Raw genomic sequence first — 226160 nt, forward strand, 5'->3', positions numbered from 1 at the left:
CCGCCTCGTCGACGCAGGAAAACCCAAGCGCGTCGCCCTCACAGCCCTCGCCAGAAAAATCCTCGTCATCGCAAACGCACGCGTCAGAGACGCGAATCGACAAACGTCACAACTGACTTGATGACAACCGGCACGCGCCCCATTGACCCCCGCCCTCGCCGCGCCTATCTAGCACCTCAGGCATGGAGGTGCCCGCCGCTCGCAGGCTTTTGGCCCTGGTGAAATCTCCCTTGGAACACGACATTTCCCTCACGTCTTTTCGACATGCGGCGGGATGGCAAGGCGAGCCCCATCATCTGATCCGCATGCCAGGAAAGAAGGGCATGTCATGACCTCATCCCAACCGCTTTCGCGCGACGCGCTGAAAGCCCAGGCCAAACGCCTTCGAAAAGCGCTCGAAGCGGAAGGCAATTTCGTCTCCCATGGTGAATCGCTGGAACTCCTCGCCCACCAGATGGGCTATCGCGACTGGAACACGCTGAGCGCCAAGGCCGGCAACCGACCCGATACCCCCTTGGCGGTGGGCGGACGCGTCCGCGGTCGTTATCTTGGCCAGGCATTCGAGGCCGACATCATCGGCCTTCGAAGCATTGCCGGTGGCAATGGTGGCTGGCGGGTATCGCTGAATCTCGACGAGGCTGTCGATACAGTGAAATTCGATGGCTTCTCGAATTTGCGCCGCCGCATCAGCGGTACGGTCAACAAGGATGGACGGTCCGTCGAGCGCACATCCGACGGGACACCTCACCTGCAATTGTCGCTTCGGTAAAACGCGAAACGAAAACCTGTTGTAAGGCGCCCGCCGAACCAGTACGACCCCGCCAACAGTCAAGTCTGCGGGCGGGGTCGCATGCTGAACATTCTGGTGCTTTGCACGGGCAATTCGGCCCGCTCCATCCTGGCCGAGGCGCTGCTCAATGCGCGCGGCGACGGTCGTATCCGCGCGTTCTCGGCCGGTTCCAGCCCGACCGGCACACCCAATCCGCTGGCCCTGGAAACCCTTGTCGCCAACGACCTGCCATCTGACGGCTATCGCTCCAAGAGTTGGGACGAGTTCGCCGGTCCCGATGCACCCGAACTCGATGCCGTGATCACGGTCTGCGACAGCGCCGCCGCCGAGGTCTGCCCGGTCGGGCCCGGAGCACCGGTGCGCGCCCATTGGGGCCTGCCCGACCCGGCTGACATCGAGACCGTCGACGCCGCACGCAAAGCCTTTGCCGACACGTTCCGCGCCCTGGACGCCCGCATCCTCGCCCTGCTCGCCGCACTGCAGGGCAGCGACCATGTCGCGCTACAATCCGCGTTCGACCAGATCAAGCTTCAGGACTTCTAGCCCCATGACCGCAACATCAGACCAACCCGCCCCGGGCGGTATCGGCTTTTTCGAGAAATGGCTGTCGGTCTGGGTGGCCATGGGCATGGCCGGCGGTATCGCGCTGGGTGTGATCGTGCCGGACCTGTTCGCCTGGCTGGCCGGGTTTGAATACGCCTCGGTCAATCTCGCCATTGCGGTGCTGATCTGGGCCATGGTCTGGCCGATGATGATCCAGATCGATTTCGCCTCCCTGGCCCGGGTCGGCGAGCGACCGAAGGGGCTGATCATCACCCTGGTGGTCAACTGGCTGATCAAGCCCTTCTCGATGGCGCTTCTGGGTGTCCTGTTCTTCGAACATGTGTTCGCGCCCTGGCTGCAGCCCGAAGACGCGCAGCAATACCTGGCCGGCGTGATTATCCTCGGCGCCGCGCCGTGCACGGCGATGGTCTTTGTCTGGTCACAACTGACCAAGGGCGACGCCAATTATACGCTGGTGCAGGTCGCCGCCAATGACCTCATCATGGTCGTCGCCTTTGCCCCGATCGTCGCGCTCCTGCTGGGCGTGACCGACATCACCGTGCCCTGGGACACGCTCCTGCTTTCGGTCGGCTTGTATGTCGTCATCCCGCTGATCGCCGGCTGGCTGACCCGCAAGGCGCTGTCGCGCGGCAAATCCGCCGCCGATGCCGACAGGGCTGTCGGTGACTTCACGGCGCTGATCAAGCCAGCCTCGATCATCGGCCTGATCGGCACCGTCATCATCCTGTTCGGCTTTCAGGGCGAGACCATCCTGACCCAGCCCATCACCATCGCCATCATCGCGACGCCGCTCCTCATCCAGACCTATGGCATCTTCGCCATCGCCTATGGCGTCGCCTGGCTGTGGAAGACCCCGTTCAACATCGCCGCCCCGTGCGCGCTGATCGGCACCTCGAACTTCTTCGAGCTGGCCGTCGCCGTCGCCATCAGCCTGTTCGGCTTGAATTCCGGCGCTGCGCTGGCGACCGTGGTCGGGGTGCTGGTGGAAGTGCCGGTAATGCTGTCGCTGGTGGCGTTTGCCAACCGGACGCAGGGGTGGTTTGCGGGGCGCAACTAGCCCTATTTCTTGTCGGCTATGCCCGCGCTGTGCGGGGAGATATTCATTCTTGGCTTGTCAGCCAATTGCCAACGGCAACGGATCGGCATCACGACCGTCCCGGCACAGCAAACAGGGGACAGGTATAATTAACGCGGGGCGTTAATTACACCTGTCCCCGAACTCAATTCACCGCTTCCGGCTTGGGCGCTCTCACCCCCACGGCGACGCCGTTCACAGTCAGCACGCCTGCCTCGGTGGAGACCTCGATGGCATCGCCATCCTTGATGCTGCCTTCCAGCAGCAGGCGGGCCAGCGGGTCCTGGAGCTCTTTCTGGATGACGCGCTTCAGGGGACGCGCGCCATAGGCCGGGTCATAGCCCTTGGCGGCGAGCCAGGAGCGGGCGCCGGCATCGATCTCGACGGTCATGCGGCGGTCGGCCAGCAGGCGGTCGAGATAACCCAGCTGGATGTCGACAATCGCGCCCATATGTTCTTCCGCCAACTTGCGAAAGAGGATGATCTCGTCGATCCGGTTGAGGAACTCCGGGCGGAAATGCCCGCGCACCACGGCCATCACACTGTCGCGCGCCTCTTCGACATCGTCGACGAGTTGCAGGTGTTCGGACCCCAGGTTTGAGGTCATGATGATGATGGTGTTGCGGAAATCGACGGTGCGGCCTTGCCCGTCTGTGAGCCGGCCATCATCGAGGACCTGCAGCAGCACATTGAACACATCCGGATGCGCCTTCTCGATCTCGTCGAGCAGGACCACCTGGTAGGGACGGCGACGCACGGCCTCGGTCAGGGCGCCGCCCTCCTCATAGCCGACATAGCCCGGAGGCGCGCCGATCATGCGGGCGACCGAATGCTTCTCCATGTATTCCGACATGTCGAGGCGCGAGACCGCGGTCTCGTCGTCGAACAGGAATTCGGCCAGCGCCTTGGTCAGTTCGGTCTTGCCGACACCGGTCGGCCCGAGGAAGAGGAAGGAGCCGATCGGACGAGCCGGATCCTTGAGACCGGCACGGGCCCGGCGCACGGCATCGGAGACGGCTTCCAGAGCCGGATCCTGGCCAATCACGCGGCCGCGCAATGCGTCTTCCATGCGCAGCAGCTTGTCGCGCTCACCCTCGAGCATCTTGTCGACGGGCACACCGGTCCAGCGCGAGACGATCTGGGCGATCTGCTCGTCATCGACGACCTCTTGCATCGTGGTCCCGTCATCGCCCTCGGCTTCGGCAGCGGCGAGCTTACGTTCCAGATCCGGCAGCTGGCCGTATTTGATCTCCGAGGCGCGACCCAGATCACCGCGACGCTCGGCGTCGGCGAGATCGGAGCGGGCCCGGTCGATGGCTTCCTTGAAAGTGGTGGCCGAGGCCAGCTTGTCCTTCTCGGCCCGCCAGGTGGCGGTCAGCTCGGCCGACCGTGATTCCAGCTCGGCGACCTCCTTGGTGATGGTCGCCAGGCGCTCCTTGGAGGCGTCGTCGCTTTCCTTCTTCAGCGCTTCGGCCTCGATCTTCAGCTGGATGGCGCGACGGTCGATCTCGTCGAGCTCCTCCGGCTTCGAGTCGATCTGCATGCGCAGTCGGGCCGAGGCCTCGTCCATCAGGTCGATCGCCTTGTCAGGCAGGAAACGGTCGGTGATGTAGCGGTTGGACAGGTTGGCGGCCGAGACAATGGCGCTGTCGGCAATGCGGACGCCATGGTGGACCTCGTATTTTTCCTTCAGGCCGCGCAGGATGGAGACCGTGTCCTGGACGGTCGGCTCCTCAATCATGACCGGCTGGAAGCGACGTGCCAGGGCCGCGTCCTTTTCGACATGCTTGCGGTATTCGTCCAGCGTGGTGGCACCGACACAGTGCAGCTCGCCGCGCGCGAGGGCCGGCTTCAGAAGGTTCGAGGCATCCATGGCGCCATCGGTCTTGCCGGCACCGACCAGCGTGTGCATCTCGTCAATGAAGAGGATGATCTGGCCGTTGGCGTTCTCGACCTCGGACAGGACGGCCTTCAAACGTTCCTCGAACTCACCGCGATATTTCGCGCCGGCGATCAGCGAGCCCATATCCAGTGCCAGCAAGCGCTTTTCCTTCAGGCTTTCGGGCACATCGCCATTGACGATGCGCAGCGCCAGGCCTTCGGCTATGGCGGTCTTGCCGACGCCCGGCTCACCGATGAGAACAGGATTGTTCTTGGTGCGGCGCGAGAGGACCTGGATCGCGCGGCGGATTTCCTCGTCGCGGCCGATGACCGGGTCGAGCTTGCCCTCGCGCGCCACTTCGGTGAGGTCGCGGGCATACTTTTTCAGGGCCTCATAGCCATCCTCGGCCGACTGGCTGTCGGCGGTCTTGCCCTGGCGCAGATCATTGATGGCGGTATTGAGCGCCTGCGGTGTCACGCCGGCGGCCTTGAGGATGTCGGCCACCTTGGTGCCGCTGGCCAAGGCCATGGCGAGCAGGAGGCGCTCGGCGGTGACGAACTGGTCGCCCGCCTTTTTGGAGGCTTCCTCGGCTGCACCGAACAGCTTGGCGGTTTCCGGTGCGAGGTAGAGTTTGGCATCCGCGCCATCGACGCGTGGCAGGGAGGCCAGGGCCTGGTCGACACCGTCCTGGACCTGCCGCAGGCGGCCGCCGGCGGCCTTGATGAGATTGCCGGCCAGACCGGCATTGTCGTCCATCAGGGCCTTGAGCAGGTGCACAGGCGCAAACTGCTGATGGCTGGACTTGAGCGCCAAGCCTTGGGCGGCCTGGATGATCGACCGCGCGCGGTCTGTATAAGTATCGAATTCCATGTCGATCCCCCGGATAAGGCGAGATAGGTTGCGCTTTGCCGCCTTGATCAAGCACGGCCAAATCGCGTTTCAGACCGCATGTAGGTGTTGCATATCAACAACACAAGGGGCTGACCCGCGACATTCTGACCACGGTTTCGAGCGAAACCCACGGAGCGACTCAATCCCATGCCCCAGCTTACAGCCATCACGCGATTTCCGATCAAGGGACTTGGACCGGACGTCCTGCCGCACATCGAGCTGACAGCCAATGCCACCCTGCCGCTTGATCGCGCGTGGGCGATCGAGAACGGCCCCTCGCCCTTCGACGACAAGGCTCCGGGCCATGTGAAAAAGAAACACTTCCTGATGCTCGCCGGACAGGCGGAACTGGCGCGTCTGGAATGCCAGTACGCCCCAGACGGGCACACGGTCACGGTCAGTCTCGATGGCGCGGCGCCGATCGAGGTCGCGCTCGCAGACCCGACCACCCATGCGCCATTGTTCGATTGCCTTCGCACCCTGCTCGGCTCTGCCATCCGCGGCCCGCTGCGTCTGGTCCATGCACCGGGACAGGCCATGACCGACATCCCGATGCCGCAGATTTCCCTGATCAATGCCGCCTCGGTTCGGGACCTTGCGGAGAGAACCGGCCAGCCGCTCGACCCGTTGCGTTTTCGCGGCAACCTGCTGATCGACGATTTGGCGGCGTGGGAAGAATTTCAACTGGTCGGCCAATGCGTCCGGATCGGCGGCGTGGAACTGCGCGTCGAGTCGCGTATCCGGCGCTGCGCCGCGACCAGCGTCGACCTCGAAACCGGGGTCCGCAATACAGATGTGCCCGCAGCGCTGTTCGAGCACTACGGGCACATGGACTGTGGTCTTTACCTGTCCGTCCTGGAAGACGGCGTCATCGCGCCGGGCGATCCGTTCAGCCTAGCGTAGACAGCCTGATCCAGGCAGCCAAGCCTATGCGGCCTGGGTTTCAGGATCGTCACCGCCGGTCTTGTCGCCCGTATCGCTGTCGGCCGCGTCCGACGCTGTCTTGAGCGCCGCTTCGGCAGCACGCGCCGCTTCCATTTCCGCCTTGGTCCGGCGGGGACGGCGCGTGCGACGCGGCGCCTCCTCGGACGGGGCACCGGTATCGGTGACCGGGACCTGGCTCTCCCCTTCCGGGGTCACGACGCCGAGCGGGTCGGCAGCCGGCTCGCGATTGCCGTCACGGTCCTGGGACCGGTCCTGATCGCGACCATTCGAGCGGTTGCGGCTATTGCGACCGCGACGCGGCTCACGCCCATCGCCCTGTTCGTTGCGGTCATTTCGGTCATTGCGGTCATTGCGGTCGCGCCGCTCGCGCGGCTGGCGGTCCTGGCGATCCTGGTTATTGCCCTGGTGACCACCGGACTGCTGACCGTCGTCCTCGTCATCGAGGCTGTCATTGCCGTTATTGTCGTCATCCTGGTTGGGATCACGCTTGGGCTGGTTGAGCTGGACGATGCGCAGATAGTGCTCCGCGTGCTGGAACAGGTTTTCCGCCCGCACCCGGTCACCGGCCAGCGAGGCATCGCGCGCCAGCTGAATGTACTTGTCATAGATCTGGGACGCGTTGCCGCGGATCTTCACTTCCGGGCCATTGCTCTCATAGCTCCGGTTTGCGGAATTGCCGGGCTTACGTCCTCGACCACGTTGACGCTTCATATCGCGCTATCCTGTTCAACAGCGATGCTAATCTGACTTCGGGCTTGGCGGTGCATTTGCAGGTGCAAGCCTGTGCGCTAATACCGTGGGGATCCAACTGATTGACCGGATAATGGCAAGTGGGTCATCCGGCCGCGCGAGACCCCCGTACTGGCGCGATCCACCTGCCTTGGTCGGGACCCTAGACTGCGAGGCCGACCATTCCAACCCCTTTTAGCCGTCCGGATCGTCAGTGCATGGGCCCCGTCGCCCGATCACGACCCGATCATGCCCCGCCAGGTCCGGCAGGACCCGGATCCGGGTCAGCCCCGCATCGCGCGCCAGTGCAGTCACGGCGACGCCCTGGTCATGGCCGATTTCCAATGCGAACAGGCCATCCGGTGCCAGCAGGCGCGGCAAATCGGCGATGATCTCCCGATAGGCGTCCAGCCCGTCGATCCCGCCATCCAGGGCCAGCGCAGGTTCGTGTTCGCGCACTTCCGGCTCCAGTCCGGCGAGGACATCGGAGACGATGTAGGGCGGGTTGGAGACCAGCACATCGGCCGATCCGTCGGCCAGGCCGGTGCCCCAGCGCCCTCGCGCAAACCCGGCTCGATTCGCCAGACCGCACCGCGCGGCATTGGCTGTCGCCACTGCCAGGGCCGGCGCCGACAAATCGACGCCCAGCCCGGTCCAGCTTTCACGTTCGCTCAACAAGGCGAGCAGGATGGCTCCGGACCCGGTTCCCAGATCGACCAGCCGGGCCGGGACCCGGCCGACCTCGGCCAGCACCGCCTCGACCAGCGCTTCGGTATCGGCCCGGGGCGTCAATACATCCGCGGTTACAGCCAGATCGAGGGTCCAGAATGGCTGGCTGCCCAGGACTTGGGACAGCGGCACCCGCGCCAGCCGGCTCCAGGCGAGCGCCGCCAGCTGGTCGGCCGCCTGCCAGGAGAACAGGGCCGGGTCGGCCAGTGCATCGGCGAGACGGGCTGGCGCCAGCACATGATTGATCAGGAAGCGGCTCTCATCGGCGCCTTCATCGATCCCCGCCGCCATCAGCCGGGCACTCAGGTCGGCGCGGACATCCGCCAGCGACAGGCCCTGCCAAGCTTCCAGCAGGGGCTTGTGGGCCGCGGCGTCAAACTCCGACTTCGCGGTGTCGACCAGCGTGTCGAAGGGCCCGCCCGACATGGCGCCTACGCGTCGTCTTCAAGGGCCGCCAGACGAGCCGCCTGGTCTTCCGCGATCAGGGCCGTCACGACCTCGTCCAGACCATCCCCGGCGACAATGTCATCGAGCTTGTAGAGGGTCAGGTTGATGCGGTGATCGGAAACCCGGCCCTGCGGATAGTTATAGGTGCGGATCCGCTCGGAGCGGTCGCCTGACCCGATCTGGCCCTTGCGCTCGGCGGCGCGCTCGGCATTGGCGGCCTCGCGCTGCATGTCATAGAGCTTGGCCTTGAGGATTTCCTGGGCCCGGGCGCGGTTCTGGTGCTGGGACTTTTCCTGGCAGACCACCACAAGCCCGGTCGGGATATGGGTCATGCGCACGGCACTGTCGGTCTTGTTGACGTGCTGGCCACCAGCGCCCGACGCCCGCATCGTGTCGACGCGGACATCGCCCATGTCGAGTTCGATATCGATATCTTCCGGCTGCGGCATGATCGCCACCGTCGCGGCGGAGGTGTGGATACGGCCCTGACTTTCGGTCGCCGGAACCCGCTGGACCCGGTGCACGCCGCTCTCGAACTTGAGCCGCCCGAACACGCCATTGCCGGAGATCGCGGCGACCACCTCCTTGTAGCCGCCATGCTCACCGTCGGAGGCCGACACCAGCTCCCAGCTCCAGCCCTGCAGCTGGGCGTAGCGCTGGTACATGCCATAGAGATTGCCGGCGAAAATGGCGGCCTCGTCGCCGCCGGTCCCGGCCCGGATCTCGATCATGGCATTGGCGCTGTCGTCCTTGTCTTTCGGCAACAGCATCAGGCTCATCGCGTGCTCGAGCTCGGGCAGACGCTCCTTCAGCGCGTAGAATTCCTCCCGCGCCATCTCGGCCATTTCCGCATCATCGCCGTCCATCATCTCGGCGAGCTCGGCAAGCTCGGCGCGGGCCGATTTCAGCGCATTGGCCTTTTCGGCCACGGGCTTGAGCTCGGCATGCTCCTTGGAGAGCTTGACGATTTCTTCGGCATCACCGGCGGCGCCCAGGCGGGCTTCCACCTGGTCGAACCGGTCGATGACTTGGGCGAGTCTGGCTTCAGGTGCGTGCATGCTGCTCCGTTAGCACCTCGCGCGAACGATGAAAATCCTGTGCCGCTGTCGGACCCTGCGTCAGGTCAGCACCGCCATCACATTGCGCACCGCCATGATGATCAGCACGATCGAGCCCAGAGCGAAGACCAGAAAGCGCATGGGGATGAAGTTCCACAGGCACTGGATCAGCGAATGGACCACCCGGATCAGCACATAGGCCCAGGCCAGCATGATGTTGAACTCGTCCGACACGCCGGCCAGGTGCGAATAGAGCACCAGGGCGTAGAAGATCACCGGTTGTTCGTGCAGGTGATTGTAATTGTCCGCGATCCGCCGCACCTCGATGGGCAAGCGGTCCATCACCGACTTTTCCTGGGTCTTGCCGGGATCAATTCCGGCCTTGCGCATCGCCGGGATACGCGTGGCGTAGAGCCAGACCCACATGATCAGCGTCCAGCAAACCAGCGCCAATATCGGCGTCATCATGGATTGAAACATTGCTCAGCCCTCCCCGGCCATTTTCCGGCACGTTAATGCGCATTGGCCGGGTTTGGCGAGAGGGCAAAGCGATAATTCACCTGCCGCAATGCCGCCGCGATCCCTGCCAATTCCCGCCTTTCGCTGGGTCTAGCCTCTTGCAGGACGTAGCGAGACCGCGTTCTATGGGAAAAAATTCGAACATGCCGGATTCAACGATGGAATTTCACCGTACCAAGCGCCTGCCGCCTTATGTTTTCGAAGAAGTCAATCGACTGAAGGCCAAATTGCGGGCTGATGGCGCGGACATTATCGATTTCGGCATGGGCAATCCGGACCTGCCGACCCCGCCACACATCCTGGCGAAGCTGCGCGAAGCGACCGAAAACCCGCGCACCAACGGCTATTCCGCCTCGCGCGGCATTCCCGGCCTGCGCAAGGCCCAGGCGCGCTATTACAAGCGGCGCTTCGATGTCGACCTTGATCCGGACAGCGAAGTCATCGTCACGTTGGGCTCCAAGGAAGGCTTTGCCAATCTGGCCCAGGCGATCACCGCACCTGGCGATGTCGTGCTGGCGCCGTCACCGTCCTATCCAATTCATACATTCGGCTTTCTCATTGCCGGCGGTACGATACGGCATGTCCATGCCCCGTCGCCGGAAGACTATCTGCGCGGACTCGAACACGCAGCGAGGCATACGGTCCCGAGTCCGATTGCCGTCGTGGTCTGTTTTCCCTCCAACCCCACGGCACAAACCGCCTCGCTGGAATTTTACAAGGAGGTCGTGAAGTTCGCCGCCAGACACGACCTGCTCATCCTGTCGGATCTCGCCTATTCGGAGATCTATTTCGGTGACCAGCCGACCCCGTCCATGTTGCAGGTCGACGGCGCGAAAGAGCGCACGATCGAGTTCACCTCGATGTCGAAGACCTATTCGATGGCCGGTTTCCGGGTTGGCTTTGCCGCCGGCTCGCCGCGACTGGTCGGGGCCCTGGCCCGGGTCAAATCCTATCTCGACTACGGAGCCTACACACCGGTCCAGGTCGCCGCCTGCGCCGCCCTCGACGGGCCGCAGGACTGCGTCGACGAAACCCGCGCCATCTACAGGCACCGACGCGATGTGCTGGTGGAAAGCTTTGGTCGCGCCGGCTGGCCAATACCATCGCCGGACGCCTCCATGTTTGCCTGGGCGCCCCTGCCAAGCGGGTGCGAAGAGATGGGGTCGCTCGAGTTTTCCAAGCAATTGATGGTAGAAGCCGGGGTCGCCGTCGCACCGGGCATCGGCTTTGGCGAACATGGCGAGGGCTTTGTCCGCCTGGCCCTGGTCGAGAACGAGCAGCGCATCCGCCAGGCCGCCCGCGGTGTCGGTGAATTCCTCAAGTCCAGACAGCCGGCAATCCGGGCGGTCTGACCGCCCGGATTGCCAGTTTGGGCTGACCCGGTTGAGGGAGGATGCCGGGCCGGCAGTCCGATCTGTCCTCTAGAAGTAGTGGTGAACCGATCCGGTTGAGTGTCCCCAGACGCCACCGGCCTTGGCCCGTCCACGACGACGGCGCATGCGGTTCTGCATCACCTTGCGCACATCCTCGAGCGGCGGCATTTCAGTCGCTTCGGGCGCCTTGAGATCCTCGCGATGCGCGACAAAGTCGGCATAGGCTTCCAGTTCCGGCGCCAGGCCGCCGGCGACCAGCTCGATCATGATTGCGTCATCGATATAGCCAATGCCCGGTGTGGCGTCGGGAATCAGGTCTTCCGGGTCCGAGAAATAGGCCAGCGCGTTGAGCACGCGTTCGCGGTCATCGCCTTCCAGCTTCCAGTCGGCATCGTCCAGCATCCCGATCAACGGGCCGAGCTGGCCCAGACGGGACTTGACGAACTCTGGCGGATTGGACGCCAGCGCCTTGCTGATCATGTCCGCCACGCCAGCCGTAATGCGGCTTTCGTCCAGATCGGCACGGTCTTCGCGCGCCTTGTCGAGACGGTCCCGGAAAAAGGCGAGATCGGATTCGGACAGTTCGAACTCAACCTTGAGGGTCGGGGTGGACGGGTTGGTCATGGTAGCAGGGCACCTTTCTGAGGCCGTTGATTGATGGTGATCTTGTCTCACCTCACCCGACAAGGGAACAGCGGGAACAGCCATCCGTCCGTCCCGGGGGACACAAGCCGGCCCGGTCCGCTCGCGACACCGACCGATCCGCCCGTCATCCTTCCTTAACCGTAAACCCGATCTTCGCTGCACGATCCCGTGAAACGCGCGTAGGCTGCGCGCATGAACATTGCTTTCAATACCGCCGCCACCGGCATGATGGCCGCCCAGTCGCACGCTGGCGATGCCGCCCGTGAAGCCGTCAACAATGCGGCCAAGGGTGAGGACATCATCCAGGCAGCCGTGGCGCTCAAGAAAGCGGAAGCGGCCCATTCCGCTTCGGCCATGACCGCCCGGATTGCCAGCGACATGGCAGACACATTGCTGGACATCACCGTCTAGCCAAAGACCTGCCGGCCCGACCCGGGCCGGCCAGACTTCCGGTCGGTGGGTGGCCGGTGGGCGTCATCCCCTCGTTCACAGGTCCGCGATGGCCTGGTGTCCAAGCCGGGGGGATGACGAGCCCGCGCCATCACGGCGAAACCAGCCTCGCAATTTGCCGCGAACATGCCTAAATCACCGGCATGACCCATCCTGTAACTGTCGACATTGTCTCCGATCTCGTCTGCCCGTGGTGCTGGCTTGGCAAGCGTTACTGGGACCAGGCCATCAAGCTGACGGCCGACACTCCCGTCGAGACCGTCTGGCGTCCCTACCAGCTCGACCCGACGCTGGCCCGCGAGGGCCGTCCCTACAAGGACTACATGCGCGAGAAATTCTCCGGCGCCGAAGCGTCGGGCCGCTGGAAAGCCATGCGCGATCATCTCGAACAGGCCGGCCCGGCGGCCGGGATTGATTTTCGCTTTGACGACATCACCGTGCGCCCAAACACGCTGGACGCCCACCGGCTGATGCGCTGGGCGGGCGGACAGGGCCGTAGCGCCGAAATGGCGGAGGCGCTGTTTTCGGCTTTCTTCACCCAGGGGCGGGACATCGGCGACCGCGACACGCTGGTTGCCCTTGCCGCTGATGCCGGCCTCGACGGCGCCGTGACCGCCGACCTGCTGGCCAGCGACCGGGACGAAAAAGCGGTTTGGGACGAAGAACTGTTCTATCGCAAGCTCGGCGTATCCGGTGTGCCCACCTATATTTTCAATGGCCGATTTGCTGTCTCGGGGGCCCAGGAACCGGCGGTGCTGGCCGATGCCATTCGCCAGGCCGTGAAGGAACCGGCGGAAACCGAATAAGTCCGTACGAACGGACAGGTCAAAGGGGAGAAACCATCATGACCGGACTTGACGCATTCGCACTCTATACGGGGCTGAACGGACTGTTGCTGATCGCCCTCGCCTACAATGTCATCCGGCACCGGCAGCGCTCGAAGATCGGCATCGGCACAGGCAATGACGCCGAGCTGGAGCGTGCCTGCCGGGTACACGGCAATGCGGTGGAATATGTCCCGGTCGCCCTTGTCATCATTGGCGCCCTGGCGATGACCAGTGCACCGACCTTCGTCGTCCATGGTGTCGGCATCCTGCTGACGGTCGGACGCGGTCTGCACGCCTGGGGTCTGCTGACATCGGCCGGAACGACACCCGGACGTTTCATCGGCACGCTGCTGACCTGGATCAGCATTGTCGCCGGATCCGGCTTCCTGATCTGGACGGCGGTCAGTTGAGCCATTGCCCGGCGGGGCCTCGCGGGGCTATAGCGCTCACATGACAGAGACGTTCAAAGCCCCCGACCCCGCCGCCCTGCAAGAGATTGCAGCCGATCTTGTCGCCCGTGCCCTGAAAGCCGGCGCCGACAGCGCCGAGGCCTCGGTCGCCGAGTCGCGCGAAACCGAGCTTTCCGTGCGCGATGGCCGGCTGGAGGATATCGGCCGCTCGGAAAGCCTCGATGCCGGGCTGCGCGTCTTTGTCGGCAAACGCCAGGCCGGCGTTGCCTTCTCCGACCTGTCCGAAAAGGGCCGCGATTTCACTATCGGCCGCGCCGTGACCATGGCCAAGGCGGCACCGGAAGACCCTTACTCGGCGCTGGCCGACCCGGCCCGCCTGTGCCAGTCACCGCCCGACATCGAGCAGTTCGAGGCCGGCGAATGGACGCCTGAAGAGCTGGAAGAGACTGCGCTGGCGATCGAGACAGCCGCCCGCGCGGTCGACGGCGTGACCAAGACCGATGCGGCGTTTGCCTCCTCCGGCCAGGGTGCCGCAGCCTATGCCACCTCGACCGGTTTCAATGCCGGCTGGAAGAAGAGCGTGTTCGGTTATGGCGCCAGCGTGATTGCCGGCCCTGACGATGCAATGGAGCGGGACTATGCCGCCACCAGCGCCCGTCGCCGCGCCGATCTGCGCGACCGGGTCGAGATCGGCCGCGAAGCCGGCGAACGCGCCGCCCGCCGGGTCAATCCGAAAAAGCTGCCCTCCGGCGTCATGCCGGTGGTGTTCGACCGCCGCGTCTCGACCACTTTCATCGGATCGCTGGCCGGTGCCGCGTCCGGCCCGGCCGTTGCCCGCGGCGTGTCCTTCCTGCGCGACAAGCTGGGTGAGCAGATCTTTGCGCCCGGTATCTCCGTGATCGACGACCCGCACCGCCCCTGGGGCCATGCCTCGGCGCCCTTCGACGGCGAAGGCACGGTCAACCGGCGCAGCGCCATCATTGAGGATGGCCGCCTGACCACCTGGTTCCTCAATTCCGCCGCCGCGCGCCAGCTCGACATGACCCCGACCGGTCATGCCCGCCGGTCAATGGGTGGATCACCCGGCGCCGGACCGACCAATTTCCACATGGAAGCCGGCACCACCAGCCGCGATGATCTGATCGGCGGCATCACCGAGGGCGTGCTGATCATGGAAATGTTCGGACCCTCCCTCAATTCCAACACCGGCGATTGGTCGGTGGGGGTCTCCGGCTACCGGATCAGCAATGGCCAGATCGACCATCCAGTCAGTGAGATCACCGTCGCCGGCAATCTGATCGACATCTATGCCCGGCTGATTCCGGGCAGCGATCTGGAGTTTCGGGGATCTGTTAACGCCCCCAGCGTATTTGTGGACGCCATGTCCGTCGGTGGCCTCTAGGGCCGGCGACAGACACCCCATTCAAGGAGCCCGGCATGAGTGAAACGAAGATCAACAACCAGCTGCTGCACCTCGTCATCGGTGGCGAGCTGGCCTGCGTCGACCCGCAAAACTGTGAGTTCAAGGATCTCGACGAAGTCGATTTCGTCGGCGCCTTCGGCACCTATGCCGAGGCCCGGGCCGCCTGGAAGGGCGCCGCCCAGCGCACGGTCGACAATGCCCACATGCGCTATTTCGTCATTCACGCCCACAAGCTTCTCGATCCCGCGACCGAGAAGAAGGACGGCTAGGGTCCGGTCCGCAGCGTGACAGGCGAGACCCCACCTTCCTCTACGGCCACACTCGGCAAGCGCCTGTGGCGTGACTGGCTGTGGCGTCGTCCGGGTCTCGTCATCCTGGCGCTGGTCCTGTCGGCGATCACCGCCGCGGCCGCTGCATCCTATGCCGGGGTCATCGCCTGGACCTTCGACAAGCTGAACGCCGGCGCGGCAGACTTTTTCCCGCTCGCCCCACTGGCGGTGATTGGCCTTGCGACCCTGCGCGGTGTCAGCCTCTATCTGCAGACCGTCCAGACCAACCGGCTGGCACTGAATGTCATGCAGGACCTGCAAAACGCCATGTTCAGCAAGCTGGTGCGGGCTGATTTTGCGCGCCTGCAGGCCGAGGGCACCGGCTCGCTGGTCTCACGCTTCACCAATGACATCACCCTGCTGCGCGAGACGATTGTCCGGCTGACCAACAATCTCATGCGGGACGTGTTGACCGTGGTGATCACGATCGGCGTGATGCTGAGCCTCGACTGGATGCTTTCCCTGCTGATCCTGGTCGTCTATCCGATCGCCGCCTGGCCGGTCATCCGGATTGGCCAGCGCCTGCGCAAGACGTCCTCCCAGGCCCAGACGCAGATGGGCGAAGTGACCAGCCAGCTGGAGGAAAGTTTTTCCGGCGCCCGCATGGTCAAAACCTACGGGCTGGAGGCCTATGAAGCCGAGCGCGCCCGCAAATCTTTCTTCGACCGGCTGCGCTTCCTCCTGAAGATCACCGAGAACAAGGCCCGCATCGATCCGATCCTGGAAGTGGTGGGCGGGCTGGCCTTTGCCGGACTTGTCGCCTTTGCCGGCTGGCGCATGCTCAATGGCGACACGTCGCTGGGCAATATCATCGGCGTTCTGACCGGAATCGGTGTGATCTCGCCGGCGATCCGGGCGCTGGGCACGCTCAACGCCGTGGTGCAGGAGGGCTTTGCCGTTCTCGAACGCATCTTCACCGTGCTCGACACGGACGAGACCGTGACCACGACCCTGGACGCCCCGGCGCTCAAGGTCAGCGACGGTGCTGTCCGTCTCGAGGGGATCAGCTTTGCCTATCCGGACGGATCGGTCGCCCTGTCCGACATCTCGCTCAAGGCCGAGCCGGGCCAGACCATCGCCCTCGTGGGACCGTCCGGTTCCGGCAAATCGACCGTGCTCAACCTGCTGCCACGCCTCTACGACGCCCAGACCGGCGCGATCATCATTGACGGCACCGAAACACGCTCGGTCTCACTCGCCTCCCTGCGCCGGTCGATGGCCCTGGTCAGCCAGGACGTGACCCTGTTCGATGATACGGTGCGGGCCAATATCGGCTTTGGTGACCTGGATGCCGGCGAAGACGCCATTATCGCCGCGGCCAAGGCGGCTGACGCGCACGATTTCATCATGGCCTTGCCAGACGGCTATGACAGCCCGGTCGGGCCGCGCGGCGGCAACCTGTCCGGTGGACAGCGCCAACGCCTGTCAATTGCCCGGGCAATCCTGAAAGACGCTCCCATCCTGCTGCTCGACGAAGCGACCAGCGCGCTGGATACCGAGTCCGAACAGCGTGTCCAGGCGGCGCTGGAACGGCTGTCGGAAGGCCGCACAAGCCTGGTGATCGCACACCGGCTTTCGACCGTGCGCCATGCCGACTGGATCTATGTGATGGAAGGCGGGCGCATCGTCGAAGAGGGCCGTCACGACGAGCTGGTCGCCCGCGACGGCCTCTATGCCCGTCTGTGCAGGGTGCAATTCGGCGATTAGGCCGGCTTGCCGTTCAGGCCTCGCGGGCCTCATCACTCTCGATGCGGCGACCGACTTCCGGCAGCGTCACAGTGAATTTCGACCCGGCACCCGGCGCGCTTTCCACCGTGATGTCGCCACCCATAAGCTCGGCCAGCTTCTTGGCGATGGCGAGGCCCAGCCCGGTCCCGCCATTCTTGCGCTGCATGACGGCTTCGCCCTGGCTGAACGGCATGAAGATGCGCGAAACAAGATCGCTGTCCATCCCGATGCCGGTATCGCCCACCTCGAAGGTGACGTCCCGCGAACGATCGGCAGCCTGGGTCATCAGGCACCGCACCCGGACCTCACCGCGATCCGAGAACTTGACGGCGTTCGACAACAGGTTGGACAGGATCTGGCGGACACGTGCCGGGTCACCGACAACCTCGCGCTCGGCGACCGGATCGATTTCCAGGTGCAGGTTCAAACCTTTCTCCATCGCCTTCAGACGATAGGGTCCGGCCACCGTTCGCACCAGTTCGGCCGGATTGAAACTGTCCGGCTCGACTTCGAACCGGCCGGACTCGATATTGGCCAGATCGAGAATGTCGTTGAGGATGGTCAGCAGGGACTGGCCCGCCTCCTCGATCAGATTGACCATCTCGCGCTGGGACGGCTCCAGGTCTGTCGTCGCCAGCAGGGCCGACATGCCCAGCACGCCGTTCATCGGCGTGCGGACCTCGTGACTCATCGTGGCCAGGAATCGCGATTTGGCGCGACTGGCTTCGGTCGCCTGTTGGCGCGCTTCGACCAGGTCGTGAATGTCGGTCAGCGCGCCAACCATGCGGACCGGGTCACCGTCGGGTGTCCGGACAGCTTCGCCGCGCATCCGGAACCAGCGGTGCAGGCCGCCGACCACCTTGAGCCGGACCGTCAGGTCAAACGGCCGTCCGGCCCGGAAATGAGCTTGCTGGGCAGACTGAAATCGCGGCTGATCATCGGGATGGACCAGGCTGGTGAAGGTTGGAGTGGCCGCTGTGAACTCGCGCGGCTGATACCCCAGCAGTTCGCGGCCACGAGCCGAAATGTAGATCTGATCCGTCTCGAGGCAGATATCGACAATGCCGTCCGACGTGCCCTTCATCGCCAGCTCGGCCCGGTCTCCGGACTCGGCGGCCAGGATTTCCCCCGTCAGGCGGCGACGGTAGTGATTGAACACCGCGAGCAGTTCCTCGGCGACGCTGGCCGGGCGCTTGAACATGGCCACCACGATCCCGACCGACTGCGCCCCGTTGTAGAGCGGCATGCCGACATAAGCCCTCATGCCCATTTCCTCGAGCATGAAATCGCGCGGATAGCGCGCTGACACATTGTCCTCAAAGATGTCGGCGCCTGCGTCCATGACGTCGGAACAGGGCGTCCCTTTCAGCTCGTAACAGTAATTGCCGACCACCGCATTGCCGCAGGCGACCTTGAGCGTGCGCATGCGCGAATGCGTGGCGTCGATGCGGGCGATATAGAGACGGTCGGCGGCAAAGACTTCGGCCGTCTGCTTGACAAAGGCCTCGAGGAAAGCCGGACCACACTCGCGTGACAGCAGGAAATTGAGGCGGTTCAACCGCTCCTGCGTACAGTCCGAACGTATGGCCAGATCCGGCATCAGCCCCTCTCCCCTCCGCCTCCCTCAAGGCGGGAAGCTGAACGTGGTTAACGAGGGTTAATGTGACTCAATCCTGTGGAAAGAGTCGTCATATCTGATGAATTCACTGGTCATAAAAAATGGCCTCGCCCTACTCGCGGCGCAGCAGCTTGTCCGTCAGGAAGTTGCCCCACCAGCTCGACATGAAGCCCGCCTGGACCGCATCCCGGTCATAGACGGTCTCCACCCAGGTCATGAAGTCGGTTGGCGTGGTTTCATTGTAGGCCCGATAGCACTCGAAGAAATAGTCCAGCACGCCGGTCTTGCCGGCCTTCACATGCAGGTATTTCAGCGACAGGTGCTTGATGGCCTCATCATAGGGCAGCTTCAACTTGGTCAGCGCATACAGCACCGAGATGATACCGGCCCGATCAGCGCCCGACTTGCAGTGGATCAGGGCCGGATATTCGATGGTCTCGAAAATCTTCACGGCCCGCTGCATGCGGTCGACATGCGGCGCCTCGCGTGAACCGAAGGGCATGTCGATCATGGTCAGGCCGTGTTTCTCACAGGCCTCTTTCTCGAGATCATAATAGCACACACCCGGCTGCGTGCCGCGGATGTTCAAAATGGTCTTGAACCCGTCCGCCGCCAATTGCTCCAACCGCTCCGGTGAGGGCTGGTTGGCCCGCCACATGCCACCACCGACCTCGTGCATGTTGTGGAATTTCTGACGCAGGATGCCGTGATCCTTCCACAGATAATCCTGCCAGGCGCGCTCGCGGTCGGTCGGGTCGTTCAGGTCATAGGGCATGCTGGGCCTTTCGTCTGGCAGCGCATTTAGGCCGGTCTCGGCCTTGACGCAACCGCGCGCCATGCTTGACCTTTTGCCTCACCGGGGTGAGCAAGGGAGCATCATGTCGAAACGCCTGCTCTCCCGGCCTTGGGCCCAGGAAGTCCTAGCCTTCTTCGTCCTGCTCTATCTGGAGCTGGTCCGCCACTCCATTCGCTGGGAACACCGCAACACCGCCTACGTCCAATCGGTCTGGGACGAGCGCAAGCCGATCCTCGGCTGCGTCTGGCACGGCCGCGTCCTGATGGCCCTGCACGGCTGGGCCCGACAGAAGGACCGGATGGTCGCGCTGGCATCGCGATCACGCGAAGGCGAGATCGGGTCGCGGCTGGCGCGCTGGTACAAGGTCGGTGTGGTGCGCGGCTCCTCGCGCAATCCCGACAAGCCGGGCGCCGCCAAGGGCGGGGAAGCGGCCTACCGCGCGATGGTCCATCACCTCAACGCCGGCGGCTGCGGTGCGGTGACGCCGGACGGACCGCGCGGCCCGCGCATGCGGGCCGGCTTTGGTGCGGTCCGCATGGCCCGCGATACCGGCGTCCCGATCCTGCCCTTCACCTGGTCGACCCATCGCAAGACCATCCTGCGCAAGGCCTGGGACCATCACTGCCTGCCACACTTCTTCACCCGCGGCATCATCATCTGGGGTGAGCCGATCCACGTCGCCAAAGATGCCAGCCAGGCCGACCTTGAGAGCGCCCGACTGAACCTCGAAACCCAGCTCAACGCCCTCACCCGCGAAGCCGACGAGGCCGTGGCCGGGGTCGTCGTCGAGCCTGATGCCAAACAACGCCCGGGAACGGGGCGCGCCGATCCCAAGGCCAGCCGCGACGGGAGCGGCGAGGCGGGAGCGACAGCGTGAGCCTGCCGGCCTCGCTCCACCTCTATCGCGGGCTGACGGCGCTCGCCGCCCCCCTTCTGCCGCTCGTCCTGTCGCGCCGGGCGCGCGCCGGCAAGGAAGACAGCGCCCGCCGCCATGAACGTCTCGGCCGGGCCGAAATCCAGCGGCCCGAGGGCATGCTGGTCTGGCTGCACGGAGCCAGCGTCGGCGAAAGCCTGGTGCTGGCGACATTGATCGACCATCTGGCGGCGCGCGAACCGGAGCTGGAATTCCTCGTCACGACCGGCACCGTCACATCGGCAGCCTTGATGGACAGGCGTTTGCCGCCACAAGCCAAACACCAATATGTGCCGGTCGACACGCCCGGGGCTGTACGCCGTTTCCTCGATCACTGGCGTCCGGATATCGGCGTCTTCGCGGAGTCCGAATTGTGGCCAAACCTGCTGCTGGAAGCGCGCGATCGCGGAATTCCGATGGCCCTGGTCAATGCCCGCATGAACGCCGCCTCCCTGTCACGCTGGCGCAAGCGGGGCGATGCCGTTCGCTGCCTGATGGAGAGCTTCGCCTGGATCGGTGCCGCCGATACCCGCACCCGCGACGGGTTGGAAGACCTCACCGGCCGCGAAGTTGTGCTGGCTGGCAATCTGAAGCTGGAAGCCCGGCCACCCGCCCCGGACGCCCGCGAGCTGTCATCCTTGAAGATCGCCTTGGCCGGCCGCCCGGTCTGGCTTGCCGCGTCGACCCATGACGGCGAGGACGGCACCATCCTGGCCGCACACGCCCTGTTGCGCGAGACCCATCCCGGCGCCCTTCTCATCCTGGCACCGCGACATCCAGAGCGCGGCAGGGAGTTGGCCGCCCTGATCCGGAAACGCGGTTTCAAACTGGCGCGTCGCTCCGCCGGTGAAGTTCCGGATGGCGCCGATACGGTCTGGCTCGCCGACACGCTGGGCGAGATGCCGCTCTGGTTTGCGCTGGCCCCGGCCGCGCTGATCGCAGGCAGCCTGAAGCCCGGCATTGGCGGGCACAATCCGATCGAGGCCAGCCAGGCCGGGGCCTGTGTGATCACCGGCCCGCATGTCGACAGCTTCGATGATCTCTACGCCGCCTACCGGCGCCACGCCGCGATGATCGAGGTGTCCGACGCCCGGTCCCTGTCGGACGCCGTCGAACAGGTCTGGCAGGCCAAGGCGCCCGGCCGCGCCACAGCCGAACGGGCCATCAGCGAGGCCTCCGGTGGAGCCCTCGAGACCACATTGACGGCCCTCTTCGGGCTGCTTGGCCCCGCGACCCAAACGGAGCGCGACGCATGAAAGAACCGGCTTTCTGGCGCACCGATGGAGGCCGCGGATCAGGGGCCCTCGCCCGTGCCCTGCTGGCTCCGCTGGGCTGGATCCACGCCTGGGCCGTGGCCCGTCGCCTCCGCACGGCGACCCCGGTCCGGATCGGTCCCAAGGTCGTCTGCGTCGGCAATCTGACGGTCGGCGGCACCGGCAAGACGCCGGTCACCCAGACCCTGATGCAGCGCCTCGCCGACATGGGTCTGACCGCCGCCTCCCTGTCGCGCGGCTATGGCGGCCACGAAGCCGGGCCGCTTCGCATCGACCCGGATATTCATGATGCCGCCGCAGTTGGCGACGAGCCGCTTCTGCTTGCCCGCTCCGGCCAGGCCTGGATCGCCCGCGATCGCGCAGCCGGTGGCCGCGCCATCGAGGCGGCGGGCGGTGTTGATCTGGTGCTGATGGATGACGGCCATCAAAACCCGGACCTGGCCAAGGATTGCTCGATCGTCGTTGTCGACGGGCTGACCGGCTGGGGACCCGGCACGATTGTCCCCGCAGGTCCGCTGCGCGAGCCGGTCGCGACCGGCCTCGCCCGCGCCGATGCGGTGGTCGTGATGATGCCCGATGCCGCCACCGAGCCGGACTGGGCGGGGCTTGGCCTCACCGAACTATCCATCCCGGTTTTCCACGCCTGGCTGGAACCGCTGGCGCCGCCGCCGACCGGGAAACTGATCGCCTTTGCCGGTATCGGCCGGCCGGAAAAATTCTTCGAGGCGCTCCGGGCCGCCGGCGGTGATATCGGCGAGGTCGCGGTCTATGGCGACCATCACGCCTTCAACGTCGGCGATGTGCGCCATCTCGACGCCCTGGCCGCAGCCCATGACGCCCGGCTGATCACGACCGAGAAGGACTGGGTCCGCCTGCCCGCCGAGATACAGGCCCGTGTCACCGCCTGGCCGGTCCGCGCCGTCTTCGCCAATCCCGGCGCGCTGGACGGCCTGTTGCGCGACGTGATGGACGCCGACATGGACGCGGGCGGCGAGGCTGGTTAAATCCGGTCCATGATAGAAGCCTCCCGTAATGCCTCAGCCCTGACCCGGATCGGCTGGCGATTTGAAGCCGCCGCCTGGGACGCCTATGCCGGCTGGTACAAGATCAAGGGCATCGACAAGGCGTCGGACGCCGCCGGCGCGCTGCTGCGCAAGCTGGGTCCGATGATGCCGGTCCACAAGGTCGCCCGCATCAACATGCAACGCTGCTTTCCCGAAGCCGCTCCCCCCGAGATCGAACGCCTGCTGGGCGGCATGTGGGAAAATTTCGGGCGCCTGGCCGGTGAGATGCCGCATCTGGGCGTGTTCTCCGGGCCGCAATTCAACGAGCGGGTCGAATTCATCGGCCGCGAGAAGTTCGAAGCCCTGCGCGATGCCGGCAAGCCGGCCGTGATCATCTCGATGCACCATTCCAACTGGGAGATCGGCGCCGCCGCGATCAGTCAGACCGGCCTGCCCTGCCACATCACCTATCGCCCGGCCAACAACCCGCTGATCGATCGCCGCATCACCGACATGCGGGTCGGCTATGGCGTCAAGACGCTGACCGCCAAGGGCGGCGACGGGGCCAAGGCCCTCATGCAGGCGCTGAAGGCCGGCGAGGCCGTGGCGCTGATGAACGACCAGAAGATGAATGACGGCATCGAAGCGCCCTTCTTCGGCCTGCCCTCGATGACAGCACCCGGCCCGACCCGCCTGGCCATGCGCCATGGCTGCCCGCTCTTGCCGCTGTCGATCCGGCGCATGGGCGGCGCCCGCTTCCGCGTCGAGGTCCATGACCCGATCGAGATCTCCACCAATCCCGACAAGACCGCCGCCATCGTCGAGACCGTGACGCGTATCAATGAGTGGGTGGAAAGCGAGATCCGTCAGGCGCCAGAGCAATGGTTCTGGGTCCATCGGCGCTGGGCGAAATCGGTGTATAAGGGCTAGGCGGAGCGGGACGAGCATGGGCGATCTGATGCGAACAATGGGAGTTTCAAATGAGTGTTCTCATCTTTGGACTGGCAATAGGCGCTCAGATTTTAAGCAGCAATGATGCGCCAAGCCCAGAAAGCTTCCTGAGACAAGCGGCATGCGCGGCAGCCGCGAGAATGGGTAACGAACCGCAAAGCAGCGACGCCCTGTTGGAGAGTGCGCTCCGAGAAGCTATAAAATTCTATGAAAATGAGTATAGACCTGAAGATTTAGCGTACCCGTTTGATAACTTTGATGTCGATGCCGCAGCCTCCTTTGTGGTGGCGGAAATTTTTGCTAACGGAACTGCGACCATACAGTACATGTCTGTTGATGAAGGGCTCGATAGGGATGGCGCTGCAACACTTGCATTGGAGCACTTCCAACAACTTGGCTGCTCTGAATTTTTGCCTGATTTTGAATAGGGCTGCGGTGCACTAGATCGGAACACACATCATTCTTAGGCGCTTAATATTAGCGACGCGCCCCTCCACGTCCGCGCCCCCGGCGCAAACCACCCCATAGACCGCTTGCCGAGATTCCGCCGTATCCGCTTCTTCAGGTCAAGGGCGCTGCAAGCGCCGCTTCGCGGTTTCACCCTTGAGCTGAAGAAGCGGATACGGCCTGCTGGCTGACAAGCGATTTATGGCTGATTGCGCGCGCGGCGCTCAGATCGCAACGAGTCCAACCGGAGGCCGGGCACATCGAATGGGTAATTCGGAACCTGCCCGCGACACCGGAAAAAGGAGCGCCAAGCCCCAAGCCTAGCGCAGCTCGCTCAGGTCCAGATCCAGCAGGCTTTGCGGGTCGACATAGAACTGGTTGCGCAGTTTCACGCGCCAGTCGAGATGCGAACCGGTGGCCCGGCCGCCGGCACCCATGGCGCCGATCAGCTGGCCCTGCTCGACAATATCGCCCTCCGACACCTCGACACCGGACAGGTGCAGGAAGGCCGAGACCAGGCCATGGCCATGATCGATGAAGATCAGGCCGCCTTCGTAATACATGTCCGGCTCGGCCAGGGTCACAAGACCGCCTGCAGGCGCGTAAATCGGCGTGCCGACCACATTGGCCCAGTCCAGACCCCAGTGCGGGCTGCCTTCATGGCCATTATTGTAAACGCGGGCGGACCCATAGACACCTGTGGTGATGCCTTCGGCGGGATGGATGAACCCGTCCAGGAAACCCTGCCCGTCCCAGACCGAGTTGAAAGCGGCCTGCTTTTGCGCGTATTCGCGCTGGCGCCGCGGCAGGGTGGACGGATCCGGCGTCACGGTCGCTTGGGGCACGCCGTCAACATGCTGGAGATTGTATTCGCGTTGGGTGATGGCGATCATTTCGTCGCGACCTGCCGAACTGTCTCCGCCATTCACAGACAGCACCAGTTCTCCCGGCGCCTGGCGGGGAATAGCCAACAGGACATATCCGTTTTCATCCGCGACAGCGGACACTTCGCCCAGCGTGACCCGGTCCGATGGCGCGAACCGGCAGACCTGAAAGCTGCCCTCGCGCCATTCGCCCGCACAGCGGAGGCTTGGCTCTGTCCGGACTATCGCCCGGGCCTCGCCCCGGCCGCCCGGCTCCCGCGCGTCGGGCGAAGCCTGGGCGATCAGATCGGCGATCGGGTCGGCGGCATCATCGATCATTGCCGTCGTGGATTGCAGGGCAAGGGCGACGGCGAGACTGATCATTTGCCCGGCTCCGTATTCAACTCGATCCAGCGTTGCTTGGCCGCCAGAACATCCTTGTAGGCTTCCTGCTCATCAACATTCCAATAGCGCAGCTGGTCGAGCTGGATCGGGTCATTGGTGACAGCGCAGCGCACAAAGGCCCCCGCCTTCAGGATGATGAAGTCGCTATCGCCATATTCAAGAATGGCTTCGCCCTGGAAGTCTGTGTCGAAACTGAAATCACTCATGGGTGTTCTCTAGCAGTGTTTGCCAGCCAGCGGGAGGGCCGCGTGTGTCAGAAAAGCCGTCCCTGGCCGGCGGCCTCGGGCTTGCTTCGGGGCTTGGGTCTGGGCTTGGTTTTTTTGGGCGGCTCCGGTGTCTCCGGCGCCCGCTTGCGCGATCCACGGTCGCCCTCGATGCGGGCCGCGCGTTCGCCATCGGCGAAGACCAGGTCGATGCCGGCCCCCTCCATCAGCGAGCCACCGGACCGCACCAGCTTTCCGGCCCGGTCGCGGACCAGAACGAAACCTCGTTTGAGGACGGACTGGTGCGACAGCGATTCAAGCCGGGCGGCCCAATTGTCCAGATCACGCTGACGGTCGCCGCGCAGGCGCGCAGCGGCGGGACCCAGCCGCTGCGCGCGCTCGTCCAGCAGGGTCCGTTTCTGGCGCAGGTCTCGCGACAGGGCCGCCGGTTTCAGCCCGGCGGCGAGCACGAGCAGACGGTTGCGCTTTTCGGCGGCGTGATTGAGCAAAGCCGGGTCGAGCTTGTCCGCGATCATGTCAAAGCGTTGCCGCTTGAGCTCCATCAGCGCAGCGGGTCGCGGCAAGGCACGGGCCGCCGAGCGCAGCTCTGTCCGGCGCCGTTCGATATGGCGTGACAGGCCTGCCACCAGGCGGCCGCCCAACTGGTCCAGCGAGGCTTTCAGCTCGGCGCGTACCGGCACCGCCATTTCCGCCGCACCGGTCGGGGTCGGCGCGCGGCGGTCCGATGCGAAATCGATCAGCGTGGTGTCGGTCTCGTGACCGACCGCCGAGATCAAGGGTATCTGGCTGTCGGCGGCGGCGCGTACCACAACCTCTTCGTTGAAGGCCCAAAGGTCTTCGATCGATCCGCCGCCGCGGGCGACGATCAGCACATCCGGTCGCGGCACCGGGCCGCCGGATGGCAGGGCATTGAAACCGTGAATCGCTTCAGCGATCTGGGCGGCCGCGCTGTCGCCCTGCACCAGCACCGGCCACAACAGGACGTGACAGGGAAAGCGGTCCTGCAGTCGATGCAGGATGTCGCGGATGACGGCGCCCGTCGGCGAGGTCACGACGCCGATGGTGCGGGGCAGGAAGGGCAGTGCCTGCTTGCGACTGGTCTCGAACAGGCCCTCGGCGGCGAGCGTGCGCTTGCGCTCTTCCAGCAGCGCCATCAGCGCACCGGCACCGGCCGGCTCCATGCTCTCAACGATCAGCTGGTATTGCGAGCGACCGGGATAGGTCGACAGACGGCCCTCGATGACCACTTCAAGCCCTTCTTCAGGGCGGAAGCGGAAGCGCTGAGCGGTCCCTTTCCACGCGATCGAGGCGATGACCGCCTTGTCGTCCTTGATATCGAAATAGACATGGCCCGACTTGGCCACCACCACCCGCCCCAGCTCACCGCGCAGGCGGACATGGCCGAAAGCGTCCTCGACCGTGCGCTTGAGCGAGCCGGCAAGCTCGGAAACGGTGAATTCGTGGATGTTTCCTGCGGGTGTGTTCATGGCAACTCTGGTAAAATGGTTTCAGCGCCTCCGCAACGGCCCGACGGACTCGCGATTGGCCGGCGATTGCGCTAGGCAGGGCCGTAACACGGCGCAATTGGATGCATTGAGGATCACATGAAGGTTCTGGTTGTCGGATCGGGCGGTCGCGAACACGCGCTGGTGTGGAAAATCGCCCAAAGCCCGTTGGTCTCAAGCATTCTCGCGGCGCCCGGCAGCGTGGCGATCAGCGAGCTGGCGACCTGCCACCACATCCCCGTCTCCGATCTGGACGGTCTGGTCGATCTCGCCCGCACCGAGGCTGTCGACCTCGTTGTCGTCGGTCCGGAAGTACCGCTGTGTGACGGACTGGCCGATCGCTTGCGGCAAGCCGGAATCGCCACATTCGGACCGTCCAGGCTGGCCGCCCGACTGGAGGCTTCCAAGGCTTTTGCCAAAGATTTCTATGCCCGCCACAATGTGCCGTCGGCGCGCTATGGCACTTTTTCGAATGCCGGCGAAGCGAAAGCCTTCCTCGACCAGTTCCAGCCACCCTATGTGCTCAAGGCCGACGGGCTTGCAGCCGGCAAGGGCGTGGTCATCGTCTCCGACCGCGCCGATGCCGAAGCCGAAATCGACGCCTTCCTGTCCGGCAAGTTTGGCGACGCCTCCCGCACCCTGGTGATCGAGGAATTCATGGCCGGCGAGGAAGTCTCGATCTTCGCCCTGTGTGATGGCAAGGACGTGCTCTATTGCGGCGCGGCGCAGGACCACAAACGTGTCGGCGAAGGCGATACCGGCCCCAATACCGGCGGCATGGGTGCCTATTCACCGGCCCCGATCGCCAAGCCCGAACTGATCGAAACCGCGATGAAGACCATCATCGAGCCGGTCGCCCGCGGTCTCGCCGCCGAGGGCTCGCCTTTCCAGGGCGTCCTGTTCGCCGGGCTGATGGTGGACGCCGACGGGCCCCGGGTCGTCGAGTTCAATATCCGCTTCGGAGACCCCGAGTGCCAGGTCCTGATGATGCGGATCGAAGACGACTTCCTGCCCTACCTGCAAGCCACCGCGGCCGGAAAACTGGCGGAGATGCCAGCGCTGAGCTGGACCTCCGAGCCGGCGATCACGGTTGTCATGGCGGCCAACGGCTATCCTGACAGCTATGAGAAGGGCAGCCTCATCGACGGGATCGACGCCGCCAACAGGATGGAAGGTGTCGTGGTCTTCGAGGCCGGCACGGGTCGCGATGATCAGGGGCGGCCCACCGCCACGGGCGGGCGCGTGCTCAATGTCACCGCCAATGGCGAGACGCTGCACTACGCCGTCGACCGTGCCTATGCCGCCGTCGACGAGATCGACTGGCCGGGTGGTTTTTGCCGTCGTGACATCGCCTGGCGAGCCCTCAAGACGCACTAGCCCGAACCGCGCGCTTCGTTTGACATCCCGGCACCGGTCGTCATCTTCTTGCGCAAACACATGTTTGCGGGGAGGCAGACAAGATGCTGAAATCAGCCATGAGCGCGATCGCCCTGATCGCCACCACCACCTTTGGTCCCGCCGCGCTGGCCCAGAACAGTGACGATGCCCTGACCGTCATCCATGCCGGCTGGCTGCTCGCCATTCCCGGCGAAGCGCCGCTGACCGAACAGTCCATCCTGATCCGCGGCGAGCGGATTGAGGGCATCGAAGCCGGCTATGTGACGCCTGATGGTGCCGAGATCATTGACCTGTCCGATGACTATGTGATGCCCGGCTTCATTGACAGCCATGTCCACCTGCAATCGGAACTCGGCCCGGGCCGGCGCTTCAACACCTTCACCATGACGGCCTCCGACCTCGCCTTTGATGGCGCCGTCAATGCCGGCACCACGCTGCGGGCCGGCTTTACAACGGTCCAGGATGTCGGCGGCAACTTTGAAGCCTCGCTGGCTCTGCGCGATGCCATCAATGATGGCGATGTCGCCGGTCCGCGGATGCGGGTCGCCGGGTCGTCCGTCACGCCGACGGGCGGGCATGGCGACATCAATGGCTTCTCGCTGGACGTGCTGCACATGTTCGCCAGCGAAACCGCCTGCAATGGTGAAGCCCAATGCCGCGAAGCCGTGCGCACCCTGATCCGCGGCGGTGCCGATGTCATCAAGATCACCGCCACCGGCGGCGTCCTGTCCGACACCGCCGCCGGTGTCGAACAGCAATTCTTCGATGATGAGCTTTCCGCCATTGTCGAAGCGGCTCACATGATGGGTCGCCGCGTCACCGCGCATGCGCACGGCGTGACCGGTATCAACTCCTTCCTCGAAGCCGGTGGCGACTCGATCGAGCACGGGACCTATCTCGACCGCGAGAGCATCCGCCTGATGCGCCGCAATGGCGCCTATCTGGTCCCGACCGTGCTGGCCGGCGTTACGGTCGCCGAAATGGCCGAGACAGTCGATTTCATGACCGACAACCAGCGCGCCAAGTCGCGCGAGGTCGGGCCGGTCATGCTGGAAATGGCCCGACGCGCCCATGAGGGCGGGGTCACCATTGCTTTTGGCACCGATAGCGGCGTCTCGCGCCACGGCCTCAACGCCCGCGAGTTCGAACTACTGGTCGAGGCCGGCCTGACACCGATGGAAGCCATCGTCACGGCGACCATCAACGCTTCGCGCCATCTTCAGATGGAGGATGAAATCGGCACGATCCAGGCCGGTCGCTTTGCCGACATCATCGCCGTCGACGGCAACCCTCTGGACAATATTTCCGAGCTCCGCGAGATGGGCTTCGTGATGAAGGGCGGCGAGGTTTATCGGGACTGATGAGCGAGATCGACGACAGCTTTTCCGGCACCAAGCCGGTTGTGGACGCGCTGGCCTTTGACGAGGCCGTGCTGGCCGAGTGGATGCAGAGCCATGTTGCAGGCTTTGACGGACCGCTCACGGTTGAGCAGTTCAAGGGCGGACAGTCCAACCCGACCTACAAGCTGGGAACGCCCGGCAAGGCCTATGTCCTGCGCCGCAAGCCGCCAGGCAAGCTGCTGCCTTCCGCGCATGCCGTGGATCGCGAGTTCCGGGTCATGAAAGCGCTGGGCGGAGCCGGGTTTCCGGCGCCCGTGATGCACGGGCTGTGCATGGACCGCGACGTCATCGGGACGGAATTCTACATCATGGATTTCATCGAGGGCCGCATTTTCTGGGATCCGCTCCTGCCCGATCTCGACAAGTCCGAACGCGGCGCCATCTACGACGCCTCCAATGCCACGCTGGCGCATCTGCACGGCATCGATGTCGAGGCCGCCGGGCTGTCGGACTACGGCAAGCCGGGCAATTATTTCGAGCGCCAGATCGGCCGCTGGACCAAGCAATACCGCGCCGCCGAAACCACCACGGTGCCGGCCATGAACCGGTTGATCGACTGGCTGCCAACCGCTGCGCCGGACCAGGAACGCACCAGCGTCGTGCATGGTGATTACCGGCTCGACAACATGGTCTTCCATCCGACCGAGCCGCGCGTCATCGCGGTGCTCGACTGGGAGCTTTCGACGCTGGGCGACCCGCTGGCCGATTTCACCTATCAGCTGATGGGCTGGGTCATGCCGCCGGAAATCCGCAACGGGCTTCTGGGCGTCGACATTGAGTCCCTGGGCATTCCCGACATCGAGACCTACACCCAAGCCTATTGCGAACGGACCAACCGGTCCGGCATTCCGGCGCTGGATTTCTATTTCGCCTACAATATCTTCCGCCTGACCTCGATCATCCAGGGCGTCTATGCCCGTTCATTGCAGGGCAATGCCTCAAACTCACGCGCCGCCGAAATGGGCGCCGCAGTCGAGCCGATGGCCGAAGCCGCCTGGGGGTTCGCGAAACAGGCGGGGGCGTGAAGGCCAGCGGCGACATGATCAGTTGGCGCAAGGCCAACACTGACCTAGTCAGTCTTGCGCCGCTTCGCCTCTTCGGCGAACACCGCGAGCGCGACAACCGTCACCATCAACCCGGTGAAAACCATCAACGGCCAGAGCGTCACCTGGATATCCCCAATCATGTCTCGGCCTCCATTTGTCCAAGATAGAATGCGCAGACCCAGCTTACCACAATCAGCGCCGACCCCATTGCGAGAAAACCTGGCCGGACAACACCGCTCTCAGCGAATAGGGACAGACCAAGCGCGCCCAACCCGACCGCCCGGCTGGATTGCTCCCAGCTTCGCCACAAGGCGACATTTGCTGTCAGACCCACAGGGCGCCAGCGAGCAATGCCCTTGAGGAGCCTCAGGGCCCGCACGGCCTGACCTCGGAACCAATCCAGCATGACCACACACTACACGTTCCGGTTATGTTCTGCAACATACACAACCGACTGCGCCGTGCACTCGCCCCGGACGCGACCGGCGATATAGTCCGCGCATGATCGCCGCCTTCATCCTCATTGCGACCTTTGTCACCGCCTTCATTTCCGGCGTGTTCGGGATGGCAGGCGGGTTGATCCTGATGGGGGCGCTGGCGCTGGTCCTGCCGGTTGCGTCAGCAATGGTGGTTCACGGCGTGATCCAGAGCGTATCGAATGGCTGGCGCGCCGTCCTGCACCTGAAATGGATCGACTGGCGCATTCTGGCCATCTATCTGGCCGGATCGGCGGCCGCGGCGGGTCTGTTGGCGTTTGCCAGTTTCGAACTGTCCAAAGCCTGGCTGTTCGTGATCCTGGGGCTCGTTCCCGCGGTCATCTGGCTACCAAAACACATCCTCCATCTCGACGCCGCAAGACCTCACCACGCCGTCGCCTGCGGCTTTGTTGTCACCGGGCTCAATGTGGTCGCCGGGGTTTCCGGTCCACTGCTGGACGTCTTCTTCGCCGATACCCGCCAGGACCGGCGCGTCATCGTGGCGACCAAGGCCGCAACCCAGGTGATCAGTCATGGCGTCAAAATCGCCTATTACATCCTGCCCGCGCTGGGAGCGGCCGGTTTGCCGTCTGTGCAATGGCTGCTGGTCGCCGCACCATTGGCGATCCTCGGCACCACGGCCGGGGCACGTTTCCTGGCCCTGATGAGCGATGTCCAGTTCCGCCAGTGGACAAAGTGGATCGTGTCGGTGATCGGGGCGATCTATGTCATTCGCGGCATCATGCTTCTGATTGGATCTGCTTCATGATCATCTCGCCTGCCATTCGTGAGAATGCGGTTGTTCGGCTGGAACCCCTCGTCGAAGCCCATCGCGAGGAGCTCCGCCCGATCGCGGCCGAACCCGGCCTGTGGACACTCACTTCCCAGCGCGGCGATGGCGAGCATTTCGACGCCTGGTTCAACCTGATGCTGGCCAATACCAATGCCGGCAGCCAGATCAGCCATCTGGTCCGCCGCCAGCACGATGGAGCGGCGGTCGGTCATTCAGCCTGGCTGACCATTACACCCGAACACAAGCGTCTCGAGATCGGCTGGACCTGGTATGGCAGCGAGGCCCGCGGCACGGCGATCAATCCGGCGGCCAAACACCTCCTGCTGGGCGGCGCTTTCGACGCCGGAGCCGAGCGGGTCGAGCTGAAGACCCACCATCTCAACCTGCGCTCCCAAGCGGCCATGACCAAGATGGGAGCCACGCGCGAAGGCACCCTGCGCCGACATCTCCTGTGCTGGACAGGTGAGTGGCGCGACACGGTATTCTTCTCGGTCTTGAAGGATGAGTGGCCCGACGTGAAGGCCGGGCTGGAAGCGCGCTTCGCCTAACCGGCGACGCAGATATCGGTCAGGCCGGCGACATGCCCGCCCCGTATTTCAATCTCGACCTGCCCGGCGAAAGCGGCTTCGGTCGCGTAGACGCGCAAATCAGCCGGAGACCCGGCCGTCAGCACCGAACGGGCCCGGCGCTCCGGCGCCAGTGAAGCGCGGATGAAAATTGCGCCATGGGCCGGCCCGGCTTGCAGGCCGGGGCGAACGATCGCACCCGGACGCCCCAGCTCGATCACCAGCTGGCCAGTCTCCAACTCGATATGCGACGCGATCGCAGAAATCCGGCCCTGCTCAATCAGGATGTCCTGGTCCTCCCATTCGCCCGACGCATCAATGATCGTAACGTCACGCAAAAGGATCGGCGCATCTTGGCAAACCGCCGAATCAGCCCGGGCGGCGGCGGCAGAGACACACGCCAGTCCGACGATCAGAGAGATATTGATCAGTGCTCGACGCATGAGGCGCTCCGCTTGGGTGCCCCCCTCTTGGTCTACCCGCCGATTCGGTTCAAGCGAAGGTTTTGTGACGGATTGGCGTTAACGTGAATTTCCGAAATATGGCAGTCACTTGACCGGTAATGTCCCGACGAAATCGGCCGTCATTTTCGCCCAGCGCGCAAGCGCCGCATCATCGAGGTCAGCCGGCCCGTCCACCGTCACCCAGCCCTTCATCACCCGGCCCGTCAAATCCATTTCCCGGGCACCGGGCTTGGTCAGCGCAGCTTCATACTGGCTGGGCCCGACCCGGACATGCAATTCATCGCGCGAGGTCCCGTAACTCATGTTTCCGCCAATCATGAGCGCGATGCCGCCGAACATGCGGCGACGGGCAGGCTTATGTCCCAACGCAACCAGGGCCGCTTCCATCCGGTCGACCAGATCCGGGTCAAAGGCCATTCGCATTCGCCCCTGGTTTCGCTTTGCGCCGCGCCCGGAAAAACTCCTTCAGCAGGACCGCCCCCTCGTCAGCGAGGACACCGGACACCACGTCAGGTCGCCAGTGGCAGGTCGGCTGCTCGAAAAAACGTGTCCCTGAGACCACGGCGCCGCCCTTCTCGTCGCTGGCACCAAACACCAGCCGACCAATCCGGGCGTGGCTGATGGCACCGGCGCACATCGCACACGGCTCCAGCGTGACATACAATTCCAGACCGGTGAGCCGGTAATTGCCAAGCGCTCGCGCCGCCTCGCGCAGGGCCAGGATCTCGGCATGGGCGGTCGGATCATGGCCGGCGATGGGGCGGTTATGGGCCTGCGCGACAATGCGGTCCGTGGCCGGATCAACGATCACCGCGCCGATCGGCGCCTCGCCAGCCTCAGCTGCGGCTTGCGCCAGGCGTAGCGCCGCCTGCATAAAACGTGTATCGCGCGGGTTCGTCATACTGCGCGCGATAGAGCGCCGCATCGAAAGGGTCAAGCGTGACCGGAACTGCCGACACCTCAGAACGTATTGCCAAATTCCTCGCCCGCGCCGGTGTGGCCTCACGCCGCGAGGTCGAACGGATGATCGAGGGAGGACGGGTGAAGGTCGATGGCAAGACGCTCGACACCCCGGCCTTCAAGGTCACCGGCAGCGAGCATATCGAGGTCGACGGCAAGCGCATCGAGCCACCGGCAGCGACCAAGTTGTGGCGCTACCACAAACCGGACGGGCTGGTCACAACCCATGCCGACCCGGAAGGCCGCGAAACCGTGTTCGACGCCATCCCCAAGGATATCGGCCGGGTGATCTCGATCGGCCGCCTCGACCTGACTTCAGAAGGCCTGCTGCTGCTGACCAATGATGGCGCCCTCGCCCGCGCCCTGGAACTGCCCTCGACCGGCTGGACACGTCGCTATCGGGCTCGCGCCTTCGGCTCGATCTCCGAGTCGGCGCTTAAAATCCTGCGCGCGGGTGTCACCGTTGAGGGCATCAAATACGGCCCGATGGAAGTCGAGGTCGAACGCGAGACCGGTTCCAATATCTGGCTCGAGGTCGGCATTCGCGAAGGCAAGAACCGCGAGGTCCGCAAGGCGCTCGACGCGGTCGGCCTGCGCGTCAACCGGCTGATCCGCATCGCTTATGGCCCCTTCCAGCTGGGACAGTTGGAGAAGGGTGAGATCAAGTCGGTCCCGTCACGCGTTTTGCACGACCAGTGCGGCCATCTGATCGACATGGGCGAAACGCCAACCGGTCAGGCCGTCGCCAAGCCGCGCCCGGCCAATCGCGCCGCCCGCAAGCCGGGCCAGAAGCCGGGTGGCAAGCCGGGCCAGCGCGCCATGGGCGGACCGGGTCAGCCCGGCCTGCCCAAGCGCGAGGTTGATGACAGCCTGCTCGAGGACGCCCGCAAGGGACGCCCGCTCGACGCCAAATCCAACCGGGCCCGCCGCGGCAAGGACGGCAAGCCGACCGCCAAACCAGCCTCCGGGCGTGCGGCGCCGCGCGCCACGTCCTCGCGCCCTGACACGCCCCGCACCGGCGGCCCGCGCAATCCGGGTGGACCTCGCTCGGGCGGGCCGCGCAAGCCCGGCGGCCGGAGCTAGTCGCCATGCGCATTGTCGGCGGCAAATTTCGCAATCGCGCCCTTGTGGCCCCCAAGGGCAAGTCCACCCGGCCGACCTCGGACCGGGCCCGGGAAAACATGTTCAATGTGATCGAGCATGCCGACTGGTGCCCGGCCATCGACGGCGCCCGCGTCGCCGACATCTATGCCGGCTCCGGAGCACTGGGCCTTGAAGCCATCTCGCGCGGCGCCGCCTTCTGCCTCTTCATCGAGTTCGCGGCCGAGGCGCGCGGCGCCATTCGCGACAATGTCGACACGCTGCAACTCTTCGGCATCACCCGCATCCACCGCCGCGACGCCACGGCACTGGGCGAAAAACCGTCCAATCTCGGCGCCCCCTTCACCCTCGTCTTCCTCGACCCACCCTACGGTTTCGGCCTCGGTCCCAAGACGCTGACCAAGCTGCTTGAAGGCGGCTGGGTCAGCGACGACGCGGTCGCCGTGCTGGAAGTCGGCGCCGAGGAAGACCCGGAAACACCTGGCTGGACCTGCCAGGTGGAGAAAGTCTATGGCGCTGCCAAAGTGCAGTTTTTGACGCGGGGATAGCGCCCCCCCTCCAAATTTTGTCATCCCGGACGGAGACCTGCGAAAGCAGGTTGTAGATCCGGGACCCATAAGCCCGGCGCTCACGCGAATGGGTCCCCGCTCTGCGTCCCGCTTGCGCGGGACATCCGGCGGGGATGACAAAGGAAGTGCGTGGTCCTGTTGAGGGCTGATTTCCCTCTCCCTTGGGAGAGGGTCAGGGTGAGGGGGAAATCCCGGTGACCGCCGAACTGATCCCCCTCATCCGCGCTTCGCGCACCTTCTCCCAGGGGAGAAGGAAAGTGGCACGGGTCTACCGCCGCCCGAACAAGCGCTCGATATCGCTCAGCTTGAGCTCCACATAGGTCGGGCGACCGTGATTGCATTGGCCGGAATGGGGCGTGGCTTCCATCTCGCGCAGGAGCGCGTTCATCTCTTCACTGGTGAGGCGACGGCCGGAACGGACGGAGCCGTGGCAGGCCATGGTGCCGACCACGTCTTCCAGTTTTTCCTTCAGGGAGAGCGCCTGGTCATATTCGGCGAGGTCATCGGCGAGGTCGCGGATCAGGCCCTGGATGTTGAGTTTTTTCAGCAAGGACGGCGTTTCGCGGACAGCAATGGCGCCCTGGCCGAAGGCTTCGATGACCAGACCGAGTTCTTCCAGCTCTTCCGAGCGGTCGAGCAGGCGGCGGGCTTCGGCTTCGTCGAGATTGACGATTTCCGGCACCAACAAGCGTTGCCGCTGGACGCCGGTCTCGGCGATCATCTTTTTCATGCGTTCATAGACGAGGCGCTCATGGGCGGCGTGCTGGTCGACGATGACGATGCCGTCACCGGTCTGGGCGACGACATAGGTCTCGTGCAGCTGCGCGCGGGCGACGCCCAGCGGCCAGTCAGGTGGCGGGGCGGAGGGCTGTTGGGCCGGGTCGAAACCGTCCGCCGCGCCCTCACCCATTCCCGCGCCATAACCCGCCTGGTCCGGCTCGACACGAGCCGACATGCCCGGATCGAAGACCTGATCCTGATAGGGCTCGGACGGCGGGCGCGGCGCCCCCCAGCCGGCGAGGCTGTTGGTGTGGGACTGATAGCCACCCGGTGGTGGCTGCGGTGGCTGATAGCCTTCCGGGCGAACCCGTCCCAGCGCAAAGCCGGCCACGGTGGTCGAAGCGCGGTGACCGGCTCCGGCCAGGGCATGGCGCAGCGAGCCGACGATCAGACCCCGCACCAGGGCGGCATCGCGAAAGCGAACCTCGGCCTTGGCGGGATGGACATTGACGTCGACTTCGTGGGTCGGCAGCTCGACATTGAGCGCCACGACCGGGTGGCGGTCTCGGGCGAGAAAATCCTGATAGGCCCCGCGAACGGCCCCGCCCAGCAGCTTGTCACGGACCGGCCGGCCATTGACGAACAGGTATTGGTGCATGGCATTGCCGCGCGAGTAAGTGGGCAGGCTGGCGAAACCGAAAATCCGTACCCCCTCGCGGGTCTGGTCGACCTCCAGCGCGTTCTCGCCAAAATCAGCGCCGAGGATGGCCGACATGCGGGCCATGCGTGCGTCCGCGCCCTCGCCGCGCTCGGCGGCAACGGACAGGCGCTTGCGACCGTCCTGGGTGAGGAAGAAGCCAACATCGGGCCGCGACAGGGCCATGCGCTTGACCACGTCGGTAATGCCGAGATTTTCCGAGCGCTCGGATTTGAGGAATTTCAGGCGGGCCGGGGTGGCGTAGAACAGGTCGCGCACTTCGATCCGCGTCCCGCCGCGGCCCAGCGGCGCGGCCGGCGCGATGCCATTGGTCTTGCCGCCTTCGACGAGGATCGCCCAGGCATCGCCTTCGCCCTTGGCCTGGGTGGTGATGGAGAGCCGCGCGATCGAGCCGATCGACGGCAGCGCCTCGCCGCGAAAGCCCATGGTGGAAATGTTGAGCAGATCGTCGGCGCCGTTCTCACCGACCGGGAGTTTCGACGTGGCGTGGCGCTCGATGCACAGTTCGAGCTCTTCCGGGTTCATGCCCTTGCCGTCATCCTCGATCAGCAGGCGGACCAGTCCGCCACCCTCGGCGGCAATGTCGATCCGGCGGGCGCCGGCATCCAGCGCGTTTTCGGCCAGTTCCTTGACGACAGAAGCCGGCCGCTCGACGACTTCGCCGGCAGCAATACGGTTCACCGTCTCCGGTGGCAGGCGTCGGATGATGGGTTGGGTCATGGCCAAAGACATGAGGCCAGCCTCTTGGCTGGCCCCGAGTCGGTCAAGTGGGAGCGTCGGTCGGACGGAAACCCCGTCAGACACGTCAGGTCCGGATCAAAGGCCCGGCAGCTTGGGAAGCAGGCGGCGGTCGCGCTCGATTTCCACTTCGCCACCGCCGGTGACGTTCTGGATACGCTCCTGCGCAAGGGCTTCGGCTTCGGCGTCAAGCGGGGTGGCGTCACCCTGCGGACGATAGGCGCCGTCGCGCCAGAACAGGACCATGTCGGCGAAGCTGCGATTCTTGCGGACAACGCTGGCCATCTCGCCATCAATGATGGAGCGGATGAAGGGATCGGCCGAGCCGCCATTGGCGCGCGCGACGAGGAGAGCTTCGGCGTCGGAGCCTTCAAACTCTCCCTGACGACCCAGAAGCGCCGCACGGGCTTGCTGGTCCGGATAGATCTCGTCCGGGCGCGGCTCGCCGGGACGCGGCGGACGCAGATTGTATTCCGGCGGAACGGTCAGCGGCGCGATGGTCACGGTGCGAAACTCGTCCGGCGTCGACCGCTCGGCGCCGATCGCACGCGAGACATTGCTGCAGCCGGACAGGGCGATGGCCGCGGTGGTCGCGGCGATAAGAGCAGTACGCATACGCATCTCTGTGAGACTCCGAATTTCTGTTGGTAACAGTTTAACCCAAAGGCGGGTCATCACTCCACCCCGGAATCCACACTAGGTGTCGGATGCCGGCTTTCTGTCATTGAGGAAAACATCGAGGATGATCGCGGCGACGCCGAAATTGATCCCGACATCCGCAATATTGAAGACGTAGGGAAAGTAAACGTCGGAAAAATTGAGAAAATCAACAACAGCCCCGTAGAGGCCGCGGTCGATGGCATTGCCCAGCGCACCGCCGATGATGAAGCCGAACGCCACGCCCTGCAGCCGACGCGTGGCCCGGATCGGGCCGGCATTCAGCAGGCCCGCGATCAGGCCGACCGCCACCAGCACCGAAAAGGCGATCAGGATCGACCGCCCCAGCGGACCATCCGCACCCAGCAGCCCGAAACTGACACCCTTGTTCCAGACCATGGTCAGGTCGAAGACCGGCGACACTTCGATATGTCCGCACGTATTGAGCAGCGTCAGACGCTCGGCGCCCTCGGCGCGTTGGTAGTCCAGACAGCCAGCGGGCGAAAAGTTCAGGCCCGACAACACCCACCATTTGGTGAGCTGGTCGAGGATCAGAACCACAGCGGCGATGCCCAGACCCAGGCGCGGGACCGGCGACGCGGCAAAGCGCCGCCGGATCTCAACGGCCCAATCAGGCATTCTTCGCGTCCCACCAGGCCACTGCATCGGCATCGCGCGGGCTCAGCTCGGGATAGCGCTTGTCGGCACCGATTTCGGTCGAGTACTTCCACGACCGGGCACACTTGGCGCCCTTGGCACGACCCGGCACGACCGCGATATCGGCGACATCGTCGAGCCGGAAGGACCCGTCCGGCGCCTCGCCGTCAACCAGGTAAGCCTGGCTGGTGATACCGATCTCGGCGACAAACTCATCGACATCACCCTTGGTTTCGGCAGCCAGGGCCGCGCGATAGGCGGCATCCGTGACGAAAACCTGCGGCGCCGCTTCGAGGCTGGACCCGATCCGCTTTTCCCGGCGCTCGACTTCCAGCGCCCCGTTCACCACCCGGCGCAGACGGCGGATGGTGCGCCAGTTCTCGGCCAGCGCCCCGTCCTGCCAGTCACCCGGCGTTTTCGGGAAGGTGCGCAGATGCACGCTGTCATCCTCGGACGGGAAGCGTGTCAGCCAGACTTCTTCCATGGTGAAAGGCATGATCGGCGCCAGCCAGGCGGTCAGGCGCATGAAAATCTCGTGCATCACCGTGCGGCAGGCCTTGCGGCGGTCATCGTCCGGACGGTCGCAATACAGGCTGTCCTTGCGGATATCGAGATAGAAGGCCGACAGGTCGACGACGCAGAAATTGAACAGCGCCGAATAGACCTTCTTGAAGTCGTAAGCGGCATAGCCATCGCGCACGACCTGGTCGAGCTCGTGCAGGCGATGCAGCATGAAACGCTCAAGCGAGGGCATGCGATCGTGCGGGACATGCTCGACCGTCGCGTCATACCCGTGCAGCGCACCGAGCAGGTAGCGCAGCGTGTTGCGCATCTTGCGATAGGCATCGACCGAGGTCTGCAGGATCTCTTCGGAGATGCGCAGGTCATCGGTGAAGTCCTGGGCGGCGGCCCACAGGCGCAGGATCTCGATGCCGTATTTCTTGCCGATCTCGATCGGGGCCAGCGTATTGCCGAGCGACTTGGACATCTTGCGGCCATCGCCGGCCATGACGAAGCCATGGGTCAGCACGGCGTCATAGGGTGCGCGTCCGCGTGTCCCGGAACTTTCCAGCAGGGACGACTGGAACCAGCCACGATGCTGGTCAGAGCCTTCCAGATAGAGGTCGGCCGGCCATTTCTGATCGGCGCGCGGCTCCAGCGCGAAAGCGTGGGTACAGCCACTGTCGAACCAGACATCGAGAATGTCGGTGACCTTCTCATAGGCGTCAGCGTCGTAATCAGAACCGAGGAAGTCGGCCGACGACCGTTCGAACCAGGCATCGGCACCATCGGCAGCCACCGCATCGATGATGCGTTCATTGACCTTGGGGTCGTTGAGCACACGGGTCGTGCCCTTTTCGACAAACAGGGTCAGCGGCACGCCCCAGGCGCGCTGGCGCGACACCAGCCAGTCGGGACGTTGCTCGACCATGGCGCGGATACGGTTGGCGGCGACCTTCGGCGTGAACTCGGTCTCGGCAATGCCCTTGAGGGCCTTCTCGCGCAGCGTTCCGCCCGACTTCATGGGCCGATCAATGGCGACAAACCATTGCGGCGTATTGCGGAAGATGACCGGTGCCTTCGAGCGCCAGGAGTGCGGGTAGGAATGTTCCAGGCGGCCGCGTGCGAGCAGTTTGCCCTGCACGATCAGCTCGTCCATCACGGTCTTGTTGGCCGGCCCGTCCTGGCCCTGTTTCTTGCCGTCCAGACGAATGATGTTGAGCCCGGCAAAGACCGGCACGTGCGGATAATAGGCGCCGTTCTCGTCGACCATGTGTGGAACCGGCGCGTCCTTGTCGTGCCATTCCGGATAGGACATCCAGGCGACATAGTCCTCGGCGCCATGGCTGGGAGCCGTGTGCACGAAACCGGTACCGGCCTCGTCGGTCACATGCTCGCCTTCGAGCAGCGGGACGGGGTAGGACCAGAAGCGGTCGAGTTCGGACAAGGGGTGCGAGCAGACGAAACCGGCCGGATCGATGGTGTCGACCCGTTCCCAATTCCCGATCATCGCGGCCTTGGCGGTCTCTTCCCACAGCGCGTCGGCGACGATCAGCGTGTCGCCCGGCATGGCCCAGGGTTTGAACTCGCCGCCATCAACGCCGGTGACCTTGTAGAGGCCATAGCTGATCTCCGGCGAGAAACAGATCGCGCGATTGCCCGGGATGGTCCAGGGCGTCGTCGTCCAGATCACGACATGGGCGCCGATACAGGTCCTCGGGACCGCCGAGCCATCCTTGCGCACGCCGCGAACCGGGAAGCGCACGAAGATCGTCGACGACACCTTGTCCTGATACTCGACTTCAGCCTCGGCCAGAGCGGTCTTCTCGACCGGCGACCACATCACCGGGGCCGAGCCGCAATAGACCAGGCCCTGTTCCACAAAGGCGAGGAATTCACGCACGATGGCGGACTCGGCCTCAAAGGCCATCGTGGTGTAGGGGTCATCCCACTCGCCATTGACGCCCAGGCGCTGGAACTCGGACGACTGGACGCCGACCCACTCACTGGCATAGGCGCGACATTCGGCGCGGAATTCCTTGACCGGGATATCGTCCTTGTTGCGGCCCTTGGCGCGGAAATTCTGTTCGACCTTCCACTCGATCGGCAGGCCATGGCAGTCCCAGCCTGGACGATAGGGCGCGTCAAAGCCCGCCATCTGTTTGGACCGGACGACCATGTCCTTGAGAATCTTGTTCATGCCGGTGCCGATATGGATATGCCCATTGGCGTAAGGCGGGCCGTCATGCAGCACCCAGCGCTCGCGGCCGGCGCTGTCGGCGCGCATGCGCTTGTAAAGGTCAAGCGAGTTCCAGCGTTCCAGCCACTCCGGTTCGCGTTTGGGCAGGCCGGCGCGCATCGGGAATTCGGTGGTGGGCAGGAAAAGCGTGTCTTTGTAGTCGCGACCGGCGTCTGTCGCGCCAGTCTTCGAGGGCGTGTCCGTCATCGGATCGGATCCTTGCGGTCTTCTGTCGTCATGGGTTCAAGGCAGGACATGTCCCGGAACCGCCCACGTCAAACGCGGCGGCCCGGGCCGGTAATTCGCCCGAAGGCGTTGGCGGCGACAGGCGCAGCCGGGCATATCAACCGGGACATCGAGACCATGCCTCGCATTTAACAGAGCCCGTCAGGCCGGTCCAGACAGGGCGCTCAGCACACGGCGCGCCGCGGCGGCGTCCTCGGCGATCTGCGCCTTCAGGGCGTCGAGACCGTCAAACCGCCTTTCCGACCGCAGATGGTCAAAGAACTCGATTTCCAAGGTGCGACCGTAAAGATCACCGGACCAGTCCAGCAGGTGGACTTCCAGCAATTCGGTCGCCCCATCCACCGTCGGCCGCTTGCCGATATTGGCGACACCGGCCAGCGACGGTGCGTCGCCCTCAATGCCGACACGGACGGCATAGACGCCATAGTCAGGTCTTACATAGTCGCCAAGGGTCAGGTTGGCGGTCGGAAAACCGATGGTCCGGCCACGCTGGTCGCCACGCTGGACAATTCCCTCAACCACCCACGGCGATCCGAGCAAGGTCGCGGCAGCCTGCATGTCACCATCATGGATGGACTTGCGGATCCGTGTCGACGACACCTTGTCAGCGCCATTGCCATGCAGCTCGGCGAAAGCGGTCTTGATATCGTGTTCGGCACACAGGCGGGCGAGGTCGTCGGTGGCACCGGTCCGTCCGGCTCCGAAACGGAAGTCCTCGCCGGTGACGATGCCGGCGATTCCCAGACCATCCGCCAGAACATCGCCGACAAATTGCGCCGGCGTCATCTTCGCCATGTCCATCGAGAAAGGCAGAACATGAAGCTGGCGGACGCCGAGGCTGTCCAGGATACGGTTGCGGCGTGCCGCGCTCATCAGGCGAAAGGCCGGCGCGTCCGGCGCAAAGAAGCGACGCGGGTGCGGGTCGAACAGGGCCGCCCCCAGTGGCGCCTTGAGCGACCTGGCCAGACTGCTGGCCAGCGCGATCACATGCCGGTGGCCCATGTGGACCCCGTCGAAATTGCCTAGGGCGATGACCGCACCGCGATCATCGCGAGGCAATCCGCTATGGCCTCGCAGGATCTTCATGCGGGATCAGTCGTCCGCCTTGCGGCGACGCTTGCGGACCATCACCTCGGCTTCCGCCTGCATGGTCAGCTTGTCGCCGACATGGCAGGTGCAATCCATGACCGCCTTGCGCGATTTGAGATCGACTGACTTGACCTCGACCCGGGTGCGAACCTCGTCACCAATGCGGGTCGGGTGGAAAAAGCGCATGTTCAGTCCGAGGAAGATCGCGCCCGGTCCGGGCAGCTGGTTTCCGAGTACGCCGGAAATGTAGGATGCGACCAGGGCGCCGTGCGCAATTCGTCCCCGAAAAGGCGTCGCGCGGGCATATTCCTCGTCCATATGCACGGGATTATAGTCCCCGGACACTTTTGCGAACATTTCCAAATCTTCCTCAGTAACAGTCCTAACTGCTTCTGCGGAAAGACCTATTTCCATTTCATCGAGGGCGATACTGCGCACGTCCGACATCGGTGACTCCATCTTTGTACCCGCTTTAACCGATTTTTATCCGCGAATGTCTAGGGTCCTAGCTGAAGACAGCGGAACAAGCTGTCCTTGTGTAAACGCGCCGAGTGGATGGAGACTTAGCATGGCTGTCGAGATGACGATGCCGATCCTGGTCGTGGATGACTACAAAACCATGATCCGCATTATTCGCAACCTGCTCAAGCAGATTGGGTTCGAGAATGTGGACGAGGCCGCCGATGGCCAGGAAGCCTTCGCGAAAATGCAGGAAAACAAGTACGGTCTGGTAATTTCAGACTGGAACATGGAGCCGATGACCGGCTACGAGCTTTTGCAGAAGGTTCGAGCCGACGAAGGCATGAAGGCGACGCCCTTCATCATGGTAACCGCAGAATCCAAGACCGAGAACGTGGTCGCGGCGAAACGGGCCGGTGTAAACAATTACATCGTGAAGCCCTTCAACGCCGGAACTCTCAAATCAAAGATGTCAGCGGTTCTCGGCGACTTCTAGTCGCCTGATGATCCGCCCAGTCCTTGTTTGAGTCTGCAAAGGAAGGAGGGCCCCATGCCCGCCGCCAATGTTGCCGCGCAAGTCCGCACGTCACTCGCCTCTCTGAAAGCGAGCGACCTGCAGGATGCCCAGATCATGGAAGTCCTCAAGCTGGCCCACCAGCTGACGGATACGATGAAGCTGTTCTTCAGCTCCCTCGACCAGTCGATCTGCCAGGAATTCAATTATATCGCGGAATACATCTCGCGAACCCGTGACGAGATCGCGGCCCTCAGGCCGAACGATATCAAGACCTCGCGCATCCCCTCTGCCGGCCAGGAACTCGAGGCTGTCGTCGGGGATACCGAAAAGGCGACCGAAACCATCATGAGTGAGGCGGAAGCCGTGCTCTGCGATGATGAAGCCGACTATGACGCCTATCGCGCCAGTGTCGAAGCCCGGATGATGACCATCATCGAGGCTTGCAGCTTCCAGGACCTCGCCGGTCAGCGCGTGTCCAAGGTCGTCACATCGCTGCGCCACGTGGAAGATCGCGTGTCCCGCTTTGCCGATGTCATGGGTGTGCGTGATGCCGATCAGGTGTCCGAGGAAACTGCCGAGGAAAAGCGGGCCCGCGAGCTGCTGCTCAATGGCCCCGCGATCGGCGGTCCGGAGACCAGCCAGGACGATATCGACGCGATGTTCGCCGATGCCGCACCGGCTTCGGATCTCGACCAGGGATCGATCGACTCCCTGTTCGATTGATCCGCGATGAGCCTACCAGGTGAGCCGGTCCGCGACATAACGCGCGGCGACACCGTAATCCTTCAGCGCGGCGGCGGCTGTCTCGACATCGAGGCGGCCGCCGTCAAGCGTTTCGGCAAGGATTCCGTCGGCGATGAACAGGCAGTCGACACCAGCCCGGCTTGCCCCCTCGACATCGGTTTCCGGTCCGTCGCCAATGGCCAGCACCCGGTCCGGCGCCACCGTAAACCCGCGCGCCTCCAGCGCCGACTTTGCCAGCCGGTAGATCGGTCTGTGCGGTTTGCCGGCGACGACGCTGGTCCCGCCCATCTGACGGTAGTGCCGGGCTATGGCTCCGGCGCAATAGATCAATCGACTGCCCGACTGCACCACGATGTCCGGATTGGCGCAGACCAGGTCCAGACCGCGCTCCAACGCCCGCGCCAGGACCGCGTCATAATCCTCCGGTCGACCGTCAAGATAGTCATCAGGGCCGGTGCAGGAAATGAACTCAGCCTCCTCGATGCCCGTGAATTCAAGATCGAGGCCTTCATACAGGCTGCCATCGCGCGCCGGACCTATGTTGAAGGCCCGGCCAGGGCAGCGCTTGGTCAGTTCCTCGCGAATGGCGTCTCCGGAGGTCACGATGGCATCGGTCGCGCGGTCCGGCAGACCCATATCCGCGAGAAAGTGCGCCAGGGAGCTGCTGCGTCGCGGTGAATTGGAGACCAGGCAAACGCGCCCGCCACTGTCGCGGAAGCGTGTCAGCGCATCGACGGCATCGGGCAGCAGGTCGGTTCCGTCGCGGATAACACCCCAGACATCGCAATAAAGGGTGTCATAGCGATCGCGGAGCGGGCCGAGTGTGGCGAGTTCTGGAAGCATGGAGCGCTTGAAGCAGGCTCGTGCGGGACGGTCAATGCGGCGTTGCCATCAGGCCGTCATCTGGATGACATTATTGCCCGGGTCGCGCGGCGTGGTTTCCAGCATGTCGTCACGTACCGGCCGGGGTTCGCCGAACAAATGGCCCTGCCCGTAGGCAACATCCATCTCCAGAACCTCAACCACCGTCGACTCATCCTCGATCTTGTCGACAATCAACTCGATCCCGTGCCGCCCGAACAGTCCGGCGAGGTCCTCTGTGGCAATGGCCCCGGCCTCGTAGCCGGCAATCGACTCGTAATTGTCGATCGCGTCGAGCAGGCGACGACCGCCGATCTTGGCGAAGCGGACACCGGCCCGCTCCATTTCGGTCAGGTCCAGTTCGACATGGGCGATCTGGTCGATGGAGAAGCGGAAACCGAAATCCGCCATCCGCGCCATGTTGCGGGCGGCGATAGCGTCGCGTTCCTCGAAGGCCTGCTGGGAAATCTCGAAAATGAGTGAACCCGACAAGTCCTTGTTCTGGCGGATGAAGTCGAGAAACTCCGGGAAGAAGGTCTCGTCCGACAGGGAATTCAGCGAAACATTGCAGAAGATCGCCACCTTTCGGTCCTGGCCGGTCAGGCGACGGACGATCTGCACGCAGCGGAAGAGCAGGAGATTGTCCACCTCGGCCATCAGGCCCGCCTCTTCGGCCGCGGCCATGAAGGCACCCGGCGCAAGGACAAGTCCGGTCGCGTCGCGCAGGCGGGTATAGCTCTCGTAGAAGGCCGTGCGGCGCTGCGGCAGGGTGACGACCGGCTGCAGATAGAGGTCGACCCGGTTGGCGGCGAGCGCTTCGCGGACGGTATCGATATCGGTACGGGAGGTGCTGACGGTTGTCGCGCTGTCCGGCCGGGTCTGCACGCCATTCGGGCCAACCCGCCGGACCAGGTCTTCCAGCACCTTGACCTCATTGACCAGCGCGTTGTCGCGCTCGACTGACTCGGTACGCAATTCGTCGGCAATCTCGTCGATCCGGGCCTGGGCGGCCTCGAATTCCTCGGCCAGGGCGAGATTGGCCGCCTTGAGCTCATGGATCTCGGTTTCAAGTTCGCGGCGTTCCTGGCCGCGGGCCGCAGCGGAATGCGCCATGCCCGCCACAATGAAAACGATCGCGCCCATCATCCAGGCATTGAGCGTCGGCATCAGTCCGAAGAACTCGAATCCGATGGCCGCCACACCGGCGATGGTGATGTAGGTCAGGAGAATCAGAATGTCGGATGCACGGGGCATGTCGGGCCTTCGAATCAGCGGGTCGTCAGGTGTGCTTGCAGGTTAAGCTGCGTCGTGACCAGTTGTCGTTTGGTTAACGAAGGTAAACCACACCCCCTCTGATCCGACCTAACCAATTGTATTTCAAGGCCATGCATAAATTAAAGCGGCCCACCGATCCGGCGGGCCGCTCTTTAAACTGCAGGAAATCCGGCCCGATCAGGACGAGGCGTGCGGCCGGATCAGGATTTCCACGCGGCGATTCTGCTGTCGGCCGGACGGCGTGTCATTAGACGCGATCGGCGACCGCTCGCCCATGCCGGCGATGTAGAAACGGTCGCGCAGAACGCCCTGTGAGATCAGATAATTGCCCACAGACAGGGCCCGGCGCTCGGAAAGCTGCTGGTTGTATTCGGCAGCGCCGACCGAGTCGGCGTGACCGACAATGTCGACATAGGTCGCCGGATAGCGGTTCAGCACCGTCGAGACATCGCTGAGGATGCCGTAGAACTGGCCCTGGATGTCGGCGGAGTTGGTGGCGAAGGTGACATCCCCCGGCATGATCAGGCGCAGGTCATTGCCTTCGCGGCGCACGCCGACGCCAGTGTCGGACAGGGCTTCGCGCATGGCCGCTTCCTGGCGGTCCATGTAATTGCCGATGGCACCACCGGCGAGCGCGCCGATACCGGCACCGATCAGGGCGTTGGTCCGGCCCTCCTGGCTGTCATTGGTATTGGTGAGGTAACCCAAAGCCGCGCCGGCGGCGGCGCCCAGCAGGACACCCCGGCCGGTATTGTTGGCCCGGGTCTCGCCGGTATAGGGGTCGGTTGTCGTACAGGCGGCCATGGACAGGGCCGCGACGGTCAGAACGGTAGTACGAAGCATGGTTGGGCGGAGTCTCATGGTGTTTCCCTCTCGGTAACGCAGCTCAATGCCTATCATATCGATTTATATGACTGGCATGGCAATGGCCGGATTTATCTTTCGCAAGATGAACGCAGGCTGACAGGCATTCCGTCGCGCTGCAAATGCATTCCCGACCTCTTGACGTGTCGCGCTGCGCCTCCTATCTCCGCCGCTGTTAGCAGTCGGCTGGGGTGAGTGCCAACGAGCCCCTCCGGATGCGAGAAACCTTCAGTCCTCTGTTTGGAGATAGATCAAGATGACTTTTCGTCCTCTGCACGATCGCGTGCTGGTAAAGCGCGTCGAAGAAGAGTCCACGACCAAGGGCGGGATCATCATCCCGGATACGGCCAAGGAAAAGCCGCAAGAAGGCGAAGTTGTCGCCATCGGCGGCGGCGCGATCAAGGAAGACGGCTCGGTGCGTCCGCTCGACGTCAAGGCCGGCGACCGCATCCTGTTCGGCAAATGGTCCGGCACCGAAGTCACCGTTGACGGTGTCGAGCTGCTGATCATGAAAGAGTCCGACATTCTCGGCGTGATGGCGTAAGCCGCACACCCGATCCGAACACCCCTCTCAAGCTAGAAGAACGGATATAATCCAATGGCTGCCAAAGACGTACTTTTCGGCTCCGACGCGCGTGAACGCATGCTGCGCGGCGTCGACATCCTCGCCAATGCTGTCAAGGTCACGCTCGGTCCCAAGGGCCGCAACGTGGTCATCGAGAAATCCTTCGGCGCGCCGCGCACCACCAAGGACGGCGTCTCCGTCGCCAAGGAAATCGAACTGGCTGACAAGTTCGAGAACATGGGCGCGCAGATGCTGCGCGAGGTCGCTTCCAAGACCAATGACGTCGCCGGCGACGGCACCACGACCGCCACGGTCCTGGCCCAGTCGATCGTCCGCGAAGGCATGAAGTCGGTTGCCGCCGGCATGAACCCGATGGACCTCAAGCGCGGTATCGACAAGGCCGTCGCCATCGTCATGGACGACATCAAGGCCAGCTCCACCCCGGTCAAGGACTCCGGTGAAGTGGCCCAGGTCGGCACCATCTCTGCCAACGGCGCGAGCGATATTGGCGAAATGATCGCCAAGGCCATGGACAAGGTCGGCAAAGAGGGTGTCATCACCGTCGAGGAAGCCAAGTCCCTGGAAACCGAACTCGATGTCGTAGAAGGCATGCAGTTCGACCGCGGCTACCTGTCGCCTTACTTCATCACCGACGCTGACAAGATGCAGGTCGAGATGGAAGAGCCCTACATCCTGCTCTTCGAAAAGAAGCTGACCTCGCTGCAGCCGATGCTGCCGATCCTGGAAGCTGTCGTTCAGTCCTCGCGTCCGCTGCTGATCATCGCCGAAGACGTTGAAGGCGAAGCGCTGGCCACCCTCGTGGTCAACAAGCTGCGTGGCGGCCTGAAGATTGCTGCCGTCAAGGCTCCGGGCTTCGGCGATCGCCGCAAGGCGATGCTGGAAGACCTCGCCATCCTGACCGGCGGCCAGGTCATCTCCGAGGACCTCGGCATCAAGCTGGAAACCGTCACACTGGACATGCTCGGCTCGGCCAAGCGCGTCAACATCACCAAGGACGACACCACGATCGTCGACGGTGTCGGCGACAAGGCCCAGATCGAAGCCCGCGTCACGCAAATCCGTCGCCAGTCCGAGGAAACCACCTCCGATTACGACCGTGAGAAGCTGCAGGAACGTCTGGCCAAGCTGGCCGGCGGTGTGGCCGTGATCAAGGTTGGCGGCGCCACCGAGATCGAAGTGAAAGAGAAGAAGGACCGCGTCGACGACGCCCTCAATGCCACCCGCGCTGCGGTTGAAGAAGGCATTGTCCCGGGCGGCGGCGTTGCCCTCCTGAAGGCCTCCGCCAAGCTGGCCGGCCTGGAAGGCGACAATGCTGACCAGACGCAAGGCATCGCCATCGTGGCCCGCGCCCTGCAGTCCCCGATCCGTCAGATCGCCACCAATTCCGGTGTCGAAGGCTCGATCGTAGTCGGCAAGGTCATGGAAAACGCGTCCGCGACCTTCGGCTTCAACGCCCAGACCGAAGAGTATGGCGACATGCTCGCCTTCGGTGTGATCGACCCGGCCAAGGTTGTCCGCACGGCCCTGCAGGACGCGGCCTCCGTCGCTTCCCTGCTGATCACCACGGAAGCTGCCGTGGCTGACGCCCCGAAGGAAGAAGGCGCCGGTGGCGGCATGCCTGACATGGGTGGCATGGGCGGAATGGGTGGCATGGGCGGCATGATGTAATCATGCCGGTCACCTGACCGAACAAAGGAAAGGGCCGTCCCGATGGGGCGGTCCTTTTCTTTTGGCCATGCCCCCATGAATCCGCCCATCCATCAAAAGTGAGCCGTCCGGCAAGCCGGACGGCGGGGGCGGAATGGGTGGCATGGGCGGCATGATGTAGCAAACATCATAAAGCCGCCCATCATCGAAAGGTGAGCAGACCGGCATGCCGGTCTGCGGGGGCGGCATGATGTAATCATGCCGGTCACCTGACCAAACAATGGAAAGGGCCGTCCCGATGGGGCGGCCCTTTTCTTTTAGTTTCCAGGCGAGGTTCCCTCTCCCTTGGGAGAGGGTCAGGGTGAGGGGTGAATCCCGGTGCCGAACAACCAATCCCCCTCATCCGCCCCTTTGCGGCACCTTCTCCGAAGGGAGAAGGAAGGCATGCGAGGGACATATTCCATTTGCCTTGCGACACGGCCCCCTCTCCGCGCTATGGTCGCGGCAGCAATTTGCCGTGGGGGATCGACATGAAACGTACAACCGTGAGCACGGGCCTGGCCTTGGCCGGCCTTCTGGCCGCCTGCCAGCCGGCCGGGACCGGCACCGAAACCGCCGAGACGCTGCCGGCCGCAGCTGAAGCCGCTGTCCGCCATGACGCCGCCACCTTCCACCAGACCACCAGTTTCGGCATGGCCTCTTCATCCGGCTTCGCTTGGTCAGGCGATGACAGCCGCATCCTGATCTCCTCGGACGAGACCGGCGTGTTCAATGCCTATGCTGTCGACCCCGACACCGGCGACCGGGACGCGCTGACCTCCTCCGAAACAGACGCCACCTTCGCCGTGTCCTGGTTCCCGACCGATGACCGCGCCGTGGTGACCGCCGACAGCGGCGGCAATGAGATCTCCCACATCTTCGTGCGCGAGCTGGATGGCCGGCTCAACGACATCACGCCGGGCGAAGAAGTCCGGGCGCAATTTCTCGGCTGGTCACCCGATGGCAATGACATGTGGGTGATGACCAATGAGCGCGACCAGTCGGCGATGGACATCTACGCCTATGACACGCTGAGCTATGAGAGTGGCGTCGTGTTCGAGAACAGCGACGCGCTGCAGATCGGCGATGTCAGCCCCGATGGCCGCTGGCTGGCGCTGGTCCGCAACCGTACGTCAGCCGACAGCGACATCCTGCTGCTCGACCTCGCCTCGGGCGAGACCGAGCCCAGCGTGATCACGGCCCATGAGGGCAATATCGCCCACAATGTTTACACCTTCACGCCGGACAGCACGCAACTGGTCTATGCCACCGACGAGCATGGCGAGTTTAACCAGGCCTGGACCTATGATCTGACCGACAGCACCACAGCACCGCTGATCGAGGCCGACTGGGACGTCCAGTTCGTGATCTATTCCGATAGTGGCCGTTACCGGGTCTCCGGCATCAATGCCGATGCCCGCACCGAAGTGACCATCCAGGACACAACGAGCGGCGACACGCTGGCCCTGCCCGAGCTGCCCGCCGGTGACATCAACTCGGTCCGTTTCTCGCGCGATGAGAGCCGGATCGCCTTCCTGATCAATTCGGCCACCTCGCCGTCCAATCTCCATGTCGTTGACCTGGACAGCCAGGACCACGCCCAGCTGACCAATGCCCTCAACCCGGCCATTACCGAGGCCGAGATGGTCGACGCGCAAGTGGTCCGCTTCGAAAGCTTTGACGGGCTGGAAATTCCCGGCATTCTCTATCGTCCGCACGGGGCCAGCGCCGACAATCCGGTCCCGGCCCTGGTCTGGGTCCATGGTGGCCCGGGCGGTCAGAGCCGGATCGGCTATTCCGCCACGATCCAGCACCTGGTCAATCATGGCTATGCCGTCTACGCGGCCAATAATCGCGGCTCGTCGGGCTATGGAAAAACCTTCTTCCACATGGATGACCGCCGTCATGGCGAGGACGACCTGCGCGACATCGTCGCCGCCGGTGACTGGCTGCGAACACAAGACTGGGTCAATGCCGACGAGGTCGGTGTGATCGGCGGCTCCTATGGCGGCTACATGACCGCCGCCGCCCTCACCTTCCATCCGGAAGCCTTCGAGGTCGGCATCAATATCTTCGGCGTCACCAACTGGGAGCGGACACTGGCCTCGATCCCGCCCTGGTGGGAAAGCTTCCGCGAAGCCCTTTATGACGAGATGGGCGATCCGGCGACCGATGGCGAGCGTCACCACGCCATCTCCCCGCTCTTCCACGCCGAGAATGTGATCCGCCCGATGCTGGTCATCCAGGGCGCCAATGATCCGCGCGTGCTGCAGGTCGAGAGCGACGAGCTGGTCGAGGCCGTCCGAGCCAATGGCGTGCCGGTCGAATACGTCCTCTTCCCGGATGAAGGGCACGGTTTCCGCCGCCGCGAAAACCGCATCACCGCGTCAGAGGCCTATCTGGGCTTCCTGGACACCCATCTACGGGGAGCTCATGACGCCAGCGAGTAGTTCGGCCTCACGCCTGTCCGTTTCCGTGCCACCGGGCGGCCTGCATCACAGCAGGGCGCCGGGCACGGACAGAGCCTTCACTTCCTGGCGCCCGCCATTGCCGAAAGAGCGTTCATGATCAATCGCATAGCCTACTGGATTACCGTCATCGCCCTGCTGTATGCGGTTCACCAGTATACCTACGGGGTCGTCTACAGCCTCGGATACCGGTTTGGCTATTTGTCGCTCGAGTCCCTGCCCGACGTGTATCAATCCTGGTTGCCGCAAATGGCGCTGTGGCAGGACGTGATCTACACCACGGGTTACGCGCTGAGTCTTGCCGCGACAGGCCTGTTGCTGCTGCGTCGCGCCGAAGCCTTGTGGGTCATTATTGCCGGCGGCGGACTGGCCCAGCTGGACTGGATATTGTTGCCCTTTACCGCCACGACGCCGGAAACCGTTTTCGACTATTCGACATTCCTCCAGTACTTCGTGCTGATCGGCTTGCTGGTATTCCTGCGCCAGAGGAATGTCCTCCGCCGGGCGCGCAGTACCCGGTAGTCAGGCCCGGTTCGGGACCGGGATGGCGGTGGAGAATTTGTGCGTGGTGAAGACGACGGACGTCTCGTATCGCCGAATGCCCGGATCGCCGAGCAGGTGCTGCTCCGCCCAAACCTCGAAGTCGCGCAGGCTGCTGGCATGGACATGAATGATGAAGTCCACCTCCCCGGCGATGGAATAGCATTGCGTCACACAGCGTTCCGCCATCATCCGGGTACGAAACTCGAAATGGTTCGATGGCGTGTCTTCTCCGAAAACAACCGACACAATCAGGGTCTGTCCCAACGCGTCCTGATCCAGAAGCGCGACATCACCGCGGATCAACCCTGAAGCCCGCAGGCGATCCAGTCGGCGACGGACAGCCGTTTCAGACAGGTTGACGCGCTCCGCTATCACCCGGTTGGGAAGGCGATTGTCCTCCTGCACAACTGAAAGCAAGGCCCGGTCGAAGGCGTCGATATCCATATGGCGACCCTATGTGGCGAAATTCGCCACTTCAAGAACAGAATTCGCCGGATAAAGTTTGCCCGGCTGCGATAGGGTTTTCCTCCATTGATCAGGAGACCTGTGGTGCCAAGCGTCATTCATGTAATCCGGGCTGCCATGCTGGCGGCGTTCCTCGTCGGCTGCGCGAACCCCGAACCATCCGACGCAGCCACAACTGGCAGCGACCTGATCATTGCGAGGATCGACGCGGCACTGGCAGAAAACGACATTCCCGGCGCAATAGTCCTGCTGGACATTGAGGGCAGTCGCATGACCATTGCGCGTGGCGTGGCAAACCGCGAGACCGGGCTTGCCATGCAGACGACGCATTTGATGCGCGCAGCGAGTGTCGGAAAACTACATACCGCCGCCGTGATCCATCAGCTGATCCTGAACGGTGAGCTGTCCCTGGACATGAAACTTGCTGATGTCGTTGAGGCCCACTGGCTGGAGGACATCGCGAACGCAGATCAAGCCACGATCCGCCAACTCCTCAACCACACGAGTGGCATTCCCGACTATTATGACGATGGCTGGTTCGCCCATGTAAACACTGTGGACGGCAACACGCCCGAACGGACGCTGGCCCACATCCGCGGCGCGGCCGCCGATTTCCCGCCTGGCACAGACCATGCCTACTCCAACACGAACTACCAGTATCTGGCCCTGGCCGCCGAGGCTGTGACCGGTCAATCAATCGATGCGCTCTACCGGGAACTGGTCTTCGAGCCGCTCGGTCTCTCGGCCACTGGATACAACATACAGTTTGATCCGGCTGACCGGATTCACGGCTATGGCAGCGAGCTGGATCCCGAACAGGACGCATTCGAATTGCTCGAAAACAACGGCCCCGATGGCGGCATCTTCACGACCGCCGACGAGCTGGCAGACTTCCTGGCCGCACTTTTTGACGACGACGGGCGCCTGCACCCGATCGGCGCATCCATGATGTCGGACCTGCATGATCGGGGCGACGGGCGCTATCGAGCGCTGGGCCCGACCTATGTGGAACACCCGTTGGGCTTCACAGCGGTCACCCATGGCGGCTCGATCGCCGGCTACGGCACGATTGCCATCCGGCTCTTGAGCCAGGATGCGACCGTCATCGTTCACCTCAATCGCGACCGCTCCGACATTGCCGGTCAGCTGGCACAGCAAATCCTGTTGGAAGCCCTTACAGGCACCGCCAACTAGAGCCCGACACGGGCCTTCAGTACGGCCAGCCGTGCGACCGACTGGTTGATCCGGTGTTCGGTCAGGCGTCCCTCTCTGATGGCGGCCTCGACCCAGCCGACAATCCGCTGCGGGAGTTCGGCGTCGGGCGCGGCGGAATTGGACAGCATGATCATGTCATTGCCGGCCTCGATGGCGCTGATCACGGCCTCGTGCTGGCTGTAATTGTTGCGAATGGCGCCCATGTCGAGATCATCGGTCATCATCACGCCGGTGAAACCGAGTTGCTCGCGCAACAAGCCTTCCAGCACCGGGGCCGAAAATGTCACCGGCGCGCCGGTCGGGTCGAGCTGGCGGTTGGTCAGATGCCCCCCCATCATCACATGCGCCTGGCCCTGCTCGATCAGCTGACGGAAAGGCGCCAACTCGGCCTCGCTCCAGCTGTCCGAAATGTCGACAAAGCCGTCATGACTGTCGCCTCGCGACCGGCCATGCCCGGGGAAGTGCTTGATCGCACAGGCGATGCCAGAGGCCTCGAAAGCGTCAATGAAGGCACCAGCATAAGCCGCGATGGTTTCGCCATCCGTGCCATAGGCGCGGCCGTGCCGGCCGATCACCGCATTGTCGGGATCGTGCAGGTCGGCGACCGGGGCGAGGTTCATGTTGAAGCCCGCCTCGCGAAATTCCGCCGCACCGAGCCGGTAGAGCTCGCCCGCATCCTCAGGCGAGCGCGCTTCGGCCACCTGCATGGCGCGCGGGATATGGGTGTATCCCAGATCGCGCGACAGGCGCTGGACCAGGCCGCCCTCCTGATCGATCGCCATCCAGGAGGACGGGCTTGTGGCACGGAACCGGGCCGCGGACCCCTCCGCGCCTTCACGCGAACGCACATTGTGGCGCAGGAAGAGAACGCCGCCGATCCGGTTGGCCGCCAGATGGGCATCGATGATGTCGGCCCCCTCGGTCTCGCTGTGCGAACCGATGAATCCCATCAGCAACATGTCGCCGACACGGTCCGCCAGGGGCCGCTCGATGGCATCCCGCGCTAGCGCGCCGGCAGACGGTCCGAACATCGCCGCCAGGGAGGCGGCAATACCTGATTGCAAAACGCGTCGTCGGTCCATGATCTGCCTTCTGTCCCCGGTTCGAGACCGGGAGAATGCGGATCGGGCAGGAGGCTGGCAAGTCCGGGGGCTGCCCAAGGGCTCACACCAAGCGGGCTGCTCGGCCTCCTCGGGACACAACAGATTGGTTGTATGACCGGATGCCCGGTCGAGCTTGTCCGCAAGATGCGGGCGCGGCAGGCTGAATAGGTGACAAATAATTTAGCGCGGATCATGGGCCCCGTAAGGCTGGCCCGTTCAGCCTGCCGTCACATCGCAGAGGGATTGATGCAATGAAACGAATTCTGATGGCAGGTGCCGCGCTCGCCGTGACCGGCGCAGCGGCTTTCGCGCTCGATGACGATAGTGGCGCGCACCAGACCCGTATTCATGTGGCCGGTGGCCACGACGCCATGGTTGTCAGCGAGGATGGCCAGGTGGTCGAGGTACGCGGCGCCAATGGCGACCGGACCATCCATGTCGACCGCGACGGCGAACGATCGGTCATCAATGTCGATGGCCAGCAGATCGAGATCAATGACGGCGTGGTGACAGTCGACGGCGAGGTGGTGGAAACCGCCCCGCACAGCGTCGTCATCATCGATGGCGATGAAGTCCGGGTAATCGAGGGCCATCATGCCCGCATGGGTCGCGAATTCGAGGTTCACATGGCCGAGCGGGCCGAACATCTGGCCCGCATGGAAAACCATATCGCCCGGATGGTGATTGATGTGGATGGTGCCGATATCGAGGCCACCGTCCTGCAGTCCCTCGAACAGGCGCTCGCCGGGCTCGACGATCATCACGTCATCCACTCCGGTGACTGGGATGAGTTGAGCGACGAGGAGCGAGCCGAAGTCCGCGCCGAACTGGACAATGCCCGCGAGGAAATCCGCGAAGCGATGCAGGAAGTGCGTCGCGAGATGCGCGGCGCCCATGCCGAACTCGAAGGCGAGCGGCGCCGCGCCCGGGTCGAAATCCGGCGAGCCGCCCGCGACATGGCCCGGGCGGAACACGACGTGGCCCGCGCTCGTGTCGAGGTCCTGCGCGGCCATGAAGAAAGCCGCCACGCAGATGTCGAACGCCTGCAACAAGTGATGGGCGATACTGGCGCTGCCGAGCTGCGCATCGAGGAAATCGATGGTCGCCAGCGTGTCTGGGTCGATGGTGAGGAGCAGACCGGCGACGAGCTGATCGAATGGCTGAATCGCCTTGAGGTCGATCGACTGGCCGGTGGCCACATCGATGCGGACTCCGAGGGTCGCGAAATGCGGCGACACGCCCGCGTCGAGCGGATCCAGCGCGGTGACAGCCGTCAGGTGATCGAGATGGATGGTGGCGAACGCGTCGTCATCATCGAACGCCGCACCACGGACGACACTGAAAACGACTGACCTCGCGTCGGTGTTCCGGAGAACAGGCGGGCTGGCTCATGCCGGTCCGCCTTTTTTCATGCCACCCGCCGTCCGGAACCGGACAGATAGCCGGCACCGGACAGATACCTGTCGCCGGACAAAAAAAGGGGCTGGCAAAGGCCAGCCCCGAGATAACGGTTGGTCGATAAAGGGCGTCTCCTCCCCGAAACGCCAAAAGGACAGAGCGGTCAGGCCCGGTCCGATCAGGACGTTGACGTGACCGCCTGGTTACGTCAACCCCCATAATCCTGGCGCTGGGGGATAAGCTGCGCTTCCGCTTCGACTTTTCGTGACTACTTGTTGCGTTGCGCGACAGCCGATACCGCCGCGATCCAGCCATCCCGGGACACGGTCTCCTGGGCCGGCTGCTCCTCGCGCCACTGCTTGTTGTCGCTGATATCAGCGGCCAATCGCGCGCCAAGCTTGAGATCCTTGATCGTGACCAGCCCTTCCTCGCGCTCGTTTGACCCGACAATCACCGCGGCGACCGCTCCCCGGCGGTCCGCATATTTCATCTGTTTGCCCATATTGCCGGACCCGACAAAGGCCTCGGCCCGGAATCCGGCCGCCCGCAGTTCGCGGGCCATAGCGAGATAGTCCGCTGAACGGTCCTTCTCGCTCGCCACCACCAGCACCAACGGTTTCTCATGCACCGCACCGGGCAGCCCCAAGGCCGACAGGGCCGCCGCGAAACGGCTGACCCCGAATGAGAACCCGGTCGCGGGCACAGCCTGACCGGTAAAGCGCGAGACCAGATCGTCATACCGACCACCGCCGCCGACCGAACCGAATTGGATCGGAGACCCGTCCTCATAGGTCGCCTGGGCCAGCAGCTCCGCCTCGAAAACCGGTCCGGTATAATAGCCAAGGCCGCGCACGACAGAGGGATCGAACAGGGCCCGATCAACATCGACGCCGATTGCGGTCAGCACGGCATCGATCTCGGACAGCGCCGCCAGACCGGCCTTGCCGGTCTGCGAGGTCCCGATCAGGGGCTCGAGGCGGGCGATGACGTCACTGCGACTGCCGCCGCCTGCATCGAGAAAGCCCAGCACCGTGTCGATGCCGGCGGTGTCCAGCCCGGCACCTTCCGTGAAGTCACCGGACTCATCCTTGCGACCATTGCCCAGCAACAGGGCGACACCGTCGCGTCCGAGCCGATCCAGCTTGTCGGCAGCGCGCAGGACACGCATGCGGCGTTCCGGGTCGGCGGCGCCAATGGTCTCCAGCACACCGTCCAGGATGCGCCGGTCATTGACCCGGACCACATAATCACCATTTGCCAGGCCCACGGCCCGCATGACATCGGCGGCCAGCGCAATCATCTCGGCGTCGGCCGAGGCGCTCGCCGCACCGACCGTGTCGGCATCGCACTGGACGAACTGGCGGAAGCGGCCCGGACCGGGCTTTTCGTTGCGCCAGACATCGCCCGCCTGGTAGCGGCGATAGGGCTTGTTGAGGTCCTGGAAGTTTTCCGCCACGAAACGGGCCAGCGGAGCTGTGTGATCATAGCGCAGTGACAGCCACTGCCCGTCATCATCTTCCAGCGCAAACACGCCTTCATTGGGACGTTCTTCATCCGGCAGGAACTTGCCGAGCGCATCGGCGTATTCAAAAGCCGAGGTCTGCAGGGGCTCGAAACCCCAATCATCATAGACCCGGCTGGCGGTTTCCACGAGATGGCGCTCGACCCGAAGGACAGACCCGCTGCGGTCTTCAAAACCACGCGGACGGCGAGCCTTGGGTCGGAAGGGTTTCTTGGCGCTCATCACAGTCTCCGTGTTTTGGACCCTCGCGCTGTGGCGCGACGGTCCGGATCAGGCGGTGTTTTCAACCAGCACGCAGGCCCTGTGAACCCGCGCACGCATACCGACAGGGGAGATGCCGGTCGATTCACCGGAAATCAAGGCGTTAGTGCTAGAAGCATCGGCACCGCCTTGGGAGTTACCGATGAAATCCGTCCTGTTTGCCGTCCTCGCCGCTTCAACGCTTGCCTCCTCACCTGCCCAAGCCGGTCCCGGAAGCGAGTTCGCGGCCTTCGCCGAGGCGATCGGAGAAACGGCCCGGGCCCGCGCACGCGAAGCGGCCCAGCGCCCGGCGGCGCCGGCGCGACCGCTCGACATCGAAGACCCGCTATCCTTCGAACTGGAACAGTTTTCGCTGGAAGCCCTGCTGATGAGCCGACGCATCGATGAGGCCGGTGGCCCGCTGGACCTGCGCTGCATCTTCCGCGGCATGTCCGCCGATGCCAGCGCCCGCCTCGACGCGCTCAATGCCGCCGAGACAGCCGCCGAACAGGCCCATATCTATACCGATCTCGCAGACCTGATGGCCGATGCCAGCGAAATCGCCCCGGCAGTCGACAGCGATGCTGACCTCGACAATATCAACCTGCCCGCCAGCTGTCCGGCTGTTTCAGGCGGTTGAGCCGACGGTCCTAATTGTCAGCCGCCCACTCCAGCTGGTCGATAAAGCCGCCAGTGGTGAGCACAGTCGGCAGGACACGCGGAGCGCCCCCCGATGCGGGATAGAGCAGGTAGAGTGGCACCCCGGCCTGACCATGCTCGCTGATCAGGGCGGCGATGGTTTCGTCGCGATTGGTCCAGTCGGCCCGCAGGCTGGCGACACCAAAGCGCTCAAACGCCGCCTCGACCGGCTCGCTGTTCAGCACGGTCAGCTTGTTGATCTGACAGGTCACGCACCAGGCTGCCGTGACGTCAACGAATACAGCCTGTCCCATGCCCTGCAGTTCGGAAACGCGGGCCCGTGACCAGGCCTCTTCGCGCGCTGACAGGCTCTGGGTGCTTGTGGTGGCCGGCAGGCGGGCGATCATCACCACGCTGGCAATCCCGAGCACCACGCCGACAACGGCCACCATGCTCCAGGCGCGCCCACCCAGGCCATGCGCCCAAACCGCAAAGGACAGCGCCAGCATAGCGGCACCCAGCAGCAACAGGCCGGTCGGACCGGACTGGATCGACAGCACCCAGGCCAGCCAGACAACCGATGCGAACATCGGGAAGGCGAGGAACTGGCGGAATGTCACCATCCACGCGCCCGGCTTGGGCAGATAACGCAGCAGTCCCGGCGAAAGCGACAGCACCACGAAGGGTGCAGCCAGGCCCAGCCCCATGGCCGCGGCGACCAACAGCACGACCGGCGCCGGCTGGGTCAGGGCCAGCCCCAGCGCCCCGGCCGCCAGCGGACCAACACATGGCGCGGCGACCACAACGGCGAGCACGCCGGTAAAGAAAGCGCCCTTCCAGCCGGGTTTGTCAGCCAGCCCGGCGCCGAGCCCCATCAGCCGGGTTCCGACCTCAAATGCACCGAGCAGGTTCAGGCCGATGGCAAACAGCAGCAAGGCAAGGCTGGCGACCACAATCGGCATCTGCAGCTGGAATCCCCAGCCGACCGGCAGGCCGACCTCGCGCAGGATCACCAGCATGCCGGCCAAGCCGACAAAGCTGATCAAAACGCCGGCCAGGAAGAAAGCGCCCTGGCGCCGCACGGCCCCGGCATCGGCATGGGCCGCCTGGACAAATTTGAGCACCTTGATCGACAGGACCGGGAACACGCACGGCATCAGATTGAGGATCAGCCCGCCACCAAAGGCCAGCAGGACCAATCCGAAAATACCGCCCGACATGGATTGCGGGGAAGGTGCGCCGGCCACGGGCGCCAGGTCATAGCCGCCCGCTCCGGGCTGTGCCTCGATCGCCACCGACTGCAGTCCGGTCCCGTTCGCTCCCTGCCAGGTGACAACACCGCCCTGGACCTCGTTTCCAGCGCTGGCCGATGCATAGCCGGGCTCCAGCAGGACCAATGTGGTGCCGGCACCCGCCTCGACGGTCTGCAAACCGGCATTGCGGATCACGCCGGTCTTGTAGGGAAAGAAGCGCAAATCCGAAATCGTCGCCGGGTCGCCGAAGGCCCCGCCGGACAGCTCAAGGATCACCCGCCCGCCCTCGATGGCGAACTGGGCGGTGACCGCCGGATCGGTCTGTGGCTCGCTTTCAAGCGCGCCGCGAATATACCAGTATCCGGCGTCGTCCTGTTCTGCCTGCGCGCCGACCGGCAGGGTCAGCGACAATTCGCGGTCCTCAGGCACACAGATGGTGTCACAGACCAGCCAGGTGGCGTCGGCGCGCAACTCGATCGTCTCACCGGCAAACCCGTCGGCGACGGTGACCGGCATCGGCAGGACGAGCTCATCCTTGTAGCCGTAATCCATGATCGTGTCGGTGAGTGGCAGCGTGATCGGGGCGGGCCACACAATATCTCCGACCTCGACACCATCCGGCAGGTCCCAGTCGATCTCGACGGGCAGACCGTTATCGCCCGGATTGCGCCAATAGGTGTGCCATCCCTCCGGCATGATCTGGTGGAGACCGATATGGAAACTGTCGCCGGGAGCGACTACCGCGCGCTCGGACACGAGATCGGCCTCGATGATGGTCTCACCGCTCGCCCACGGGGACTGGGCAAGCGCAGGGGCGTGGAAGGCCAGGCCGGTCAGGGCGATCAGGGCAAGCAGCCCGGTCAGAACACGCATTCATCCACCTCGTTGAAATCCGCCAGGCTCGGCCTGTCCGGGGAGGATATAGTCGCTTTTCCGCTCGGGGCGAACCTCACTCCCACAACCGTGATCACAAATGAAAACGGCCGCACCAATCTGGCACGGCCGTTCGCAAATCGGGTCAGTGTAAGGATCAGGCCTTGGACGGCATCTTGGCAGTCGCCACATTCGACGTCCGGCGCAGGACACGCTCCCAACGCTGCAGCGAAATGATGTGCGAGATGATCGCACCAAGATCGCCATTGCCCTGCATTTCCTTCAGCTTGTCAGCCGGAAGGGCGTCAAACTTTTCGGCAGACACACCCCAGTATTCCGCCACGGTGACCGGGTTTTCCGGATCCTGCGGATTGGCAACCTTCACGTCTTTCTGCTCGAGCAGGTCCAACGCGATCAGACGCTCGACAAACGCTTCCGTCTGACGCGCGTCGTTTTCAAAGGCCGACACGAAGTCGATGGCCTGGCGGGTGTATTCGGTCGGCTCGCCCTTGTCGTCGAAGAAGGGACGCTCGGCGTTTTCGGTGACGACAAACTCGGCGTCCAGGTCCACACAGACCGTGGACGGCTGATCGTTCGGATTGGCCGCGCTGACGAACGGGTAGCGACGGACATAGGCCGGAATGTAGTGCTCGGTGTCGAACTGGCCGTCTTCAGAGACAAAGACGTTCGAACCCTGACGCAGGCCCATCACCAGGATCGGCATTTTCTTTTCGCCGAGGAAGATGATCGGATAGCTGCCACAGGCGAACGAAAATTCGGCACTGATGGCTGGCACGAAATGCCAATCTTTCAGGAAGTTGAACGGCGCGGAGACCGTATTGACCCCATAATTGGCATGCTTTTGACGGTTGAGCGGCTCCACATTCTTGTAGAGCGGAACACTTCCGGTAAGGCGCGGCTCGGTGGCGGCAGCGTCGACCATGATAAAAACCCCTTCAGTTCTTTGCGCACTGGATAGCGGATATGACCTGCCCCGGCAACGGATCGGCGCAGACCTGCATCACAGGCATGAAGCAAGAAAAATGCCGGTCCGCGAAACGGCCCGGCATTGACCTGATTCAAGCCGAAAAATGTCAGAAGCGACAGACTGATCCAGCGCCGGGAACCGGCGGGCCGAGCGACACATCAGCGGCACTCGCGCCCTTGACCGCGAGGGCCGGACTGTCCCCGGTGGTCAGATCAGAAGTCGAGCACGGCTGCGGCCCGGAAATTCCGCCCTGGCAGCGGCACCTGCTCCTTCAGGAAGGACGTGTGCAGCCGGGCCTCGGCGTCGGTCAGGTTTCGCGCTTCCAGGATGATCCGCAAGTCGCGTCCGGCGACCGGTTCAAAGGACCAGCGGGCATTGACCAGCACATAGGACCGGGACTTGAACTCGAACGGCGCGGTCCTGTCCTGCACGTCGGCCCATTCCGCTTCCAGGTGCAGGTTGTGGCCGACCCGCGAGGCCGAGATGCCCGCCGTGACCGACAGCGGAGGCAGGCGCGGCAGGTTGCCACCGGCATCCAGGCTGGCCTCGACATACTCCCCGGTCAGCTCGCCATCGAAGTCCCACCCGCCGGCTCGGCCAAGCGGCCCTTCCAGGCGCCCTTCGAAACCGGACAGGACGACATCATCCTGACTGTAGGCAAAGACCGGAAACCCGTCCTCCTCGGCGCCCGTCGCATAGGCGGCGATGAAGCCATCATAGTCGGCGCGGAAAATCGAGGCTTCCAGCGACCAGTCCGAAAAGCGGGTCCGGGCGGTCAGCTCGGCCGACACAGCCCGTTCGACATCAAGGCCCGGATCGCCCATCTCGAACGTGCTGCTGGCAACATGCGGTCCATCAGCGAACAGCTCGACATCGGTTGGCGCGCGTTCGCTGGAGGACAGGGTTACCGCAAGGAAGGTGTCGCGAACCGGGCGGAAGAAGACAGACCCGGACAGGCTGGAGGTTTCGAACGTGCGACTGTCGGTCGCCGTATCCAGCTCACGGCGTTCGAACCGCAGGCCGCCTTCCAGCCCCCAGCTCTGTGCGTCCCAGCGCTCGACAAAGAAGACGCCCCAATCGGCGGTTTGCGAAGGCGGGACGTAGGCCTCCTCGCCAATGGCCGCGAAATCACGGTTGAAGGCCTGGACGCCGGCGGCGCCTTCCCAGATCCCGCCCCACAGGTCGATCGGGACGTGGCGGGCTTCGAGGCGGCCTTCCCAACCATCATTGGTGAACAAGGTCCCGATCTCATCGCCTTCCAGCTCGACATGCTCATAGCTGCCCGTGCCGAAGGAGAACTTCACCCGTTCGAGATGGGCACCGAGATCGCGCCACTCGCCGCGAAGGTCGAAGCGCGTCTGTTCCAGGTCGATCCGGACGCTCTCACCATGCCCGTGCCCGTCCTCATCGCCATGATCGTCATCATGATCATCATCATGATCATCATCGTGCTCTTCTTCACCGTGGGCATGACCGCCCGGAATGCCGTAAAGCGCATTGGACTGTTTGAGCGCGACCCCGATGAAGCCATTCTCGCCGACCCAGGAAATGCCGGCCGAGGCTGAATTGAAATCAAGGCCCGAGTTTTCGACACGTCCACGGGGATGCTCGTCTTCGTGCTCATCATCATGGTCGTCGTCGTGTTCTTCCTCGGCCTCCTCAAACAATCGGAATGTTTCCGACTCGGCATAACCGGGAATGTCATAGGGCTGCGCCGTCCGCATCAGGCCTTCCAGGTTGATGACAAACTGCCTGGCGTTGAAACGGACACGACCGGCCGCGGTTTCGCCTTCATCGACCGAGGTCACCGACCCGTAAAAGCGCCCGTCCAGACCGTCTTCAGCCCGCTCTTCGGGAATGCGGCCGTCTATCACGTTGACCACACCACCGATGGCGCCGCCGCCATAGGCGATGGCCGCCGGCCCGCGCAGGATTTCGACCTGCTGCGCTTCAAGCGCTTCGGAGGCGACCGCGTGGTCCGGAGAGTTCGTCGAGGCGTCGATCAGGCCGACGCCATTGACCAGCACGCGGACCCGGTCGGCACCCAGGCCACGAATGACGGGGCGGCTGGCGGCGGGGCCGAAATAGGTCGTCGACACACCCGGTTCGTGGGCAATGGTATCCGCCAGCGACCCGGCCAGATTGTCTTCGAGGTGGCGACGGTCCACGACCTCGACTGCCCCGGCAACTTCATCCGCCGAGACACCCAGGGGAGCAGAGGTGACAACGATCACATCCTCGCCCGCAGTGTTTTCCTGGGCCAGAACCGGGCTGGCGAGACCAGCGCCGGCGAGGAGGGCAACAAGGGCGGTGGAGTGTTCAAGACGCGGCAACATGGCTTCCCCGATACGTAATAACAGTGCAACTGAAATGCGTGATATTATAACATTCATGTCTTCGCAATGCCGAAGCGCTGGGAAATGCGGCGAAGCGTGATTAAATATCGGCAAGATGACCGCTGATTCCCTCACCAAGGCGCTCGACGCCGCTGAAGCCCATTGCGTGGAACGGGGCGAGAAGCTCACGCCTGTCCGCAAGCGGGTGCTTGAACTCGTCCTTGAAGCGGATGGTCCGGTGAAAGCCTACGACCTGCTGGAAGCCCTCAAACCGGGACCGGGCTCGGCCAAGCCGCCGACGGTTTACCGCGCACTGGATTTCCTGATGACCGCAGGCCTGGTGCACAAGGTCGAGGCCCTCAATGCCTTTGTCGGCTGCAGCCACGCTCATGACCAGGACGGTCATGGCGGCGGTGCCGAGCTGTTCATCTGCTCGCAATGCGGCGCGGTCGAGGAACGCCATGGCGGCCCGGTGCCGACCAACGCACCGGCCGGTTTCACGATCCTGCGCTCGGTGGTCGAGCATTTCGGCCACTGCGCCGCCTGCCAGCCCGCCTGAGGACATCACCACCATGATCGAGCTCTGGCGCGGCTGCGTGAATGCCTGGGAATGCGACGAGCTGGGCCATCTCAATGTCCGCTTCTATCTCGCTCGCGCCAGCGAAGCGCTGGCCAACCTGGCCGAGGCGGCCGGTCTCAACCCGATCCAGCGGGCCGACGCCCTGGCCACGATCGCCCCGCAATCCCTGCACATCCGCTTCCTCGCCGAAGCCCGGCCCGGCGCGCCGCTCTATATCGAAGGCGGCTTCACCGCCATCGAGGCTGCAACCGCCGACATCCTTCTTGTGATGCGTCATTCCGGCACCGGCCAGCCGGCCGCCAGCTTCCGGATCCGGGTCGGCCATGCCGCACCGGACACGCTGGAGGCCTTTGCCTGGCCAAACCGCTTCGCCGACGCGGCCAGGGCACTCACGGTCGAGACGCCGGATTTCGCCGCCCCGCGCGGCCTCACCGACCGTCCCGGCAACCGCCCCGCCTCGATGAGCGCCGCCGACGCCCTCGACCTGACCACGATCGGTCGCGGTCGCCTTGGGCAACACGAGATCGACGCCTTTGGCTGGATGCGGGCCGAATTCCTGCTCGGCCGCGTTTCCGACAGCGTCACGAATTTCGCGTCCGCCTTCCCCGAAGAGTGGGACATGCATGCCGGCGAACCCACCGCCAATATCGGATCGGCCCTGCTGGAATGCGTCATCCATGTCCATCGCTGGCCGCGCGCCGGCGACGGCTATGCGATCCGCTCCGGCCTCAAATCCGCCGGCTCCAAGGTCCGCAACATCGTCCACTGGGTGCTGGAGCCAGCCACCGGCAAACCCTGGTGGACCATGGAAGGCGTCGCCGCCCCGATGGATCTGGATCAGCGCAAGCTGGCGGTGATCGACGCAGAGACGCAGGCGAAGGTGGAAGCGGCGGTCGTGGCGGGGATTGAGGCTTAGGTGGCAATCAGGTCCTCGCCCTTGATGGGCGAGGTGGATCGCCCGTGAGGGCGAGACGGAGTGGGTGACGGGCGGTTGATGCCGGAACGCTGGCGCGTTTCACCCGATCCGACCCGGCGCTGTGCGCCGGCCCACCTTCCCCATCAAGGGGAAGGACCTGGCCCCTCCCCTGTGCCCCGCTTGCCACACATCTCGCCTCAAACGCGAAACTGCCCCGCCCATGCCTTGCCCTCCCCGCCGCGGCGGGCTACCCAGCGCGACCCGGATCAATCGGCACAAGAGAGCAGATCCATGCGAACCATCATCTAGGCAAAACAGGTCGCCGGCGCGCGTCCTGACCCTGAAACCGCTTCGACCGCAACCCGGTCGCCGCCTTCGGGACTCCGCTGCGTCACTTGCCTGTCTTCCAGATGATGATTGCCATGAGGACGGACCCCGCAGCCTTGCTGCCCCCGGGTCCGCTGCTGAGATGTCCGACTTTCAAGACCAAGACGAAACGCCCCGCGCCCGTAACCTGTCCAACCTGCAGGTATTGGCCTACCTGACGCGCCAATGGCGCCGCCGGCCGATCCTGCTGAGCGGCATGATCGTGTTCATGGTGCTGGCGACCATCGCCGAACTGATGATCCCGCTCGCCGCCGGACGCCTGATCGATGCCCTCGCCGCCGGTCCCGACGGCGGTGCGCCCTGGCCGGCCTTTGCCACCTATCTGGGCGCGGCGCTGGTTTACTACGCCCTGCGCCAGGCCGCCTCGCGCTGCGAGGTGCCGTTCTCCTCGGCCAACATGGCGGATCTGACCACCCATGCCTTTGCGCGGGTGCAACGGTTTTCGCTGGACTGGCACGCCAACACCTTTGCCGGGTCGGTGGTGCGCAAGATCACGCGCGGCATGTGGGCCTATGACACTGTCACGGTGAATATCTTCATGGGCATTGCGCCCTCGGTCGGTGTGATGCTGGGCATTGCCGGGATGATGGCGCTTCGCTGGCCGCTGGTCGGCGGCGTGGTGTTTGCGGTGATGGCCGCCTTTGTCACCTCCTCGCTGCTGCTGAGCCGCTACTATATCCGCCCCCAGAATATCCGCTCGAACGCGCTCGACAGCGAGATCGGCGGAGCGTTGGCGGATTCGATCGGCGGCGTGGCGACGGTGAAGAGCTTTGGTGCCGAGGCCCGCGAGGACGAACGCTTTCATGACCTGGCCTGGCGCTGGCGTACCGAGACCAAGAAGACCTGGCTTCGCTTCGTCAATTCCTGGTTGGTCAACATCGTCACCGACCTGACCATGCAGGCGGCGCTGGTCGGCCTGCTGGTCTGGCAATGGTCGCGCGGTGCGGCTTCGGCCGGTGATGTGGTGGCGGCGCTGACCGCCTACATGATCGTGTCCGGCTATATGCGGCGCTTTGGTGAACAGGTGCAGCAGGTCCAGCGCGGCATGGACGAGATCCAGGACCTGGCGATCTTTGACTTGCAGGAGAGCGATGTCGGTGATCAGGCCGAGGCGCCCGACTTCCGGCGTGACCGGGGGGCGATCCATTTCGACGAGGTGGGCTTCACCTATGCCGGTCAGACGCGGCCGCTCTATTCCGACTTCTCGCTGGAGATTGATCCGGGCGAGACGGTGGCTTTGGTCGGGCCGACCGGCTCGGGCAAGTCGACCTTCGTCAAGCTGGTGCAGCGCCTCTATGACGTGAATGAAGGCGCGGTGCGGATTGACGGCCAGGATGTGCGCGGCGTGACGCAGGACAGCCTGCGCCGCAATGTGGCGCTGGTGCCGCAGGATCCGGCCCTGTTCCACCGCACGATCGCCGAGAACATCGCCTATGGCGCTCCCGATGCCACCGCCGACGATATCGTCGCGGCGGCGAAGGCGGCCCATGCCGATGCCTTCATCCAGCGCCTGCCCAAAGGCTATGACACGCTGGTCGGCGAGCGCGGGGTGAAACTGTCGGGTGGCGAACGCCAGCGGGTCGCCATCGCCCGGGCCATCCTCACCGATGCGCCCATCCTCATTCTCGACGAGGCGACCTCCAGCCTCGACAACGAGACCGAGCGCGATGTGCAGCTGGCAATGGATGCGGTGATGCAGGGTCGGACAACCATCCTCATCGCCCACCGCCTGTCGACCATCCGCAATGCCGACCGCATCCTGGTCTTCGAACAGGGCCGGATTGTCGAACAGGGCACGCATGAGGAGCTGGCGGCCAATGATGCCGGCCTCTATGCGCGGCTGGCAGCGCTGGCGGCAGGTTAGGATCACGATCGCGACAGTGACAGGCGGGCGCAGCGCGTCCGCCTGTTCGTGCGGGCCTGATCATGCTTGAGTGGCGGGCTTGTAAATCGAGGTTCTGTCCCATGCGTCTTGCCGCCCTCATCGGATGCTTCTTCCTGCTGGTCATCGCCCCGGTCCGGGCCGATGACGACCATCCCCAGCCCTTTGACGGGAATTACGACGCCATGGCGATCGTCGATGCGGCGATGGCGCAGGCCTTGGCCGAGGACAAGCGGCTCCTTCTGGTGCTCGGCGCAAACTGGTGCCATGACAGTCGCGGCCTGGCGCATCATTTCGAGGATGCCGACCTGGCGGAGACGCTGGATGCCCATTACGTCACCCGCTTCATCGATGTCGGCTGGCGTGACCAGAACCATGCTGTCATGCGCCGCTTCGGCGTTGCCGCTATCTATGCGACGCCCACCGTCTTCGTGATCGATCCCAGCGACGAAACCCTGCTCAACCGGGAGGAACGCAATTTCTGGGGCTCGGCCTATTCGACCCCGATCGAGACCGCCCAGGCCTGGTTCGTCCGGTGGGCCGACGCGCGACCGGCGACCGGTGGTCTGGTCGAGAGCTCACTGGTCTATCAGGCAATGATGATCGAGATCGACATATTCGAGGAAGAAGAAGGCTCCCGCCTGTCCGCCGCTTATCGCGATATCGGTCGCTGGCGCCAGGCCGACGAGGCCGACCGACCGGACAATCTGGCCGCCCTGGAACGCGAGGTCGACAATTGGCGCCGCACCCTGCCGCGAACCGTGTCGCAACTGCGCGACGAAGCGCGGGCCATGGTGATCGGCGCCCTCAATGAACGCGCTGACGGCGAGCCCTTCACGGTGGAGACCGTCGCCGCGCTGGATGCCGATGACCCGGATCTGGCCCTGCGGTTCCGCCCACACGACAGCGACACCTGGTAGGAGCCGGACGCATGGCCTTCAGTTTGCGTTACTTCGAAATCCACAGCTTTGCTGTTCCCGGTCAGCCGCATTCCGGCAATCCGGCCGGTGTGGTCTTGATGGATGATTTCCTGTCGGACAGCGAACTCCTGGGCATCGCCAATTCAAACAATCTGTCGGAGACCGCCTTCATCGTCCCGCGGGCTGAGGATTGCTGGCACCTGCGCTGGTTCACGCCGGCCGTCGAGGTCGACCTGTGCGGGCACGCCACATTCGCAGCCGGCGCCGTGGTGCTGGAGGAAGGCCTCGTGACGGGCCGGACCGCGGCTTTCGACACCCGCTCGGGACGGCTGGCCGTGAGCCGAGACAGCAAGGGCGATGGCTATGCCATGGACCTGCCGATGATCGCCTTCGAACCGACCGCGAAATCCGCCGCCATCGAAGCCGCGCTGGGTCTGGACACCGCACCGCAAGCGGTGTTTGACGTCACCCGTATTCACGGGGCCCGATATCAGATGTGGGTGATGGCCGACGAGGCCGCCGTGCGCCTGGCCGAACCGGATCATGGCAGTCTGCGCGCCCTGGAAACCAACATCATCCTGACCGCGCCGGGCGAGACGACTGATTTCGTGTCGCGCTTCTTCGCGCCGACCTCAGGCGTCGACGAGGACCCGGTCACCGGGTCGGCGCATTGCACGCTGGCGCCCTATTGGGGCGAGCGGCTCGACAAGGTGCGCTTGTCGGCCCGCCAGATCGGCCCGCGCCCGGGCGCTCTGGACGTCGCCCCGAAAAGCGGGCGCGTGACCCTTTACGGCCACGCGCCCCGTTATCTGGAAGGCCGGATCTCGGTGTAAACCGGATCAGGCGGGCCGCCGTTGATCACCAACCGCGATAGGGACGTTCCATCCGGGCTCGGTCGCGCGGGTGCGGGGCCGGCGGATACCGATCAAGACCGCCCCGATCCGGTCCGAAACGACGGCCGTGAAAGGCGCGCGGATAGTGGATTTCCACATCGATCCAGCGCGTCCGGCCTCGATAGTCCTGCACATAATAATCCCCATTGCCGGCCAGATAGACCAGGCCCGGGCTGCGCGGCTGAGCAGCAATTCTCATATAGCGTCGATCACGCTCCCAGGGATCCGGCTCGTAAGACCAGGCCCGGACCGGGCAATCAATGACGCTACGGTCGCGCCAGTCTTCCTGCCGGTCAAACCGTCCGGACGTATGGCGGGCATCGATGCGGTCCTCTCGCAGGTCGGGGCAGGCACCGGCATTGAGGTGCCAGGTTCCGGCGCTGGCGGCACCGGTCGCGAGAACCGAGCCGGCGAGGGCCAGCAAGGCGATGGGAAGGCGGGTTTTGAGGGTCTTCATGACATGTCTCCTGTAACGTCCGGCCGGGGGCGCCGGTGGGGTGATGACGCCAGCAAGCCACACCGCGCCTGAGCGGCGCTTGAAGAGAGCGTTCAGCTTCCAGTCATCGCCATGAACGTCAGATGGCAGACGGGGGCGCTTCGGGGGAAGCGCTTGGATTTGCCGCAGAACTGACAGATAAGCGGACACTTGCAGGGGACGGGAGCTCATCATGCGCCACTATATCCGGATCGCCATCCTGGCACTTTTCACTTCAGGTCTGGGCCTGTCGGCGCCGCTGGCGGCCCAGGACGCACCCGCCCTCGCCGGCGCACCGCCCGCCGAAGCGGCCGCCGAACCCGCTGTCGAACGCCTGACCAGCCGCGAGCTCGGCAACTGGCTGCACCAGGCCGGCGTGAAACCGCCGAAACCGGGCACCGGAACCGCCCCGTCGACGCGCTATACCGGCAATGACACCTGCCAATGGGCCAATGATGGCGAGTGCGACGATCCCGGCATCGGGACAGGCGCCTGCCAGGTCGGTACCGACTATTCCGATTGCTGGCGGCTGGTTGAGGGCGTCGAGGACAATACCTGCCGCTGGGCCAATGATGGCGAATGCGACGAGCCGGGCTTCGGTACCGGGGCCTGCACGCAAGGCACCGACCTGGCCGATTGCGGTGCCATCATAGAGCTGCGCTTCCGCAATGACAGTTGCGAGACCGCCTTTGACGGCGTGTGCAGCGAGCCGGGTATCGGCGATGGCCGCTGCGCCGAACGGTCCGACCGCGCCGACTGTATCGGTCGCGAGCGTCCGCTGACCATCAATGACCATTATTTCGGCCATGATGACCGCGTCTTCCACGACACCTCGGTCTTCCCCTGGACGGTGGTCGGCCAGGTTGATTTCGACAGCGGCGGCGCCTGCACGGCAACCCTGATCGGTCCCGACATTCTTGTCACCGCCTCGCATTGCATCAATGGCGATGGCCGCACCGACTCGCGTGGCGTGTTCCAGACCGCCTTCGACCGCCCGGGCGGTCCGTTGTCAGCCCGGGTGATCGACCATTTCATCGATCCGGACTGGGACGACCAGCGCTTCTCGTCCGGCGATGATATCGACGGCACGGACTGGGCCCTGCTGCGCATTGACCAGCCGCTGGGTGACACGCTCGGCCATGTCGGCGTGCGCGGCCTGGTGGACACCGCCGGACGGCGCGGCGCCATGCAGGCCGATCTCTACCAGGGTGGCTATAGCTGGGATACCGGTGCCCATCTGTCCGGCAATATCGGTTGTCACATGGTCGAAATCGCCAATGACAACACCATGGCCCACGACTGTGACACCACCCGCGGCGACAGTGGCTCGCCCTTCATGGTGCGCGAGGGCAATGAGTATTTCGTGGTCGCGACCGACAGCAATTTCCGCCCCAATCCGCGCGGGCCGATGATCTATATCGCCGCCCGCTCGGAACGCTGGATCCCCTACTTGGAAGACTTCGCCGCCGGTCGCCTGACAAACGCCACACAGCGCCCGGCCAGCGGTGGGGTGAAGCCACCGAAATAAAGTGAGGTGCGCAAAAGGGGACAGGTATAATTAACGTGTGCAATCGGTAACACCTGTGGGCACATCCCAGCCACGTTAATTATACCTGTCCCCTTTTGCTCACGGCCCGCCCAACAACGCCTCCAGCCCGACCGCAAGGGCGCTGCGCCAGCCCGCGATGTCGTGACCGCCGGGATAGACGGCCAGCTCGACCGGATATCCGTATTCGGTCAGCGCCTGCGCCATCGACCGGTTCGTCTCCAGCATGACATGGTCCTGATTGGTGCGGGTGCGCACGGTCTCCAGGCGTCCGGCCGCCAGATGAAAGCGTGGCGCGTCGTCCGGGGCGGCGGGCAGCTGACGGCTCGCCCATTCGGGCGCCTCGCCGTCGGGTGCCCAGTAGAACGAGCCCGACAGCGAGATCACCCCGCCAATCCGGTCCGGGCGGGCCAACGCCGTGAGACTGGCCGACAGGCCGCGACGCGAAGCACCGGCCAGCAGGGTCGTTTCGCGGCGCGGTGTCAGACCGGCTTCGGCTTGCAGTGCGGGCAGCAATTCGTCAGCGATGAACGCAGCCTGATCGCGATAGGCGTGATCGGCACTGGCGGGGTCGAGCTGGTCGATCAGCACCAGATGGGTCGGGGGGATATCGCCGCGGGTCGCGAGCCGGGCCAGCATGTCACTCGCCCTCGCGCGCTCACCCCACAAAAAGGCGTCATAGAGGATCAGCAGCGGCGCATCGTCCGGCGCGCCGGGCGCGCGAAACAGATCCAGCCGGACCGGCCGCCCCAGCGCCGCACTGTCGACGGTCAGACGCTGCGCCGGGATGGTTTCGTCAAAGGCCAGCGGGCGATGAATGTCAGCGCGCGGGGCGCGGTCGAGACGCAGCAGCGACTCGCCGTCCTGTCCGCCCATGCGAGCCGGATTGGCCGGGTCGGACCAGCGCTCGACCCGGCCGTCGCGCTCGACCAGGAAGGAGTAGACGGCTTCCACATCGCGCGGCACCGAGAGCGTCAGGGTCCAGATATCGGCTCCGTCCATGCGGGTCATGGGCAGGGTGAAATCGGCGACATAGTCGGTCACCGGCTGGCGGGCCCTTGGCGCATTGATCACACTGTCGAAACGTACGGATGTGGTCTGCGCATCACCGCGCCAGGCGAAGGTCACCAGCGCGTGGCCAGGCTTGTCGGGGTCGATGGACCGCAATGGCAGGCGCGGCTGCGACAGGGTGCGCCAGGCTTCGTCGCGGGCATGCGGGCGCTCGGCCAGCATGGCCTCCAGCGCCGCGACAGCCGGGATCGCCAAACGGTCGTCATCGCCGTCCGTCGACTGTGCCGACGCGGCCGCCGTGGCTGCCAGAAGCGCGATCCCCGCCAGCACCTGTGCCCGCGGACCCACCGCAACACGCCTGCCCTGTCCCCTTTGCCCGATCATGCGAGCCAGTCTAGCGTGGGTTCATCTGTCGAGGGGAGACCGGATGACACTGCTCACAAGCGCACTGCCGCAGGATCGCACCGACCGGATCCTCCTGATCGCTTCGGCGATCCTTGCCCTGGTCTACCTGGTCGACACGTTCGGCGTCTCGGCGCCCTTCCCGCTCAATGTGGTGATCAAGGCGACCGGCGTCGCCCTGCTGGCCCTTTATGCGGTGCGGCAGAAACACCTCGTTCTTGGCGCCGGACTGGCACTCGGGGCGCTCGGCGATGTCTTCCTGGCGCTCGATCAAAGCGTGCTGCCGCTGGGCATCGCCGCCTTCGGCCTGGGTCATCTGGTCTACATCTGGCTGTTTGCCCAATGGCGCTTCAAGGCCGGCGCGCGCGGTGGAATGAGCCGAATTCTGGCTCTGCTCATCGCGGTTCTAGGCCTGGCCATGCTGAACTGGCTGCAGCCCCATTTCGGCGAGCTTCGGGTCGCGGCCTCGGTCTATAACGGCATCATCCTGGTCATGGCCGTCCTCGCCATACTCGGGCGTGCGCCCACCCTCGCCATGATCGGCGCGCTCTTGTTCGTCGTCTCAGACAGCGTTCTTGCCGTGCGCCTGTTCGCCGGCGAGCTGGACTGGGCCGGACCGGTGGTCTGGATTTGCTATTATCTCGGTCAGGCCGGGATTGCGCTGGGTCTGGCGCGGGCGAAACTGCCGTAATGGCAGACTGACAGTCCGACAGAAAAAGGCCTGCCAGTCCCATCACGGACCGGCAGGCTCTTGTTTGTCTGGCAACGTGGCAAGGGCTGAACCGGCTAGTTCATCAGGCCCTGTTCGCTGGCCATGGCCTTCATGGCCTTTTGCAGCTTTTCAAAGGCCCGCACCTCGATCTGACGGATGCGTTCGCGGCTGACGCCATAATGATCGGCCAGTTCTTCCAAGGTCTTGGGGTCTTCCGACAGACGGCGTTCCTGCAGGATATGCTGTTCGCGTTCATTGAGCTCGCCCATCGCCGACTGCAGCAGCTGCATGCGTGTATCGAACTCATCGCTCTCGACCAGCTCGTCTTCCTGGCTCTCGGCATTGTCGTCGGACAGCCAGTCCTGCCACTGGCCCTCGCCCTCGGTCCCGCGCAGCGGCGCATTGAGCGAGGCGTCGGGTCCGGACAGGCGGCCATTCATCGACATCACCTCATCATGGGTGACGCCCAGCTTGGTAGCGATGGCCTCGACCTGATCAGGCTTCAGATCACCTTCATCCAGCGCCTGCATCTGGCTCTTCATCCGGCGCAGATTGAAAAAAAGCTTTTTCTGGGCCGCCGTCGTGCCCATTTTCACCAGCGACCAGGACCGCAGGATGTATTCCTGGATCGAGGCGCGGATCCACCACATGGCATAGGTGGCCAGGCGGAAACCCTTGTCCGGGTCGAATTTCTTGACCGCCTGCATCAGGCCGACATTGCCCTCGGAGATCACTTCGGCGATCGGCAGGCCATAGCCGCGATATCCCATGGCGATCTTGGCCACCAGGCGCAGATGAGACGTCACGAGCTTCTCGGCCGCGCCACTGTCCTCATGTTCACGCCAGCGCTTGCCGAGCATGAACTCCTCGTCCTTCTCCAGCATCGGAAAACGACGGATTTCCGACAAATAGCTCGACAACCCCTGTTCGGGTGAGAGCGTCATTGAAACTGCATTGGCCATGACACGTATCCTATCCCATCGAGGCGCCAACCGACATGCGTCATTTGCACGTCCCCCGGCGCCTCGTCCGAGACCTATTTGGGGAGCCAATCCACCGAATGTAACCCCCTCACGCCGCTGTGATGCGAATGGCTGTCATTCGTGAATGGTTGAGCGGGTTACTCGGGGATTGTGGCGGCGCTACACGCTCTCCCGTGCGTGTCCACGCGCCAGCTGAAGCTCGACGCGTTTGAGTTCGCGCAGGATGCGGTTGTTCTGCATCTGAAGACCCAACCCGCCTTTCATGAAGAGGCCGACATTGACGGCCACGATGACGCCGACGCCCCAGCGCATGGTCATGATCGGGTCAGTTGCCTGGAACATTTTCCAGGCCGCGAAGATGGCCAGGCCGGCGCCGATGATATTGACGACATAGGCGACCCACATCACCCAGGCCAGCTTGCCACGGAACAGGCCGAACGCCTGGGCGAAATAGCCGGGCTCCTCGGCAAGGTCGCCGAGAACGGCGCGGTCATCGGCGTCGAGAGCTTCAAGGATCAGACGATCGAGGTCTTCGGTCTTGGTGGTCATGACGATCTCCTTTTCACGATCCGGGTCAGTCCCGGGTCGGGTTGAGCACGGCCGCGAGCTTGCGGCGTGCATGCATGAGACGGGTTTTCACAGTGCCCGCCGGTGTTTGTGTGATGACGGCGATCTCGGCGACCGAGAGACCGTCCTGGTGATAGAGGGCCAGTGCCACGCGCTGGTCATCCGGCAAGGCGGTCATCGCCATTCGGATGGCGCCGGTATCGGCGGCCGTCTCGGCGGCCTGTTCGCCGTCGACCGAAGCCCCGCCGATCTCGGCCGCATAGGCCTCGGCGGTGCGCCGGGTCGATTGTCGCCCGCGAATCTCGGCGGCACATTTGCGGGCGACAATACGATAGGCCCAGGCCGGGAAGGCGGCCGGCTCGCGCAACGAACCAAGACCGCGAAGGATGTCGCACCAGGCGTCCTGCATGATGTCGCGCGCCGGATCGACCTCGCCGATCAACCGGCCGGCATGGCGCGACAGGTCGGCGTGCCAGAGGCGACACAGGCGATCGAGCGCCTCCCGGTCGCCGGCATGCGCCGAAACGATCAGGAACTCCGACAGGACGCGCTTGCGGTCACGTTGCATGATGTCTCCCGGTGCCATGCCAGAGGGCGGCATTCACGGACTAGGTGCGCACGGGTCGGAAATTGGTTCAATGCCTTGCGGTGGCCTGAAACCGGACAACCAACCTTCAGTTGTTAAACTCGCCCGTAAAGCGTAGTGTGGGGCAAATCGAGGGAGGCTTCCATGCGTGGCATTTTGACCAGTGTATCCGTATCGATAGGACTTCTGGCGGGCTGCACCACGCTCGATGGGCCACCGCCGCCGCCCGTGGCGCAGACGACCAACGATTGCGACACAGACGGTGTGACCGTCGGTACCGATGACTGGCGCGCCGCCCGGCTTGACTGTGACATGTCCACCATCGCGGCCCGGTCGGCCGTCTACCGTCAACGCTATGTCGAGATTACAGGCGAGCGCAGCCTGCTGGACAGGTTCTCCCTGGCATCTGCCTTCAGCCTGGCCGGCTTTGGCCTGTTTGGCGCCCACGAGGACAATCTGCGGGCCGCAACATTGGGGCTCGGTGGCTCGACCGTCATGCGCAATGGACTGAACCAGGCCGAGCAGGCGACGATCTACTATGCCGGTGCCCGCTCGATGAATTGCTATACGCTGGAAGCCATGGCCGTCCTTGACGGTTTCAACGCCGGTGACAGTGCCGGCATGGCCAGCACTTATTCATCGCTCGCCGAGCTTGTTGTCCTGGCGGAATACGCCACGCCGGGAACACCTGACACCGGAACCGCAAACGAAACCGCCGCCCGGGCCGCCGAGCTGGCGAGGCGCGACGCATTAATCGCGCGCGCAAATGAACTTCGACCCGAACTGCTCTCGGCGTACAGCGCCTTGCGCCGGTTCCCCAATTCAATGTCTGTCAGCTGGCAGGCCGCCGACGGTCATATTCATGACCGCCTCGCGGCACAGGCTCCCGATATCGCGGCGCTGATCGCAGCGGCCCGCGCGCTGGACACCCCGGAAACTCCCCCGCCTTCAGCGCCCTCTGACGACAAAGGGGAAACCGAGGGCGAAGCGGGCCTGACGGACGGCGGGCCGCCATTGGCCACCATCCTGACCGGACTCGCGAGCGGCATCAGTGCGGCCGAACGCTACATCGCGGCTGATTACCCGGCCCGCGTGACCCGACTGGGTGAGTGCCTGGCCATGGCCACGCCCTAGCCCATGGCCAGCAAGCCCGCTGATTTCCTGCGTCCCGGTTCAAGAAAATGGCGCAATGGCGTGACGGTCCGCTACGGCTTCTTGATGCAGAACCCACCGACCTGGATGGAACGGCAGGACATCGAGGCGTTTGCCGCGGCCCTGTCGGAATGGTTGCAACCGCCCTGCGGCCTCCACCTCGAACACACTACCCGCCTGTCCGACGCCCAAGTCCGGGTCCGGGTCAAGCTGACCGCCCCGCTGCGCTCCCGTGTCGGAACCGAAGCTCTTGAGGTCACGGAGCTGGGCAAGCCGACCGTCACCTTCAATCGTCATCTCAACAGCAAGGCCGGGCGTCTCATGGCGCTGCACGAAATCGGACACATCCTCGGATTTCACCATGAGCACCAAAGCAGGCGGGCCGCGCTCGGGTGGAAGGAGCCGGCAACAACGGCGCACTTCAGGGCGATGGGTTGGTCGGATGCCGTCATCCGCAAGAATGTGTTCGCCCCGCGCGACGGCCGGATTTCCGGACCCGACTGGGACCCCGCCTCGATCATGCACTACCCGTTACCGGCCGGACTCCTCACCAAGCCGGAAAGCTGGGCAGGCAAGGCCATCCCTCAGGCGAACGGGATCTCGGCGGCCGATCACCAGGAAGTCCTCGCCTGGTACCCGCCGCTCTGACCCACCCTAACCCGATTTCGGCAGGCTCTTGTGGAATTGCAGGTAACCGCGCTCGACCATGCGGCGCATGGCTTCATAGGCCTCGGAAAGCTCTTCATAGGCGGACCGCAGCAGTTGCAGGCGGGCCACTTCCTCGGCGGACATGGGCGAGCGTGAGCGCGCCGCCGACATGGCCGCATCAACCCAGGCCGACCGCGCCTTCGACGATGACAGGGCGAGATTCTGGAAATCCTCGATACCGACATGATGGATGGTCTTGGCAATCACCGCCTGATTGGCGGCAAAAACCGTGTAGTCGATCTGTTCGAGATGGCCGCGCCGCTTTTTCTGTTCGGCGGGGTCCTCGACCAGGTCAGGCTCGAAATGATCGGATACGCGGCGATAGCTGGAAGTCACGATCTTGCCCATGGCGACACCTCCTCAATGGGTATCAAGGGACAAGTATCGCCGATCAGGCCTTAACGGGCGGTTTCACCCCGAGCCGGTGCAACCAGGCGGGAAACCCCGATCAATCAAAAGAATAGAGCAGCGACACGTCCAGCCGAATATCAGTCGGTTCAAATCCGGCCCGCTCCTCGAACTCATGCTCGATCCGCAGACCGGTCTGCACCGCCCAGTCACCGAACAGGCGGTTGGTCAGCGTGAAGCGCTGGTCGACCCGCGAACCGCCGCCCACGAAAGCCGTCGTCTCCGAGCCGAAATTCGCCGTTTCGGAAATCGTGTAGTGAAAGCTCGACCCGGCCTCGCCGACCCAATCGGTGAGGGTTTCGCCCGTCACCCCGGCCTCGCGATAGCGCTGACCCGCACCCGCGCGCAAAACCCAGTTCGCTTTCGGCGTCTCGACCGCGTGCCAGATCCCGCCACCGGTCAGGAAAGCCGATCGGGCATAAATGCCGATCAGGTCACGCTCATAGGACCCGCCACCATAATAGCCGACCCCGCTGTCGAGTTCGCGCGTGGCCCGCAACTCCACCAGCCAGTTGTCACGCGTGGTACTGGTTGCGCTTTCCGACAGGAAATATTCGAACTGGCTGTCGATGCGCCAGCCCCGCTCCAATTCCCGGTCAAGCTCGATGGCAAAGGAAAAGTCGGTCAGCTCGGAATTGCCGCGTTCCAGCTGGATGCCGGCGCGGACATGACCGGCCCAACTGTCATCTGTCAGCTGACGGATCGGACCGGCGAGCCAGCTTCCCGATCCGTCCGGCGCTTCGCCGAGCACGACCGGAGACCCGCCGAGGTCCCGGTGTTCAGCCGCCGGATGCTCCGCGACCTCTGTGGCCTCGGGGACAGCAGGAGCCGGAGACGGGTCCGGCAGGGGCCAGTCCGCGACTGCGCCGGCACGGCTTGGGAGTTCGGCGAGGATATGGGCGTGAACCGCCGCCCGGCCGCCCTCGACAAGGACCGAAACCATGTCGGCGGTCTCGAGAAAGCGGTCGTCATCACTCTGGCGATCCGCCGCTTCTGCCAGCAAAGCGGCATAGGCTTGCGGCAGGTCAGCTTTCGCGGACGCCGGAAACGCTGCCATCAGCAAGAACGAAGCGGCCAGGACGGCCGGTGTGCGAAGTCCCATCATATCAATCCCGATCAGCGGCAGCCCGGTGACTGCAAATGCGCCATCACCGGGCCTAGGCATTCGGTCTTAACAAATCGTGGGTTGGGGCGTCACCCGCCTCTTACCAGCTGGCGGGCGTTGTCCGGCCGTGACCTATTCAACGCGGACGATGTCCCAGTCTTCCAGTTGCCCCGAGCCGCCCAGCCAGCAATCCCAGCTGTCATACTCCGAGCTCCCGCCCTCGATATTCTCGCCAATCGGGTAGTCCGGCCATTCATGGCAATAGGCGGCATTATCGCCCGACATTTCGTACGGGTCCTCGTTGAACCGATCGACAAAAACCGACCAGGACCCGTTGGCATTGGCATTGTACCAGCCATCCGACGGCGCTTCCTCGCCGGTCGGATAGACCAGGCCGGTGACGGTGATGTCGATACCCTCGCCGTCGCCCCGGCCAAAGCGGATGGTCGCGGTCTGTCCGTGAAAGTCACGGTTGGACTCCGTGCCGGTGGCCTCGAACACCTGACCGCCCGGCCCATCGCTCGCCAGTGCCGCCGTCGCGCCGCCCGTCAGGGCCAGGGCGAGGGTCATCGCCGTCATCAATCCGGTCCGCATCATGTTATCAGTCCCCGTTTTTCCAGTCGCCCCGTCGGGAGCGCTCTTTCAAGCGGCTGAATAAGCGATGGGTTTTAAGATACCGGTGCGAAGGTCGGTAAAATTCGATCCATCGCGACCGGTCAAGCCGATCCGGCTCAGCTGGCCAGACGCCCGCGACGCACCCAGTCAAAACACATCGCGTAACCGATCAGGATCAAGACCCAGCCGGCCACATTGTACCACTGGGTGCCGAACAGCATGACCATCGATCCGACCACCACCAACAGCGCGCCGATACGTGACACCGACAGGTAGGACAGGCAGGGCAGCACCACGGCGGTGACGAAGATATAATTGGGCCCGAAAGTGATGAAGGGCGACCACACCGCCGGCGTGCCGATCAGCTGGCGGGCGACGGTATTCTCCATCTCGCCATTGGGCAGGGCCCAGAACACGAAATCGAGCACGCACATGCCGATCAGCGCGGTGATGCCGGCATAGAGGAGCGGTATGGTCAGCCAGTGGATATTGCGCCAGGGCAAGCGTCCGGCGAAGGGCAGCATCATCACGCCGCCGACCAGCAGCGACCAGTGGGCAAAGTCGATCGGACGCTGTGCCTCGACAAAGTTCTGACCCTGCCGCAGCAGGACCTGACCGATGATATACAGCACCAGCCCGGCCAGCCACAGGGCCCGCTCGCCAAGGCGCGGAAACTCCGCCTGTCCCGATGTCGCCTGGATGATCATGGACCGTTCTCCCCGTCCGGTTGTGGCGGCACACTAGCGAGGCCGTCATTGCACCGGAAGGTGGCATGAACAGCGGTCAGCGGGCCGCGCCCAGCCGCCGTGTCCCCAGCCGGTCGAACCGGTCCAGCGCCGCCTGCGGCCACTCGGCCTGCATGTCGTAGAATACCGGGAACTGCCGTGCCGGCTCGGGGATCGGCGTGAACGGCAAGGCCGAGCGGGTGAAGATGTGGACGTCCGGCGGGCAGCGTTCCGGCTCGTCCAGCGTGGCAACGCGGATGAAGACCATCACCTCGCGGCGTCCATAATCGCTCCACACGGCATTTCCGCATGAGCCGCAGCGCCAGATATCGTGCGGCTTGCCGCTGCCGGTCGCCTGCTCGTGCCGGACCGGTACGCCCGAGACCAGCTCGACTTCGGACCGTTCGATCAGGGCGTTGATGGCATAGGGCCCGCCGGTCTGCTTGCGGCAGTCACGGCAGTGGCAGGCATGGACGAACATCGGATCGCGGCGCAGGCGATACCGCACCTCGCCGCAAAAGCAGGCGCCGGCATGGCTGTGTGTCTCTGTCATTGTGTCACTGTCATGATGTCATCCCCGATCATCCTTGCACGACTGTGCGGAGCAAACCGCAACCTGTCCAGCTGCCACGGCCCGCGACCTTGCGCCGCTCCACCGGTGGATTGGCGCGGCTCGCCAATCCATCTATCCAGTGTCTGACCGCCTTTGGAGAGCGCCATGACATACGCAACGGGGCAGGCCTGGAGCCTGAAGAACATCGACGAGCCGGACGCCCGCATCGTCATCGGCCGGATCGAACCGGCCGCCCAGCTCGACGGTCAGACGGTCATCCATTGCACCATCTTCGATGCCGTGATCGCCGATACCGGTGACGGCACGGGTCCCGGCCCGCTGACCTTCGGCCACATCCCCTTCACCGAAGCGGCCTTCGCGGCCTCGGTCGATACGCTGATTGACAACAAGGCAGCCACCGCCGAGGCTTTCGACGAAGGCTATTACCAATGGGCCGAAGCCATGGGCGGTGCCTTCAGCGGCACCGTCGCCGCGACCCTCGCCGACGTCCTCCAGGGCGCCCGCGACTGAGACGGCAAGATCAGGCGGGCCGGGGCGCAGTCCCGAGCCATAAACCCCTTGCCAGCAAGGGAACTCAAGGAGTCCAGTGCCAGCTCGAAAAATGGTGTGTGCCCCTGTTGTTCCCCGCTATTCGATACGCGTGATTTCCCACGACATCGCGCCGCCGTCCGGGCCTAGCCAGCACACGCCGGTCGCTTCCCAGCCCCCGCCGACTGACTCGATGTTGGCGCCAATCGGATAGTCCGGCCAGCTGCGGCAAAGGGGGCGTTCGCCCCAGGGGTCCATCCAGAAGATGTCAGCGTCGACATAGATTTCCCCATTCGACTCTCCACCCCACTCCGAGGTCCAGGGGTCGTCGCCCATCGCGTCCTGGATACCCGAGACCGTGACCTGCCCGCCGGCCTCGAAACGGATCGTCGCGGTATCTCCAACGCGGGCAAGGTCGGTATTGCGCGTGGCGACGGCCTGGAAGGTCTGGCCGGCCGGGCCGTCCTGCGCCACGGCGGCGGGAGCGAGCAGGCCAAGGGCGATGCCGGTGATGACGAGTGTTTTCATGGGTCTGTCCTGAAACCGTTGAGTGTCGGCATCACGTCTAGCGCCACAGAATTAAGATACGGTCAGCGGGTCGGGCCACTTTCTGGCCATCGCGGGCGAGCGTCCAGCCGTCTTCATCCTGACGCCGGATGATCAGGAAATGCGCCCGAGCCCGGGAAGCGTCGTCATCTGGTCAGCGAAGGGCTCCAGGATAAACGCCTCAGCCTCCTCCTGGGTCATGTTGCCGGAGGCCGCATCCTTGATCTGCTCCAGCCTGTCGATCCAGATATTGCCGCGGCGCACCGGCGGCATGGATTTGAGCAGGGCGGTCGCGGTGCGCACGGCCTGTGCCGTCTCGCCGGCGTGATATTGCTGGTAGAGGCATTGCACCATCAGCTTCAGCGCCGCGTGTTCATAATTGGCGAGGACAGCGTCGAACGCGTCCGCCTCTTCGCTGACGGCGTTGGTGTCCCAGGCATGGCTGGCACCCAGATAGCGCTTGGCCGCGCGTGGCGTGTTGTGTCGTGTCATGGAGAGATCCCTTGTTGTGAAGCCGCGCGGTCTCACAATTGAGCGCACAGGTGTGCGCGCTTCGCGCGGCAATCGCCGAAGTGATGGGAGGCAAGCGGGATGCCGGCGATGCCGGTAACCGGTAATGGGTATAGCGCGTGACATCGTGACATCCCGCCTGGCGGAGTTTTCCCGGGCTGTCTCCACCCCGTTTCCAATCCTCACACGTACTCGGGTCGGTCGTTTAGTGCCCTCGGACGCGAAGAGAGGACGCCCTGCCAGCGCTCACGATCGTCACATCGATCGCCCGGACAGGCTCCGCTCGCTCCCGGGCAATCGTGACGTGGCCATCGCCTCCCGTCCCGGGAACCGCTGGCGATTATGGGGGCTGTCGAGAGGGGGGCGGACAAGTTGGTGCGGTTTTTTCGGGTTTTGCTGTGTTTGCGGGAGGTTAGGCGCGCGCACAACGGGGATAGGCAGGTCCTTCCCCTTGATGGGGAAGGTGGGCCGGCGCGAAGGGCCGGGTCGGATCGGGTGAGACGCGCAGCGTTCCGGCACCCACCTCCCATCACCCACTCCGTCTCGCCCTGACGGGCGATCCACCTCGCCTTGTCCGGGCGAGGACCGGGTGCGAGCTGGATCACAGGCGGCGCGTCATCGGCTGTGCTTTCCTCGCCGCATGAAGAGTCCGCTCACCCAACGCGCCCGTGCCCTGCGACAGGACATGACGCCGCATGAAGTCCGGCTCTGGGCCTGCCTGCGGGCCTGGCGGAGCGAGGGCATCAAGTTTCGGCGGCAGGTCACGCTGGGTCGCTACATCGTCGACTTCGCCTGTTTCCGCCCCAAACTCGTCGTCGAACTCGATGGCGGACAGCACACGCTGGACGACCATGCCGCCAAGGACGCCCGGCGCGATGCCTGGTTGCGAAGCGAAGGCTTCATCGTCTTCCGGGCCTGGAACCATGAGGTCGATGACGATATCGACGCCGTCCTCGACGCCATTCGCGCCCTGGTCGATGCCAAGCGCTAGGTCCTTCCCCTTGATGGGGAAGGTGGGCCGAGGCGCAGCCTCGGGTCGGATCGGGTGAAACGCGCCAGCGTTCCGGCACCGGCCTCCGATCACCCACTCCGTCTGGCCGCTACGCGTCCAGCCACCTCGCCCATCAAGGGCGAGGGCCCAGTGACCCCGGCGCAGCAATTTCTGCCAGGATAAGATATGGAAAACACAGAACAGGTCCTTCCCCTTGATGGGGAAGGTGGCCCGAAGGGCCGGATCGGGTGAAACGCGCCAGCGTTCCGGCACCAACCTCCCTCCACCCACTCCGTCTGGCCGCTACGCGTCCAGCCACCTCGCCCATCAAGGGCGAGGACCTCACGCGCCCGGGGGCAGACCGGGCCATAAACCCCTTGCCAGCCAAAGGGTCTCAGGGGATGAGCGGGGTCAAGGGTGAAACCGCGAAGCGGCGGATGAGGGGGATCAGCGCCCTGGCACCGGGATTTCCCCCTCACCCGGCCTCCGGCCACCCTCTCCCAAGGGAGAGGGAAAGACGCGTCTCTTTCTGTGCCGGCAAGGCGTGCGCAGGCCAGACGAGGGGGATGCCTTCGTCTATCGGTCCCGGCTCTGCGGCCGGGAAAATGGGGCGTGTGGAACCACCCTTCCCCGTCATCCTGACGAAGGTCAGGACCCAGTTCATAGAGCGAACTGCCGCCAGTCCCGTACAGATCCGGTTTTGCCATCTGGGTCCTGACCTTCGTCAGGATGACGGTTGGGAAGGACCAGGTCAGCCCGGAACGGACGCGCCCCGGCGCAGACCGGGCCATAAACCCCTTGCCAGCCAAAGGGCCTCAGGGGCTAAGCGGGGTCAAGGGTGAAACCGTGAAGCGGCGGCACCAGCGAAGCCCGAAAAACGGGAACCGGTTTTCAGATAAAGCCGAGCGAACCGGGAGCCGCCCTTGACCCCGCTGACCCGCTGAAGCGAAGACTCGGCATGGGGTTTGAGTGGGGGGGAAGCGCGAACATGCACTACGCTCTCGATACTTTGTCATATGCATCCAAGTCATCGAGCCATATCCGAATCTGGTTCCAGACAGCTACCAGCACCTCAATCACTGGCTGCCCCTCAAATGGGGCTTCGGGCCAACGTGGAGCGTTAAAAACAACGTCGCCCCACGGATATCCACTCGCAGAATGGCGCTCAAGCATAGCGATTGGCTTGTATGGGTGCGCGGCCCAACTGTCCTCCCCATGAGCGACTCGATCGCGTTCCTTCTTCAGCAAATCGTAGATTGGATCGGGCTCGATGGTCGCTCGAAAGTACGCCAATTGATTGGTGTTAAGAATCACATCGGTCGCTCCATCCGAGTTTCGAAGCGCCTCTATCGATCCTCGAGCGAACACGAAGAAAGCTCCATAGTACAGCATCAGCGCTGTTTGATCCTGATCATCGCTGGTGGCCAGTTCACGGTACCGACACAGCGCATATTTCGCCGAGCCGCAGTACGCCCGCGCGGCGGGAATGCCCCTCCGTTTCTCGGTGCAATCTCCCATAGCCAACTATCTTCTACCGCGCAGAGTTAATTCACCGGGTCTCAATCAATCGGCTCCCGTGTCTTCCCATCCTCACTCAAATAAATCTCCCCGCCCAACGCCTTGAACTCTTCGGCCTTGGCCTGCATGCCCGCCTCCGCCTCCACAGCATTCGGCGCCCGAGCACTCCCAAACCGGTCCCGGATCTCGCGCGTGATCTCCATCGAGCAAAACTTGGGCCCGCACATGGAGCAGAAATGGGCGACCTTGTGGGCTTCCTTGGGGAGGGTCTTGTCGTGGAAATCTCTTGCGGTTTCCGGGTCGAGGGCGAGGTTGAACTGGTCTTCCCAGCGAAATTCGAACCTGGCGCGGGACAGGGCGTCGTCGCGGATCTTGGCGGCGGGGTGGCCCTTCGCGAGGTCACCCGCATGCGCAGCGATTTTATAGGTGATCACGCCGACCTTGACGTCATCGCGGTCGGGCAGGCCCAGATGTTCCTTGGGCGTGACATAGCAGAGCATGGCACAGCCGAACCAGCCGATCATGGCGGCGCCGATGCCGCTGGTGATGTGGTCATAGCCGGGCGCGATATCGGTGGTGAGGGGCCCAAGCGTATAGAAGGGCGCCTCGTGGCACTCCTTCAATTGCTTGTCCATATTGGCCTTGATCTTGTGCATGGCGACATGGCCCGGCCCCTCGATCATGACCTGGCAGCCCTTCGCCCAGGCGATCTTGGTGAGTTCCCCCAGGGTCTCCAGCTCGGCAAATTGCGCGCGATCATTGGCGTCGGCGATGGAGCCGGGGCGCAGCCCGTCGCCCAGCGAGAAGGAGACATCATAGGCCCGCATGATGTCGCAGATCTCCTCGAAATGGGTGTAGAGGAAGCTCTCCTCGTGATGCGCCAGGCACCATTTGGCCATGATCGAGCCGCCGCGCGAGACGATGCCGGTGACCCTATCGGCGGTGAGCGGCACATAGGCCAGGCGCACGCCGGCATGGATGGTGAAATAGTCCACCCCCTGCTCGGCCTGCTCGACGAGGGTGTCGCGGAAGACCTCCCAGGTGAGGTCCTCGGCAATGCCGTTCACCTTCTCCAGTGCCTGATAGATCGGCACGGTGCCGATCGGGACGGGCGAATTGCGCAGGATCCATTCGCGGGTGTTGTGGATATTCTTGCCGGTCGACAGGTCCATCACCGTGTCGCCGCCCCAGCGGATCGACCAGACCATCTTGTCGACCTCTTCCTCGACCGAGGACGCGACCGCGCTATTGCCGATATTGGCGTTGATCTTGGTCAGGAAATTACGGCCGATAATCATCGGCTCAAGCTCGGGATGGTTGATGTTGGCCGGGATGATGGCGCGGCCGCGGGCGATCTCGTCGCGGACAAATTCCGGCGTGACATGTTCCGGGATCTCGGCGCCAAAGCTCTCGCCATCGGCAATACGCTCGGCAGCGCCCTCGACCGCCGTCTTACGACCGAGATTCTCGCGCTCGGCGACATAGACCATTTCCGGCGTGATAATGCCGGCACGGGCAAACTCATACTGGGTGACCGGCTGGCCGGCCGTGCCCTTCAGCGGCTTGTGCGTGGCCGGGAATTCACGGGCGAGATATTTGCCCGTGGCACCGCCATTATCGAGCGGCGAGAGCGGGCGGCCCTCATACTCGGTCAGGTCGCGATCCTTGTACCAGGCGAGGCGATGACGCGGCAGGCCGGTCTCGACATCAATCTTCGCTTCCGGATCCGAATAAGGGCCGGACGTGTCATAGACCCGCACCGGCGGCTCATTGGCTGTCGGGTGAAGATCGATCTCGCGGTGCGGCACTTTCAGCGCCGGCCCCGCCTTGGGCGAGGTATAGACCCGACGCGACCCCGGCAGCGGCCCGGTGGTGACTTTCGGCGTTTCAAACTCGGACTGGTGTGTGGGCTTGTTCATGAAGGGGCTCCGGTCAGTCGTGGCTGTGGGCTGGAATGGGGCGGGTTTCACCGGCCTCGGTGAAGAAGTCCTCGCCGCTTTCGTCCAGCCAGTCGGGTTGCTGGATGGGGATGTGGATGCCGGTGGCGGCGTCCGCGTTCAGGCGCTGGCGCACGGTCTCGCCGCCCCATTGGCCAAGCAGCCAGTAAGGCGGGAAGGCGTGCTGGGTGGTGCGGGCCGCGGAATGGTCGCGGTGGGTGTCGTAGATGGCCGGTTCGGGCGTGGCGTCGCCCAGATGCATGACGGTCGCCGCGCCATTGAGCGTCACCCGGTGGGCCATGTTCTGGATGCCCGCCCGGCCCGGCCCGCCGGCATGGGGGATATGGACCGTCTCGACACGGATGGCGCCGTCGACACCGTCGGCGGCGAGGACAAGCTCCTGCGGGCTGGCAATGAAGGGCAGCGCCTGGATGCGCGCCTCGAAGGCCGGGTCCCAGCCCTCCGCTGCCTGCATGTCGAGCCGCGCCTGCCAGGGTCCGACGAGGATCACATCGGGATGGGCGGCGAGATAGGCATTGACGGCCGTCGCGTCGAAATGATCGCCATGGACATGGCTGACAAAGACCGCATCGATGCCGTCATAGGGCGGTGTCCCGGCCATGATCGCGGCGCGCACCTCTGGCGAGACCAGCGGATAGCCGTAGGAGACGCTGAACAGCGGATCGAACAGGATGCGGGTCTCGCCGGCGGACACCAGGATGGCTTCATTGGCGAGGAAATGCGCGGTGGCGGGGTCGTCCTCGGACGGATGGGCCAGCGCGGCGGGGGCTGTCGCGAGGGCGAGAGCCAGCGTGGCGGCCACCCCTTGATGAAGGTGTGGGATGTTCATTCAATAAACCCCAGTTCGCGTTGCAGCTTCTTGGTCAGTCCGGACGCGACGATGCGGTGGCTTTCGGCGAGATAATCGCGCAGGGCGTCGTCATCGAGGGTGCGCTCGTCATGGCGTTGCAGCCACATCATGCCGCGCGAGGCGAGATAGGGGGCGGGGCGCACGCCGGGCTCGTCCTTGTACATCTCGAAGGTCATCGCCGAGCACTTGAAACTGGCGGCGAAGCTGTCGCTGTCCTTGTTCCAGCCGCCGACGGCGAAGACCTTGCCGCCGACCTTCCACACCTCGGCACCGCCCCATTGCACCACATGGGTGGTGTGAGGCAGCGATCCGCAATGGGCATTGAAGGTTTCGGTGTCCATTCCCCGCTCCATCCCGACGCCGGCATGACCCGGATCCGGTCCTAAGGGTGATGTCTCAGCCCGACGCAAAACCCGCGCAAGGCACCCCTTGGAACTCAAGTGGCCAGACTGGACCCGGGTCGCTGATTTGGCAAGCGGAGCGGATCAGCCTGGCACTGTTCAGAGCCGGTTCAGGCGGTCACGGTCACAGTCCCCGCCCTGTTGCCGCGGAGACCTTTATCATGTTGCCCCTCGCCCTGTTCATGCTGAGCCTGATGACGCCCGACAGCGACAAGGCGACGCTCGATGGTCCCCGCTCCGGCCTGTATGCGGAAATCGCCGAAGACGGGCGCTCGACCTGTCTCGAGGGAAGCGGCAACCAGATCCGCCTGCTCATCGCCCCGAATGGCGAACCGCCGCATCTGCGCTCGTCGAATGTCGGCGAACTGGAATTCCGGATCGAGGGCGAGGGCGACAGCTTCGTGCTGAGCGCAACTGCCGACCGCTGGCAGTTCGGCGGCGGCCGGCAACACACGGTCGGCATGGACATTGGCGGGGTGACCAGCGGCTTCCTGATCGGGCAGCTGACACTTGAGCTGGCACCGTCCGCGACGGCGCCGGACCATCCGGACGCCACCGAGGCCCTGACCCTGATCGCGGCCCGCTACAATCCGGTCCAGCGCGGTTCCGGGCGCGCCATGCAGGTGTTCGTCGACAATGGCGCCACGCCGGACGGGCGACCGCTCCGCCCCTTTGTCCGGTGCGGAAGCTGACGCCGGGCGCGCCGGGCTCAGCGGCGCCGGTAGACGCGCCCGTCCCAGACCAGTTGTACAATCTCACCCGCATCATCGCGCTCGAAACGCAAGGCGTGCAGCTCATCAAAGGGTGATGTCTGCAGGCCGAAAAGGTCGCGCGTGGCCGGGACCAGGCCGGAACTCAAGTCGCCCCAGCTGAGGATCAGCGCCGGGCCGACCGGCGCGATCTCGATATCGAGGTAGGGCTCGCCCGTGCTCCAGCTGCCTGCATATGCCGACAGGGTTTCCGCGTCCGGTGCCCAGCTCCAGCCGCCCCAATCGGCGGCGGCCATGGCGGTGTTGCGCTGCTCCATCCGATAGTCGAGATAGCGCTGGATGCGCTGCGGGTACTGCTCGATCCGGATCTGCCGCATCCGCTCGGCGGTCTCGTGTTCGGTCAGGAACTGGAAATACATGTTGATGGTGCGGCTGGTCAGCCAGCCGGTCATGTTGTCGGAATTGGAGAAGGCGGCGATGCCCACGCCGAGGTCCGGGGAAAAGGCCATCTGCGTCCGGATCCCGGTATAGCCGCCGCCATGGACGTAGAAATCGTGGCCCTCGAAGTCGCAGACATTCCAGCCCAGCGTGTAGTGCGTACACGGGAGCTCGGCGGCGTTGCGGCGATCCTGCTGATGGGTTTCGACATAGCCGGTCTGGGCCGCGCTCACCATCTGCGCCGTAATGCCGGATCCCTCCGGTCCCTCGCCGCGCAATTGCAGCTGCAGCCACACGGCCATGTCATCGACCGATGTGACGAGACCGCCCGCCGACTGCATCATGCCGTCGCTCTTGGGCCGGATCTCGAACCAGCCGGCGTCCTCGCCCAGCCAGTGATGGCCCCAGGACAGCTCATTGATCGGGAAATCGGACGTCCGCGCCGAGGTTCGCTCCATCGCCAGCGGGTCCAGGATGTGGACATCGAGCCAGTCCTGCCACGACCGTCCGGTCACGCTCTCGAGTATGGCGCCGTAGATGTTGTAGCCCAGATTGTCGTACTGGAAGCCCGGTTCGCGGGCGACGGCATGGGCCTCGATCAGGCGCGGGTAATCGGCCGGGTCGACATAGCCTATATAGGCCTCCAGCATGGTGATGATATCGACCTCGATCGGCACCTGGTGGGTGATCAGGTCCCGCAATGTCCAGTCCGCGGCGTCCAGACCGTCCGGGAAACGGACTTCCGGCCAGTGATCAGTGATCCGGCTGTCGAGCGACAACACGCCTTCGGCATCGAGACGTGCGGCGAGCAGTCCCATATAGGCCTTGGTCTGCGAGGCGATATAAATCGGCGTGTCGGTCGTCATCGGGTCGCCCGAAACGGCCCGGCGCTCGCCCTGGACGCGGCGCATCAGCACCTCATCGGCGGTCACCACCACAACGGCGTAGCCCGGACCCAGGTCCGGAAATTCGTCAAGAAAGGCGTCCAGGCTTGCCGCGGCACCCTCGGGTGTCTCCGCGCCAGCATAGGCTGAAAGGCTGAGCGCGGCAGCGCTGACGAGGCTCAAGGTTCGAAACATGCATTCTCTCCGGATCGGACCCGACGGACGGGAGGGGTCGGGGGTGATGTCGGATTGAAGACTAGCCGGTTCGAGCACAGGCGTCTTGAACGCGTGTAACCTGTCAGAACGCCAGCAGGGCCCTCAGATGATGGGGCGTGAGCCCGGTATGGGTGCGCACGGCCCGGGTGAAGTGGGACTGGTCGGCAAATCCCGCCGCCAGTGCAGCATCCGCGAGCGGGGTGCCTCCGACCATGTCGGCTATGGCCCGGCTGACACGGCAGCGCAGGCGATAGCGGCTTGGTGGCAGGCCGAACCGCTGGCGGAAACTGCGGGACAAGTGGACGCGATGCACGCCTGCCTGATCGGCCAGACTGGCCAGGTCGGGCTCGTCGGGATCATCCCGCAATTGCTCACGGACACGGTCCAGCCAGCGCAGCGGTAACGGGGCGCGGTCGGAGCCGCCCGACTTCGCACCCGGCACCGGCTCCAGCGCACAGGCTGCAAGATCGGTGAGGGACATGGCCGAGCCCTCGGACCCGACATCCGGTGCGGTGGCCAGTCTCAGGATTTCGATCGGCGTGTCCGCCCGGCTTGCGCCCCAGCCCCACTCACCCGGGCCGGGCGAGCCAGCACAGATTGTCGCCGCCGGGTCGATGTCCACGGCCAGGACCAGTGCACCACTTACGCCATAGACGTTGGCATGACGGAAACCGGCCGGCTTCACGCCGCGGCTGGACCGCACGACATCATGCTCGCGGGCGCCTCCCGATTCACGCAACTCGCCGCCAAGCAGCCAGGAAATCTGGTGGCAGTCATGGGCGTGCGGCGTCATGCGCTCACCCGGCCGATACCAGGTCAGCCGCACATCCAGACCCGCGCCGCGGATCAATCTCGCTTGTGGTCGCATGTAGCCCCCTCTCCGCATCGATACATCAATGATGCGAGCGGGACGCTGTTTGGATGATGACGGCCTTGTCAAAGTGTAGGCAACGGCCTCAGTTCAGGGCCACATGCCGCGAGTGGCAGGCATCGTACAGTCCCAGAAAGGCCGTCGCATCGGCATTGCCACGGCGACTGGCATCAGTGAGATAGGCGCGGGCCCGATACGGGTCGTCAGTTCCGCGACCATCCGACAACATCATGCCGGCCAACAGGGCCGCAAGATCGCCGTGGTGCTCGTCAGATATCCGGGTCATTGCCAGCTCGGCGCGCGCGGCATTGCCGGGCCAGCGTGCGGTCGCCAGGGTCAGCTGGGCCAGGGTGCGCGTGTCTCCGGCCTGCATCAGTGCGCCGCCCCAATAAAAGGCCGCGGCCTGGACGGGCACCTGTCGCTGGGCGGCCATCGATCCCAATTGCTGCTCCATCCCGGAGCCGACCGCCTGCAGATAGCTGTCACGGTGTTGGGCATAGCGCTGGCAATCGGCGGACTGGCCAGCGGATTGGGCCTCGACCCGGCCGGGGCCGAGGCAAGCGGCGCCGGCCCCCAGTCCCAAAGCAATGGCCCAGGCCAGATATGTGCGAGTTCGGGGCATTTATCCCTCCCAGATTGAATTCTGGCAGGACTGTGGCAGCCGGGTTTTAACCCGGACCCAATTATGGAGCTCAATATTTCAACAATTTCAATATATTAACCCTAACGCACCCATTCCCCAGCGCGGCTTGAAACTTGCATCCTGATCGTCAGAGAGAAGGACACAGCCCATGGGACGCTTCCTGTTTCGCGACGGTCACGGCCATCTGGACGACAAGGCCAACAACTTCACGGCGATGCGCATCGCGTTCGCGTTGATCGTCCTGTACGGCCACGCCTTGATGATCCCGCTCGGCCTGCCCTTCACCGGTGCCTGGGCAGTCTTTGTCGACTTTGTCGTGCAGTGTTCGCTCGATGGTTTCTTCATCCTGTCCGGCTATATGATCACCGCCAGCGCGATGAAATCCCGCCAGCTTGGCCGATATGCCAGTGCCCGGGTATTCCGCATCTTTCCGGGCCTGATCGCCACGGTCCTGCTGTTGTGGCTGGTCGTGGGACCGCTGTTCACGACCTTGCCGGCGACCGAATACTGGGCACAGTCCCAGACTTGGCTCTTTCCACTCAAACTGATCAGCCAGGCGGACCCGATGGCCGGACTGCCGGGCGTGTTCGACGCGTCGCCGATGGGTGCGCACATGAATGGGCCGCTGTGGACCATCCGCTATGAATTGATGGCCTATGTCGGGGTTGGGCTGTTGATGCTGGTTGGCCTCTATCGCCAGAACGCCCAGGTCCTGCTCTGGACGGCCCTCACCCTCGCTTTTGGCATGGTGGTCGAGACATTCGGCTACAGCGGTATCGGCGAAGAGACGATCGGCACCCTGGCCCGTTTCGCACCGGCCTTCATGGTCGGCGCGGCCTTCCATGCCGGGCGCAAATTCGTGCGACTGACCCCGGCCTTCGCCGGACTGGCTGTCATCGCGGCGCTGTTGACCCAGCACCTGCCGATCGGCTGGATGATGGTCGATATTGCGCTGGCCTCGATCTATCTCCTGATCGGCTATGCCCGCATTCCCGGGCAGACGGGCGTCCGGGTTCGCAATGTCGAAGACATCTCCTACGGCCTCTACATTCTTCACTGGCCGGTCGGGATGATGGTCTTTGCCCTGTTGCCGGGCCTGAGCACGACGGCGCTGGCCCTGATCATGCTGCCGCTGGCCCTGCTGGCCGGCTGGGCCTTGCGTGTCCTGGTCGAGAAGCCAGCCCTGGCCCTGAAATCGCGACTGGCTGCGCGCACGGGAAAGCCGGTTGCCCCGGCACCGTCAGGATTGGATCCGGAGCGTGTCGGCGGGGTCTGACCGGCTGAACATTGACCGGCTCAGGTCTGGTCGGTCTTGATGCGGACATCCGCCTCAGGCGACTCGTAGCGCTCGAACGCGTCGAGCAACGCTGTTGCCCGGTCCGACACGATCAGGGCGCCGCGATGGTCCGGTGACAGGAAACCCTGGTCGGTCATCTTGTCGAGAAAAGCGACCAGCTCGTCATAATAGCCATTGACGTTCAGCAGACCGACCGGATGCCGGTGCTGGCCCAGCTGGGCCCAGGTCCAGACCTCGAACATTTCCTCCATCGTACCAATCCCGCCCGGCATGGCGATGAAGGCCTGTGACAGCTTCACCATCTTGGCCTTGCGGGCATGCATCGAGCGGACGACGTGCAGCTCGGACAGCTCCATATGGGCGATTTCCTTGAGGGCGAGGAATTCCGGGATCACCCCGACCACGCGGCCCCCGGCGGCCAGGGTCGCATCGGCGATGCGCCCCATCAGCCCCACCTGTCCGCCCCCATAAACCAACTCGATCCCCCGCAGCGCCAGGACTTCGCCGAGACGGTCGGCGGCGGCAATGAAGGCGGGGTCCCTCCCGGGATTGGAACCGCAATAGACGCAAATGGATTTCATGGCAGGTCCGGAATTTGGAAATACGGGCCCCTGCCCTATCCTGCAGGACAGATCGCAGGGGGCAGGAATGAAACGGATCGCAATCCTGATAATCGCGCTGCTGGCGCTCGGCAAGCCGCTGGCAGCCGCTGACACGCTGATCGGTGACCCGGTCGTTCTGCCCACGCAGATGTGTCGCGGCTATTTCTTTGTGCCTGTGACCCTTGAGCTGCGCGAAGGCGAGACCGCCGATGAGCGGACGCTCTGGTTCCTCTATGACACCGGGGCCTCGGCCAGCTATGTCGACCCGGACAGCGTCGAACGGGTCTCCGGACAGCGCCTGGACTCCGGCGTGCGGGCCCGGTTCGGCGTCTCGACAATCGGCGATCTGAGACTGACCGGGCTGCGGGCCCGCGTCCGTGATCTCGACCACCTCTCCATCGCCCTTGGCCGCGAGATTGACGGCATCCTGGAATACGACGCCTTCTCGGACGTGTTGCTGACCCTGGACTATGCGCGCAGCGAGATGCGGGTCGTGTCCGGAGAATTGCCCCGTCCGGATGGCGAGACGGTGTTTTCTTCCAACGGACCGGATTCCCGGCCCTGGTTGCGCGTCCGTTTTCCAAATGGCCACCGGCGGCTTCTGATCGACAGTGGCGCCGCGCTGAGCCCGATCATCCTGCGAAACATCGGGCGCTATGACACCGTCCGGCCGCCCCGCGCCACCGGGGCCGCGGTCCGGTTCTCCGAAATCGAACGCCGCTCGTCTGCCCGTTTGAGCGGCAGCCTGTGGATTGGCGGCAATGAGCTGCAACAACCGGTCATCCAGTCGACCCCAGAAACAGAGATTCTCGGCGGTCAGGCGATGCGCCATTTCAGTTGGACGTTCGACCAGCGGAATGAGCGCGTTCAGGTCCGGCGCAATGATCCGGCGACACCGATCACCTTCGATCCGATGGTGACACACGGCATGGTGTTGGTGCCCGAGGGTGACGGCATGCGGGTGGCCGCCGTGCTCGCCAATTCTCCCGCCTTTGATGCAGGCGTGGAAACCGGCGATTTCATCACCCATTTCAACGGCACGCAGATGCGGACCCGCAGTTGTGAAACCGGCGGCCCGCCGCCGGCGACGCTGCAACTGGACCTGGTCCGTGACGGGACCAGCCTGCAGCTGATGCTCGATCTCTACGCGCTGGTTGAATGATCACCCTGCAACACGTCTGACATCACGCGAATGGCCGCGACGATCCGGTCCGGGTCGGCATCAAGGGCGCGTTCCCCGATCGCGATCTCGAGGGTCGGAACCGGGTCGGCATCGAAATGCCAGAAGCGATTGCCCAGCCAGACGCCCGTTGCCTCGGCCGCCGCGTCCCGCGCGGCCTCTGCCATCGCCACATCACAATCCAGCCGGATGTGCATCATGTTCACCTGTGGTGGGTCAGGCGTGATGGTGAGGCGCGGACAGGGACCGACGCTGGCAGCGATCCGTCGGGCCCGCTCCACAAAGCGGGGCAGTTTCGGCAAACGGGTGTCCAGCGCATACAGGGCATCCGGCACCATCGGCCAGGCTGAAACCAACCGCCCGCCCATCCGCGCCAGCCACAGCCGCGCCGCATCGACAAACGCCGTTTCGCCAGCGAGGACTGCGCCGCCGGACGCCCCCAGATCCTTGTAGAAGGAGACATAGACCGACGCGAAACCGTCACAGATTTCAGGCCATTCCTGACCTGGCCACGCCTCGGGCAAGGCCCAGATGCGAGCCCCGTCCATATGCAGTGGAATGTTTCGCGATGCCGCCAGCGTCTTGATGGCCGCCAGCTCGTCCAGACCCGGCAGGGCGCCGCCATTATGGCGCTGCGGAAGCTCGATGAAGGCACAACCCGCCGCGTCGGGCAGGTCGGCCGGCCGAAGCGTGCGTGGCCACTCGCCCATTGGCAGCGTTTCCAGCCCGTGCAGATGCGCATGGGCCTCTTCCTCGTGCAGGGCGAGGTGAGATGTCGGGTGCAGGGCCAGGCGATTATCACCGCTGGCCTGGCAATGCAGTCGCGCCGCCACGCCCTGGGCCATCGTGCCGGTCGGAAACCAGACCGCCGCCGGCTTGCCCAGCAACGCCGCCATCCGGGCCTCCAGCGTGGCGACAGACGGGCCGGTCAGATACGCCTCGGACCCCAGGCCCTGCTCGCGCATCCAGGCGGCCACCCGCTCCAGCCGGTCGGCCGGACAGGTATGATGGTGAAAGGGAAAGGTCAGATCGAGATCGCACCGCGACCTCAGCGAGGCAGTCATGAAGCGGCGTCAGCCAGCAGGGCGTCCAGACTGTCCGCCGACCAACCCACCAGAACCGTCGTCCCGGCCTCGATCACCGGACGCTTGATCAGTGTCGGATGCGCGATGAGGACACCCGCCGGGTCCTCGTCGGCGATTTCGCGGTCTTCCCCGGACATGTTGCGCCAGGTGGTCGAGCGTGTGTTGACCAGCGCCTTGGCGCCGACGGCATCCAGCCAGTCCGGCACCTTGACCACCCGGTCGGCATCTTCGCGAATGTCGACGAAGGTGTGAGCCAGCCCCGCCGCCGTCAGGGCCGATATGGCCTTCTTGCAGCTGTCACAATTCTTCAGGCCGAAAACCGTCAATCCTGTCACGTCCAACTCCCCCCGTCTGACGACGCACCCTGATTACTCGGCGGCTTCCACCGAGTCATCCCCTGTCGGGACGTTTGCAGCCCGCAACTCGGCTGCGCGGGCCTCGACCATTTCAACGATGTGATCGACCATCGCCTCGTTCGAGACATTATGGTCGGGGCGTCCCGAGACATACATCTTGCCGCGTCCGGCCCCGCCACCGGTGAAACCGAGGTCTGTCATCAGGGCTTCACCCGGGCCGTTGACCACGCATCCGATGATCGACAGTGAGATCGGCTCGGAGATGTGCGCCAGGCGGGCTTCAAGCGTCTCCACCGTGCGGATCACATCGAAGCCCTGACGGGCGCAGGACGGGCAGGCGATGATGTTGACGCCGCGGGTTCTCAGGCCGAGTGATTTGAGAATGTCGAAACCGACCCGGACCTCTTCCTCCGGCTCGGCCGACAGCGACACCCGAATGGTGTCACCGATCCCGGCCCACAGCATCGAGCCGATACCGATGGAGGATTTCACCGTGCCGATGCGGGTGCCCCCGGCTTCGGTCACGCCCAGATGCAGCGGGGCATCGGTGGCTTCGGACAGGGCCTGGTAGGCCGCCACCGTGAGGAAGGGGTCGGAGGCTTTCACCGAAATCTTGTAATCGCGGAAGTCGAGATCATCGAGAATCCGGGCATGGTCCAGCGCGCTCTCGACCATCGCCTCAGGGCACGGCTCACCGTATTTCTCCAGCAGATGACGCTCGAGCGAGCCGGCATTGACCCCGATCCGGATCGCGCAACCATGATCGCGGGCGGCCTGCACCACATCGCGGACCCGGTCCATCGAGCCGATATTGCCCGGATTGATCCTCAGGCAGGCGGCGCCAGCCTCGGCGGCCTCGATACCGCGCTTGTAGTGGAAATGAATGTCGGCGATCAGCGGCACCTCGGCGGCCTTGGCAATCGTCTTGAAGGCCGCGGTCGAGTCCTCGTCCGGACAGGACACCCGGACCAGATCGACACCCGCCTCTTCGCAGCGCCGGATCTGGTCGATCGTGGCGCCGGCGTCCGAGGTCGGCGTATTGGTCATGGTCTGCACGCTGATCGGCGCGTCACCACCGACCTCGAGCGGGCCGACCTTGATCTTGCGGCTCTTGCGACGGTCAATCATCCGCCAGGGGCGGACGCTGCGCGGATCGGGGCTGGATTGCGACATCGACACTCTCCCTTCACCGACCTGCCAGACAGGCGCAGGCCGCGATACCGGCTGGATATAGCGTCAATGTGTCCGGTGCGCGACCGGGGGGTGCGACAAATGACTGCGGTGTATTGCTGCAGTGAGCCGTCAGGCGCTATTGCGGCGAGGCTTCGGCCGGATCGGCCTGAGCCATCACCGGATAATCCTCGACCGGCATGCCGGCATCGCCCAGCAGGCCGACGGCCTGGCCGTTGCGCTCGATTTCAATCGCGCCGGCATTGGCGGCGGACACGGTCAGGCCCGGCTCCAGCGCCCGGTAAACCTCACCGACAGCGAGCTCACGGGCAAACAGGATGCGTCCCGAGGAATCGCGCACTTCCAGCCAGGTCGGCATAAGGGCACGCATGACCACCTGGCCGGATGCCGTCGCGGCCTCGCCCAGCGGCAGGCCGGACCAGATATCGTCGACGCTGACGGCGACCCGTCCGGTCTGGAAGTCCGCCCGGGCCCAGTCGGGCGCCGCATCGGGCGGCGACGGCATGTTGGTCAGGCCGGTGCCGCCGGAGAATTGTTCGGAATACCACCAGGCCGCGCCAGCGACGGCGGCAAGGATCAATAGTGCACCAAAGGCGCCCCGCGGCAGCTTGATCGGTTCGCGTGTCCTGGCCGCAGCGGTCGGCTGGGCGCGACCGGTCTCGGTATCGACCTCACGCTTGAACTGGTCGACCATGCCGGCGGCATCGAGGCTCAGGAAACCGGCATAGGTGCGCAGATAGCCGATGGTGTAGGCGCGGGCCGGCAGGCCGCGCGGATCCATGGTTTCGAGCGCTTCCAGATAATCGGCGCGAACGCGGGTGCGCTCGGCGGCCTGTTCAATCGAGAGGTTGAGTTTCTGCCGGGCCTCGCGGAGGCGTTCGCCGGAAGACAAGTGTACATAACCAACGCCGTCGTCTGAATAGACGGCATCAACGGGCACGAAGTCCGTACTGGGCGTCTGACTCACCATCACCATACCGCCGCTCATCCTTGCCGGAGCGATCGTCACTCAAAGCACGTTCGGGAAAAAATTCCTTAACGAACTCTTATAAGATCAAATTGCTCGCCCATTATCAATGGCCTCGCGAGGCAATCCCGCCTTTTCTCCTGCTTCGATGAGGAGTGGGCGCAAACTGTCCACGGGCTGTTGAAGGTGGCTCGCAAGCCAGGTGCCAAGTTTTCCGGCATCGAGTCCCGAAACCAGTTTCTTGATCGGCCCGATATTTCCCGAGGCCATGGAAAGGCTTTGATAACCAAGCCCGATCAACACGGCGGCTTCGAGCGGCTTGGCCGCGATCTCGCCACAAACCGAGATGGGCGTGTCATGCTTCGCGCACAGGTCGCGGACATGTTTGAGCAAGTCGAGCGCAGCCGGAGCCAGCACATCGTACCGTTCCGAGACACGCGTATTCTGGCGGTCGGCCGCATAGAAATACTGCATCAGGTCATTGGCACCGACCGAGACGAAATCGACGTCATCAATGGCGTGTTGCAGCGCCCAGGCCATGCCGGGCGTTTCCAGCATGATGCCGCACCGGACATCGGACGGCATTTCATGGCCGGCCTGGCGGGCATGATGCAGCTCGCGGTCCAGCATCTTGCGCGCAGCCCGGGCTTCCCACGGCGCCGCAATCATCGGGAACATCACATTCAGCGGCCGCCCGGCCGCCGCCAGGATCAGGGCGCGAAGCTGGTAACGCAGCAGGCCCGGCCGATCGAGGCCCATGCGGATGGCCCGCCAGCCCAGCGCCGGATTGGGCTCAACGGTCGAGGGCGCAAAGGGCGCCACCTTGTCGCCGCCCAGGTCCAGCGTCCGGAAGATCACCGGCTTTTCACCTGCCGCATCGAGTACGGACTTGTAGACCGTGGCCTGCGCCGACAGGCGCGGCAGGGTTTCCGCCACCATGAACTGGAACTCGGTCCGGAACAGGCCGACACCATCGGCACCGGTCTCGTCCAGCGCCGTCAGCTCGATCAACAGGCCGGCATTCATGTGCAGTCCGATGCGCTGACCATCGGCGGTGACCGAGGGACCGCGCAATTCGGCATAGGCAAGACGCCGTTCCGAGAGCGCGGTGACACGGGCCTCATAGGTCTCCACGACATCCGGCTGCGGGCGTATGTGCAGGATGCCGAATTCGCCGTCGAGAATGACCGGGTCGCCGTTCTCCGCCCGGTCGAGCGCGCCTTCAAGACGACCGACCAGCGGGATGCCCAAGGCCTTGGCGACGATGGCAGCGTGCGAGGAGGCGGAGCCTTCTTCAAGCGCAATGCCCTTGAGCTTGTCGCGATCAAACTCCAGCAATTCCGCCGGCCCGATATTGCGGGCAATGATGATCGCGTTGTCGGGCAGTTCCAGCGGCGCCCCGCTGCCGTCCAGATGGCGCAGCAGACGGTTGGCCAGGTCTTCCAGATCGTGCAGGCGCTCACGGAACAGCTGGTCTGACGCCTTCATCAGGCGGGCCCTGTTTTCGTTCCGCACCCGCTCCACGGCCGCTTCAGCGGTCAGGCCGCGGCGCACCGCATCGCGCAGCCGCTCCATCCAGCCGCGGTCATGGGCGAACATGCGATAGGCCTGCAGCACATCGCGCGTCGGCCCGCCAAAGGGTATGCGGCCGCCCTCCAGCATCTCGTCGATCGCACTGCGCAGCGACTTGATCGCCGTTTCCAGCCGCGCTTCCTCGCTGGCGGGATCATCGGCGATCAGCCGGGTCGATTCGACGTGCGGCTCGAACAGCACCGCGACGCCCTGCGCCACGCCGCCGGAATAGGCACCGCCCTGAAAGCGCTCCGGACGCGACTGACGCAGGTCGAGGCCGGCCATTTCAGCGGAATCAACGATGTCGCCCGAGGCGACGATCTCGGCCAGGACCATGGCAACGGTCTGCAGGGTCTCGATTTCATCGGGCGCGATCTGACGCTCGACCGAAGTCTGCGCCGTCAGGACGCCGACCATGCGGCCGCCCCGCAGGATCGGGACGCCAACAAACGTATCGAACGGCTCCTCACCGGTCTCCGGCTTGTACGAAAAGGACGGGTGCTCACGGGCATTTGACGTCGCCAGAGGCCTTGCCCGACGGGCGACAAGGCCGACAAGCCCCTCGCCCGGTCGCAGGCGCACCGAGTGCACAGCCTCGCGCTTCAGACCGAATGTAGCGCACAGTTCCAGGGCGTTGGATGGCCGGGCCAGATAGATGGAACAGACGTCCCAGCCGGCTTCCTCGGCGATCAGCGCCGTCAGGTGATCGAGCCGCGCTTGGGCATTCTCCTGCACGGCCATGAGCAGGCGCATGCGCTTGAGCAGGTTGCGCGGGTCGCGGCCGGGTTTTGTCGTCATGTCATCCATGCCTACACCTGATCCAAACCGTAGGCCGCATGCAAGGCCCGCACTGCGCGTTCAACCGCGTCATTCTCGATCAGCGCCGAGATCTTGATCTCGGAGGTGGCCAGCACTTTCACCGCAATATCCTGATCGCCCAGGACCGCAAACAGCGACCGGGCAACGTCGGCCCGCTGGCGCAGGCCGGCCCCCACGACCGAAACCTTGGCCAAGCCGGTCTCGGTCGATATGCGAACCCCGGTCATGGCATCCTCGAGCACCGCCTGGGCGCGATCGAGGTCACGGTGGGCGATGGAAAACTCCAGCGTCACGGTGCCGGGCTGGCGGGCATGCGCCTGGACGATCATGTCGACCCCGACCTCGGCCTCGGCCAGGCAGGCAAAACACCGCGCCGCCATGTCCGACCGGTTGGACGCACCGTGCAGGGCGATCCGGGCCTGATCGCGAGCATAGGCGACGCCTGACACCAGGCGGCGCTCGGCAATGGCCTGCTCGGACACCACATCGGTGCCACGGCTTGTCCCCGCTTCAAGGAATGAGGACAACACCCGCATCGGTACACCGCGGGCCTTGGCAAATTCCACTGACCGGGTCTGCAACACCTTGGCGCCCTGGGCGGCCAGTTCCAGCATCTCGTCATGGCTGATCGTGTCGAGACGGCGGGCGTCGGGCTCGATACGCGGATCGGTGGTGTAGACGCCATCGACATCGGTGTAGATGTCACAGCGCGCGTCCAGCGCGGCGGCCACGGCGGCGGCTGACAGGTCTGTTCCGCCGCGTCCCAGCGTCCGGACCTCCCCCGTTTCGGTAATGCCCTGGAAGCCCGCGACCACCGGTATGATGCCAGCGTTGATCGCGGTCTCCAGGACGGCAACATCCATGCCGGCAATCCGCGAGGCACCGGGCGGGCCATCGGTAATGACCGGCAATTGCCAGCCCAGAAATGATTGGGCCTTCAGGCCTGCTCCACGCAGCGCCAGCGCCATCAGGGCCGCGGAGACCTGCTCGCCGGCGGCCAGTGCGACATCGGTCTCCCGGTCGCCCAGGCCGCTGCCGAAGGCGTCGGCAAGACCAAGGATGCGATCGGTCTCGCCGGCCATCGCTGAAACAACGACCGTCAGGGTTTCGCCGCGCCGGGCGGCGTCAGCGACCAGTCCGGCCGAGTGGCGGATTCGCTCGATCGTACCGACCGACGTGCCACCGAATTTCGCCACGACGCGCGTCATGCAACCTGTCCCTCGCGCTTCCCCGCTGAGCCTGCCACGACCATAACGTCGCACCCGGCTCGATAAGACGCACCGTTGGGGCCATATTGAGGCAGTTGCGGGGCGTCGCGCTGGCGGTTAGGTAAGCGCGAAGCGTCCCGCGTGCAACGCCTGAACGCAATCAGCCGCGGCTTCGCCCGCGAGGAGAAATTCATGACCAGCGCCGCCGCGCCCCACACGCTGAACCGTCCCTCCATCGACCCGGAGGAAGTCGAGAAATTTTCCCGCATCGCGGCCGAGTGGTGGGACCCGGACAGCAAGTTCAAGCCCTTGCACAAATTCAACCCGGTCCGTCTCGGCTTCATCCGTGACACGATCTGCGAACATTTCGGCCTGTCCGGCGAGCGCCCGTTCGAGGGTCTGCGCATCCTCGATATTGGCTGTGGCGGCGGCCTGGTCTGCGAGCCGATGGCCCGCTTGGGCGCACAGGTCACCGGCGTCGACGCGGCCGAAGCCAATATCAAGACGGCCAGCGTTCATGCCGACGAGCAAGGGCTGGAAATCGACTACCGTCACGGCGTTGCCGAGCAGCTGATCGAGCAGGATGAGGCGCCGTTTGATGTGGTCCTGAATCTGGAAGTCATGGAACACGTCGCCAACCCGCATACCTTCCTGGTCGACTGCGCCAGCCTCGTCAAACCGGGTGGATTGATGGTCTGCGCGACCATCAACCGGACCTCGAAAGCTTTCGCCCTGGCCATTGTCGGGGCTGAATGGGTGATGGGCTGGCTGCCGCGTGGCACTCACCGCTTCAACAAGCTGGTCAAACCGGCCCAGATCCGCCGTGCCCTGCGCGAAGGCGGCATGATGCTGCGCGCGCCGGTCGGGGTGAGCTACAACCCGCTGACAGACCAGTTCTCGATCGGTGAGGACACCGCCGTGAACTACATGATGGTCGCGGAAAAGCCGGACAGCTAATCCCGGACGTCAGGACAAAAAGAGGCGCCGGTTGCAAGACCGGCGCCTCCGATTTGTTTCCGCAGATCAGGACCTAGCGGCCGCTGCGCCCCTCAAACTGCCAACGGCCGGAGCCATCGCGACAGCTTTCGAATTCGAAGCGTTGATAGTCCCCATCGCGGTCATAGACCTCGGCATGGCCCGAGGCACAGGCCTGGCCGTTGCGACGATAGTGGCGCTCCGGCCGCACGACGCCGCGGCGGCCACTGTCCGGATTGTGCCAGTAGGCGGTCCGGTCATGGTCGAAGGCCTCGTACTGGGCGTGCGTGAACTGGCCCCGGTCGCACTCGGTCCAATGGCCGCCGACCTGTGCCGTCAGCACCGGCGCACCGCCGAGGCCGACGCCAAGGCCCAGGCCGCCCCGACGGCGCGGCTGGCAGGCATCCCGGCGATAGCGGAATTCGTGCCGGTCATAGCCATGCTCGTAATAGCTGCGGTGGTACTCATGGCTGGTGCTCTGGCCCTGGCTGTAGCCAAAACTCCAGCTCGACTGGGCCGAGGCGGCCGGTGCCGCACATGCGGCCAGAGAGATGGCGGTCAGGGTGGCAATCTGTTTCAGGTTCAACATGGAATCCTCCTTCAAGATTTGCGGTGGATATGAAGACAACGTGCCGGCCCGGGGTTTTCTTCCGCGCCGGCACGATTTGGTCAGGCGGAGCGACCGCGAGGGCGGGTCACTTCACGGGCGGCGAGGATCAGGCCCAGGACCAGCAGCGCCGCGATGCACAGCGGAAAACCGTTCCGGGCGACATTGGACGCCACCTGGCTGATGCTGACCGAACGACTGTCGCTCGGTGTCGTCGCCGGCCGGCTCGGCGCCGGCGCCTCACGCACGATCTCCGTACGGGTCTCGACCCGGCTCGAGCGGGACGACACAGGGGCCGGAGCCGGTGCGACATAAACAGTGCGGCTCTCGCGAACGACCGGAGCCGGTGCGGCAACGGTGACACGGGGGGCCGGGGCATTGACCGCGACATCCGGCAGAGCCGGCGCGGCAGCCCGGACAACCGCATCAGCCTGCGGTGCCGGCAGGGCGGTGGTCTCGACATTGGAGCGGATCGCATTGGCGCGGCGGCTGACAGCAACCGGTCGCGGCTGCGGCACGGCCGGGGTGGTTGTTTGCGCAGTGGCGTCAGTGCTGGCGGCGAGTGCGGCGCTGGCCGCCGGCTCAGCGGTTTCGGCCATCGCCGAAGCCTCAGCCCCCGCCATTGCCGAGGTCGACCCCTGAGGCGCCGCCTCGGCCGCGGCCCGGGCAGCGCGGCGTGCCGCACGACGAGCCCGGTCGGCCCGGGCCTGTTCGATACGCGACAGACCACGGGTTCCCGGGACCAGATCGCCCTGCAGGGCCGGATCAATACCCAGTTCGGTCGATTGACGCACCGAACCGGCTGTCTCGGTGACCCCGCCGAGCTGAGCCTGGGCGCCCGCCGTGGCGATGATCAGTACCAGTGTGGAAACAGTGAGCGTTTTCATCGTCTTTCTCCCTTGTACGGCCCGAGCATTGTCGGGCTGTCAGGAAGAGAACGATGCGGCTTCCGGATTTATTCCATCGCGCTGCAGTCAGTGCTGACCGGCCAGCGAATAGGTGGCATCCCGCTGGATGATCCCGTCGCCATAGATCACATCCCGGCCCCGTCGACCGGCGTCCTCGGCCCGCGCCGCCAGCGCCGCGATCAAGCCAACCACAACGTCCGGATCCGGTCGGTCAAAGCCCGCGGCCAAAAGCGCCGCGACCTGCGGCGCCGCGAATGACGTGCCGCGCGCTTCGGTCTCGCCATCCGGCAGGTTTGCAACCTCAACATCACGCCCCAGCGCCGCAAAATCGACGTGCTCGCCGCGACAGGCCTCGGGCAGGACTCGACCGCGCCGGTCGACGCCGGTCACCCCGACCACGCCCGGATAGGCGGCGGGATAGAGCGGATCGGCGGAGGGGCCGTCATTGCCGACAGCCGCCACCATAATGTGGCCCCGCGCGGTCAGCATGGCGCTGACGCTGCGCAACAGCGCATTGTCGGGCCCCACCAGCGAGACATTGATCACCCCGACTTCGACCTCGGCCATCCAGCCCAGCGCCGCAACCAGGGCTTCCAGCGAGCCGCCGGTCGGGCCCGCACCATAAATGTCGGCAGAGTACAGCGTGCCGCCTGTCGGTCCGACGAGCAGGGAGGCCACACCGGTACCGTGGGCGGCCGGCAGATAGTCGCCGTCATGAAAGGCGCGGGTTTCAATCCGCGCAGACCGCAGATGCGCGTGAGCGGTCGCGACCCCGGTATCGATCAGACCCACCCTCACAGCCGGACCATTTCCGGCCTGGGCTGCGGTCGCCATGACCACACCCGCATGCCCCGACCGGGCATAGACATGGTTGAAATCATACGTGCCGGCCGGATCGATCTCGCGGGCGAGCGCCAGGGCGCGCACCGTCGACAGGCCCGACGGCACCTGAAGGACATGGAGACGGGCCGGCAGGCCGCCCAGCGCACGGCCGCGCAGGACCGTAAAGCCAGCTGCCAGCAAAGGCGTCAGATCCGCATCATCGACACGAAGCGTGGTGATCTGGTCGCGCAGGATCACGGTGCGGTCCGGCCCGCGCTCCAGCACGTCACGATTGCGGCGCAACAGGGTGTCGAGCGTGTCCTGTCGGACGTCTTCCAGCTCGTCGAGCGTTTGGTTGAGTGGATCGGTCAGCGTGTCGCGCAGCCGGTCGGTCACCGGCAGACGCGGCACATCGACCGGCAGCTGCGCGGCGGCGGACCCGAACCCCGCCAGAAGCGTCGCAAGGGTCATCGCGATTTTCAACAAGGTGGACATCAACACTCCATTCGGCTTGCCCATCACTATAACGCATGGAAGAAAAGCTTTCTTCCAGTCGTTGATGGTAGTGGGAATGGGCACGAGAACCACCCGGGTTGAAAACGAGATCATCGAATACCTGCCGCGAATGCGGCGGTTCGCGCGCTCCCTGTCTCGCGACCAGGCCGACGCCGATGATCTCGTGCAGCTGACCGTGGAACGTGCCCTGACCCGCCTGGATCAATGGCAGGCCGGCACGCGCCTGGACAGCTGGATGTACCGTATCATGAAGAATGCCTGGATCGACGAAACCCGCCGGCGCCAACGCCAGGGCCGCCATCACGCGCCGCCGGAAGCGGGCGAGAATGTCGGCTCGGAGGATCCCGATTTCGAAAAGCGCATGCGCGCCATGGCGGTCGAACGGGCGATGGAGACCCTGCCCGACGATCAACGCCTGGCGGTCAGCCTCGTTCTGGTCGAAGGCCTGTCCTACAAGGAAGCCTCGGCTGTGATGGATGTGCCGATGGGCACGCTGACCAGTCGTCTGGCGCGCGGCCGCAAGGCGATGGAAGCCCAGCTCAACCCGTCCGCGATGGAGGGACAGTCCGATGCTTGATGACGAAACCCTGATCGCCTTCATGGATGGCGAGCTGGATGATGCCGAAATGGACCGGGTCGCCGCTGCCGTTGATGCAGATCCCGCCCTGGCCGAACGCCTCGACGCCCTGCAGACGACCGACACGGCCATTCGCGAGGCCTATCACCCGGTCGCCGAGGAGGCGGTGCCGGACCATCTGGTCGACCTCGTGCGCTCATCCGAAGCGAGCGACGACGAGCCGACAGTCCTGCCCTTCCGTCGCCCGGCCCCAGAAGCGGCCACCCCACAGCGTCCCGGCTGGACCAATTACGCAGCGATTGCCGCGAGCCTCGTACTGGGCGTGCTGATCGGCGGTCGGCTTGGTGGCGGTGAAGAAGGCCTGATGATCTTCGACGGCGACCGCCCGATTGCCGGCGGCGTGCTGGCTGCTGCGCTCGAACAACAGGCGTCCGGTGAAACCGGGCCGGACGGGACCGCGATCCAGCTCAGCTTCAACGCCACCGACGGGACCGCATGCCGCAGCTTCCTGCACGGCGAGACGACCGGTCTGGCCTGTCGTGAAGACGGGCAATGGGTGGTCCAGATGACCGCCCCGGCCGAGACCGCGAACGGATCGGTCATGCGCACGGCCTCGAGTGCCATGCCAACCAGTATTCTCGATGCCATCGACGCGCGGATCAGCGGCGACGCCTTGGGCGCTGAAGATGAAGCGCAACTGATCGCCAATGGCTGGCGCCGGGGCAACCGGGACTAGTTCGCTTTCTTCGGCGGCGTCGGGGCCAGCGCATCCGGCAGCGGGGTGACCGGCACGCCGTCATCGCTCAACGCCTTGGTCTCGTCGGCCGATGCCTCGCCATAGATGAGACGCTTTGGCTTGTCGCCGTCATGGATGGCGCGGGCCTCGCTGGCAAAGTCCTCGCCGACATAGTCGTAATTCTTTCGGATATGGGCGCGGACCTTCGACGCGAGTTCCCCGACCTGATGCTCAGGGCTGGCTTCGCGCTTGCGCGAAGTGGCGACGGCCGGAGCAGCCAGGGCCTTGCGGATCCGTGTCGAGCCACACTGGGGACACTCCACCAGACCGCGAGCGTTCTGGTCGTCAAAGCCCGCCGAGTCCGAGAACCAGGCCTCGAAGTCATGGTCGTCATCGCACAGGAGAGCGTAGCGGATCATGGCCTTGCCTCAGAGCGGCCCGGTTAGGGTGCGGTCATGCTCGAGAGCCGGAATGCGGCGACGGGCCTCGGCGACCTTGCGCAGGTCGAGCCTGGCACGCAGCAGGCCGGGATTGTCATGGTCCAGCTCGGCGACGGTTTCACCCCAGGGACCGATGATGATGGAATGGCCCCAGGTCTTGCGTCCATCGGCATGCAGTCCGCCCTGGGCCGGGGCCAGCACGAAACTGCCCGTCTCGATCGCCCGGGCCCGCAGCAGCACGTCCCAATGGGCGCGACCGGTCGGCTTGGTGAAGGCCGCGGGAACGGTCAGGATTTCGGCACCGGCCTGGGCCAGCCGACGGTAAAGATAGGCGAAGCGGACATCATAGCAGATCGACAGGCCCAGCGTCGCGCCGTCAATATCGTGCACCACAAGCCGGTCCCCGGCTTCATAATTGTCGCTTTCGCGGTAGGTCTCGCCCTGCCCCAGCCCGACATTGAACATGTGGGCCTTGTCATAGGTCGCCGCGATCGCGCCCGTCGGGGCAAACAGGAAACTGCGATTGGCGGCCCGGCGCTCGCCAATACGCACGGCCAGCGAGCCGATCAACAGCCAGATGCCGAGCTCGGCGGCGAGCGCCGCAAAGGCAGGAATGGCCGGATCATCCTGCGGCGTGTGCATTACCGCAAAGGCCGCATCGGCATCCTTTTGCACCAGATGGGTCGTTTCCGGCGTCGCCACGAAGCTCGCCCCGTCCGCAGCAGCGGCGCGGACCAGCGCGCTGGCCGTGGCCAGGTTTTCCGCCGGGTCGATGCCCGAGCGCATCTGGACAAGGGCGACGTCCATACGCGTCAGGCCTTGAGCAGGTCGTCGAGCTTGTTGCTGCGCTCGAGCGCCATCAGGTCATCACAACCGCCGACATGCATGTCGCCGATGAAGATCTGCGGGAAGGTGCGACCGCCATTGGACCGCTGGATCATTTCCTGCCGCTTGGACTGGTCGAATCCGGCATCGATCTCGGTGAATTCGGCCCCTTTCTGCTTCAGCAGGGACACGGCGCGGGCGCAATAGCCGCACATCGGTCGGGTGTAGATCGTAATGTCAGTCATGCACTCACTCCAGAAGTCACCGCCAGAAGTCACCGCCAGAAGTCACCGCCCAACACTCAGACCGTCGGATCGGTTTCGCGGACTACCCGGCACAATGCCACAACACGCACCGAGGCGGCACCGGCCCGTTTCAGCTGATATGCGCACGCCGATACGGTTGCGCCAGTGGTGATGACATCATCGACCAGCACCAGGTGCCGACCGGCGACCGCGCTGCGGTCCGGCACTGTGAAGGCAGCCGCCACATTGCGCCGCCTCAGGCGCGCCGTCCGGCCGGCCTGGCTGGGCGTCGCCCGGCGGCGCAGCAGAACATCGGTCCACACGTCCACCCCACTGCATCGAGACAGGGCCCGCGCCAGCAGGGTGGATTGGTTGTAGCGACGAGCGATCAGCCGGCGCCAGTGCAGCGGCACCGGGATGATGGCGTCTGCCCCGTCTAGACAGTCGGCTCCCGCCCGCGCCATCCAGCGCCCGAACTGGCTGATCATCTCGCGACGGCTGCCATGCTTGAAACCGACCACCAGCGGGCTGATCCGCTCGTCATAGGCCAGCGGAGCACGGGCCCGGTCAAAACGCGGCGGGTTGGCGACGCAATTGGCACAGACCGCCAGTGACGCGCCGCCGGACCCGGCCGGATAGGGAAAGGGCCAGCCGCACGTGTCACACCAGGGCGCATCGAGAAAGGTCAGGCGCGACCAGGCCACAGGCGTCAGATGACCGGCCCGATCAACCGTATCGCCGGCCAGGGGACAGACCGGTGGCCAGGCCAGATCCGCCAGACGGCGACCAGCCCTGTTCAGTCCGGATACCAGCACACCCGCCATCCTGTCTGTCACCTCCCCTTTCCCTGCCCGGTCCTTGCGGGCATATCGGCCCCATGACGACCGCCACGCCGCCTGCCTTGTTCGACCGCGCCCTGTTGCGCCGCCGCCGCGACCGGGTTGCGGGCACTTTGCCAGAACACAACTTCCTCGCGCAACGCGCTTTCGACGACATGGGCGACCGGATCGCCAGCATCATGCGCGATTTCGACCACGCCGCGATCCTCGGCGGCGGCCCGGACCTGGCGACGCAATCGACGACTGAGCTGCTGGCCGGCAAGGTTGGGTGGTGGTGCCAGTCCGACCTGTCACCCTCGGTCGCCGGCACGCTGGACCGCCCGGCCCTGGCGCTGGACGAGGAGCAATTGCCCTTCGCCTCCGAAAGCCTTGACCTCGTCCTGGCGCCCTGGGGCCTGCACTGGACCAATGACCTGCCGGGCGCACTCGTCCAGATCAATCACGCGCTCAAGCCGGACGGTTTCTTCGCCTGCGCCCTGCCCGGCGGGTCAACCCTGACCGAACTGCGCCAATGCCTGATGGCGGCCGAAAGCGAGCTGACCGGTGGCGCCGCAGCGCGCGTGTCGCCACTGGCCGGCACGTTCGACATGGCGGCCCTTTTGCAGCGGGCCGGCTTCGCCATGCCGGTTGCCGATGTCGACCGCATCACCGTGCGCTATGACAATATCTTCGCATTGATGGCAGAGCTGCGCGGCATGGGTGAGACCTCGTCGCTGACCGACCGGCCGCGCAACCCGGCGACCCGCGCCCTCTTCATCCGCGCCGGTCAGATCTATGCCGAACGCTTTGCCGACCCCGACGGCCGCATCCGCGCCACCTTCGAGATCGTCCACGCCGCCGGCTGGGCCCCTCATCCCGACCAGCCCAAGCCGAAACGGCCGGGCTCGGCAACGCACCGGCTGGCGGACGCGTTGGGGGTTCAGGAGAAGTCTCTGGGTGAGAAGGCGGGGCGCTAACGCCGGCGCAGCGCCTAAAAAGGCGCCGCGGCGCTGTCGAGCATGTCGCTAACGGCCGGTCCTATCACCGCCAGGGCGGCGATGAAGATGATTGAGACGACCACGGCGATGAGCGAATACTCGATCGAGGTGGCGCCGCGCTCATCGCGGACAAAGCGGGTCACGAGTTCCGTCACAGGCGATCCCTCAGCTCGGCGGCCAGGGAGACGTCGGCAGCGGACATCTGGTAGTCGCGCAGACGCTCCTTGCGGACCCAGGCCAGTTCCTGGCCTTCATTGGGATGGGGGAAGCCGTCCCAGGTGCGACACAGGAAGAGCGGCATGACGATGTGGAAGTCATCATAGGGGTGTGAGACGAAGGCAAAGGGGTGCAGGCACCGTTCGCACGGCTCGACACTCAGCTCTTCGCGCAGTTCACGCACCACAGCCTGCTCCGGTGTCTCTCCCGGCTCGATCTTGCCACCCGGGAATTCCCACAGCCCCGCCATGGCCTTCCCTTCGGGGCGCTTGGCAATGAGGATGCGACCATCGGCATCCAGCAAGGCACAGGCAGCAACAAAGAGCACCGGTTTGGGGCTACAAGCGGTCATGGTCCCACATCTCCCTTAAGGACGGGTGCAGAAAGACGGTTAATGGCCGCCTACTCCGGGTTGTCCGGGTCGCCCTGGTCGTCCTGGTCGTCCGGATCGGGGCCGTCCCCGCTGTCGTCCCCGTCGCCATCGACGGTCCCGGCTTCATCGCCACCCTCGGTCGCCGGCGCAAGCAGCAGCGTCAGATCGGCCCGTTCGATCTCGGCATCGACACGCAGCCCTTCGATCAGGGCCTCCAACTGGTCGAAAGTATAGAAGCGGGCAATGTTGGGGCGCAGGGCCTCCAGCGAGGGCGGTGGCTGGCGGCGACGGTCGACGACGGTCAGGACGTGCCAACCGAACTCGGTTCGGAACGGTTCGGACACCGCGCCCTCAGAGGTCGCAAAGGCCACGGCCCCGAACGCCGGCAGAATGCCCTCGCGGGAGAAATAGCCCAGATCACCGCCTTCAAGGCGCGTCGCCTGGTCTTCGCTCATCGCAACCGCAAGCTCGGCGAAATCGCGGCCCTGGTCGATCAGCGCCTTGATGGCGACAGCCTCCTCCCGGGTCGGCACCAGAATGTGTCGCGCCCGCACTTCCTCGCCGAGCGGGATCAGTCGGATCTGTTCGTCATAGATGCGCTGGATGGTCTCGTCGGTCACCGCATCCGCGATCGCCGTCTCGACCAGGACATTGCCGAGAATGCGTTCCTCGGCCAAAGCCAGGCGCCGCCGCGCCTCCTCGGACTGGTGCAAGCCGCGGCGGCGCGCTTCCAGCGCCAGCAGCCTCTGGTCAATCAGCTCTTCCAGCACACGGTCGAATTCCGGACTGCCCATGGCCGGTGCAGCGGCGCCGTTTTCGCCGAGCTGGGCCAGCGCCTCGCGCTCGACATCGGAACGCCGGATCATCGTTCCCTCGACCCGCGCGACGACCGGATCAACCTCATCCAGCGACAAGGCGGGCCGGCCGGATCCGAAATCATCGGCGGTCCGTCGCGGCTCGGGGCCGCAAGCTGCGCCAGTTGCAGTCAGCAGCAAAATGCAAAAGACCCTGAAAACAGACACCTGTAGCGCCTCATCTGTTGAAGGAGCGGGCTTGATCCGCCGCGCCGCTTGATTGACAGTTACACCCCTCATCCTTAAGTCACCCTGACGTTTCAAAGCAATGCTGTCGTCCCCGGCGAACGGAACGAATCCCGGGCGCCGGACACCAGCTGCCCTGTAGTTCGCAAAGCCTGATCCAGATGCTCTCCATTGCCCGCAAGATCTTCGGAACCGAGAACGACCGCAAAATCCGCCGCCTGCGGCCGATGGTCGAAAAAATCAATGCCCTCGAGCCCGACTTCGAGGCGCTGTCCGACGACGCGCTGAAGGCGAAGACCGTCGAATTCCGCGAACGACTAGACAAGGGCGAGAAACTGGACGCGCTGATGCCGGAGGCCTTTGCCGCCGTCCGCGAAGCCGCCAAGCGGGCCCTGGGCCTGCGCCCCTATGACGTCCAGCTGATGGGCGGCATGGTGCTGCACGAGGGCTCGATTGCCGAGATGAAGACCGGTGAGGGCAAGACGCTGGTCGCCACCCTGCCCTGCTATCTCAACGCCCTGCCGGCCAAAGGCGTGCACGTCGTCACGGTCAATGACTATCTCGCCACCCGCGACAGCGAGTGGATGGGCCGGGTGTTCGCACAGCTGGGTCTGACCACCGGCGTGGTCGCCCACGGCATGACCGATCCGGAACGCCGCGCCGCCTATGCCTGCGACATCACCTACGCGACCAATAACGAGCTGGGCTTCGACTATCTGCGCGACAACATGAAGTACTCGACCGAAGAGATGGTGCAGCGCGGCCACGGCTTCGCCATCGTCGACGAGGTCGACTCGATCCTGATCGATGAAGCGCGCACGCCGCTGATCATCTCGGGACGCACCGAAGACCGGACCGAATTCTACAAGACGATCAACGAGCTGATCCCGCTGCTGGACGAGGATTGCTACGAGATCGACGAGAAGGCGCGGACCATCCTGCTCACCGAAGAGGGCAATGAGCAGATCGAAGCGCTCCTGAACGAGCGGGAGCTCCTCGCCGAGGGCGACCTCTATGATGTCGAGAACATCCAGGCCGTCCACCACGTCAACCAGGCCCTCAAGGCGCACAAGATCTTCGTGCGCGACAAGGATTACATCATCAAGGACAATGCCGTTGTCCTGATCGACGAATTCACCGGTCGCATGATGCCGGGTCGCCGCCTGTCCGATGGCCTGCACCAGGCGATCGAGGCCAAGGAAGGCACCGATATCCAGCCGGAAAACCAGACGCTGGCCTCGGTCACCTTCCAGAATTATTTCCGGCTCTACGACAAGCTCGCCGGCATGACCGGTACGGCTTTGACCGAGGCCGACGAATTCTTCGACATCTACAAGCTGGCGGTGATGGAAATCCCGACCAACAAGCCGATCGCCCGGATCGACGAGGAAGACGAAGTCTATCGCACGCTGGAAGAGAAATACGCCGCCATCATCGACGAGATCGTCGACTGTCAGGAGCGGGGCCAGCCGGTGCTCGTCGGCACGGCGTCGATCGAGAAATCGGAAGTCATCGACCGGCTGATGAGCGACAAGGCCCTGTTCAAGAAGATGCTGGGCCATCTCTACCCCAAGGACGAAGCCGCCAAGGCCGAGTTCGAGAAGTCGGCCCGGCCGTCGCAGCGCACCCTGCCGGAAATGCTCAAGCTGATTCCGATCGAGCACCAGGTGCTCAATGCACGCTATCACGAGCAGGAAGCCTTCATTGTCGCCGAAGCCGGTGTCCCGGGCGCTGTGACGATCGCCACCAACATGGCCGGTCGCGGAACCGACATCCAGCTGGGCGGCAATGCCGACATGCGGCTGGATGCCTGGAAGGCTGAACAGGAAGCCGCCGGCAAGACACCGACCCAGACCGAGATCGACCGCCAGGCCGACGCCATCAAGGCCGAAATCGCCGAAAAGAAGAAGCACGCCCTGGAGGCCGGTGGCCTGTACGTGCTGGCTACCGAGCGCCATGAAAGCCGGCGGATCGACAACCAGCTGCGCGGCCGGACCGGTCGTCAGGGCGATCCGGGCCGCTCGAAATTCTTCATCTCGGTCCAGGACGACCTGCTGCGCATTTTCGCGCCGGAGCGCCTCGACACCATCATGCGCACGCTTGGCATGAAGGAAGGCGAGGCCATCCAGCACCCGTGGATGTCCAAGGCGCTGGAAACCTCGCAGCGCAAGGTCGAACAGCGCAATTTCGATATCCGCAAGAACGTCCTCAAATATGATGACGTGATGAATGACCAGCGCAAGGCGGTGTTCGAGCAGCGCATCGACTTCATGGTCTCCGATGACGTCGCCGACGTCATCAAGGACATGCGCCAGTCGACCGCGGAAGACCTGGTCACAACCCATATCCCGCCGAAAGCCTATGCCGACCAGTGGGACATTGCCGGCCTCAAGGCGGCTTTGCAGGAAACCTTCGGGCTCAACCTGCCGGTCGAAGCCTGGGCTGACGAGGAAGGCATTGCCGACGAGGAGATCCTCGAGCGCGTGTCTGAAGCCGCCGACAAGGCCTATGCCGAAAAGGCTGCCAATGCCGGTCCCGAGCTGATGCGCCGGATCGAGAAGTCGATCCTGTTGCAGGCCATCGACATCAACTGGCGCGAGCACCTGCAAAATCTCGATGCCATGCGCTCGATGATCGGCCTGCGCTCCTATGCCCAGCGCAACCCGCTGAACGAGTTCAAGACCGAGGCCTTCAACCTGTTCGAGCGGATGATGGACAATCTGCGCGGCGAAGTGACCAAGCAGCTGATGCTGATCCGCTTCGAGCGCGCTCCGGCGCCGCCGAAAGAACCGGAAGGCCTGACCGCAACCCATATCGATCCGCGCACGGGCCGCAATGAAATGGCTGATCCGGGCGACGGTCCGGTCGCGCCCCGCATCGCGCCGACCCAGCGCCGCGTCTCCACACCGGCCCATCCGAACAAGCCGGAAACCTGGGGCCGTGTTGCTCGCAATGCCCCCTGCCCATGCGGTTCCGGCAAGAAATACAAGCAGTGTCACGGTGCCATCGACGGCGCACCGACGGCCTGATCACGATGAGCGAAGTCATCCTTCGCCCCGCCCGCCCGGGCGAAGAAGACGCGCTGTCAGAGCTGTGCCTGAAGTCAAAGGCGCACTGGGGCTATGACGAGGTCTTCATGGCCGAGGTCGCGCCCTATCTGAAGGTCACGGCCGAGGCGATCGAGGCTGGACTGACAACCGTCGCCGAACTCGCGGATGGCACGATGCTCGGCGTCTGCCAGATCGATCCCGGCGGCCATCACGGCACGCTCGACCTGCTCTTCATCACACCCGAAGCCATCGGCAAGGGTGTCGGCCGCGACCTGTTCGAGGACGCCAAGGCCAAGCTCAAAGCGCGCGGCGAGACGGTGATGACCATCCTGTCCGACCCCTATGCCGAAGCCGCCTATATCCACATGGGCGCCCGCCGCATCGCCATGCGGCCGAGCGATGTCTTCAAGGGTCGGGAACTGCCCTGGCTGGAAGTGGCGCTTTAGGCGCGAAACCAGGTCCTCGCCCTTGACGGGCGAGGTGGATTGTCGCGACAGCGGCAAGACGGAGTGGGTGATGGGCGGTCGATGGAGGAACGCTGACGCGTTTCACCTCCCCTCCCTCATCCAAGGCAAGGACCTCACTAAAGGCGCCTAAGCCCCCGGCAGCGTCCGGCCGATCGCCAGAAAGCGTTCGCGTCGTTGCTGGCGCAGGGCCTTGGCGTCCATCTGTTCCAGCTCGCCAAGATGCTTCTCGATGGCATTGCCGACTGTCGTCATGGTCGCCGCAGCGTGGCGATGGGCACCGCCGATCGGTTCGGGGATGACCTGGTCGACGATCTTCATGGCCAAGAGGTCCGGCGCGGTCACCTTCATGGCGACGGCTGCGTCCTTTGCCCGGGCTGAATCCTTCCACAGGATCGAGGCGCAGCCTTCCGGCGAGATCACCGAATAGATGGAGTGCTCCAGCATCATCACGACATTGGCGCTGGCCAGGGCCACAGCGCCGCCGGACCCGCCTTCGCCGGTGATGGTGGAAATGAGTGGCGTGCCCAGCGTCAGGCAACGTTCGGTCGAGCGGGCGATCGCTTCGGACTGGCCGCGCTCTTCCGCGCCAAGGCCGGGATAGGCGCCAGCGGTATCGACAAAGGTCAGGACCGGCAGGTCGAACTTCTCGGCCAGGTCCATCAGGCGGATCGCCTTGCGATAGCCTTCCGGGCGCGCCATGCCGAAATTGTGCTTGATGCGGGTCTCGGTATCGTGGCCCTTCTCATGGCCGATCACGACCACCGAGCGACCCCGGAACCGGCCCAGACCACCAACGATCGCCGCGTCTTCCGAGAAACGGCGATCACCGCACATTTCCTCGAAATCCTCGATCAGCGCTTTGCGATAATCGCGAAAATGCGGCCGCTCGGGATGACGGGCGACCAAGGTCTTGCGCCAGGGATCGAGCTTGGAATAGAGCGCAGCGAGTTGCTCGGCTGCCTTCTGACGCAGGCGCGCCGTCTCTTCCGCCATGTCCGGAGAGTCTTCACCCGCGAGGGATTCGAGCTCTTCGATCTTGGCTTCCAATTCGGCCAGCGGCCGTTCGAAATCGAGATAGGTACGTGTGGGGTCGGACATGTCCTGCCAACGCCTGTGAACACAAAAGCGGAGGGCAACCTAACCACCCGGCCCCGGCGCCACAAGCCTCAAAAACCGTGCTTACGCATACGTCAATCCGGCAGATCGTCCTCAACCCGGCGGGCCAGCGGGTGGGCGGTCTGGACAAGGGATTTCAGTCTCTCGTCAAGAACATGGGTATAGATCTGGGTCGTCGAAACGTCTGCATGTCCCAACAATATTTGCACGCTGCGGAGGTCGGCACCGCGCGCCAGCAGGTGTGTCGCAAAGGCGTGCCGCAGGACGTGGGGCGAGACCTTGGTCGGGTCGAGCCCCGCCGCCAGCGTCAGGTCGGACAGGATCTGCGCGAACCGCTCGCGGGTCAGATGGCCCGTCCTGGCGGACCGAGAGGGAAACAGGAAACGCGCCGCCCGACCCGCTTTTGACCGGTCGGCCGGCAGATGGGCATCGCGCACCGCCTTGTAGTCGGCCACGGCTTCAAGTGCCGCCTCGGTCAGTGGAACCAGGCGCTCGCGGCCGCCCTTGCCGGTGATCTGGATACAGCGCTCGGCCCGAACAAACGCGCCCAGCGGCAGCGAGACCAGCTCGGTCACCCGCAGGCCTCCGGCGTAAAGAAGCTCCATCAGGGCCCGGGTGCGAAGCCCGGCCGGCCCGGACAGCCGGGCGGCCGCGTCGAACAGGCGATCGACATCGTCTTCCGTCAGGATCTTCGGCAGCGGACGCCCCTGTTTGGGCGCACGCAGGGGCGTGGCGGGATTGTCCTCGCGCACCCCGTCGGACAACAGGAAACGGTAGAAGCGCTTGATCGCCGACAGGCGTCGTGCCGCGGTCGAGGCGGCCAGGCCATCCGCGGCCATCCCTGCCAGAACGCTCTCGAGGTCGGGCGTGGATGCCGCGTCCAGATTACGGCCGGCCAGGCGTGCGGCCACATCGGCCAGGTCACGGCGATAGGCATCCAGGGTATTGGGCGATGCGCCGCGCTCGGCGGCCATCATGTCGAGAAACAGCTCGATCAGCACGCCATTGGCGTTGCCGGCACCGGACGGTGCTCGGCTCATCGCGACCTCATGATCACACGCTCCAGCACCAGCGATCGGGCACTGTCACGCAGACCGGCCATGTCGAGCGCCGCAATCGACCGGCTGAACACCACCGCATCCGCCGAGGTCTCCGGTCGATTGAGCAGGCTGACGGCCAGCAGGGCCATTTCGGCGCGGGCGCCGGATCGCATCGCCATTTCCATCACCGGCCATTCCGGCGCGGTAGCGGCCTCGTCCCGACCGAGCACGGCCAGTCGGGCTGAATGGGGCAGACGCGCGCCCAACTCGGCAAGGGCCAGCTCCACCCCCAGCGACGCCTCGCCCTGGCTTTCGGTCCAGGCGGCGAACACGGCATCGAAATTCCCGCCTATCAGGGCGTCGCGGGCAATCGCCAGCGACAGGTCGAGGGCGACCATGCGCTGCGGCGAAGGCGGCACCCATTCCGGCGGCACCGCATCAACCGGCGTTCCGTCGGCATAGATCAGTTGCCCGTCGGAATTTTCGACGATCGGCAACCCCGCCAGCGCTGCCGGTGAGACCCGGCGCGGCGGGCCGTCCACCAGACCATTGCGCCAGCGCGCCGCGGCACGCAGATCGCCGACGATCATCGCCGCGAGGGCGATATCATAGCCGTGGGCCAGCGACGCCTCGGTGATCGGCAGGGTTTCAACTTCATTGCCGTGATGCCGGGCCACATGGATGAAGCGGGCGGCGTCCGGCGCGTCGGCCAGCAAGTGACCAAGCGCCAGGGCCGACACCTCCCGGTCCTGCCCGTTGGACAGGACGTCCTCAAGCGCATGGTGACGCTCGCGACCCGTCAGCGCCAGCGCCGCCTCGAGGGCGGCGGCCGTCTCGGTAATGCGCGGTGTCTCATACGGCGGACGATGGCCAAGCGCGATCAGCCAGGCCGGCGCCGTATCGGCAATTGGCGGCATGTCGGCTTCCGGATCGAGCAGGGCCCGCGCCATGGCAAGGTCAAGGCCGCTATCGGCCGGACCGACCGTACTCGCCACCGGCGTCGCCAGGGTGTAGGCGAACAGGCGGGCGTCAAAGTCAGCGTCTTCGGAATGCACGCGCGCCAGCTCGGCAGTGAGCTCGGCGGCGGCGCCCTGGCCTTCCAGCGCGAGACAGAAAGCGCGGCGGCGCAGCCATTCCGGCGCATCCCGATTTTCGATCAGGGCATTGGCAGTCTGGCAGGCCCGCCCGGTTTCGCCGACAGCAAAGCCCAGTTCCGCATGCCAGCTGGCCAGTTCCGGTTGCCGGTTCACATTCGGGGTCCGCTCGAGCAGGTCGAATGCGTCATTGGCGCCGCCCGCTGCCAACAGGCGATCGACCCGCAGCCCGGCCAGCCTGGCGTCGCCCCGCCCGCCGGCCGGCGGTTGCCCGCCCGACAGGAGGATCAGGCGCGCGGTATCGCCAAGCGCCTCACTGGCATACCCGCCATCGCCGGTGCCCGGCAGGCGCACCAGCACGGCTTCCGCCATGTCACGCCCGGTTCCGGTCCACTGCCGCTCGCCAAGACCCCGATCGGTCAGCGAGACCTCGAGCGGATCGAGCGAATCGAGGCGTTCAACCTCGATCGGGTTTTGGGCTGCGGCGGCACCGCCCAGCAGCGCTGCCAGCAGGCTAGCGCGGGAAATCGTCTTCCAGCTCGACACGCACATTCTCCCGGGTCGGTTCAAGGCCGTTGGCAATCATGACCAGCGTGCCGAATCCGATCGCGCCGAGACCGGCGATAACCGCCACACCCACCAGAAAACCACGCATGAAACCGACTCCTCAATCCCTCGAAAACCCGCCACACAGCTGCGGGTCAAACAGCGTACGAGCCTAACCCTGATTGCGGCGATTTCCAGACCGTTTATACCGCTAGCATGTCCTACGCCTTCAAACTGCGGAAATCGCTCGTGCTCATCGGATTGATGGGTGTCGGCAAGACCACTGTCGGTCGCCGCCTGGCGCATGCCCTGAAACTGCAGTTCCGCGACGCCGACGAGGAAGTCGAGAAGGCCGCCGGACGCAGTGTCTCCGAGATTTTCGAGGACTTTGGCGAGCACGCCTTCCGTGATGGCGAGCGCAAGGTCATCGCCCGCTTGCTGGAAGAGCCCCCCATGGTCCTGGCGCTGGGTGGAGGCGCCTTTGTGGATGACGAGACCCGCGCACGGGTCAAGGCGGATGCCATCTCGATCTGGCTGCAGGCCGATGTCGAAACCCTGGTGCAACGCGTCGCCCGCCGCGACACCCGCCCCCTGCTGCGTGACGAAGACCCGGAAACCGTGCTGCAGAACTTGCTCAACAAGCGGCAGGCCGCGTATGCACAGGCCGACATCCATGTCGATGCGTCCGGCGGCTCGCACCAGATCACGCTCGACACCATATTGCAGGCACTGGAAGGCCGGGAGGCAAAGGCGTGAGCGAAATTTTGCGGGTAGCCGTCGGCCTGGGCGATCGCGCCTATGACGTGCTGGTCGGCCGGGGAGCCCTTGCGGCAGCCCGTGCGGAACTGGTCGCGCACTTCCCGCGTGGCCGCGCCATCCTGGTGACAGACCGGACGGTCGCCGCCCTGCACCTCGATACTGTTTCGGCGCACCTCGCCGCTGCCGGTCTGCGCGTCGAGCCGGTTATCGTCGAGCCGGGCGAAACGTCGAAGAGCTGGGCCGGGCTGGAAGCGGTTGTCGACGCGTTTCTCGACCTGAACATCGAGCGGTCCGAAGCGGTGATCGCGTTGGGCGGCGGCGTTATTGGCGACCTCACCGGTTTCGCAGCCGCGGTGACCAAACGCGGCGTCAATTTCATCCAGATCCCGACCACACTGCTGTCGCAGGTCGACAGTTCGGTCGGTGGCAAGACCGGCATCAACACCCGCCAGGGCAAGAATTTCGCCGGCAGCTTCCACCAGCCCGGGCTGGTGATCGCCGATCGCGACCTGTTGGCCACGCTGCCCGGGCGCGAGCGTCGCTCCGGTTATGCCGAGATCGTCAAGGCAGCCCTGATCGGTGACGCGCCGCTCTTCCAGCAGCTGGAAGCGGCGGGCGCGGACGTGCTGGACGGGACCGGTCTGGACGCCGCGGTCGCAGCCGCCATTGCATTCAAGGCCCGCATCGTTGCCGCAGACGAGCGCGAGGCCGGTGTCCGCGCACTGCTCAATCTGGGCCATACTTTCGGCCACGCCTTCGAGGCTGATGCGCCCAGGGATGCGATCCGTCACGGCGAAGCGGTCGCCGTCGGAACCGCCCTGGCCTTCGCCTATTCGGTCCATCGCGGCGACTGCCGCGCCGATGATGCGGCGCGTGTCATTGCCCATTTGCGCACCGTCGGGCTGCCCGCCAGCCCCGGCGAGCTGGCGCATGCGGACTGGGATGCGGCCAGCCTTGTCGCCCGTATGCGCGACGACAAGAAGAACCGCGACGGCCATATCACCCTGATCCTCGCCCGTGCCATCGGCGACGCTTTCATTGACCCGGCGGTCGATGAAGCCGACCTTCTCACCTTTATGGAGACACAGCTCTCATGAGCCTCGACTGGACGATCATCGGACCGGCCCTCACCATTGTCGGCCTGCTTATGCTGTCAGCCTTCTTTTCCGGGTCGGAAACATCGCTGACCGCGACCTCCCGCGCCCGGATGCTGCAGCTCGAACGCGACAAGAACCCGGCCGCGGCACGGGTCAACATCCTCATTTCCGACGGGGAGGGCCTGCTCGGCTCGATCCTGCTCGGCAACAATCTCGTCAACATCCTGGCGTCGATGATCGCCGGCCAGTTGTTCGAGACCCTGCTGGGCGGCAACAGCGTCGTCTGGGCAACGCTGGTAATGACCATCCTGGTACTGGTCTTCGCTGAAGTGATGCCGAAAACCTACGCCCTGTCCAATCCCGAGCGGTTCGCGCTGGCGGTTTCACGGCCGATCCTGATCGTGGTCCGGGTCTTCGCGCCCCTGGTCGGGGCGGTCCAGTTCGTGGTCCGCAACGTGCTGCGCATGTTCGGCGCCAATGTGGACGGACCCGTGCTGTCGTCACATGACGAGCTGAGAGGCGCGATCGCGCTGCATCACGAAGAAGGCGGCGTGGTCAAGGATGACCGCGACATGCTGGGCGGCGTGCTCGACCTGCGCGACCTGACCGTTGACGACATCATGGTCCATCGCAAATCGATCGTGATGATCGATGCCGACAAGCCGTCGGAAGCCATCGTCACCGAGGCCCTTCACTCCCCCCATACGCGTCTGCCGATCTACCAGGGCGACACTGAAAACATCGTCGGCATCCTGCATGTCCGCGACATTGCTCGGGCCCTGCACGACGCCGATGGCAACGCCTCGGTCATCGACATCGCGGCCTTGCGCCGGGACGCCTGGTTCGTACCGGAAACCACGGAAGTCCTCGACCAGCTCAACGCCTTCCGCGAGAAGCGCGAGCACTTCGCGCTCGTCGTCGACGAGTATGGCGCCCTGATGGGCCTGGTGACGCTGGAAGACATTCTCGAGGAGATCGTCGGCGCCATCGAGGACGAACATGACGTTGCAGTGGAGGGCATCCAGCCGGACGGGGACGGCATCTGGCTGGTCGATGGAGACCTGCCGATCCGGGACCTCAACCGGGCGCTGGACTGGGAACTGCCGGACGAGGAGGCCGTCACCATCGCCGGCCTGGTCATTCACGAAGCGCAGACCATTCCCGAGCGCGGCCAGGTTTTCGGCTTCCATGGCGCCCGCTTCGAAGTCGTCGAGCGACGGCGTAACCAGATCACCAAGTTGCGGGTCTCGGTCAGTCCGGACGATGTCGAGGTCGCGGCCCCGGACCGGCCAACAGCAACGGGATAAGCGCCGACAGTCAGGTGCCGCCAGGCGTCTCGCCGTCGATGAGGTCGCGATAGGCATCACATGTCCCACGCGGTGTGTCGGCCTCGACCGCGCCCTGATCATCGCGGGCTTCCTCGACGAGATCGCCCAGGGCGTCTGCAAAGACACTCGACAGGTCCATCACGTCGGCCAGGTCGGAGAAGGCGTCGGTTCCGTCGAGAATCGTTGTCACTCCGCCCCCCGATGCCAGGTGGTTCTGTGACGCCCAGCGAATCGCGGCGACCTGTTGTCCGGAACGGTCCAGGATTTCGGCCTCGACGCCCAACGCGCCGATGCCCAGCGGTACGCGCGGATTGAGCGGTCCGGGCACAGCCACGCCGATCAGGCGCGACAAACCGGTAGTCGCGACATTGTTGCGCCGGATGCCATTGATCGCGGCGCGGACTTCGCCATCAAGGCGCGTCTCGGTTTCGGCCGGATCGATGGCAGGACGCACGTCGAAGCCGGCCCGCGCCAGGCGCTGACACAGATCGCGCGACAGCTGGCGGCGGACATCATTGAGCCGCGCCGGGGTGATGTCCGGATCCAGATCCGCACCGGTCGCAAGCGTGACCGGCGGCAGATACAGCCGCCCCATCGCGGCCAATGCCGGACCGTCGGCATATTCCTCGACCGCGAGCAGGCGTCGCTCGCCGGCGATCAACTGTTCGGAGGAGGACAGGCTGGACGGCGCATCAAAGCGGGTCGAGCACGCCGAGACCAGGACCGCCAGGGCCAGTGTCTGAAGAACAGGCAGTGCGACCCGCCGCAGGCAAAGCGTCATGTTGTCATCCCCGGACCCTTACGCAGCTCGCCCCGGCATTGGGACGGGTATGGCAAGGACACACCTTATTCGCGGCTTCCCCGCGCGCGGATCACCAGGGCGTGCACCTCGCCCGCCAGCTCGTCTGCCAGCACCTCGTTGATCAGGCGGTGACAGGCCACCCGTGACAGCCCGTCGAACCGGCTTGCGGCGATATCGACGGTGAAATGGCTCTCGCCACCGGGTCGGGCACCGGCATGCCCGGCATGCAGGTGACTGTCATCAGTGACGGTCAACATACTGGGCGTGAACGCGTTTTGCAGTTTGGCCTCGATGCGGACTGCGACATCACCCATATTCACACCTCTTTGTTCACCGGCTTCATTGCCGCTTTACGGACGCATGACCATAATTGGGGATCATGTCAGAAGCATACAATTACAAACCGCGGTTCAAAGACATCCGCATCAAGCCGCCCAAGGACGAGCCGGCACCGGAGGAGCGTGTCTGTGAATGGCCGGGTTGCAAGAAGCACGGCAACAGCCGGGCCCCCAAGGCCAATGACCGGCTGAATGACTTCTACTGGTTCTGCCAGAGCCATGCCTCGGAATACAACAAGTCGTGGAATTTCTTCGAGGGCATGAGCGAGAACGCCGCCCAGTCCTTCCGCGAGAGCGCCGCCTATGGACACCGTCCGACCTGGGGCTGGAAGAACACCCATTCTGCCTCGGCCAAGGCGGCTCGGGCCAGCCGCGATTTCGCCGACGGCTTCAATGATCCCTACGGCATGTTCGGCGACCGCAAGGACCCGCACAAGGAAGCGCCGCGCGAAAAATCGATGGGCCGGTTGCAGACCAAGGCGCTGGAAACAATGTCGCTCGACCCCGATGTCGATCCCTCAACCGTGCGCAAACGTTATGCCGAACTGGTCAAGCAGTTGCACCCGGACGCCAATGGCGGCGACCGCTCCAGCGAGGAGCAGCTGGGCCGCGTCATAGCCTCCTACCAGATCCTGAAAAGCGCGGGTATGGCCTAGGCCCGGTCCGCTGACACCTGTTTGGCGTCGAGGTCGTATTCGAACACCACCGCGAACCCGTGCCGGAAATGACGGACCACCCGGGCCGGGTGGGCATTGACCATCGCCACAGAGCCGATAGCGGGGCGCTCGGCGGTAACGAAGGCAGCGCCGGTATGGGAGCGATCAAGGATCGGCAGGGCCTTCGCCGGCTTGCCGGACAGCGTGACCAAAGCCGGGCCGTAACCCCGTTCGCGCGGCACAAAGCGTCGCTCCTCGCCATCCGCATCAGCTTCGGCCGCCGCAAATCGGGCCAGGCGTTCGACCAGTTTCTGCTGCAGCAGGATATCAGCCTCGAAGACGGCGCCGAAATCAAACGGGTCCGAGCGCACCACGCGGCCACGAAGCCGCCCCACGGTGGGCACATCCAGCTCGATCCGCGCGCCGACCAACGGAACGGTCGTCGCTTCGACACAGGCTCCGGTGATCGACAGGTCGACAATCAGGCACCGCGCCGGCGCCCCTTCATCATTCCAGACCCGTCCACGCACGCCGACGCGGAAGCGGGGTTGCTGACGGCGCTCATGCACCTGTCCGGATGGCAAGGACTGACCCATCGCGACTGTGTCCCTAGTGACGTCAGACAGGGCTGACCGGAAGTTCTTGCCAGCCAGTAGATCAGATCTATCTGAAACAACTCTGAATCAAAGGGTCGCAACCGAAAACAGCGATCCCGCCGCCCTTCCCTTTCCTCGACCCGCGCTCTGCTGTAGCTGTGGATCGAGCGACCAACACCAGTCCTTTGCCAGCAAGACGATACCCATGAGCGATAGTTTCCCCCTTTCCGTGCCTGACGCCAAAGCCGACTGCCAGACCCTGTTCGGCTTCGATCCGGGCTTTGAGGTGGCGATGTTCTCGACGCCGGACGAACACACGCCCATTCTCGATCCGGACTATGTCTTCGACCCGGCGACCACGCGCGCCATCCTGTCCGGCTTCGCCTTCAATCGCCGCGTCATGGTCCAGGGCTATCACGGCACCGGCAAGTCGACCCATATCGAGCAGGTCGCGGCGCGCCTCAATTGGCCGATGGTGCGGGTCAATCTGGACAGCCATGTCAGCCGCATCGACATGGTCGGCAAGGACGCCATCGTGCTGAAGGATGGCAAGCAGATCACCGAATTCCAGGAAGGCATCCTGCCCTGGGCCCTGCAGCGCCCGGTCGCTCTCCTGTTTGATGAGTACGACGCCGGCCGTCCCGACGTGATGTTCGTGATCCAGCGCGTGCTGGAAGCCTCGGGCTCGCTGACCCTTTTGGACCAGACCAAGGTCATCCGGCCGCACCCGTCCTTCCGCCTGTTCGCCACGACCAACACGATCGGTCTGGGTGATACGACCGGCCTCTATCACGGTACCCAGCAGATCAATCAGGGCCAGATGGACCGCTGGTCGATCGTCGCCACGCTGAACTATCTGCCGCGCGAGACCGAGAACGCCATCGTGCTGGCCAAGATGAAATCACTGGCCGGCTCGGACGAGGGCCGCAAACAGGTCGAGGACATGGTCAAGGTCGCCGACCTCACCCGCGAAGCCTTCATCAATGGTGACATCTCCACCGTGATGAGCCCGCGTACCGTGCTGACCTGGGCCGAGAACCAGGAAATCTTCGGCGATCTCGGCATGGCCTTCCGCCTCACCTTCCTGAACAAGTGCGACGAACTGGAACGCCCGGTCATCGCCGAAATGTATCAGCGGGTGTTCGGTGTCGATCTGCCGGAAGCGCCGGTGAAGAGCGTGAGCGCGGCTTAGGGGCGGGCTTCTTTCGCTCGCGCATGCGTTGTTCTAGCATCCTCAAAAAAGGGGATGTCAATGAAGCGCTTGTGCCTGGGGGTCGCCCTTCTGATCGGTTGCGTTACAACCGGCCCGGCCTCGGCCTGCCGAGCGTGGCTCGGCAATCCAGCCTACGAGCCTACCATGGCAAACTTCGTGGGATTGTATCCGGAGATTTATCTGGCCCGGGCGGTTTCAGCTGCCCGCGCGCCGGAAGACGAACAGCCCTATCCCGATCTGGAGCCTCTATTCGACTATAAATTCGACGTCGTGGAGGTGCTGCGAGGCCCTGATCTAAGTCGGATCGTCCAACGCGGCGCCACACCGTTTTCGGACCCGCCAACCGTCTCATGCCTGGAGCAGGGTCAGTCCCTGTACACGCGTGCCTGCAACGTTGAAGTGACCAACATGACCCGGCACAACTGGGCGCACCAGCTCGCCGACGCCGGACACCGGGACTGGTCGAGCTTCCACTCCATGTCCCCCTACGCCCAGGCCGGAATGGGGGCAGCGGAGGCCGTTCCTGCCGAAGGCGCGGAGGATCTCATCCTGATATCCTGTGGCGGGAAAACGCCCAGCTTCGAGATCGGCGAGACCTTCCTGATCATGCGCGGCAACCCGGACGCTTGGGACAGACGCTTCGGGCTCAATTACCGACTGATCACGCGCGAGGATGATCTCTGGCTGGAGGGTGTGCGCTATCTGGTTGAGAACCCGAATGCCGGTTTTCTTCAGGAAACGCCCGTTTCCAGTATTCTGGCCGCGTTCGGCACGCCGGAAGTCGTCACCTTCGCGACCTGCGAGCATGACCCCGACGAGGTGCTCTACGATGAGGTCTACATGGCCGGCTTCAGCGGCATGAGGCCTGTCGCGCGTTTCAGCTATCTCGAGGACGACACGATCGTGAAATTCCATCAGCGCGATGAGCTCGCGAGCGAGGCCCTGACACACTGTCAAAGCGGCGGCGCCTTTGTGCTTTTTCGCGAAGCCCTCGGTTTCGAGCGCGATAGCGAAATTTACGCGCTGATGCCGCCCTTCCCGGTTCGCGACGGCGTGGTCGATTTCAGCCACCTACCATCGCAATGGTCCATCGCAGGGCCGAGCCAAATCCCTTTGCAGGACGTGCTCAGCTGGCCTGCCCGGGATACGGAAGAGGCCGCGGGAGCGCCCTAGCCAGCGCTCTCATCCACTTCGGCCGCGATCACCACCAATTCGCCGTCACGGCGCGTCACCGTGACCATCAGCGCGGCTCCCGGCTGGAACAGCGCGATATCCACGCCATCATCGATCGCAAACGGCATGACCATAGCGCCCATGCCCAGTTCCGGCATGGCTTCATGGCGCAGGAGTGTGGTGCGGGCTTCGGCATCGACCGTGCGGACGTCCGCCGAAACGATTGACTGGGCCATCGCTTCGGCATCGGCCATGGCGTGCCCGCCATGGTGGCCGTGATGATCGGTAGTGGCGGTGGCGAGCAGGAGGCTGGTGGCGAGAAGTGTGATCATGGCTGATGTCCTTGATGCGGGTTGGCGGAGGCCGGAGCGTCCTCAGCCGTCGTGTCTATGCCGTCGCGGCTGAGTTCATCGGCGCTGGCCGGGCGGGCCTCGCCCTCGGGATTGTCATACCAGCCCGGATCGCCATCGCCGGTCAGGCGGTCGCGGACCTTCAATATGGTGAACATGCCGCCCATGGTGATGTAGTCGCGCGGGCCCGGGGCGCCGACCATGGGCAGGGAGTTTTCCGGCACCGGCATATGGCCCATCTCGATATGCTGGCCCATCTCGCCCATCCCGTCCTGGCCCATCGTCATATAGGTCGGCAGGAGGGCCCCGACGGCGCGGTCGATACGGCGGGCATTGACGCCGGTGAGATTGGGAACGCCATGGCCCATCTGGTTCATGACGTGATGGGTCATGTGGCAATGCATGGCCCAGTCACCCGGATTGTCGGCGACGAAGTCGACTGTGCGCGTCGACCCGGTCGGCACCAGCACGGTCGTGTCGGGATGGCGCGCCGAGACCGGGATCACGCCGCCATCGGTCTCGGTGACGGTGAAGGCATAACCATGCAGATGGATCGGATGATGATCCATGGCCGACAGATTGCCGAAGCGGATGCGGACCCGCTCGCCGCGCTCGGCAATGAGCGGCGAGGTGCCCGGATAGCAGCGCGCATTCATGGTCAGGATGTTGAAATCGCCCATCGCGTTGGGGTCGGGCCGTTCGGCACCGGGATGCAGCACCCATTCCGACAGCATGATCGCATAATCGCGATCCGGGCGCGGCCCGGAGCGCTGGCGCGGATGGACCACAATCATGCCCATCATGCCCAGCGCCATCTGGGTCATCTCGTCATGATGAGAGTGGTACATGAAGGTCCCGTGCTGGCGGAAGGTCCACTCATAGACGAAGGTCTCGCCGGGATGGATGGCGCGCTGGTTGAGACCGCCGACCCCGTCCATGCCCGAGGGCAGGATGACGCCATGCCAGTGCACGGTCGTCGGTGCCGGCAGGCGATTGGTGACATAGACCCGCACCCGGTCACCCTCGACCGCCTCGATCGTGGGTCCGTGCGTGCGGCCATTATAGCCCCAGGTCTTGGCATTGAGGCCCGGCGCGAATTCATGCTCGACCTCTTCGGGAATGAGATGGAAGACCTTCACCCCGTCGACAATCCGGTAGGGCAGCGTCGCCCCGTCCGGTGTGACCACGGGCGTGTAATCGCGGCCCGGCCGTCCGGGAGAATAGGTCCGGTCATGCGGCACCGAGGCACTGTGGGCGCGTGGCGCGACGGCCTGGGCCGAGGCCGAGCCAGTGGCCAGACCGGTCGCGGCAAGGCCGGCAGACCCGGCGAGCAGGGCATCACGTCTGGAAATGGCCATCAGTGATCTCCCTCGCCCCGGATCGGAGCTGATTCACCGGTATCGCGGACCGCCACCATCGCCGGAGACCCGCCGGCGCGGATCTGGTCAAGCGATATCCGCGCCCGGTGCCAGTCCGCCAGCGCGTCGACATAGGCCTGGCCAGTCCGGCTGCGCATCTGCACAGCGGCCATCAGGTCAAACACACTGACCTGCATCGCATTATACTGGCGCATCGTCGCATCCATCAGGCGCTCACTGGTCGGCAGGGCGTCATCTTCGATATGCGTCACGCGCCGCTGCGCCAGCGTCGCCACCGCTTGGGCCGACTCCACCGCATTGTGGATTTCATACGCCAGGGCGGCATGATGATGCATCGCCTGTTCCGCGCGCAACTGCGCCGCCGTGCGACGGGCGGTGCCGTTATCGAAAATTGGCAGGGCGAATTCCAGCATCCAGCCGCGTGACCAGTCGCCGTCCTCGCGGTCAAACACGCCGCCCAGCTCGGCATGTTCGAGAAGGCTGGCCCAGTTTTCCAGTCCAGCCTCCCCGGCCGCGGCCTCGACACTGGAACGGGCGGCGGCCAGCGGCAGGCTGGCATTCAGCGCCATCTGCGGGTCCAGCGCGATCAAAGGTCCCTCACCCGGTTGCAGCCGCGTGGGCAGCTGGTCTGCGGACACCGCAACACCCAGCTGGCGTGCCAGCGCGAGACGGGCCTGAAGGGCGGCGTTCTCCGCTTCCAGATATTCCAGCTCGGCCTGCTGGGCGAATAGGCGTTCGCGCTCCAGCTCAAGGACCGGTGCATTGCCAGCGGCACGCATTTCCTCGGCCACGACCAGGCTTGCCGCAGCCGCATCACGAATGCGCGCTTGCAGGTCCAGACGCTGACTGGCAGCGACGGCTTCGACCCAGGCGCGGCGCGTATCGGCCACGAAGTTCACGGTGGCCAGGACGGTTTCGGCCTGCTGCGCCTCATACCGGTCCTGTGCGGCCGCGGCACGCCAGGGCGTCGCGGCAATTCCCATCAGGGAGGCGCGCAGATCGACATCCCAGACGCGGCCATGGCCATCGCCCGGCAGGGTCACGACCTCGACCAGCGGATTGACCGGGCGCGACGCCATCACCTGGTCAGCCCTTGCCAGGCCAGCCTCGTCAAGCCGAGCCAGAAGTCTGTGATTATTGGCCAGCGCCAGGCTGACCGCCATGGCTTCGCTGACGGTTTCACCCTCGCGAGGCAGGACCGGATCGGCGATCGGTCCGGTTCGTTCGGTCAGGCTCGTCATCACCGCCGCGCGCTCCGCGCCCGGATCGACAGTCGCGCAGGCCGAGACGACCAGCAGCCCGGCCAGCGCCGGCAGAACGTTGAAAGCCATTCGTGTCATGGGCTTGCGCTAGCATACCCCCCAGGGGTATACAAGAGACATGATCGAAACCCGCTCACCCCTCACCCCAGCCCGGGAGAAATCCCTGGCCCGCCTGAAACGTATTGAAGGTCAGGTGCGTGGCATTGGCCGCATGCTGGAGGACGACCGGTATTGCATCGACGTGCTGACGCAATTGTCCGCCGTGAAGTCTGCCCTGGCGGCGGTTGAAGGCGAAATCCTGCGCGATCATGCCGGTCATTGCGTCGCTCACGCCATTGAGAGCGGTGATGCGGTTGCACAGAAGGCGAAGATGGACGAGCTGATCGGCCTGCTGGCCAAGCACTACCGGCTCTGAGCTGCCATCATCTGCCCGGCCAGCGCCCGGCCTGACAGATACGCCGCCTCGACCCGCGGGCCGAGGCACCAGTCGCCGGCCAGCCCGATACGGGCCTCGACGTCCCACAGGCAGGGCACTTCGAGCGCCTTGAGGACGCGGGCATGCCGCCAGCGGTGTACCTGGCTCAGGCGGATCTCCGGCAGTCCGCCCGACCAGGAGCTGAACGCGTCGAGGAGGAGGCGGGTGACGGTCTCCGGGTCCTCTTCCAAATGGGACTCGCTCCAGCCCGGTCCGGCCTGGATGACCCAGTTTTCACCCTCGCCTGATCGGCCGGGCTTGGTCGAGTTGCAGGCAACCCAGGCGCAGGGACCGTCCGAGGCACGGTAGACCCGCGGTGCCTGCCCCAATGGTTCGGCGAGCGAGACCATCAACGTCCAGCAAGGCGCGTAGCGGACGGTATCGAGGGGATCGGCCAGCGGCGTCACTCCGGTCAGCAGCGCCGCCGCCTGGGGCGCAGGAATGGCGACACCGAGGCGATCGGCCGCAAGCGTGCCGCCACCTTCGCAGGCCAGTGCCCAACCCTTGCCGGAGCGCTGCACCGTCTCGACTCGACAGGATTTGCGGATATCCAACCCCTCGGCCAGCGGGCCGGTCAGCTTGCTCATGCCGGGCGTGCCGACCCACCAGGTCTGCTCCAACCCCAGTTGCTGCCAGGGCGCGGCCGCCGCGAGGCTCGCCGCCTGATCAAGCCAGGCGGCGAAGCCGGCGTCGCGGGCGGTGACATATTGGGCGCCATGATCGAACGCGCCCTCCCCGGTCCGCCGCGTGGCGAGCCGGCCACCCAGGCCGCGACCCTTGTCGAGCACGATGACCGTCTCGCCGCAGTCAACGAGATGCCGCGCGCAGGCCAGGCCGGCCATTCCGGCCCCGATGATGATGGTGGTCACAAAACGCCCCCCGGCAAACAGCCCTGCCAGCGAAATAGTGCGCTTGGCCAGGTCGGGCAATGCGGGGCGTTACTGGAAGAAGCTCAGGATCACGCGGGGCGAACGGTTGGCGACCTCGAGGGCCTGCATGCCAAGCTGTTCGCGGACCTGCAGCGCCTGAAGCTTGGCGCTTTCGCGTCCCAGGTCTGCATCGACCAGATTGCCGATGCCGGCGCTGGTCACATCGATCTGCTTGATCAGCAATTCTTTCTGGATCGCCAGGGATTTGAGCCCGACGCCCAGTCGGGAGACCGCGGAGGTCACATCTGTCATCGAGCTTTCGAAAGCCGTCACGTCCGCCGCTGTTGGTTGAGCCACGACGATCGAATTGTCGCTCTGGGGCAGATTCGCAGCGAGACCGGCATCGAATATGCCGCCACCATCGGTGAGGTCTTCCGCGGCGATCGTGAGCGTACTGCCCGGGCTCTTGCCGATCAGGACAGACAGGTCCTCACCACCGCTCTCCAGCAGGTTGAGATCATTGAAGCTGGCATTGTCCGCCAGTCGGGTCGCCTGGTTTCCCAATTCAATGAAGTCGGTCATCAGGCTGCGCCAACCCTGTTCGTCCAGGGTGGTATCGGTGGCCGCGACCAGCTTGCCATGCATTTCCACCATCAGGTCGGAAATGCCCTCCGCGGCAGCCAGGGCCGTCTCGACAACACCGGTCCCCAGATCGATGGAATTGAGGGCGCCGGCGCGAGACTCATTGTCCGCACGCATGACCTGGGCCATCGCCCAGACCGTGCCATCATCGCTGGCATTGCCCACTTTGAGCCCCGTCGCGATCCGGTCGTGCACTGCGGCACTTTCCGATTGCAGCATCGTCATGTGCTGCAGCGCGGAGTTCACGGAGGCCATGGAATGGACCGAAAAGGTCATCCGTCGACACTCACCACCATCTGACCGGCCCGCCGCGGCATTTTTGCCTGTACGGACCCTTCGGCCAGTTTTCCACGATTGGGTTAGCAAGAGGTTTACAAACCCGTCCGCTGCGGCTGGACGGCGGACTGGAAAAGGTTGGTCGGCACGGCTCGATTTCCGCGCCCGATCCGCTAGGTTTGGCGGTATGAGCCAGCCCCCCGCCGATCCGGACGCCTTCAAGCGCGCCTTGTCCATCACCACCCGCGCCATTGCCGGCGACCGCGAGCTCGACGTGCGCTTTGGCGGCGAGATTGCCGGCCTGTCGGGCGGGCGCATGGTGTTGCCCAATCCGGGCATAGAGCCGTCCGTCGAGGCGGCGGCGGCCGTGCGTGGACGGGCCGATGCCCTGGCCCTGCGGCTCGCCCACCATGACGAGGCAGCCCATGCCCGCATCCTGCCGCCCGGCGCGACGGCCCGCGCCATCTTCCACGCCGCCGAACAGGCCCGGGTTGAAGGCCTGGGGGCCCGCGACATGCGCGGCATGGCCGCCAATCTGGACGCGGCGCTGGCCATCCGCTGCAAGCAGAAAGGCTGGCAGCGGGTCGAGGACCGTCAGTCCGCCCCCATGGAAGAGGCGCTCGCGCTGCTGGTCCGCGAACGCATCACCGGCCAGCCGTCGCCGAAGGAGGCGGACGGGCTGATGGGTCTCTGGCGCGACCAGATGGAGGCGGTCGCCGGACTGTCGCTGGACGCGCTCGCCGAGAATGCTGACGACCAGACGGCCTTCGCCGACCTGCTGCGCACCGTGATCCACGATCTCGACCTGTCCGACGAGCTGGGCGGCGACCCCGAGCAATCCGAAAATCCCGAAGACGAGGATGAAGGCGTCGATCGCGAGGAACGCACCGGCGACGATACCGAGGGCGATGACCAGCAGGGCGACCAGCCCGATACCCCCGACGCCGCGGGAACGGCAGGCGATGAGGAGGAAATCAACGCTGACACGGACGATGCCGACACCCGCATCGATGCCATGGACGATGAAGGCTCGGCCCAGACCGCCATGCGCCCGAACTGGCAGCCGTCAGGCGATGCCAATGCCAAGTCCTACAAGGTCTTCACCCGCGAATTCGACGAGGTCATCCAGGCGTCTGACCTGTGCGACAGCGAAGAGTTGGAGCGCTTGCGCAAATATCTCGACAACACGCTGAAGGGGCTCGACCAGGTCGTCGGCCGCCTCGCCAACCGGCTGCAGCGCCGCCTGATGGCGCAGCAGGAACGGGCCTGGAAGTTCGACCTCGAGGAAGGCGTGCTCGACGGTTCGCGGCTGGCCCGGGTGATTGCCGACCCGACCTTGCCACTGTCCTACAAGCAGGAAAGCGATACCGAGTTTCGCGACACCATCGTCACCCTGGTGCTCGACAATTCCGGCTCCATGCGCGGCCGGCCGATCATGGTCGCGGCCGCCTGTGCCGATATTCTGGCCCGCACGCTGGAGCGGTGCGGCGTGAAAACCGAGATCCTCGGCTTCACCACCAAGGCCTGGAAGGGCGGACGCTCGAAGGAGACATGGCTGGCCGAAGGCAAGCCGCCGCACCCCGGACGGCTCAATGATCTGCGCCACATCATTTACAAGGCTGCCGACACACCCTGGCGCCGGGCCCGGGTCAATCTCGGCCTGATGATGCGCGAAGGCCTGTTGAAGGAGAATATCGATGGCGAGGCCCTGATGTGGGCCTGGAAGCGCATGGCCGCCCGACCCGAACAACGCCGCATCATGATGGTGATCTCCGACGGCGCGCCGGTCGATGACGGCACCCAATCGGCCAATTCCGCCGGCTATCTGGAACGCCATCTGCGCGAAACCATCGCCATGATCGAGACCCGCTCGGAAGTCGAGCTCCTCGCCATCGGTATCGGCCACGACGTCACCCGCTGGTATCGCCGTGCGGTGACCATCAATGACGTCGAACAACTCGGCGGCGCCATGACCGACCAGCTGGCGGCGCTGTTCGAGGAGGATGGTGGCGGCAAGGCCGGCTTCTCCAGCGGCCCGCAATCCATGAACCGCACGGATTTCGCGTCGATCGCCGGGCGGGTCTAGGGGACAGGTATGATTAACGCGCGGATCGGACCGCGCCGACAGGTGCCACCGCGACGCGTTAATCATACCTGTCCCCCCAATCCTCACGGCTGCAAACAAGGTCTGCCCCATGCGCTCTTTGCTTCTTCCCCTCCTCCCGCTTCTGTTGGCGGCCTGCTCGCCGGATATCGACCTGACACCACCCGGCAGCCAGGCCGTGCCGCTTTACGACCAATCGCCGGAACGGACGGACCTGGATCGGCTGAGCTATCTGGGCGGTGTCACGCTGACCAACCCGGATGAGCGGTTCGGCGGATTCTCGGCCCTGACCCTGTCGCCGGACGGGTCCCGCCTCCTGGCGGTGTCGGACAGTGCCTACTGGATGACGGCCCGGATCGGCTGGAGCGAGGCCGACGGCAGCCTCTACGTCGGTGATTTTTCGATATCCCCCATTCTTTCCCGCACCGGCAACCCGCTGGTCGGCACCGCCGCCGACAGCGAGGCCATCGCCGATCTGGGCGGCGGCGTCCTTGCCGTCAGTTTCGAACGCGAACACCGGATCAATACCTATGCGCTGGGTGAGGACTGGGGCCAGCTGGACAGCGTCGGCGAAGCCTTTCCGGGACCGCCGGGTGCCGATGACTTCGTCAACAATGGCGGCATGGAAGGGCTCGCGTCCCTGCCCGATGGCGCCCTGCTGGCGGGTATCGAGGATGGCAGCGATGGCGTCCATCCGCTCTGGCTGCATCGCGATGGACGCTGGGTCCGGTCCGAGCTGGCCGCCGAACCGGACTTTGGCCTGACCTCGCTGGATTATCATGATGGCCATGTCTATGCGCTCGAACGCTTCTGGCAGTCGGGGATCGGCAACCGGATCCGCATCCTGCGTTTCCCGGCCGCAGCACTGGATAGGAGCGAGCGCATAGAGCCGGAACTGCTGGGCACGCTGGAGGCCGGAAAGGCGGTCGACAATTTCGAGGGTATCGTTGTCACCGAACGCGATGACCGGACCCTCCTGCTCGTGATGTCAGACGATAATTACAACGGATCCCAGCGGACGCTGCTTCTGGCCTTCCAGCTCGACTAGGGCCGCTTCTGTTCCCCGTTGAGCAGCCTTCCCGCCCGCGGGCCTGGTCCATCGCTGGCCAGACCGGTTTCAGCAACCTCACCGCCCCTACTGGGGGACAGGTATAATTAACGCGCGGACCGGGCGTCGCCGGGCGGATCCATCGTGGCGCGTTAATTATACCTGTCCCCCGTTCAGCACCTATGGCGCCACGGCGCGATCGCCTGGCGTTTGGATGGGAGGGAGCGGGATGTCGGCCGGAGCCGATAAAGCGCTGATTTTAATAACGGTAGGCTTCGACAAGCATCCCGCCAAATCTTTGTTGAAAAAAAGGTGGGAGTTTTCCCGGGCTGTCTCCACCCCGATTCCAATGCGTCAGGTAGATGGGGTCGGTCGTTTAGTGCCCCGCGACCTGGTCGCACGCCCTGCCGGAGTGTCGGGCTGTCATCCCCGCACGCGGACAGGCTCCGCTCGTTTCCGGGCACAAGTGACTGAGCTCGTGCCTCCCGTCCCGAAAACCAAAGCCATTATCGCCTGGTGGCGAGGGGTGGGGATAAGTTTGCTGATTTTATTTGCCAAAGCGCACTTTCCCTCTCCCCCGGGAGAGGGTCAGGGTGAGGGGTAAATCCCCGTGAAAGCAGGAAAATTCCCCCTCGTCCGGCCTCCGGCCACCTTCTCCCAAGGGAGAAGGAAAGGGGTGCGCGGGCGGGGATAAGGTGAGCGCGGCAGGTCCTTCCCCTTGATGGGGAAGGTGGGCCGGCGCGAAGCGCCGGGTCGGATCGGGTGAAACGCGCAGCGTTCCTGCCCCAACCGGTTTCACCCACTCCGTCTGGCCGCTGACGCGCCCAGCCACCTCGCCCATCAAGGGCGAGGACCTAAGACGCCGGCCCCGCTCCCTACTCCCCGTGATGGAAGCTGTCCGGGCTTTCATACACGACCTCGCCATCAACCACGGTCATCCACGGGTCGACGGTGAGAATCTCCGCTTCCGGGATCGTCATGATGTCGGCGGAGAAGACCGTGAAGTCGGCGCGCATGCCGACCGTGATCGTGCCCAGCTCGTCTTCGCGGAAAGAGGCGTAGGCCGGCCAGGCGGTGAAGAGCTTCAAGGCGTCCTCACGCGACAGGGCTTCTTCGGCGTGCCAGTTCTCGCCCTGGAAGCCGGACAGGTCGGCGCGGGCCACGGCGGCGTAGAATTCGATCCGCGGATCACCCTGCTCGACCGGTGCATCGGACCCGCCAGTGAGGTGCGCGCCGGCATCCAGAAGGCTTTGCCAGGCATAGGCGCCCACCAGGCGTTCATCACCCAGACGGTCGGGTGCAAAGTGCAGGTCACCAATGGCGTGCGAGGGCTGGACGGAGGCGATGACGCCGAGCTCGGCAAAGCGCGGGATATCGGCGGGATTGACGATCTGGCTGTGCTCGTCGCGCCAGCGATAGTCAGCAATGGACCGCTCGCCTTCGGGCACCTGGGCCAGGGCTTCCTCAACCCAGTCCAGAAGATAGCGATTGCCGCGATCGCCGATGGCGTGAACATTCATCTGGATGCCGTCGCGCAGGGCCTGGGTGAAAGTGCCGATGGTCTCGTCAGCTTCGGCGATGGCGAGGCCGGACGATTCGGGCCGGTCGGCATAGGGCTCCAGCAGGGCTGCGCCGCGCGAACCGAGCGCGCCATCCATGTAGAGTTTGACCGCGCGGGTGATGACGCGGCCGTCGGCCACATCTCGGCGGCCACCGGCAGCCAGCGGCGCGTAACCTTCCGGTCCGACCGAGAGATAACTGCGCAGCGGCAGCTCGCCGGCAACCGCAATATCCTCGATGATCGGCACCATGGTCCACGGCACGGACATGTCGTGGGCACCGGTCCATCCCAGGCTGACCAGGCGCCGGGCGCCTTCGGCATAAGTGTCACGGATCACCGCATCGGAGGGTGTGGCGACCAAAGGCGCCATCGCGCCCATGGCGGTGTCGACCAGTATGCCGGTCGGTTCGCCAGCATCGTCAAACAGGATTTCGCCGCCCGACGGGGCAACGCTGTCGCGGGTCACACCCGCAGCCTCGAGTGCAGCCGAGTTGGCGACCAGGGCGTGACCGTCGGCACGTCGCAAGATGACCGGATTGTCCGGCGAAACGGGGTCAAGGTCGTGCCGTGTCGGGAAGCGGCCTTCCGGCCAGTGCGTTTCGATCCAGCCGCGGCCGGACAGGGTGGCGCCCTCCGGCGTGTCGGCGATCGCCGCTTCCACGCTGGCGACGAGATCGTCGATGGAGGTGACACTGTCCAGATTGAGCGTGCGCTCGCGTTGGCCAACGCCGTAGACGTGGATATGGCTGTCGGTGAAGCCGGGGTACATCGCCCCGCCATTGAGGTCGATCAGACGGGTCTCTTCACCCAACCAGGCCTGGGCCGCCTCTTGCGGTCCCGCAAAGGCAATACGCCCGTCCAGCACCGCGACAGCTTCGACCATCGGCTGATCATCGCGTGCGGTGTGGATCGGTCCACCCCAGATCACCAGATCGGCGGCGCTTTCGCGCAAATCCTCCGAACCGCCCTGCTGGACCAGCCCGGCCTCTTCGCCCTGACCACACCCGGCCACGGCCAGAACGGCCAGCGAAATCATCCAAGTCTTGGCACTCATGAAAAAGCCTCCCCGCTTGTCGCCGGAAGGCTATATCGCGTCGCCAGACACGACAACGCCCGCGGCAAGCCGCGGGCGTTGTAATTCCGTCAGTGCGGCCGGTGCTTAAGCAGCCATGGCCTTTTTCAGGTCGCGCTTGATCTTCAGGGCCTTGTCCGAGAGCGTCTCGTCACGGGCCTTGAGGAGGTAGACGTCCAGACCACCGACATGGTCAACCGAGCGCAGGGCCTTGGCGGCGACACGCAGCTTGAAGCCACGACCGAGCTTTTCAGACGCCAGGGTCACATCGCACAGGTTCGGCAGAAAACGGCGGCGGGACTTGTTCTGGGCGTGAGAAACATTGTTTCCCGTCAAAACGCCAGTTCCCGTCAGTTCGCAACGACGCGCCATAATCGCACCTTTCAAATATAAAAATCCGTGCGCACCGGTATTGCGACCAGTGCGAGAGCGGGCGAAATAAAGGAGGTATTGCGGGCCGTCAAGCTTGCCGCGTTCATCTTGCAGTCGGTTTGGATCAGTTATTGCAGTTGGACTACCATATGGGATAGGGCCCAGGGGGCTCAGATCAGGAGAGTTCCGCGTGAAAAAGACTTGGATTTACGGGGCCATGGCCGCGACCGCCCTGGCCGTATCCACAACGGCTGGTGCCGACGACGCCGCCATGACAGATTCCGCAGCGGCCATGCAGGGGGTGACGGTCCAGTATGCCGGCTCCGTCATGGTATTCCAGGTCGCCAGTATCGTGGTGTCCAGCCAGTTTGCCGACGAGACCTACCAGGCCTCGGCGCGGTTCACCGCCGCCGGACTGGCCGCGCTCTTCACCGATGCCGATATCGAGGCTGGAGTGAGTGGGTATCGCGACGGCCCTCAACTGCGTCCGTGGCACTACAGCCACCTCAATCACGCCAGTTCGAAGAACCGGGTGGTGGCGATCGATTTCCCTGACGGCGTCGCCACGCCGGATATCGAGCCGCCCTTCGGCTCGATGGGCGAGCCGCCGGCAACCGACGAAGAGCGCGCCGGTGCCGCCGACCCCCTGTCGACACTTCTGGCGATGGGCCTGGGCGCGGTCGAGCGCGGCGCTACTCATTGCGACGGCACACTTCCGGTCTTTGACGGTCGGGCCCGCTATAATCTGCGCTTTGAGGATGGCGGTACGGACCGGGTCCGTACCCGTGCCTGGTCCGGCGACGCCGTGGTCTGTCACGCCTATTACGAGCCGGTGTCCGGTTATGAGGCCGACGAGTTTCCGTCCGAGGATGACATCTCCCGTCCAATCACCTTCTGGTTGGCGCCCGTCCATGGCGGCGACATTCATGTCCCCGTCCGCATCCGCACCAATGCCGGCTTTGGCGGCGTGACCATCGTCGCCCGCTCCATCGCCGAACACTGACACCCGCACCGCCCGGGAGGTTGCACAGGATTGCCCGGACCGGCTCTTGTGTGTGAGGACTAGCGACATGGCGCTTCACCACAATGAGCCCGGCCAGGTGACAGCGGCCCTGGGTCCGACCAATACAGGCAAGACCCATCTCGCCGTCGAGCGCATGCTCGGTCGTGCCTCCGGCATGATCGGCCTGCCCTTGCGCCTGTTGGCGCGGGAGATCTATGACCGCGTGGTCAAGGCCAAGGGCCCGGCAGCCGTGGCCCTGATCACCGGTGAGGAAAAGATCGTCCCGCCCAGTGCGCGCTACTTCATTTGTACCGTCGAATCCATGCCGGTGGAAAAACGCGTCGCCTTTGTTGCCGTCGACGAGATCCAGCTGGGCCATGATCCGGAACGCGGTCACGTGTTCACCGACCGGCTGCTACGCGCGCGAGGGACCGAGGAAACCATGCTGCTGGGCGCCGGCACCATGTATCGCATGGTGCGCGAACTCGTGCCCGAGGCCGACATCACCTATCGCGAGCGCTTCTCGCAGCTGTCCTATGCCGGACCTGCCAACCTGACCCGCCTGCCGCGCCGCTCGGCCGTCGTCGCGTTCTCGGCCGAGGCGGTCTACGCAATCGCCGAGCTGCTGCGCCGTCGCCGCGGCGGGGCGGCGGTGGTGATGGGCGGCCTGTCGCCGCGTACCCGTAACGCCCAGGTCGAGCTGTACCAGTCCGGCGAGGTCGACTTCCTGGTCGCCACCGACGCCATCGGCATGGGACTGAACATGGATATCGACCATGTCGCCTTCGCCGAGAGCCGCAAGTTCGACGGCCGCCGCCGTCGCCAGCTGACCGCCGCCGAGATGGCCCAGATTGCCGGGCGCGCCGGGCGCTTCCGCAATGACGGCACATTTGGCGAGACCGCCGATTGCCGCCCCTTCGAGCCGGACCGGGTGGAAGCCGTCGAAAGCCACCGCTTTGCACCGGTCGAAAAACTGCAATGGCGCAATCCGGACCTCGACGAGGGATCGCTGGAGGCGCTCCAGTTCACGCTGGGCAAGCCTTCGCGAGACCGCCTGCTGGAACGGGTCGGAGAAGCGTCCGATGAAAGAGCACTGGGTGTGCTGGCCACAGACCGCGAGATCCGCGACCGCGTGACCTCGCCCGCCGCCGTACGCCGCCTGTGGGACGCCTGCCGCCTGCCAGACTTTCGCAAGGCGACGCTGGACGCCCATGCCCGACTGATCAAGTCGATCTATCTGCACCTGACCGGTCCGGGCGGGCGCCTGCCGGATGACTGGATGGCCGGTCAGCTGGAACGTTTCAAGAAGACCTCCGGCGATGTCGACGCGCTCGCCGCCCGGCTCGCCCATGTGCGCACCTGGGCCTATGCCGCCCACCGCGCCGACTGGACCCGCGACCCGTCCCATTGGCGCGGCGTCACCCGCGAAATCGAGGACCGCCTGTCCGACGCCCTGCACGAACGCCTGATGCAGCGCTTCGTTGACCGGCGCACCAGCGCGCTTGTGAAAGGGCTGCGCGATGAGAGAGATTTGCTGGCAGGGGTCGCCAGCAATGGCGAGGTTACGGTAGAAGGCCATTTCGTCGGCCGTCTGGTCGGCCTCACATTCAAACCGGATGCCCAGGGCCGCGAGCTGGCGGCCCGGACCCTGAAATCGGCAGCGCTGCGTGCGTTGCGCCCTGAAATCAACCGACGGCTGGGAGCGCTGGCGAAAATCACCATGGATGAACTTACTTTCTCCGATGACGGCCAGATCAGCGTGGGCGGCGAAGCTGTCGCCCAGCTCATCCCAGGACCGACGCCCCTCAAACCGGCGATCAAGCTGATCGGCGGCGATCTCGGTGCCCCGGAAACCCAGTCCCGCGCCCGCGCTGGACTGGAAGCCAGTCTGACCACCCATATCGAAACACGGCTGGCGCCGCTGTTCCGCCTGCGCGATGCCGGACAGGCCGAGGACATGCCCGGGCTCGCCCGCGGCATCGCCTGGCGACTGTACGAAGCGGGCGGTGCCCTGCCCCGGCTGACCATCAGTGACGACGTCCGCAACCTGTCCCAGGTCGAGCGCCGCGCCCTGCGCGCCGCCGGCGTGCGGATCGGCGAGCACATGATTTATGTGCCGGAACTGGTGAAGCCCGCTCCGGCCCGTCTCAACGCCCTGCTGCATGCCGTCGCGGCCGGTCGCACCGATCTGGCCTGGATGCCGGCGCCGGGGCTGACCTCGATCGCCAATGACCGTTCACGTACCCGGGCCGATTATGCCGCCGTCGGCTTCCAGCCCTGCGGTCCGCGCGCGGTCCGCTTCGACATGCTGGAACGCCTCGCCGACACGCTGCGCGAAGCCGGCAAGGACGAAGGCAAGGGCTTCCCGCTGACTGCCGACATGACCGCAGTGCTGGGCTGTTCCGTCGAGGACCTGCGCGGCACCCTGACGGCACTGGGCTATCGCCGCATCCAGCAAGGCCCGGATCCGGAGAAAGCCGAAGGCGAGCGCTGGGACCGTCGTCGCAGCAAGCACCCCGGCAGCGGCCGTCCGGACGGCAAGCGTGAGGGCCGGCGCGACGGAAAGCGCAAACCGGCGGCCGAAGCGGCCCCGGCCCCGGTCGACCTGTCCGACAGCCCGTTCGCGGCGCTGGCCGCGCTGGCACTGCCCGAAGCGCCCAAGCGCAAGCCGCGGCCGCCGCGCAAACGCCGCAAGGGTGGCGCCAAGGGCGAGGCAAAGCCTGATCCGGTCGCCGACACGACCTCCGCCGTGACAGCCGACGCCCCGGTCGATGCGGGTTCAGCGGGCACCGCCGGGTCAGCGACCGCCAAACCCTCAACCGACGAAAGCGCGTGAAGGTCGGTCAGTGAGCGAAACGGGTGACGCAATACGGATTGATGTCTGGCTGTGGCAGGCGCGCCAGTTCAAGACCCGCAGCCTCGCCACCGCCATCGTCCAGAAAGGCCGCTTGCGGGTTTCCCGCGACGGCCTGACCCGCAAGATCAACAAACCGTCCACCCTGGTGCGCGCAGGCGACACATTGACCCTGCCGCGCAATGACGGGATCGTGCGGCTGGAAATACTGGCGCTGGGAACGCGGCGCGGTCCGGCGAGCGAAGCGCAAACCCTCTATCGCCGGCTCGATGACGCGCCGACAACCGGCACGACCACCCACGCCTGAGCAATGGACGCGAACCATGTTTGAAGCCATCCGCAATTTCTTCGCCTCCGCCGACGCCGATCTGCGGCCCGAGACCGATCCCCATATCGCTGCCTGCACACTGTTGGTGGAGGCGGCCCTGGCCGATGGCATTTATGCCGACTGCGAGCAGGACCAGATCCGCGACATCCTCGCCGGAGCCTTCGGTCTGTCGGCGGCGCGCGTTGCCCATGTCCTGGAACAGGGCGAGGAACTGGCGGAGAGCGCGGTCGACCATCACCGCTTTACCAAGGTGGTCAAGGCCTGCCTGTCGCGCCAGGAGAGGATCGCCCTGGTCGAACAATTATGGCTGGTGGCGCTGGCGGATGGTGAGAAATCACCCTTCGAGGACGCCTTCATCCGGCGTATCGGGCCGCTGCTGGCGATTGACGACCGGGACCGTGTCTTTGCCCGCACACGTGCAGAAGCGCGACTGCGCACCCGTTGACAAAAAAGCCCTCGCGGCCCATGTCCCGCCAGCAACTCCGCCTCTGCCCTTGTCCCGAACAAAGTCCCGGCCAACATGACCTATATTGTCACCGACGCCTGCGTGCGCTGCAAATATACGGACTGCGTTGAAGTCTGCCCCGTTGATTGCTTCTACGAGGGCGAGAATTTCCTCGTCATCCATCCGGACGAGTGCATTGATTGCGGCGTCTGTGAGCCGGAATGTCCAGTCGAGGCCATCAAGCCCGACACCGAGGACGACAAGGATGGCAAGTGGTTGGCGATCAACTCGAAATTCGCCGAGACCTGGCCCAATATCACGCTCCGCAAGGACGCCCCGGCCGACGCCGATGCGATGGCCGAGGAGACCGGCAAGTACGAGAAATACTTCTCGGAGAAACCGGGCAGCGGCGACTAGCCGTTTCGGGTTAACCAAGCGCTACCGTTTGGAAATCGCCGAATTTTATGCTATGCTGGACGCATTGATGGGAGGCGCCTGTCGCGCCACCCGCCTTTCTACACGGTGATTTGCGCGCAGATTTTCGATCTCAGAGCCGGGTGGGTGCCGGACTACCTTTGAGAGCGGTCTGCGACTTTTTGTGTTTCCGTGGCAGCAGGGCCCAACGAGAGAGCATCCATGACGAAAAACGACAAGTCTTTCAAAAAGGGCGACTTTATTGTGTATCCCGCGCATGGCGTAGGCCAGGTAACGGGTGTTGAAAAAGATAGCGTCGCTGGCTTCGACATTGAAGTTTATGTCGTCACCTTCGAGCAGGACAAGATGACGCTGCGCGTGCCAACCGCCAAGACCGAAGCGTCGGGCATGCGGCCGCTGTCCAGCGACAAGATCGTCAAGGATGCGCTGAAGACCCTCAAGGGCAAGGCCAAGGTCAAGCGGACCATGTGGAGCCGCCGGGCCCAGGAATACGAAGCCAAGATCAATTCCGGTGACCTGATCCAGATCGCCGAAGTCGTTCGCGACCTGCACCGCGCCGAAGATCAGCCGGAGCAGTCCTATTCCGAACGCCAGCTCTATGAGTCGGCCCTGGATCGCATGGTTCGCGAACTCGCGGCCGTCGAGAACATCGAGCACGAAGCGGCCCGCGAAATGCTGTCCACCTCGCTCGCCAAGAAGGTCGCCGCCTGATCAATCCGATCAAGCCGCGATACTGACACGAAACGCCCGGCCCTTTGGCCGGGCGTTTTGGTTTTGGGAATGGCGAAGGTTGGGTGTCCCTCAGTCCCACCGTCATCCCCCGGTGGCGGCAAAGCGGACATCCGGGGGACCTCGACCCACCAGCACGCCGCCTTCACCCAACCACACCGTCCTTGTCCTCCCGGCCGGATAGCCTGCGAAGGCAGGTTGCAGGGCCGGGCCCCAACAGGTTGCAGACGCATAGGTCCCGGACTTGCGCCCGGCCTTCGCCGGGGATGCAACCGGGATAAGTGGGGACACGCACCATTTTTCGCGCACGGTGCGCGGAGTAGGCCATTAATCCCATGACAGCCAGCGGGCCGTATCCCGGCAAGGGATGTATGGTTTAGTGGGCGCCGCGGCGCCAATCCTTCTTAGCGCCTCCGCCCACTTTTCCCGGACGCGCGTCAGCGCGATCCGGGACCGACGCGTTGCTCATCGATGGCTGGACGGTTTCGTTGGCCCCGGGTCTGCGCCCGGGGAAAATGGTGCGCCCGTAATCTGCCCGGCTTTCCCGCCGCAGTGATCCGAACTTCCGGCAAGGACGTAGGACCTCCTGAAACCAAGGAGGACTCCCATGACGACCGCAACGGCCGCCACTGCACGTTCTACCCACCCGTCTGCCGCCCGCGATGCGGGTGAACAGCGTTTCGTCAAATCTGCCATGGCTCGGGACCTTCTGTCCCGCGAGGACGAAGCCGATCTCGCCCGCCGCTGGAAAGAGGATCGCGACGAAAAAGCCCTCCACGAGTTGACCGAAGCCCACATGCGCCTCGTCATCGCGGTGGCCGCCAAGTTCAAGCGCTATGGCCTGCCCTTCTCCGACCTCATCCAGGAAGGCAATATCGGTCTCATGAAAGCGGCAGACCGCTTTGACCCCGAGCGCGATGTGCGTTTCTCCACCTACGTCACCTGGTGGATCCGCTCCTGCATCCAGGACTATGTGCTGCGCAACTGGTCGATCGTGCGGACCGGCACGACTTCGGCGCAGAAGTCCCTGTTCTTCAACCTTCGCCGGATGCGTGCGAATATTGGCGATCTCGATGGCAGCTCCATCTCGCCGGAAAACCGCGAGCGGATCGCCAAGGACCTTCGGGTCCGGGAGCAGGATGTCGAGAGCATGGCGATGCGCCTGAGTGCCTCGGACCGCTCGCTCAACGCCCCCGTCGGCGACAGCGAAGACAGCCAATGGCAGGACTTCCTCGTCGATGACAACATGGCACCGGAAGACGAAGTCATGAATCGCACCGACAGCGAGCGGCGATCCGCCTGGCTCGGGCAGGCGCTGGACGGGTTGAATCCGCGCGAGCAGTTCATCATCCGGCAACGTCGCCTCAACGAGGAGGGCTCGACGCTGGCCAGCCTCGGCGATGTGCTGGGCATTTCCAAGGAACGGGTGCGACAGATTGAGAACGCGGCCCTCGACAAGCTGCGCGGACACCTGACGGCGGCGGTGGGCGATCCGTATGAGGCGGGCCTCCTCCCCGACGCCTGACCCTGCCCGCGTCATCCGCTGACGTCGCACCCTTTGCCGCGGGTTCCGGGTGTGGCCCGGTATGGTCCTATCGACCTGCGCGTCCGGAAGGCCGATGCGGGCGGCTGCCCTATCGGGCCTGCGCTGCGGTGAGGTTCTCACCAAGGCGTTCCAGACGGGCCGGGTGGTCAATCACGATCATCGGCCCGTTCTCGTCTGTCACCCAACCGCGCACGCGGACACGCTGACCGACCAGCCCGTCCGGGGTCAGTCCGGCATCTGTGAAGGCCTGACTGTCAGCGGCGTCGATCCGGACAGTGAAATCCGAGCGATAATCGCTCCCGAAATTGAGATAGATGCGTCCCGAGTTGAGCTGGACGGCGTCCAGCACGCGGCCTTCAACGAGCTGGGCCGTACCCACATCCTGGGCCAGCTCATCAGGATGGGTATCGCGGACCTGATGATCCGGCCCGGCCCACAATCCCCGCCCCGCCCTGCGGGCGCGATCCTCGACCGGCAGGAGCCATGCAACCTGGGCCTGGTTGTCGGCATGGCTCATCACCCGCCCCAGACCAGCCTCGACCAAGCGGTATTGCAGCCAGCCCGCGGTTGCCGGCGCGCCAGCCCTGTCGGCACCGCCTGCACTGTCCGCACCGGCTTCGATGACAATCTGGGCCAACGCCCTGCCATACCGGTCGCGGCGCAGACCCGAATAGACCAGCTCGACCTCCCGGCCGGCCAACTGGTCAGCCAGCCACGCCCGGGTTTGCTCCGGAACGGGTGTATCGACTTCCGCCAGCCGGACCTCCAGCGGGCCCGAATCAGTTTCGACGGTCAGCGTCAATGCACCCGACATCGCAACGAATCGACCCCGCTCACCAGTATCCCCCTCGGGCCGGGACGGGACCTGACGGGTAGCGACCACCGATCCGGCGGTTGGCACAGCCGTGCCCGTCCGGACCGTCGGGGCGGCATCACCCTGGACCGCATCGGTCGGCCCACAGGCTGAAAGGCATAACAAAATCAAGGCGGGCAATCTCATGGCGATCTCCGTGCTGCGCCCAAAATACACCTGAAGGTTGTATAACTCAATATCACATACAAAAATCACGCCAAAAAAGACTGCGGCGTTTACCATTCCGTTTACCAACTCCCGCTATTGCTGATGGCTGACATTTCAATCAGGGACACCCCTCCGATGAACGCCTACGCTTACACCGACGATGCTCCTGCCCAAGAGGGCGCCACCACCGACGCCAACGCCATCGCTGAAGCCGTTGGCGAATCGGCGGCTCGCGCCTCGCAGGGTGCCGAAGCGGCGCAGGTCGCCCGCGACGCCATGAACCAGGTTGAAGAATCGAGCCAGGTGCTTGAGCGCCGGGTCGAGGCTCTCACCGACGCCTCGCAGCGAATCAACGCCATCCTGTCGACGATTGAAGCGATCGCCAGCCAGACCAACCTCCTGGCCCTGAACGCGACCATCGAAGCGGCCCGCGCCGGCGATGCCGGCCGCGGGTTTGCGGTTGTCGCCGGGGAAGTGAAAGCGCTGGCCGGCCAGACCGCCAAGGCGACCGAAGACATCGCCTCGCGCATCTCTGCCCTCGACAATGAGGTCAAGGAAATCCTCGACGGTGTCCGCGGTTCCGGCCAGTCGGTCGCTCGCGGCAAGGAAGCCGTCGACCAGATGACCCAGGCGACCCAGGAAGTGGCCAGCCAGCTCAACTCGCTGCGCGACCAGGTCCGCTAGACCGGTCCACCGGTACGAAACAGCAAGGGCGGGTGCCGCAAGGCCCCGCCCTTTTGCTTGCCTGGCGCACGACGCCTCCTAGACTGCCGGGATGACCCATTCCATCGACCTGTTCTGGTCCTTCCGCAGCCCCTATTCCTACCTTGCCCTGCCGCGCCTCGTGGCGCTCGAGGCCGAATGGGATCTCATCGTCAATGTCCGGCCCGTGCGACCACTGGCCCTCAGGCAGCCTGACTTTTTTGAGCGCGAAGACCCCATGTGGATGGGATATCTGCTGACCGATGTCCTGCGCCTGGCCGACTATCTCGGCATGCCGATCGGTCTGCCCTCACCCGATCCGGTGCTGATGGCGAGCGATCGCAAGCGCGCAGCGCCCGACCAACCCCATATCCATCGCCTGACCCGGATCGGACTGGCCGCGGCCGAGACCGGTGCCGGCCTGGCCGCTCTTCAGGCGATGTCATCGCAAATCTGGTCCGGCGAGGACTGGACCGCGCCCGGCGTGCTGGAAAGCGCGCTGACGGCCTGCGGTCTGGATGCCGACGCGTTGATGTCGGCCGCAGAAACACAGGCTGAACGCCTGGATGCCGTGCTGGCCGGCAATGAAGCCGCGCTGACGGCGGCCGGTCATTGGGGTGTTCCGACGCTGGCCTACAAGGGAGAGGCCTTCTTCGGACAGGACCGGATCGATCTTTGCCTCTGGCGGATGCAGTCGGACGGGTTGTTGGCCCGCACCTGACCTTCCGTTGACCGACTAGCCCAACGCGCTGGAGTCACGCTCGACCTGGTCAGGAGCGGTCAGGAACCGCTCCAGCTCTTCAATCGGCAGAGGCCTGGACAGCAGGAATCCCTGGATCCAGTCACTGCCCAGCAATTCAAGCGCTGCGAGCTCGGTCTCGGTCTCGACGCCCTCGGCCACGACCTGCAGGCCCAGATTGTGGGCCAGGTCGATGGTCGACTTGATCAGCATCCGGCCGCGCGCATTGGCATTCAGATTGGACACGAACTGCCGGTCGAGCTTCAGCTCATCACTCGGAATGGCTTGCAGATACGCGAGGGAAGACTGGCCAGTGCCATAGTCATCGATGGAAATGCGGGCGCCGGATTCGCGCCAGGAATTGAGATGTTCGATCGCCTTGTCCGGATTGGTCATCACGGCCGTCTCGGTGATTTCGAACGTGATCGGCCCACTGGCACCGATCACCATGGCGCGTGCCTTGCGCGCAAAGTCGGCATCACCGACCAGGGCACCGGAAATATTGATGGCCATCGAGATTGTCTTGCCCTCGGCCAGCAGTCGTTTCTGGTCCGCAATGCTCTGCCGGATCACCCATTCGGTGAAGGGGCGGATATGTCCGGTCTCCTCGGCCTGCGGAATGAACTGGTCAGGGGAGATGTTGCCGCGCCCGGGATGGCACCAGCGACTGAGGGCTTCCACGGACTCGAACCGACCGGTACGGACATTCAGCTTGGGCTGGTAGAAGAGTGACATCTCGCCCTTCTCGGTCGCCTGCATCATCTCACTCATCAGAGACAGGTTCGCTGCCGGATTGCCGTACATCACCCGGTCAAATTCCGCATGGGGGAGATTGAGCCGCCGTGCCTGATCAATCGCCAGGTGGGCCTGTCGCACTGCGGCTTCCGCATCCTCATCCCGGGCCAGGCCGCAAATGAGGCCGACATCGATATTGAGATCGTCAACACAGACAGCCGTCTCGAACAGGGCGGCAACCTCCCGGGCGATCGCAGTCGCCTCGCGTCGGTCGGCGGTTGGCTGCAGCAAGGCGAACAGGCCCGGCAGGAGCCGGTACACGACCACCGGATGGTCACCGCCCGCCAAGCGGGCCGCAACGGCTTGCTCGAAGCGCGAATAGACGCTGTATCCGAGTGCCCCCGACAAATGCTTGTGACGCTTGATCTGCACGGCAATCACCACCGGCGCCACGCCGGTATCGGCGGTGACGGCCGCCAGGTCCCGGATCAGGGCCGCATGGGTCGGCAATCCCGTGCCGGTATCCGTGTACAGCACCTGCGAGAGCGCCTGCGCCTTGGCGCGCGCCACCCGGCTTCGCGCGAACACGATACCGACAAGGAAGAGGCAGGCTGCACCGACGCCCAAGGCGATCATCAGATTGCGTGACTGACGGGCTCGCGCCAGGTCGAGCGCCTGCTCGAGGCTCGCCGAACGCAATCGCTGGATCTCAAGTTCTTGCTCGGTGAAGTCGAACTGGGCGCCAACGAGGGCACTGTTGGCGGAGCTGGCGAAGGCGGACCGCTCGTCTGTCAGCCGCTTGAACGCCTGCAAATGGGCGAAGGCGGAAACCCAGTCACCATGCGAGGCATAGATCTCGGCGGCGCTGCCGTGCAGTTCGGTATAGTTTTGCGACGTCGTCCCGACATCAACATCACGGAACGCGACGCCGAGAAACCTGATAGCCCGGTCCGATTGCCCGCGACCGAATGCAATCTGGGCGCGGATGCCCCAGAAGAAGCGCACCCATTCGAACGTGCCGTCATCCTCGACCAGGCTGAAGGCGGCATCGATCGAGACTTCCGCCCCGTCATAATCGCCCTGCTCGACCTGCATGTTGGCGAGATTGTTGAGCACACGGGCTTCGAGGATCGCGCTGCCCATGGTGCTGGCCAGGGTCCGCGCCTGCCCGAAAGAGCGCGCCGCCTCGTCATAGCGCTCCAGCTGGGTCAGGGCGTTTGCCAGATTGTTGTGCGCAGCCAGGTCAAGCGACGGATCCTGATAACGCGCAAGCGCATTCGTGAAATACTCCACCGCCCGCTCGTATTGCTGCGCGTCGGAGTAGATGGATGCCATGGACTGGAGCGCAATCGACTCGCTGCGGCTCTCGCCCAGATCGCGGTAGATTTCGTAGGCGCGCTGATAATTCTCCAGCGCGTCGCCATGCTCGCCGAGCACTTTCTCGATCCGGCCGAGCGAGGTGTAGATATCCGCCAGAAGCTGGGTCTCAGCTGGTGCCTCTCCCAGGCGCGCGCGCGCTTCAAGGGCAACCGGGTGGGCATCCTCGGCCCGACCCATCCGGGTCAACGCTTCCGACTGCAGCCACCAGGCCGTCGCCAGCGCTTCATCCCGCTCATTTAAAATGAGCTGGCGGGCCAGCGCCTCGGCCTGCTCGGACAAGGCCAGAGCCGTTGTCGGATCGCGCATCATCGACGCTCGCGACGCATCCACCGCGTCTTCGAAGGTCTGCATGCTTTCAGCGACTTGCGCGTACACGGTCGCCGGCGCCAGAGCCATAACCAGGCTCAGGACGAGGGTAATCACCGCCAGTGGGTTTGCCGACAACCGCACAAAATTCTCCGACCGCGACCGATGGGACGCTCTTGAAACTTAACCTTACCCGGACGGGTTAAAGGAATGCCTAATCGACCTGTTCGCGAGACCGTGGTGTTTGATCCTTGCACGAAGCCTTCGTCAGCATGGCAGCAGGCGCCAGCTTTCAGAGGCGCATTGAGGGGCGAGGCAGGCCCGTCAGACCGAATTTCAAGCTTGCTTCAGGAATTCATCTATCCCAGTTAGGCAGCTTGGCTGGCCCCGTAGCTCAGGTGGATAGAGCAACGGATTCCTAATCCGTAGGTCACTGGTTCGAGTCCAGTCGGGGTCACCATTGTCTTGGTCTCACGGCAGTCCGCTGCACGGACGCCTCCGACGGGCGGGCCATCAGGCCCGGCGCGCGGTCGCGCTTGCGGACCCTCGGGTCCGGGAAGACAGCTTGGTCTCACGAAAGTCCGCTGCACGGACGCCTCCGACGGGCGGGCCATCAGGCCCGGCGCGCGGTCGCGCTTGCGGACCCTCGGGTCCGGGAAGACAGCTTGGTCTCACGGCAGTCCGCTGCACGGACGCCTCCGACGGGCGGGCCATCAGGCCCGGCGCGCGGTCGCGGGATGACCGCCCCTGGGCTGTGGGTGAAGGGAGCCCTGCGCGCCTAACCCAGCGTGGCCATGTCGATGACGAAGCGGTATTTCACGTCGCTTTTCAGCATCCGCTCATAGGCGTCGTTGATGTCGGCCATGGCGATCATCTCGATATCGGAATGGATGCCGTGCTCGGCACAGAAATCGAGCATTTCCTGGGTCTCGGCGATGCCGCCAATGGCCGAGCCGGCGATCGAGCGGCGCTTGGCCAGCAGGCGGCCGACCGACGGAGACGGGTGAGCCTCTTCAGGCACGCCGACCAGCACCAGCGAACCATTGACCTTCAGGCAATCGAGATAGGGATTGAGATTGTGCGAGGCGGCAACCGTGTTGAGGATGAAGTCGAGCGACAGGCGCTGCGCCTTCATCTGCTCGCGATCCTTGGAGATCACCACTTCGGAGGCACCGAGGCGTTTGGCATCCTCGACCTTGCCTGGCGAGGTGGTGAACAACACCACCTCGGCGCCCATGGCCTTGGCCAGTTTCACCGCCATATGCCCAAGCCCACCCAGACCGACGACACCGACGCGCTGACCGGGACCGACCTTCCAGTGCCGCAGCGGTGAGTAAGTGGTGATGCCGGCGCACAGGAGCGGCGCGGCGCCGGCACGGTCCAGCGTGTCCGGAATGCGCAGGACAAAGCTCTCTTTGACAGTGATCTTCTGGGAATAGCCGCCATAGGTATGGCTGCCGTCGGGCAGGCGGCCATTATAGGTGCCCGTCGCTCCGGTATCGCAATACTGCTCAAGCCCCTCATCGCAATAGGCGCAGGTGCCGCAACTGTCCACGAGGCAGCCCACGCCGACGGTGTCGCCGACCTTGAAGCGCGTGACCGAGGCACCCACGGCGGCAACCGTGCCGATGATCTCGTGCCCGGGAACACATGGATAGGCCGTGTTTTTCCAGTCATTGCGCGCCTGGTGGAGATCGGAATGGCAGACCCCGCAATGGGTGATCTCGATCAGGACCTCGTCCGGCCCCGGCTCGCGCCGGTCAAAGGAAAACGGCGCCAGGTCGGCGTCGGCTGACTGCGCGGCATAACCGAGGGATTGCGGCATGGATGGCTCCGTTTCGATGCTTGGGTACGGAAACTTAAGGCAGTTGGACAGAAAACCAAGGGGGTTTGCGGATCAAGCCGGTCTGGCCAGCGCGATGATGCCCGCCTGCCCCCCGAACACGCCGCTCCGGCCCTGGTGATGGGAGCGTCGGGCCGAGAACAGGCGCGCCTCGTCGGCATAGGTGCAGTCACCGGATCGCCAGATGGAAGCCTCCTCGAGCCCGGCCATGATCAATTGCCGACGGCAGGCCTCGCCGACATCCAGATGAGCCCCGCCTTCGGGGTCTTTCGGTGAGAGGATCCCTCCCGTCACTTCGAACACATCTTCAAAGGCCGCGACCACTTCCGGACCGACCCGGTAATTGACCGCCGAAATCGACGGCCCGATAGCGGCGCGCAAGTCGGCGGGTTGGCTGCCAAAGGCGTCGGACATGGCGGTCACGGTTGCTCCCGCAATGTCCTGGACCGTGCCGCGCCAGCCGGAATGGATCGCGGCAATGGCGCGACGTACGGGGTCAAACAACAGGATCGGTGTGCAATCGGCGGTCTGGCAGGCCAGTCCCAGGCCCGGCTGGTCGGTCATCAGCGCGTCACCCTCGCCCACTGCCTGGTCGCCCTTGGGCGGTCCGTCGACCTGAAGCACCGTGCGACCATGGACCTGGGTGGCGAACACGAGGGCATCCAGCCCCAGCCCCTGCCGGACCCGGTTGCGGTTTTCGGCCACATGGGCGGCTTCATCACCGCGCGAACGCGTCAGGTTGAGCGAAGCATACAGCCCCTCACTGACACCGCCCGTGCGGGTGGTGAAGGCGTGAACGAGATCGGGGTGCTCGAGCGTCTCTGCCCGGATGAGGTCGAGTGTCATGGCCGAAACCCTACGCGATGGTGGCCCAGATCAAAGCCCTTTCCGGCCTTGCGGACGGACCCGATCAACGCGTTGAAGCGTGACCAGTCGTCCTGCTCGGCGATGGCGGCCCAGGCGGCTTCAACCTCATCGATCACCATTGTCACCGGCGCCTGGCGCTCGAACTGGCTGTGATTCAGGCGCTCCGGACGGACCGGCTCGCGTCCCGCAAAGGCATTCCGCCAGGCGTCGAACTCGGGGCCGGTATAGGCGTCGGCGCGCGGGCCGGACAGGGCGCGGTCAGCCGACGCCTCGCCACAGAACCAGTCATGGAAGGGCGCTTCCCAGACCAGCTTCGACGCCTCCATGAAGGCCAGGAAACTGCGGACCAGGACTTCATCCGCCGCCTCACCGGCCGAGGCCAGCCCGAAACGGGCCAGGAAGGCATTCAGCAAGGCAGTGCGATAAAGCTGGGGATAGGCATTGAGCGCAGCCTCGAGTGATGGCCGCTCGCCGACCAGGGCCAGCGCATTGGCCAGCTGCTGCAGCGCCCAGAACACCGCTTCAGGCTGGCGGGCAAAACAATACAGGCCCTGCTCGTCGAAATAGGCGGCGGTAAATCCGGGCTCGTAATGGGGCAGGAAGCGCCACGGCCCATAGTCGAAACTCTCACCGGTCAGGTTGATATTGTCGGTGTTGAGAACACCGTGCACAAAGCCCGCCGCCATCCAGCTGGCGGCCAGCCCGGCATTGGCCTCGACAACGGCTGACAGCAGCGCCGCGGGCGCGTCGGTCTTGCCGGCCAGGTGCGGGTAGTAGTGCTCGATGGCGTGACCGATCAGCGCGTCGATCCGGTCTGCCGCGCCCTCGAAGGCGTGGCGCTGGAAGGTCCCGATGCGCAAATGGGAATGGCCAAGCCGGGTCAGGACAGCCGACCGGGTTGGCGAGGGCTCGTCATTGCGGGCCAGCTGTTCACCGGTCTCGAACACGCAGAACGCCTTGGACGTCTGCACACCCAGCGCTTCCAGCATCTCCGCCGCCAGCACTTCGCGGACCGCGCCTTTCAGGGTCAGCCGTCCATCACCGCCGCGCGACCAGGGCGTTTGGCCGGAGCCCTTGGTCGCCAGATCCAGCAGTCGACCGGCATCATCCCGCAATTGCGCGTGCAGGAAGCCGCGTCCGTCACCGAGATCCGGATTGTAGGTGCGAAACTGGTGACCGTGATAGCGCATGGCCCGCGGCCGGGGCTGATTGTCCGGCAGAGGCTCGAAGCGCTGGAAATGGCCTTCGCGCCCCACGGCATCGAGGCCATCCAGACCGATGGCGCCGTCCCAGCGATCATTCCAGAAGCGCTCGATGGCGGCGGGGAAATCGGCCGGCTCAACCGGATCGGAAAACTCGTCACCGAGTTGGGAAAAAGCGGGTTCGGGTCGGTAGGCGGGTGAAAAGTTCATAGGAGGCAGCTAAGCGCGCCCGCGGCCGATTGCAAACCTCACCCGCGCAGCGCGTCGCCCAGGATGACCGCGGTTTCATCGATGATTGCCTTCGCGCCCGGCAGCACCGCCGTCAGATTGAAATATCCGTGCGGCAGGGTCCTGCCGATGGCATAGCTGACCGGGATGCCCGCCGCCGAAAGCCGGTCGCGATAGGCCTGCCCCTCATCCAGCAGCGGATCGAGTTCAGCCGCCACGACATGCGCCGGCGGCAGGCCGGTCAGGTTATTGTTCAGCAAGGGCGAGACCGTCAGTTCGCTGGCCTGTGCCGGATCGGTCAGATAGGCGCGGACGATCTGGTCGAGCGTGAAACTGGACAGGAGATGGCCCTCGAGCAGTTTCGGCTTCGCCTTGCGCCGCTCGACCAGTTGTAAAAGTGGATAGATCAGCAGCTGGAAACAGATGGCGTCGCGACGCGATTGCGCCAGGATGGCCGCCAAACCACCACCCGCCGAGTCGCCTGCTACGGCGATACGGTCAGGCAGCGCCCCGATCTCGCTCGCGCCGGGTCCTGCCACCCAGTCAAAGGCCGTCAGGCAATCCTCGACCCCGGCCGGCCAGGGATGTTCCGGCGCCAGGCGGTAGTCCACGGCCAGCACCCGCGCGCCCGAATGGGCGGCCAGGCGCCGGCACAGCCGGTCATGGCTCTCCAGATCCCCGACCACATAGCCGCCACCATGCATGTAGAATGTGCAGGGACCGTCGGCCTCAACGCCATTGGGACGATAGAGGCGGGCCGGGATCTCTCCCTCGGCTCCGGGAACCATCAGATCGCGAACCTCGGCCACCTCCGGCGGGCGCACATCCATGTGCGGCGCGGCATTGCGCAAGGTCTCGCGCATGCGCGGCGCGGCGCGGGCCGGTTCGAGCGGGTCAGGCAATCCGAATTTTGTCAGGGCCTCAGGCCAGGCGGGCGTGTCCATGCCGTCGGGTTAGCATGGCTGCGAGCCGGCGCAAACGCGGCAGTTTGGTCGCGGCTCAGTGCAGCGTCACCGCACCGTCACGCTCGAGCCGGCCGGCCAGGGCGTCTTCCATGACCGAGCGCAGGGCCCGCCAGGCATCAGCGCTCTCAGGCAGACCCTGACCATCCAGATCGGTCACCGCCTCGTCGGCATAACCAATTGCCTGAGCGCCATGCAGATCGACCATGGTCCAAGCGATCTGATGGATGTCTTGGGCGGTGATTTGAACGTGCGGGGTCATTCTGGGCTCCTGCCGGAAAGCTGTCTTGCCCATCAAAGAGCAAGCCACAGGCCACCAAGAATCCTAAAAAATTCTCACGATATCAATGGCTTGGATTTTCCACAGATCGGCGCGCCCTGCCCTGCGGTCGAATTTGCCGAGTCGTTCTGTCCCCGCGGCGTCAGGCGCGCTTGCGACCGGGCGCATACCCGCCACCCTTCAGGTAGGCCGTCTCGGCCGCTGTCGAGCTCCGCTGGAGGGCCTCATTGCGATAGGGAAAGCGTCCGAACTGCCGGATCACATCGCGGTGCTTGATCGCGTGATCAAGCGTGCCGGTGCCCGACAGCCGCTCACCGGCCAGCGCAACGCACAGGTCCTGGTCCTCGATCTCCTCGGAATGCATGAAGGGCATGTAGACGAAGGCCCGTCGATCCTCGGGTATGACCCAGTCATAGCCGCGCTCGACCATGTCCCAGGCGATATTGCGGGCGAGCTCATCATGGGCGAAGGCGTGACCGGAGCCGCGCCAGGCATTCCGGGTGAACTGGTCGAACATCACGATCAAGGCGAAACTGCCGAAGGCGCTGTCTTCCCACGGATGCTCGCTCTCCCACCACAATCGGGCGTGCGCCTCGATGGGGCGGGCGAACAGGCGCCGCACGCGGGCGTCGAAGGCCGGCGAGGATGCGTACCAGCGGGCCGGACCGGCCGTCTCGAACCAGAAGTCCAGGACTTCGTCGATGGTGGGGTCGTGAATACTCATACCCGCAGGCTGCCCGATTGGATCGCCTCGTACAGCTGCGGTGTCATCGGCACATAGCGCCCCTCGCCGGGGTGATCGAGCAGGATGGCGTCCTCGACCCGGGCCGGATCAAACCCGTCCTTGACCAGATCGACCTTGCGGAACTTGAAGGTGCCGGTGGTGTCGGTCTGCTGCTGGAGACGCAGGAAGAGCGGGCGGGCATAGGCCGGCAGCGACGCGTGCACATGGGCATGAAGGGCGTCCAGCTCGAGGTCGCGGCCGTCCTCGGTGACCAGCGCCGCCATGCCGGCCCGGCCGGAATGACCGCTGACCTCGACGCCATAGACATTGGCCTGCTCGATCCCCTTGAAGGAGAACGCCTCTGCGACCTCGCCAGTGGCGACATTCTCGGACTTCCAGCGGAAGGTGTCGCCGACCCGATCGATGAAATAGTAGTAGCCCAGCTTGTCGCGTGACATCAGGTCGCCGGTGCGGAACCAGGCATCGCCCGGCTCATAGACATCGCGCAGCACCTTCTTCTCGGTGTCTTCCTGCGAGCCATAGCCATCAAAGCGGAACCGCGCATCGGACGGGTCGATCCGGCCGATCGCCTCGCCAACCTCGCCCGGTTCACACGGCACACAGCGCCCCTCAGTGGTGCGCAACGGCATCTCGCTGTCGAGATCGAACTTCACCAGGTCGATATTGAACCGGCTCTTGAGGTAGCCGGGCACACGCCCGACCGCGCCGGGCTGGTTGTAGGCGTTCACCAGACCGACATTACCTTCGGTCGAGCCGTAGAATTCGACAATGTCCGGCACCGCAAAGCGGGCCTGGAAGGCGTCCCAGACATCGCGGCGCATGCCATTGCCGATGGCGCACCGGATGGTGTGACCCGCCTCTTCGGGCACCGGGTCGGAATTGACCAGGAAGCGGCACAGCTCACCGACATACATGAACAGGGTTGCCTCGAAGCGCTGCACATCGGGCCAGAAAGCGGAGGCAGAGAAGCGGGGCCGGATTACCAGCGCGCCGCCAAACGACAGGGCGCAGCCGACCCCGCACAGACCACCGGTCGCATGATAGAGCGGCAGCACCATCATCATCCGGTCTTCCGGCGCGGCCTTGGCGATGATGGCGAAGATGTTGAGATAGTAGAGCGCCCGAACATGCGTCATCAGCGCCGCCTTGGGCAGGCCGGTCGTGCCACTGGTGAACATTTTCAGGACCGGCGCTTCCGGCTTGACGGTTTCGCGCACGGATCGGTCCGGACGCGTGTCGTCGAGGCCGGCCAAGGCATCATCCAGACCTTCAGCCCCCCCGAATTCACCATCGAACGACCAGGCCCGGATGTCCCCGACGCCGCAAGTCCTTGCTGCGTCATAGGCCAGCGACAACGAACCCTCGACAATGGCATGGCGTGTTTCGCCGATGGTCAGGCAATGGGCCAGTGACGGTCCGGTCAGCTGGCTGTTGATCAGGGAGGTGACCAGGCCGACCTTTGACAGGCCGAACCAGATGGCGATGTATTCCCAGCGATTGCTCATGAACAGGGCGACCGAGTCGCCGGGCTTGAGGCCCTGTGCCAGCGCCCAGTGCGCGATCCTGTTGGCGAAGGCGTCGAACTGGCGGTAGCTGACCTCGCCGTCATCGAGGATGGCCATCGGGCGGTCGGGGAAGCGGTCAACGGTGGCCTCGATATGGTCCGGCACACGGATGCCCGATCCGGAACCGACCTTGCCGATCTTCTTCAGCACCGAGAGCATGCTTGTCACATAGTTGAACTCGCGCGCGATGGCGCCCAGCATGCCCATCTGACCAGACCTCCCTTGTTTCCTTGCGCGAAACGTTATGGCCCGCCCCCCTGCGGTCAAGCAGGGGCGGCCGCTGACGCGGCAAGTGTGAACACATGTTTCAAAAGATTACCGGCGAAAGCCGCGTCAAGCGCGACCGACCGCCCTCTCCCTACCGGCGCCGCATGGTCCCCTCGCGACCGGTTTCCGAGAGCAACGCCAGGCAGACCGCCAGCAGCGGCAGGTCCTTGAGCAGGAAGTGACCGGCCCGCCCCAGCGCCGGAAAACCGCCAATGTCCGCCGCCCAGCTGCCGGGGAAGGAGAACAGGAAGCTCAGGGTCAGCACGAAGGTGATCATGGCCATGACCAGCCCGATCCGGAACAGCGTGTTGGAGAACCAGTAACCGGCCAGGGCGATGACGGTGATCAGCTCGATCACACCGATCAGGTTGGACACGGTCTGCAGCGGCATCAGACCCAGCAGCCAGGCGAAGAACGGGCTGGTCTGAACCAGCGGCTCGATCCCGGCCGCCTCGACCGCCGTGAATTTCATGCCGCCAATCCAGCCCAGCACCATAACCAGGCCGAGCCACATCACCGGCTGGCTCCACATCCGCATGTCGGTGTGTCGCTGGGCAAACATGCGCGAGTTCTCGAAACTCCCGCCCCACAACGACAGGCCCAGGATGGCAATGTATTTGAGGATGCCCTGGCCAGAGCCGATCGCCGGGAAACCCCCGGCAGAGGCGATCCAGACCGGATTCGTGAGTAAAACCGTCAGCGCCAGGAAGGCATACAGCCCGGTCATGGCAAAGCCGATGCGCCGGAAACTGCCCGACGGGATCGGCGCGCCGACCAGCACGGCCGCGATGATCTGGTAAACACCCAGCGTCTTGGCCGCAGATCCGGCCTGCCCGGCCAGTCCGGACAGGAAGGCATGCCCCCCGATCCAGCTGCCGGTGATCTGCGTCCCGACCTCGGTGAAATTCATCACCCCGAACCACAGGAACATCACCGCCAGTGACAGGCGGGCCAACAATAACGCGTTTCCAGGCGACACCAGGTCAGGCCTCCGTCCAGGCTCGGATGAGGAAGGCTAACACCGGCCAGTGCGACTGACGAGGCCCGATTTCAAGAGGTTGATGACGATGTGGACAGGTGGGGCGGCGGTGCCATCGCAGCCCTGGCTCGTGTGGCCACAAGCGCGACGGCGCGCCGGGCGGTCAGCCCGCCCCATCGGAGGCGTGAGCGCAGCGAGCTGCCGTGAGATCAAGACCCGACCCCGTTGAGCCGCAAGCGCGACCGCGCGCCAGCGCCCATGCGCTGCCCCATCGGAGGCGTTCGCGAAGCGAATAGCCGTGAGATAAAAAGTAATCCGCGCCGACGGACCGGTCTCGAACACCCCAGCCTTGAGCGCGTTCAATGTGAGCATCGACCCCAGCTGTGAAAGCGGTGCCTGGCTCGGGTCGAGCGGAGCGGGAACAGAAAAGAAGAAATGGTGCCCCTGGCCAGACTCGAACTGGCACTTCCGAAGAAAACGGATTTTGAATCCGTCGCGTCTACCAATTCCGCCACAGGGGCCCTGTGACCGCCGTGCGGGCCTGTACTTGCAGGTCGTGCGGGGCGGGGAAATTCGGAGGCGCAAGCTGCCCATCCGGCCTCAACCTGTCAACAACCCATTCCGCTTGGCCACCCCTGCCGGTGCAGTTAGGTTCGGGGACGTTCCACAAGGGATGACAAGATGACCGACACCTCTCCACAACGCGGCCTCATCGGGACGCTGGAACAGATCGCCGGTGAGGCACCCGATGACGGGCTGTCCCTGGGCGAGTTTGTTGATGCGCTGGGCGAACGGGCCTTCGGGGTCATCCTGTTCGCGATGGCGTTGCCGGTCTGCATTCCCTTTCTGTATGGCGTGCCGCAGGTTATGGCGCTGCCGATGATGGCGCTTGCCGCGCAGATGGCGATGGGTCGGCCGGAGCCCTGGCTGCCGTCCGGCTTCAAGGCCCGCCGGATCGACAAGGCCGGACTGACCCGCATGGCGCGTGGCGGCCGCAAATGGTTCGGCTGGCTGGAAGCGCTCGCCCGGCCACGCCTGACCGGCCTGTCCGGCGCCATGGCCGAGCGGCTGGTCGGCAGCGTCTTCGTGCTGTTCTGTGCCTCGATCCTGGTGCCGCTGCCACTGACCAATTCAACGCCCGGCGTGGCGCTGGTGATCGGCTCGCTCGGCCTGCTGACCCGCGACGGCCTGTTGGTGCTGGCGGGACTGATCCTCGGCATCGCCTGGATCACGCTGCTGGTTACATTGTTTTTAGTCTTTGGCTCGGCGGCCGTGGATGTATTGAAGGACTTCATCCGGTCGCTGCTGTGACCGATAGTCGTTCATGTGCGCATTGGTCGCGGTGCCTGGCAGAGGTGAAATCGTAAGAATGCGTTTCATGAACCCCGTGCTGACCCAGTTCCCGCTCACCCGCTGGCCGCTGCTGCTGGCTGGCGGATCGCTCATGCTGATGCTGGGCGCCTGGGGTTTTCAGTATATCGGCGGCTACGAGCCTTGCGCGCTGTGCTTTGACCAGCGCCACATCCATCTGACCGTGATCGCACTGGGCCTGGTGTTCGGCATCGCCCTGATCGTGCGCCCATCACTGGCGAAGCTGGCTCCGTGGATGATTTTCGCCATTGCCGCCGTGCTCGTCTATTCCGCCGGTTTCGCGTTCTGGCATGCCGGAATCGAATATGGCTGGTGGGAGGGTCCGGCGACCTGCACCACCACCGGCGGCATGCCGCAGGTCGACCTGTCCTGCATCATCGACGGCACGGATTGCGGGCCGATCGTCCTGTGCGACGAAGCGGCCTGGACCCTGCTCGGCATTTCCATGGCCGGTTTCAATGCGCTGATCTCTGCCGCCATGGCGATCGTGGCCACGCTGGTCGGCATCAAGGGGCTGAAGTCATGACCAAGGCGGACCGGACCAAATCCTTCACCCCGCCCATGCCGGGCAATCGCCGCCCGGCGCGCCGCATCGAGGAAATGATCCGCGTCGATCATGCCGGTGAGTATGGCGCCGTCGCCATCTACCAAGGCCAGCGCGCGGTGTTCAAAGCGCTGCCGCACAAGGCCCGCATCGCCCGCCAGCTGGAAGAGATGGAAGCCGACGAACAGGTCCATCTGGACGCGTTTGACGGGCTGATTTTCAAGCATGGTGCCCGGCCGACCGCACTGGCGCCGATCTGGAACCTCGCCGGACGGGCACTCGGTACGGCGACGGCCCTGATGGGCGAAAAGGCCGCCCACGCCTGCACCGAAGCCGTCGAGAGCGTGATCGAGCAGCACTATGCCGGTCAGGTCGAGGAGCTGCGCGCCATGGGCGAGGACGAGCTGGCCGACCTGTTCGCCAAATTCCGCGAGGAAGAGCTCGAGCACCGCGACCTCGCCATCGAGGAAGGCGCCAAACAGGCGCCGGGCTATGCCTTGCTGTCGCGCGCCATCGAGGCCGGTTGCCGGGTGGCGATCAAGGTCTCCGAACGGGTCTGATCGCAGCGCATCAGCCGGACGCCATCTGCACCAGTTTCATGACCGTGTTCATGTTGCGCGCCGTCCCGGCCTTGGCGGCAGGTATGACCAGTTTCGACCGGCCCATGCCATCCACATAATGGGTGTAGATCTCGCGATGCCCGGCGGCGACCTTCTCGCTGGCCTGGTGTTTCAGCGTGGCATGCAGATCGGTGGGCGGAGCGGTGTCGAGGAAGAGCACAACGCAGCGATTGCCCGGCGCCTCGGGGAAGGGATTGCTGTCGCACACCGCCTGCATCGCCTGTGGCGAGCGCATGATCACGCCGACCGGCTTGCCCGCGTATTCCGCCAGCGCCGTCTCCAGCATCGCTCCGGCTTCCGCGACGCCCAGTTCGCTCTCGAAGACCAGATTGCCGGACGCGATACAGGTGCGCGGATTGTCGAAACCGATCCGCTGCGCCATCGCCTTGAGCTCGGCCATGGGCAGCTTGCCGGTACCGCCGACATTGACGGCCCGAAGGAGGGCGATGTGCGTTGGCATGAGAGGTCTCCGGACGACTAGCGTTCCAGTTCAATGTCCCAATAAAGATAGTCCAGCCAGCTTTCATGCAGGAATTTCGGCGGGAAGCGGCGGCCCTGGGATTGCAGCTCGTGCATGTTGGGGCGTTGCGGCGGACGGGGCAGTGGCATGCCGGCCTCGCGCGGTGTGCGGCCACCCTTTTTCAGATTGCACGGCCCGCAGGCGGCAACAATGTTTTCCCAACTGGTCTTGCCGCCGGCGCGTCGCGGGATGACATGGTCAAAGGTCAGCTGGTCGACACCATGCTTGCCGCAGTAGACGCATTTGAACCCGTCACGGAGCCAGACATTGTATCGGGTGAAGGCCGGCGTGCGCTCCTGGTGGACATAGTCGCGCAGGGCGACCACCGACGGCACATGCATCTCGAAACTGGGCGAGTGCACGACCTCGTCATAATGCGAGACCACGGCAACCCGTTCCAGGAAGACATTCTTGATGGCTTCCTGCCAGGGCCAGGTCGAAAGCGGCCAATAGCTCAAGGGTTGGTAGTCCGCATTCAGGACCAGACAGGGCCATCCCTGCAGTGCCCGATCAAGCACCTGCATGGCGACCTCCCTCGCTGCGACCGGCCCCAACCGGTTGGCCGGGCCTGATCGGAAGGGGGTGGGTATTGCGGACCACAGTCCTGAAAGCACACCTCCCGTCGCACGCCGAAGGCCGATTCGTCAGTCCGAATCATCCTGCTTCCGGCATGCGAGCCAAGGCTACTCCTGTTCGTGTGCCATGCCCATGACAGGCGCGGGAAAGCTGGCCGACAGCCGCCGGGTGTGGCTTAGCGGTAACGCCCGGCCAGGGCTTGGGCGATGAAGTGGCGGCCAATGTCGAGCCCGTCCTCGCCAATGGAATGAGGCAGTCCCTGCGAGATATGCCATTGCGCGCCATGACCGGCAGCGGCCAGGTTTTCCAGCGCATCGAACATGAAACCGAGCGGCAGGACCTGGTCCTGGTCACCGTGAACCAGCATCACCGGCGGCTTGGAGCGCATCTCCTCTTTCAGACGCCCGCCGCCCGGCAGCGCCCCGGAAAAACCCATGATCCCGGCCACCGGACGTTCGCGGCGCAGCCCGGTTGCCAAAGACAGCATGGTGCCCTGCGAGAAGCCGCACAGAACCAGATCGCTTTCGGTCAGCCCGTAGCGAGTGAGTTCCTGGTCGATGAAGGCGTCGACAATGGGCCAGGCCGTGGCCGCACCGGCCGCGATCCGTTCCGGATCGAGATTGGAGATCGGGAACCACTGATACCCGTCCGGCGCGCCCGGCACCGGGTCCGGCGCGTTCGGCGACACCCATTGCACGTGCGGCAGATCCCGCGCCCAGTGCTGGCCCAGCCCGATCAGGTCCTGCCCGTTCGAGCCATACCCATGCAGGAAGATCACCAGCTTTGTCGGCTTCGAACCGTCGCGCGGCGGCAGGCGCGGTCCGTCAATGGGTCGGGTCATGAAGGAGCTCCGGATTGATTGCAGACTGGATAGAGGGATGCGGGGGATGGGGGCAAGGGGTGGAGTGGGTCGCACGCAACATCCCGGCATTCTTGTCATCCCTGATGGACGCCCGGCGCAGGCCGGGCGCAAGTCAGGGACCTAACTCGTGGCACCACATGGATCCCCGCCGTGCGTCCGGCCTTCGCCGGACATCCTGCGGGGATGACAATCCGGGTATTGAGTTTTTTGAAAAACATGGCTCCCTCCCACAATGACCTTCACCACCCGCTTCGCCCCGTCCCCCACCGGGCACCTGCACATCGGCCATGCCTTCTCGGCCTGGACCGCGTTTCAGGCGGCGTGCGAGGCGGAGGGGCGGTTCATCCTGCGGATGGAGGATATCGATACCGTTCGCTGCAAGCGGGAATTCGAGCCGGTCATTCTCGACGATCTGATCTGGCTCGGGCTGGACTGGGAAGAGCCGGTGCGGCGCCAGTCGGAGCATTTTCCTGATTATGCGCGGGTGCTGGAACGGTTGCGCGGACTGGGCGTGGTCTATCGCTGCTTCAAGACACGGCGCGAGATCATGGACGATATCGCGCGGGCGCCGCACAGCGTCGGTGAGGTCTATCGCGGCCCGCTGTCACCCCTCAGTAGCGACGAGGAAGCGACACGCGTCGCCGCCGGTGACCCGTTCGCCTGGCGCCTGTCGCTGGCCCGGTGCCGTAATTTCCTGGGTGAGCGCTTTTCCGCCATGCGCTTTCTCGAAGATGGCCAGGGCGAGCAGATCGCCGACCCGGACCCGCTGGGCGATGTCATCCTGGCGCGCAAGGATGTCGGTACCAGCTATCACATCGCGGTGGTGCATGATGACGCGCTGCAGGGGATCAACCATGTCATCCGCGGCGAGGACCTGCGTGCAATGACGCCGCTGCATGTCCTTTTGCAGACCCTGCTCGACCTGCCGACGCCGGTCTATCGTCATCACCGGCTGCTGCTGGACGACAACGGCGAGCGTTTCGCCAAGCGCAACACTTCCGTGACGCTGAAATCCCTGCGCGAAAGCGGCGTGACGCCAGACGAGTTGCGGACCCGGTTTGGCGGCTAGGGGCTGCGCCCCGCGACCTCCTCACGCTCGAGCACACGGGTCAGCGTGCCATCGCGCCAGACATATTCCCGTACCGCCACCCGGCTGCCTGCAGAGCCAGCGAACACGCCTTGGCGGACCACGAAACGCGCCTCTTGATAATCGGTCCGGGTGGAGACCTCGTTGCCGGACATCAACCAGATGACCTGGTAGTCCGCGCCGTCTGACATCAGGGCGGGAAAGGCGCAGATCGAGCCGCCACAGAAATAGGCGACCGCCGATCCGATTTCGCTGCGGCATTGCAGGTCCTGGGTCGAGATGGCGAAATCGGGCAGGCGATCATCATTGATAAAGCCGACAGCGCGCGGCGCCGCCTCGATGGCCGCATGGCTGCAGGTCAGGTCACCGTCACTCATGGCTGCCAGGTGGACTTGTAATGCCGCCACCGCCGCGTCCGGCAGGCGAGCCTCATCGGGCAGTGGATCAGGCTCGTCGGAGCAGGCTGACAGGGCCATAGCTGCCGTGAGGCAGATCATGGTGACCCGGGAGATCATGGCTGCAGGTGATGTGTCGTGCATGCGCGCTTCCTCCAACGCGCCCCCTTTGCGGCAGCCAGACTAGCGCCCGGCCCTCGCTCGCGACAAGCCCATATGCCGCACATGTGATGCCGCCCGACCGCTAGGCAGGCGGCGCTCAACGCGCTATGTCGCGTTCATGTTTGTCAAAGACCTGTGGTATTTCGGCGCCCTGTCGAGCGAGCTCAAACCGGGCCAACATCTCCATCGCGAGCTGTTGGGCCAGCCGATCCTGTTCGGCCGCGACCATGACGGCAAGGCCTATGCCTTGAAAGACATCTGCCCGCACCGCGGCATCCTCCTGTCCGGCGGCGAAGCGCAGGAGCATGATGGCGAGACCCAGGTTGAATGTCCCTATCATGGCTGGCGTTTCCGCACCGACGGCTCGTGCGCGGCCATCCCCTCGCTGACCGCCGACCAGGCCGAGGCGATGGACCTGACCAGGATCCGCGTGCGCCGCTTCCCGGTACATGAGGATCAGGGCCTGATCTGGATCTGGTATGCCGACGAGGCGAATGCCGACAGTGCCCCGTCAATCGATCCGCCCAGGCTGGACATTCCCGACGGCCACAAGCCCAAACTGGTGGTGCACGACGTGTTCAATTGCCATGTCGACCACGCGGTGATCGGCCTGATGGACCCGGCCCACATCCCATATATCCACCGCCAGTGGTGGTGGCGGTCGGCCAAGTCGGTACACGAAAAGACCAAGAAATTCGGACCCGTAGAGCGCGGCTTCTCGATGCTGCCCCACGTGCCGTCGAAGAATTCCTACCTGTACTCGCTGATGGGCGAACCGCAGACCGAGATCCGCTTCCAGCTGCCCGGCCTGCGCACCGAATACGTCAAGGCCGGCGGCAAGCATTTCACCGGTTTCACCGCCGTCACGCCGACCAATGAGAACTCGACCGCAATCACCATTGTCGTCTACTGGGATCACTGGCTGCCGACGATCGTGCCCAACCCGGTGATCCGCAAGGGCATCGAGACCTTTGTCGGCCAGGACCGCGACGCCGTGAACGCCCAACAGGTCGGCCTGGCCTATGATCCCAAGCTGATGCTGATCCACGACAGTGACGTGCAGGCGAAATGGTATTTCGCCCTCAAGCGCGCCTGGGACAAGCATCGCGAGACCGGCGAACCCTTCAAGAACCCCGTGCGCGCAGCGGAACTGCGCTGGAGAAGCTGATGGATACCTTCCTCACAGGCCTGCTCTACATCGCCATGCTGGCGGTCGTCATCACGCTCGGCTTCGGCATTTTCAACATGTACAAGTCCGACGACAAAACGCGCTCGCGCTCGAACAAGCTGATGCGGCTGCGCGTCGTGCTGCAGTTCGCCGCCGTCCTGCTCATCATCGCTATCTTCCTGGTGAAGGAAAACTTCGGCGGCTGAGGGTAGCGGTCATTCGCCAAAGGCTTCGCGGGTCGCCTGGTTGAAATAGGGGCCCAGCCCCCCGGTGTCGCCGTCATTGGCGGCAATGATCACAGCCTGGTCGCGATCCGGCCAGATCGTCATCTGAACCAGCCAAAGCGTGTTCGACCCGTTGTGTATCAGCCGGGGGCCATCGATCGCCCAGCCCATGGCATAGTGCTCGCCAAACGGCGGCGTATGCAGGGTTTGCCAGGATCCGGCATCGAGGAAACCCGTGTCCTCGCCACGTGCCCCGGCCATGTGCACGGACAGATAGCGTGACAGGTCCTCCAGCGACATGTGGACCGTGCCGGCCGGTCCCAGAACCGGCGGATTGTCAGACGTCGGACCCGGCGCATAGGCCGCCCGCCGCCCGAACAGGCCGGACCGGTGACCGCGCGGCTGGTCGACGGTCTCGGCACTTCCCGGCGCACCGAACCCGGCGCTTTCCAGGCCGAGCGGCTCGAACACCTCGCTTTGGATCAGGACTTCCCAGTCTTCCCCGGTTGCCTGCTCCAGCATGGCACCCGCCACGACATAGCCGGCATTGGAATAGTGGAATTCTGTCTCCGGCTCGACCGCCGGCCCAGCCGACAACACCATCGCCGCATAGGCGATACGCTGCGGTGCGATATCGCCACCTTGCGCGCCTTGGGCGACAAAGCTGAACATGGCCGCCGGACCGACATTGGCCGGCAGACCGGACCGGTGACTGAGCAGGTGACGGAAGGTCAGGTCGCGATAGGCAGGATTGATGTCATCCACCACCGCGCCGAGGTGCTGGGCGATGGTGTCATCCCAGCTGATGCGTCCCTGCTCCGCCAGACGTGCCACCAGGGTCGCGGTCATGGACTTGGTATTGGAGCCGAGATGCCAGAGGTCGCCCGGTTGAAGCGCGATGTCGGTGCCGACCGCGCGCTCTCCTGCAAGGCCAAGCTCGATCTCATCGCCCTGCCGGATGAGAATTCCGATCCCCGGCACTCCGGTCCGCTCACGGATGATTTCCGCACCGGCCTGGATTCCGCCGCCCTGGGCGTCGGCGACAGACAGCGTCGCCGCGACCAGACTCGCCGCCAGGACCGTTATTGATTTCAGCATACCCCGCGCCCTTTCAACCGAGCCGTCCTGACGCTAAGACAAGCGCCATGGTCCGTCTCACGAAAATCTACACGCGCACCGGCGACACCGGATCGACCCGGCTCGGTGACATGTCGCAGACAGTCAAGCACGACCCGCGCGTTGACGCCTACGGGGATGTCGACGAGACCAATTCCTCTATCGGCTTGGCGCGCGCCGCGCTGGAACGGGACGACCCGCTCGATGCGCCCCTGGCCCGGATCCAGAATGATCTCTTCGATCTGGGGGCGGACCTGTGTGTGCCGGAAAGCGATACTCCGCCCGATTACGAGCCGCTGCGTGTGACCGAAACCCAGGTCGATTGGCTGGAGGGCGAGATCGATCGCCTCAATGGCAAGCTCGACCCGCTCACCTCCTTCATCCTGCCCGGCGGGAGCGAGGCAGCGGCCCGACTGCACCTGTCCCGCACGATCTGCCGCCGCGCCGAGCGTAAGGTTTCGGCCCTGATCGCCGATGGCGCGCGCCTCACACCGGCGGTCCTGAAATATCTCAATCGTCTGTCCGACCTGCTCTTCGTGATGGCCCGGACGGCGAATGATGAAGGCCGCGCGGATGTGCTTTGGGTGCCGGGCAGGGATCGCTGACAGCGCTCATTCTTTCCGATTTGGAAACATCAACTTCGCGTCACCCCGGTCGACAAAGTGCCGCAGCCTCCTAAGTGTAGGCCCACAAGTTCAGTCCATACGGAGCAACCGCATGACCCGCCTTTTCCTCGCCGCTTCCGCGGCCCTTCTCACCGCCACCGCCGCCACAGCCACCGCTTTGGCCGAACCGGTGAGTTTCGAGTTCGACAAGACGCACACCGTGATCGAGGCCCGCTGGGACCACCAGGGCTATTCGACGATGTCGCTGCAGTTCACCGATTATGACGGCACGCTGTCGCTGGACCTGGAAACCCCGTCCAACTCGACCGTCGACATCACCTTCAACCTGATCGACGGCTTCTGGGTCGGCGCCAACCAGGACCGCTTCATCACGCACCTGAATTCGGGCGATTTTTTCGAGACCGAAGCCAATCCGACGGCGCATTTCGTTGCCACCGGCTTTGACAGCGCAGACGGGCAGACCGGCACCATGACCGGCGATCTGACCATGAACGGGATGACCCATCCGGTGAGCCTGGACGTGACCTTGAACCGGGTCGGCGAGACCCGCGACGGCACAACCAAGCTGGGATTCACCGCGACCGGTTCACTGATGCGGTCGCAGTGGGACATGGGCTTCGCTGTCCCCTACGTCTCCGACGAAATCGAACTGTTCATTTCGACCGAAATGACGGCGGCTGACTAGGTCGTCGATCGACGATTCGCTGAAGGCGCGCCCGGGCCGGGCGCGCCTTCAAGCACGATGCAGCTACCCTTGCGAGGGTTGGCGGGCGGACCGCACCGGGTTTGACCACAGACACAGCGTCCACACGGTCAACAGACCGCTGACAACAAGTGTCAGGCCTTCAAGCTCATCGAGCGGGATTTCATCAATCAGGATGGTCTCGGTGCGCCAGATCACCGAATTGGTCCACGACACCCAGATCGAGAACACCAACATCGCCAACATCAAGGCGAAGCCGGCAAGACGACCGGTCAGGCGAATGGGTCCGTGCCCCGTCGGGCGCAAAGACAGCGCACGGCGTCCCGTCAGCATCCCGCCGCCCAGCCACCAGGCCGATCCGATCGCCAGCCACCCCAGCCCCAGCGACCACCAGGCGACACTTCGGGCGGTCCCGAGGACCGATGCACAGCGGGTCACTCCGGCTTCGCTTTCCATCAACGGCAGCCAGGCACAACTCAGATCGAGGTCGAGCTGGGCACCGCTGGTCGCGTTGGTCAGGAAATAGAACGCGTCACCGGTTTCCGGCCGGACATAGATTTGTCCATGCCAGGTCGAGTTGTTGCCGCCATGACCCAGCAGATTGCCGCGAGGCGTTTGCCACCGGGTATAACTCATAGCATAGCCCGGGTCGGGAACGGTCGGCGCGAAGGCCGCCGCCAGACTCTCCGAGCCCAGAACGCCGCCGCCATCAAAATGCGCCAGCAAAAAGCGCTCGATGTCATCGCCCGACGCCCAGCCTCCCGCAGCTGTCAGGGCGACATCACGCAGGCTTTCAATGGGTTGACGATAGTAGTTGAACGCGTCCGCTCGGTGCGGCAGCAGCTCGGGCGCAAACCCGCTATTGTGCATTTCCATAGGCGCAAACAGGCGGGCGTGCGCTGCGGCTTCGAGTGTCCCGCCCGTGATATCCTCGATCATCATCTGCAGCAGGACATATCCACCGCCTGAGTAGGACCGCGTCGTGGCCGGTTCTCGAACCAGGCCAAGCGGTTCGAATGTGGTCGACAGCTCGATGACGTCGGCCGGCTGTTCCTCGTGGGCCCCGTACCCCCCATAGCCGATGAGGTTGGTGCCGGCGGTATGGCGCAGCAGGCGACGAACTGTGACCTTGCCCGCGTCATGGGAGCCGGCCGGAAGCGCGAAACGCGTCAGGTACTGGCTGACCGGCGTGTCGAGATCGATCAAGCCGGCCTCGGCCAGGTCGAGCACCAGCCAGACCGTCAGCGGTTTGGAGATTGATCCGAGATTGAACGACGTATCGCCGGTCACCGGTCGGCCATCGGCTGTCGCCACGCCCTCTCGCGCCGACCAGACCACCTCGCCGTCCCGGATCACACCAGCCACGACTCCGGCAATGGTGTATTCGCGCATGGCGTCGTCCAGCACACGGTCCATCGTGTCGGCGAGGTCGGCATTCTCCATCGCTGGCGAAGTGGCCGGCACGCTGCGCAGGTCGGCCGTGGTGAAGCCCGCAGCGACAACCGCCAGGCTGGCACAAGCCAATCGCAAATATGTGATCGCACGCATGTCCATTACTCCGCGCTGGCTGCCGGCATGGCCAGATCTGCCCGCTCGCCCAGCCAGTGGGCCACCAATTCGAGGACGTCCTGCGCGACCGCATGATCCTGCTCGGCCGGGTTGGCCATGGCGTCGGTCACGGACTGGAGCAGGTGGTTCTTGCCCCGCAACACGGTAACGCGCGAGCCGATCTGCGGATCAATGGCACCGCCGAGGGCTGCCGCGTTCTGGATCGGATTGACCGAAAGATCATGCTCGCCATAGACGCCCAGCACGGGTCCGTCATAGTCGCGCAAGGTGGCGCGCATGTCGTGTTCCAGCCAGCCCCGGATATATGCGGACGACAACGTGTCCAATCCAGCCTCGTGCGGCAGGCCCAGCGTGTCGAAAACGCCGGCCAGCCGGGCGCGCGCCTCGGCTTCCGGCTCACCCGCCACGCCGTCGAGGGTCGCATAGATCATGCTCAGGAACTGTTGATTGGCATCGAGGGCTGCCTGAGGGTCGTCGCCGACAAGTTGCTGGGCGAGATACTGGCCGGAGAAGACCTCCCTGAAGGCCACCGCCGGAGCAGCCAGCATCACCACGAAGGACGGATCCATGTCGCCAGCGACCATCATCGCGATCGCGCCACCCTCCGAATGCCCGACCAGGCCGGCGCGCCTTGGGTCGATGGATGGATGTCCGCGCAGCTCTGTCAGAGCGGCCCGGGCGTCCGACGCCAGGTCAGTTGCCGTGGCGGCTGCGAAATCGCCGGTCGACTGACCGACACCCCGGTCGTCATAGCGAAGGACAGCAATACCATTGGCCGCCAGGTGCTCGGCCCAGACCGCAAAGGGGCGGTGCTCGCCGAGACCCGGATCATGACTGTCCCGGTCCTGCGGCCCGGACCCTGAAATCATGACCACGCCCGGAAAGGGGCCGTCACCGTCCGGCAAGGTCAATGTCGCACCCAGCGTCACCGAGGCCGCGTTCGGATTCGCGATACGTATTTCCTCGTCCACCGCTTGCGCCAGTACCGGCGACTGCAGCACCAACAGCGAGGACATCATCGCCGCCGCAAGCGCGACAGCACCGCGAATTCCCTGTTCTGTAACAATTTTCATCATAGCCACCTATTACTTTAAGCTAGTTACCTAGGAATGCTATATATGTTGCTATGTGGGTGCGCAAGCCCTATGCAGGATCGACAATGAAAAGGCGATATGAGTGCCCGACCACTCATCGCCCGCTGACAGGACGGCCATGGCGGACGCTGACCCGATTGATGACATTCTGGAACGCTGGAGCTCGCAGGCCCGAAAGGGCTATTTCGAGATGCTGCTGTTGGCCCGTGTGAGCGCGGGTCGGGCCTATGGCTATCAGATCGTTGCCAGCCTCAAGCACGCGCCCGGCTTTGCCAACCTGGCCGAAGGCACGGTTTATCCGGTCCTGTCCCGCATGAAAAAGGACGGCCTGGTGACAGCCGAGTGGGTTGCCGAAGAGACCGGCGCCCCGCGCAAATATTACACCATCACCGAGCGCGGCCGGCAGACACTGGACCGAATGCGACAGGTCTGGACCCGCATGGGGGACGTTCTCAACGCCCAGGGAGTAAATTCATGACGACCGATCTCGACCTGCTGGGCGACGACGCCAAACGTATATGGCGACAATTCCTTCGGCGACTGGACTGGGCCAACCGCAACCTCGCCGCCGAGGATCGCGCCGAAGCCCGGGCCGAAGCCGCCGCTCACATGCGCGAGGCGATGGGCGACGCACGGGCCGAAGGAGAAGCCGAGCGGCTCCTGGCCGCCATTGCGGAGTTCGGAGACCCGCCTGCTCCCCCTCCCGTCTGGCGCAAGCCGGCCGCCATTGTCGGACATTACTGTTCGATCATGGTGATTGGCGCGACGGGTCTGGTGGTTCTGGCCCTCCTGCACATGGCCGTCATGGAAATTTTCAATCCTGCCGGCGTTGGCGTCTGGGTCTTTCCGGACGAAGCCGGCTTTACCCTGTCCTACGAGGCTCAACAGGGTGCCGAAGAAGTTCTGGGCGCCGGCTTTATCCCCGTCATGCTGGCGCTTTGCGCAATTCTGGGCGGAGCGATTTACGGGCTCTGGCGGTTCGCCCTGTCGCCGCGCGGCCCCGTCGCCGGATGGATGAGGCCCTGATCCGAAAGCGCCACCTGCGACAATGACGATCGTCACGCAGGCGCAAAAACATACTCAAACAATGAAAATGAAATTGCGCCGAACTCTCATAACGAAGGCCCGGCTAGCAAATGGGCGCAATCACACGTCCATGATGACGATGAAGAGGTCCATACCGACAATACCGGAACTGTGAATTGACGCGCGCGTAAGCCAGTTCGACGCATTGACTTACTGCACGGGCGAAGGCAGGTTTCCGGCCTATTCTTGTCAGGTGCGCAGACCCATCCGCGCGCGGCCAATCGGAGCCCCAGCATGAAGATTCTCGTCCCCGTCAAACGGGTCGTCGATTACAACGTGAAGGTCCGCGTCAAGCCCGACCAAACGGGCGTCGACCTCGCGAACGTCAAAATGTCCATGAACCCCTTCTGCGAGATCGCGGTCGAAGAAGCGATCCGCCTGAAGGAAAAGGGCGTCGCCGAAGAGATCATCGTGGTCTCTGTCGGACCGGCCCAGGCCCAGGAAACGATCCGCACGGCGCTCGCGATGGGCGCTGATCGCGGCATACTGATCCAGACCGACGATGCCGTCGAACCGCTCGCTGTCGCCAAGCTCCTCAAGGCCGTGGTCGACGAAGAGAGCCCGGAAATCGTGCTGCTCGGCAAACAGGCCATTGATGGCGACAACAACCAGACCGGCCAGATGCTCGCCGCGCTGCTCGACTGGCCGCAGGGCACCTTTGCCTCGGAAGTCGCCATCGCGGACGGCAAGGCCTCGGTCACGCGCGAAATCGATGGCGGTCTGCAGACCCTGTCGCTGACGCTGCCGGCCGTTGTCACCACCGACCTGCGCCTCAACGAGCCGCGTTATGCGTCGCTGCCGAACATCATGAAGGCCAAGCGCAAACCGATCGACACCAAGTCACCGGCTGACTACGGCGTCGACACCGCGCCACGCCTGAGCGTGGTGAAAGTGACCGAGCCGCCCAAGCGCGAAGCCGGTATCAAGGTCGAAAGCGTCGCCGAACTCGTCGACAAGCTGAAAAATGAAGCGGGAGTGATCTGATCATGGCTGTTCTCGTTATTGCCGAACATGACAATGCCAGCCTGAATGACGCCACCCGTGCCGTCGTCACGGCGGCCAAGGCGCTGGGCGGCGACGTCCATGTTCTGGTCGCCGGCTCGAATGCCCAGGCTGTCGCCGATGCCGCCGCCAAGCTGGACGGTGTCGCCAAGGTGCTGCACGCGGAAAGCGACGTTCTCGCCAAGCCGACGGCGGAAGCCATGGACGCGCTCGTCACCCCGCTGATGGCGGATTATGACGCGGTGCTGGCCGCGGCCACGACATCGGGCAAGAATTTCATGCCCCGCGTTGCGGCCAAGCTGGACGTCATGCAGATCTCGGAAATCTCCGAGGTCGTCGCCCCCGACACCTTCGTACGCCCGGTCTATGCCGGCAACGCGATGATGACGGTAAAGTCGTCCGACGCGAAGAAAGTCATCACGGTCCGCCCGACAACGTTCGGGAAAGCCGGCGATGGCGGCTCTGCCAGCATCGAGGATCTCGGTGCCGCGTCGGGTCCGTTCAAGTCGCAATTCGTGTCCGAGGAACTGTCCAAGTCGGACCGTCCGGAACTGACCGCCGCCAAGATCGTCATCTCCGGTGGTCGCGGCATGCAGTCGGGTGACAACTTCCACCTGCTCGACTCGATCGCCGACAAGCTGGGCGCCGCCGTCGGCGCCTCGCGTGCTGCGGTCGATGCCGGCTATGTGCCGAACGACTACCAGGTCGGCCAGACCGGCAAGGTCGTCGCGCCCGAGCTCTACATTGCCGTCGGCATCTCCGGTGCCATCCAGCACCTCGCCGGCATGAAGGACTCCAAGGTCATCGTCGCCATCAACAAGGACGAGGAAGCACCGATCTTCCAGGTCGCCGATTACGGCCTGGTCGCGGATCTCTTCAACGCCCTGCCCGAGCTCGACGCCGCGCTCGGCTAGGCTGACGCGACATCGAAACGATCAAGGCCCGGCTGGTTCAGCCGGGCCTTTTTCGTGATCCGGTCGAACTACCGGATGGCGAGTTGGTGCTGCCCCAGGCGCCACCAGGTGCGGAGAGAGGATGGCTGCGTTGCCGCTTCGGACAGATCATCGAGCCGGTCCCGATCAAGCCAGCGGCCGTCGCGCATCACCGCTTCAAGGTCATGGAGGCGGGCCAGGTCCTGTGTCGGGTCACCGTCCACCAGGATCAGGTCGGCGGCACAGCCGACTGCCAGGCAGCCGATCTGCCCGTCCATCCCCAGCACGTCCGCGCCATTCAGGGTGGCCGCCTGGATGGCTTCGAGCGGGGTCAGACCGGCTTCCACGAGGATTTCCATCTCACGAAGGGTGGAGACACCATGGGGCGAGACCATCACACCGGAATCCGAGCCAACCGTCAGCCGGACGCCGGCCTGATGGAGCGCCCCGGTGAAGGCGATATAGAAGGCCTGCATGCGGGTCCGGTCATCGTGTTGATAGGCACTCCAGAAGGCCCACCCGTCACGCTCGAAGCTGGCGACCACCGGATTGTAGCCGGTCATCTCGGGGCGCGTGATATGAGCGCCCTCGGTCTCCACGATCCGCGCCAGGTTTTCGTGCACGACCAGCGTCGGATCGATTACCGTTCCCGAGGTCGCGATCTGGCGGGCAAGCTGGCGCATGCGATCCATGTCCATGTCATCGTCCAGCCCGTACCAGACGACCGATTCGGCATGTTCCAGGGTCTGGAATCCAGCCTCCAGCGAGGCGACAAAAGGCAGCGGGTCGGATTCGGTGCCCTCGACCGGGTGACCGCTCATCGTCATTCCCAGCGCGGCGGCTTCGTCGCGGATGGCAGCAAAACTCTCGCGCGACAGGTTGGAATAGAGCTTGAGATGGCGAAACCCGGCCGCATGCTGTCGGCGTACGGCGGCCCGTGCCTCCTCGGCGCCAGCGACCAATTCTTGCAGCTCATTGCCGTTGCGGCCCCCGATTTCATTGAGGATCGGACCGGTCGTGATCAGGCGCGGTCCCAGAATGCCGCCACGCTCGATCCGCTCGGCCAAGGGCAGGTGAAACGGCATGCCGCCCGTATTGCGCACCGTGGTGACGCCGTGTGCCAGACCCGCCGCGAGATCGGCTTCATCGAACACATGCACATGGACATCGATGAGACCGGGCATCAGCGTGCGTCCCTGCGCGTCGATCCGCTCGAGATCGTCATGGCCGCCCGGGACAGCGCCCGTGCCCCGCCACTCGATCCGGCCATCGATCACCAGAACCGAACCATCCGGCTGCAAGGCACCCGTCACCGGGTCGAGCAGAACCGCATTCTCGATCACATGGGAGCGATGATCGTCCCGCTCTGGCAGCATGCCGGACGGCACCTGCCAGGCGGAGACCAGGAAGGCGGTGAGGCCCGCGAGGAGAAGGGCCATGACGGCCAGGAGTGTTCGCAACATGTGTGTCTCCCGTTTGTTGACGGGATGACAGGAGCACGACACCGCACCGGGGTCGTCCGGGATCCGGAAACCGGACGTCCGGAATCCGTCAGCGAATAACCTGATCGGATGCCGGACCTTGCGCGGAAGGTGACAGGGCTTCGACATAGGCCGATGGCGTCTGACCGGTTTCCCGCTTGAAGACGGCATTGAAGACTGATTTCGAGCTGAAGCCCGCCGTGTAGGCCAGATCGATCAGGCGCCGTCGTGCCGGTCCCGCGGCATCCTCCTTCATCATCGCGCACACATCCTCGATCCGCAGCGCGTTGATGTAGTCATTGAAATTGCGACCGGTCTGCGACTTGATCGCCACCGACACCGCCCGCTCGGCGAGACGCGCGGCCGCCGCCACCTCCTGCCGGGTGAGCCGGGGCTCGGAGTACAGGGCCTCACCGCGCACGACCGCCTCGATGCGCTGGAAGTCCGACGCCCGATCGGCAGTGTCTGTCGCGCCGACCGGAGTGGCTGTGGCCGGCTTGCCTGTGTCGCGACCCCATCCGGCGAGCATGTCCGCGTCCAGGCCCGAGAACAGGCGCCCGTGGCGGACAGCCAGAACAATGAGGACACAGAGGAAGAGCAGCGAGATCGCGATCTGGAACACATAGGCAGACTGGGTCCCCAGCCAGGGCCAATAGGGATGCAACCAGCGCGCATCCATACGCACAATGTCGAAGACCCCGTCGACGACGTAGAACACGATCAGCCCCACCATCCAGTTCAGCTGGATGGTCTGGGCGTCCGAACGGGTTTCGCGGGTGGCCCTGTGGAAGCGATGGATCATCATGATCGTGGCCGCCGAATAGGCGAACAGGCTCAGCCTGGCAGCATGCTCGACCAGGCCGATCCAGGGCGTCAGAAACAGCGCGATCAAGAATGGCATCGCGTGCGGCGAGTCGCGCCAGCGCAGACCCGGCCCGGACAGCATCACCCCCCGGGCGACCAGATAGACCAGGGGCGGATAGGCGAGACGAAAGGCCGGCGTCACCAGCCAGATGCCGCGAAATCCGGCGACTTCCTCCAGAAAATTGAAGACCATCCAGAGCACCGACATCGCCATCAAGGCTGACGCCGCCCGCAGCCGCGGTTGCGACACCGTCAGGGCAACACCGAGGCCGGCGACCGCTATCAGCGCGAATTGCAGGAGATTGACGGCGGACAGGGTCATCGCGCCAGACTAGCCCGGTTGGGGATGGTTACAATCGGCCCGGCCGACGTCACGGCGCGGCGGCTTCACGCCTTCCACCCGCGAAACACGCGATACTCGCGGATCCCGGCCAGCGCGCGATGTCCGGCTGCTGCGTCACGGGATGTCACCGCCTCGGCTACCAGGCGGTACAGATGCTCTGGCGCTTCCTGAAGATGCGGCGACCCCATCAGGCCGGCATCCAGCTCCACGCCATTCTCGGTCGCGCCGATCAGCGCCTGTTCGATCCGCCACAAATCGCCGCGCAATCCGCCGTCGCGGGATTGGTGGCGCATCACCAGGATCGCAAGGACAACCAGCAAGGCAAAGGGAAGCAGAAGGGCCATGACACAGCTTTATTCGCTTGCCGCGGCGACCTCAATCGCTTCCACCACCGGGCACAGGTCAACGAGCCTGACACTCACCCCGGCGGGTCGCCTGTTCAGCCCCGCAGCGCCCCGCCACAGTTGACGTTTGGACGGTCACGAAATGACCGTGAGGTCACACATTACGCCGGATCGCGGCGCGGATCAGCGCGTAGGCATCGTCGCTATTCCATTCCGCCGGAGCCGGCACGCGACCGATCTCCCGACCCAGCCCGTCATAGAGAATGGACATCGGCAGGCCGATCGCCCGCACGCGATTGGGGCTGGAAAAGGTCTCGTCGTGGATGAGCGGCAGATTGTCGAGCTCCATTCGGGTGAGAAACTCACGGGCATCCTCGATCGAGCGGTCCAACGTCACCGTGACGACCTGGAACTCATCGCCCCCCAACTCCGACTGGAGGTCGGACAGCGCCGGCATTTCTTCCACGCAGGGCCCGCACCAGGTCGCCCAGTAATTTACCAGGATCACCTGGCCGCGATAGTCGGACAGCCGGACTTCTTCGCCATCGCCATTGCGATAGGCCAGGTCGGGCTGCGCCGGGGCGTCGTCGATCGAGACAAAGGCCCGCATCTCACCATGAGCATAGCTGTCCAGTGGACCGGTTTCGCCCTTGCTCGCACCGGAAAGCATCACGTATAGGAACCACCCTATGGCCAGGATGGTCATGCCCAGTATACCAAGGCCGATCGGCGACATTTTCATATCATTTCCTCCACGGGACACCGACATGGCTGACGACAGTTCGAACGACGGCCGGGCAAAGGCCTCCAGCGCCATGTGGGGCGGCCGCTTCTCGGCCGGCCCGTCAGCCGTCATGGAGGCCATCAACGCGTCGGTCGACATCGACCAGCGAATGGCGGACCAGGATATTGATGGATCCCTCGCCCACAGCCGAATGTTGGCCGCAACCGGGGTGATTTCAAGCGCCGATGCTGCGGCGATCCAGCGCGGGCTTGAACAGGTCCGCTCCGAGATCCATGCCGGCGACTTCCCGTGGTCGAAAGCGCTTGAAGACGTTCACATGAATGTCGAGGCGCGATTGAAGGACATTATCGGCGAGCCCGCCGGCCGTTTGCACACCGCTCGCTCGCGCAATGACCAGGTCGCGACCGACTTCCGGCTCTGGCTGCGCGATGCCTGCGACCGGATCGACGCGATGCTCGCCGCTTACCAGACTGCCCTGGTCAAGCAGGCCGAGATCCATGCCGACCAGGTCATGCCGGGCTTCACCCATTTGCAGACCGCGCAACCGGTCTCGCTGGGTCACCATCTTTTGAGCTATGTGGAAGTCGCGCAGCGTGATCGCGGCCGTTTCGCCGATGCCCGCAAGCGCCTCAATGAAAGCCCGCTCGGCTGTGCGGCCCTGGCCGGCACCGCCTTCCCCATCGATCGCGAGATGACCGCCAGTGATCTTGGGTTTGACCGACCGATGGCCAATTCACTCGACGGCGTCGCTGCCCGTGACTTTGCGCTGGAAGTGCTGTCGGCCGCCTCGATCTGCGCCGTGAACCTGTCGCGCTTCGCCGAGGAGATCGTGCTGTGGTGCACCCGCCGTTTCGGCTTTGCGACCCTGTCCGATGCCTGGTCGACCGGCTCCTCGATCATGCCGCAAAAGCGCAATCCCGACGCCGCCGAGCTGGTCCGCGCCAAGCCGGGCCGCATCATCGGCTCGCTGACCGGACTGCTGACCGTGGTGAAGGGCCTGCCGCTCGCCTATTCCAAGGACCTGCAGGAAGACAAGGCGCCGGTCTTCCAGGCGATCGACGATCTGGAACTGGCCTTGCTGTCGATGGCGGGCATGGCCGGCGACCTCACCTTCTTCCCTGAAGCCCTGGAAGAGGCTGCCGGTGAAGCCTATTCCGACGCCACCGACCTCGCCGACTACGTCGTGCGCGAGCTGGGCAAGCCTTTCCGCGACGCCCATCACATCTCCGGCTCGATCGTCAAACGGGCCGAGGCCAGAGGCGTGCCACTGGCGGAGCTGTCGCTGGCCGAGATGCAATCCGTTGAACCGGCTATCGACGAGGCCGTGTTTTCCGTGTTGAGTGCGCGGGCATCGATGATGAGCCGGACCAGTTTTGGCGGCACGTCGCCGATCCGGGTCCGCGAACAGGTGGCGATCTGGAAGGATCGCCTGGGTTGTTGAGAGCAATTGCGATGAAACGTCTGGCTACCTTCACACTCGTCGCGCTCAGCGCGCTCGCCGTCGCGGCCTGTGGTCTGCGAGGCAATCTCGACCGTCCCGACCCGCTCTGGGGTGAGCCGCCGGCCGCGGAAGACGAGAGCGGCGAATAGCCGGTTGACGCCCCAGCGGCTCACCAAAGTGTAATGCATCGGAGCCTCGTTATTCCGCTGCACCGTGGTAGTTTTCACGACATGCGCCGTACGTCCCTGATCCTTGCCTGGTTTTCGCTCGTCTGGGAGCGGTCGGTTCCGGTTGTCTGGCCGGGCCTTGCCTGGGTCGCCGGTTTTGTGATTCTGGCCTTGCTGGGCATATGGGAAATGTTCGGCGATCCGTGGCGCGCGATTTATGCCGTCACGACATTCATCCTCGCGGTCTGGCTGACCCGGCCCGGGGTTGGTGCCTTCCGCTGGCCGAGCGATGACGACACCGCGCGACGGGTTGAGACGGACAGCCACATCACCGCCCGCCCGCACGAGGCCCTGACCGACCGACCGAGCGATGGCGATCCGGTGGCCCTCAAGGTCTGGACCGAGCATCAGGCGCGCATGGCCGCCCGCCTCGCAGCAGCGCGGGCGCGACGACCGCGCGCGGCCTGGGCCCGTCTCGACCGCTTCGCCCTGCGGGGCATGTTGGGGCTAGGCCTGATTGTCAGCTGGCTCGTCGCCGGCCCTGCCGCCCGCGACCGGGTCGGCGAAGCCTTCTCGCCAGACCTGATCATCGCCGGTGGCCAGACGGTGACGATTGATGCCTGGATCGACCCGCCCGCCTATACCGGCCGCGCACCGATCTTTCTGGCCGACGACAGCCGGACGGCAACCGTCCCCGCCGGATCGACCTTTGTCGCCCGGATCGCCGGGTCCCGGCGCCAGCCGACTCTGACCCTGCGCGACAGCGATGGCCGGCAACGCGCTTCGGGCAACGAGATTGGCGACAGCGTCTGGGAACTTCGCCAGCCGATCGACCTGGACGCCAGCCTGCGCCTTGCCGCGCCCGGCACGCGCGAGACCTGGTCGATCCGGGTCACACCCGACACCCCGCCGCGGGTGCGCCTGACCCAGGTGCCCGACTCGACTGCCGCCGGTGAACTCGACCTCGACTTCACCGTCACCGATGACCATGGCGCAACCGGCTACGCCCTTGAAATCCGGCCGGAGAGTGACAGCGATGCCGCCTGGCAATCGCTCGACATTGACACCAACTCCGTCGTGCCCAGTGGCGAAGCCGACGCCATGTCGACCCTGCTGGAAACGGCCCGCCATCCGCTTGCGGGCAGCCGTGTGGAAATCCGCATGGTGGCAACCGATGCCGCCGGCAATACGGGGCGGTCTCCGGAATTGGGCATCACCCTGCCGGCGCGAGTCTTCCTCGATGCCCTCGCCCGGGCTGTCGCCGAGCAGCGCCGCGACGTAATGGCAGCCCGTGAACCCTACGAGACCCTCTCCGAACCCGAGCCCCTTTTCGCCGAGGATGTTCCCGCCGGTCCGGCCTATTTCACCGAAAACCCCGCCCGGCGTATCGAGCGGGCACCGGAGGGACTGCAGCAAGTCGCGCGGAGTCTGGCGGCCATTTCGGACGCGCCGGAATATTTCTTCGAAGATCCCATCGTCTATCTCGGGCTGCGCGAAGCGCTGCACAGGCTGCGCCGCCAGCGCGACCAGGCCGCCCTCGGCAATCTGGAAGGCGACCTCTGGCTCATCGCGCTGCGAGCCGAACTCGGTTCGCTCGCCGATGCCGAAGCGGCCTTGCGGGCTGCCGAGCGCGCCTTGATGGAAGCCCTCGCCCGCGGCGCCGACGAGACCGAGCTTGCCGCCCTGTTCGAGGCCTATCAGGAAGCCATGCAGAACTACATGGCAGCCATGGCACGCGAAGCCGCCGAAGACGGCAACTTCGCCGAAGGCGGGCAAGGTCAGAACCTGAATTCCGAAGGCCTGCAGGAGATGCTGGACGCCTTGCGTGATGCCGCCGAGCTGGGCAATACCGCCGACGCCCGCCAGGCCCTCGCCGCCCTGTCGGAAATGCTGCGCAACATGCAGATGCAATTGGGTCAGGGCCAGGGTGACGGCCAGCCCAGCGACCCGATCTCAGAAGCCATCGCCCGGGCACTTGAGGAGCTGGGCGAGGTCATCGGCGAACAGCGCAACCTCCAGGACGAGACCTTCGGTCTGTCCGAACAGGACGGCGGCGCCAGCCAACCGCAATCCGGCAGCTCATCGGGACAACAGCAGCAAGGCCCCCAGTCCGGCGAGGGCCCGCAATCACTGGCAGAGAACCAGAGCGGCGGTGGCCAGAGCGCCCAGGGCTTGGCCGATGCCCAGGGTCAATTGGCCCAGCGTTTCTCGGAGTCCGCCGATGCGTTGCCAGGTGCGGGCGAAGAGGCGATGGGCGGCGCCGGAGAAGCCATGCGCCAGGCCGAAGAAGCGTTGCGAAATGGTGATACCGAAGGGGCCCTGGCCGCTCAGGAGCAAGCCCTTGCCGACCTGCGCTCCGGTGCCGAGCAACTCGCCCGCGAACTACTGGACCGGATGCAGGAAAATGGCAGCCAGATGGGTGAAGGCGAGGACAATAGCGACCCGCTTGGCCGTCCGGCCGAAGGCGCCTTTGCCGATGGTTCCGGCGTCGAGGTCCCCGACGAGATGAGCCGGGCCCGGGCCCGCGACATCCTGGAAGAACTCCGCCGCCGCGCCGCCGAAGCCGGCCGCCCCCAGGAAGAGCTCGACTATATTGAGCGCCTGCTGGACCGGTTTTGACGCCTGGCATTGTGGTTAATCCGCCACACCGGGATTTTTTCGCAACATAGCGGTTGATTGCTGATCCGACCTCGGTCAGAACCCGCCTCCCGATTGCGTGGGGCTCGTGAGACCCCGCCGGCGCGGAGGGCGATGCCCATCCCGTGTTCCGGTTGCATGAGGGATTGCTTGGAAAGCTGATCTGGTAAAGCACATGACCTTTAATCATGGATATTGGGGTTCAAATCCCCATCCAAAGCCTCGACCTGCAAAGTCGACTTACCTGACTGTTGAACCAGGCTGCCAGGAGCGTTCGCGCCCCTGCCTGAGCCATTTGTCGCCGACCTTTGTGCCGGCCTTCAAACGTCCAGCAGACCGGCAGACGGCGCCCGCACTTTGCGGTGCGCGGGATACCGGCGCCAACGAACCGCCCGAGGGCGTGTTGCTTCGGAGACTGAACGCCGCCTAGCGGCCACGCCTCCTCGCGACAGGTCCTTTAAAGGCCGGGACCTGTCGCCTGAACGTCCACCCCGTGTGCGTTCCGTCGAACGGTCCTGGCAGTCCTGCCAAGCCTTTGACCAAAAAGAACAAGAAAGGCCTTTGATATGATTATGACCACGGCCGTTCTGGCCGAACACGAACGTGGCCTGGTGCTGCGCGATCGCGCGATTGTCGACCTCGTCGGCCCCGGACGCCATCAGTGGCTCGATCCGCTGGCACGAATCCGCGTCGAGATTTTCGATACGCGCCGCGCAATCCTCGACTTCGAGCTCGCAAACCAGATCCTGCGCGCACGCCCGGACCTGGCCGAGGGAAACTTCATCTACGTCCAACCGCAAGCCGGCACGCTGGCTCTGGTGACGCTGGATGGAGCTCCGCACGCGCTGGTGCCGCACGGCATGACCCGCGCCTTCTGGACGGTCATGCACGACGTTCGCGTCGAGATGGTGGACCTTGCCGAGGCCGACCGGATTGACCCGCGGCTGGCTGATCGCTGGTCCTCGCAAGCCGGCACGGCCATCGTGCAGGCCCGGATTGCAAGCGAACGCGCTGGCCTGCTGTTTGTCGACGGCGCGCTGCGTGAGCGCCTGGATCCGGGGCGTCACGCCTTCTGGGCGGCGGACCGTCTGATCCGTATTGAAAGCGTCGACATGCGGGAAACTGCGCTCGACGTAACCGCACAGGAAGTGCTGACCCGGGATCGTGTCACAATCCGTCTGAACCTGACCGCCTTCACCCGGGTCATCGATCCGGTGTTGCGTGCCAAGGCCCTGACGGATGCCGATGCGCACATCTACAAGCTGGTCCAGTTCGCCGCCCGCGAGGCGGTCGCTGGCCGGACACTGGATGGGCTGCTGAAGGACCGCATCGAGGTTGACCGGGAGATCACGGCACATCTGCGTGACCGCCTGGTCGACACCGGCGTGCAGGTCGGTGATCTGCGCATCAAGGACGTCATCCTGCCGGGTGAAATGCGTGACATGCTGAACAAGGTGGTGGAAGCCGAAAAGGCGGCCGAAGCCAACCTCGTCCGTCGCCGTGAGGAAACCGCCGCCACGCGGGCGCTCCTCAACACGGCACGACTGATGGAAGATCATCCGGCGCTGATGCGGCTCAAGGAGCTGGAAGCACTGGAACGGCTGACCGACAAGGTCGGCCGGATCGATGTCCACCAGTCGTCGGAAGGGGCTGGACTGCCGGCTCTCATCGACACGTTGATGGGCAAGCGGGTCCAGCCACAGGACGCATGACGCCAGTCGATTGGATCAGGGCGGGCCCGAAGCCGGGTCCGCCCTTTTTCTTGCCCGGCGCTCAACGGCCGGGAGGAAAGTCGGGTCAGTGATGGTCTGTCTGTACCGGCTCGGCGGCCGCATGGGGGTCCGCCGGAGCGCTGTGGGCAGGTTCAGCCGCGTGCGTGTCGACTTGAGAATGATCCGCTCCGGCGTCGTGACCGGAGGCACCAGTGTCAGTGCCATGCCCGGCTTCCGGTGCGCGGTCGGGATCGAAACCCTGTTCATCCACCGCGGCATTGCCATGGGCCGGCGCCGCCATCAGCACCACTTCAACCTCGACCGCTTCCGGCGGCGGATCGGACACAACCGTGCGGAAGTCCTGGCGACGTCCGGCATCAAGGCGCCCGGCCGGCATGGAGATCGTCCACTCCAGCACGGCCTCGCCATGCTCATCGCGCAGGATGGCGCGCAGTGATGGAATGGCGCGGGACCGACGGTCGAAATTGTGGACATCGCCGGAAACAACCAACAGCGGCACGCCATGATCGACCTCGCGGGAGACTTCCAGCTCGCCCACATCATAGCCCCACGGATTAACCGCCGTGCCAACCATCGCATAGGCCGACGATGCACGAGGCCAGAGGGTCACAATGTCGACCCGGAACACCCAGGCACACATGAACAGGACGGCACAGGCAGCGACCAGTCCGCCCCAGGCACCACCGGCAGCGGCAGCTGACAGCGTCCGGCGTTTCTTTTCCTGGCGTTCGCGAAAGGCGGTATGGACTTTTTTCCCGGCTCCGGACTCTTCCGCCGGAGCATCAGGCGTGACCGGCGGGGCCGGTTGCAGGCTTGGCAGATCGCTGGGATCTTCCACCTCCGCCGTCCATACATGACCGCAGGATGCGCAGCGCACACGACGTCCGTTCGTGCCAATCGCATTGGGATTGGCGCGGTAACGCGTGGTACATGACGGACAGCTGAGTACTATGCTCATATGAGTCGTCTACACATCTTCTTCGGCTCACCCGTCCCCATGGAGGATTTCCATCGTTTCGAGTTCATCCCAGTCGCCGCACATGGACCCGGAGCCGGTTATCCGCTTCGACAATGTCGGCATGCGGTATGGCCGGGGACCCGAGATTTTGCGCGATCTGTCCTTTGATTTACCACGCGGTTCTTTCCAATTCCTCACCGGACCGTCCGGCGCCGGCAAAACCTCATTGCTGAAACTGATTTACCTGGCCGCGAAGCCGTCGCGCGGGCTGATCAGCTATTTCGGCCGCGACGCCGCCACCCTGCCGCGCAATGAATTGCCGGACCTGCGTCGCCGGGTCGGCGTGGTGTTCCAGGAATTCCGCCTGCTCGGGCACATGAATGTGTTCGACAATGTCGCCCTGCCGCTGCGGGTCGCCGGGCGCAAACGCCAAGACTATGCCGAAGATGTCGCCGAACTTCTGGCCTGGGTCGGCCTCGGTGACAAGATGAACGCCCTGCCGGCAACCCTTTCGGGCGGCGAGCAGCAGCGTGTGGCCATCGCCCGTGCCGTGGTCGGCCAGCCAGAAGTCCTGATCGCCGACGAGCCGACCGGCAATGTCGATCCGGAAATGGGCATGCGCCTGCTGCGCCTGTTCGCCGAGCTCAACAAGCTGGGCACCACCATCATAATCGCCACGCATGACCTGCAACTGGTGCGCATGCTGGACGCGCCGGTGATGACACTGGCCAACGGGCACCTCCATATCCGGCCACCGCGCAGTGTTCGCCAGCGGATGCGCGAGGAAGCCCAGGCTGACGCTGACGCCGAAGCTGAGGCCGACCGAATCGCCGCGGCACCGGCCGCCGCCGCTCCGCGCATCCATGACCCGGCCGAACCGGACACCCCGCCGGCCGGCGACCAGCGCGATGGGGAAGGCGATGACTAAAGTCCTGCCCAAACCTCCAACCGGTGGCAATGGACGCCTGCTTCCTCCCGACGCGGGCCGCGACCGACCGCTCTTTGTGGTGGCCGCGATCCTGGTCTTCCTCGCCTGTATCGCAGCCTTGGGCGCACGCGGGGCATGGCTGCAGGCGCAGAGCTGGACGACGGATCTGGAAACCTCGCTGACGATCCAGATCCGGCCGGTCGAGGGACGCGACGCCGATGCCGACGCTGTGCGCGCGGCAGAGATTGCCGAGGCCGTCGAGGGTGTCGAACAGGCGACGGCCCGCGGCCGCGATCATGCGCTGGCGCTGCTGACCCCCTGGCTGGGCGAGGGAAACCTGCCAGACGACCTGCCCTTGCCACTGCTGGTCGATGTCCGCACCCGTTTCGGCAGTGTGATCGATACTGCAAGCCTGCAAGCGCAACTCGATGCAGAAGGGATGGCGGCCCGGATTGATGATCACGGCCGCTGGGCCAATGCTGTCCGGCGGGCAGCCGGGACGGCGCAGGGGCTTGGCCTGGCGCTGCTCGCGCTGTTGGCCGGCGCAGCGGCCGCGGTGATCGCCTTCGCGGCCCGGGCCAGCCTGGCAGCCCGTCTTGACGTAATCGACGCGCTTCACCTGTGCGGCGCCGAGGACCGTTTCATCGCCGGCCTGTTCCAGCGCCGCTTTTTCATGCTGGGACTTAAGTCCGGTGTCGCCGGTGCCGTGATTGCCGGACTGGTCTCGATCCTGGTCAGCCTGGGCGATGCGCCGGCTGACATGGCCTTCTTCCTGCCCCAATGGGCGGCGGACCCGTTCGAGATTGTCTTGCTCGCCATCGCGCCGTTGCTGGCCGGTGCCACAGCCGCCATCTCGGCAAGGCTGGCGGTCGCCGCCGATTTGCGGGGGCGCTGGTGACCGACCATAAATCCGCCCGTTTCGCGCGAGAAACCTGATGCTGGCGAGGCCCCACCTGTCCGGCCGTCCGACGGCGGTCCGACCATTTAGGAGAGCGGCATGAAGCAGAGCTGGCTCTGGCTGCGAGGCTTGTGTTTTGTCGTTGTCCTGGCGAGCGCGATCGGGTTTGCCGCCTATGCCGGCAAGGTCACCGGATATGACGTCCCGGCGGCCGCAACGCCGGTCGACGCCATCATCGTCCTGACCGGGGATGCGGGCCGACTGGCGACGGGCGGGGAATTGTACCGCAATGGCCGGGCCCCGCGCCTGATGATTTCCGGCGTGCACCCGTCTGTCACCACCGCCGACATTCGCCGCCAGACCGGCCTTGATGACGCCGCCTTCAGCTGTTGTGTCACCCTGGGCCGCGAAGCGACCGACACGGTCGGCAATGCCCGCGAAGCCGCCGCCTATGTGCAGGCGAACGGTTATGATCGCTTGATCATCGTGACCTCAGACTATCATCTGCCCCGCAGCCTTCTGGAGTTTCGCAGCCGCATGCCCGGTGTCGACCTGATTCCCTATCCTGTACGGACGCAGGCCCCCTGGCAGGATGTCGGCGCGCTGCGACTCTGGCTCCAGGAGTATGCCAAGTTCACGACGGTCCAGCTGCGACATTCGCTGACCCCGCAGACGGAAGACGCCTGATGCGCTTTTTGCGATCCTTCATATTCTACATCTGGATGTACGGGTTGATGATCGTCTTCGGCCTCGCCGGGACACCCTTCCTGCTTGGTCCGAGGTCCTGGGCACGCGCGATCCTGCGCGCCTATCTCAAGGTGATCTGGTTCGGCATGCGCTGGATCATGGGCGTGACATTCGAGGTCCGTGGTCGCGAACACCTCACCACGGACGGCGCCCTCGTGGCGTCCAAACACATGAGCATGTGGGAGACGCTGGCGTTCTGGGAGATATTGCCCGACCCGGCAATCATCCTGAAGAAATCGCTCGTCTACATGCCGATCTTCGGATGGTTCGCAGTCAAGCTCGGCAATATCTCGATCGACCGCGATGGCGGCGGCAAGGCACTCAAGGGCATGTTGCGGGACGCGGCAAAGCGCGGCAGCGAGAACCGGCAAGTGCTGATCTTTCCTGAGGGAACCCGGGTCTTGCCGGGCGAAACGCCGGAATTGAAACCCGGCATAGCCGGTCTCTACAAGTCGATGGGCAAGCCCTGCATTCCGGTCGCGCTGAACTCCGGCGTCCACCTGCAGACCTATTGCGGCTTGCGCAAGTCCGGCAGGATCGTGGTCGAATTCCTCGAGCCGATCGCGCCCGGCCTCGACAAGGCCAGCTTCATGCAGCAGCTTCACGCGCGGATCAATACGGGCACCGATGCGCTTTTGGCGGCCGGTCAGCCCGCCGCGAAGAAAGAGATCTGACCATGAACGGGCGTATGCGTTTCATTCTGCCATTTGGCGCGATCCTCTTCGTGTTGGTGCTCTATTCCGCCTATTGGTTCTATGCTTCGACCCAGATCCGGTCGGCAGTGGAGGACTGGGTCGCCGACCAGGAGGCCGCCGGCTATGTCATCGAGCGCGAAGCCCTGACCGTTTCCGGTTTTCCCTACCGCTTCCAGATCACCTTCCGCGAACCCCGCATCACGGCGCCGCGCAGCGATGGTGGCTGGCATGCGGAACTGTCGAGCCTGCAGGCCCATGCCGTTCCCTACGACCTGTCGCACTGGATCGTCCGCTTCGGCGGGCCGGCCTTCCTGGCGGATCTGAACGCACCCGGCAGCCGGCTTGAGCTGCAGGCGAGCGACGCCCGCGTCAGCCTTGTTTACGACGAGAACGGAGCCACTTCGCGGGTGGGTGCCGAGCTGGCCAATCTCACCGTCCTCACTCGTGCCGGCGACCCTCCGGACATTCGGTCGATCGGCGCGCTCTATCTCAACGGCGTCGTCTCGACGGACAACACGTTGCGTGTCCGCGGCCTTGTCGAGAATGTGGTTGCCGCGCCCGGTGTACTGGGCCACGACGTGGAACGCGCGTTCGGTGACACGCTGGCCATGGCCCGTGTCGAGTTCACGGTCACCGAGTGGTCGGCGCTGGCACGCAATGCCGACTCGCTCGCCTGGAGCCAGGCAGGCGGCCGTCTGGATATCACTGATGCCGGCCTGCAATGGGGGCCCGCAGACCTGACCGCGGTCGGCGAGTTCACCGTAGACCGGATGGCCCGCCCGGACGGCCGCCTGTCATTGCGGGTCACAGATCCGGACACGCTGGCGGAAGCCCTGGTCGAAGCCGGCCTCATCCCCGAGCAGAACAGCGAAGCCCTGCGCGTTGCGGCCATGATGGCACCGCGCGGACCGGAAGGTGTGTCATTGCCCTTCCGGATCCGGGATGGCGGGGTTTATCTGGGACCGGCCCGTCTGGGCGGCCTCGAGAACTAGGCTTTCATGAAGTCCGACAGGGCGTCGACCAGACGCCGGTTTTCCGTCTCGCTTCCGACCGTGGCGCGCAGAGCGTCCGGAAGCCCGTACGGGTCGACCGCGCGGATGATAAGGCCTTTGGAGGTCAGGTAGGCATCAGCGTCGGCGGCCGTCTTGCCGGGTGTCTGCGGGAAATGGATCAGCACGAAATTGCAGACACTGGGCGTGACTTCCAGCCCCAACCCGCCGATCTGCTGGCGCAGGAAGGCGACCCACTCGTTGTTGTGGTTGACCGAGCGCTGCATGAACTCCCGGTCCCGGATCGCCGCCGTGCCGGCTTCGATCGCGGCCATGTTGACATTGAACGGCCCGCGAACCCGGTGCAGCACGTCGATGATCGCCTTGTTGCCATAGGCCCAGCCGAGGCGCAGCGCCGCCAATCCGTGGATCTTGGAGAAGGTGCGGGTGACGATCACATCATCACGCTCCCGGGCCAGGGCGATGCCGGCGTCATAATCAGCATTGCCGACAAATTCGGCGTAGGCAGCATCGAGGACCAGCAAGGTTGTGGATGGCAGACCATCGCGCAGTCGGCGCACTTCGGAATCGGAGATATAGGTGCCGGTCGGATTGTTGGGATTGGCGAGGAATACAATCCTCGTATCGTCGCCGGCGGCTTCCAGGATGGCATCGACATCCGAGCGATAATCCCGCTCCGGCGCGGACACCAGCCGGGCGCCACACTGCATGGCCACGAGGCGGTAGACCAGGAAGCCGTATTGCGACTGGACGACCTTGTCACCGGGATTGAGGTAGGCCCGGCCGAGAAGCTGCAGGAGTTCGTCCGAGCCTGTGCCGCAAACGATGTTCTCTGCTTCCAGGCCTTCGGCCTCGGCGATCGCCTCGCGCAGCTTGCTGGCACCGCCATCTGGGTAGAGATGGAGTTTCGACGCGGTCGCCGTCATGGCGGCGGCGGCCTTGTCCGAACAGCCCAGCGCGTTCTCGTTGGAGGACAGCTTGACCGGGTTCTCAATACCCGGTGCCTCGGACGAGCCCGGCTTGTAGGGGCGGATGTCCAGAATGCCGGCACGTGGTTCGATAGACATGATAACTCCTCAATCCCTCGGGGCCCGTCCGGACCCGTGACGGGGAGATAGCGCGGGCTGGCGCTGACCTTCAAGTGCCGCCCTGCTTGCACGTGCAGTCCGCAGTCCCGGCGTGATTGCCGCATTGTGCTTGACCGCCTCCACCAGGATCAGGCCGCCCAGGGCCGGCCAGGCGTATTCCCCCACTTCTTCCCACAGGTTGGCGACCCGGCGATGCGTGCTCCAACCCCAGGGCGGCGCGTACAAGGCCCGCGACCAGGCCGTCGGAACGAGCAGTGCGTCATCCAGCAGGCGGGTCAGCTGTCCGCGGGAGAACGGGCGACCATGCCCGAAGGGCGTGGAGTCGAGCCAGGCCCAGATGCCGGTCCGCGACGGCGAGACAATCAACAACCGGCCTTCCGGCGCCAGCACCCGCCAGACTTCACGCAACAGCGCCGGCAGCGAGTCGGTTTCCTCAAGCGCGTGGACCAGCAAAACCCGGTCGAACAGGGCCTCCTGGAACGGCAGGTGGGTTTCATCCCCCAACGCCGTCGGCACACCGTCCGGACCCGGTACGATGGCGCCCTGCGCGGCCGGGGTCAGCGAAACGCAACGCCGCGCCTTGCCCTGCCAGACATCGAGATAGGGGTTGGCGAAGCCGATACCCAACACGTCCAGTCCGGTCACGTCCGGCCAGATCGAGCTCACACGTCGTGCGATCATGCGGTGCGCCGCCTGCCCCTGTCGGCTGCGATAGAAACGGTCGAGTTCAAGGACGTCACGGCGCACTGGCCACACTCCCGCACGATGCCTAAGTTCTCGGACAGCGCCCACCAGGGCGGTTCCGGCAGTGACAGCCTAGCGCAAGCGGACATTTGGACAATGAGCGAACTCCTTATCCGGCAGTTTCCCTGCCTCTCGGACAATTACGGCTTCCTGGTCCACGATCCGGACAGCGGCGAGACGGCCACCATCGACACGCCGGATGCCGACCGGATTCTCAGCGAAGCCGAACAGGCGGGGTGGTCAATCACCCAGATCTGGAACACGCACCACCATTTCGACCATGCGGGCGGCAATGAAGCGGTCCAGGCTGTGACCGGCGCAAAGATAGTGGGGCCGCGCTATGACCGGCATCGCATTCCCGGTATCGCCGTCGAAGTCGAGGACGGCGATGTGATCAGCCTGGGTCAGCACAAGGCCAAAGTCCTCTACACGCCCGGCCATACAATGGGGCATGTCTGCTATCACCTGCCGATGGATGGAATTGCCTTTGTCGGCGACACCTTGTTTGCGCTGGGCTGCGGCCGCCTGTTCGAGGGCACGCCGGCAGAGATGTGGCACTCCCTGTCACGACTGGCGGCCCTGCCCGACGAGACCCGCATCTATTGCGCCCATGAGTATACCGAGGCCAATGCCCGCTTCGCCCTCAGTGTCGATCCGGACAATCACGACCTGCAGGTCTACGCCGCCATGGTCGAGGGTGAGCGCGCCCGCGGCGAGCCAACCGTTCCCACAACGATCGCCGCCGAGAAGGCCGCCAACCCCTTCCTCCGCCCGGATGACCCGGCCATTCGTGCCCGCCTCGGCATGACGACGGATGACGATGAAGACGTCTTTGCCGAAATCCGCCGGAGAAAGGACTCGTTTTGACCCGGCCCGAGTTGACCCTGCCCGAGGAGGCTCGCCGGATCATCGAGACGCTGGGTCTGCAGCAGCACCCGGAAGGCGGATGGTATGTCGAAACCCTGCGCGACCCGGATCCGGCCGGCGGGCGCGACCGGTCAACGGCGATCTATTATCTGCTCGCTGCTGGCGAACAATCCCACTGGCACCGGGTCGATGCGGTGGAAATCTGGCACTGGCACGCCGGGTCACCGCTGGAACTGTCGATCAGCGCCGGCTGCGAAGGCATCACGACATTGATGTTGGGACCGGGCCTGATGGAGGGGCAACGCCCCCAGGGAATCGTACCGGAGGGTGCCTGGCAAAGCGCACGTTCAAACGGCGCTTGGACCCTGGTCGGGTGCACGGTCGCGCCGGGATTTCGCTTTGACGGGTTTGAACTGGCACCGCCGGGCTGGTCACCCGACCGGTCCTGATCAAGTGGCGCTGGGGTCGCTGAGCAATACCTGGCCAATAAAGTCCGACGAGGGACGACCGCCATATCCCAACAGCGGCGCGATCACGACCACCAGAGTGTCGTCCTGGCGGAAGGCGGCAGGCGCATCGCCCAGATCAATCCGCACATGCTCGACACCGCGCAGTCGACGCCGCTCACCCCGGACCGACTCGAACGCTCGGGCAATCACATGCAGGGTATCGAACTGAACGCCGAGTCCGGCGCGCGGGGCCGGCGCGTAGGCGATCGAAATCGACCGGTCGAGCGCGGCCGCCATTTCGCTGGCCAGCGCCTCTGCACGCTCTCGCACTTCGTCTGGAGAGCGGGGCGGCGGTGCCAACGCTCCGGCAGGACTGGCGAAATCGGCGATCACGCCGTCCGGCGATGTCGGCGGAAAATAGGTCGCACCACCAAGGCCGGTCAGCCGGATGACTTCGCGTCCGGTATCGGTGATGAACGCGGTACCGCCGCCCGGCGCGCGGTCCGGATAGAGCACCAGGACTTCGCTGTCGGGCGCGTCGCGCTCCTGCAGCAAAGCGGCATCGCCGGATCGGTCGAACAGGAAGAATTCACCGGTATCGGCGCGCTGGAACCAGCCGGTCACCTGCTCCGCCCGGTCGTTTCGCAACAGGCGGTCGCGCAGGGGATTTTGCATCCCTGTTGCAGCGCCTGCTGTCAAAGCGGCGATCAGTATGGCGATCAACCAACGCGTCATCCCGACACGCATAATGACCGCCAAGACGGCAAATTTGGGGCAGACACCGGATTCATGTCAGGCGAGGTACTGTCCGCCATTGATCGTCAGCGTCGAGCCGGTCACAAATCCCGCCTCTTCACTCGCCAGATAGACGCACAAGGCCCCGATCTCGCCCGCCTCGCCGAGCCGGCCAACCGGAATGCCTGCGACAATGCTTTCGAGCACCTTCTCGGGCACGGCGGCGACCATTTCGGTGTTGATATAGCCCGGCGTGATGCAGTTGACGGTGATCCCCTTGCGGGCCGTTTCCTGGGCGAGCGCCTTGGTGAAACCGATCACGCCGGCCTTGGCGGCCGAGTAATTGACCTGTCCCATCTGACCCTTCTGGCCGTTAATCGACGAGATGTTGATGATACGGCCCCAGCCGCGCTCGCGAAGGCCATCGATCAAGGGTCTCGTCACATTGAACATCGAGCCCAGATCGACATTGATGACCTCGTCCCACTGGGCCTGGCTCATCTTGTGGAACATCGTATCGCGGGTAATTCCGGCATTGTTCACCAGGATATCGATCGGGGCGCCGGCCAGCGCCTCGGCCTCGGCCAGGCCGGCGGCGCTCGATTCGAAGCTGCCCACATCGAATTTGACGACCTTGATACCGGTCTCTTCCGCAAACGCGCGGGCCACGGTTTCATTGCCGGCATAGTTGGCCACCACGGTGTGGCCTGCAGATTTCAACGCGACGCTGATGGCTGCGCCAATGCCGCGCGTACCACCTGTAACCAAAGCCGTTCGTGTCATGATTATCCCCAGGAACCTGTCTGTTTTGCACCGACAGTGGTGCCGATAGCGTTCGCGCTTGCAGCACACCGCCTTGAGCGCGTAAACCCTTACATGAAAATGTAGTGCGCCCAAGTCGAACGCAAAACAATCCCGACAATATTTTCGGCGCAAACAGGGAGTATGTGGTGACAAAATCGACCGGCAAAGCCGCGGGCATCGTGATCAAGAAGTATGCGAACCGCCGCCTCTACGACACCTCCACCAGCCAGTATGTAACGCTTGATTACCTGCGTGACCTGGTAAAGAAGGGCACCGACTTCCAGGTCGTCGACGCCAAGAGTGGCGACGACCTGACCCGGGGCGTGCTGGCCCAGATCATCTTCGAGGAGGAATCCCGCGGCGCCAATCTGCTGCCTGTCGACTTCCTTCGCCAGCTGATCGGCTTCTACGGCGACAGCCTGCAGAGCGTGGTGCCGGGTTATCTGCAGATGTCGATGAACTCCTTCTCGCAACAGCAGGAAGAATTTCGCGACAAGATGACCGACGCGATGGGTTCACCTCAGGCCACCATGGCCATGCTTGAGGAGCAAACGCGACGCAACATGGAATTGTTCAGCCAGACGATGCGGATGTTCACGCCCTTTTCAGCCGGGGCAATGCCGGGAGCCGGTGCGCCGTCCGAGGCGGCGTCGGACGGTGATGCGGCAGCGGGCAAACCCGAGGACCTGTCGGCCCTGCGTGAGGAACTGGATGGTCTGAGAGCCAAGATGGACGAGTTGCTCGACAAAAAGTGATCGCCGGACACTTTTGACGGCCACCTGGCACAACCCTCTCACAGGGTTAATGAAATCGTACCGAAATGAGCCAACCGGTCCGCCTCGCGGGCCGGTTTTGCTTTGCGGCCTGCCCGAAATGCCGCAATTGCGGCCAGAATCGTGATTAACGTCTCGTTAAGAGTTGGCATCCGGCTTGCGATGGAGAGGGCATGACCACGATCCGCAGCGCATATTCTGTCCCGACCCCGACCAGCCGGCGTATTGAGCCGGCCAGTCGTGTGCGCGGTTCGCAGGATCGTCCGCCGCGGCAGGACCGGGCCCTCGTCACCGTCCCGACCCCGCAGACGTCCGAGCGCGACAGCGACCGTTCGTTTGTGAGGGCCCGTCCTGCCACGGCGGAAGTCATGGTCCAGATCATCGGTGATGCCCCGCGTCGCGGCCTCAAGGCGGAGGCCAGCGAGCTCGAACGCTTCCGCCGCACCTACGCAGCCACCAGCGACAAGAAAGCGCCGCCCCCGATGTGGGAGCGGCGCGCATGACAATCGCTGTTGCCCAGGCCCGACGCGTCGGCTTCTGGCTCGATGTGAGCCTGGGCGCTGGACTGCTTTTCGTTCTGCTCTGATCAGCCCTCGCCGCCGACCGCAAGGTCGCGACGGGCCGCCACGATGGTGACGACGAAACCGGCCACGGTATCCATCAACGCCATCAGCGTCAGCAGGAAGAAGGTCGAGGTCGCAAAGTGACCGACCAGCAGGAAAAGCGCCATCGCGATCACGAAGATCATCATGGACAGGCCGTGATTGATGATCGTCGCGGTGCCTGACCCGGCCGCCTTGATCAGCTCCATGAAGAGCATGATCATGCCGAGAATGACCAGAAGATCACCCTTCGAGATGGCCAGAGTGCCGGACACCATGTTCACCTCGAACAAGCCTTCGCTCATGTCGGCGCCGGTCGTGTAGGCAACAATCGTGTAGATGACCACCGGAATGATCAAAAGTGGAAATACGTTGAACATGGAACCTCCCCCATTGCCGCGGCCACCCCGTCTCTGGGCTTGATTGGCCGCCGTCATACCTAACAATACGCCGTTATCCCCGCCACCGGCCATACGACACTCTCCCCGGTTGTGAAGCGGTCACCTGACTCGCTTCGAAAACAACTTGCGCCGCTCAGACTTCATCGCTGCCGCGAGAATTGCGCGCGCGTGAATTTAACCACATCACGCCCATCATGTCTGTCAGTGAGGCGAAAAGACGGCCAAAATTCGTATATTTCGACGTTCCGATGGTGCGGTGACGATGGGTGACCGGCCGGAATTCGCACACATAGCCCTCGCGGATCATCAGAGCTGGCAGGAAACGGTGCTGGTGGTCGAAGAAGGGAAGTTCCAGGTAGGCGGACCGTTTGAAGGCCTTCAACCCACAGCCCGTATCATTGCAGTTGTCGTTGAGCATGGCCTTGCGGAGGCCATTTCCGGCGCGCGAGGCGAATTTCTTCCAGGCGGAATCCTGACGGTTGGCCGAACGGTCTCCGCCAACCAAGGCGAGGTTCTCCGGCGCATCTGAACGGGTCAGCGCATCGATCACCGTCGGCAGGTCCACCGGCGGATTCTGGCCGTCTCCGTCCACCGTGCAAACCACGGCGCCGTGGGCATGCATGATACCGGTGCGGACTGAGCGGGACTGGCCGGCATTGTGCCGATGGGCGATCACCCTGAGCATCGGCAGTTCGGCCTTGGCGTCGACCAGTTCCTGCCGGGTGGTGTCAGTCGAACAATCGTCCACGAACAGGATCTCGAAATCGCGACCGGCAAGGGCCGCTGCAATCTCGCGAGCCAGCGGCACGACATTGCCGGCCTCGTTATAGGCCGGCACAACAACTGAAATATCGGGAGAATTTGGCGCGGATTGGCTCATAGGTGTCTGCTTGAGCTTGCGATAACAGGATGCCCGTTACATACCGGGTTTCACTGAAGACGCGAGGGATTTCTCATCCCGCGCTCCAGCAGAGGGTGTTCGCGGACATGGTCCGAGCCGATTTGATCACCGATCTTGCCCGTGGCGCCCGCGCCTGGTGGATCATCGGCCTGTTGGCAGCGCTGTCGGCTCTCGCTGGCGTCTTCACCCTGCCGCCCATTGATCGGGACGAAAGCCGCTACGCCCAAGCCACCGCCCAGATGCTGGAAACCGGGGACTTCATCGCGATCAATTATCTCGATGAACCACGCAACAAGAAGCCGGTCGGCATCTACTGGCTGCAGGCCGCTGCCGTTGCCCTGACCTCGGACGCTGACGACCGCGAGATCTGGGCTTATCGGCTGCCATCGGTTCTGGGAGCGATCCTGGCCGCACTGGCCGCCTTCTGGGGTGGGCAGAGACTGGTCGGTCGCGAAGCTGCTTTCGCCGGTGCCGCGCTGCTGGCGACGACCGTCCTGCTCGGGATAGAGGGCGGAATAGCCAAGACAGATGCGGTTCTGGTCGGCGTCACGACGCTGGCCATGGCCGCCCTCGCCAATGCCCGCAGCGGGGCCGGGCCGGGCTGGCGAACGGCCTTGCTGTTCTGGTCAGCGATTGGATTGGGCGCCCTGATCAAGGGACCGATAGCCCCGATGGTTGCCGGCCTGACCGCTTTCACCCTGGTCATCTGGGAGCGCAGGATCGGTTGGCTGAAACCGGTTCTGGTCTGGTGGGGACCAATCCTGGCCGGGCTTATCGTCCTGCCATGGCTGATCTCGATCCAGATTGCCACCGATGGTCAATTCCTGCGCGATGCGCTGGTCGGCGATCTTGGCCCCAAGCTGGTGTCGGGGCACGAACAACATGGGGGTCTTCCCGGCTATCATCTTCTGGTTCTTCCCCTCGTCTTCTTCCCGGCAACGCTCTTTCTTGTGCCCGGCGCCGGCCGGGTTGTCGCGGCCCTGCGCGGCGGCGATGAGACACGGGCAAGCAGCGCCCGCTTCCTGATCGCCTGGGCGGTTCCGGCCTGGATCCTGTTCGAGATCCTGCCCACCAAACTCCCCCACTACGTCCTGCCACTATATCCAGCGCTGGCACTGGCTGCAGGCTGGGGACTGTTGGAACTGACCAAAGCCACCCACTGGCAGCGTTGGGCGGGCTGGGCCCTGTTCGCGGTCGGGGCGGCGGCGTTCGCACTCCTCCTGCCCTACTTCTTCATCACCTATGGGAACAACGCCAGCTGGGACGCGATCCGCCTCGCCCAGGCCGGCTTTGAAGGCGGCTTCCAGTTGGGACTGGACCCCTACGCCGCCGCCTGGGTGTTCGGATCGGGTGCGCTCTTCCTGGCCCTGTCAGCGGCGACCCTGACCACCGACCGGTTGCGGCCGGGCGTTCTGGCGCTTGTCTTCGCGGTCCTGTCCGGACTGGGCTGGCAAGTGGCGGCCCGAAGCGGCGCCTTCGCCGAGGCCTATGCGGTCCGCCTGGCCGACCAGGTCCGTGCCGCGCGGGCCTATTCGGAGACGATCACCGGCCTGTCGCCGGACGAAATCGTCACCGCCTCCAGCTTCACCGAACCCAGCCTCGCCTTCTCGCTGGGTACGGATACGGTGTTGGGGACAACGGAGGAAGTGCTGGCGTTCGCTGAAAGCCGGGACGAGCCGACGATGGTGGTGCTGGATTTGTCGCGGGATGACGCGTTGCGCCGCGGGCTCATGAGCTTTTTTGAATGGCGTCGCGACGACGATGAAGCGCTGACATCCATGCAATCATGGATCCAGTTTGAGGACAGTGCCGATGTTTGCCACCTCAGCCTGGCGGCCGGAACGAATTATGCGCGCGGAAGCGAGACAACGTTAGTGCTGGCATGGACAAGATGCGCAGCCGAAAACGAAAACACGCCACACATGCTTCGGAGTGACGACCAATGACCCGCAAGATTGAGATCGTTGAAGTCGGACCGCGGGACGGGTTGCAGAATGACCCGGCGATGATGTCGACGGATACCAAGATCGAGTTCATCGAACGCCTGATCGGCGCCGGGGTGCGGCGCATGGAAGCGGCGAGCTTTGTCCATCCCAAATTGGTTCCGGCGATGGCCGACAGCGATGCAGTGATGCAGCGCGTACCGCGTCAGGACGGGGTGAAATATATCGGCCTGGCGCTCAATGAGCGCGGCATGCGGCGGGCGCTGGAGAATGGCTGCGACGAGGTCAATTACGTCATGGTCGCCTCACCCGGCTTCGGTCTGAAGAACCAGAACGCCACGCCGGAACAAACCGCCGACCTGTTCGACCGCATCGCCGTGCTGGCCCATGACGAGGGCGTGCCCGTCTCGGTGACGGTGTCGGTGGCCTTTGGTGACCCTTTTGATGGCGAGGTTGACCCCCATGTCGTGGCGAGCCTGGCAGCGCGAGCGAAGGCTGCGGGGGCCGTTGAGTTTGCCATGGGCGACACGATCGGCGTGGCCGATCCGTGGACCGTCCGCCGGACCCTCGACTTGGTGCGCGCCCAAAGCGGCGACATGAAGATCCGCATGCATTTTCACAACACGCGCAACACGGCCATGGCCAATATCTTTGCGGCGGTCGAGGCCGGCGTCGATGTCATCGACGCCTCGGTCGGCGGGATTGGCGGCTGCCCGTTTGCGCCTGCCGCAACCGGCAATGTCGCGACCGAGGACGTGGTCTACATGCTCGAACGCGGCGGTTTTGAAACCGGCCTGGACCTCGGCACGCTGATAGACACCGCGAAATGGCTGGAAACTGACGGGTTGAAGCACCCCGTCGACAGCGCCCTGTCTAGAGCGGGCGGCTTTCCGAAACCGTCGACGAACTAGGGGCGCTCGACGGACGGGCCTCTGCGGGCCGGGCTGCGCGGTGCCGCTCGATCCGGCGCAGGCGCGACATGGCCTTTCGGCGGCGGGCCAACAGACGCAGCCGGTTGCGGATCTGAAGCAGGATCACCCGCCCCCAAATCGCCGCGAAGATCGGACCCATCATGGCCATCGTCACCAGGCGTTCGAGTGCCCCCGGATAGTATTTCCAGAAGTACTTGATGAATCCGAGTGCCTTGTGGGTCTCGACAAGGAACGGGTTGGACTGGCTGGTCCCCCCATAATGGACGATGGACGCGCGGGGCTCGAACCAGACCGACCCGCCGCACTCGCGAACCTTGCGACAAATGTCGACATCCTCGACATGCAGGAAATATCGTTCGTCGAAACCGCCCATCTGCAAGAAGCCGCGACGCGGCATCAGCATGGCTGCGCCGGACACAACGGGGACGGGCACGATCGTTTCCGGCAGGTCCTCATTTTCAAGATGCAGCCCCTGGAACGCCGGAACAAAGCGGTCAAGGCCCAGGAAGGTTACCAGGGCCGACCAAGGGGTCAGCTCCCCGCGACGCCCGCCTCGCTGTTCGCTCCCATCCGCATTGACGATCCGCGCGCCGATCGCCCAGATGCTGTCGCCCAGCTCCTTCGCCGAGGCCTTCAGCCGACTGGCCACGCCCTTGGCGAGGATGGCGTCAGGATTGAGGAAGAAGACAACATCCCCGCTCGCCCGTTGCGCCCCGATATTGCAGCCGCGCGAGAATCCGAGGTTCGCGCCGGTTTCGATCAGGACGAAATTGTCCTTGTCGGCCGCCATCGCTCGAAGCGACTGGATCATTTCCGGAGGGTTGCCATGATTGACGAGGACAAATTCATCGACGCCCGGGGCAGCCAGGATCGAGGCGACGGCCTCGACAAGGCGGGGTCCGGTTTGCCAGGAAACCGTGACGACACTCAGACGCGGGTCCGCTACCGCGCCGGTTTCCGGGCCGCGAGAAAGAACACGCTCGTTGCTGCCAACGCCACTGTCCCTTGGTGCCATTCTTGCCAGACCCCATAGGAGAATACGATCAAAGTCACATAAACCACGACCACCCAAGCCACGCCAACAGCCTGCAACCGCGAGAGCTGTTGTGCGGCGGCGATCCGTCCCCCCAAAGCGACAAGTACGCCAGCCAAAAGCGCGGCTCCGACCGCCCCGGTCTCAAGCCAGACGTGCAGAGTGGCATTGTGTGGGTGCAACGGCAAGACCTCGACATTGTGCAGGCGACCGAAGGCATAGACCTCTGCCTCTCCGCTGAGCGGACGCGACGCGTCGAGGCCATAGCCAATCCACGGTTGCTCACGGATCAGATCACCCGTGTAACTCCAGATCTGGAGCCGCCATTCGAAGGAGGCAGGCAGCGCCGCCCGCCAGCTGTCTGGAAGGACATCAATGAGGCCCGGCAGGATGAGCGGCAACACAATCACGCTTCCGGCCAGAAGCCCGAACAGGCTGGCCATCATCGTTCGCGGCCAGAACGCCGCCAGCGCCGCGGCGACCGATCCCAGCACGAAGGCCACCCTGTTCACTTCGGTGTCGAAGCTGAACGATGCGACGCCGCCCAGTACCAGCACACAGGCGCCGATCACCGGCCCGCCTTCGCGCCAGGCGATCAGGGCGACCGGCATGCACATCAGCAATAATGGCACAGTGGCGTGCCCGAGGCTGCGATTGACCAGGATGCTCATTCCGAATTCGGATTGATCGGGATTGTCCTCTGCGGCGAGTTTGAACCCGCGGGTCGCAGCGCCGTCAAACATCGCCTCGGACAACAGGAACAGGCCCAGCGCGATCACCATGAACAGCAGCGCCGCCTCGATCCGACGTTGCCAGGCCCCTTCAACCTGCCCCACCCGCATGGCGAACAGGATGTAGAGCGGCACGCCCAGCCCGGTGCGCCATACCTGACCGGGATCATCATGGGGCGACCACGAAAAGCTGATCAACACCCAGCCAAAAAATGCCACCGCGCCAAACAGGGCCCAGGGTGTCCGCTCGGGCCGCCAGAAAGACGCGTGAACCGGAATGGCGAGAATGGCGAGCAGCGACACCAGCGGCGCAATCAATAGACTGCCGGCGACCCCGAACGGAAAGGCGAAGGCAAAAGCCAGCAAGCCTGCCCATCCCGCCCGGGTATCGCCGCGCTGCATCGCGCTATCCCTTGCCTAGGCCCGCTTGAGGTCGGGCGCCTTGGCGTCCTCACTCAAGCGGCCAATGGCGTCGTCAAGGGACATGATTTCCTGCGTCTTGCCGCCTTCACCCAGGAAACGAAGGGCCAGCGTACCGTCCTCGGCTTCCTTGCGACCGACCACGGCGATGACCGGCACCTTGCCAACGGAATGCTCGCGGACCTTGTAGTTGATTTTCTCGTTGCGCAGATCGGTCTCGGCGTGGAGCCCGGCCTTGAGCATCGCTGCCCTGACCTCTTCGGCGTAGGCGTCAGCATCCGAAGTGATCGTGGCGATCACGACCTGACGCGGTGCCAGCCAGAAGGGCAGCTTGCCGGCATAGCTCTCGATCAACACGCCGAGGAAACGCTCCAGCGACCCCAGGATGGCCCGGTGCAGCATGACGGGACGATGCTTTTCGCTGTCATCGCCGATGAAGCTGGCGTCGAGACGCTCCGGCAGGTTGAAGTCACACTGGATGGTACCCGTCTGCCACTCACGTCCGATCGCATCCTTGACCACGAAGTCGAGCTTGGGACCGTAGAAGGCGCCATCGCCCGGATTGTACTCATACTCCAGTCCGGAGGCCTCGGCGGCAGCCTTCAGCGAGGCTTCCGCCTGGTCCCAGACCTCGTCCGACCCGACCCGCTGTTCCGGGCGATCGGAGAATTTGATCCGCGGCTCTTCAAAGCCGAAATCGGCATAGACGGATTTCAGGAGTTCACAGAAATCGCTGACTTCCGCCGTAATCTGGTCGCTGGTGCAGAAAATGTGGGCGTCGTCCTGGACGAAGCCGCGCACCCGCATCAGCCCGTGCAGCGAGCCGGATGGCTCATAGCGGTGACAGGAGCCAAACTCGGCCATGCGCAGCGGCAGGTCGCGATAGGATTTCTGGCCCTGATTGAACACCTGCACATGGCAGGGGCAGTTCATCGGTTTGACGGCCAGGACTTTTTCTTCCTGGTCGATCGAGGAGATGAACATGTTCTCGCGATACTTGTCCCAGTGGCCCGACGCCTCCCAGAACTTGCGGTCCATCAGCTGCGGCGTCTTGATCTCGACATAGCCGGAGGCCTCGAGTCGGCGACGCATATAGCTGGTGACCGTGCGGTAGAGACGCCAGCCATTGGGGTGCCAGAACACCTGGCCTTGGGCTTCTTCCTGAAAGTGGAAGAGCTCCATCTGCTTGCCGAGTTTGCGGTGGTCGCGCTTCTCGGCCTCTTCGATGCGATGCAGATGCGCCTTGAGTTGCTTGTCATCGGCCCAGGCCGTGCCGTAGATCCGCTGCAGCATGGCGTTGCGGTGATCGCCGCGCCAATAGGCACCGGCCACCTTCATCAGCTTGAACGCCTTGCCGATCTTGCCCGTCGAGGGAAGGTGCGGCCCGAGGCAGAGGTCGAACCAGTCGCCCTGGCGATAGATGGTGATCGTCTCGTCTTCCGGCAGGTCGCGGATCAGCTCGGCCTTGTAGGCCTCGCCCATCTCTTCAAATTTGGCGATGGCGTCGTTGCGATCCCAGATCTCGCGCTCAAACGGCAGGTCGGCATCGACGATGGCCGCCATGCGCTTTTCGATGGCCTCGAAATCATCCGGCGTGAATGGCTCGTCGCGGGCGAAATCGTAATAGAAGCCATCCTCGATCGACGGGCCGATCGTGACCTGGGTACCTGGAAACAATTCCTGCACGGCCTGGGCGAGGATGTGGGCGGTGTCGTGGCGGATGACCTCGAGGGCCTTCTCGTCCTTGCGCGTGATGATGGCCACTTGGGCATCGCCGTCGAGCGGGCGTTTGAGGTCCCAGTCCTGACCATCCACCGTCGCGATGATGGCCGCCTTGGCGAGGGATTTGGAGATATCCGCTGCGAGGTCCAGCGGGCAGGCGCCATCCGGCAATTCGCGTATGGATCCGTCGGGAAGCGTCACATTGATCATGGTCACATGTCCTTGTCGTCGGCGTGGTCTGCCGGCGGAAGCCTGTCGTCCGTCATGCGTCCCGGTTTCGATCTGAATCGCCAGACCGCCCACCAGGGCGCTTGGTTGCGTTCGCGGGGGGCCGGATCGACACCGAATGTGCCGCCGGGCCGGCATCGGCCCAGCCGCCCCAGCGTCAACCAGCCGCCGCGCCAGGGTCCCTGGGCGCGGATCGCGTCCATGGAATAGTGCGAGCAGGTCGGTTCATGCCGGCAGCGGATGCCGAGGGCGTAGAAGACCGGAGACAGGCTCAGCTGATAGGCACGAAGTCCGATCAGCATGATGCCGGCAACCGGGCTTTCCAGCCCCCATCTCCGTTCGCGTGAACGCATATGGAATCAAGCCTTTTAACGTCGCCGTGCGCGCTGTCCACCGTGGACATGAAGCGCGTTTCGCGGACCGCAGTAAAGTATCGGGGTGAGGTAGCTTGCCTTGCGGACCGTCCACCGCCCCCTGCCGGCGTGGCAGGAGCGGACGGCCCTAGCCAGTCAGCGGGGTGTTTTGCGGTGTGGCCGCCCGGCCGCGCGTCGCGGTGGCAGCGGCATCGACAACCGCTTCAAAGGCCAGCATGACCGACTGGTGCCGGGCGGGATAGGCCCGCGCGCTTTCCAGCAGGGCGAGCTCGGCGAAGCGACCCTTGGGGGCCGGCTTGCCCTCTTTCAGCATCGCCTTTAGCTGGTCGCGGGCCCTGACGAGGTCTTTCTGGGACGCGCCGATCACATGGCGACCGAGAATGGCCGCGGAGGCCTGTCCCAGCGCACACGCCTTTACACGCAGGGCCAAATCCCCGACCCGCGTTCCGGCCATCGCGATATCCACCTCGATCTCCGATCCGCACAGCCGCGACACCTTGCGCGCAGACGCGTGCGGCCGGGCGAGACGCCCGATGCGCGGAATATCCGCCGCCAACCGCAGAACGGCATTGGAGTAGAGATCATTGCTCATGTCGGAGACAATTTAGGGAGAAATGCCGGACTGCGCCAGTGCCTCTGCCTGCGAAGCGAGACGACCCGGTCCGATCAGTCCTCCTCGTAATCATCCTCGTCGAGATAGGTCGGCTCGGTCCGGCCCAGCACTTCGGGGATGTCGCCCAGCGGCTCGTCGCCTTCTTCCGGCTCCGGCTCCCAGGCATCCTCGATCTCGACGGCCCAGAAGCCTTCCGACAGGGCCGCACCCTCGGCCAGCTTGGCAGCGGCATCGGCATCGGCAGCGACGACGCCGTAGGAGACGAAACATTCTCCCACGGCGTCCTCGGCCTGAAGCATCACATTGAAGCCCTTGAGCGCCATCGCCCTAACCCAGCTTGCGCCAGGTCGAGCCTTCCGGCCCGTCATCGACCTGAACCTTGAGCGCGTTGAGCTCGTCGCGAACGGCGTCGGCCGTCGGCCAGTCCTTCTCTTCACGCGCGGTTTGGCGGCGGATGATCAGGTCATCGATTTTCGCCCGCTCGGCCGGATCGAGATCGGTGAGGCCGAACCAGGCATCCGGATCCGACTGGCCGAGACCGAGCATGCCGGCCGCCGCCAGCAGCTCACCCTTGGCGCGGGCCTTCTCGACATCGCTGAGCGCCTTGTTGGCATTGCCGGCGAGCTGGAACAGCTCGGACAGGGCCTTGGGCGTGTTGAGATCGTCGTGCAGGGCCTCCAGGAAACCCGCGGGCACATCGCCAGGCGTCGCTTCGACATCGCCGAGACGGCGCAGGACACCATAGATCCGGTCAAGCGAGCGACGGGTCTTGGCCAGCAGGTCTGCCGTCCAGGTCAGCGGCGCACGGTAATGCGCCGTCAGCAGCGCATAGCGCAGCACTTCACCGGGATGATCCTTGATCAGGTCATGCACCAGCTGAACATTGCCCAGTGACTTGGACATCTTGTCGGTGCCCATGGTCAGAAAACCGTTATGCAGCCAGTAATTGGCCATCGGGGCGCCCTTGTGGGCGCAGACCGACTGGGCGATCTCGTTTTCATGGTGCGGGAAGACCAGGTCGGTTCCGCCGCCATGAATGTCGATCGTCTTGCCCAGATGCTTCTCGCTCATCGCCGAGCACTCGAGGTGCCAGCCCGGACGACCACGGCCCCAGGGGCTGTCCCAGCCGGGCTCGTCATCCTTGGCCGGTTTCCACAGCACGAAATCGGCCGGGCTGCGCTTGTAGCTCGCCACTTCGACCCGTGCCCCGGCAATCATCTCGTCGAGATCACGGTTGGAGAGCCGCCCGTATTTCTCGTAGGACGACACGTCGAACAGGACATGACCGTCGGCTTCGTAGGCGTGACCGCTGTAGACGAGGTTTTGCACCATGCCGATCATCTCGGGGATGTGGCCGGTCGCGTGCGGCTCGATGGTCGGCAGGGTGACACCCAGCGTGCCCATGTCGGCCCGGTAGATGTCGGCATAATGGGAGGTGATATCCTCGATCGGCTTGCCGCTCTCGCGCGCCGTCTCGATGATCCTGTCGTCCACATCTGTGATGTTGCGGGCGTAAATCACCTGGTCCTCGCCATAAAGGCGACGCAGGACGCGGAACAGCGTGTCGAAGACGACCGCCGGACGGGCATTGCCGATATGGGCGTAGGAATAGACGGTCGGTCCGCAGACATACATTGTCACCCGGCCAGGATCGGTCGGTTCGAAGTCGCGCTTGCGGCGCGCCATCGTGTCGAAAAGGGTGAGCGAAGTCATGGGGAAACCCGTCTTTGGTCTGGTGTGATACTGAAAAATTTCGTGCCGCATGCGGCACAATGATTGGAAACCGCGCCGCCAGCGCCTAAATAACGCCGTGCGCGCAGGCGCAATAGCACAGGATTACAGGTCGCGGCAGGTTTCATCTGTCATCAATATCCGCGATCCGGAAACCGGAACTACGGTTTGCCCGTAAATGGCAGGCCGACCCGTCAACGAAAGGATCCGCAAGGATGGACGCCATGACCCCTGACGCTGCCCGCTTGGCAGCCGCCGCCAAGACCAAGCCTAGCCGTGAAGAAGCCGAAGCTGCCGTACGCACCCTGATCTCCTGGGCCGGTGATGACCCAAGCCGCGAAGGCCTGCTCGACACGCCCAAGCGCGTGGTCAAGGCCTATGAAGAATGGTTCTCCGGCTACGACGCCGACCCGCTCAAGGCACTCGGCAAGACGTTCGAGGACGTGCAGGGCTATGACGACATGGTCATGCTGACCAATATTGATGTCGAGAGCCATTGCGAACACCACCTCGCGCCGATCATGGGTGTGGCCCATGTCGCCTACCTGCCGTCGAAAGCCGTGGTCGGCATCTCCAAGATCGCCCGCGTGGTGGAGATTTTCTCCAAGCGCATGCAGACGCAGGAGACCATGACCGCCCAGATCGCCGACGCGCTGACCGAAGCGATGGAACCGCGCGGCGTCGCCGTTCTGGTCGATGCCAAGCACCAGTGCATGACCACGCGTGGCGTGCACCACCCGAATGTCTCGACCATCACCACCACCTTCACCGGCGAATTCCGCAATGACCGCGATCTCAAGGATCGCTTCATGCGCCTGGTCGAGCGCGCCTAGGCTAGTCAGTCGCAGCTGAGGGCTGCACGAAGATCGCTCATGGCCCGCTCGGCGCGTTCCAGGCGCTCGAGCGCGGCTATGAACCGCGCGTGCCAGCCAATGGCCTCGTTGATCGCAGCCGGCTCGATGGCGCCGGCCCCGTATGGGGCTGCAGGAAGCGAGGCCAACCCTCGCAGATGAGCGATGCCCGCTTGGAAATCCGACAGGGATGCCGCCTCAATGTCGTCCGGCATGAGCTCCAGAAATCGCGGCGCCTCATCCATTCCCGGATAGTGATTGTCCGGGTTTTCATGCCAAAGCTCGAGTTTCAGATCTTCATAGCCCTCCTGCGCTGCGTGCACCTCATCCAGGATCGACATCCGGGCTGCCAGCAAGGCGTTGAGGCGGCGAAATTCGGCGTCGTCTGGCTCACTAGCCAGAATGTCGGGATCGCAATCAACATCCAGGCCATGGGGGCGTTCGATGTCCCCGGTCTCGTCGGTTTCACAACGGGTATCCCCGCCTTGGCAAGGCTGCGGCTTGTCATTCGCGTCCGCTGCGGATTGCTCGCCTGCCTGAAGCAGATCGTCCACATAGGCGATACCCTCGGCGGTTTGGTCTGCCTGGCTGAACTCAATACCCCGCAGGAAATACCGGGTCTCGCCCGGGGAAAGCCGTTCGCCTGAACGCTCGATTGTGGCATTGGAGGCGCGCAGGCTGTCGCCCGCGAACGTGATTTCACGCAGAAACACTTCGGCCTGAGCGGAGTTGCAAAATAGACTGTTGCCGGAGCAGCGTTCCGTCACATGCCCGACACTCACAGCTCTGGCGTTTTCATGGCCATCGGGCAGCCGCACCGCGACGTCCTGCCATCGTGACGATACGCGCGTGCGCAACAATTCGGCACCATCGAGCTCGATCACGATCTCGGGCGCCCAGCCCGGTGCCTCGCCGCGCAGCTCGACGATGATCAACGGTCGCTCGATCGTCTGGATATCCTGTGCCGAAACACTCCCTGCCAGCAGGCCAAACAGAGCGCCCAACAGATAGCTGCGCATCGCCAATCTCCGTTTCCACGACAGTCAAACTAACCGTCGGGACCGTGAAGACCTAATTTTGACCCCGAAGGCACGCCTGGCCGATGCCTCTCCGGTTGGCAGCGGGCACAAGGCCAACTCCAATCCGCGTGACAGCTTCATGCGCATGGTCGAGCGCGCCGGCGCGCCGCCCGGCAACATCCTTGATACGCCCCACAGCATTGCGATGGGACTTCAACGGTCGCTGCAAACCCGTTCGATGTGCGCGTTTGTCGCATCCGCAATACTTGATAAATATCAATTCAGGAGTGTATCGATGTCATGACAGGGGCCTGAAACGTCAAAGCCCCCAATGAGATCCACGGACCATGCCAGCACGACGAAACATCCATTCCCGTCCTCGCCTGCCCAGCGTGCAGGCCGTGCATACGAGCCTCGTTCAAGGTGCATGCGACGTCATGCTGCTACCGGTGTCGCTGGGCCTGTCGGCCGCCTTGCGCCGGATTTTCCGCAATCGACCCGATGTTTTCGACCGGATGAACCTGTCGCAAGACCGGACCATCTGCATTTCGCCAACCGATATGCCTGTCCGCTTCCTGATCTCGCTGGGCGGGCGCGATCCGCGTGTCCGGGCCGTCGCCTGCCGCGACACCCGGCCGAGTGATGCGAGGATTGAGGCGCCGATCCGGACCTTGATCAATGTCTTCGAAGGCCGCGAGGACGGCGATGCGGTCTTCTTCTCGAACGACCTGTGGATCGAAGGAGACACCGGGCTGGTTGTCGGCTTGCGCAATGCCCTTGAAGAGGCCGAGCTGACACTCGCCGACCTTCTCCCGCTGGATCTCCCGAGCCGGCCTCGCTGGCACGCCGGATCTGATCATCCCGTGCGGCAAGGAGCCCGATGAATGCAACCTTCCCCCTTCGAATTGGTGGCACCTGCCGGCACACCCGCGACACTCAAGGCGGCGGTCCGCGCGGGTGCAGACACTGTTTACTGCGGCCTGCGTGACGAAACCAATGCCCGCAATTTTCCCGGCCTCAACTTCTCTGAAGCCGAGCTGGGGGACGCCGTCGAATTCGCCCATGCGTTCGGCGCCCGTGTGATAGTGGCCATCAATACATTCGCTGCCGCAGGTCATACGGGGCCCTGGAAAAATGCCGTCCGCTGCGCCCGTGAGGCAGGCGCAGACGCGATCGTCGCCGCCGATATCGGTGTGCTGGATCATGCGGCAGAGCGCTATCCCGACCTGCGCCTCCACCTGTCCGTTCAGGCGGCCGCCGGAACAGCCGAAGCGGTCGAGTTCTACGCCCGCCGGTTTGGCGTCAAGCGTGTGGTCTTGCCGCGCATTCTCAGCATTCCCGAAATCGGCACCCTCGCCGCCGAGGTGAATGTCGAGATTGAAGCCTTCGCGTTCGGCGGCCTGTGCGTGATGACCGAGGGGCGCTGCCACCTGTCATCCTTTGTCACCGGGCGGTCACCCAACCTGTCGGGCGTCTGCTCGCCGGCCGAGGCTGTCAGTTACACCCGCGATGCCGAGTACAAGTCAGCGCGGCTGTCGGGCCTCACCATTCAATGCGAAACCCACAGCAAGCCGATCGGATATCCGACCTTGTGCAAAGGAAAGTTCAGTGCAGGCGGCAAGACGGCGCACCTGTTCGAGGACCCGGTCAGCCTGAACACGCTGGACGTCCTTCCCGAGCTTGCCGACGCAGGAGTCACAGCCCTGAAAATCGAGGGTCGCCAACGCGGCAAGGCCTATGTCGAACGGGTCACCCGGGAGTTTCGCAATGCCATTGATCAACTGCAGACGGGGGACGGCAACCGCCTGTCGCAAGCTGCGGCCCTGGACGACATGACGGAAGGGCACCGGTCTACGACCGGCGCATACAGGAAGACGTGGCGATGACCGGATCCATTGAACTCACACTCGGCCCCCTGTTTTTCAACTGGCCGGTTCAGACCCTGGCCGATTTCTACGCACGCATAGCCGACGAATCCGTCATTGATCGCGTTTATGTGGGTGAGGTTGTGTGCGGCAAACGCAGCCCGCTGCTGGAAGCAACCCTGGTGGATGCAGCGGAACGGCTGGAGCGTGCTGGCAAGACCGTAGTCTGGTCCACGCTCTGCTCGCCAACCAACAAGCGCGAACGCAACGCCACCGCAGCGCTGTCCACCTTCGACTCCGAAATCGAGGTCAATGATGTCGGCGCGCTCGCCGCACGGAATGGCAAGGCTTTTACAGCAGGCCCGATGCTCAACATCTACAATGAAACCGCCCTCGCTGCGCTGCAGGATGAGGGCTGCATCCGCTGGTGCCCGCCGGTTGAAATGTCACTCGATGCGATCCGCGCGGTCCATGCCGCACGCCCGGACATTCTGATCGAGCTGTTCGGCTTCGGTCGGCTGCCACTGGCTCATTCCGGTCGCTGCTACCACGCGCGTTTTCACGGTCTGAACAAGGACAGTTGCCGTTATTTCTGTGAAGAGGACCCGGACGGGAAAACCGTCAGCACTGTCGACGGCGCCGCATTTCTTGCCTTCAACGGCCTGCAGACCCTGTCGGACGGCGTTCACCTGGCGACAACACCCTCGTTTGACTTGCGGCGCGCCGGCATCGCCGCCGTGCGCCTGTCACCGCATACGGTTGACATGGTTCGGGTAGCCGCAGTCTTCCGGAGTTTTCTCGACGATCAGATCGCTCCTCCGGAGCTCAAGGATGCGCTGACAGCCGATGTACTCGACCGCCCCGTGGTCAACGGTTATCTCGGCGCGCGGCCGGGCATGGAGTGGTCGACGCAATGACACGGTCGCCGCTCGATCGGGTCCGCCGGGAAATCGACGCCGTCGACGCGGCCCTGGCCAGCCTGCTGGCGCGGCGGCACCGCCTGGTGACCCGGGCGGCGCGACTGAAGGCCTCCTCAAACCTTGCAATCGTTGACGCCGAACGTCAGGAGGCGGTGCTGTCCAATGCCCGTCGGTCGGCTGAACTGCATGGCTTGCCGATCGAGCTCGTCAACCGAATCTGGCCTGCCATGATTGACTTCTGGGTGAGCTATCAAAACAGCCTGTCCCAGCCGACGGGCACGTTGCCGTCCGCGTCCGGTGCCGGCTTCAACCGACGCGCTCCATCGCCGGAACCGCTCCGTTGACCGCAGGAAGCACCCGCCACCGGCTTTCAACGCTGGCGCGATAATCGCGGGTCAGGATATCGCTGACCTTGATGTACTCGGCGTCGGCTGCGTCGGGCGTCAGGGTCAGGCGGATATAGCCGTGATCTTCCATGTTGCAGTGAGCGACATCGGCATTCGCCTCGACCATCATCTGGCCGTAGTCAACGCCGGGTGCCTTGAAACCGGAGAACGGTGACGGGCTGGTCACCGAAGCCGCAACCAGCTCGGTGCCGATCCGGGTGCCATCGCCATCGATGAGGTCATTGGCCCAGAAAGAATGCACATCCCCGGTCAGGGTGATGATGTCGGCATCGACCGCGCGCAAGGCCGCATAGAGCCGATCGCGTTCCACCGGATAGCCATCCCACATGTCCAGACCAAACGGGACCCCGAACCGCGTGCTCATGATGAAATTGCGGGCGAACTCGTTGTTGCGCGTCGCCCACCAGCGCAGCCAGCCGGGCATTTCCGTGGCAAAGTTCGGGAAATCGACGCGCCCCATGATGACCTGGTTGGCGAGAATGCGCCACGGCTTGCCGGCCGCCCTGGAGGCGCCGCAAGCTGACTGGATATCGTCGATCTGATCCGGCCCCAGCAGCGTCCGGTCCTCGTCACCGATGACGTCCCGCTTCCAGGCCGCGACCGCTTCCAGATTGGCGGGGTCGGTGTCGTCGGCATCGGAGGCCAGCGGGAAGCTGTCCAGTCCGACCTGCTCATCGCGAGCGATCAGCCGGCTCTCCAGCAGGCACAGCGTGGCCAGATCACCGATCTCGAAATGACCGCGCCGCTGGCGCAGGTCGTTCTCCGGCTCGCGGACGGGCTGCCAGTCATACCAGGCGCGCAGGGCTGCCAGGCGCCGGTCGGCCCAGGCGCCCTCCTCGCTTTCATCATGGTTCTCGGCACCATCGCGCCAGGCATCATTGGCGGTCTCGTGATCATCCCAAGCCATGATCCAGGGAGCGGCTGCGTGCAGGGCCTGCAGGTCCGGGTCGGATTTGTACTGGGCATGGCGCTCGACATAGTCGGCATGGCTGATGATTTCGTGCGCTGGCGAGGGCACCCGGTTCATGGCTTCCGAATTCCCGGTCGCATACTGCCCGGCCCCGTACTCATAGAAGTAATCACCCAGATGGATGACCAGGTCGAGATCGCCATTGACGGCGGCTTCCCGATAGACGTTGAAATGACCCGCCGGGAAGTTGGAACAGGAGAAGACGCCGATCCGGTACTGGTCCAGCGCGCCTTCCGGCAGGGTGCGGGTTACGCCGATGGGCGAGTACGCGTCATTGAGGCGGAAACGGTAGTAATAGGTCGCGCCAGGCTCGAGGCCGGTCGCCAGGATTTTCAGCGTTCCCAACGGCTGCATCATCACATAGCGGATCGCGTCACCCTGCTCGAAAACAATGTCGGTGAAGGTCTCGTCCCGTGCCACTTCCACCCCGCGGTAGCCACCGCCGTCATTGGTCAGAGCTGTCCACAACATGACGCTGGACTGGTCCGGATCGCCGGACGCCACACCGTGATTGAAATGACCATTGTCGACCGGCTGGAACACGTCCGGTGACTTCGAGCAGGACGAAACGGCGAGGCCAGCGCCGGCGGCACCGATCAGGGCAGTCCGGCGTGTCAGATTTGTCTTGGTCATGATAGGTCCCCACCGCGCCATCGATGCTGGTCGCGTCACATTGAATTCGGGCGCCAGAATGGACGCAGCAGGCGTGGTCTTGCAAGCGCTCGCGCCGCATTGATGGCCGCCAGCGAACAGCCGTGCGTCCCACCGTGATCGGGTTATCCCGCCCGCCCGCTGGCGATGACACTTTGCCTGAACGCGCGTGACAGCTAAGTCACCGGCTGCATGGATCAGCGGACGCGTTGCATTCGGGCATCAGCTGGGAGAGTGTCGCCGCATGACCGATATCGCCGAAACCCGCACACTTGAAGCCGCCGACGAAGATGCCGGGCAGCGCCTGGATCGTTGGCTGGCCGCCTCCGTGGAGTCGCTCTCGCGCTCCCGCCTCAAGACCCTGATTGAAGGCGGTCAGGTTTCGCTGGACGGAATCGCCGTGACAGACCCGTCCGCCAAGGTGATGGCCGGCGGGCTGTATGCCGTCGGCATTCCGGAACCGCGAGCCGATACACCGGTGCCGGAGCCCATGGATCTCGATGTCCTGCACGAGGACGGGCACCTGATCGTGCTCAACAAGCCGGCCGGCCTGTCGGTCCATCCGGCCGCCGGCAACTGGACCGGGACACTGGTGCACGGCCTCCTGCACCACTGCGCCGGGTCCCTGTCCGGCATTGGCGGCGTCGAACGTCCCGGAATCGTGCATCGGCTCGACAAGGAGACCTCCGGCGTCATGGTGGTGGCCAAATCGGATGTGGCGCACAAGGGGCTGAGCATCCAGTTCGCCCGTCACACCGTTGAACGCGCCTATATCGCCTTCACCCGCAACGCGCCCAGCCCGAAGGCGGGGCGGATCGCGACGCAGCTGGCCCGCTCCTCGCGAGACCGCAAGAAGTTCGAGGTTCCGCACGACCCCAATTCGGAAGCCGGCAAGCATGCGATCACCAATTACACCACGCTGAAACGCTTCGGCCAGGCCGAGGGAGCCGCGATCGGGACGGGCATGGCAGCCAAGGTCGAGTGTCGGCTTGAAACCGGTCGCACGCACCAGATCCGTGTCCACATGGCGCATATAAACTGTCCTTTGCTGGGAGACCCGGTCTACGGCCAGAAGCGCGGGCGGCTGCTGGAGTATGATGATGACAGCGGGACGCTGCGCGCCTTTCGCCGCCAGGCCCTCCACGCCGCCATCCTGGGTTTCGAGCATCCGGTGACCGGCGAGGCATTGCGGTTTGAAAGCGAGCTGCCCGACGACATGAAACGCGTCGAGGCGATCCTGGAAACGCTCTGACCGCCGCCGGTCTGAACAGCAGACCCTTTTTCGGGAGACACAAATGCCAGTCAGCTCAATGACACGCGGTGTAGGCGGTTCGACCGCTGAAGCGGAACTCGGACGGCTCACAGACCAACTCAGCCATTGTCAGCCGATATCAACCGAGCGTCTCACCGAACGCCTCGACGCGCTGCGCAAACGCATGAAAACCGCCGGTCTGGATGCGGTCTGGCTCAATGCCGGAACCAATCTGACCTATTATACCGGCCTGCGCTGGCGCGCCTCGGAGCGCCTGGTCGGCGCCCTTGTCACCGCCGATGGCGGTCTGACCTATCTCGGTCCGGCCTTCGAGACCGGCACCTTGGAGGCCTTCATGCAGCTACCGGCCCCGCTGGCTGGCTGGGAAGAGCATGAATCCCCGTTCGCATTGCTGGCCGGCCTCGACGGCGCGAACGGGCGGATCGGGTTGGACCCGACGACACCCTTGGTCACTGCCAACGCCATTTCAGCAGCCTGCGCGGGCGAGACCAGCGATGCCAGCGAGCTCATCCTGTCCGGCCGCATGATCAAGGATGCCGAGGAGATCGCCTTGATGCAGGCAACCAAGACGGCGACACTCGACGTGCATGCTGCGGTCGCACGCGTCCTGCGCCCGGGCATATCCACCGGCGAAGTTACAGACTTCATCCACGCCGCGCACAAGGCCGTCGGCGCACCGGGCGGTTCGACTTTCTGCATCGTCCTGTTCGGGCCGGACACGGCCTTCCCGCACGGTGTCGCCAATCCCAAGACGCTGAATGAAGGCGATATGGTGTTGATCGATACCGGCTGTGCCATTCACGGCTATCAGTCCGACATCACGCGCAGCTATGTGTTCGGTGAGCCGACCGACCATCAGCGCGAGATCTGGGACGCCGAGAAGGCCTGTCAGCTGGCGGCCTTCCAGGCGGCGCAGATCGGGGTCGCCTGCAGCGCGGTCGATGCCGCCGCGCGCACCGAGGCCGAACAGCGGGGGCTGGGTCCCGACTATACCCTGCCCGGCATTCCGCACCGGACCGGTCACGGTATCGGCCTGGACATCCACGAAGGGCCCTACCTGGTCGGCGGGGACGACACACCGCTGGAGGCCGGCATGTGCTTTTCCAACGAGCCGATGATCTGTGTGCCGGGCGAGTTCGGCATCCGGCTGGAGGATCATTTCTACATGACCCCGACCGGTCCGCGCTGGTTCACCGAGCCGTCGCACTCGATCGATGATCCGTTCGGCTAGCTCTCGCCGCTGACCGCCTTCAGGCCGATGATCCCGATCAGGATCAGGGCCAGGAAGAAGAGCCGCATGTGTGTGGCCGGTTCGTTGAAGACGAGAATACCGAGCGTGGCGACGCCGAGCGCCCCGATCCCGGTCCATACCGCGTAGGCGGTGCCGGCGGGCAGGGATTTCATGGCCACCCACAACAGCGCCATCGATGCTGCCAGAACGGCCAGCACCGCCGCATGTTGCCACCAGGGCGCGTCGCTGCGGACATATTTGAAGCCCAGCGCCCAGCCCATCTCGCAAATGCCACCAAGCACCAGCAACGTCCAGGGATTGGTGAGAAACGCCATGCCGGTCAGCCATCCATCCGGAAATTGCGGGCCCAGACCTCGGCGACAACCGGATCGGCCTCGGTCGCTTCGACTGCCGACACCAGCGCCGGTGCGGCCTCGGCGAAGGCTGCCCGCCCCGGATCCCAGCGACTGATCATTGCCACATAGACATCCAGCAGACTCATTCGGTCCCCCAGAAGAAACACACCCGACCGCCCGTCGAAGGCGTCGTTCATCAAGGTCCACAGGTCCAGCCGTCGCTGATTGGCCCTGGCCAGCAGGATGTCGTGCGTCCGGCTGTCGGGGTGGAAGCGTTCCGGTCCGTCCGAGAGGGTGAAGGTCGAATAGATGGCCGAGGCGCAGAACAACAACCAGCGCAGATACACGGCGCGCGCCGGCGTATCAAAGGCCGGCGCCAGACCGGCTTGCGGATAGCGATCCCCCAACCAGATCAGGATGGCGGCACTTTCGGTCATCAGGCTGTCGTCCGGCAGGATCAGCGCCGGCACCTGGCCGGCCGGATTGACCGCCCGCACCCGGCGCTGCTCACCTTTGTCACCGAGTGGGTCGGCCTCGACGAACTCATAGTCCGCGCCAACCAGTTCAAGCGCCGCCTCGACGCAGACCGAGCCAAAACCCGCCTTGCCGTACAGCGTGTAACCCATTCAGGCGCGCCCCTTGCGGATGGCCGCCTGGACCTTGAGCGCCTGGACCGTCATGCGGACATCATGCACCCGGACCATTGCCGCCCCGACCGACGCCGCCCGCAAGGCCGCCGCCAGTGACCCACCGAGGCGCTCCAGCTCGGCCGCTCCCTCGTCAATGGCCGCGATGAAGCGTTTGCGCGAAGCGCCGAAAAGGACCGGATAACCCAGCCCGATGACCTGATCGAGATCATGCATGAGCGCCAGGTTGTGATCGAGTGACTTGCCAAAGCCGATACCCGGATCGAGCCAGATACTGTCCGCACTGACTCCCTTGGCCATTGCGATATCGGCGCGCTGAGTCAGGAAATCGCAGACCTCAGACACAACGTCCTCGTATTGCGGATTGGCCTGCATGGTCTGCGGCGTGCCGGACATGTGCATCATGATCACCGGCACGCCCAGCTCGGCCGCCGCCTCAACTGCGCCATCAGCGCGCAGGGCCATGACATCATTCCAGATATCCGCCCCGGCCTCGACCGCCGCGCGGGCCACGACAGGCTTGAACGTGTCGATGGAAATGCGGGCCGCGGTGCGCTCGCGCAGGGCCTTGATGACCGGCAGGACGCGGCGCATCTCTTCCTTTTCGGTGACCGGAGCGGCCCCCGGCCGGGTCGACTCGCCGCCGACATCAATGACGTCCGCCCCGTTCGCCAGCATTTCAAGACCGCGCGCGACCGCTGCTTCCTGGTCGATGAAATCGCCGCCATCGGAAAAACTGTCCGGCGTGACATTCAACACGCCCATCACGAAGGGCAGACCGGTTTGGCGACGGGAACGGAATTTGGCCATGTCGTAGCGTTTCTCGGCGACAGCGGAGCTACTGCCTGTCCCTGATATACGCTGCACCGCCTCGCCGCGACAATTGAAAAGCCGCCACATGGATGCACACCCTGACGCCGACCCCGAACCTCCGGCAAGGCAAAGAAAAACCCCGGACCCTTGCGGATCCGGGGTCTTGTCTCTTTGGCGCCTGGCCGATCAGGCGCCTTGCGGTTCCGGACCGGTGTCCGGCTCTTCGTCCGTGCTTGGCACGGCACTGCTCGGCGTATCATTCGGCGGCGGCGTTGTTTCGTCCGGACGTTCAGGACGCTTGCCGTCCAGCAGGTCCTTGACCTCCTGGCCGGACAGGATCTCGAACTCCAGCAGACCTTCGGCCAGCGTGTCGAGATCGGCCCGACGCTCGGTCAGGATACGGCGCGCGGTTGTTTCGGCATCCTCGATCAGGGAGCGGACCTCCTTGTCGATCAGCTCGGACGTGTCCGGGGAGATCGCCGGGGCTTCGTAGGAGCGGTTTTCATAGCGCACCCGGCCCAGCGTTTCGGACATGCCCCATTCCATCACCATGGCGCGCGCCATGCCGGTGGCCTGCTGGATGTCACTGACAGCACCATTGGTCACGTTTTCCGGGCCCAACGCGATGATTTCGGCTTCACGGCCACCGAACAGGGAGGCCAGCCGGGACACGCAATACTGGCGCGAATAGCTGAGACGGTCAGCCTCGGGCAGGTTGAAGGTCACGCCGAGGGCTCGGCCACGCGGGATGATGGTGACTTTGTGCAGCGGGTCGTGCTGCGGCATGTTGAGACCGACAATGGCGTGTCCGGCTTCGTGATAGGCGGTCAGCTTCTTCTCGGCATCGGTCATGACCATGGACCGACGCTCCGGTCCCATCATGACCTTGTCCTTGGCATCCTCGAACTCCTGCATGGCAACACGGCGCTTGTTGCGACGGGCGGCGAGCAGGGCGGCCTCATTGACCAGATTGGCCAGATCGGCGCCAGAGAAACCGGGCGTGCCGCGGGCGATGATCTTGACGTCGACATCCTCGCTCAGCGGCACTTCGCGCATGTGGACCTTGAGGATTTTCTCACGACCCAGAATGTCCGGATTGCCGACAACGACTTCGCGGTCGAAACGGCCCGGGCGGCGCAGGGCCGGATCGAGCACGTCAGGACGGTTGGTCGCGGCGATCAGGATGATGCCTTCATTGGTCTCGAAACCGTCCATCTCGACCAGCAGCTGGTTGAGGGTCTGTTCGCGCTCGTCATTGCCGCCACCGATACCGGCGCCGCGCGAACGGCCAACGGCGTCGATCTCGTCAATGAAGATGATGCAGGGCGCGTTCTTCTTGGCCTGCTCGAACATGTCGCGGACACGGCTGGCACCGACGCCGACAAACATCTCGACAAAATCCGAACCGGAAATCGAGAAGAAGGGCACATTGGCTTCACCGGCCACAGCGCGGGCCAGCAGGGTTTTACCGGTACCCGGAGGACCGACCAGCAGGGCGCCCTTGGGGATCTTGCCGCCCAGGCGCTGGAATTTCGACGGGTCCTTCAGGAACTCGACAACTTCCTGGAGCTCTTCCTTGGCTTCATCGACCCCGGCGACATCGTCGAAGGTCTTGCGTCCATGGTGCTCTGTCAGCAGGCGGGCTTTCGACTTGCCAAAGCCCATGGCGCCGCCGCGGCCGCCACCCTGCATCTGGCGCATGAAAAAGATCCACACACCGATCAGCAGCAAAAGCGGGAACCAGTTGAACAGCATGGACAGAAAGATATTGCCCTCTTCAGAGGGTTCTTCGACGCGGATGTTCACATCGGCTTCGCGCAGGATGCCAACCGTCTCGGTATCGGACGGCGGCAGTACCACTTCGAAACGCTCACCGGACCCGGTCACGGCGAACAGCGTATCGCCCTGAATGGTCGCGCTTTCGATTTCATTGCGCTCCACCCGATCCAGAAAATCCGAGTAGGACGGCCCGCGTTGGGTCGTGGCCGGATCGGCCGAACGACCGACCATCTGTACCAGGACCATCACCAGGACGAGGACCACGGCCCAGATCGCAATATTTCTCATAGGCATGCGTTTTTCCGTTCAATCATTCGGTCATTCCCGACCAGATATGGGCACTCCGGCGCTCCGGCGCCAGTCGGGCAAGCAGCCCTGCGGCTTCAAGCCGCGTCACTCAGGCCATTTCCGGCTCATCAAACCATCCGACCGCCTTTTGCGAAAGCAGACGCCTGCAATATCTGTGCGCGATCAGCGACCGGGCGATCGGTCTGTCTGTCGCCCCTCCGGTTTTCGGGAGGCCCGTTGAAACCGGACCCATCCCGGCCACCATGACGACCTGCCCCGCATCACGCGCAACCAGCAGTCCGGCGCGCGCCACACCGGGCACCGACTTCAATATAGCGCGGGATGACAGACCGTCATACGTTTCGCCCAAAATTCCCCAGTCAAGATTGCGTGCGCCGGCAGAAATCTCGAAGCGACCGTCGAATATCCGGGTCCCGTCAGCCTCGCCTGTCCAGGGATCGGACGCGTGATGGTCAACACGGCCCAGTACCGCGCCGCGGTCGCGGACCAGCCAAATCGTCCCGCCCGAACCGGCCCAGAGCCGGACACCGCAACCGGTCAGCGGTCCGACGGCAAGGATGGCTGCATCCAGCGGCTCAAGACGGCCACGTGACGGACTGGCCGGCTGACCGGACACCGCCGTCACCAGGGCGTCCAGGATGGTCAAGCGTGCCGCCGGAGCGATCCCTGACCAGGCACATCCGTCGAGGCTTGCGCCACCCCAGTCATGCAGCGTCACCGCGGTCTGGCCGCAACGCCAAGCGGTTTGCCGTTCAACCGCCTGGATCGGACCCAGTTGGTCAGCCAGTGCCGCGAACCGGTCTGTGTCGAACCCGGCCTGCCGCAGTCGCTCAAGGTCCGACCGCGCCCGGATGCGAGCGAAGCGATCATCCTTATTGGACGGGTCATCGACCCAGTCGACGCCAGCGCCCCTCAACACGTCCCTCAATTCGGAACGGGTGACACCGAGGCAAGGTCGCAACAGCTCCAGGTCACGCCCCTCGGGCCAGGCTGGCGATGGCGTCCGTTCTCCCATGGCTGCTGCACTGCGCCAGCTGCCGCCGGCCGCGAGCCGGAGCCAGAGCGTTTCCGATTGATCATCGCGGGTATGCCCCAGCGCCAGGCCGGTCAGTCCGTTCTCACGACAGGCCTTCGCCAACAAGCGGTGGCGGGCAGACCGGGCACGCGATTGCAGCCCGCCGCCGACCCGCGCATCGTCCCAGTACAAAATGGAACAGGGCCAACCCAAGCGGGACGCCATCCTTGCGACCAGCTTCGCCTCATCGCCACTCGTTGATCGCAAACAATGATCGACAGTCAGGACATGCAGGTCGCGGCCCGAGTCACGGGCCCACTCTGAAGCCATGACCAGCAGGGCCAGGCTGTCCCCCCCACCCGAGCAGGCAATGCCGAGCGGCCCCTGTCCGGCGATCCGGTCGAGCGCTGACCTGACGGTGTCGACAGCCCGCGCGGTCACGCCTAGCGGCAGTTGGCGCGCACAGATTCCCGGGCCGCCCGCGCTTGCGACGCTGGCGCGGCATTGGGGAATTGGCGGCCGAACCGGGCCAGGGTCGAACAGGCATCGTCGGTCCGCCCCATCCCGTGCAGGGACGCAGCCAGTCTGACCAGGGCATCCGGGGCTTTTTCGCCAGATGGCTGCAGCCGCAGCGACGCGATGAAGGCGTCGGCTGCCCGGGTGAAATCACTGCGCACGTAGAAGGTTTCGCCCAACCAGTATTGCGCCTGTGCGGTCAGGGCATGATCGGGGTTGTCGGCGATGAAGGACTCGAATCCGGACTGCGCCCCGATAAAGTCACTATCGACCAGTCGTGCTCGCGCTGCGTTGAAAGTGACGGTCGGGTCGACCGCATCCATCTGCGGCGCAGACGGGGCGCCGCCCGCATTGCCGCCCAGCACGCCGGTTGCGGCGGCCCGGGCCTCGGCATGGGGGTCGTCCGGATCGACGATGGCCAACGTGGACCCGTCAACTTCGGCATCGGGGCCATCCAGGCCTTCATTCATCCAGGCGACGGCGGCATCATCCATGACCGGTACGGCCGCCTGGCTGCGGGCCTCGGCCTCGGCCTCAAGCGTTTCGAGCTGCTGGCGCAACTGGCGGTTTTCGAAGGTCAGGCGCTCGGTCTCACCGGTCAGGGCCTGGACCTGGTATTCCAGCTCGTCCATGCGCCGGATCAAGGCTTCCGCGACCGGATCGCCGGCCATGAATTCCGCTTCCAGGTTGCCGATCCGCACTTCAGTGGCATCGATGCGTTCGGCCAGTTCCCGGCGTGATTGGGCTTGGGAGGGGGCGCTGAGGGCGATCGCCGCCGTGAGCGCGGAAAGGCAAATAAGTCTGATCATGGAAACGCACCTATCGGAAGAGGACGGCGAAAATACGGCCTGTTGCCGGAATTGAAAACGCCCGCGACGACGAGGTCACGGGCGTTTCCTGTCTCAAGCGGAAACCGACTAGTTGGTATAGCCGCTCAGCAGCGTGGTTGTCGCATTGCGGTTGACTGCCCAGCAGCTTTCCGACGACTGCGTGCAGGACGGACGTTCCTTGCCGTAGGACGTCGTGGAGATCCGGGACGGATCAACGCCCTGGCTGATCAGGTATGTCCGGGCCGCACTGGCACGACGGGCACCGAGCGCGAGATTGTATTCGCGGGTGCCGCGCTCATCGCAATTGCCGGCGACCAGAATGCGGGTGCCCGGGTAAGAGGCAAGCCAGGCGGCCTGGCGGCGCAGCGTGGCACGGGCTTCATCGGAAAGATCATGGCGATCGAGGCCGTAGAAGACACGGTCCCCGGCGTTGGCCACAAAATGGGCCGACGAGCCAGCCGTCGGTCCGGTTTCGACCGGGCGGGTATCCTCGATGGGCCGATCAACAGGGCGTGTATCCCGGACCGGCGCGGTTTCCTCGACCGGCGTCGACGCACAAGCGGTCGCAAATGCCCCAAGCGCCGCAACAGCAAACAGTTTGATTTTCATAATGTTACACCCTCATCCAGCCCAAGCACACACGGCCTGTGACTTACTCCCAATCACGACACGCGTGATACTGAACCGACGACGGCCCCCCCAATGGTGCCGCTTACCAGACAAAACGTTACGCAGAAATCCGTCACTCAATCAAGGGCGACCATGCGGGATCGGACGCCATGCCACCGGTCGCCAACCGTCTGAGGTTGAAGCCGGCAAGGTCGACGCTCCAGATCTCGTAGCGGGTTCCATTGGCGCGCTGCTCGCCACGTGTGAACAGCAAGACACGCCCGTTGGGCGACCAGGCAGGCGTGTCCACAAAGTAGCCCTCGTAGAGGATTCGCTCGATGCCCGAGCCGTCGGCACGCACAACGCCGAGCAGGAATTGTCCGCCAATCTGCTTGGTGAAGGCAATCAGGTCGCCGCGCGGTGACCAGACCGGCGTCGTATAGCGGCCCGACCCGAAGGTGATCCGCTGAACGTCGCTGCCGTCACGATTCATCACATAGAGTTGCGATCCGCCGCCACGGGCCGAGGAAAAGACGATCCGCTCGCCATCCGGGGCGAAAGATGGCTCCACATCATCCGCCGGGTGCTGTGTCAGGCGTTGCAGATTGCGTGTCTGAAGGTCGAACAGGTGAATATCATGTCCCGACCGTGTCTCGATCGATACCGCCAGTTCCGACCCGTCCGGCGAGAACCGCGCTGACAGGCTCTGCCCGTCCGGATCGACCTGGCTGGCCGCGCCGGCG

At 64.5% G+C, this 226160-nt stretch carries 229 protein-coding genes, 3 tRNA genes, 2 pseudogenes and 1 riboswitch (1 of these 235 running past the window's edge); of the genes and pseudogenes, 108 read left to right on the forward strand and 126 right to left on the reverse strand.

From position 1 onward, the window contains the following. The 4 genes and pseudogenes from VOI18_RS15045 to arsB form a co-directional block, all read left to right on the forward strand. Positions 1-121, forward strand: a pseudogene (locus VOI18_RS15045) (IS110 family transposase); the annotation flags it as partial. A gap of 207 nt (positions 122-328) precedes the next feature. Next, complete coding sequence (locus tag VOI18_RS06150) at positions 329-769, forward strand: glyoxalase superfamily protein (protein ID WP_323761517.1); 441 nt, start codon at positions 329-331, stop codon at positions 767-769. Positions 770-850: 81 nt separating this feature from the next. Next, complete coding sequence (locus VOI18_RS06155; protein ID WP_323761518.1) at positions 851-1333, forward strand: arsenate reductase ArsC; 483 nt, start codon at positions 851-853, stop codon at positions 1331-1333. Positions 1334-1337: 4 nt separating this feature from the next. Then, complete coding sequence (arsB, locus tag VOI18_RS06160) at positions 1338-2411, forward strand: ACR3 family arsenite efflux transporter (RefSeq protein ID WP_323761519.1); 1074 nt, start codon at positions 1338-1340, stop codon at positions 2409-2411. A 163-nt stretch (positions 2412-2574) separates the two neighbouring features. Here arsB and clpB read toward each other — a convergent pair whose 3' ends face one another. Then, positions 2575-5181, reverse strand: coding sequence for an ATP-dependent chaperone ClpB (clpB, locus tag VOI18_RS06165; RefSeq protein WP_323761520.1), 2607 nt, complete (start codon positions 5179-5181; stop codon positions 2575-2577). A 168-nt stretch (positions 5182-5349) separates the two neighbouring features. On the opposite strand from clpB, the gene VOI18_RS06170 reads away from it, so the two are divergent. Next, positions 5350-6105: an MOSC domain-containing protein gene (locus VOI18_RS06170; protein ID WP_323761521.1), complete on the forward strand. Its 756-nt coding sequence runs from the start codon at positions 5350-5352 to the stop codon at positions 6103-6105. A gap of 24 nt (positions 6106-6129) precedes the next feature. Here the strand turns inward: VOI18_RS06170 and VOI18_RS06175 are convergent, their stop codons facing one another. The 4 genes from VOI18_RS06175 to VOI18_RS06190 form a co-directional block, all read right to left on the reverse strand. Next, positions 6130-6858 (reverse strand): DUF4167 domain-containing protein, encoded by a 729-nt coding sequence (locus VOI18_RS06175; RefSeq protein ID WP_323761522.1) that lies wholly within the window; start codon positions 6856-6858, stop codon positions 6130-6132. Positions 6859-7071: 213 nt separating this feature from the next. Continuing rightward, positions 7072-8031 (reverse strand): peptide chain release factor N(5)-glutamine methyltransferase, encoded by a 960-nt coding sequence (gene prmC, locus VOI18_RS06180; RefSeq protein WP_323761523.1) that lies wholly within the window; start codon positions 8029-8031, stop codon positions 7072-7074. A 5-nt stretch (positions 8032-8036) separates the two neighbouring features. Continuing rightward, entirely contained in the window at positions 8037-9110 is a 1074-nt protein-coding gene (prfA, locus tag VOI18_RS06185) for a peptide chain release factor 1 (RefSeq protein ID WP_323761524.1), read from the reverse strand. A gap of 60 nt (positions 9111-9170) precedes the next feature. Beyond that, positions 9171-9590: an MAPEG family protein gene (locus VOI18_RS06190; RefSeq protein ID WP_323761525.1), complete on the reverse strand. Its 420-nt coding sequence runs from the start codon at positions 9588-9590 to the stop codon at positions 9171-9173. 182 nt (positions 9591-9772) lie between these two features. Between VOI18_RS06190 and VOI18_RS06195 the strand changes: the two genes are divergently transcribed. Next, entirely contained in the window at positions 9773-10981 is a 1209-nt protein-coding gene (locus VOI18_RS06195) for an LL-diaminopimelate aminotransferase (protein ID WP_323761526.1), read from the forward strand. Positions 10982-11050: 69 nt separating this feature from the next. Here the strand turns inward: VOI18_RS06195 and VOI18_RS06200 are convergent, their stop codons facing one another. Further along, complete coding sequence (locus tag VOI18_RS06200) at positions 11051-11626, reverse strand: YkvA family protein (RefSeq protein ID WP_323761527.1); 576 nt, start codon at positions 11624-11626, stop codon at positions 11051-11053. Positions 11627-11839: 213 nt separating this feature from the next. On the opposite strand from VOI18_RS06200, the gene VOI18_RS06205 reads away from it, so the two are divergent. The 6 genes from VOI18_RS06205 (at position 11840) to VOI18_RS06230 (ending at position 16793) form a co-directional block, all read left to right on the forward strand. Continuing rightward, positions 11840-12058 carry a hypothetical protein gene (locus tag VOI18_RS06205; protein WP_323761528.1) on the forward strand — a complete coding sequence of 73 codons (219 nt, stop codon included), beginning with the start codon at positions 11840-11842 and terminating at the stop codon, positions 12056-12058. Between the two features lie 182 nt (positions 12059-12240). Next, complete coding sequence (locus VOI18_RS06210) at positions 12241-12903, forward strand: DsbA family oxidoreductase (RefSeq protein WP_323761529.1); 663 nt, start codon at positions 12241-12243, stop codon at positions 12901-12903. 38 nt (positions 12904-12941) lie between these two features. Continuing rightward, positions 12942-13334, forward strand: coding sequence for an MAPEG family protein (locus tag VOI18_RS06215; RefSeq protein WP_323761530.1), 393 nt, complete (start codon positions 12942-12944; stop codon positions 13332-13334). A 40-nt stretch (positions 13335-13374) separates the two neighbouring features. Then, a complete protein-coding gene (locus VOI18_RS06220) occupies positions 13375-14736 on the forward strand; it encodes a TldD/PmbA family protein (RefSeq protein WP_323761531.1) in 1362 nt (453 codons plus the stop codon). A gap of 35 nt (positions 14737-14771) precedes the next feature. Then, positions 14772-15026, forward strand: a complete 255-nt coding sequence (locus tag VOI18_RS06225; RefSeq protein ID WP_011642578.1) for a DUF4170 domain-containing protein — start codon at positions 14772-14774, stop codon at positions 15024-15026. 15 nt (positions 15027-15041) lie between these two features. Then, positions 15042-16793 (forward strand): ABC transporter ATP-binding protein, encoded by a 1752-nt coding sequence (locus VOI18_RS06230; protein ID WP_323761532.1) that lies wholly within the window; start codon positions 15042-15044, stop codon positions 16791-16793. 13 nt (positions 16794-16806) lie between these two features. Here VOI18_RS06230 and VOI18_RS06235 read toward each other — a convergent pair whose 3' ends face one another. Together VOI18_RS06235 and VOI18_RS06240 are read right to left on the reverse strand one after the other, a co-directional pair. Further along, positions 16807-18414, reverse strand: coding sequence for a sensor histidine kinase (locus VOI18_RS06235; protein ID WP_323761533.1), 1608 nt, complete (start codon positions 18412-18414; stop codon positions 16807-16809). Positions 18415-18544: 130 nt separating this feature from the next. Continuing rightward, entirely contained in the window at positions 18545-19207 is a 663-nt protein-coding gene (locus VOI18_RS06240) for a fused DSP-PTPase phosphatase/NAD kinase-like protein (RefSeq protein ID WP_323761534.1), read from the reverse strand. A gap of 103 nt (positions 19208-19310) precedes the next feature. On the opposite strand from VOI18_RS06240, the gene VOI18_RS06245 reads away from it, so the two are divergent. The 5 genes from VOI18_RS06245 to VOI18_RS06265 are packed head-to-tail and all read left to right on the forward strand — an operon-like array spanning position 19311 to position 23798. Continuing rightward, the gene (locus tag VOI18_RS06245) at positions 19311-20105 is read left to right on the forward strand and encodes a lysophospholipid acyltransferase family protein (RefSeq protein ID WP_323761535.1); all 795 of its coding nucleotides are present in this window, start codon (positions 19311-19313) and stop codon (positions 20103-20105) included. Next, positions 20102-21397, forward strand: a complete 1296-nt coding sequence (locus VOI18_RS06250; protein WP_323761536.1) for a 3-deoxy-D-manno-octulosonic acid transferase — start codon at positions 20102-20104, stop codon at positions 21395-21397. Before VOI18_RS06245 ends, VOI18_RS06250 begins: the two co-directional genes overlap by 4 nt. Next, the gene (gene lpxK / locus VOI18_RS06255; RefSeq protein WP_323761537.1) at positions 21394-22419 is read left to right on the forward strand and encodes a tetraacyldisaccharide 4'-kinase; all 1026 of its coding nucleotides are present in this window, start codon (positions 21394-21396) and stop codon (positions 22417-22419) included. Before VOI18_RS06250 ends, lpxK begins: the two co-directional genes overlap by 4 nt. A 9-nt stretch (positions 22420-22428) precedes the next feature. Further along, on the forward strand, positions 22429-23349 hold the full coding sequence (locus tag VOI18_RS06260) for a lysophospholipid acyltransferase family protein (protein ID WP_323761538.1): 921 nt from the start codon (positions 22429-22431) through the stop codon (positions 23347-23349). 50 nt (positions 23350-23399) lie between these two features. Then, the gene (locus tag VOI18_RS06265; RefSeq protein ID WP_323761539.1) at positions 23400-23798 is read left to right on the forward strand and encodes a hypothetical protein; all 399 of its coding nucleotides are present in this window, start codon (positions 23400-23402) and stop codon (positions 23796-23798) included. 339 nt (positions 23799-24137) lie between these two features. Here VOI18_RS06265 and VOI18_RS06270 read toward each other — a convergent pair whose 3' ends face one another. The 3 genes from VOI18_RS06270 to xseA are packed head-to-tail and all read right to left on the reverse strand — an operon-like array spanning position 24138 to position 26796. Continuing rightward, a complete protein-coding gene (locus VOI18_RS06270; RefSeq protein ID WP_323761540.1) occupies positions 24138-25064 on the reverse strand; it encodes a M23 family metallopeptidase in 927 nt (308 codons plus the stop codon). Then, positions 25061-25291 (reverse strand): DUF2093 domain-containing protein, encoded by a 231-nt coding sequence (locus VOI18_RS06275; RefSeq protein WP_323761541.1) that lies wholly within the window; start codon positions 25289-25291, stop codon positions 25061-25063. The genes VOI18_RS06270 and VOI18_RS06275 overlap by 4 nt, the downstream gene beginning before the upstream one ends. Positions 25292-25338: 47 nt before the next feature. Then, positions 25339-26796 (reverse strand): exodeoxyribonuclease VII large subunit, encoded by a 1458-nt coding sequence (gene xseA / locus VOI18_RS06280; RefSeq protein ID WP_323761542.1) that lies wholly within the window; start codon positions 26794-26796, stop codon positions 25339-25341. A 117-nt stretch (positions 26797-26913) separates the two neighbouring features. On the opposite strand from xseA, the gene purD reads away from it, so the two are divergent. From purD to VOI18_RS06305, 5 genes are all read left to right on the forward strand, one after another. Beyond that, the gene (purD, locus tag VOI18_RS06285) at positions 26914-28191 is read left to right on the forward strand and encodes a phosphoribosylamine--glycine ligase (protein WP_323761543.1); all 1278 of its coding nucleotides are present in this window, start codon (positions 26914-26916) and stop codon (positions 28189-28191) included. An 83-nt stretch (positions 28192-28274) separates the two neighbouring features. Next, positions 28275-29573, forward strand: a complete 1299-nt coding sequence (locus tag VOI18_RS06290) for an amidohydrolase family protein (protein ID WP_323761544.1) — start codon at positions 28275-28277, stop codon at positions 29571-29573. Next, the gene (locus VOI18_RS06295) at positions 29573-30637 is read left to right on the forward strand and encodes a phosphotransferase (protein WP_323761545.1); all 1065 of its coding nucleotides are present in this window, start codon (positions 29573-29575) and stop codon (positions 30635-30637) included. The genes VOI18_RS06290 and VOI18_RS06295 overlap by 1 nt, the downstream gene beginning before the upstream one ends. 522 nt (positions 30638-31159) lie before the next feature. Continuing rightward, on the forward strand, positions 31160-31903 hold the full coding sequence (locus tag VOI18_RS06300) for a sulfite exporter TauE/SafE family protein (RefSeq protein WP_323761546.1): 744 nt from the start codon (positions 31160-31162) through the stop codon (positions 31901-31903). Beyond that, entirely contained in the window at positions 31900-32475 is a 576-nt protein-coding gene (locus VOI18_RS06305; RefSeq protein ID WP_323761547.1) for a GNAT family protein, read from the forward strand. Before VOI18_RS06300 ends, VOI18_RS06305 begins: the two co-directional genes overlap by 4 nt. Here VOI18_RS06305 and VOI18_RS06310 read toward each other — a convergent pair. The 3 genes from VOI18_RS06310 to tadA form a co-directional block, all read right to left on the reverse strand. Next, positions 32472-32936 carry a hypothetical protein gene (locus VOI18_RS06310; protein ID WP_323761548.1) on the reverse strand — a complete coding sequence of 155 codons (465 nt, stop codon included), beginning with the start codon at positions 32934-32936 and terminating at the stop codon, positions 32472-32474. The two genes, VOI18_RS06305 and VOI18_RS06310, sit on opposite strands and share 4 nt — an antisense overlap. Positions 32937-33041: 105 nt before the next feature. After that, positions 33042-33374, reverse strand: coding sequence for a TfoX/Sxy family protein (locus VOI18_RS06315; protein ID WP_323761549.1), 333 nt, complete (start codon positions 33372-33374; stop codon positions 33042-33044). Beyond that, positions 33364-33858, reverse strand: a complete 495-nt coding sequence (gene tadA / locus VOI18_RS06320) for a tRNA adenosine(34) deaminase TadA (RefSeq protein WP_416374867.1) — start codon at positions 33856-33858, stop codon at positions 33364-33366. The genes VOI18_RS06315 and tadA overlap by 11 nt, the downstream gene beginning before the upstream one ends. Before the next feature lie 38 nt (positions 33859-33896). On the opposite strand from tadA, the gene VOI18_RS06325 reads away from it, so the two are divergent. Both VOI18_RS06325 and rsmD read left to right on the forward strand, forming a co-directional pair. Beyond that, positions 33897-35000: a pseudouridine synthase gene (locus tag VOI18_RS06325; protein ID WP_323761551.1), complete on the forward strand. Its 1104-nt coding sequence runs from the start codon at positions 33897-33899 to the stop codon at positions 34998-35000. A 5-nt stretch (positions 35001-35005) separates the two neighbouring features. Then, entirely contained in the window at positions 35006-35566 is a 561-nt protein-coding gene (rsmD, locus tag VOI18_RS06330; protein ID WP_323761552.1) for a 16S rRNA (guanine(966)-N(2))-methyltransferase RsmD, read from the forward strand. A gap of 289 nt (positions 35567-35855) precedes the next feature. Here rsmD and mutL read toward each other — a convergent pair whose 3' ends face one another. The 6 genes from mutL to VOI18_RS06360 form a co-directional block, all read right to left on the reverse strand. After that, positions 35856-37745: a DNA mismatch repair endonuclease MutL gene (gene mutL, locus VOI18_RS06335; RefSeq protein WP_323761553.1), complete on the reverse strand. Its 1890-nt coding sequence runs from the start codon at positions 37743-37745 to the stop codon at positions 35856-35858. A gap of 96 nt (positions 37746-37841) precedes the next feature. Continuing rightward, positions 37842-38378 (reverse strand): DUF3035 domain-containing protein, encoded by a 537-nt coding sequence (locus VOI18_RS06340; protein ID WP_323761554.1) that lies wholly within the window; start codon positions 38376-38378, stop codon positions 37842-37844. 81 nt (positions 38379-38459) lie between these two features. Further along, positions 38460-39059, reverse strand: coding sequence for a signal peptidase II (gene lspA, locus VOI18_RS06345; protein ID WP_323761555.1), 600 nt, complete (start codon positions 39057-39059; stop codon positions 38460-38462). Continuing rightward, entirely contained in the window at positions 39052-42024 is a 2973-nt protein-coding gene (gene ileS / locus VOI18_RS06350; protein ID WP_323761556.1) for an isoleucine--tRNA ligase, read from the reverse strand. Before ileS ends, lspA begins: the two co-directional genes overlap by 8 nt. A 180-nt stretch (positions 42025-42204) precedes the next feature. Then, a complete protein-coding gene (locus VOI18_RS06355; protein ID WP_323761557.1) occupies positions 42205-43149 on the reverse strand; it encodes a bifunctional riboflavin kinase/FAD synthetase in 945 nt (314 codons plus the stop codon). A gap of 6 nt (positions 43150-43155) precedes the next feature. Further along, positions 43156-43611: a MaoC family dehydratase gene (locus VOI18_RS06360; protein ID WP_323761558.1), complete on the reverse strand. Its 456-nt coding sequence runs from the start codon at positions 43609-43611 to the stop codon at positions 43156-43158. Positions 43612-43720: 109 nt separating this feature from the next. On the opposite strand from VOI18_RS06360, the gene VOI18_RS06365 reads away from it, so the two are divergent. Next, entirely contained in the window at positions 43721-44107 is a 387-nt protein-coding gene (locus tag VOI18_RS06365) for a response regulator (protein ID WP_323761559.1), read from the forward strand. A gap of 54 nt (positions 44108-44161) precedes the next feature. After that, positions 44162-44851, forward strand: a complete 690-nt coding sequence (locus VOI18_RS06370; RefSeq protein ID WP_323761560.1) for a protein phosphatase CheZ — start codon at positions 44162-44164, stop codon at positions 44849-44851. Between the two features lie 12 nt (positions 44852-44863). Here VOI18_RS06370 and VOI18_RS06375 read toward each other — a convergent pair whose 3' ends face one another. The 3 genes from VOI18_RS06375 to VOI18_RS06385 form a co-directional block, all read right to left on the reverse strand. After that, positions 44864-45715, reverse strand: a complete 852-nt coding sequence (locus tag VOI18_RS06375; protein ID WP_323761561.1) for a TIGR01459 family HAD-type hydrolase — start codon at positions 45713-45715, stop codon at positions 44864-44866. Between the two features lie 48 nt (positions 45716-45763). Then, a complete protein-coding gene (locus VOI18_RS06380; RefSeq protein ID WP_323761562.1) occupies positions 45764-46987 on the reverse strand; it encodes an EAL domain-containing protein in 1224 nt (407 codons plus the stop codon). 198 nt (positions 46988-47185) lie between these two features. Beyond that, positions 47186-47851 carry an OmpA family protein gene (locus VOI18_RS06385; protein WP_323761563.1) on the reverse strand — a complete coding sequence of 222 codons (666 nt, stop codon included), beginning with the start codon at positions 47849-47851 and terminating at the stop codon, positions 47186-47188. A 277-nt stretch (positions 47852-48128) separates the two neighbouring features. Here VOI18_RS06385 and VOI18_RS06390 point away from each other — a divergent pair, with 277 nt between their 5' ends. The 4 genes from VOI18_RS06390 to VOI18_RS06405 all read left to right on the forward strand — a co-directional run bounded on the left by VOI18_RS06390 (position 48129) and on the right by VOI18_RS06405 (position 53134). Further along, a complete protein-coding gene (locus VOI18_RS06390) occupies positions 48129-48416 on the forward strand; it encodes a co-chaperone GroES (protein WP_011642545.1) in 288 nt (95 codons plus the stop codon). Between the two features lie 54 nt (positions 48417-48470). Beyond that, the gene (gene groL, locus VOI18_RS06395; RefSeq protein WP_323761564.1) at positions 48471-50126 is read left to right on the forward strand and encodes a chaperonin GroEL; all 1656 of its coding nucleotides are present in this window, start codon (positions 48471-48473) and stop codon (positions 50124-50126) included. 509 nt (positions 50127-50635) lie between these two features. Next, complete coding sequence (locus VOI18_RS06400; RefSeq protein ID WP_323761565.1) at positions 50636-52594, forward strand: S9 family peptidase; 1959 nt, start codon at positions 50636-50638, stop codon at positions 52592-52594. A gap of 114 nt (positions 52595-52708) precedes the next feature. Then, positions 52709-53134: a hypothetical protein gene (locus tag VOI18_RS06405; RefSeq protein ID WP_323761566.1), complete on the forward strand. Its 426-nt coding sequence runs from the start codon at positions 52709-52711 to the stop codon at positions 53132-53134. On the opposite strand, the gene VOI18_RS06410 is transcribed toward VOI18_RS06405, so the two are convergent. Next, positions 53135-53599, reverse strand: coding sequence for an Lrp/AsnC family transcriptional regulator (locus tag VOI18_RS06410; RefSeq protein ID WP_323761567.1), 465 nt, complete (start codon positions 53597-53599; stop codon positions 53135-53137). It abuts the gene before it with no gap. Between the two features lie 105 nt (positions 53600-53704). Between VOI18_RS06410 and VOI18_RS06415 the strand changes: the two genes are divergently transcribed. Then, positions 53705-54814, forward strand: a complete 1110-nt coding sequence (locus VOI18_RS06415) for a serine hydrolase domain-containing protein (protein ID WP_323761568.1) — start codon at positions 53705-53707, stop codon at positions 54812-54814. On the opposite strand, the gene VOI18_RS06420 is transcribed toward VOI18_RS06415, so the two are convergent. Then, a complete protein-coding gene (locus VOI18_RS06420) occupies positions 54811-55917 on the reverse strand; it encodes a glycoside hydrolase family 3 protein (protein WP_323761569.1) in 1107 nt (368 codons plus the stop codon). The genes VOI18_RS06415 and VOI18_RS06420 overlap by 4 nt on opposite strands. 272 nt (positions 55918-56189) lie before the next feature. On the opposite strand from VOI18_RS06420, the gene VOI18_RS06425 reads away from it, so the two are divergent. Continuing rightward, positions 56190-57290, forward strand: a complete 1101-nt coding sequence (locus tag VOI18_RS06425) for a hypothetical protein (protein WP_323761570.1) — start codon at positions 56190-56192, stop codon at positions 57288-57290. Positions 57291-57604: 314 nt separating this feature from the next. Here VOI18_RS06425 and hisS read toward each other — a convergent pair whose 3' ends face one another. Continuing rightward, positions 57605-59080: a histidine--tRNA ligase gene (gene hisS / locus VOI18_RS06430; protein WP_323761571.1), complete on the reverse strand. Its 1476-nt coding sequence runs from the start codon at positions 59078-59080 to the stop codon at positions 57605-57607. A gap of 181 nt (positions 59081-59261) precedes the next feature. On the opposite strand from hisS, the gene VOI18_RS06435 reads away from it, so the two are divergent. Further along, positions 59262-59738: a hypothetical protein gene (locus tag VOI18_RS06435; protein WP_323761572.1), complete on the forward strand. Its 477-nt coding sequence runs from the start codon at positions 59262-59264 to the stop codon at positions 59736-59738. A 10-nt stretch (positions 59739-59748) separates the two neighbouring features. On the opposite strand, the gene VOI18_RS06440 is transcribed toward VOI18_RS06435, so the two are convergent. From VOI18_RS06440 to VOI18_RS06450, 3 genes are all read right to left on the reverse strand, one after another. Then, on the reverse strand, positions 59749-61863 hold the full coding sequence (locus tag VOI18_RS06440; protein WP_323761573.1) for a protein-disulfide reductase DsbD family protein: 2115 nt from the start codon (positions 61861-61863) through the stop codon (positions 59749-59751). Positions 61864-62020: 157 nt separating this feature from the next. Further along, positions 62021-62806, reverse strand: coding sequence for a SapC family protein (locus tag VOI18_RS06445; protein WP_323761574.1), 786 nt, complete (start codon positions 62804-62806; stop codon positions 62021-62023). Between the two features lie 257 nt (positions 62807-63063). Next, positions 63064-65187, reverse strand: a complete 2124-nt coding sequence (locus VOI18_RS06450; RefSeq protein WP_323761575.1) for a TonB-dependent receptor — start codon at positions 65185-65187, stop codon at positions 63064-63066. A 115-nt stretch (positions 65188-65302) separates the two neighbouring features. Here VOI18_RS06450 and VOI18_RS06455 point away from each other — a divergent pair, with 115 nt between their 5' ends. The 5 genes from VOI18_RS06455 (at position 65303) to VOI18_RS06475 (ending at position 70705) form a co-directional block, all read left to right on the forward strand. Continuing rightward, a complete protein-coding gene (locus tag VOI18_RS06455) occupies positions 65303-65746 on the forward strand; it encodes a transcriptional repressor (protein ID WP_323761576.1) in 444 nt (147 codons plus the stop codon). Between the two features lie 13 nt (positions 65747-65759). Beyond that, on the forward strand, positions 65760-66683 hold the full coding sequence (locus VOI18_RS06460; protein WP_323761577.1) for a thioesterase family protein: 924 nt from the start codon (positions 65760-65762) through the stop codon (positions 66681-66683). A 469-nt stretch (positions 66684-67152) separates the two neighbouring features. Then, entirely contained in the window at positions 67153-68934 is a 1782-nt protein-coding gene (locus VOI18_RS06465; RefSeq protein ID WP_323761578.1) for an ABC transporter ATP-binding protein, read from the forward strand. 101 nt (positions 68935-69035) lie between these two features. Next, positions 69036-69872: a thioredoxin family protein gene (locus tag VOI18_RS06470; protein WP_323761579.1), complete on the forward strand. Its 837-nt coding sequence runs from the start codon at positions 69036-69038 to the stop codon at positions 69870-69872. Between the two features lie 11 nt (positions 69873-69883). Then, positions 69884-70705, forward strand: coding sequence for a PhzF family phenazine biosynthesis protein (locus VOI18_RS06475; RefSeq protein ID WP_323761580.1), 822 nt, complete (start codon positions 69884-69886; stop codon positions 70703-70705). A gap of 25 nt (positions 70706-70730) precedes the next feature. Here VOI18_RS06475 and VOI18_RS06480 read toward each other — a convergent pair whose 3' ends face one another. Continuing rightward, the gene (locus tag VOI18_RS06480; protein WP_323761581.1) at positions 70731-71222 is read right to left on the reverse strand and encodes a hypothetical protein; all 492 of its coding nucleotides are present in this window, start codon (positions 71220-71222) and stop codon (positions 70731-70733) included. Between the two features lie 211 nt (positions 71223-71433). Here VOI18_RS06480 and VOI18_RS06485 point away from each other — a divergent pair, with 211 nt between their 5' ends. Next, positions 71434-72768 (forward strand): trypsin-like serine peptidase, encoded by a 1335-nt coding sequence (locus tag VOI18_RS06485; protein ID WP_323761582.1) that lies wholly within the window; start codon positions 71434-71436, stop codon positions 72766-72768. Between the two features lie 99 nt (positions 72769-72867). On the opposite strand, the gene VOI18_RS06490 is transcribed toward VOI18_RS06485, so the two are convergent. Continuing rightward, positions 72868-74145: an alpha/beta hydrolase gene (locus tag VOI18_RS06490; RefSeq protein WP_323761583.1), complete on the reverse strand. Its 1278-nt coding sequence runs from the start codon at positions 74143-74145 to the stop codon at positions 72868-72870. A gap of 79 nt (positions 74146-74224) precedes the next feature. On the opposite strand from VOI18_RS06490, the gene VOI18_RS06495 reads away from it, so the two are divergent. Then, entirely contained in the window at positions 74225-74890 is a 666-nt protein-coding gene (locus tag VOI18_RS06495; protein WP_323761584.1) for a lysoplasmalogenase, read from the forward strand. A 95-nt stretch (positions 74891-74985) separates the two neighbouring features. Here the strand turns inward: VOI18_RS06495 and rpoH are convergent, their stop codons facing one another. The 3 genes from rpoH to VOI18_RS06510 all read right to left on the reverse strand — a co-directional run bounded on the left by rpoH (position 74986) and on the right by VOI18_RS06510 (position 77029). Continuing rightward, positions 74986-75873 (reverse strand): RNA polymerase sigma factor RpoH, encoded by an 888-nt coding sequence (rpoH, locus tag VOI18_RS06500; RefSeq protein WP_323761585.1) that lies wholly within the window; start codon positions 75871-75873, stop codon positions 74986-74988. A 180-nt stretch (positions 75874-76053) separates the two neighbouring features. Continuing rightward, complete coding sequence (locus VOI18_RS06505; RefSeq protein WP_323761586.1) at positions 76054-76443, reverse strand: DUF6768 family protein; 390 nt, start codon at positions 76441-76443, stop codon at positions 76054-76056. 25 nt (positions 76444-76468) lie between these two features. Continuing rightward, entirely contained in the window at positions 76469-77029 is a 561-nt protein-coding gene (locus VOI18_RS06510) for an RNA polymerase sigma factor (RefSeq protein WP_323761587.1), read from the reverse strand. Positions 77030-77191: 162 nt separating this feature from the next. Between VOI18_RS06510 and VOI18_RS06515 the strand changes: the two genes are divergently transcribed. Next, positions 77192-78181 (forward strand): hypothetical protein, encoded by a 990-nt coding sequence (locus VOI18_RS06515; protein WP_323761588.1) that lies wholly within the window; start codon positions 77192-77194, stop codon positions 78179-78181. 3 nt (positions 78182-78184) lie between these two features. Further along, complete coding sequence (locus VOI18_RS06520; protein ID WP_323761589.1) at positions 78185-78847, forward strand: hypothetical protein; 663 nt, start codon at positions 78185-78187, stop codon at positions 78845-78847. A 6-nt stretch (positions 78848-78853) separates the two neighbouring features. Here the strand turns inward: VOI18_RS06520 and VOI18_RS06525 are convergent, their stop codons facing one another. The 5 genes from VOI18_RS06525 to VOI18_RS06545 form a co-directional block, all read right to left on the reverse strand. Beyond that, positions 78854-79255 (reverse strand): hypothetical protein, encoded by a 402-nt coding sequence (locus VOI18_RS06525; protein ID WP_323761590.1) that lies wholly within the window; start codon positions 79253-79255, stop codon positions 78854-78856. A gap of 100 nt (positions 79256-79355) precedes the next feature. Further along, the gene (locus VOI18_RS06530) at positions 79356-80417 is read right to left on the reverse strand and encodes a DUF481 domain-containing protein (protein WP_323761591.1); all 1062 of its coding nucleotides are present in this window, start codon (positions 80415-80417) and stop codon (positions 79356-79358) included. A gap of 135 nt (positions 80418-80552) precedes the next feature. Beyond that, the gene (locus tag VOI18_RS06535; protein ID WP_323761592.1) at positions 80553-81017 is read right to left on the reverse strand and encodes a hypothetical protein; all 465 of its coding nucleotides are present in this window, start codon (positions 81015-81017) and stop codon (positions 80553-80555) included. Positions 81018-81151: 134 nt separating this feature from the next. Further along, positions 81152-81742 (reverse strand): hypothetical protein, encoded by a 591-nt coding sequence (locus tag VOI18_RS06540; RefSeq protein ID WP_323761593.1) that lies wholly within the window; start codon positions 81740-81742, stop codon positions 81152-81154. A 76-nt stretch (positions 81743-81818) separates the two neighbouring features. Continuing rightward, positions 81819-82313: a GFA family protein gene (locus VOI18_RS06545; protein ID WP_323761594.1), complete on the reverse strand. Its 495-nt coding sequence runs from the start codon at positions 82311-82313 to the stop codon at positions 81819-81821. Positions 82314-82478: 165 nt separating this feature from the next. Between VOI18_RS06545 and VOI18_RS06550 the strand changes: the two genes are divergently transcribed. Then, positions 82479-82844: a hypothetical protein gene (locus tag VOI18_RS06550; protein ID WP_323761595.1), complete on the forward strand. Its 366-nt coding sequence runs from the start codon at positions 82479-82481 to the stop codon at positions 82842-82844. Between the two features lie 117 nt (positions 82845-82961). Here the strand turns inward: VOI18_RS06550 and VOI18_RS06555 are convergent, their stop codons facing one another. Together VOI18_RS06555 and VOI18_RS06560 are read right to left on the reverse strand one after the other, a co-directional pair. Continuing rightward, positions 82962-83390, reverse strand: coding sequence for a hypothetical protein (locus VOI18_RS06555; RefSeq protein ID WP_323761596.1), 429 nt, complete (start codon positions 83388-83390; stop codon positions 82962-82964). Positions 83391-83522: 132 nt separating this feature from the next. Next, a complete protein-coding gene (locus VOI18_RS06560; RefSeq protein ID WP_323761597.1) occupies positions 83523-83900 on the reverse strand; it encodes a hypothetical protein in 378 nt (125 codons plus the stop codon). Between the two features lie 658 nt (positions 83901-84558). On the opposite strand from VOI18_RS06560, the gene VOI18_RS06565 reads away from it, so the two are divergent. Next, positions 84559-84909 carry an endonuclease domain-containing protein gene (locus VOI18_RS06565; protein WP_323761598.1) on the forward strand — a complete coding sequence of 117 codons (351 nt, stop codon included), beginning with the start codon at positions 84559-84561 and terminating at the stop codon, positions 84907-84909. 993 nt (positions 84910-85902) lie between these two features. On the opposite strand, the gene VOI18_RS06570 is transcribed toward VOI18_RS06565, so the two are convergent. The 4 genes from VOI18_RS06570 to VOI18_RS06585 all read right to left on the reverse strand — a co-directional run bounded on the left by VOI18_RS06570 (position 85903) and on the right by VOI18_RS06585 (position 89576). Further along, entirely contained in the window at positions 85903-86427 is a 525-nt protein-coding gene (locus VOI18_RS06570; RefSeq protein ID WP_323761599.1) for a hypothetical protein, read from the reverse strand. 41 nt (positions 86428-86468) lie between these two features. After that, positions 86469-88346, reverse strand: a complete 1878-nt coding sequence (gene thiC, locus VOI18_RS06575) for a phosphomethylpyrimidine synthase ThiC (RefSeq protein WP_323761600.1) — start codon at positions 88344-88346, stop codon at positions 86469-86471. A 13-nt stretch (positions 88347-88359) separates the two neighbouring features. After that, a complete protein-coding gene (locus VOI18_RS06580; RefSeq protein ID WP_323761601.1) occupies positions 88360-89214 on the reverse strand; it encodes an MBL fold metallo-hydrolase in 855 nt (284 codons plus the stop codon). Continuing rightward, positions 89211-89576, reverse strand: a complete 366-nt coding sequence (locus tag VOI18_RS06585) for an MmcQ/YjbR family DNA-binding protein (RefSeq protein WP_323761602.1) — start codon at positions 89574-89576, stop codon at positions 89211-89213. Before VOI18_RS06585 ends, VOI18_RS06580 begins: the two co-directional genes overlap by 4 nt. Next, positions 89571-89675, reverse strand: a riboswitch (TPP riboswitch). (Overlaps the previous gene by 6 nt.) 122 nt (positions 89676-89797) lie before the next feature. Here VOI18_RS06585 and VOI18_RS06590 point away from each other — a divergent pair. Next, positions 89798-90328, forward strand: coding sequence for a hypothetical protein (locus tag VOI18_RS06590; RefSeq protein WP_323761603.1), 531 nt, complete (start codon positions 89798-89800; stop codon positions 90326-90328). A gap of 17 nt (positions 90329-90345) precedes the next feature. On the opposite strand, the gene VOI18_RS06595 is transcribed toward VOI18_RS06590, so the two are convergent. The 3 genes from VOI18_RS06595 to VOI18_RS06605 all read right to left on the reverse strand — a co-directional run bounded on the left by VOI18_RS06595 (position 90346) and on the right by VOI18_RS06605 (position 93377). Continuing rightward, a complete protein-coding gene (locus VOI18_RS06595; protein ID WP_323761604.1) occupies positions 90346-91863 on the reverse strand; it encodes a serine hydrolase domain-containing protein in 1518 nt (505 codons plus the stop codon). A gap of 103 nt (positions 91864-91966) precedes the next feature. Continuing rightward, on the reverse strand, positions 91967-92752 hold the full coding sequence (locus VOI18_RS06600) for an AraC family transcriptional regulator (protein WP_323761605.1): 786 nt from the start codon (positions 92750-92752) through the stop codon (positions 91967-91969). 88 nt (positions 92753-92840) lie between these two features. Continuing rightward, entirely contained in the window at positions 92841-93377 is a 537-nt protein-coding gene (locus VOI18_RS06605) for a hypothetical protein (protein WP_323761606.1), read from the reverse strand. 169 nt (positions 93378-93546) lie between these two features. On the opposite strand from VOI18_RS06605, the gene VOI18_RS06610 reads away from it, so the two are divergent. Next, positions 93547-94674 (forward strand): acyltransferase, encoded by a 1128-nt coding sequence (locus VOI18_RS06610; RefSeq protein ID WP_323761607.1) that lies wholly within the window; start codon positions 93547-93549, stop codon positions 94672-94674. A gap of 20 nt (positions 94675-94694) precedes the next feature. Here VOI18_RS06610 and VOI18_RS06615 read toward each other — a convergent pair whose 3' ends face one another. After that, positions 94695-95276, reverse strand: coding sequence for a TIGR00730 family Rossman fold protein (locus VOI18_RS06615; RefSeq protein ID WP_323761608.1), 582 nt, complete (start codon positions 95274-95276; stop codon positions 94695-94697). Positions 95277-95343: 67 nt separating this feature from the next. Here VOI18_RS06615 and VOI18_RS06620 point away from each other — a divergent pair, with 67 nt between their 5' ends. Next, a complete protein-coding gene (locus VOI18_RS06620) occupies positions 95344-96459 on the forward strand; it encodes a hypothetical protein (protein WP_323761609.1) in 1116 nt (371 codons plus the stop codon). Here VOI18_RS06620 and VOI18_RS06625 read toward each other — a convergent pair. The 6 genes from VOI18_RS06625 to VOI18_RS06650 all read right to left on the reverse strand — a co-directional run bounded on the left by VOI18_RS06625 (position 96441) and on the right by VOI18_RS06650 (position 103675). After that, entirely contained in the window at positions 96441-97541 is a 1101-nt protein-coding gene (locus VOI18_RS06625) for a threonine aldolase family protein (protein ID WP_323761610.1), read from the reverse strand. The two genes, VOI18_RS06620 and VOI18_RS06625, sit on opposite strands and share 19 nt — an antisense overlap. Beyond that, complete coding sequence (locus VOI18_RS06630) at positions 97538-97897, reverse strand: ArsC/Spx/MgsR family protein (protein WP_323761611.1); 360 nt, start codon at positions 97895-97897, stop codon at positions 97538-97540. Before VOI18_RS06630 ends, VOI18_RS06625 begins: the two co-directional genes overlap by 4 nt. Before the next feature lie 33 nt (positions 97898-97930). Then, positions 97931-99091 carry a flavodoxin-dependent (E)-4-hydroxy-3-methylbut-2-enyl-diphosphate synthase gene (gene ispG / locus VOI18_RS06635; RefSeq protein ID WP_323761612.1) on the reverse strand — a complete coding sequence of 387 codons (1161 nt, stop codon included), beginning with the start codon at positions 99089-99091 and terminating at the stop codon, positions 97931-97933. Positions 99092-99227: 136 nt separating this feature from the next. Further along, positions 99228-100085, reverse strand: coding sequence for a helix-turn-helix domain-containing protein (locus tag VOI18_RS06640; RefSeq protein ID WP_323761613.1), 858 nt, complete (start codon positions 100083-100085; stop codon positions 99228-99230). A gap of 78 nt (positions 100086-100163) precedes the next feature. Continuing rightward, positions 100164-102455 (reverse strand): phosphoenolpyruvate--protein phosphotransferase, encoded by a 2292-nt coding sequence (ptsP, locus tag VOI18_RS06645; RefSeq protein WP_416374868.1) that lies wholly within the window; start codon positions 102453-102455, stop codon positions 100164-100166. Positions 102456-102457: 2 nt separating this feature from the next. Continuing rightward, complete coding sequence (locus VOI18_RS06650; RefSeq protein ID WP_323761615.1) at positions 102458-103675, reverse strand: aspartate kinase; 1218 nt, start codon at positions 103673-103675, stop codon at positions 102458-102460. A gap of 192 nt (positions 103676-103867) precedes the next feature. On the opposite strand from VOI18_RS06650, the gene ubiG reads away from it, so the two are divergent. Then, a complete protein-coding gene (gene ubiG / locus VOI18_RS06655; RefSeq protein WP_323761616.1) occupies positions 103868-104632 on the forward strand; it encodes a bifunctional 2-polyprenyl-6-hydroxyphenol methylase/3-demethylubiquinol 3-O-methyltransferase UbiG in 765 nt (254 codons plus the stop codon). 73 nt (positions 104633-104705) lie between these two features. On the opposite strand, the gene VOI18_RS06660 is transcribed toward ubiG, so the two are convergent. The 3 genes from VOI18_RS06660 to VOI18_RS06670 all read right to left on the reverse strand — a co-directional run bounded on the left by VOI18_RS06660 (position 104706) and on the right by VOI18_RS06670 (position 107482). Beyond that, entirely contained in the window at positions 104706-105239 is a 534-nt protein-coding gene (locus VOI18_RS06660) for an RT0821/Lpp0805 family surface protein (protein ID WP_323761617.1), read from the reverse strand. A gap of 80 nt (positions 105240-105319) precedes the next feature. Continuing rightward, positions 105320-106144 carry a hypothetical protein gene (locus VOI18_RS06665; protein WP_323761618.1) on the reverse strand — a complete coding sequence of 275 codons (825 nt, stop codon included), beginning with the start codon at positions 106142-106144 and terminating at the stop codon, positions 105320-105322. Between the two features lie 87 nt (positions 106145-106231). After that, positions 106232-107482, reverse strand: a complete 1251-nt coding sequence (locus VOI18_RS06670; protein WP_323761619.1) for a S8 family serine peptidase — start codon at positions 107480-107482, stop codon at positions 106232-106234. Positions 107483-107558: 76 nt separating this feature from the next. Between VOI18_RS06670 and VOI18_RS06675 the strand changes: the two genes are divergently transcribed. Together VOI18_RS06675 and VOI18_RS06680 are read left to right on the forward strand one after the other, a co-directional pair. Beyond that, positions 107559-108080: an RNA polymerase sigma factor gene (locus tag VOI18_RS06675; RefSeq protein WP_323761620.1), complete on the forward strand. Its 522-nt coding sequence runs from the start codon at positions 107559-107561 to the stop codon at positions 108078-108080. Continuing rightward, complete coding sequence (locus VOI18_RS06680) at positions 108073-108816, forward strand: hypothetical protein (RefSeq protein WP_323761621.1); 744 nt, start codon at positions 108073-108075, stop codon at positions 108814-108816. Before VOI18_RS06675 ends, VOI18_RS06680 begins: the two co-directional genes overlap by 8 nt. On the opposite strand, the gene VOI18_RS06685 is transcribed toward VOI18_RS06680, so the two are convergent. Genes VOI18_RS06685 through VOI18_RS06700 form a run of 4 tightly spaced genes read right to left on the reverse strand, consistent with a single transcriptional unit; the run spans position 108813 to position 111162 of the window. Continuing rightward, on the reverse strand, positions 108813-109235 hold the full coding sequence (locus VOI18_RS06685; RefSeq protein ID WP_323761622.1) for a DUF1178 family protein: 423 nt from the start codon (positions 109233-109235) through the stop codon (positions 108813-108815). The genes VOI18_RS06680 and VOI18_RS06685 overlap by 4 nt on opposite strands. Before the next feature lie 9 nt (positions 109236-109244). Next, complete coding sequence (locus tag VOI18_RS06690; protein WP_323761623.1) at positions 109245-110063, reverse strand: carbon-nitrogen hydrolase family protein; 819 nt, start codon at positions 110061-110063, stop codon at positions 109245-109247. A 5-nt stretch (positions 110064-110068) separates the two neighbouring features. Continuing rightward, positions 110069-110326 (reverse strand): glutaredoxin 3, encoded by a 258-nt coding sequence (gene grxC / locus VOI18_RS06695; RefSeq protein ID WP_323761624.1) that lies wholly within the window; start codon positions 110324-110326, stop codon positions 110069-110071. Between the two features lie 56 nt (positions 110327-110382). Continuing rightward, positions 110383-111162: a ComF family protein gene (locus VOI18_RS06700; protein ID WP_323761625.1), complete on the reverse strand. Its 780-nt coding sequence runs from the start codon at positions 111160-111162 to the stop codon at positions 110383-110385. A gap of 41 nt (positions 111163-111203) precedes the next feature. Between VOI18_RS06700 and VOI18_RS06705 the strand changes: the two genes are divergently transcribed. Continuing rightward, a complete protein-coding gene (locus VOI18_RS06705) occupies positions 111204-112121 on the forward strand; it encodes a methyltransferase domain-containing protein (RefSeq protein ID WP_323761626.1) in 918 nt (305 codons plus the stop codon). A gap of 14 nt (positions 112122-112135) precedes the next feature. Here the strand turns inward: VOI18_RS06705 and VOI18_RS06710 are convergent, their stop codons facing one another. Genes VOI18_RS06710 through VOI18_RS06720 form a run of 3 tightly spaced genes read right to left on the reverse strand, consistent with a single transcriptional unit; the run spans position 112136 to position 113726 of the window. Further along, a complete protein-coding gene (locus VOI18_RS06710) occupies positions 112136-112297 on the reverse strand; it encodes a Flp family type IVb pilin (protein WP_323761627.1) in 162 nt (53 codons plus the stop codon). After that, on the reverse strand, positions 112294-112710 hold the full coding sequence (mutT, locus tag VOI18_RS06715) for an 8-oxo-dGTP diphosphatase MutT (RefSeq protein WP_323761628.1): 417 nt from the start codon (positions 112708-112710) through the stop codon (positions 112294-112296). Before mutT ends, VOI18_RS06710 begins: the two co-directional genes overlap by 4 nt. Positions 112711-112760: 50 nt before the next feature. Next, positions 112761-113726, reverse strand: a complete 966-nt coding sequence (locus VOI18_RS06720; RefSeq protein ID WP_323761629.1) for a peptidylprolyl isomerase — start codon at positions 113724-113726, stop codon at positions 112761-112763. 206 nt (positions 113727-113932) lie between these two features. On the opposite strand from VOI18_RS06720, the gene secA reads away from it, so the two are divergent. Together secA and VOI18_RS06730 are read left to right on the forward strand one after the other, a co-directional pair. Continuing rightward, on the forward strand, positions 113933-116800 hold the full coding sequence (secA, locus tag VOI18_RS06725) for a preprotein translocase subunit SecA (protein ID WP_323761630.1): 2868 nt from the start codon (positions 113933-113935) through the stop codon (positions 116798-116800). 5 nt (positions 116801-116805) lie between these two features. Further along, complete coding sequence (locus VOI18_RS06730) at positions 116806-117267, forward strand: GNAT family N-acetyltransferase (protein WP_323761631.1); 462 nt, start codon at positions 116806-116808, stop codon at positions 117265-117267. Positions 117268-117414: 147 nt separating this feature from the next. Here the strand turns inward: VOI18_RS06730 and VOI18_RS06735 are convergent, their stop codons facing one another. From VOI18_RS06735 to VOI18_RS06750, 4 genes are all read right to left on the reverse strand, one after another. After that, entirely contained in the window at positions 117415-118386 is a 972-nt protein-coding gene (locus tag VOI18_RS06735) for an acetyl-CoA carboxylase carboxyltransferase subunit alpha (RefSeq protein WP_323761632.1), read from the reverse strand. Between the two features lie 92 nt (positions 118387-118478). Beyond that, the gene (locus VOI18_RS06740) at positions 118479-119444 is read right to left on the reverse strand and encodes a site-specific tyrosine recombinase XerD (RefSeq protein WP_323761633.1); all 966 of its coding nucleotides are present in this window, start codon (positions 119442-119444) and stop codon (positions 118479-118481) included. Next, the gene (locus tag VOI18_RS06745; protein WP_323761634.1) at positions 119441-121084 is read right to left on the reverse strand and encodes a hypothetical protein; all 1644 of its coding nucleotides are present in this window, start codon (positions 121082-121084) and stop codon (positions 119441-119443) included. The genes VOI18_RS06740 and VOI18_RS06745 overlap by 4 nt, the downstream gene beginning before the upstream one ends. Continuing rightward, positions 121053-121193, reverse strand: coding sequence for a hypothetical protein (locus tag VOI18_RS06750; RefSeq protein ID WP_323761635.1), 141 nt, complete (start codon positions 121191-121193; stop codon positions 121053-121055). The genes VOI18_RS06745 and VOI18_RS06750 overlap by 32 nt, the downstream gene beginning before the upstream one ends. A 107-nt stretch (positions 121194-121300) precedes the next feature. Here VOI18_RS06750 and VOI18_RS06755 point away from each other — a divergent pair, with 107 nt between their 5' ends. From VOI18_RS06755 to VOI18_RS06765, 3 genes are read left to right on the forward strand one after another with little or no spacing between them, the layout of a single operon-like run. Beyond that, positions 121301-121840 (forward strand): shikimate kinase, encoded by a 540-nt coding sequence (locus VOI18_RS06755; RefSeq protein WP_323761636.1) that lies wholly within the window; start codon positions 121301-121303, stop codon positions 121838-121840. Further along, complete coding sequence (aroB, locus tag VOI18_RS06760; RefSeq protein WP_323761637.1) at positions 121837-122940, forward strand: 3-dehydroquinate synthase; 1104 nt, start codon at positions 121837-121839, stop codon at positions 122938-122940. The genes VOI18_RS06755 and aroB overlap by 4 nt, the downstream gene beginning before the upstream one ends. Beyond that, positions 122937-124247, forward strand: coding sequence for an HlyC/CorC family transporter (locus VOI18_RS06765; protein WP_323761638.1), 1311 nt, complete (start codon positions 122937-122939; stop codon positions 124245-124247). Before aroB ends, VOI18_RS06765 begins: the two co-directional genes overlap by 4 nt. Before the next feature lie 10 nt (positions 124248-124257). Here VOI18_RS06765 and VOI18_RS06770 read toward each other — a convergent pair whose 3' ends face one another. Together VOI18_RS06770 and VOI18_RS06775 are read right to left on the reverse strand one after the other, a co-directional pair. Then, positions 124258-125049: a DUF3313 family protein gene (locus VOI18_RS06770; protein WP_323761639.1), complete on the reverse strand. Its 792-nt coding sequence runs from the start codon at positions 125047-125049 to the stop codon at positions 124258-124260. A gap of 65 nt (positions 125050-125114) precedes the next feature. Continuing rightward, on the reverse strand, positions 125115-125384 hold the full coding sequence (locus tag VOI18_RS06775) for a BolA family protein (RefSeq protein ID WP_323761640.1): 270 nt from the start codon (positions 125382-125384) through the stop codon (positions 125115-125117). Between the two features lie 65 nt (positions 125385-125449). Between VOI18_RS06775 and VOI18_RS06780 the strand changes: the two genes are divergently transcribed. Beyond that, the gene (locus VOI18_RS06780) at positions 125450-126064 is read left to right on the forward strand and encodes a J domain-containing protein (protein WP_323761641.1); all 615 of its coding nucleotides are present in this window, start codon (positions 125450-125452) and stop codon (positions 126062-126064) included. Here the strand turns inward: VOI18_RS06780 and VOI18_RS06785 are convergent. Then, positions 126061-126660 (reverse strand): PilZ domain-containing protein, encoded by a 600-nt coding sequence (locus VOI18_RS06785; protein ID WP_323761642.1) that lies wholly within the window; start codon positions 126658-126660, stop codon positions 126061-126063. The genes VOI18_RS06780 and VOI18_RS06785 overlap by 4 nt on opposite strands. 205 nt (positions 126661-126865) lie before the next feature. Here VOI18_RS06785 and cobS point away from each other — a divergent pair, with 205 nt between their 5' ends. Both cobS and VOI18_RS06795 read left to right on the forward strand, forming a co-directional pair. Further along, complete coding sequence (gene cobS / locus VOI18_RS06790; RefSeq protein WP_323761643.1) at positions 126866-127852, forward strand: cobaltochelatase subunit CobS; 987 nt, start codon at positions 126866-126868, stop codon at positions 127850-127852. A 165-nt stretch (positions 127853-128017) separates the two neighbouring features. After that, complete coding sequence (locus VOI18_RS06795) at positions 128018-129046, forward strand: hypothetical protein (RefSeq protein ID WP_323761644.1); 1029 nt, start codon at positions 128018-128020, stop codon at positions 129044-129046. Here the strand turns inward: VOI18_RS06795 and VOI18_RS06800 are convergent. Genes VOI18_RS06800 through VOI18_RS06810 form a run of 3 tightly spaced genes read right to left on the reverse strand, consistent with a single transcriptional unit; the run spans position 129043 to position 132115 of the window. Further along, a complete protein-coding gene (locus tag VOI18_RS06800; protein ID WP_323761645.1) occupies positions 129043-129378 on the reverse strand; it encodes a copper-binding protein in 336 nt (111 codons plus the stop codon). The genes VOI18_RS06795 and VOI18_RS06800 overlap by 4 nt on opposite strands. Further along, a complete protein-coding gene (locus VOI18_RS06805; protein WP_323761646.1) occupies positions 129375-130754 on the reverse strand; it encodes a copper oxidase in 1380 nt (459 codons plus the stop codon). The genes VOI18_RS06800 and VOI18_RS06805 overlap by 4 nt, the downstream gene beginning before the upstream one ends. Then, positions 130754-132115, reverse strand: coding sequence for a TolC family protein (locus VOI18_RS06810; RefSeq protein ID WP_323761647.1), 1362 nt, complete (start codon positions 132113-132115; stop codon positions 130754-130756). The genes VOI18_RS06805 and VOI18_RS06810 overlap by 1 nt, the downstream gene beginning before the upstream one ends. Positions 132116-132155: 40 nt before the next feature. On the opposite strand from VOI18_RS06810, the gene VOI18_RS06815 reads away from it, so the two are divergent. Next, positions 132156-132452: a metal-sensitive transcriptional regulator gene (locus tag VOI18_RS06815; protein ID WP_323761648.1), complete on the forward strand. Its 297-nt coding sequence runs from the start codon at positions 132156-132158 to the stop codon at positions 132450-132452. Here the strand turns inward: VOI18_RS06815 and VOI18_RS06820 are convergent. Then, the gene (locus VOI18_RS06820) at positions 132440-133381 is read right to left on the reverse strand and encodes an NAD(P)/FAD-dependent oxidoreductase (protein ID WP_323761649.1); all 942 of its coding nucleotides are present in this window, start codon (positions 133379-133381) and stop codon (positions 132440-132442) included. The genes VOI18_RS06815 and VOI18_RS06820 overlap by 13 nt on opposite strands. Positions 133382-133450: 69 nt before the next feature. Continuing rightward, entirely contained in the window at positions 133451-134299 is an 849-nt protein-coding gene (locus VOI18_RS06825; RefSeq protein ID WP_323761650.1) for a flagellin, read from the reverse strand. Positions 134300-134486: 187 nt separating this feature from the next. Here VOI18_RS06825 and cobT point away from each other — a divergent pair, with 187 nt between their 5' ends. Both cobT and VOI18_RS06835 read left to right on the forward strand, forming a co-directional pair. Continuing rightward, on the forward strand, positions 134487-136385 hold the full coding sequence (cobT, locus tag VOI18_RS06830) for a cobaltochelatase subunit CobT (protein WP_323761651.1): 1899 nt from the start codon (positions 134487-134489) through the stop codon (positions 136383-136385). Between the two features lie 109 nt (positions 136386-136494). Beyond that, entirely contained in the window at positions 136495-137451 is a 957-nt protein-coding gene (locus VOI18_RS06835; RefSeq protein ID WP_323761652.1) for an esterase-like activity of phytase family protein, read from the forward strand. An 875-nt stretch (positions 137452-138326) separates the two neighbouring features. Here VOI18_RS06835 and VOI18_RS06840 read toward each other — a convergent pair. Both VOI18_RS06840 and rpmB read right to left on the reverse strand, forming a co-directional pair. Next, positions 138327-140066, reverse strand: a complete 1740-nt coding sequence (locus tag VOI18_RS06840) for an amidohydrolase (protein ID WP_323761653.1) — start codon at positions 140064-140066, stop codon at positions 138327-138329. A 105-nt stretch (positions 140067-140171) separates the two neighbouring features. Then, on the reverse strand, positions 140172-140456 hold the full coding sequence (rpmB, locus tag VOI18_RS06845) for a 50S ribosomal protein L28 (protein ID WP_323761654.1): 285 nt from the start codon (positions 140454-140456) through the stop codon (positions 140172-140174). 190 nt (positions 140457-140646) lie between these two features. On the opposite strand from rpmB, the gene VOI18_RS06850 reads away from it, so the two are divergent. The 7 genes from VOI18_RS06850 to VOI18_RS06880 all read left to right on the forward strand — a co-directional run bounded on the left by VOI18_RS06850 (position 140647) and on the right by VOI18_RS06880 (position 147775). Continuing rightward, the gene (locus VOI18_RS06850; RefSeq protein WP_323761655.1) at positions 140647-141459 is read left to right on the forward strand and encodes a DUF3108 domain-containing protein; all 813 of its coding nucleotides are present in this window, start codon (positions 140647-140649) and stop codon (positions 141457-141459) included. A gap of 67 nt (positions 141460-141526) precedes the next feature. Then, complete coding sequence (locus VOI18_RS06855; protein ID WP_323761656.1) at positions 141527-144295, forward strand: DEAD/DEAH box helicase; 2769 nt, start codon at positions 141527-141529, stop codon at positions 144293-144295. Between the two features lie 10 nt (positions 144296-144305). After that, positions 144306-144620, forward strand: coding sequence for an RNA-binding S4 domain-containing protein (locus tag VOI18_RS06860; protein ID WP_323761657.1), 315 nt, complete (start codon positions 144306-144308; stop codon positions 144618-144620). Between the two features lie 16 nt (positions 144621-144636). Continuing rightward, positions 144637-145086, forward strand: coding sequence for a TerB family tellurite resistance protein (locus VOI18_RS06865; RefSeq protein ID WP_323761658.1), 450 nt, complete (start codon positions 144637-144639; stop codon positions 145084-145086). A 75-nt stretch (positions 145087-145161) separates the two neighbouring features. Beyond that, the gene (fdxA, locus tag VOI18_RS06870; RefSeq protein WP_323761659.1) at positions 145162-145503 is read left to right on the forward strand and encodes a ferredoxin FdxA; all 342 of its coding nucleotides are present in this window, start codon (positions 145162-145164) and stop codon (positions 145501-145503) included. Between the two features lie 219 nt (positions 145504-145722). Then, a complete protein-coding gene (locus VOI18_RS06875; RefSeq protein ID WP_323761660.1) occupies positions 145723-146232 on the forward strand; it encodes a CarD family transcriptional regulator in 510 nt (169 codons plus the stop codon). Between the two features lie 625 nt (positions 146233-146857). After that, positions 146858-147775, forward strand: coding sequence for an RNA polymerase factor sigma-32 (locus VOI18_RS06880; protein WP_323761661.1), 918 nt, complete (start codon positions 146858-146860; stop codon positions 147773-147775). Between the two features lie 109 nt (positions 147776-147884). On the opposite strand, the gene VOI18_RS06885 is transcribed toward VOI18_RS06880, so the two are convergent. Next, the gene (locus VOI18_RS06885) at positions 147885-148796 is read right to left on the reverse strand and encodes a thermonuclease family protein (RefSeq protein WP_323761662.1); all 912 of its coding nucleotides are present in this window, start codon (positions 148794-148796) and stop codon (positions 147885-147887) included. 156 nt (positions 148797-148952) lie between these two features. Here VOI18_RS06885 and VOI18_RS06890 point away from each other — a divergent pair, with 156 nt between their 5' ends. Both VOI18_RS06890 and VOI18_RS06895 read left to right on the forward strand, forming a co-directional pair. Next, complete coding sequence (locus VOI18_RS06890) at positions 148953-149501, forward strand: methyl-accepting chemotaxis protein (protein WP_323761663.1); 549 nt, start codon at positions 148953-148955, stop codon at positions 149499-149501. A gap of 91 nt (positions 149502-149592) precedes the next feature. Continuing rightward, positions 149593-150240 (forward strand): 2-hydroxychromene-2-carboxylate isomerase, encoded by a 648-nt coding sequence (locus VOI18_RS06895; protein ID WP_323761664.1) that lies wholly within the window; start codon positions 149593-149595, stop codon positions 150238-150240. A gap of 15 nt (positions 150241-150255) precedes the next feature. Here VOI18_RS06895 and VOI18_RS06900 read toward each other — a convergent pair whose 3' ends face one another. After that, complete coding sequence (locus tag VOI18_RS06900) at positions 150256-152769, reverse strand: EAL domain-containing protein (protein ID WP_323761665.1); 2514 nt, start codon at positions 152767-152769, stop codon at positions 150256-150258. A 293-nt stretch (positions 152770-153062) separates the two neighbouring features. On the opposite strand from VOI18_RS06900, the gene VOI18_RS06905 reads away from it, so the two are divergent. Then, positions 153063-153139, forward strand: a tRNA-Arg gene (locus tag VOI18_RS06905). A 318-nt stretch (positions 153140-153457) separates the two neighbouring features. Here VOI18_RS06905 and VOI18_RS06910 read toward each other — a convergent pair. The 9 genes from VOI18_RS06910 to VOI18_RS06950 form a co-directional block, all read right to left on the reverse strand. Next, a complete protein-coding gene (locus VOI18_RS06910) occupies positions 153458-154504 on the reverse strand; it encodes an NAD(P)-dependent alcohol dehydrogenase (protein WP_323761666.1) in 1047 nt (348 codons plus the stop codon). 72 nt (positions 154505-154576) lie between these two features. After that, complete coding sequence (pgeF, locus tag VOI18_RS06915; RefSeq protein ID WP_323761667.1) at positions 154577-155368, reverse strand: peptidoglycan editing factor PgeF; 792 nt, start codon at positions 155366-155368, stop codon at positions 154577-154579. Beyond that, entirely contained in the window at positions 155365-156801 is a 1437-nt protein-coding gene (locus tag VOI18_RS06920) for a protein adenylyltransferase SelO (RefSeq protein ID WP_323761668.1), read from the reverse strand. Before VOI18_RS06920 ends, pgeF begins: the two co-directional genes overlap by 4 nt. A 38-nt stretch (positions 156802-156839) precedes the next feature. Further along, positions 156840-157763, reverse strand: coding sequence for an alpha/beta hydrolase (locus VOI18_RS06925; RefSeq protein ID WP_323761669.1), 924 nt, complete (start codon positions 157761-157763; stop codon positions 156840-156842). 55 nt (positions 157764-157818) lie between these two features. Further along, positions 157819-158043, reverse strand: a complete 225-nt coding sequence (locus VOI18_RS06930) for a hypothetical protein (protein ID WP_323761670.1) — start codon at positions 158041-158043, stop codon at positions 157819-157821. A gap of 160 nt (positions 158044-158203) precedes the next feature. Next, positions 158204-158785: a DUF924 family protein gene (locus VOI18_RS06935; RefSeq protein WP_323761671.1), complete on the reverse strand. Its 582-nt coding sequence runs from the start codon at positions 158783-158785 to the stop codon at positions 158204-158206. Further along, positions 158782-160578 carry a long-chain-acyl-CoA synthetase gene (locus VOI18_RS06940; protein WP_323761672.1) on the reverse strand — a complete coding sequence of 599 codons (1797 nt, stop codon included), beginning with the start codon at positions 160576-160578 and terminating at the stop codon, positions 158782-158784. The genes VOI18_RS06935 and VOI18_RS06940 overlap by 4 nt, the downstream gene beginning before the upstream one ends. A 151-nt stretch (positions 160579-160729) precedes the next feature. Next, the gene (locus tag VOI18_RS06945) at positions 160730-161593 is read right to left on the reverse strand and encodes a DUF417 family protein (protein WP_323761673.1); all 864 of its coding nucleotides are present in this window, start codon (positions 161591-161593) and stop codon (positions 160730-160732) included. 460 nt (positions 161594-162053) lie between these two features. Next, positions 162054-162138, reverse strand: a tRNA-Leu gene (locus tag VOI18_RS06950). 160 nt (positions 162139-162298) lie between these two features. On the opposite strand from VOI18_RS06950, the gene VOI18_RS06955 reads away from it, so the two are divergent. From VOI18_RS06955 to VOI18_RS06965, 3 genes are read left to right on the forward strand one after another with little or no spacing between them, the layout of a single operon-like run. Further along, on the forward strand, positions 162299-162928 hold the full coding sequence (locus VOI18_RS06955) for an exopolysaccharide biosynthesis protein (protein ID WP_323761674.1): 630 nt from the start codon (positions 162299-162301) through the stop codon (positions 162926-162928). A 58-nt stretch (positions 162929-162986) separates the two neighbouring features. Then, a complete protein-coding gene (locus VOI18_RS06960; RefSeq protein WP_323761675.1) occupies positions 162987-163514 on the forward strand; it encodes a disulfide bond formation protein B in 528 nt (175 codons plus the stop codon). Continuing rightward, the gene (locus VOI18_RS06965; protein ID WP_323761676.1) at positions 163511-164092 is read left to right on the forward strand and encodes a demethoxyubiquinone hydroxylase family protein; all 582 of its coding nucleotides are present in this window, start codon (positions 163511-163513) and stop codon (positions 164090-164092) included. Before VOI18_RS06960 ends, VOI18_RS06965 begins: the two co-directional genes overlap by 4 nt. Positions 164093-164102: 10 nt before the next feature. Here VOI18_RS06965 and VOI18_RS06970 read toward each other — a convergent pair whose 3' ends face one another. The 3 genes from VOI18_RS06970 to VOI18_RS06980 all read right to left on the reverse strand — a co-directional run bounded on the left by VOI18_RS06970 (position 164103) and on the right by VOI18_RS06980 (position 166089). After that, a complete protein-coding gene (locus VOI18_RS06970) occupies positions 164103-164612 on the reverse strand; it encodes a DUF1697 domain-containing protein (protein WP_323761677.1) in 510 nt (169 codons plus the stop codon). Positions 164613-164629: 17 nt separating this feature from the next. Continuing rightward, positions 164630-165196 carry an HNH endonuclease gene (locus VOI18_RS06975; protein ID WP_323761678.1) on the reverse strand — a complete coding sequence of 189 codons (567 nt, stop codon included), beginning with the start codon at positions 165194-165196 and terminating at the stop codon, positions 164630-164632. 227 nt (positions 165197-165423) lie between these two features. After that, positions 165424-166089 (reverse strand): phospholipase, encoded by a 666-nt coding sequence (locus tag VOI18_RS06980; RefSeq protein ID WP_323761679.1) that lies wholly within the window; start codon positions 166087-166089, stop codon positions 165424-165426. A 253-nt stretch (positions 166090-166342) separates the two neighbouring features. Between VOI18_RS06980 and gluQRS the strand changes: the two genes are divergently transcribed. Beyond that, on the forward strand, positions 166343-167179 hold the full coding sequence (gluQRS, locus tag VOI18_RS06985; protein WP_323761680.1) for a tRNA glutamyl-Q(34) synthetase GluQRS: 837 nt from the start codon (positions 166343-166345) through the stop codon (positions 167177-167179). Here the strand turns inward: gluQRS and VOI18_RS06990 are convergent. Next, positions 167176-167736, reverse strand: coding sequence for a hypothetical protein (locus VOI18_RS06990; protein ID WP_323761681.1), 561 nt, complete (start codon positions 167734-167736; stop codon positions 167176-167178). The genes gluQRS and VOI18_RS06990 overlap by 4 nt on opposite strands. Positions 167737-167872: 136 nt before the next feature. Here VOI18_RS06990 and VOI18_RS06995 point away from each other — a divergent pair, with 136 nt between their 5' ends. After that, complete coding sequence (locus VOI18_RS06995) at positions 167873-168922, forward strand: Rieske 2Fe-2S domain-containing protein (RefSeq protein ID WP_323761682.1); 1050 nt, start codon at positions 167873-167875, stop codon at positions 168920-168922. Next, positions 168922-169128: a twin transmembrane helix small protein gene (locus VOI18_RS07000; RefSeq protein ID WP_323761683.1), complete on the forward strand. Its 207-nt coding sequence runs from the start codon at positions 168922-168924 to the stop codon at positions 169126-169128. Before VOI18_RS06995 ends, VOI18_RS07000 begins: the two co-directional genes overlap by 1 nt. A gap of 9 nt (positions 169129-169137) precedes the next feature. Here the strand turns inward: VOI18_RS07000 and VOI18_RS07005 are convergent, their stop codons facing one another. Further along, the gene (locus VOI18_RS07005) at positions 169138-170244 is read right to left on the reverse strand and encodes a serine hydrolase domain-containing protein (RefSeq protein ID WP_323761684.1); all 1107 of its coding nucleotides are present in this window, start codon (positions 170242-170244) and stop codon (positions 169138-169140) included. Between the two features lie 47 nt (positions 170245-170291). On the opposite strand from VOI18_RS07005, the gene VOI18_RS07010 reads away from it, so the two are divergent. Next, positions 170292-170867, forward strand: coding sequence for a cob(I)yrinic acid a,c-diamide adenosyltransferase (locus VOI18_RS07010; RefSeq protein WP_323761685.1), 576 nt, complete (start codon positions 170292-170294; stop codon positions 170865-170867). Positions 170868-170979: 112 nt separating this feature from the next. Continuing rightward, positions 170980-171573: a YceI family protein gene (locus tag VOI18_RS07015; RefSeq protein WP_323761686.1), complete on the forward strand. Its 594-nt coding sequence runs from the start codon at positions 170980-170982 to the stop codon at positions 171571-171573. Positions 171574-171636: 63 nt separating this feature from the next. Here VOI18_RS07015 and VOI18_RS07020 read toward each other — a convergent pair whose 3' ends face one another. Beyond that, the gene (locus VOI18_RS07020; RefSeq protein ID WP_323761687.1) at positions 171637-173139 is read right to left on the reverse strand and encodes a serine hydrolase domain-containing protein; all 1503 of its coding nucleotides are present in this window, start codon (positions 173137-173139) and stop codon (positions 171637-171639) included. A gap of 5 nt (positions 173140-173144) precedes the next feature. Next, positions 173145-174233 carry an alpha/beta fold hydrolase gene (locus VOI18_RS07025; RefSeq protein WP_323761688.1) on the reverse strand — a complete coding sequence of 363 codons (1089 nt, stop codon included), beginning with the start codon at positions 174231-174233 and terminating at the stop codon, positions 173145-173147. A 103-nt stretch (positions 174234-174336) separates the two neighbouring features. Between VOI18_RS07025 and VOI18_RS07030 the strand changes: the two genes are divergently transcribed. From VOI18_RS07030 to VOI18_RS07045, 4 genes are all read left to right on the forward strand, one after another. Next, entirely contained in the window at positions 174337-174732 is a 396-nt protein-coding gene (locus VOI18_RS07030) for a PadR family transcriptional regulator (protein ID WP_323761689.1), read from the forward strand. Beyond that, positions 174729-175280: a hypothetical protein gene (locus VOI18_RS07035; RefSeq protein ID WP_323761690.1), complete on the forward strand. Its 552-nt coding sequence runs from the start codon at positions 174729-174731 to the stop codon at positions 175278-175280. Before VOI18_RS07030 ends, VOI18_RS07035 begins: the two co-directional genes overlap by 4 nt. A gap of 294 nt (positions 175281-175574) precedes the next feature. Beyond that, entirely contained in the window at positions 175575-176324 is a 750-nt protein-coding gene (locus VOI18_RS07040) for an electron transfer flavoprotein subunit beta/FixA family protein (protein WP_323761691.1), read from the forward strand. Positions 176325-176326: 2 nt separating this feature from the next. Further along, the gene (locus VOI18_RS07045) at positions 176327-177256 is read left to right on the forward strand and encodes an electron transfer flavoprotein subunit alpha/FixB family protein (RefSeq protein WP_323761692.1); all 930 of its coding nucleotides are present in this window, start codon (positions 176327-176329) and stop codon (positions 177254-177256) included. Between the two features lie 68 nt (positions 177257-177324). Here the strand turns inward: VOI18_RS07045 and VOI18_RS07050 are convergent, their stop codons facing one another. The 4 genes from VOI18_RS07050 to VOI18_RS07065 form a co-directional block, all read right to left on the reverse strand. Then, positions 177325-178737, reverse strand: a complete 1413-nt coding sequence (locus VOI18_RS07050) for an amidohydrolase family protein (RefSeq protein ID WP_323761693.1) — start codon at positions 178735-178737, stop codon at positions 177325-177327. Positions 178738-178825: 88 nt separating this feature from the next. Further along, positions 178826-179941 (reverse strand): AraC family transcriptional regulator, encoded by a 1116-nt coding sequence (locus VOI18_RS07055; protein WP_323761694.1) that lies wholly within the window; start codon positions 179939-179941, stop codon positions 178826-178828. Positions 179942-180006: 65 nt separating this feature from the next. Next, the gene (locus VOI18_RS07060) at positions 180007-180306 is read right to left on the reverse strand and encodes a hypothetical protein (protein WP_323761695.1); all 300 of its coding nucleotides are present in this window, start codon (positions 180304-180306) and stop codon (positions 180007-180009) included. A gap of 154 nt (positions 180307-180460) precedes the next feature. Continuing rightward, positions 180461-181048, reverse strand: coding sequence for a TlpA disulfide reductase family protein (locus VOI18_RS07065; protein WP_323761696.1), 588 nt, complete (start codon positions 181046-181048; stop codon positions 180461-180463). 25 nt (positions 181049-181073) lie between these two features. On the opposite strand from VOI18_RS07065, the gene argH reads away from it, so the two are divergent. The 5 genes from argH to VOI18_RS07090 all read left to right on the forward strand — a co-directional run bounded on the left by argH (position 181074) and on the right by VOI18_RS07090 (position 187008). After that, on the forward strand, positions 181074-182492 hold the full coding sequence (gene argH, locus VOI18_RS07070) for an argininosuccinate lyase (protein ID WP_323761697.1): 1419 nt from the start codon (positions 181074-181076) through the stop codon (positions 182490-182492). Positions 182493-182503: 11 nt separating this feature from the next. Then, a complete protein-coding gene (gene lptM, locus VOI18_RS07075; protein ID WP_323761698.1) occupies positions 182504-182641 on the forward strand; it encodes an LPS translocon maturation chaperone LptM in 138 nt (45 codons plus the stop codon). A gap of 81 nt (positions 182642-182722) precedes the next feature. Next, positions 182723-185278, forward strand: a complete 2556-nt coding sequence (locus VOI18_RS07080; protein WP_323761699.1) for a DUF4175 domain-containing protein — start codon at positions 182723-182725, stop codon at positions 185276-185278. A gap of 166 nt (positions 185279-185444) precedes the next feature. Continuing rightward, a tRNA-Lys gene (locus tag VOI18_RS07085) sits at positions 185445-185518 on the forward strand. 350 nt (positions 185519-185868) lie between these two features. Further along, entirely contained in the window at positions 185869-187008 is a 1140-nt protein-coding gene (locus VOI18_RS07090; RefSeq protein WP_323761700.1) for a slipin family protein, read from the forward strand. 85 nt (positions 187009-187093) lie between these two features. Here VOI18_RS07090 and VOI18_RS07095 read toward each other — a convergent pair whose 3' ends face one another. Next, positions 187094-187867 carry a hypothetical protein gene (locus VOI18_RS07095; protein ID WP_323761701.1) on the reverse strand — a complete coding sequence of 258 codons (774 nt, stop codon included), beginning with the start codon at positions 187865-187867 and terminating at the stop codon, positions 187094-187096. A 15-nt stretch (positions 187868-187882) separates the two neighbouring features. Next, a pseudogene (locus tag VOI18_RS15050) lies at positions 187883-187987 on the reverse strand (MJ0042-type zinc finger domain-containing protein); the annotation flags it as partial. Between the two features lie 82 nt (positions 187988-188069). On the opposite strand from VOI18_RS15050, the gene ftsE reads away from it, so the two are divergent. The 5 genes from ftsE (at position 188070) to VOI18_RS07120 (ending at position 192247) form a co-directional block, all read left to right on the forward strand. Further along, positions 188070-188915 carry a cell division ATP-binding protein FtsE gene (ftsE, locus tag VOI18_RS07100; RefSeq protein WP_323761702.1) on the forward strand — a complete coding sequence of 282 codons (846 nt, stop codon included), beginning with the start codon at positions 188070-188072 and terminating at the stop codon, positions 188913-188915. Beyond that, complete coding sequence (locus tag VOI18_RS07105; RefSeq protein WP_323761703.1) at positions 188908-189813, forward strand: hypothetical protein; 906 nt, start codon at positions 188908-188910, stop codon at positions 189811-189813. The genes ftsE and VOI18_RS07105 overlap by 8 nt, the downstream gene beginning before the upstream one ends. A 99-nt stretch (positions 189814-189912) precedes the next feature. Continuing rightward, a complete protein-coding gene (locus VOI18_RS07110) occupies positions 189913-190500 on the forward strand; it encodes a YdcF family protein (protein ID WP_323761704.1) in 588 nt (195 codons plus the stop codon). After that, on the forward strand, positions 190500-191234 hold the full coding sequence (locus VOI18_RS07115; RefSeq protein ID WP_323761705.1) for a lysophospholipid acyltransferase family protein: 735 nt from the start codon (positions 190500-190502) through the stop codon (positions 191232-191234). The genes VOI18_RS07110 and VOI18_RS07115 overlap by 1 nt, the downstream gene beginning before the upstream one ends. 2 nt (positions 191235-191236) lie before the next feature. After that, positions 191237-192247, forward strand: a complete 1011-nt coding sequence (locus VOI18_RS07120; protein WP_323761706.1) for a DUF2125 domain-containing protein — start codon at positions 191237-191239, stop codon at positions 192245-192247. On the opposite strand, the gene hisC is transcribed toward VOI18_RS07120, so the two are convergent. Next, positions 192244-193332, reverse strand: coding sequence for a histidinol-phosphate transaminase (hisC, locus tag VOI18_RS07125; RefSeq protein ID WP_323761707.1), 1089 nt, complete (start codon positions 193330-193332; stop codon positions 192244-192246). The genes VOI18_RS07120 and hisC overlap by 4 nt on opposite strands. 9 nt (positions 193333-193341) lie before the next feature. Next, complete coding sequence (locus VOI18_RS07130) at positions 193342-194100, reverse strand: methyltransferase domain-containing protein (protein ID WP_323761708.1); 759 nt, start codon at positions 194098-194100, stop codon at positions 193342-193344. 93 nt (positions 194101-194193) lie between these two features. Here VOI18_RS07130 and gloB point away from each other — a divergent pair, with 93 nt between their 5' ends. Further along, positions 194194-194964 (forward strand): hydroxyacylglutathione hydrolase, encoded by a 771-nt coding sequence (gene gloB / locus VOI18_RS07135; protein ID WP_323761709.1) that lies wholly within the window; start codon positions 194194-194196, stop codon positions 194962-194964. Beyond that, positions 194961-195413, forward strand: coding sequence for a cupin domain-containing protein (locus VOI18_RS07140; RefSeq protein WP_323761710.1), 453 nt, complete (start codon positions 194961-194963; stop codon positions 195411-195413). Before gloB ends, VOI18_RS07140 begins: the two co-directional genes overlap by 4 nt. Here VOI18_RS07140 and VOI18_RS07145 read toward each other — a convergent pair whose 3' ends face one another. Together VOI18_RS07145 and phbB are read right to left on the reverse strand one after the other, a co-directional pair. Continuing rightward, complete coding sequence (locus VOI18_RS07145) at positions 195414-196088, reverse strand: DUF4908 domain-containing protein (protein ID WP_323761711.1); 675 nt, start codon at positions 196086-196088, stop codon at positions 195414-195416. A 117-nt stretch (positions 196089-196205) separates the two neighbouring features. Beyond that, a complete protein-coding gene (gene phbB / locus VOI18_RS07150; RefSeq protein WP_323761712.1) occupies positions 196206-196931 on the reverse strand; it encodes an acetoacetyl-CoA reductase in 726 nt (241 codons plus the stop codon). A gap of 167 nt (positions 196932-197098) precedes the next feature. Here phbB and phaR point away from each other — a divergent pair, with 167 nt between their 5' ends. Together phaR and VOI18_RS07160 are read left to right on the forward strand one after the other, a co-directional pair. Beyond that, on the forward strand, positions 197099-197707 hold the full coding sequence (gene phaR / locus VOI18_RS07155; RefSeq protein WP_323761713.1) for a polyhydroxyalkanoate synthesis repressor PhaR: 609 nt from the start codon (positions 197099-197101) through the stop codon (positions 197705-197707). Between the two features lie 191 nt (positions 197708-197898). Continuing rightward, entirely contained in the window at positions 197899-198228 is a 330-nt protein-coding gene (locus tag VOI18_RS07160) for a hypothetical protein (RefSeq protein WP_323761714.1), read from the forward strand. 83 nt (positions 198229-198311) lie between these two features. Here VOI18_RS07160 and VOI18_RS07165 read toward each other — a convergent pair whose 3' ends face one another. Further along, positions 198312-198707 carry a hypothetical protein gene (locus VOI18_RS07165; RefSeq protein WP_041636983.1) on the reverse strand — a complete coding sequence of 132 codons (396 nt, stop codon included), beginning with the start codon at positions 198705-198707 and terminating at the stop codon, positions 198312-198314. Between the two features lie 154 nt (positions 198708-198861). After that, positions 198862-199608 (reverse strand): glycosyltransferase family 2 protein, encoded by a 747-nt coding sequence (locus VOI18_RS07170; RefSeq protein ID WP_323761715.1) that lies wholly within the window; start codon positions 199606-199608, stop codon positions 198862-198864. Between the two features lie 107 nt (positions 199609-199715). On the opposite strand from VOI18_RS07170, the gene VOI18_RS07175 reads away from it, so the two are divergent. Both VOI18_RS07175 and VOI18_RS07180 read left to right on the forward strand, forming a co-directional pair. Then, positions 199716-201575 carry a glycosyltransferase family 39 protein gene (locus tag VOI18_RS07175; RefSeq protein ID WP_323761716.1) on the forward strand — a complete coding sequence of 620 codons (1860 nt, stop codon included), beginning with the start codon at positions 199716-199718 and terminating at the stop codon, positions 201573-201575. Further along, a complete protein-coding gene (locus tag VOI18_RS07180) occupies positions 201572-202483 on the forward strand; it encodes a hydroxymethylglutaryl-CoA lyase (protein WP_323761717.1) in 912 nt (303 codons plus the stop codon). Before VOI18_RS07175 ends, VOI18_RS07180 begins: the two co-directional genes overlap by 4 nt. Here VOI18_RS07180 and VOI18_RS07185 read toward each other — a convergent pair. The 7 genes from VOI18_RS07185 to cysS all read right to left on the reverse strand — a co-directional run bounded on the left by VOI18_RS07185 (position 202446) and on the right by cysS (position 209338). Further along, on the reverse strand, positions 202446-203519 hold the full coding sequence (locus VOI18_RS07185) for a glycosyltransferase family 2 protein (protein WP_323761718.1): 1074 nt from the start codon (positions 203517-203519) through the stop codon (positions 202446-202448). The two genes, VOI18_RS07180 and VOI18_RS07185, sit on opposite strands and share 38 nt — an antisense overlap. Further along, the gene (locus tag VOI18_RS07190) at positions 203447-204670 is read right to left on the reverse strand and encodes an O-antigen ligase family protein (RefSeq protein WP_323761719.1); all 1224 of its coding nucleotides are present in this window, start codon (positions 204668-204670) and stop codon (positions 203447-203449) included. The genes VOI18_RS07185 and VOI18_RS07190 overlap by 73 nt, the downstream gene beginning before the upstream one ends. 15 nt (positions 204671-204685) lie before the next feature. Further along, positions 204686-206620 (reverse strand): threonine--tRNA ligase, encoded by a 1935-nt coding sequence (gene thrS, locus VOI18_RS07195; protein ID WP_323761720.1) that lies wholly within the window; start codon positions 206618-206620, stop codon positions 204686-204688. 2 nt (positions 206621-206622) lie between these two features. Then, positions 206623-206991, reverse strand: coding sequence for a membrane protein insertion efficiency factor YidD (yidD, locus tag VOI18_RS07200; protein ID WP_323761721.1), 369 nt, complete (start codon positions 206989-206991; stop codon positions 206623-206625). 148 nt (positions 206992-207139) lie between these two features. Further along, positions 207140-207604 (reverse strand): iron-sulfur cluster assembly scaffold protein, encoded by a 465-nt coding sequence (locus VOI18_RS07205; RefSeq protein WP_323761722.1) that lies wholly within the window; start codon positions 207602-207604, stop codon positions 207140-207142. A 74-nt stretch (positions 207605-207678) separates the two neighbouring features. Then, complete coding sequence (locus VOI18_RS07210; protein WP_323761723.1) at positions 207679-207948, reverse strand: hypothetical protein; 270 nt, start codon at positions 207946-207948, stop codon at positions 207679-207681. Positions 207949-207952: 4 nt separating this feature from the next. Further along, the gene (cysS, locus tag VOI18_RS07215) at positions 207953-209338 is read right to left on the reverse strand and encodes a cysteine--tRNA ligase (RefSeq protein WP_323761724.1); all 1386 of its coding nucleotides are present in this window, start codon (positions 209336-209338) and stop codon (positions 207953-207955) included. A 233-nt stretch (positions 209339-209571) separates the two neighbouring features. On the opposite strand from cysS, the gene folE reads away from it, so the two are divergent. Next, positions 209572-210189, forward strand: coding sequence for a GTP cyclohydrolase I FolE (folE, locus tag VOI18_RS07220; protein WP_416374869.1), 618 nt, complete (start codon positions 209572-209574; stop codon positions 210187-210189). A gap of 5 nt (positions 210190-210194) precedes the next feature. Here the strand turns inward: folE and VOI18_RS07225 are convergent, their stop codons facing one another. Beyond that, positions 210195-211226, reverse strand: a complete 1032-nt coding sequence (locus VOI18_RS07225; protein ID WP_323761726.1) for a hypothetical protein — start codon at positions 211224-211226, stop codon at positions 210195-210197. A 58-nt stretch (positions 211227-211284) separates the two neighbouring features. On the opposite strand from VOI18_RS07225, the gene VOI18_RS07230 reads away from it, so the two are divergent. From VOI18_RS07230 to VOI18_RS07250, 5 genes are read left to right on the forward strand one after another with little or no spacing between them, the layout of a single operon-like run. Further along, positions 211285-211530 (forward strand): hypothetical protein, encoded by a 246-nt coding sequence (locus VOI18_RS07230; RefSeq protein WP_323761727.1) that lies wholly within the window; start codon positions 211285-211287, stop codon positions 211528-211530. A gap of 43 nt (positions 211531-211573) precedes the next feature. Next, positions 211574-212110, forward strand: coding sequence for a ubiquinone anaerobic biosynthesis accessory factor UbiT (gene ubiT, locus VOI18_RS07235; protein ID WP_323761728.1), 537 nt, complete (start codon positions 211574-211576; stop codon positions 212108-212110). After that, entirely contained in the window at positions 212111-213112 is a 1002-nt protein-coding gene (gene ubiU / locus VOI18_RS07240; protein WP_323761729.1) for a ubiquinone anaerobic biosynthesis protein UbiU, read from the forward strand. Beyond that, positions 213109-214008, forward strand: a complete 900-nt coding sequence (gene ubiV / locus VOI18_RS07245) for a ubiquinone anaerobic biosynthesis protein UbiV (protein WP_323761730.1) — start codon at positions 213109-213111, stop codon at positions 214006-214008. Before ubiU ends, ubiV begins: the two co-directional genes overlap by 4 nt. Next, entirely contained in the window at positions 214005-214355 is a 351-nt protein-coding gene (locus tag VOI18_RS07250; RefSeq protein ID WP_323761731.1) for a chorismate mutase, read from the forward strand. Before ubiV ends, VOI18_RS07250 begins: the two co-directional genes overlap by 4 nt. On the opposite strand, the gene VOI18_RS07255 is transcribed toward VOI18_RS07250, so the two are convergent. Then, positions 214318-216021: an alkaline phosphatase D family protein gene (locus VOI18_RS07255; protein WP_323761732.1), complete on the reverse strand. Its 1704-nt coding sequence runs from the start codon at positions 216019-216021 to the stop codon at positions 214318-214320. The genes VOI18_RS07250 and VOI18_RS07255 overlap by 38 nt on opposite strands. Positions 216022-216283: 262 nt before the next feature. Here VOI18_RS07255 and VOI18_RS07260 point away from each other — a divergent pair, with 262 nt between their 5' ends. Both VOI18_RS07260 and VOI18_RS07265 read left to right on the forward strand, forming a co-directional pair. After that, the gene (locus tag VOI18_RS07260; protein ID WP_323761733.1) at positions 216284-217291 is read left to right on the forward strand and encodes an RluA family pseudouridine synthase; all 1008 of its coding nucleotides are present in this window, start codon (positions 216284-216286) and stop codon (positions 217289-217291) included. Positions 217292-217334: 43 nt separating this feature from the next. Continuing rightward, on the forward strand, positions 217335-218543 hold the full coding sequence (locus VOI18_RS07265; protein WP_323761734.1) for a Xaa-Pro peptidase family protein: 1209 nt from the start codon (positions 217335-217337) through the stop codon (positions 218541-218543). Here the strand turns inward: VOI18_RS07265 and VOI18_RS07270 are convergent. The 8 genes from VOI18_RS07270 to tolB all read right to left on the reverse strand — a co-directional run. Continuing rightward, on the reverse strand, positions 218540-218878 hold the full coding sequence (locus VOI18_RS07270; RefSeq protein WP_323761735.1) for a multidrug efflux SMR transporter: 339 nt from the start codon (positions 218876-218878) through the stop codon (positions 218540-218542). The genes VOI18_RS07265 and VOI18_RS07270 overlap by 4 nt on opposite strands. Positions 218879-218883: 5 nt before the next feature. After that, entirely contained in the window at positions 218884-219525 is a 642-nt protein-coding gene (locus tag VOI18_RS07275; RefSeq protein ID WP_323761736.1) for a glutathione S-transferase family protein, read from the reverse strand. Continuing rightward, a complete protein-coding gene (gene folP / locus VOI18_RS07280; protein ID WP_323761737.1) occupies positions 219526-220356 on the reverse strand; it encodes a dihydropteroate synthase in 831 nt (276 codons plus the stop codon). A gap of 189 nt (positions 220357-220545) precedes the next feature. Beyond that, positions 220546-222432, reverse strand: a complete 1887-nt coding sequence (gene ftsH, locus VOI18_RS07285; RefSeq protein WP_323761738.1) for an ATP-dependent zinc metalloprotease FtsH — start codon at positions 222430-222432, stop codon at positions 220546-220548. Between the two features lie 103 nt (positions 222433-222535). Next, positions 222536-223903 (reverse strand): tRNA lysidine(34) synthetase TilS, encoded by a 1368-nt coding sequence (gene tilS / locus VOI18_RS07290; protein ID WP_323761739.1) that lies wholly within the window; start codon positions 223901-223903, stop codon positions 222536-222538. Positions 223904-223905: 2 nt separating this feature from the next. Continuing rightward, positions 223906-224787 (reverse strand): tol-pal system protein YbgF, encoded by an 882-nt coding sequence (gene ybgF / locus VOI18_RS07295; protein ID WP_323761740.1) that lies wholly within the window; start codon positions 224785-224787, stop codon positions 223906-223908. A gap of 108 nt (positions 224788-224895) precedes the next feature. Next, positions 224896-225417 (reverse strand): peptidoglycan-associated lipoprotein Pal, encoded by a 522-nt coding sequence (pal, locus tag VOI18_RS07300; RefSeq protein ID WP_323761741.1) that lies wholly within the window; start codon positions 225415-225417, stop codon positions 224896-224898. Between the two features lie 133 nt (positions 225418-225550). Beyond that, positions 225551-226160 carry the final stretch of a Tol-Pal system beta propeller repeat protein TolB gene (tolB, locus tag VOI18_RS07305; protein ID WP_323761742.1) on the reverse strand. Its footprint extends 752 nt past the window's final position, so the window shows 610 of its 1362 coding nt (coding positions 753-1362); its start codon lies beyond the right edge, outside the window; it ends in the stop codon at positions 225551-225553.

The sequence above is a fragment of the Maricaulis sp. genome, assembly GCF_034670125.1.
GTDB lineage: Bacteria > Pseudomonadota > Alphaproteobacteria > Caulobacterales > Maricaulaceae > Maricaulis.

Coding starts and splice junctions, on each gene's coding strand:
- VOI18_RS07060 (WP_323761695.1), bottom strand. CDS start 180,306: ATGGCCCTTCTGCTTCCCTTTGCCTTGCTGGTTGTCCTTGCGATCCTG.
- VOI18_RS06275 (WP_323761541.1), bottom strand. CDS start 25,291: ATGAGTGATTTCAGTTTCGACACAGACTTCCAGGGCGAAGCCATTCTT.
- VOI18_RS06460 (WP_323761577.1), top strand. CDS start 65,760: ATGATCGAGCTCTGGCGCGGCTGCGTGAATGCCTGGGAATGCGACGAG.
- VOI18_RS06865 (WP_323761658.1), top strand. CDS start 144,637: ATGTTTGAAGCCATCCGCAATTTCTTCGCCTCCGCCGACGCCGATCTG.
- VOI18_RS06600 (WP_323761605.1), bottom strand. CDS start 92,752: ATGCGACCACAAGCGAGATTGATCCGCGGCGCGGGTCTGGATGTGCGG.
- VOI18_RS06480 (WP_323761581.1), bottom strand. CDS start 71,222: ATGAAGACCCTCAAAACCCGCCTTCCCATCGCCTTGCTGGCCCTCGCC.
- VOI18_RS06420 (WP_323761569.1), bottom strand. CDS start 55,917: ATGGACCGACGACGCGTTTTGCAATCAGGTATTGCCGCCTCCCTGGCG.
- prfA (WP_323761524.1), bottom strand. CDS start 9,110: ATGCACGCACCTGAAGCCAGACTCGCCCAAGTCATCGACCGGTTCGAC.
- mutL (WP_323761553.1), bottom strand. CDS start 37,745: ATGACCCAACCCATCATCCGACGCCTGCCACCGGAGACGGTGAACCGT.
- VOI18_RS06825 (WP_323761650.1), bottom strand. CDS start 134,299: ATGACCTTTTCGGTCCATTCCATGGCCTCCGTGAACTCCGCGCTGCAG.
- VOI18_RS06890 (WP_323761663.1), top strand. CDS start 148,953: ATGAACGCCTACGCTTACACCGACGATGCTCCTGCCCAAGAGGGCGCC.
- VOI18_RS07055 (WP_323761694.1), bottom strand. CDS start 179,941: ATGACCCTGTCCGCCGTCAATCTCCTGCAATTCGCGCTGATAGCGGTC.
- gloB (WP_323761709.1), top strand. CDS start 194,194: ATGAGCGAACTCCTTATCCGGCAGTTTCCCTGCCTCTCGGACAATTAC.
- VOI18_RS06485 (WP_323761582.1), top strand. CDS start 71,434: ATGCGCCACTATATCCGGATCGCCATCCTGGCACTTTTCACTTCAGGT.
- VOI18_RS07110 (WP_323761704.1), top strand. CDS start 189,913: ATGAAGCAGAGCTGGCTCTGGCTGCGAGGCTTGTGTTTTGTCGTTGTC.
- VOI18_RS06245 (WP_323761535.1), top strand. CDS start 19,311: ATGTCGAAACGCCTGCTCTCCCGGCCTTGGGCCCAGGAAGTCCTAGCC.
- VOI18_RS06425 (WP_323761570.1), top strand. CDS start 56,190: ATGAAACGAATTCTGATGGCAGGTGCCGCGCTCGCCGTGACCGGCGCA.
- VOI18_RS06965 (WP_323761676.1), top strand. CDS start 163,511: ATGACCAAGGCGGACCGGACCAAATCCTTCACCCCGCCCATGCCGGGC.
- VOI18_RS07165 (WP_041636983.1), bottom strand. CDS start 198,707: ATGTTCAACGTATTTCCACTTTTGATCATTCCGGTGGTCATCTACACG.
- VOI18_RS06215 (WP_323761530.1), top strand. CDS start 12,942: ATGACCGGACTTGACGCATTCGCACTCTATACGGGGCTGAACGGACTG.
- lptM (WP_323761698.1), top strand. CDS start 182,504: ATGAAACGTCTGGCTACCTTCACACTCGTCGCGCTCAGCGCGCTCGCC.
- VOI18_RS06975 (WP_323761678.1), bottom strand. CDS start 165,196: ATGCAGGTGCTTGATCGGGCACTGCAGGGATGGCCCTGTCTGGTCCTG.
- cysS (WP_323761724.1), bottom strand. CDS start 209,338: ATGACTTCGCTCACCCTTTTCGACACGATGGCGCGCCGCAAGCGCGAC.
- VOI18_RS06980 (WP_323761679.1), bottom strand. CDS start 166,089: ATGACCCGACCCATTGACGGACCGCGCCTGCCGCCGCGCGACGGTTCG.
- ftsE (WP_323761702.1), top strand. CDS start 188,070: ATGGACCCGGAGCCGGTTATCCGCTTCGACAATGTCGGCATGCGGTAT.
- VOI18_RS07115 (WP_323761705.1), top strand. CDS start 190,500: ATGCGCTTTTTGCGATCCTTCATATTCTACATCTGGATGTACGGGTTG.
- VOI18_RS06805 (WP_323761646.1), bottom strand. CDS start 130,754: ATGGCCATTTCCAGACGTGATGCCCTGCTCGCCGGGTCTGCCGGCCTT.
- VOI18_RS06755 (WP_323761636.1), top strand. CDS start 121,301: ATGTCCTACGCCTTCAAACTGCGGAAATCGCTCGTGCTCATCGGATTG.
- VOI18_RS07270 (WP_323761735.1), bottom strand. CDS start 218,878: ATGGCGTTTCTCACCAATCCCTGGACGTTGCTGGTGCTTGGTGGCATT.
- VOI18_RS06235 (WP_323761533.1), bottom strand. CDS start 18,414: ATGCCGGATCTGGCCATACGTTCGGACTGTACGCAGGAGCGGTTGAAC.
- VOI18_RS06240 (WP_323761534.1), bottom strand. CDS start 19,207: ATGCCCTATGACCTGAACGACCCGACCGACCGCGAGCGCGCCTGGCAG.
- VOI18_RS06440 (WP_323761573.1), bottom strand. CDS start 61,863: ATGCGTGTTCTGACCGGGCTGCTTGCCCTGATCGCCCTGACCGGCCTG.
- VOI18_RS06540 (WP_323761593.1), bottom strand. CDS start 81,742: ATGATCATCCAGGCGACATCGGGACAGGCGGAGTTTCCGCGCCTTGGC.
- ptsP (WP_416374868.1), bottom strand. CDS start 102,455: ATGGATGACATGACGACAAAACCCGGCCGCGACCCGCGCAACCTGCTC.
- VOI18_RS07180 (WP_323761717.1), top strand. CDS start 201,572: ATGACCCGCAAGATTGAGATCGTTGAAGTCGGACCGCGGGACGGGTTG.
- VOI18_RS06205 (WP_323761528.1), top strand. CDS start 11,840: ATGAACATTGCTTTCAATACCGCCGCCACCGGCATGATGGCCGCCCAG.
- VOI18_RS06685 (WP_323761622.1), bottom strand. CDS start 109,235: ATGATCCGCTACGCTCTCCTGTGCGATGACGACCATGACTTCGAGGCC.
- VOI18_RS06525 (WP_323761590.1), bottom strand. CDS start 79,255: ATGGGCAAGATCGTGACTTCCAGCTATCGCCGCGTATCCGATCATTTC.
- cobT (WP_323761651.1), top strand. CDS start 134,487: ATGAGCCAGCCCCCCGCCGATCCGGACGCCTTCAAGCGCGCCTTGTCC.
- prmC (WP_323761523.1), bottom strand. CDS start 8,031: ATGTCGGGCGGGCCCTTCGACACGCTGGTCGACACCGCGAAGTCGGAG.
- VOI18_RS06690 (WP_323761623.1), bottom strand. CDS start 110,063: ATGGACGTCGCCCTTGTCCAGATGCGCTCGGGCATCGACCCGGCGGAA.
- VOI18_RS06475 (WP_323761580.1), top strand. CDS start 69,884: ATGGCCTTCAGTTTGCGTTACTTCGAAATCCACAGCTTTGCTGTTCCC.
- VOI18_RS06410 (WP_323761567.1), bottom strand. CDS start 53,599: ATGGATATCGACGCCTTCGACCGGGCCTTGCTTTCAGTTGTGCAGGAG.
- VOI18_RS06910 (WP_323761666.1), bottom strand. CDS start 154,504: ATGCCGCAATCCCTCGGTTATGCCGCGCAGTCAGCCGACGCCGACCTG.
- VOI18_RS07065 (WP_323761696.1), bottom strand. CDS start 181,048: ATGAAAATGTCGCCGATCGGCCTTGGTATACTGGGCATGACCATCCTG.
- VOI18_RS06295 (WP_323761545.1), top strand. CDS start 29,573: ATGAGCGAGATCGACGACAGCTTTTCCGGCACCAAGCCGGTTGTGGAC.
- VOI18_RS06200 (WP_323761527.1), bottom strand. CDS start 11,626: ATGACCAACCCGTCCACCCCGACCCTCAAGGTTGAGTTCGAACTGTCC.
- VOI18_RS07265 (WP_323761734.1), top strand. CDS start 217,335: ATGCCAGTCAGCTCAATGACACGCGGTGTAGGCGGTTCGACCGCTGAA.
- VOI18_RS06155 (WP_323761518.1), top strand. CDS start 851: ATGCTGAACATTCTGGTGCTTTGCACGGGCAATTCGGCCCGCTCCATC.
- thrS (WP_323761720.1), bottom strand. CDS start 206,620: ATGATCAATGTGACGCTTCCCGACGGATCCATACGCGAATTGCCGGAT.
- VOI18_RS06750 (WP_323761635.1), bottom strand. CDS start 121,193: ATGCGTGGTTTTCTGGTGGGTGTGGCGGTTATCGCCGGTCTCGGCGCG.
- VOI18_RS06670 (WP_323761619.1), bottom strand. CDS start 107,482: ATGTCCACCTTGTTGAAAATCGCGATGACCCTTGCGACGCTTCTGGCG.
- ubiG (WP_323761616.1), top strand. CDS start 103,868: ATGACCAGCGCCGCCGCGCCCCACACGCTGAACCGTCCCTCCATCGAC.
- VOI18_RS06930 (WP_323761670.1), bottom strand. CDS start 158,043: ATGACCCCGCACGTTCAAATCACCGCCCAAGACATCCATCAGATCGCT.
- VOI18_RS06495 (WP_323761584.1), top strand. CDS start 74,225: ATGACACTGCTCACAAGCGCACTGCCGCAGGATCGCACCGACCGGATC.
- VOI18_RS06770 (WP_323761639.1), bottom strand. CDS start 125,049: ATGACGCTTTGCCTGCGGCGGGTCGCACTGCCTGTTCTTCAGACACTG.
- tadA (WP_416374867.1), bottom strand. CDS start 33,858: ATGACGAACCCGCGCGATACACGTTTTATGCAGGCGGCGCTACGCCTG.
- VOI18_RS07040 (WP_323761691.1), top strand. CDS start 175,575: ATGAAGATTCTCGTCCCCGTCAAACGGGTCGTCGATTACAACGTGAAG.
- VOI18_RS06315 (WP_323761549.1), bottom strand. CDS start 33,374: ATGGCCTTTGACCCGGATCTGGTCGACCGGATGGAAGCGGCCCTGGTT.
- VOI18_RS06875 (WP_323761660.1), top strand. CDS start 145,723: ATGACGAAAAACGACAAGTCTTTCAAAAAGGGCGACTTTATTGTGTAT.
- VOI18_RS06785 (WP_323761642.1), bottom strand. CDS start 126,660: ATGGGTCAGTCCTTGCCATCCGGACAGGTGCATGAGCGCCGTCAGCAA.
- VOI18_RS06370 (WP_323761560.1), top strand. CDS start 44,162: ATGCCCGCCGCCAATGTTGCCGCGCAAGTCCGCACGTCACTCGCCTCT.
- VOI18_RS07020 (WP_323761687.1), bottom strand. CDS start 173,139: ATGCGTGCGATCACATATTTGCGATTGGCTTGTGCCAGCCTGGCGGTT.
- folE (WP_416374869.1), top strand. CDS start 209,572: ATGGACGCCATGACCCCTGACGCTGCCCGCTTGGCAGCCGCCGCCAAG.
- VOI18_RS06305 (WP_323761547.1), top strand. CDS start 31,900: ATGATCATCTCGCCTGCCATTCGTGAGAATGCGGTTGTTCGGCTGGAA.
- VOI18_RS06355 (WP_323761557.1), bottom strand. CDS start 43,149: ATGAAGATCCTGCGAGGCCATAGCGGATTGCCTCGCGATGATCGCGGT.
- rpmB (WP_323761654.1), bottom strand. CDS start 140,456: ATGGCGCGTCGTTGCGAACTGACGGGAACTGGCGTTTTGACGGGAAAC.
- VOI18_RS06405 (WP_323761566.1), top strand. CDS start 52,709: ATGATCAATCGCATAGCCTACTGGATTACCGTCATCGCCCTGCTGTAT.
- VOI18_RS06815 (WP_323761648.1), top strand. CDS start 132,156: ATGATCGAAACCCGCTCACCCCTCACCCCAGCCCGGGAGAAATCCCTG.
- VOI18_RS06530 (WP_323761591.1), bottom strand. CDS start 80,417: ATGGGACTTCGCACACCGGCCGTCCTGGCCGCTTCGTTCTTGCTGATG.
- VOI18_RS06955 (WP_323761674.1), top strand. CDS start 162,299: ATGACCGACACCTCTCCACAACGCGGCCTCATCGGGACGCTGGAACAG.
- lpxK (WP_323761537.1), top strand. CDS start 21,394: ATGAAAGAACCGGCTTTCTGGCGCACCGATGGAGGCCGCGGATCAGGG.
- VOI18_RS07255 (WP_323761732.1), bottom strand. CDS start 216,021: ATGACCAAGACAAATCTGACACGCCGGACTGCCCTGATCGGTGCCGCC.
- VOI18_RS06800 (WP_323761645.1), bottom strand. CDS start 129,378: ATGATCACACTTCTCGCCACCAGCCTCCTGCTCGCCACCGCCACTACC.
- VOI18_RS07145 (WP_323761711.1), bottom strand. CDS start 196,088: ATGCAAAATCCCCTGCGCGACCGCCTGTTGCGAAACGACCGGGCGGAG.
- VOI18_RS06270 (WP_323761540.1), bottom strand. CDS start 25,064: ATGATCAGTCTCGCCGTCGCCCTTGCCCTGCAATCCACGACGGCAATG.
- VOI18_RS06450 (WP_323761575.1), bottom strand. CDS start 65,187: ATGTTGCCGCGTCTTGAACACTCCACCGCCCTTGTTGCCCTCCTCGCC.
- ispG (WP_323761612.1), bottom strand. CDS start 99,091: ATGTCGCAATCCAGCCCCGATCCGCGCAGCGTCCGCCCCTGGCGGATG.
- VOI18_RS06995 (WP_323761682.1), top strand. CDS start 167,873: ATGTTTGTCAAAGACCTGTGGTATTTCGGCGCCCTGTCGAGCGAGCTC.
- VOI18_RS06265 (WP_323761539.1), top strand. CDS start 23,400: ATGAGTGTTCTCATCTTTGGACTGGCAATAGGCGCTCAGATTTTAAGC.
- VOI18_RS06210 (WP_323761529.1), top strand. CDS start 12,241: ATGACCCATCCTGTAACTGTCGACATTGTCTCCGATCTCGTCTGCCCG.
- VOI18_RS06400 (WP_323761565.1), top strand. CDS start 50,636: ATGAAACGTACAACCGTGAGCACGGGCCTGGCCTTGGCCGGCCTTCTG.
- VOI18_RS06615 (WP_323761608.1), bottom strand. CDS start 95,276: ATGAAATCCATTTGCGTCTATTGCGGTTCCAATCCCGGGAGGGACCCC.
- VOI18_RS07250 (WP_323761731.1), top strand. CDS start 214,005: ATGACACGGTCGCCGCTCGATCGGGTCCGCCGGGAAATCGACGCCGTC.
- VOI18_RS07225 (WP_323761726.1), bottom strand. CDS start 211,226: ATGCGCAGCTATCTGTTGGGCGCTCTGTTTGGCCTGCTGGCAGGGAGT.
- VOI18_RS06390 (WP_011642545.1), top strand. CDS start 48,129: ATGACTTTTCGTCCTCTGCACGATCGCGTGCTGGTAAAGCGCGTCGAA.
- VOI18_RS06570 (WP_323761599.1), bottom strand. CDS start 86,427: ATGGGAGATTGCACCGAGAAACGGAGGGGCATTCCCGCCGCGCGGGCG.
- secA (WP_323761630.1), top strand. CDS start 113,933: ATGCTCTCCATTGCCCGCAAGATCTTCGGAACCGAGAACGACCGCAAA.
- rpoH (WP_323761585.1), bottom strand. CDS start 75,873: ATGGCCAATGCAGTTTCAATGACGCTCTCACCCGAACAGGGGTTGTCG.
- VOI18_RS06225 (WP_011642578.1), top strand. CDS start 14,772: ATGAGTGAAACGAAGATCAACAACCAGCTGCTGCACCTCGTCATCGGT.
- VOI18_RS06455 (WP_323761576.1), top strand. CDS start 65,303: ATGACCGCTGATTCCCTCACCAAGGCGCTCGACGCCGCTGAAGCCCAT.
- VOI18_RS06610 (WP_323761607.1), top strand. CDS start 93,547: ATGGGACGCTTCCTGTTTCGCGACGGTCACGGCCATCTGGACGACAAG.
- VOI18_RS06260 (WP_323761538.1), top strand. CDS start 22,429: ATGATAGAAGCCTCCCGTAATGCCTCAGCCCTGACCCGGATCGGCTGG.
- lspA (WP_323761555.1), bottom strand. CDS start 39,059: ATGCCTGATTGGGCCGTTGAGATCCGGCGGCGCTTTGCCGCGTCGCCG.
- VOI18_RS06435 (WP_323761572.1), top strand. CDS start 59,262: ATGAAATCCGTCCTGTTTGCCGTCCTCGCCGCTTCAACGCTTGCCTCC.
- VOI18_RS06195 (WP_323761526.1), top strand. CDS start 9,773: ATGCCGGATTCAACGATGGAATTTCACCGTACCAAGCGCCTGCCGCCT.
- VOI18_RS07170 (WP_323761715.1), bottom strand. CDS start 199,608: ATGAGCCAATCCGCGCCAAATTCTCCCGATATTTCAGTTGTTGTGCCG.
- VOI18_RS06470 (WP_323761579.1), top strand. CDS start 69,036: ATGCGTCTTGCCGCCCTCATCGGATGCTTCTTCCTGCTGGTCATCGCC.
- VOI18_RS06385 (WP_323761563.1), bottom strand. CDS start 47,851: ATGCTTCGTACTACCGTTCTGACCGTCGCGGCCCTGTCCATGGCCGCC.
- hisS (WP_323761571.1), bottom strand. CDS start 59,080: ATGAGCGCCAAGAAACCCTTCCGACCCAAGGCTCGCCGTCCGCGTGGT.
- VOI18_RS06650 (WP_323761615.1), bottom strand. CDS start 103,675: ATGACGCGCGTCGTGGCGAAATTCGGTGGCACGTCGGTCGGTACGATC.
- VOI18_RS06175 (WP_323761522.1), bottom strand. CDS start 6,858: ATGAAGCGTCAACGTGGTCGAGGACGTAAGCCCGGCAATTCCGCAAAC.
- VOI18_RS06810 (WP_323761647.1), bottom strand. CDS start 132,115: ATGACACGAATGGCTTTCAACGTTCTGCCGGCGCTGGCCGGGCTGCTG.
- VOI18_RS06535 (WP_323761592.1), bottom strand. CDS start 81,017: ATGATGCGGACCGGATTGATGACGGCGATGACCCTCGCCCTGGCCCTG.
- phbB (WP_323761712.1), bottom strand. CDS start 196,931: ATGACACGAACGGCTTTGGTTACAGGTGGTACGCGCGGCATTGGCGCA.
- VOI18_RS06840 (WP_323761653.1), bottom strand. CDS start 140,066: ATGAGTGCCAAGACTTGGATGATTTCGCTGGCCGTTCTGGCCGTGGCC.
- VOI18_RS07025 (WP_323761688.1), bottom strand. CDS start 174,233: ATGAAAATTGTTACAGAACAGGGAATTCGCGGTGCTGTCGCGCTTGCG.
- VOI18_RS06580 (WP_323761601.1), bottom strand. CDS start 89,214: ATGAACATCCCACACCTTCATCAAGGGGTGGCCGCCACGCTGGCTCTC.
- VOI18_RS06960 (WP_323761675.1), top strand. CDS start 162,987: ATGCGTTTCATGAACCCCGTGCTGACCCAGTTCCCGCTCACCCGCTGG.
- purD (WP_323761543.1), top strand. CDS start 26,914: ATGAAGGTTCTGGTTGTCGGATCGGGCGGTCGCGAACACGCGCTGGTG.
- ftsH (WP_323761738.1), bottom strand. CDS start 222,432: ATGCCTATGAGAAATATTGCGATCTGGGCCGTGGTCCTCGTCCTGGTG.
- pal (WP_323761741.1), bottom strand. CDS start 225,417: ATGAAAATCAAACTGTTTGCTGTTGCGGCGCTTGGGGCATTTGCGACC.
- VOI18_RS06565 (WP_323761598.1), top strand. CDS start 84,559: ATGAAGAGTCCGCTCACCCAACGCGCCCGTGCCCTGCGACAGGACATG.
- VOI18_RS06510 (WP_323761587.1), bottom strand. CDS start 77,029: ATGCAACGTGACCGCAAGCGCGTCCTGTCGGAGTTCCTGATCGTTTCG.
- arsB (WP_323761519.1), top strand. CDS start 1,338: ATGACCGCAACATCAGACCAACCCGCCCCGGGCGGTATCGGCTTTTTC.
- groL (WP_323761564.1), top strand. CDS start 48,471: ATGGCTGCCAAAGACGTACTTTTCGGCTCCGACGCGCGTGAACGCATG.
- thiC (WP_323761600.1), bottom strand. CDS start 88,346: ATGAACAAGCCCACACACCAGTCCGAGTTTGAAACGCCGAAAGTCACC.
- ubiT (WP_323761728.1), top strand. CDS start 211,574: ATGCCAGCACGACGAAACATCCATTCCCGTCCTCGCCTGCCCAGCGTG.
- yidD (WP_323761721.1), bottom strand. CDS start 206,991: ATGCGTTCACGCGAACGGAGATGGGGGCTGGAAAGCCCGGTTGCCGGC.
- ubiU (WP_323761729.1), top strand. CDS start 212,111: ATGCAACCTTCCCCCTTCGAATTGGTGGCACCTGCCGGCACACCCGCG.
- VOI18_RS06705 (WP_323761626.1), top strand. CDS start 111,204: ATGACGACCGCCACGCCGCCTGCCTTGTTCGACCGCGCCCTGTTGCGC.
- fdxA (WP_323761659.1), top strand. CDS start 145,162: ATGACCTATATTGTCACCGACGCCTGCGTGCGCTGCAAATATACGGAC.
- VOI18_RS06625 (WP_323761610.1), bottom strand. CDS start 97,541: ATGACTGCCTCGCTGAGGTCGCGGTGCGATCTCGATCTGACCTTTCCC.
- VOI18_RS06780 (WP_323761641.1), top strand. CDS start 125,450: ATGTCAGAAGCATACAATTACAAACCGCGGTTCAAAGACATCCGCATC.
- VOI18_RS06775 (WP_323761640.1), bottom strand. CDS start 125,384: ATGGGTGATGTCGCAGTCCGCATCGAGGCCAAACTGCAAAACGCGTTC.
- VOI18_RS07010 (WP_323761685.1), top strand. CDS start 170,292: ATGGTCCGTCTCACGAAAATCTACACGCGCACCGGCGACACCGGATCG.
- VOI18_RS07120 (WP_323761706.1), top strand. CDS start 191,237: ATGAACGGGCGTATGCGTTTCATTCTGCCATTTGGCGCGATCCTCTTC.
- VOI18_RS06895 (WP_323761664.1), top strand. CDS start 149,593: ATGACCCATTCCATCGACCTGTTCTGGTCCTTCCGCAGCCCCTATTCC.
- VOI18_RS06300 (WP_323761546.1), top strand. CDS start 31,160: ATGATCGCCGCCTTCATCCTCATTGCGACCTTTGTCACCGCCTTCATT.
- ileS (WP_323761556.1), bottom strand. CDS start 42,024: ATGACGGACACGCCCTCGAAGACTGGCGCGACAGACGCCGGTCGCGAC.
- VOI18_RS06620 (WP_323761609.1), top strand. CDS start 95,344: ATGAAACGGATCGCAATCCTGATAATCGCGCTGCTGGCGCTCGGCAAG.
- VOI18_RS07260 (WP_323761733.1), top strand. CDS start 216,284: ATGACCGATATCGCCGAAACCCGCACACTTGAAGCCGCCGACGAAGAT.
- VOI18_RS06940 (WP_323761672.1), bottom strand. CDS start 160,578: ATGGGCATGCTGGGCGCCATCGCGCGCGAGTTCAACTATGTGACAAGC.
- VOI18_RS06220 (WP_323761531.1), top strand. CDS start 13,375: ATGACAGAGACGTTCAAAGCCCCCGACCCCGCCGCCCTGCAAGAGATT.
- VOI18_RS06835 (WP_323761652.1), top strand. CDS start 136,495: ATGCGCTCTTTGCTTCTTCCCCTCCTCCCGCTTCTGTTGGCGGCCTGC.
- VOI18_RS07000 (WP_323761683.1), top strand. CDS start 168,922: ATGGATACCTTCCTCACAGGCCTGCTCTACATCGCCATGCTGGCGGTC.
- ybgF (WP_323761740.1), bottom strand. CDS start 224,787: ATGATCAGACTTATTTGCCTTTCCGCGCTCACGGCGGCGATCGCCCTC.
- VOI18_RS07190 (WP_323761719.1), bottom strand. CDS start 204,670: ATGCAGCGCGGCGATACCCGGGCGGGATGGGCAGGCTTGCTGGCTTTT.
- VOI18_RS06380 (WP_323761562.1), bottom strand. CDS start 46,987: ATGCCCCGTGCATCCGACATTCTGATTCTCCTGACCTACATCACCATC.
- VOI18_RS07185 (WP_323761718.1), bottom strand. CDS start 203,519: ATGGCACCAAGGGACAGTGGCGTTGGCAGCAACGAGCGTGTTCTTTCT.
- VOI18_RS06550 (WP_323761595.1), top strand. CDS start 82,479: ATGACATACGCAACGGGGCAGGCCTGGAGCCTGAAGAACATCGACGAG.
- folP (WP_323761737.1), bottom strand. CDS start 220,356: ATGGCCAAATTCCGTTCCCGTCGCCAAACCGGTCTGCCCTTCGTGATG.
- VOI18_RS06520 (WP_323761589.1), top strand. CDS start 78,185: ATGGCCAGCAAGCCCGCTGATTTCCTGCGTCCCGGTTCAAGAAAATGG.
- argH (WP_323761697.1), top strand. CDS start 181,074: ATGGCTGACGACAGTTCGAACGACGGCCGGGCAAAGGCCTCCAGCGCC.
- VOI18_RS06795 (WP_323761644.1), top strand. CDS start 128,018: ATGGCAAACTTCGTGGGATTGTATCCGGAGATTTATCTGGCCCGGGCG.
- VOI18_RS06590 (WP_323761603.1), top strand. CDS start 89,798: ATGTTGCCCCTCGCCCTGTTCATGCTGAGCCTGATGACGCCCGACAGC.
- VOI18_RS06505 (WP_323761586.1), bottom strand. CDS start 76,443: ATGACCACCAAGACCGAAGACCTCGATCGTCTGATCCTTGAAGCTCTC.
- VOI18_RS06170 (WP_323761521.1), top strand. CDS start 5,350: ATGCCCCAGCTTACAGCCATCACGCGATTTCCGATCAAGGGACTTGGA.
- VOI18_RS06585 (WP_323761602.1), bottom strand. CDS start 89,576: ATGGACACCGAAACCTTCAATGCCCATTGCGGATCGCTGCCTCACACC.
- pgeF (WP_323761667.1), bottom strand. CDS start 155,368: ATGACACTCGACCTCATCCGGGCAGAGACGCTCGAGCACCCCGATCTC.
- VOI18_RS07160 (WP_323761714.1), top strand. CDS start 197,899: ATGACCACGATCCGCAGCGCATATTCTGTCCCGACCCCGACCAGCCGG.
- hisC (WP_323761707.1), bottom strand. CDS start 193,332: ATGTCTATCGAACCACGTGCCGGCATTCTGGACATCCGCCCCTACAAG.
- VOI18_RS06190 (WP_323761525.1), bottom strand. CDS start 9,590: ATGTTTCAATCCATGATGACGCCGATATTGGCGCTGGTTTGCTGGACG.
- cobS (WP_323761643.1), top strand. CDS start 126,866: ATGAGCGATAGTTTCCCCCTTTCCGTGCCTGACGCCAAAGCCGACTGC.
- VOI18_RS06675 (WP_323761620.1), top strand. CDS start 107,559: ATGGGCACGAGAACCACCCGGGTTGAAAACGAGATCATCGAATACCTG.
- VOI18_RS07175 (WP_323761716.1), top strand. CDS start 199,716: ATGGTCCGAGCCGATTTGATCACCGATCTTGCCCGTGGCGCCCGCGCC.
- VOI18_RS06150 (WP_323761517.1), top strand. CDS start 329: ATGACCTCATCCCAACCGCTTTCGCGCGACGCGCTGAAAGCCCAGGCC.
- VOI18_RS06880 (WP_323761661.1), top strand. CDS start 146,858: ATGACGACCGCAACGGCCGCCACTGCACGTTCTACCCACCCGTCTGCC.
- VOI18_RS07050 (WP_323761693.1), bottom strand. CDS start 178,737: ATGTTGCGAACACTCCTGGCCGTCATGGCCCTTCTCCTCGCGGGCCTC.
- VOI18_RS06765 (WP_323761638.1), top strand. CDS start 122,937: ATGAGCCTCGACTGGACGATCATCGGACCGGCCCTCACCATTGTCGGC.
- VOI18_RS06605 (WP_323761606.1), bottom strand. CDS start 93,377: ATGCCCCGAACTCGCACATATCTGGCCTGGGCCATTGCTTTGGGACTG.
- VOI18_RS06740 (WP_323761633.1), bottom strand. CDS start 119,444: ATGAGCCGAGCACCGTCCGGTGCCGGCAACGCCAATGGCGTGCTGATC.
- VOI18_RS07205 (WP_323761722.1), bottom strand. CDS start 207,604: ATGAGCAATGATCTCTACTCCAATGCCGTTCTGCGGTTGGCGGCGGAT.
- VOI18_RS06595 (WP_323761604.1), bottom strand. CDS start 91,863: ATGTTTCGAACCTTGAGCCTCGTCAGCGCTGCCGCGCTCAGCCTTTCA.
- VOI18_RS06900 (WP_323761665.1), bottom strand. CDS start 152,769: ATGGCTCTGGCGCCGGCGACCGTGTACGCGCAAGTCGCTGAAAGCATG.
- VOI18_RS07005 (WP_323761684.1), bottom strand. CDS start 170,244: ATGCTGAAATCAATAACGGTCCTGGCGGCGAGTCTGGTCGCGGCGACG.
- mutT (WP_323761628.1), bottom strand. CDS start 112,710: ATGACCGCTTGTAGCCCCAAACCGGTGCTCTTTGTTGCTGCCTGTGCC.
- VOI18_RS07080 (WP_323761699.1), top strand. CDS start 182,723: ATGCGCCGTACGTCCCTGATCCTTGCCTGGTTTTCGCTCGTCTGGGAG.
- VOI18_RS07090 (WP_323761700.1), top strand. CDS start 185,869: ATGACCACGGCCGTTCTGGCCGAACACGAACGTGGCCTGGTGCTGCGC.
- VOI18_RS06660 (WP_323761617.1), bottom strand. CDS start 105,239: ATGTTGAACCTGAAACAGATTGCCACCCTGACCGCCATCTCTCTGGCC.
- VOI18_RS06990 (WP_323761681.1), bottom strand. CDS start 167,736: ATGCACGACACATCACCTGCAGCCATGATCTCCCGGGTCACCATGATC.
- xseA (WP_323761542.1), bottom strand. CDS start 26,796: ATGAACACACCCGCAGGAAACATCCACGAATTCACCGTTTCCGAGCTT.
- VOI18_RS06855 (WP_323761656.1), top strand. CDS start 141,527: ATGGCGCTTCACCACAATGAGCCCGGCCAGGTGACAGCGGCCCTGGGT.
- clpB (WP_323761520.1), bottom strand. CDS start 5,181: ATGGAATTCGATACTTATACAGACCGCGCGCGGTCGATCATCCAGGCC.
- VOI18_RS06735 (WP_323761632.1), bottom strand. CDS start 118,386: ATGTCCGACCCCACACGTACCTATCTCGATTTCGAACGGCCGCTGGCC.
- VOI18_RS06920 (WP_323761668.1), bottom strand. CDS start 156,801: ATGAACTTTTCACCCGCCTACCGACCCGAACCCGCTTTTTCCCAACTC.
- VOI18_RS06310 (WP_323761548.1), bottom strand. CDS start 32,936: ATGCGTCGAGCACTGATCAATATCTCTCTGATCGTCGGACTGGCGTGT.
- VOI18_RS06555 (WP_323761596.1), bottom strand. CDS start 83,390: ATGAAAACACTCGTCATCACCGGCATCGCCCTTGGCCTGCTCGCTCCC.
- VOI18_RS06970 (WP_323761677.1), bottom strand. CDS start 164,612: ATGCCAACGCACATCGCCCTCCTTCGGGCCGTCAATGTCGGCGGTACC.
- VOI18_RS07015 (WP_323761686.1), top strand. CDS start 170,980: ATGACCCGCCTTTTCCTCGCCGCTTCCGCGGCCCTTCTCACCGCCACC.
- VOI18_RS06885 (WP_323761662.1), bottom strand. CDS start 148,796: ATGAGATTGCCCGCCTTGATTTTGTTATGCCTTTCAGCCTGTGGGCCG.
- VOI18_RS07210 (WP_323761723.1), bottom strand. CDS start 207,948: ATGGCGCTCAAGGGCTTCAATGTGATGCTTCAGGCCGAGGACGCCGTG.
- VOI18_RS07275 (WP_323761736.1), bottom strand. CDS start 219,525: ATGGGTTACACGCTGTACGGCAAGGCGGGTTTTGGCTCGGTCTGCGTC.
- VOI18_RS06515 (WP_323761588.1), top strand. CDS start 77,192: ATGCGTGGCATTTTGACCAGTGTATCCGTATCGATAGGACTTCTGGCG.
- VOI18_RS06925 (WP_323761669.1), bottom strand. CDS start 157,763: ATGGACACGCCCGCCTGGCCTGAGGCCCTGACAAAATTCGGATTGCCT.
- VOI18_RS06360 (WP_323761558.1), bottom strand. CDS start 43,611: ATGGAGTCACCGATGTCGGACGTGCGCAGTATCGCCCTCGATGAAATG.
- VOI18_RS06340 (WP_323761554.1), bottom strand. CDS start 38,378: ATGCGTACTGCTCTTATCGCCGCGACCACCGCGGCCATCGCCCTGTCC.
- gluQRS (WP_323761680.1), top strand. CDS start 166,343: ATGACCTTCACCACCCGCTTCGCCCCGTCCCCCACCGGGCACCTGCAC.
- VOI18_RS07045 (WP_323761692.1), top strand. CDS start 176,327: ATGGCTGTTCTCGTTATTGCCGAACATGACAATGCCAGCCTGAATGAC.
- VOI18_RS06640 (WP_323761613.1), bottom strand. CDS start 100,085: ATGGTGATGGTGAGTCAGACGCCCAGTACGGACTTCGTGCCCGTTGAT.
- grxC (WP_323761624.1), bottom strand. CDS start 110,326: ATGACTGACATTACGATCTACACCCGACCGATGTGCGGCTATTGCGCC.
- VOI18_RS07105 (WP_323761703.1), top strand. CDS start 188,908: ATGACTAAAGTCCTGCCCAAACCTCCAACCGGTGGCAATGGACGCCTG.
- rsmD (WP_323761552.1), top strand. CDS start 35,006: ATGCGCATTGTCGGCGGCAAATTTCGCAATCGCGCCCTTGTGGCCCCC.
- VOI18_RS06560 (WP_323761597.1), bottom strand. CDS start 83,900: ATGACACGACACAACACGCCACGCGCGGCCAAGCGCTATCTGGGTGCC.
- VOI18_RS06680 (WP_323761621.1), top strand. CDS start 108,073: ATGCTTGATGACGAAACCCTGATCGCCTTCATGGATGGCGAGCTGGAT.
- VOI18_RS06290 (WP_323761544.1), top strand. CDS start 28,275: ATGCTGAAATCAGCCATGAGCGCGATCGCCCTGATCGCCACCACCACC.
- VOI18_RS06465 (WP_323761578.1), top strand. CDS start 67,153: ATGTCCGACTTTCAAGACCAAGACGAAACGCCCCGCGCCCGTAACCTG.
- VOI18_RS07035 (WP_323761690.1), top strand. CDS start 174,729: ATGACGACCGATCTCGACCTGCTGGGCGACGACGCCAAACGTATATGG.
- VOI18_RS06375 (WP_323761561.1), bottom strand. CDS start 45,715: ATGCTTCCAGAACTCGCCACACTCGGCCCGCTCCGCGATCGCTATGAC.
- ubiV (WP_323761730.1), top strand. CDS start 213,109: ATGACCGGATCCATTGAACTCACACTCGGCCCCCTGTTTTTCAACTGG.
- VOI18_RS06545 (WP_323761594.1), bottom strand. CDS start 82,313: ATGACAGAGACACACAGCCATGCCGGCGCCTGCTTTTGCGGCGAGGTG.
- VOI18_RS06665 (WP_323761618.1), bottom strand. CDS start 106,144: ATGAAAACGCTCACTGTTTCCACACTGGTACTGATCATCGCCACGGCG.
- VOI18_RS06935 (WP_323761671.1), bottom strand. CDS start 158,785: ATGAGTATTCACGACCCCACCATCGACGAAGTCCTGGACTTCTGGTTC.
- VOI18_RS06365 (WP_323761559.1), top strand. CDS start 43,721: ATGGCTGTCGAGATGACGATGCCGATCCTGGTCGTGGATGACTACAAA.
- VOI18_RS06730 (WP_323761631.1), top strand. CDS start 116,806: ATGAGCGAAGTCATCCTTCGCCCCGCCCGCCCGGGCGAAGAAGACGCG.
- VOI18_RS06445 (WP_323761574.1), bottom strand. CDS start 62,806: ATGGTCGACGCTGCCGCCACCGAGCCGCGCCTTACCGGAAGTGTTCCG.